At 70.9% G+C, this 226,061-nt stretch carries 205 protein-coding genes and 3 pseudogenes (2 of these 208 only partly in view); 102 read left to right on the forward strand and 106 right to left on the reverse strand.

All coding sequences use genetic code 11. The features are described from left to right. The 6 genes from OHN74_RS03060 to OHN74_RS03085 form a co-directional block, all read right to left on the reverse strand. A protein-coding gene (locus tag OHN74_RS03060; protein WP_327692953.1) for a GntR family transcriptional regulator crosses the window boundary here: on the reverse strand, positions 1 to 376 show its beginning. The gene continues 431 nt to the left of window position 1, outside the view; 376 of the gene's 807 nt are visible here — the first part of the coding sequence; its start codon is at positions 374 to 376; its stop codon lies beyond the left edge, outside the window. A 154-nt stretch (positions 377 to 530) separates the two neighbouring features. Then, a complete protein-coding gene (locus OHN74_RS03065) occupies positions 531 to 1,409 on the reverse strand; it encodes an ABC transporter substrate-binding protein (protein WP_327692954.1) in 879 nt (292 codons plus the stop codon). Positions 1,410 to 1,427: 18 nt separating this feature from the next. Then, entirely contained in the window at positions 1,428 to 2,045 is a 618-nt protein-coding gene (locus tag OHN74_RS03070; RefSeq protein ID WP_327692955.1) for a nuclear transport factor 2 family protein, read from the reverse strand. A 103-nt stretch (positions 2,046 to 2,148) separates the two neighbouring features. Continuing rightward, positions 2,149 to 3,363, reverse strand: coding sequence for an FAD-dependent monooxygenase (locus tag OHN74_RS03075; protein ID WP_327692956.1), 1,215 nt, complete (start codon positions 3,361 to 3,363; stop codon positions 2,149 to 2,151). Continuing rightward, a complete protein-coding gene (locus tag OHN74_RS03080; protein ID WP_327692957.1) occupies positions 3,360 to 4,271 on the reverse strand; it encodes a dioxygenase family protein in 912 nt (303 codons plus the stop codon). Before OHN74_RS03080 ends, OHN74_RS03075 begins: the two co-directional genes overlap by 4 nt. Then, positions 4,271 to 5,350, reverse strand: a complete 1,080-nt coding sequence (locus OHN74_RS03085) for a maleylacetate reductase (protein WP_327699959.1) — start codon at positions 5,348 to 5,350, stop codon at positions 4,271 to 4,273. The genes OHN74_RS03080 and OHN74_RS03085 overlap by 1 nt, the downstream gene beginning before the upstream one ends. A gap of 288 nt (positions 5,351 to 5,638) precedes the next feature. Here OHN74_RS03085 and OHN74_RS03090 point away from each other — a divergent pair, with 288 nt between their 5' ends. Continuing rightward, positions 5,639 to 6,352 carry an IclR family transcriptional regulator gene (locus OHN74_RS03090; RefSeq protein WP_327699960.1) on the forward strand — a complete coding sequence of 238 codons (714 nt, stop codon included), beginning with the start codon at positions 5,639 to 5,641 and terminating at the stop codon, positions 6,350 to 6,352. Positions 6,353 to 6,602: 250 nt separating this feature from the next. Next, entirely contained in the window at positions 6,603 to 7,988 is a 1,386-nt protein-coding gene (locus OHN74_RS03095; RefSeq protein ID WP_327692958.1) for an MFS transporter, read from the forward strand. Between the two features lie 142 nt (positions 7,989 to 8,130). Here OHN74_RS03095 and OHN74_RS03100 read toward each other — a convergent pair whose 3' ends face one another. After that, positions 8,131 to 8,517 carry a LysR family substrate-binding domain-containing protein gene (locus tag OHN74_RS03100; RefSeq protein WP_327692959.1) on the reverse strand — a complete coding sequence of 129 codons (387 nt, stop codon included), beginning with the start codon at positions 8,515 to 8,517 and terminating at the stop codon, positions 8,131 to 8,133. Between the two features lie 948 nt (positions 8,518 to 9,465). Here OHN74_RS03100 and dhaK point away from each other — a divergent pair. From dhaK to OHN74_RS03115, 3 genes are all read left to right on the forward strand, one after another. Continuing rightward, entirely contained in the window at positions 9,466 to 10,458 is a 993-nt protein-coding gene (gene dhaK, locus OHN74_RS03105; RefSeq protein WP_327692960.1) for a dihydroxyacetone kinase subunit DhaK, read from the forward strand. A gap of 95 nt (positions 10,459 to 10,553) precedes the next feature. Continuing rightward, on the forward strand, positions 10,554 to 11,153 hold the full coding sequence (dhaL, locus tag OHN74_RS03110; RefSeq protein ID WP_327692961.1) for a dihydroxyacetone kinase subunit DhaL: 600 nt from the start codon (positions 10,554 to 10,556) through the stop codon (positions 11,151 to 11,153). After that, complete coding sequence (locus OHN74_RS03115; RefSeq protein ID WP_443060336.1) at positions 11,146 to 11,583, forward strand: PTS-dependent dihydroxyacetone kinase phosphotransferase subunit DhaM; 438 nt, start codon at positions 11,146 to 11,148, stop codon at positions 11,581 to 11,583. Before dhaL ends, OHN74_RS03115 begins: the two co-directional genes overlap by 8 nt. An 87-nt stretch (positions 11,584 to 11,670) precedes the next feature. Here the strand turns inward: OHN74_RS03115 and OHN74_RS03120 are convergent, their stop codons facing one another. Further along, positions 11,671 to 12,405 carry a glycoside hydrolase family 75 protein gene (locus tag OHN74_RS03120; RefSeq protein WP_327692962.1) on the reverse strand — a complete coding sequence of 245 codons (735 nt, stop codon included), beginning with the start codon at positions 12,403 to 12,405 and terminating at the stop codon, positions 11,671 to 11,673. A 366-nt stretch (positions 12,406 to 12,771) separates the two neighbouring features. Between OHN74_RS03120 and OHN74_RS03125 the strand changes: the two genes are divergently transcribed. Next, positions 12,772 to 13,749 carry a fibronectin type III domain-containing protein gene (locus OHN74_RS03125; RefSeq protein WP_327692963.1) on the forward strand — a complete coding sequence of 326 codons (978 nt, stop codon included), beginning with the start codon at positions 12,772 to 12,774 and terminating at the stop codon, positions 13,747 to 13,749. A 206-nt stretch (positions 13,750 to 13,955) separates the two neighbouring features. After that, complete coding sequence (locus OHN74_RS03130; RefSeq protein WP_327692964.1) at positions 13,956 to 14,492, forward strand: hypothetical protein; 537 nt, start codon at positions 13,956 to 13,958, stop codon at positions 14,490 to 14,492. Between the two features lie 74 nt (positions 14,493 to 14,566). Here the strand turns inward: OHN74_RS03130 and OHN74_RS03135 are convergent, their stop codons facing one another. From OHN74_RS03135 to OHN74_RS03145, 3 genes are all read right to left on the reverse strand, one after another. Then, complete coding sequence (locus OHN74_RS03135; RefSeq protein WP_327692965.1) at positions 14,567 to 15,361, reverse strand: putative protein N(5)-glutamine methyltransferase; 795 nt, start codon at positions 15,359 to 15,361, stop codon at positions 14,567 to 14,569. Between the two features lie 324 nt (positions 15,362 to 15,685). Beyond that, positions 15,686 to 16,408, reverse strand: a complete 723-nt coding sequence (locus OHN74_RS03140; RefSeq protein WP_327692966.1) for a GNAT family N-acetyltransferase — start codon at positions 16,406 to 16,408, stop codon at positions 15,686 to 15,688. Continuing rightward, positions 16,405 to 17,328, reverse strand: a complete 924-nt coding sequence (locus OHN74_RS03145) for a quinone oxidoreductase family protein (protein WP_327692967.1) — start codon at positions 17,326 to 17,328, stop codon at positions 16,405 to 16,407. Before OHN74_RS03145 ends, OHN74_RS03140 begins: the two co-directional genes overlap by 4 nt. 233 nt (positions 17,329 to 17,561) lie before the next feature. On the opposite strand from OHN74_RS03145, the gene OHN74_RS03150 reads away from it, so the two are divergent. From OHN74_RS03150 to OHN74_RS03160, 3 genes are all read left to right on the forward strand, one after another. After that, positions 17,562 to 18,167 (forward strand): sulfite oxidase-like oxidoreductase, encoded by a 606-nt coding sequence (locus OHN74_RS03150; RefSeq protein ID WP_327692968.1) that lies wholly within the window; start codon positions 17,562 to 17,564, stop codon positions 18,165 to 18,167. Continuing rightward, positions 18,160 to 18,945 carry a ferredoxin reductase gene (locus tag OHN74_RS03155; RefSeq protein WP_327692969.1) on the forward strand — a complete coding sequence of 262 codons (786 nt, stop codon included), beginning with the start codon at positions 18,160 to 18,162 and terminating at the stop codon, positions 18,943 to 18,945. The genes OHN74_RS03150 and OHN74_RS03155 overlap by 8 nt, the downstream gene beginning before the upstream one ends. A 128-nt stretch (positions 18,946 to 19,073) precedes the next feature. Then, a complete protein-coding gene (locus tag OHN74_RS03160) occupies positions 19,074 to 19,670 on the forward strand; it encodes an Rv1733c family protein (RefSeq protein WP_327692970.1) in 597 nt (198 codons plus the stop codon). A gap of 16 nt (positions 19,671 to 19,686) precedes the next feature. Here OHN74_RS03160 and OHN74_RS03165 read toward each other — a convergent pair whose 3' ends face one another. Next, a complete protein-coding gene (locus OHN74_RS03165) occupies positions 19,687 to 21,045 on the reverse strand; it encodes an 8-oxoguanine deaminase (protein WP_327692971.1) in 1,359 nt (452 codons plus the stop codon). Positions 21,046 to 21,178: 133 nt separating this feature from the next. Here OHN74_RS03165 and OHN74_RS03170 point away from each other — a divergent pair, with 133 nt between their 5' ends. The 3 genes from OHN74_RS03170 (at position 21,179) to OHN74_RS03180 (ending at position 24,426) form a co-directional block, all read left to right on the forward strand. Then, positions 21,179 to 22,147 carry an acetylxylan esterase gene (locus OHN74_RS03170; RefSeq protein WP_327692972.1) on the forward strand — a complete coding sequence of 323 codons (969 nt, stop codon included), beginning with the start codon at positions 21,179 to 21,181 and terminating at the stop codon, positions 22,145 to 22,147. A gap of 121 nt (positions 22,148 to 22,268) precedes the next feature. Further along, complete coding sequence (locus tag OHN74_RS03175; protein WP_327692973.1) at positions 22,269 to 23,444, forward strand: serine hydrolase domain-containing protein; 1,176 nt, start codon at positions 22,269 to 22,271, stop codon at positions 23,442 to 23,444. Between the two features lie 160 nt (positions 23,445 to 23,604). Beyond that, positions 23,605 to 24,426 (forward strand): alpha/beta fold hydrolase, encoded by an 822-nt coding sequence (locus tag OHN74_RS03180; protein ID WP_327692974.1) that lies wholly within the window; start codon positions 23,605 to 23,607, stop codon positions 24,424 to 24,426. On the opposite strand, the gene OHN74_RS03185 is transcribed toward OHN74_RS03180, so the two are convergent. After that, positions 24,416 to 25,180, reverse strand: coding sequence for a class I SAM-dependent methyltransferase (locus OHN74_RS03185; protein WP_327692975.1), 765 nt, complete (start codon positions 25,178 to 25,180; stop codon positions 24,416 to 24,418). The genes OHN74_RS03180 and OHN74_RS03185 overlap by 11 nt on opposite strands. An 82-nt stretch (positions 25,181 to 25,262) precedes the next feature. Between OHN74_RS03185 and OHN74_RS03190 the strand changes: the two genes are divergently transcribed. From OHN74_RS03190 to OHN74_RS03205, 4 genes and pseudogenes are all read left to right on the forward strand, one after another. After that, positions 25,263 to 25,436 carry a hypothetical protein gene (locus tag OHN74_RS03190; protein WP_443060337.1) on the forward strand — a complete coding sequence of 58 codons (174 nt, stop codon included), beginning with the start codon at positions 25,263 to 25,265 and terminating at the stop codon, positions 25,434 to 25,436. Positions 25,437 to 25,463: 27 nt separating this feature from the next. Then, positions 25,464 to 26,294 (forward strand): class I SAM-dependent methyltransferase, encoded by an 831-nt coding sequence (locus OHN74_RS03195; RefSeq protein ID WP_327692976.1) that lies wholly within the window; start codon positions 25,464 to 25,466, stop codon positions 26,292 to 26,294. A gap of 308 nt (positions 26,295 to 26,602) precedes the next feature. Beyond that, the gene (rho, locus tag OHN74_RS03200; protein ID WP_327692977.1) at positions 26,603 to 27,757 is read left to right on the forward strand and encodes a transcription termination factor Rho; all 1,155 of its coding nucleotides are present in this window, start codon (positions 26,603 to 26,605) and stop codon (positions 27,755 to 27,757) included. A 109-nt stretch (positions 27,758 to 27,866) separates the two neighbouring features. Further along, positions 27,867 to 28,691: pseudogene (locus OHN74_RS03205) on the forward strand (D-alanyl-D-alanine carboxypeptidase family protein); the annotation flags it as partial. Positions 28,692 to 28,774: 83 nt separating this feature from the next. On the opposite strand, the gene OHN74_RS03210 reads toward OHN74_RS03205, so the two are convergent. From OHN74_RS03210 to OHN74_RS03275, 14 genes are all read right to left on the reverse strand, one after another. Further along, a complete protein-coding gene (locus OHN74_RS03210) occupies positions 28,775 to 30,166 on the reverse strand; it encodes a glycosyltransferase 87 family protein (RefSeq protein WP_327699962.1) in 1,392 nt (463 codons plus the stop codon). 5 nt (positions 30,167 to 30,171) lie between these two features. Further along, positions 30,172 to 31,533, reverse strand: coding sequence for a polyprenol phosphomannose-dependent alpha 1,6 mannosyltransferase MptB (gene mptB / locus OHN74_RS03215; RefSeq protein WP_327699963.1), 1,362 nt, complete (start codon positions 31,531 to 31,533; stop codon positions 30,172 to 30,174). 131 nt (positions 31,534 to 31,664) lie between these two features. After that, positions 31,665 to 32,597 carry a glutaminase gene (locus OHN74_RS03220; protein ID WP_327692978.1) on the reverse strand — a complete coding sequence of 311 codons (933 nt, stop codon included), beginning with the start codon at positions 32,595 to 32,597 and terminating at the stop codon, positions 31,665 to 31,667. 106 nt (positions 32,598 to 32,703) lie between these two features. Beyond that, entirely contained in the window at positions 32,704 to 34,137 is a 1,434-nt protein-coding gene (aspA, locus tag OHN74_RS03225) for an aspartate ammonia-lyase (protein ID WP_327692979.1), read from the reverse strand. A 176-nt stretch (positions 34,138 to 34,313) separates the two neighbouring features. Then, positions 34,314 to 35,321, reverse strand: coding sequence for an asparaginase (locus OHN74_RS03230; protein WP_327699964.1), 1,008 nt, complete (start codon positions 35,319 to 35,321; stop codon positions 34,314 to 34,316). Positions 35,322 to 35,371: 50 nt separating this feature from the next. Next, positions 35,372 to 36,871 (reverse strand): amino acid permease, encoded by a 1,500-nt coding sequence (locus tag OHN74_RS03235; protein ID WP_327692980.1) that lies wholly within the window; start codon positions 36,869 to 36,871, stop codon positions 35,372 to 35,374. Next, positions 36,868 to 37,557: a FadR/GntR family transcriptional regulator gene (locus OHN74_RS03240; protein WP_327699965.1), complete on the reverse strand. Its 690-nt coding sequence runs from the start codon at positions 37,555 to 37,557 to the stop codon at positions 36,868 to 36,870. Before OHN74_RS03240 ends, OHN74_RS03235 begins: the two co-directional genes overlap by 4 nt. A 142-nt stretch (positions 37,558 to 37,699) precedes the next feature. Next, the gene (locus OHN74_RS03245; RefSeq protein ID WP_327692981.1) at positions 37,700 to 38,533 is read right to left on the reverse strand and encodes an undecaprenyl-diphosphate phosphatase; all 834 of its coding nucleotides are present in this window, start codon (positions 38,531 to 38,533) and stop codon (positions 37,700 to 37,702) included. 82 nt (positions 38,534 to 38,615) lie between these two features. After that, positions 38,616 to 38,972, reverse strand: a complete 357-nt coding sequence (gene crcB, locus OHN74_RS03250) for a fluoride efflux transporter CrcB (protein WP_327692982.1) — start codon at positions 38,970 to 38,972, stop codon at positions 38,616 to 38,618. Continuing rightward, positions 38,969 to 39,094: a hypothetical protein gene (locus tag OHN74_RS03255; RefSeq protein WP_327692983.1), complete on the reverse strand. Its 126-nt coding sequence runs from the start codon at positions 39,092 to 39,094 to the stop codon at positions 38,969 to 38,971. The genes crcB (OHN74_RS03250) and OHN74_RS03255 overlap by 4 nt, the downstream gene beginning before the upstream one ends. Then, complete coding sequence (gene crcB, locus OHN74_RS03260) at positions 39,091 to 39,549, reverse strand: fluoride efflux transporter CrcB (protein WP_327692984.1); 459 nt, start codon at positions 39,547 to 39,549, stop codon at positions 39,091 to 39,093. The genes OHN74_RS03255 and crcB (OHN74_RS03260) overlap by 4 nt, the downstream gene beginning before the upstream one ends. Positions 39,550 to 39,812: 263 nt before the next feature. Beyond that, positions 39,813 to 40,100, reverse strand: coding sequence for an ArsR family transcriptional regulator (locus tag OHN74_RS03265; RefSeq protein ID WP_327692985.1), 288 nt, complete (start codon positions 40,098 to 40,100; stop codon positions 39,813 to 39,815). A gap of 198 nt (positions 40,101 to 40,298) precedes the next feature. Continuing rightward, the gene (locus OHN74_RS03270) at positions 40,299 to 41,882 is read right to left on the reverse strand and encodes a glycoside hydrolase family 53 protein (protein WP_327692986.1); all 1,584 of its coding nucleotides are present in this window, start codon (positions 41,880 to 41,882) and stop codon (positions 40,299 to 40,301) included. Positions 41,883 to 41,997: 115 nt separating this feature from the next. Continuing rightward, positions 41,998 to 44,019, reverse strand: coding sequence for a beta-galactosidase (locus tag OHN74_RS03275; RefSeq protein WP_327692987.1), 2,022 nt, complete (start codon positions 44,017 to 44,019; stop codon positions 41,998 to 42,000). Between the two features lie 202 nt (positions 44,020 to 44,221). Between OHN74_RS03275 and OHN74_RS03280 the strand changes: the two genes are divergently transcribed. From OHN74_RS03280 to OHN74_RS03300, 5 genes are read left to right on the forward strand one after another with little or no spacing between them, the layout of a single operon-like run. After that, positions 44,222 to 45,538 (forward strand): ABC transporter substrate-binding protein, encoded by a 1,317-nt coding sequence (locus OHN74_RS03280; protein ID WP_327692988.1) that lies wholly within the window; start codon positions 44,222 to 44,224, stop codon positions 45,536 to 45,538. Next, positions 45,535 to 46,458 carry a carbohydrate ABC transporter permease gene (locus OHN74_RS03285; RefSeq protein WP_327692989.1) on the forward strand — a complete coding sequence of 308 codons (924 nt, stop codon included), beginning with the start codon at positions 45,535 to 45,537 and terminating at the stop codon, positions 46,456 to 46,458. Before OHN74_RS03280 ends, OHN74_RS03285 begins: the two co-directional genes overlap by 4 nt. Beyond that, on the forward strand, positions 46,455 to 47,360 hold the full coding sequence (locus OHN74_RS03290) for a carbohydrate ABC transporter permease (RefSeq protein WP_327692990.1): 906 nt from the start codon (positions 46,455 to 46,457) through the stop codon (positions 47,358 to 47,360). The genes OHN74_RS03285 and OHN74_RS03290 overlap by 4 nt, the downstream gene beginning before the upstream one ends. Further along, a complete protein-coding gene (locus OHN74_RS03295) occupies positions 47,357 to 48,388 on the forward strand; it encodes a LacI family DNA-binding transcriptional regulator (RefSeq protein ID WP_327692991.1) in 1,032 nt (343 codons plus the stop codon). The genes OHN74_RS03290 and OHN74_RS03295 overlap by 4 nt, the downstream gene beginning before the upstream one ends. 59 nt (positions 48,389 to 48,447) lie before the next feature. Then, a complete protein-coding gene (locus OHN74_RS03300) occupies positions 48,448 to 48,846 on the forward strand; it encodes a MarR family winged helix-turn-helix transcriptional regulator (protein WP_327692992.1) in 399 nt (132 codons plus the stop codon). A gap of 66 nt (positions 48,847 to 48,912) precedes the next feature. Here the strand turns inward: OHN74_RS03300 and OHN74_RS03305 are convergent, their stop codons facing one another. Continuing rightward, complete coding sequence (locus OHN74_RS03305; protein WP_327692993.1) at positions 48,913 to 49,761, reverse strand: LysR family transcriptional regulator; 849 nt, start codon at positions 49,759 to 49,761, stop codon at positions 48,913 to 48,915. Positions 49,762 to 50,122: 361 nt separating this feature from the next. Between OHN74_RS03305 and OHN74_RS03310 the strand changes: the two genes are divergently transcribed. The 9 genes from OHN74_RS03310 (at position 50,123) to OHN74_RS03350 (ending at position 59,097) form a co-directional block, all read left to right on the forward strand. Then, positions 50,123 to 50,839 (forward strand): alpha/beta hydrolase, encoded by a 717-nt coding sequence (locus OHN74_RS03310; RefSeq protein WP_327692994.1) that lies wholly within the window; start codon positions 50,123 to 50,125, stop codon positions 50,837 to 50,839. Next, positions 50,836 to 51,687 carry a sulfurtransferase gene (locus tag OHN74_RS03315; protein WP_327692995.1) on the forward strand — a complete coding sequence of 284 codons (852 nt, stop codon included), beginning with the start codon at positions 50,836 to 50,838 and terminating at the stop codon, positions 51,685 to 51,687. Before OHN74_RS03310 ends, OHN74_RS03315 begins: the two co-directional genes overlap by 4 nt. Before the next feature lie 53 nt (positions 51,688 to 51,740). After that, positions 51,741 to 52,622 carry an ABC transporter permease gene (locus OHN74_RS03320; protein WP_327692996.1) on the forward strand — a complete coding sequence of 294 codons (882 nt, stop codon included), beginning with the start codon at positions 51,741 to 51,743 and terminating at the stop codon, positions 52,620 to 52,622. Positions 52,623 to 52,627: 5 nt separating this feature from the next. Further along, positions 52,628 to 53,359 carry an ABC transporter ATP-binding protein gene (locus tag OHN74_RS03325; protein ID WP_327692997.1) on the forward strand — a complete coding sequence of 244 codons (732 nt, stop codon included), beginning with the start codon at positions 52,628 to 52,630 and terminating at the stop codon, positions 53,357 to 53,359. Then, entirely contained in the window at positions 53,356 to 54,327 is a 972-nt protein-coding gene (locus tag OHN74_RS03330) for an ABC transporter substrate-binding protein (RefSeq protein ID WP_327692998.1), read from the forward strand. Before OHN74_RS03325 ends, OHN74_RS03330 begins: the two co-directional genes overlap by 4 nt. A gap of 39 nt (positions 54,328 to 54,366) precedes the next feature. Next, on the forward strand, positions 54,367 to 55,470 hold the full coding sequence (locus OHN74_RS03335; protein ID WP_327692999.1) for an LLM class flavin-dependent oxidoreductase: 1,104 nt from the start codon (positions 54,367 to 54,369) through the stop codon (positions 55,468 to 55,470). Between the two features lie 89 nt (positions 55,471 to 55,559). Continuing rightward, on the forward strand, positions 55,560 to 56,576 hold the full coding sequence (locus tag OHN74_RS03340; RefSeq protein ID WP_327693000.1) for an ABC transporter substrate-binding protein: 1,017 nt from the start codon (positions 55,560 to 55,562) through the stop codon (positions 56,574 to 56,576). Next, the gene (locus tag OHN74_RS03345) at positions 56,573 to 57,724 is read left to right on the forward strand and encodes an acyl-CoA dehydrogenase family protein (RefSeq protein WP_327693001.1); all 1,152 of its coding nucleotides are present in this window, start codon (positions 56,573 to 56,575) and stop codon (positions 57,722 to 57,724) included. Before OHN74_RS03340 ends, OHN74_RS03345 begins: the two co-directional genes overlap by 4 nt. Before the next feature lie 11 nt (positions 57,725 to 57,735). After that, the gene (locus OHN74_RS03350; RefSeq protein WP_327699966.1) at positions 57,736 to 59,097 is read left to right on the forward strand and encodes an FAD-binding oxidoreductase; all 1,362 of its coding nucleotides are present in this window, start codon (positions 57,736 to 57,738) and stop codon (positions 59,095 to 59,097) included. Between the two features lie 12 nt (positions 59,098 to 59,109). Here OHN74_RS03350 and OHN74_RS03355 read toward each other — a convergent pair whose 3' ends face one another. After that, positions 59,110 to 59,520 (reverse strand): SseB family protein, encoded by a 411-nt coding sequence (locus OHN74_RS03355; RefSeq protein WP_327693002.1) that lies wholly within the window; start codon positions 59,518 to 59,520, stop codon positions 59,110 to 59,112. Positions 59,521 to 59,704: 184 nt separating this feature from the next. Further along, complete coding sequence (locus OHN74_RS03360; protein WP_327693003.1) at positions 59,705 to 62,680, reverse strand: carbohydrate binding domain-containing protein; 2,976 nt, start codon at positions 62,678 to 62,680, stop codon at positions 59,705 to 59,707. A 207-nt stretch (positions 62,681 to 62,887) separates the two neighbouring features. Between OHN74_RS03360 and OHN74_RS03365 the strand changes: the two genes are divergently transcribed. Continuing rightward, on the forward strand, positions 62,888 to 64,153 hold the full coding sequence (locus OHN74_RS03365) for an alpha-L-fucosidase (protein ID WP_327693004.1): 1,266 nt from the start codon (positions 62,888 to 62,890) through the stop codon (positions 64,151 to 64,153). Positions 64,154 to 64,302: 149 nt separating this feature from the next. Here the strand turns inward: OHN74_RS03365 and OHN74_RS03370 are convergent, their stop codons facing one another. From OHN74_RS03370 to lnt, 3 genes are all read right to left on the reverse strand, one after another. Further along, positions 64,303 to 64,875: an AMIN-like domain-containing (lipo)protein gene (locus tag OHN74_RS03370; RefSeq protein ID WP_327699967.1), complete on the reverse strand. Its 573-nt coding sequence runs from the start codon at positions 64,873 to 64,875 to the stop codon at positions 64,303 to 64,305. A 237-nt stretch (positions 64,876 to 65,112) separates the two neighbouring features. Further along, positions 65,113 to 65,607: an NUDIX hydrolase gene (locus OHN74_RS03375; protein WP_327693005.1), complete on the reverse strand. Its 495-nt coding sequence runs from the start codon at positions 65,605 to 65,607 to the stop codon at positions 65,113 to 65,115. A gap of 67 nt (positions 65,608 to 65,674) precedes the next feature. Then, complete coding sequence (lnt, locus tag OHN74_RS03380; RefSeq protein WP_327693006.1) at positions 65,675 to 67,288, reverse strand: apolipoprotein N-acyltransferase; 1,614 nt, start codon at positions 67,286 to 67,288, stop codon at positions 65,675 to 65,677. A gap of 222 nt (positions 67,289 to 67,510) precedes the next feature. Here lnt and OHN74_RS03385 point away from each other — a divergent pair, with 222 nt between their 5' ends. Further along, a complete protein-coding gene (locus OHN74_RS03385) occupies positions 67,511 to 68,575 on the forward strand; it encodes an O-antigen ligase family protein (protein ID WP_327693007.1) in 1,065 nt (354 codons plus the stop codon). A gap of 24 nt (positions 68,576 to 68,599) precedes the next feature. Here OHN74_RS03385 and OHN74_RS03390 read toward each other — a convergent pair whose 3' ends face one another. Continuing rightward, positions 68,600 to 69,142 (reverse strand): hypothetical protein, encoded by a 543-nt coding sequence (locus OHN74_RS03390; protein ID WP_327693008.1) that lies wholly within the window; start codon positions 69,140 to 69,142, stop codon positions 68,600 to 68,602. Positions 69,143 to 69,226: 84 nt separating this feature from the next. Further along, the gene (locus OHN74_RS03395; RefSeq protein ID WP_327693010.1) at positions 69,227 to 70,012 is read right to left on the reverse strand and encodes a glutamate racemase; all 786 of its coding nucleotides are present in this window, start codon (positions 70,010 to 70,012) and stop codon (positions 69,227 to 69,229) included. 70 nt (positions 70,013 to 70,082) lie between these two features. On the opposite strand from OHN74_RS03395, the gene OHN74_RS03400 reads away from it, so the two are divergent. Continuing rightward, the gene (locus OHN74_RS03400; protein WP_443060534.1) at positions 70,083 to 71,249 is read left to right on the forward strand and encodes a glycosyltransferase; all 1,167 of its coding nucleotides are present in this window, start codon (positions 70,083 to 70,085) and stop codon (positions 71,247 to 71,249) included. A gap of 10 nt (positions 71,250 to 71,259) precedes the next feature. Here the strand turns inward: OHN74_RS03400 and OHN74_RS03405 are convergent, their stop codons facing one another. Beyond that, complete coding sequence (locus OHN74_RS03405; RefSeq protein WP_327693012.1) at positions 71,260 to 72,540, reverse strand: TerD family protein; 1,281 nt, start codon at positions 72,538 to 72,540, stop codon at positions 71,260 to 71,262. Between the two features lie 267 nt (positions 72,541 to 72,807). Here OHN74_RS03405 and OHN74_RS03410 point away from each other — a divergent pair, with 267 nt between their 5' ends. The 4 genes from OHN74_RS03410 (at position 72,808) to OHN74_RS03425 (ending at position 77,483) form a co-directional block, all read left to right on the forward strand. Next, a complete protein-coding gene (locus tag OHN74_RS03410; protein ID WP_327693013.1) occupies positions 72,808 to 73,239 on the forward strand; it encodes a DUF6643 family protein in 432 nt (143 codons plus the stop codon). 43 nt (positions 73,240 to 73,282) lie between these two features. Then, the gene (locus OHN74_RS03415) at positions 73,283 to 74,107 is read left to right on the forward strand and encodes an MOSC domain-containing protein (RefSeq protein ID WP_327693014.1); all 825 of its coding nucleotides are present in this window, start codon (positions 73,283 to 73,285) and stop codon (positions 74,105 to 74,107) included. 214 nt (positions 74,108 to 74,321) lie between these two features. Continuing rightward, complete coding sequence (locus OHN74_RS03420) at positions 74,322 to 74,927, forward strand: Rv1733c family protein (RefSeq protein ID WP_327693015.1); 606 nt, start codon at positions 74,322 to 74,324, stop codon at positions 74,925 to 74,927. Between the two features lie 117 nt (positions 74,928 to 75,044). Further along, positions 75,045 to 77,483, forward strand: a complete 2,439-nt coding sequence (locus tag OHN74_RS03425; RefSeq protein ID WP_327693016.1) for a right-handed parallel beta-helix repeat-containing protein — start codon at positions 75,045 to 75,047, stop codon at positions 77,481 to 77,483. On the opposite strand, the gene OHN74_RS03430 is transcribed toward OHN74_RS03425, so the two are convergent. Next, on the reverse strand, positions 77,453 to 79,855 hold the full coding sequence (locus OHN74_RS03430; protein ID WP_443060338.1) for a hypothetical protein: 2,403 nt from the start codon (positions 79,853 to 79,855) through the stop codon (positions 77,453 to 77,455). The genes OHN74_RS03425 and OHN74_RS03430 overlap by 31 nt on opposite strands. 380 nt (positions 79,856 to 80,235) lie before the next feature. On the opposite strand from OHN74_RS03430, the gene OHN74_RS03435 reads away from it, so the two are divergent. Next, positions 80,236 to 81,054, forward strand: coding sequence for a DeoR/GlpR family DNA-binding transcription regulator (locus tag OHN74_RS03435; RefSeq protein WP_327693017.1), 819 nt, complete (start codon positions 80,236 to 80,238; stop codon positions 81,052 to 81,054). An 88-nt stretch (positions 81,055 to 81,142) separates the two neighbouring features. Here OHN74_RS03435 and OHN74_RS03440 read toward each other — a convergent pair whose 3' ends face one another. Beyond that, on the reverse strand, positions 81,143 to 82,276 hold the full coding sequence (locus OHN74_RS03440; RefSeq protein WP_443060339.1) for a PLP-dependent cysteine synthase family protein: 1,134 nt from the start codon (positions 82,274 to 82,276) through the stop codon (positions 81,143 to 81,145). Positions 82,277 to 82,611: 335 nt separating this feature from the next. On the opposite strand from OHN74_RS03440, the gene OHN74_RS03445 reads away from it, so the two are divergent. Both OHN74_RS03445 and OHN74_RS03450 read left to right on the forward strand, forming a co-directional pair. Beyond that, positions 82,612 to 82,935 (forward strand): hypothetical protein, encoded by a 324-nt coding sequence (locus tag OHN74_RS03445; protein ID WP_327693018.1) that lies wholly within the window; start codon positions 82,612 to 82,614, stop codon positions 82,933 to 82,935. Positions 82,936 to 83,177: 242 nt separating this feature from the next. Continuing rightward, positions 83,178 to 83,753, forward strand: a complete 576-nt coding sequence (locus tag OHN74_RS03450) for an ATP-binding protein (RefSeq protein ID WP_327693019.1) — start codon at positions 83,178 to 83,180, stop codon at positions 83,751 to 83,753. 45 nt (positions 83,754 to 83,798) lie between these two features. Here OHN74_RS03450 and OHN74_RS03455 read toward each other — a convergent pair whose 3' ends face one another. From OHN74_RS03455 to OHN74_RS03475, 5 genes are all read right to left on the reverse strand, one after another. Then, positions 83,799 to 86,384: an ABC transporter permease gene (locus OHN74_RS03455; RefSeq protein WP_327693020.1), complete on the reverse strand. Its 2,586-nt coding sequence runs from the start codon at positions 86,382 to 86,384 to the stop codon at positions 83,799 to 83,801. Further along, entirely contained in the window at positions 86,381 to 87,133 is a 753-nt protein-coding gene (locus tag OHN74_RS03460; RefSeq protein WP_327693022.1) for an ABC transporter ATP-binding protein, read from the reverse strand. Before OHN74_RS03460 ends, OHN74_RS03455 begins: the two co-directional genes overlap by 4 nt. Continuing rightward, positions 87,130 to 87,447, reverse strand: a complete 318-nt coding sequence (locus OHN74_RS03465) for an SHOCT domain-containing protein (protein WP_327693023.1) — start codon at positions 87,445 to 87,447, stop codon at positions 87,130 to 87,132. The genes OHN74_RS03460 and OHN74_RS03465 overlap by 4 nt, the downstream gene beginning before the upstream one ends. A gap of 219 nt (positions 87,448 to 87,666) precedes the next feature. Continuing rightward, positions 87,667 to 88,884, reverse strand: a complete 1,218-nt coding sequence (locus tag OHN74_RS03470; RefSeq protein ID WP_327693024.1) for an ROK family protein — start codon at positions 88,882 to 88,884, stop codon at positions 87,667 to 87,669. Between the two features lie 48 nt (positions 88,885 to 88,932). Continuing rightward, positions 88,933 to 89,574, reverse strand: a complete 642-nt coding sequence (locus OHN74_RS03475; RefSeq protein ID WP_327693025.1) for an alpha-ketoglutarate-dependent dioxygenase AlkB family protein — start codon at positions 89,572 to 89,574, stop codon at positions 88,933 to 88,935. A 77-nt stretch (positions 89,575 to 89,651) separates the two neighbouring features. On the opposite strand from OHN74_RS03475, the gene OHN74_RS03480 reads away from it, so the two are divergent. Then, on the forward strand, positions 89,652 to 90,788 hold the full coding sequence (locus OHN74_RS03480) for a methyltransferase (RefSeq protein WP_327699970.1): 1,137 nt from the start codon (positions 89,652 to 89,654) through the stop codon (positions 90,786 to 90,788). Positions 90,789 to 90,853: 65 nt separating this feature from the next. Here the strand turns inward: OHN74_RS03480 and OHN74_RS03485 are convergent, their stop codons facing one another. Genes OHN74_RS03485 through OHN74_RS03495 form a run of 3 tightly spaced genes read right to left on the reverse strand, consistent with a single transcriptional unit; the run spans position 90,854 to position 93,471 of the window. Then, positions 90,854 to 91,642, reverse strand: a complete 789-nt coding sequence (locus tag OHN74_RS03485) for an AraC family transcriptional regulator (RefSeq protein ID WP_327693026.1) — start codon at positions 91,640 to 91,642, stop codon at positions 90,854 to 90,856. Between the two features lie 28 nt (positions 91,643 to 91,670). After that, positions 91,671 to 92,519: a class II fructose-bisphosphate aldolase gene (locus tag OHN74_RS03490; RefSeq protein WP_327693027.1), complete on the reverse strand. Its 849-nt coding sequence runs from the start codon at positions 92,517 to 92,519 to the stop codon at positions 91,671 to 91,673. 52 nt (positions 92,520 to 92,571) lie between these two features. Next, on the reverse strand, positions 92,572 to 93,471 hold the full coding sequence (locus OHN74_RS03495) for an SIS domain-containing protein (protein ID WP_327693028.1): 900 nt from the start codon (positions 93,469 to 93,471) through the stop codon (positions 92,572 to 92,574). A gap of 147 nt (positions 93,472 to 93,618) precedes the next feature. Between OHN74_RS03495 and OHN74_RS03500 the strand changes: the two genes are divergently transcribed. Then, positions 93,619 to 94,398: a DeoR/GlpR family DNA-binding transcription regulator gene (locus OHN74_RS03500; protein WP_327693029.1), complete on the forward strand. Its 780-nt coding sequence runs from the start codon at positions 93,619 to 93,621 to the stop codon at positions 94,396 to 94,398. A gap of 88 nt (positions 94,399 to 94,486) precedes the next feature. Here the strand turns inward: OHN74_RS03500 and OHN74_RS03505 are convergent, their stop codons facing one another. The 6 genes from OHN74_RS03505 to OHN74_RS03530 all read right to left on the reverse strand — a co-directional run bounded on the left by OHN74_RS03505 (position 94,487) and on the right by OHN74_RS03530 (position 102,116). Further along, positions 94,487 to 94,942, reverse strand: coding sequence for an RpiB/LacA/LacB family sugar-phosphate isomerase (locus OHN74_RS03505; protein WP_327693030.1), 456 nt, complete (start codon positions 94,940 to 94,942; stop codon positions 94,487 to 94,489). A 9-nt stretch (positions 94,943 to 94,951) separates the two neighbouring features. Continuing rightward, a complete protein-coding gene (locus OHN74_RS03510; protein ID WP_327693031.1) occupies positions 94,952 to 95,926 on the reverse strand; it encodes an amidohydrolase family protein in 975 nt (324 codons plus the stop codon). Positions 95,927 to 96,043: 117 nt separating this feature from the next. Next, the gene (locus OHN74_RS03515; RefSeq protein WP_327693032.1) at positions 96,044 to 99,289 is read right to left on the reverse strand and encodes an amidohydrolase family protein; all 3,246 of its coding nucleotides are present in this window, start codon (positions 99,287 to 99,289) and stop codon (positions 96,044 to 96,046) included. A gap of 149 nt (positions 99,290 to 99,438) precedes the next feature. Then, positions 99,439 to 99,627 (reverse strand): YbdD/YjiX family protein, encoded by a 189-nt coding sequence (locus tag OHN74_RS03520; protein WP_327693033.1) that lies wholly within the window; start codon positions 99,625 to 99,627, stop codon positions 99,439 to 99,441. Then, a complete protein-coding gene (locus OHN74_RS03525) occupies positions 99,624 to 101,801 on the reverse strand; it encodes a carbon starvation CstA family protein (protein ID WP_327693034.1) in 2,178 nt (725 codons plus the stop codon). The genes OHN74_RS03520 and OHN74_RS03525 overlap by 4 nt, the downstream gene beginning before the upstream one ends. Before the next feature lie 93 nt (positions 101,802 to 101,894). Then, positions 101,895 to 102,116 (reverse strand): DUF3311 domain-containing protein, encoded by a 222-nt coding sequence (locus OHN74_RS03530; protein WP_327693035.1) that lies wholly within the window; start codon positions 102,114 to 102,116, stop codon positions 101,895 to 101,897. Between the two features lie 170 nt (positions 102,117 to 102,286). Between OHN74_RS03530 and OHN74_RS03535 the strand changes: the two genes are divergently transcribed. The 6 genes from OHN74_RS03535 (at position 102,287) to OHN74_RS03560 (ending at position 108,081) form a co-directional block, all read left to right on the forward strand. Continuing rightward, the gene (locus tag OHN74_RS03535) at positions 102,287 to 103,849 is read left to right on the forward strand and encodes a sodium:solute symporter family protein (protein ID WP_327693036.1); all 1,563 of its coding nucleotides are present in this window, start codon (positions 102,287 to 102,289) and stop codon (positions 103,847 to 103,849) included. Continuing rightward, complete coding sequence (locus tag OHN74_RS03540) at positions 103,846 to 104,484, forward strand: SigE family RNA polymerase sigma factor (RefSeq protein WP_327693037.1); 639 nt, start codon at positions 103,846 to 103,848, stop codon at positions 104,482 to 104,484. Before OHN74_RS03535 ends, OHN74_RS03540 begins: the two co-directional genes overlap by 4 nt. Further along, a complete protein-coding gene (locus OHN74_RS03545; RefSeq protein ID WP_443060340.1) occupies positions 104,481 to 104,852 on the forward strand; it encodes a hypothetical protein in 372 nt (123 codons plus the stop codon). The genes OHN74_RS03540 and OHN74_RS03545 overlap by 4 nt, the downstream gene beginning before the upstream one ends. An 81-nt stretch (positions 104,853 to 104,933) precedes the next feature. Next, positions 104,934 to 106,097 carry an MFS transporter gene (locus tag OHN74_RS03550; RefSeq protein ID WP_327693038.1) on the forward strand — a complete coding sequence of 388 codons (1,164 nt, stop codon included), beginning with the start codon at positions 104,934 to 104,936 and terminating at the stop codon, positions 106,095 to 106,097. A 101-nt stretch (positions 106,098 to 106,198) separates the two neighbouring features. Then, complete coding sequence (locus OHN74_RS03555; protein WP_327693039.1) at positions 106,199 to 107,686, forward strand: MFS transporter; 1,488 nt, start codon at positions 106,199 to 106,201, stop codon at positions 107,684 to 107,686. Between the two features lie 71 nt (positions 107,687 to 107,757). Then, a complete protein-coding gene (locus OHN74_RS03560; protein WP_327693040.1) occupies positions 107,758 to 108,081 on the forward strand; it encodes a DUF6332 family protein in 324 nt (107 codons plus the stop codon). Here OHN74_RS03560 and OHN74_RS03565 read toward each other — a convergent pair. The 3 genes from OHN74_RS03565 to OHN74_RS03575 form a co-directional block, all read right to left on the reverse strand. Beyond that, complete coding sequence (locus OHN74_RS03565) at positions 108,042 to 108,707, reverse strand: response regulator transcription factor (protein WP_327693041.1); 666 nt, start codon at positions 108,705 to 108,707, stop codon at positions 108,042 to 108,044. The two genes, OHN74_RS03560 and OHN74_RS03565, sit on opposite strands and share 40 nt — an antisense overlap. After that, the gene (locus tag OHN74_RS03570) at positions 108,704 to 109,984 is read right to left on the reverse strand and encodes a sensor histidine kinase (RefSeq protein WP_327693042.1); all 1,281 of its coding nucleotides are present in this window, start codon (positions 109,982 to 109,984) and stop codon (positions 108,704 to 108,706) included. Before OHN74_RS03570 ends, OHN74_RS03565 begins: the two co-directional genes overlap by 4 nt. 116 nt (positions 109,985 to 110,100) lie before the next feature. Continuing rightward, the gene (locus OHN74_RS03575; RefSeq protein WP_327693043.1) at positions 110,101 to 110,802 is read right to left on the reverse strand and encodes a TetR/AcrR family transcriptional regulator; all 702 of its coding nucleotides are present in this window, start codon (positions 110,800 to 110,802) and stop codon (positions 110,101 to 110,103) included. 177 nt (positions 110,803 to 110,979) lie between these two features. Between OHN74_RS03575 and OHN74_RS03580 the strand changes: the two genes are divergently transcribed. Continuing rightward, entirely contained in the window at positions 110,980 to 111,435 is a 456-nt protein-coding gene (locus OHN74_RS03580) for a nitroreductase family deazaflavin-dependent oxidoreductase (RefSeq protein ID WP_327693044.1), read from the forward strand. A gap of 34 nt (positions 111,436 to 111,469) precedes the next feature. On the opposite strand, the gene OHN74_RS03585 is transcribed toward OHN74_RS03580, so the two are convergent. Continuing rightward, positions 111,470 to 112,678 carry a geranylgeranyl reductase family protein gene (locus OHN74_RS03585; protein WP_327699972.1) on the reverse strand — a complete coding sequence of 403 codons (1,209 nt, stop codon included), beginning with the start codon at positions 112,676 to 112,678 and terminating at the stop codon, positions 111,470 to 111,472. A gap of 135 nt (positions 112,679 to 112,813) precedes the next feature. Here OHN74_RS03585 and OHN74_RS03590 point away from each other — a divergent pair, with 135 nt between their 5' ends. Beyond that, positions 112,814 to 114,169 (forward strand): dipeptidase, encoded by a 1,356-nt coding sequence (locus OHN74_RS03590; protein WP_327693045.1) that lies wholly within the window; start codon positions 112,814 to 112,816, stop codon positions 114,167 to 114,169. 15 nt (positions 114,170 to 114,184) lie between these two features. Here the strand turns inward: OHN74_RS03590 and OHN74_RS03595 are convergent, their stop codons facing one another. Then, a complete protein-coding gene (locus OHN74_RS03595) occupies positions 114,185 to 115,243 on the reverse strand; it encodes an NUDIX hydrolase (protein WP_327693046.1) in 1,059 nt (352 codons plus the stop codon). Positions 115,244 to 115,387: 144 nt separating this feature from the next. After that, positions 115,388 to 115,591 (reverse strand): hypothetical protein, encoded by a 204-nt coding sequence (locus tag OHN74_RS03600; RefSeq protein WP_327693047.1) that lies wholly within the window; start codon positions 115,589 to 115,591, stop codon positions 115,388 to 115,390. A 118-nt stretch (positions 115,592 to 115,709) separates the two neighbouring features. Here OHN74_RS03600 and OHN74_RS03605 point away from each other — a divergent pair, with 118 nt between their 5' ends. Further along, positions 115,710 to 116,144 carry an ester cyclase gene (locus tag OHN74_RS03605; RefSeq protein ID WP_327693048.1) on the forward strand — a complete coding sequence of 145 codons (435 nt, stop codon included), beginning with the start codon at positions 115,710 to 115,712 and terminating at the stop codon, positions 116,142 to 116,144. Between the two features lie 126 nt (positions 116,145 to 116,270). On the opposite strand, the gene OHN74_RS03610 is transcribed toward OHN74_RS03605, so the two are convergent. Then, a complete protein-coding gene (locus OHN74_RS03610; RefSeq protein WP_327693049.1) occupies positions 116,271 to 117,227 on the reverse strand; it encodes an ROK family protein in 957 nt (318 codons plus the stop codon). 223 nt (positions 117,228 to 117,450) lie between these two features. Here OHN74_RS03610 and OHN74_RS03615 point away from each other — a divergent pair, with 223 nt between their 5' ends. Beyond that, complete coding sequence (locus OHN74_RS03615; protein ID WP_327693050.1) at positions 117,451 to 118,515, forward strand: LacI family DNA-binding transcriptional regulator; 1,065 nt, start codon at positions 117,451 to 117,453, stop codon at positions 118,513 to 118,515. A 7-nt stretch (positions 118,516 to 118,522) separates the two neighbouring features. Next, entirely contained in the window at positions 118,523 to 119,332 is an 810-nt protein-coding gene (locus OHN74_RS03620) for a hypothetical protein (protein ID WP_327693051.1), read from the forward strand. Here the strand turns inward: OHN74_RS03620 and OHN74_RS03625 are convergent. Both OHN74_RS03625 and OHN74_RS03630 read right to left on the reverse strand, forming a co-directional pair. Continuing rightward, entirely contained in the window at positions 119,278 to 121,263 is a 1,986-nt protein-coding gene (locus OHN74_RS03625; RefSeq protein ID WP_443060535.1) for a protein kinase domain-containing protein, read from the reverse strand. The two genes, OHN74_RS03620 and OHN74_RS03625, sit on opposite strands and share 55 nt — an antisense overlap. 94 nt (positions 121,264 to 121,357) lie before the next feature. After that, complete coding sequence (locus OHN74_RS03630) at positions 121,358 to 122,668, reverse strand: DUF6986 family protein (RefSeq protein WP_327693052.1); 1,311 nt, start codon at positions 122,666 to 122,668, stop codon at positions 121,358 to 121,360. A gap of 191 nt (positions 122,669 to 122,859) precedes the next feature. Here OHN74_RS03630 and OHN74_RS03635 point away from each other — a divergent pair, with 191 nt between their 5' ends. After that, positions 122,860 to 123,765, forward strand: a complete 906-nt coding sequence (locus OHN74_RS03635; protein ID WP_327693053.1) for an endonuclease/exonuclease/phosphatase family protein — start codon at positions 122,860 to 122,862, stop codon at positions 123,763 to 123,765. A gap of 57 nt (positions 123,766 to 123,822) precedes the next feature. On the opposite strand, the gene OHN74_RS03640 is transcribed toward OHN74_RS03635, so the two are convergent. The 4 genes from OHN74_RS03640 to OHN74_RS03655 form a co-directional block, all read right to left on the reverse strand. Further along, the gene (locus tag OHN74_RS03640) at positions 123,823 to 124,785 is read right to left on the reverse strand and encodes an electron transfer flavoprotein subunit alpha/FixB family protein (protein WP_327693054.1); all 963 of its coding nucleotides are present in this window, start codon (positions 124,783 to 124,785) and stop codon (positions 123,823 to 123,825) included. 75 nt (positions 124,786 to 124,860) lie between these two features. Next, positions 124,861 to 125,646, reverse strand: coding sequence for an electron transfer flavoprotein subunit beta/FixA family protein (locus OHN74_RS03645; protein WP_327693055.1), 786 nt, complete (start codon positions 125,644 to 125,646; stop codon positions 124,861 to 124,863). Between the two features lie 246 nt (positions 125,647 to 125,892). Then, positions 125,893 to 126,411, reverse strand: a complete 519-nt coding sequence (locus OHN74_RS03650; protein WP_327693056.1) for a flavin reductase family protein — start codon at positions 126,409 to 126,411, stop codon at positions 125,893 to 125,895. Between the two features lie 232 nt (positions 126,412 to 126,643). Further along, positions 126,644 to 127,057 carry a thioredoxin family protein gene (locus tag OHN74_RS03655; protein WP_327693057.1) on the reverse strand — a complete coding sequence of 138 codons (414 nt, stop codon included), beginning with the start codon at positions 127,055 to 127,057 and terminating at the stop codon, positions 126,644 to 126,646. 76 nt (positions 127,058 to 127,133) lie between these two features. Between OHN74_RS03655 and OHN74_RS03660 the strand changes: the two genes are divergently transcribed. Then, entirely contained in the window at positions 127,134 to 127,550 is a 417-nt protein-coding gene (locus OHN74_RS03660; protein ID WP_327693058.1) for a DUF4395 domain-containing protein, read from the forward strand. Positions 127,551 to 127,740: 190 nt separating this feature from the next. Further along, positions 127,741 to 128,469 (forward strand): lysophospholipid acyltransferase family protein, encoded by a 729-nt coding sequence (locus OHN74_RS03665; protein WP_327693059.1) that lies wholly within the window; start codon positions 127,741 to 127,743, stop codon positions 128,467 to 128,469. Between the two features lie 84 nt (positions 128,470 to 128,553). On the opposite strand, the gene OHN74_RS03670 is transcribed toward OHN74_RS03665, so the two are convergent. The 5 genes from OHN74_RS03670 to OHN74_RS03690 form a co-directional block, all read right to left on the reverse strand. Next, positions 128,554 to 129,237, reverse strand: a complete 684-nt coding sequence (locus OHN74_RS03670; RefSeq protein WP_327693060.1) for a B3/B4 domain-containing protein — start codon at positions 129,235 to 129,237, stop codon at positions 128,554 to 128,556. Between the two features lie 8 nt (positions 129,238 to 129,245). Next, entirely contained in the window at positions 129,246 to 129,839 is a 594-nt protein-coding gene (locus OHN74_RS03675; RefSeq protein WP_327693061.1) for a transglutaminase-like domain-containing protein, read from the reverse strand. An 80-nt stretch (positions 129,840 to 129,919) separates the two neighbouring features. Next, positions 129,920 to 130,990: a threonine aldolase family protein gene (locus OHN74_RS03680; RefSeq protein WP_327693062.1), complete on the reverse strand. Its 1,071-nt coding sequence runs from the start codon at positions 130,988 to 130,990 to the stop codon at positions 129,920 to 129,922. Beyond that, the gene (locus OHN74_RS03685) at positions 130,987 to 131,742 is read right to left on the reverse strand and encodes an SDR family NAD(P)-dependent oxidoreductase (protein WP_327693063.1); all 756 of its coding nucleotides are present in this window, start codon (positions 131,740 to 131,742) and stop codon (positions 130,987 to 130,989) included. The genes OHN74_RS03680 and OHN74_RS03685 overlap by 4 nt, the downstream gene beginning before the upstream one ends. A gap of 41 nt (positions 131,743 to 131,783) precedes the next feature. Further along, positions 131,784 to 133,181, reverse strand: coding sequence for a DUF6421 family protein (locus OHN74_RS03690; protein ID WP_327693064.1), 1,398 nt, complete (start codon positions 133,179 to 133,181; stop codon positions 131,784 to 131,786). A gap of 287 nt (positions 133,182 to 133,468) precedes the next feature. Here OHN74_RS03690 and OHN74_RS03695 point away from each other — a divergent pair, with 287 nt between their 5' ends. Further along, positions 133,469 to 134,152 (forward strand): glycerophosphodiester phosphodiesterase, encoded by a 684-nt coding sequence (locus OHN74_RS03695; protein ID WP_327699974.1) that lies wholly within the window; start codon positions 133,469 to 133,471, stop codon positions 134,150 to 134,152. Between the two features lie 15 nt (positions 134,153 to 134,167). Here OHN74_RS03695 and OHN74_RS03700 read toward each other — a convergent pair whose 3' ends face one another. Further along, a complete protein-coding gene (locus OHN74_RS03700) occupies positions 134,168 to 134,707 on the reverse strand; it encodes a GNAT family N-acetyltransferase (protein WP_327693065.1) in 540 nt (179 codons plus the stop codon). A 103-nt stretch (positions 134,708 to 134,810) separates the two neighbouring features. Here OHN74_RS03700 and OHN74_RS03705 point away from each other — a divergent pair, with 103 nt between their 5' ends. Next, positions 134,811 to 135,203 carry a VOC family protein gene (locus OHN74_RS03705; protein WP_327693066.1) on the forward strand — a complete coding sequence of 131 codons (393 nt, stop codon included), beginning with the start codon at positions 134,811 to 134,813 and terminating at the stop codon, positions 135,201 to 135,203. 11 nt (positions 135,204 to 135,214) lie between these two features. Here OHN74_RS03705 and OHN74_RS03710 read toward each other — a convergent pair whose 3' ends face one another. Together OHN74_RS03710 and OHN74_RS03715 are read right to left on the reverse strand one after the other, a co-directional pair. Further along, positions 135,215 to 135,805: a MarR family winged helix-turn-helix transcriptional regulator gene (locus OHN74_RS03710; protein WP_327699975.1), complete on the reverse strand. Its 591-nt coding sequence runs from the start codon at positions 135,803 to 135,805 to the stop codon at positions 135,215 to 135,217. A gap of 835 nt (positions 135,806 to 136,640) precedes the next feature. Next, on the reverse strand, positions 136,641 to 136,811 hold the full coding sequence (locus tag OHN74_RS03715) for a hypothetical protein (protein WP_327700467.1): 171 nt from the start codon (positions 136,809 to 136,811) through the stop codon (positions 136,641 to 136,643). A 132-nt stretch (positions 136,812 to 136,943) separates the two neighbouring features. On the opposite strand from OHN74_RS03715, the gene OHN74_RS03720 reads away from it, so the two are divergent. The 5 genes from OHN74_RS03720 to OHN74_RS03740 all read left to right on the forward strand — a co-directional run bounded on the left by OHN74_RS03720 (position 136,944) and on the right by OHN74_RS03740 (position 140,492). Next, positions 136,944 to 137,504 (forward strand): DUF5134 domain-containing protein, encoded by a 561-nt coding sequence (locus OHN74_RS03720; RefSeq protein WP_327693067.1) that lies wholly within the window; start codon positions 136,944 to 136,946, stop codon positions 137,502 to 137,504. Positions 137,505 to 137,583: 79 nt separating this feature from the next. Further along, positions 137,584 to 138,519 (forward strand): M56 family metallopeptidase, encoded by a 936-nt coding sequence (locus OHN74_RS03725; RefSeq protein ID WP_327693068.1) that lies wholly within the window; start codon positions 137,584 to 137,586, stop codon positions 138,517 to 138,519. 57 nt (positions 138,520 to 138,576) lie between these two features. Then, positions 138,577 to 139,263 (forward strand): phosphatase PAP2 family protein, encoded by a 687-nt coding sequence (locus OHN74_RS03730; protein ID WP_327693069.1) that lies wholly within the window; start codon positions 138,577 to 138,579, stop codon positions 139,261 to 139,263. A 133-nt stretch (positions 139,264 to 139,396) separates the two neighbouring features. Further along, positions 139,397 to 139,750: a twin-arginine translocation signal domain-containing protein gene (locus OHN74_RS03735; protein ID WP_327693070.1), complete on the forward strand. Its 354-nt coding sequence runs from the start codon at positions 139,397 to 139,399 to the stop codon at positions 139,748 to 139,750. A gap of 52 nt (positions 139,751 to 139,802) precedes the next feature. Continuing rightward, positions 139,803 to 140,492: an HAD family hydrolase gene (locus OHN74_RS03740; RefSeq protein ID WP_327693071.1), complete on the forward strand. Its 690-nt coding sequence runs from the start codon at positions 139,803 to 139,805 to the stop codon at positions 140,490 to 140,492. Positions 140,493 to 140,755: 263 nt separating this feature from the next. Here OHN74_RS03740 and OHN74_RS03745 read toward each other — a convergent pair whose 3' ends face one another. After that, the gene (locus OHN74_RS03745) at positions 140,756 to 142,258 is read right to left on the reverse strand and encodes an LVIVD repeat-containing protein (RefSeq protein ID WP_327693072.1); all 1,503 of its coding nucleotides are present in this window, start codon (positions 142,256 to 142,258) and stop codon (positions 140,756 to 140,758) included. A 211-nt stretch (positions 142,259 to 142,469) separates the two neighbouring features. Here OHN74_RS03745 and OHN74_RS03750 point away from each other — a divergent pair, with 211 nt between their 5' ends. Next, complete coding sequence (locus tag OHN74_RS03750) at positions 142,470 to 143,126, forward strand: DUF305 domain-containing protein (RefSeq protein ID WP_327693073.1); 657 nt, start codon at positions 142,470 to 142,472, stop codon at positions 143,124 to 143,126. Between the two features lie 44 nt (positions 143,127 to 143,170). Here OHN74_RS03750 and OHN74_RS03755 read toward each other — a convergent pair whose 3' ends face one another. Beyond that, positions 143,171 to 143,644: a DUF6214 family protein gene (locus OHN74_RS03755; protein ID WP_327693074.1), complete on the reverse strand. Its 474-nt coding sequence runs from the start codon at positions 143,642 to 143,644 to the stop codon at positions 143,171 to 143,173. Positions 143,645 to 143,848: 204 nt separating this feature from the next. Here OHN74_RS03755 and OHN74_RS03760 point away from each other — a divergent pair, with 204 nt between their 5' ends. Together OHN74_RS03760 and OHN74_RS03765 are read left to right on the forward strand one after the other, a co-directional pair. After that, positions 143,849 to 145,198 (forward strand): FAD-dependent oxidoreductase, encoded by a 1,350-nt coding sequence (locus tag OHN74_RS03760; protein WP_327693075.1) that lies wholly within the window; start codon positions 143,849 to 143,851, stop codon positions 145,196 to 145,198. Between the two features lie 153 nt (positions 145,199 to 145,351). Next, complete coding sequence (locus OHN74_RS03765; RefSeq protein ID WP_327693076.1) at positions 145,352 to 146,755, forward strand: nucleobase:cation symporter-2 family protein; 1,404 nt, start codon at positions 145,352 to 145,354, stop codon at positions 146,753 to 146,755. Here the strand turns inward: OHN74_RS03765 and OHN74_RS03770 are convergent. Continuing rightward, the gene (locus OHN74_RS03770) at positions 146,666 to 147,034 is read right to left on the reverse strand and encodes an ArsR/SmtB family transcription factor (protein ID WP_327693077.1); all 369 of its coding nucleotides are present in this window, start codon (positions 147,032 to 147,034) and stop codon (positions 146,666 to 146,668) included. The genes OHN74_RS03765 and OHN74_RS03770 overlap by 90 nt on opposite strands. A 132-nt stretch (positions 147,035 to 147,166) precedes the next feature. Here OHN74_RS03770 and OHN74_RS03775 point away from each other — a divergent pair, with 132 nt between their 5' ends. Continuing rightward, positions 147,167 to 148,246, forward strand: coding sequence for an NADH:flavin oxidoreductase/NADH oxidase (locus tag OHN74_RS03775; RefSeq protein WP_327693078.1), 1,080 nt, complete (start codon positions 147,167 to 147,169; stop codon positions 148,244 to 148,246). Between the two features lie 42 nt (positions 148,247 to 148,288). On the opposite strand, the gene OHN74_RS03780 is transcribed toward OHN74_RS03775, so the two are convergent. Next, the gene (locus OHN74_RS03780; protein ID WP_443060536.1) at positions 148,289 to 149,566 is read right to left on the reverse strand and encodes an SGNH/GDSL hydrolase family protein; all 1,278 of its coding nucleotides are present in this window, start codon (positions 149,564 to 149,566) and stop codon (positions 148,289 to 148,291) included. A 233-nt stretch (positions 149,567 to 149,799) separates the two neighbouring features. Next, positions 149,800 to 151,134: an extracellular catalytic domain type 1 short-chain-length polyhydroxyalkanoate depolymerase gene (locus OHN74_RS03785; RefSeq protein WP_327693079.1), complete on the reverse strand. Its 1,335-nt coding sequence runs from the start codon at positions 151,132 to 151,134 to the stop codon at positions 149,800 to 149,802. 446 nt (positions 151,135 to 151,580) lie between these two features. Here OHN74_RS03785 and OHN74_RS03790 point away from each other — a divergent pair, with 446 nt between their 5' ends. Together OHN74_RS03790 and OHN74_RS03795 are read left to right on the forward strand one after the other, a co-directional pair. Then, positions 151,581 to 152,561: a pectate lyase family protein gene (locus tag OHN74_RS03790; protein ID WP_327693080.1), complete on the forward strand. Its 981-nt coding sequence runs from the start codon at positions 151,581 to 151,583 to the stop codon at positions 152,559 to 152,561. A gap of 50 nt (positions 152,562 to 152,611) precedes the next feature. Continuing rightward, complete coding sequence (locus OHN74_RS03795) at positions 152,612 to 153,418, forward strand: pectate lyase (protein WP_327693081.1); 807 nt, start codon at positions 152,612 to 152,614, stop codon at positions 153,416 to 153,418. Positions 153,419 to 153,911: 493 nt separating this feature from the next. Here OHN74_RS03795 and OHN74_RS03800 read toward each other — a convergent pair whose 3' ends face one another. Continuing rightward, positions 153,912 to 154,478: an Rv1733c family protein gene (locus OHN74_RS03800; RefSeq protein WP_327693082.1), complete on the reverse strand. Its 567-nt coding sequence runs from the start codon at positions 154,476 to 154,478 to the stop codon at positions 153,912 to 153,914. A gap of 212 nt (positions 154,479 to 154,690) precedes the next feature. On the opposite strand from OHN74_RS03800, the gene OHN74_RS03805 reads away from it, so the two are divergent. The 3 genes from OHN74_RS03805 to OHN74_RS03815 all read left to right on the forward strand — a co-directional run bounded on the left by OHN74_RS03805 (position 154,691) and on the right by OHN74_RS03815 (position 157,877). Next, positions 154,691 to 155,776 (forward strand): WD40/YVTN/BNR-like repeat-containing protein, encoded by a 1,086-nt coding sequence (locus OHN74_RS03805; RefSeq protein WP_327693084.1) that lies wholly within the window; start codon positions 154,691 to 154,693, stop codon positions 155,774 to 155,776. A gap of 154 nt (positions 155,777 to 155,930) precedes the next feature. Then, the gene (locus tag OHN74_RS03810; protein WP_327693085.1) at positions 155,931 to 156,608 is read left to right on the forward strand and encodes a uracil-DNA glycosylase; all 678 of its coding nucleotides are present in this window, start codon (positions 155,931 to 155,933) and stop codon (positions 156,606 to 156,608) included. Positions 156,609 to 156,956: 348 nt separating this feature from the next. Continuing rightward, complete coding sequence (locus OHN74_RS03815) at positions 156,957 to 157,877, forward strand: sirohydrochlorin chelatase (RefSeq protein ID WP_327693086.1); 921 nt, start codon at positions 156,957 to 156,959, stop codon at positions 157,875 to 157,877. Positions 157,878 to 157,989: 112 nt separating this feature from the next. On the opposite strand, the gene OHN74_RS03820 is transcribed toward OHN74_RS03815, so the two are convergent. Continuing rightward, complete coding sequence (locus OHN74_RS03820) at positions 157,990 to 159,015, reverse strand: lactonase family protein (protein ID WP_327693087.1); 1,026 nt, start codon at positions 159,013 to 159,015, stop codon at positions 157,990 to 157,992. A gap of 86 nt (positions 159,016 to 159,101) precedes the next feature. Further along, positions 159,102 to 160,601 carry an FUSC family protein gene (locus OHN74_RS03825; RefSeq protein ID WP_327693088.1) on the reverse strand — a complete coding sequence of 500 codons (1,500 nt, stop codon included), beginning with the start codon at positions 160,599 to 160,601 and terminating at the stop codon, positions 159,102 to 159,104. A 226-nt stretch (positions 160,602 to 160,827) separates the two neighbouring features. Here OHN74_RS03825 and OHN74_RS03830 point away from each other — a divergent pair, with 226 nt between their 5' ends. Beyond that, entirely contained in the window at positions 160,828 to 161,304 is a 477-nt protein-coding gene (locus OHN74_RS03830) for an Lrp/AsnC family transcriptional regulator (RefSeq protein WP_327699977.1), read from the forward strand. 195 nt (positions 161,305 to 161,499) lie between these two features. Here OHN74_RS03830 and OHN74_RS03835 read toward each other — a convergent pair whose 3' ends face one another. Further along, positions 161,500 to 163,323, reverse strand: coding sequence for a helix-turn-helix domain-containing protein (locus tag OHN74_RS03835; RefSeq protein WP_327693089.1), 1,824 nt, complete (start codon positions 163,321 to 163,323; stop codon positions 161,500 to 161,502). Between the two features lie 341 nt (positions 163,324 to 163,664). Between OHN74_RS03835 and OHN74_RS03840 the strand changes: the two genes are divergently transcribed. Further along, the gene (locus tag OHN74_RS03840) at positions 163,665 to 165,071 is read left to right on the forward strand and encodes an esterase/lipase family protein (RefSeq protein ID WP_327693090.1); all 1,407 of its coding nucleotides are present in this window, start codon (positions 163,665 to 163,667) and stop codon (positions 165,069 to 165,071) included. A 100-nt stretch (positions 165,072 to 165,171) separates the two neighbouring features. Here OHN74_RS03840 and OHN74_RS03845 read toward each other — a convergent pair whose 3' ends face one another. Then, positions 165,172 to 165,981: a LysR substrate-binding domain-containing protein gene (locus OHN74_RS03845; RefSeq protein ID WP_327693091.1), complete on the reverse strand. Its 810-nt coding sequence runs from the start codon at positions 165,979 to 165,981 to the stop codon at positions 165,172 to 165,174. 109 nt (positions 165,982 to 166,090) lie between these two features. Between OHN74_RS03845 and OHN74_RS03850 the strand changes: the two genes are divergently transcribed. Together OHN74_RS03850 and OHN74_RS03855 are read left to right on the forward strand one after the other, a co-directional pair. Next, the gene (locus tag OHN74_RS03850) at positions 166,091 to 166,495 is read left to right on the forward strand and encodes a DUF5997 family protein (protein WP_327693092.1); all 405 of its coding nucleotides are present in this window, start codon (positions 166,091 to 166,093) and stop codon (positions 166,493 to 166,495) included. 140 nt (positions 166,496 to 166,635) lie between these two features. Further along, positions 166,636 to 168,381: a SpoIIE family protein phosphatase gene (locus OHN74_RS03855; RefSeq protein WP_327693093.1), complete on the forward strand. Its 1,746-nt coding sequence runs from the start codon at positions 166,636 to 166,638 to the stop codon at positions 168,379 to 168,381. Positions 168,382 to 168,495: 114 nt separating this feature from the next. Here OHN74_RS03855 and OHN74_RS03860 read toward each other — a convergent pair whose 3' ends face one another. The 7 genes and pseudogenes from OHN74_RS03860 to OHN74_RS03890 form a co-directional block, all read right to left on the reverse strand. Further along, positions 168,496 to 172,401, reverse strand: a complete 3,906-nt coding sequence (locus tag OHN74_RS03860; protein ID WP_327699978.1) for a glycoside hydrolase family 2 TIM barrel-domain containing protein — start codon at positions 172,399 to 172,401, stop codon at positions 168,496 to 168,498. A gap of 308 nt (positions 172,402 to 172,709) precedes the next feature. After that, positions 172,710 to 173,891 carry a cytochrome P450 gene (locus OHN74_RS03865; protein ID WP_327693094.1) on the reverse strand — a complete coding sequence of 394 codons (1,182 nt, stop codon included), beginning with the start codon at positions 173,889 to 173,891 and terminating at the stop codon, positions 172,710 to 172,712. A gap of 46 nt (positions 173,892 to 173,937) precedes the next feature. Continuing rightward, positions 173,938 to 174,797: pseudogene (locus OHN74_RS03870) on the reverse strand (MurR/RpiR family transcriptional regulator). A 90-nt stretch (positions 174,798 to 174,887) separates the two neighbouring features. Then, positions 174,888 to 175,832: an ABC transporter substrate-binding protein gene (locus OHN74_RS03875; RefSeq protein ID WP_327693095.1), complete on the reverse strand. Its 945-nt coding sequence runs from the start codon at positions 175,830 to 175,832 to the stop codon at positions 174,888 to 174,890. Positions 175,833 to 175,918: 86 nt separating this feature from the next. Continuing rightward, entirely contained in the window at positions 175,919 to 176,608 is a 690-nt protein-coding gene (locus tag OHN74_RS03880) for an ABC transporter permease (protein ID WP_327693096.1), read from the reverse strand. Then, positions 176,605 to 177,270, reverse strand: coding sequence for an ABC transporter permease (locus tag OHN74_RS03885; RefSeq protein WP_327693097.1), 666 nt, complete (start codon positions 177,268 to 177,270; stop codon positions 176,605 to 176,607). Before OHN74_RS03885 ends, OHN74_RS03880 begins: the two co-directional genes overlap by 4 nt. Beyond that, positions 177,267 to 178,400, reverse strand: a complete 1,134-nt coding sequence (locus tag OHN74_RS03890; RefSeq protein ID WP_327693098.1) for an ABC transporter ATP-binding protein — start codon at positions 178,398 to 178,400, stop codon at positions 177,267 to 177,269. The genes OHN74_RS03885 and OHN74_RS03890 overlap by 4 nt, the downstream gene beginning before the upstream one ends. 136 nt (positions 178,401 to 178,536) lie before the next feature. Between OHN74_RS03890 and OHN74_RS03895 the strand changes: the two genes are divergently transcribed. The 5 genes and pseudogenes from OHN74_RS03895 to OHN74_RS03915 all read left to right on the forward strand — a co-directional run bounded on the left by OHN74_RS03895 (position 178,537) and on the right by OHN74_RS03915 (position 184,333). Beyond that, complete coding sequence (locus OHN74_RS03895; RefSeq protein ID WP_327693099.1) at positions 178,537 to 178,824, forward strand: hypothetical protein; 288 nt, start codon at positions 178,537 to 178,539, stop codon at positions 178,822 to 178,824. A 17-nt stretch (positions 178,825 to 178,841) separates the two neighbouring features. Continuing rightward, positions 178,842 to 179,488: pseudogene (locus OHN74_RS03900) on the forward strand (aromatic amino acid lyase). Continuing rightward, a complete protein-coding gene (locus OHN74_RS03905) occupies positions 179,485 to 180,405 on the forward strand; it encodes an amidohydrolase (RefSeq protein ID WP_327693100.1) in 921 nt (306 codons plus the stop codon). The pseudogene OHN74_RS03900 and the gene OHN74_RS03905 overlap by 4 nt, the downstream one beginning before the upstream one ends. Positions 180,406 to 180,567: 162 nt before the next feature. Beyond that, positions 180,568 to 182,184 (forward strand): glycoside hydrolase family 43 protein, encoded by a 1,617-nt coding sequence (locus OHN74_RS03910; protein WP_327693102.1) that lies wholly within the window; start codon positions 180,568 to 180,570, stop codon positions 182,182 to 182,184. A gap of 100 nt (positions 182,185 to 182,284) precedes the next feature. Beyond that, positions 182,285 to 184,333 carry a non-reducing end alpha-L-arabinofuranosidase family hydrolase gene (locus OHN74_RS03915; RefSeq protein ID WP_327693103.1) on the forward strand — a complete coding sequence of 683 codons (2,049 nt, stop codon included), beginning with the start codon at positions 182,285 to 182,287 and terminating at the stop codon, positions 184,331 to 184,333. A gap of 39 nt (positions 184,334 to 184,372) precedes the next feature. Here the strand turns inward: OHN74_RS03915 and OHN74_RS03920 are convergent, their stop codons facing one another. After that, positions 184,373 to 185,137, reverse strand: a complete 765-nt coding sequence (locus OHN74_RS03920) for a CoA-transferase subunit beta (RefSeq protein WP_327693104.1) — start codon at positions 185,135 to 185,137, stop codon at positions 184,373 to 184,375. Further along, entirely contained in the window at positions 185,134 to 186,009 is an 876-nt protein-coding gene (locus tag OHN74_RS03925) for a CoA transferase subunit A (RefSeq protein ID WP_327693105.1), read from the reverse strand. Before OHN74_RS03925 ends, OHN74_RS03920 begins: the two co-directional genes overlap by 4 nt. Before the next feature lie 147 nt (positions 186,010 to 186,156). Between OHN74_RS03925 and OHN74_RS03930 the strand changes: the two genes are divergently transcribed. From OHN74_RS03930 to OHN74_RS03950, 5 genes are read left to right on the forward strand one after another with little or no spacing between them, the layout of a single operon-like run. Next, entirely contained in the window at positions 186,157 to 187,248 is a 1,092-nt protein-coding gene (locus OHN74_RS03930) for an NAD(P)H-dependent flavin oxidoreductase (protein WP_327693106.1), read from the forward strand. A gap of 56 nt (positions 187,249 to 187,304) precedes the next feature. Continuing rightward, positions 187,305 to 188,069 carry an enoyl-CoA hydratase family protein gene (locus OHN74_RS03935; RefSeq protein ID WP_327693107.1) on the forward strand — a complete coding sequence of 255 codons (765 nt, stop codon included), beginning with the start codon at positions 187,305 to 187,307 and terminating at the stop codon, positions 188,067 to 188,069. Between the two features lie 3 nt (positions 188,070 to 188,072). Beyond that, entirely contained in the window at positions 188,073 to 189,203 is a 1,131-nt protein-coding gene (locus OHN74_RS03940) for an acyl-CoA dehydrogenase family protein (RefSeq protein ID WP_327693108.1), read from the forward strand. Positions 189,204 to 189,212: 9 nt separating this feature from the next. Beyond that, on the forward strand, positions 189,213 to 190,259 hold the full coding sequence (locus OHN74_RS03945) for an acyl-CoA dehydrogenase family protein (protein ID WP_327693109.1): 1,047 nt from the start codon (positions 189,213 to 189,215) through the stop codon (positions 190,257 to 190,259). Beyond that, positions 190,256 to 191,137, forward strand: coding sequence for an SDR family oxidoreductase (locus OHN74_RS03950; protein WP_327693110.1), 882 nt, complete (start codon positions 190,256 to 190,258; stop codon positions 191,135 to 191,137). Before OHN74_RS03945 ends, OHN74_RS03950 begins: the two co-directional genes overlap by 4 nt. Positions 191,138 to 191,381: 244 nt before the next feature. Here the strand turns inward: OHN74_RS03950 and OHN74_RS03955 are convergent, their stop codons facing one another. After that, entirely contained in the window at positions 191,382 to 192,782 is a 1,401-nt protein-coding gene (locus OHN74_RS03955) for a cytochrome P450 (protein WP_327693111.1), read from the reverse strand. A gap of 188 nt (positions 192,783 to 192,970) precedes the next feature. Further along, the gene (locus OHN74_RS03960) at positions 192,971 to 194,077 is read right to left on the reverse strand and encodes an NAD(P)/FAD-dependent oxidoreductase (RefSeq protein ID WP_327693112.1); all 1,107 of its coding nucleotides are present in this window, start codon (positions 194,075 to 194,077) and stop codon (positions 192,971 to 192,973) included. A gap of 261 nt (positions 194,078 to 194,338) precedes the next feature. On the opposite strand from OHN74_RS03960, the gene OHN74_RS03965 reads away from it, so the two are divergent. From OHN74_RS03965 to OHN74_RS04015, 11 genes are all read left to right on the forward strand, one after another. After that, positions 194,339 to 194,938 carry an acyltransferase gene (locus tag OHN74_RS03965; RefSeq protein WP_327693113.1) on the forward strand — a complete coding sequence of 200 codons (600 nt, stop codon included), beginning with the start codon at positions 194,339 to 194,341 and terminating at the stop codon, positions 194,936 to 194,938. 311 nt (positions 194,939 to 195,249) lie between these two features. Then, positions 195,250 to 196,416, forward strand: a complete 1,167-nt coding sequence (locus tag OHN74_RS03970) for a hypothetical protein (RefSeq protein WP_327693114.1) — start codon at positions 195,250 to 195,252, stop codon at positions 196,414 to 196,416. Further along, positions 196,413 to 197,183, forward strand: a complete 771-nt coding sequence (locus OHN74_RS03975) for a WecB/TagA/CpsF family glycosyltransferase (protein ID WP_327693115.1) — start codon at positions 196,413 to 196,415, stop codon at positions 197,181 to 197,183. The genes OHN74_RS03970 and OHN74_RS03975 overlap by 4 nt, the downstream gene beginning before the upstream one ends. Further along, the gene (locus tag OHN74_RS03980) at positions 197,183 to 198,442 is read left to right on the forward strand and encodes a nucleotide sugar dehydrogenase (protein ID WP_327693116.1); all 1,260 of its coding nucleotides are present in this window, start codon (positions 197,183 to 197,185) and stop codon (positions 198,440 to 198,442) included. The genes OHN74_RS03975 and OHN74_RS03980 overlap by 1 nt, the downstream gene beginning before the upstream one ends. Positions 198,443 to 198,445: 3 nt before the next feature. Next, positions 198,446 to 199,579 carry a non-hydrolyzing UDP-N-acetylglucosamine 2-epimerase gene (gene wecB / locus OHN74_RS03985; protein WP_327693117.1) on the forward strand — a complete coding sequence of 378 codons (1,134 nt, stop codon included), beginning with the start codon at positions 198,446 to 198,448 and terminating at the stop codon, positions 199,577 to 199,579. A gap of 51 nt (positions 199,580 to 199,630) precedes the next feature. Beyond that, positions 199,631 to 200,512: a chain length determinant protein gene (locus OHN74_RS03990; protein ID WP_327693118.1), complete on the forward strand. Its 882-nt coding sequence runs from the start codon at positions 199,631 to 199,633 to the stop codon at positions 200,510 to 200,512. Continuing rightward, positions 200,475 to 202,028: a lipopolysaccharide biosynthesis protein gene (locus tag OHN74_RS03995; RefSeq protein WP_327693119.1), complete on the forward strand. Its 1,554-nt coding sequence runs from the start codon at positions 200,475 to 200,477 to the stop codon at positions 202,026 to 202,028. The genes OHN74_RS03990 and OHN74_RS03995 overlap by 38 nt, the downstream gene beginning before the upstream one ends. Positions 202,029 to 202,033: 5 nt before the next feature. Next, a complete protein-coding gene (locus OHN74_RS04000; protein WP_327693120.1) occupies positions 202,034 to 203,185 on the forward strand; it encodes a hypothetical protein in 1,152 nt (383 codons plus the stop codon). Beyond that, complete coding sequence (locus tag OHN74_RS04005) at positions 203,182 to 203,982, forward strand: glycosyltransferase family 2 protein (protein ID WP_327693121.1); 801 nt, start codon at positions 203,182 to 203,184, stop codon at positions 203,980 to 203,982. The genes OHN74_RS04000 and OHN74_RS04005 overlap by 4 nt, the downstream gene beginning before the upstream one ends. An 85-nt stretch (positions 203,983 to 204,067) precedes the next feature. Beyond that, positions 204,068 to 204,745 (forward strand): class I SAM-dependent methyltransferase, encoded by a 678-nt coding sequence (locus OHN74_RS04010; RefSeq protein ID WP_327693122.1) that lies wholly within the window; start codon positions 204,068 to 204,070, stop codon positions 204,743 to 204,745. Beyond that, positions 204,739 to 205,728, forward strand: coding sequence for a class I SAM-dependent methyltransferase (locus OHN74_RS04015; protein WP_327693123.1), 990 nt, complete (start codon positions 204,739 to 204,741; stop codon positions 205,726 to 205,728). The genes OHN74_RS04010 and OHN74_RS04015 overlap by 7 nt, the downstream gene beginning before the upstream one ends. A 98-nt stretch (positions 205,729 to 205,826) precedes the next feature. On the opposite strand, the gene OHN74_RS04020 is transcribed toward OHN74_RS04015, so the two are convergent. Both OHN74_RS04020 and OHN74_RS04025 read right to left on the reverse strand, forming a co-directional pair. Next, the gene (locus tag OHN74_RS04020; RefSeq protein WP_327693124.1) at positions 205,827 to 206,726 is read right to left on the reverse strand and encodes a glycosyltransferase family 2 protein; all 900 of its coding nucleotides are present in this window, start codon (positions 206,724 to 206,726) and stop codon (positions 205,827 to 205,829) included. Beyond that, entirely contained in the window at positions 206,723 to 208,762 is a 2,040-nt protein-coding gene (locus OHN74_RS04025) for an O-antigen ligase family protein (RefSeq protein ID WP_327693125.1), read from the reverse strand. Before OHN74_RS04025 ends, OHN74_RS04020 begins: the two co-directional genes overlap by 4 nt. Before the next feature lie 125 nt (positions 208,763 to 208,887). Between OHN74_RS04025 and OHN74_RS04030 the strand changes: the two genes are divergently transcribed. Continuing rightward, positions 208,888 to 209,559, forward strand: a complete 672-nt coding sequence (locus tag OHN74_RS04030; protein WP_327693126.1) for a hypothetical protein — start codon at positions 208,888 to 208,890, stop codon at positions 209,557 to 209,559. A gap of 41 nt (positions 209,560 to 209,600) precedes the next feature. Here the strand turns inward: OHN74_RS04030 and OHN74_RS04035 are convergent, their stop codons facing one another. The 8 genes from OHN74_RS04035 to OHN74_RS04070 form a co-directional block, all read right to left on the reverse strand. Next, positions 209,601 to 210,629, reverse strand: coding sequence for a glycosyltransferase family 2 protein (locus tag OHN74_RS04035; protein WP_327693127.1), 1,029 nt, complete (start codon positions 210,627 to 210,629; stop codon positions 209,601 to 209,603). 93 nt (positions 210,630 to 210,722) lie between these two features. Continuing rightward, positions 210,723 to 214,166 (reverse strand): DUF4082 domain-containing protein, encoded by a 3,444-nt coding sequence (locus OHN74_RS04040; RefSeq protein WP_327693128.1) that lies wholly within the window; start codon positions 214,164 to 214,166, stop codon positions 210,723 to 210,725. Positions 214,167 to 214,398: 232 nt separating this feature from the next. Further along, positions 214,399 to 215,517, reverse strand: coding sequence for a DegT/DnrJ/EryC1/StrS family aminotransferase (locus OHN74_RS04045; protein ID WP_327693129.1), 1,119 nt, complete (start codon positions 215,515 to 215,517; stop codon positions 214,399 to 214,401). After that, a complete protein-coding gene (locus OHN74_RS04050) occupies positions 215,514 to 216,218 on the reverse strand; it encodes an acetyltransferase (protein WP_327693130.1) in 705 nt (234 codons plus the stop codon). The genes OHN74_RS04045 and OHN74_RS04050 overlap by 4 nt, the downstream gene beginning before the upstream one ends. After that, a complete protein-coding gene (locus OHN74_RS04055; protein ID WP_327693131.1) occupies positions 216,215 to 217,354 on the reverse strand; it encodes a DegT/DnrJ/EryC1/StrS family aminotransferase in 1,140 nt (379 codons plus the stop codon). The genes OHN74_RS04050 and OHN74_RS04055 overlap by 4 nt, the downstream gene beginning before the upstream one ends. Continuing rightward, positions 217,351 to 218,346 (reverse strand): NAD-dependent epimerase/dehydratase family protein, encoded by a 996-nt coding sequence (locus OHN74_RS04060; RefSeq protein ID WP_327693132.1) that lies wholly within the window; start codon positions 218,344 to 218,346, stop codon positions 217,351 to 217,353. Before OHN74_RS04060 ends, OHN74_RS04055 begins: the two co-directional genes overlap by 4 nt. Positions 218,347 to 218,375: 29 nt before the next feature. Continuing rightward, entirely contained in the window at positions 218,376 to 219,431 is a 1,056-nt protein-coding gene (locus tag OHN74_RS04065; RefSeq protein WP_327693133.1) for a Gfo/Idh/MocA family protein, read from the reverse strand. A gap of 23 nt (positions 219,432 to 219,454) precedes the next feature. Further along, positions 219,455 to 220,894: a sugar transferase gene (locus tag OHN74_RS04070; RefSeq protein ID WP_327693134.1), complete on the reverse strand. Its 1,440-nt coding sequence runs from the start codon at positions 220,892 to 220,894 to the stop codon at positions 219,455 to 219,457. 286 nt (positions 220,895 to 221,180) lie between these two features. Here OHN74_RS04070 and OHN74_RS04075 point away from each other — a divergent pair, with 286 nt between their 5' ends. From OHN74_RS04075 to OHN74_RS04085, 3 genes are read left to right on the forward strand one after another with little or no spacing between them, the layout of a single operon-like run. After that, positions 221,181 to 222,026, forward strand: a complete 846-nt coding sequence (locus tag OHN74_RS04075; RefSeq protein WP_327693135.1) for a glycosyltransferase — start codon at positions 221,181 to 221,183, stop codon at positions 222,024 to 222,026. A 26-nt stretch (positions 222,027 to 222,052) separates the two neighbouring features. Beyond that, positions 222,053 to 223,327, forward strand: a complete 1,275-nt coding sequence (locus OHN74_RS04080) for an MFS transporter (RefSeq protein ID WP_327693136.1) — start codon at positions 222,053 to 222,055, stop codon at positions 223,325 to 223,327. 31 nt (positions 223,328 to 223,358) lie between these two features. After that, positions 223,359 to 224,381 carry a TolB-like translocation protein gene (locus OHN74_RS04085; protein WP_327693137.1) on the forward strand — a complete coding sequence of 341 codons (1,023 nt, stop codon included), beginning with the start codon at positions 223,359 to 223,361 and terminating at the stop codon, positions 224,379 to 224,381. Between the two features lie 9 nt (positions 224,382 to 224,390). On the opposite strand, the gene OHN74_RS04090 is transcribed toward OHN74_RS04085, so the two are convergent. Beyond that, complete coding sequence (locus OHN74_RS04090; RefSeq protein ID WP_327693138.1) at positions 224,391 to 225,617, reverse strand: SGNH/GDSL hydrolase family protein; 1,227 nt, start codon at positions 225,615 to 225,617, stop codon at positions 224,391 to 224,393. A 28-nt stretch (positions 225,618 to 225,645) separates the two neighbouring features. Next, a protein-coding gene (locus OHN74_RS04095) for a glycosyl hydrolase family 95 catalytic domain-containing protein (protein ID WP_327693139.1) crosses the window boundary here: on the reverse strand, positions 225,646 to 226,061 show its 3' end. It continues 2,002 nt past the right edge of the window; 416 of the gene's 2,418 nt are visible here — the last part of the coding sequence; its start codon lies off the right edge, out of view — the gene reads right to left on this strand; its stop codon occupies positions 225,646 to 225,648.

Consider the following 226,061-nt stretch of genomic DNA (forward strand, 5'->3'; position numbering starts at 1 on the left):
CGAGGGCTTCGAGCATGATGCGGGCCCCATAGACGCCGTCGAGGTCCTCCGGGTCCACCGCCCGCACCCTCGCCCGCTGGTCGGGCTGCGCGTCGATGAGCCCCTCTTCCTGGAGCAGCCGGAACGCCTCGCGCATCGGCGTGCGGCTGACGCCCAGCTTCCGTGCCATCTCGGCCTGGAGCAGCGCAGACCCCGGCGGCAGTTCACCGCTGAGGATCATCCCCCGCAGGCGTCCGTGGACGTCGAGGGCGAGTCGGCGCCCGCCCGCGGCCGGCCCGGGTGTCCCGCCCGTCGACTCGAACGGGACCTGCGACGCACTGCTTCCGTTGTCCGCCGACCGTGGTTCCTCAGGGGTCTCGCCCCTCCTCCTGCTCATACCCGGAGTCTACCCAGGTGTATGCAGTGGTGGTACGCCAAAACCGGCAGGGAGCATTCCCTGCCGGTTCTTTCCCTCGCTGACCGCACCAAGGGCGGGGCTGCACTGTATCCACTATTCGAACGTGGTCGCGGTCGCCGTGCCGTCGGGAGGCTCAGCGCTCCGCTCCGGGGCCGATCAGCGACTGGAGCGGGCAGGAGGGCTGCCAGGCCGGAGTGAAACGGCGGCGCAGGTCGGCCACCGCCTCGATGCCACGCAGGGTCACGTCGGGTGAGATGGACAGCCCTGCGGGCCCGAGGAGGCCGGGTGCCGCAGCCTGGGCGGCGGGCTTCGGCAAGCCGTGTCGCACCAGAGCAGCTTCTACGCCCGACGCCCCGGAGGCCAGAAGCTCTGCCGTGCTCACCCGGCAGACATCGCGGTAGGCGCGGATGTGCGGCGTGGTGGCGGCTGTGCGCGGCACCACCACCACACCGGTGAGGATGTCGGGTGCCACCTGAAGGTGGCCGCCGAGACGCGGGTACCCCTTCTCCGCGGCAAGGGCGTCGAAGGGCGGATGGAGAGTGGTCCCGTCCACAGCGCCTGTCGGCAGCGCCTGGAACCTCTGCAGAGTGCCGCCCACCGATACGAGTTGGCCGTCGGAGACCGGCGCGCAGGCGATGTCGGTGAGTACGGCACGCAGGACGAACGCGAAGGCGCTTTGCGCGTTGTCGACCGCCCACCGGTCCGTCGGCAACGGTGGGCCGGGACGCCGGTGCACGGCGAGTTCGCCCATACCCTCGGCCTGGACGGCCACCGGGTCCCGCTTCAGCAGTCCGCGCAGGAGGTGGTCGGGAGACGTGTGCATGATGTCGTAGTCGCCGTCGTTCCAGCCGGCCATCTGCTGGTCGGAGGAGACGACCTGGACGAGGTCCACCTCCAGTCCTGCCCTCTGGAAGTACCCGGAGTCGAGGGCGTGGTAGAGATGGACGGCGCCCGCGCCGGGGAAGATGCCCACGGTCAGGCGTCGCGTTTCGGAGTTTTCTGAGCGTTGCATGCGGACCGTTCCTTGGAGTCAGTGGGGATCGCCTGGGGTGCCGGCACCGGCCAGCCAACTCGCCCCTTCGGCGTAGAGGCTCTGGACGACGTCACCGGTCAGGCCCGGCAGCCCGGCCTTCACCGTGAAGCCGGCCTTGGTCTGCAGGTAGCCGAGGTGGCGGTAGCCGACCGGGAAGCGGCGCAGCAGCTGCGGGTCCAGGTTGAACGACGCGGACGGATCGACCACGTCGAGGCGGTCCTTCTCGTAGATCGGCTGTCGGCGCACGATCTTCCACACGCCCTCGTGGCGGGCGCAGAAGTCGTAGAAGCGTCCCGTACAGACGACGTCGACCTCCACCCCGTCGACCATGGCCCGCTGGTTGATGGTCGTCTTGGTCTGGGCGACGGCGCGGTCACCCACCACGTCGGCGGTGTGCCCGCCGAGGAAGTGCAGGATGCTGACCCCGTTGTCGAATCCCTCCCGGCTCACGGCGATGAAGTCCGTCGCCGGGCCCTGGAACCAGGTGGCTGTCATCCAGCCGTCTGCCGGGTGCCAGACGGTGGCGAACCGTTCCCAGTCGCCTGCGTCACGCCACAGCGCCCAGTTCTCGACGAGTTGACGGATCTCGAAGTGATCAGTCTCGATTGTCGGCATTGAAGACCTCCCTTTCACCGGCGGTGAATCGCAGCGGTGAGTTGGCGACAGCCAGGACGCTGATGGCTGGTCGAGAATCAGTTCCTCCACGCGGACCGAGCACTCACACCGGTGCTTGTCGCAGGGCCAGCTCCGCGTCGTGCCCGTAGATCCAGCCGTTGTGCGCCAAGGGATCCTCGTTCGCGAACGACGCGTCCCTGGCCCTCTGCGCGGGCCCGTCGGGCAGGTGGTTGCTCTCCGCCCTGCCCCGGCTCATCAGCTGCACCCGGGTGGCCCGCGGACGACGGACGTCCTCGTAGCGGCGCAGCGCGGCAGAGGGTTCTTCGGGCTGGTCGGCGAGGCAGCCGGCCAGGACGGCGGCATCCTCCATCGCCTGCGCCGCCCCCTGAGCGAAGAAGGGGAACATCGGGTGCGCCGCATCGCCCAGCAACGCGACGGGCCCGTTCGTCCAGCGGGGCAGTGGATCACGGTCGAGCAGCGCCCACCTCCCCACGCGCTCCGCCGCCGCGAGCAGTTCCGTCAGGCCCTCGGACCACCCGGCGAACTCGGCGCGCAGGTCCTCGATCCGGCCCTCGGCCGACCAGGATTCCGTCGTCCAGTCGTGTGCGGGCCCGAAGGCGACGATGTTGATCTGTGCGCCCGCGGAGATCGGGTAGTGCACCAGGTGGCGGTCAGGGCCGAGCCACAGGGTCTGGACCGGGCGGCGTGCGAAGGCCGGCGCGCTCTGGGCCGGTATGAGGGAGCGGTAGGCGCACATGCCCGAGAAGCGTGGTGCCTCCGCTTCTGCCACGAACCGACCGACGGTGGTGTGCACGCCGTCGGCACCGATGACGACGTCGGCGACCTCCCGTGATCCGTCGGTGAAGGTCAGCTCGACGCCTTCGTCGAGTCGGTGGAGGCCGGCGAGCCGCAGGCCCAGACGCAGCGACGCCTCGGGGACGGCCGACCGCACCGCGGCGAGGAGATCGGCGCGGTGCGCGACGTAGCTCTGCTCACCGAAGCGCCGTTCGCATTCCTCGCCGAGCTCCTGGGAGAAGAGCACGCGCCCGTCCTCCCAGCGCCGGAACTCCCATCCGGCCCGCAGCGGCACCGCGCGTTCCCGGAAGCGGTCCAGTCGGCCGAGGCTGGCCAGCAGTCGCACGGCGTTGGGAGAGACGACGAGACCGGCACCGACCTCGGTCAGGGCAGGAGCCTGCTCGTACACCGTCGCCTCGATCCCCGCCCGGTGCAGGAAGGCCGCGGTCGCGAGGCCGCCGATTCCTCCGCCGATCACGGCCACGCGCAGGTCGGGCGTGTGCTGGTTGTCGTGTCTGTTCATTCGCAGACTCCTGTCTGTGCGGGAGCGAGGACGATGTCGAAGCGGACGCTGGACCAGGCACGGCCTGCCACGTCGCGTCCGTCGGGGGTGGGGGTCGCCGCGGCATGCTCCACGAAGTCGTGGATGAGCGAGTCCTTGACGCCGAACACGGCGTCGGAGGTGAGGAGTTCGTCGCCCCGGACGAAGATGTGGGTGATCAGGGTCCGCTTGCCGTCGGCACGGACGTCGAAGTGCAGGTGTGAGGCGCGCATGGGGGAACGGCCGACCGCGGCCAGCAGCGCACCGACGGGGCCGTCGTGCGGGATCGGGTACGGCGTCGGGGTGATCGCCCAGAACCGGTAGTGGCCCCGCTCGTCGGCGACGAGGTGACCCCGCGCCGCCATGCGGTCGTCGTCGTACTGCACGTCGTAGAAACCGTCCTCGTCGGCTTCCCACACCTCGATGCGCGCACCTGGCACGGGTTCGCCGTCGGTTCCGGTGACCGTGCCCTCGACCCAGCACGGCTGCCCGGCGGCACCGAAGGAGATGTCCCCGCCCAGCGGGATCTCGGGTGAGCCCTCGACGAAGAACGGCCCGAGCACGGTCGCCTCTGTCGCATTCGCGTAGGCCTCGTTGTTGATCGCGATCGTCTGCATGGACGCCCCGAACACGTCCGACAGCAGAATGAACTCCTGCCGCTTGTCGTCGGTGATGTCCCCGGCCGCAGTGAGGAACTCGATCACGGACGCCCATTCCGCCTCGGTCAGCCGCACCTCGCGCAGGAACGCGTGCAGGTGCCGGGTCAGCGCCTGCGTCAGCTGCTTCAGGCGCGGGTCCTTCGCGGTCTCGAACGAGGCCACGACCTGCTCGACCAGGGCCTGCTCACGCTGAGTCTGCTCGGCAGTCCGGTTCTGCTCACTCGTCGTCATCAGTCCTCCATGCCATCGGTCATCGTGCTCGGGTCCGTCCCCCGCCAGGCGAAACGCAGCAGGCGCTGGAGAGAGCCGGCCGTCACCGGACGCGGATTGCCGGCCGGTACCACGTCCAGGACCGCCTGCACCGCGTCGTCGACATCGGACTCCTTCAGCCCGTAGTCGCGCAGCGCCTTCGGCGCGTCCACGTCGTGCCGAAGGCGCTGGAGTCCTTCGATCGCCGAGCGCGCTCCGAACGCGGCCGCGATCCGCCGCTCGGCCTCCGGGGCGCGGGTTGCGTTGAAGGCCAGCACGTACGGCAGCACCACCGCGTGGGTCTGGGCGTGCGGCAGGTCGTACCTGCCGCCGAGGACGTGGCAGATCTTGTGGTGCAGCCCCGATCCCGCCGACGAGAACGCCACGGCCGACAGGTACGTCCCGTACAGCGTCCGCTCGCGGCCCGGAAGGCCGGCCGGGTCGGCCATCACCGCGGGCAGCCCGGTCGCCAACGCGTGGATCCCCTCCCCCGCCAGCGCCCGGTCGATCGGATCGACGCGAGGGCCCCACATCGCGTCGACGCAGTGCGCCAGCGCGTTCAGCCCCGAGGCGACACTCATCGGCACCGGCAAGGACACGGTCAGCGTCGCGTCGTACACCACCGAGCGGGGCAGGACTCGCGCGTCCACCCCCGTGGTCTTGCGGGCCCGCTCGGTCAGACCCCACACACTCGTGGCCTCCGAGCCCGCGTAGGTGGTGGGGACGGCCACTATGGGCAGGTCCGCGGTCAACGCGATCGCCTTCGCCAGTCCGGTGGTGGAGCCTCCACCGACACTGACCAGGCAGTCCACCTCGTGCACGGCCGCGGCGGCACGTGCCCGCTCGGCGACCTCCACGGGAACATGCATCACCACCTCACTCCACCGCAGCGCGACCGGAAGGCCTGCGGTGACCTGCTGCGCAAGATCTGCCTCCGCCTCCGCAGCGATCACCATCACCCGCGTGGCACCGAGCCGCTCCACCTCGGCCCGTAGCGTCGACGCCGCCTCGCCCGAGGCGAAACACACCCGCTGAGGCAGCGTCTCGTGCTCGAAACGCATCAACGACCTGTCTGCCGAGTCGGTGTCATGACCGCCGCGGTCCCGCGGCGTCACGGTCATGCCCATGCCCGGACTCCTTTCATCGGTGAGTGGGACCGGCGGCGACCTCCGCAGCCGACGACAGCGGCGTTTCCCTCGCGTCATCCCGTGAAGGTCCTCGCGGGCCCGGTGGTGAGATTCCGCGATCGGTCCCGTCCGGGTCAGTACGATGTCCGCTGAATGGACATCGAGTAGGGAGCCACGACGGCCAACAGCAACGACCGCGGGCGCACGGTCACCTCGCGGGCCCTGGCGATCCTGGGGGCGTACACGCCGCAGCGCCCGGAGCTGACGCTCGCCCGGATATGCCGGATCACCGGCCTCAGCCACGCCACCGCGCACCGGTTGGTCGGCGAACTGACCGCGTGGGGAGCACTGGAACGTGTCCCCAGTGGCGCCTACGTCATCGGCCTGCGCCTGTGGGAGCTGGGCAGCCTCAACCCGCGGGGGCTGCCGCTGCGCGTCCGGGCGATGCCGGTGATGGAGGACCTGCACGCCGCCACGCAGCAGCACGTACAGCTGGCCGTCCTCGACGGCACCGACGCCCTCGTCGTCGAACGGATCTCCACGACAGGAGCGGTTCCGGTGGTCTCCGGGGTCGGAGGACGGCTGCCCCTGCACGCGTCCGCCGTCGGGCAGGTGCTGCTGGCCCACGCCGGCGAGGAGCTGTTCGACGAGGTCGCACGGCACGGCCTCTCCGGCTTCACACCCAGGACCATCACCGATCCCGCCGCACTGCGTGTGGTGTTGGCGGAATGCCGGCGGACCGGCGTCGCCGTCGTGCGCGAGGAGATGAGCCCGGACGCCTACTCGGTGGCGGCACCGATCACCGGCTCGAAAGGGCACGTCGTCGCGGCCCTGTCCGTGGTGGGTGCCGATGCCCGGACCCACCTGCTGGTGCCGGCGGTCGTGCTGGCCGCCCGCGGCATCTCGCGAGCCCGAGGGGCCGACGCCGAGGCGTGAAGGGCTCGCGCTGAGCAGCCTCACCCCACCCGAAACCGGATGTGTATACACCCAGGTTCGTCACATCGCATCAATCAGGCAGCGCAGAGCGTTTTCCTGCACGTAACCCTTTACAGGCTCGTACCAGTGTGCACACTTAGCGGTGCGAGGCGAGTAACACACGATGCCGCCGGAACATCGGGAAGAGCCGCCGCCCTCGCCTCGGAGAGAACCCTCACCGCAACAGCAGAGCCATGTGAGAGGAACCGTCATGCACGAAGACAGCCGCAGAGGAAGTCGTGGCAACGCCACCTGGCCCCCCGTGACACTGCTGGTACTCGCGATCTGTGGGATCACCGTCGTAGCCGACGGGTACGACGTCGTCGTCTACGGCGCGGTGATTCCGTCCCTGCTCCACGAACCCGGCTGGGGCCTCACCCCCGCCGGTGCCGGTCTGATCGGTTCATTCGCTCTCGTCGGGATGCTCATCGGAGCCACGACGGTCGGCACGCTCACCGACACTCTGGGCCGACGCAAGATGCTGATCGGCTGCCTGATCTGGTTCTCGGTGATGACAGGCCTGTGTGCGACGGCCACCTCGCCGGAGGTGTTCGGCCTCTTCCGCTTCCTCGCCGGCCTCGGTCTCGGCGGTGTGCTGCCAACCGCGAGCGCGCTGGTGGGTGAGTACTCGCACCCCAGGACGCGCAACCTGGTCTTCGCGACCCTCTTCAGCGGCTTCCCCGTAGGCGGCATCATCGCCGCCCTCACCGGAATCTTCGCGCTGCCCCGGTTCGGCTGGCAGGTGATGTTCCTCCTCGGCCTCCTCCCGCTGCTCCTCGTCCTGCCGCTGGCCATCAGGTTTCTGCCGGAATCGATCACGTTCCTCCGGGCGAAGGGACGGCACGCCGAGGCCGACAGGATCGCGGACCGCTGGAACATCACCTCGGACGACCCGCAGCAAGGCGTACCGGCGCCCGAGCAGAGCCCGTCCGGTACCGACACGGGCAGCCTGTCGCCGGTACGGGCACTCTTCTCACGCAGCTACGTCGGAGCGACGGTGTGCTTCCTGGTGATGACGTGCCTGTGCCTCTTCATGATCTACGGCTTCAACACCTGGCTCCCGGAGATCATGCGCCGCGCCGGCTACTCCGCGGGCTCCTCGCTCGGCTTCCTCCTCGTGTTCAACATCGGAGCCGTCGTCGGCACCATCGTCATCTCCCTGGCGGCCGACCGATTCGGATCCAAACCGATCATCACGACGACCTACCTCGTGTCCAGCATGGCCGTCGTACTGCTCAGCCTGCGGCTGCCCACGACGGTGCTGTACGCGGCCGTCGCGCTGGGTGGTGTCGGGGCGATGGGCACGCAGTCGTTCGTCCTCGCCTATGTCTCCAAGCACTATCCGGTACGTATGGGCGCCACGGCGATGGGCTGGACGCTGGGGTTCGGCCGTCTCGGCTCGATGCTCGCCCCGCCGCTGCTCGGGGTCATCATCGGAGCCGGCCTGGCGTTCCAGTGGAACTTCTACGCGCTCGCCGTACCCGGCGTCATCGGCGCCCTGCTGGTCGGGCTGGTTCCCCGCGCACCGGAAGCGGCAGTGGCCCCAGGTCACGGGGGTGTTGGCGGGACCGCGCGTCCCCTCGCGGGCCAGACATGAGAAACGCCCCCGGGGTGACGCCCGTGCAGCTGCCTGACCCTCGCCACGGATAGACCGCGCAGTGGGCAGCAGGACCTCAAGTTGGGGCCTTGCTGCCCCGCTGCCCTGCCCTCCACGCCGCCACCGAGGCTCGATCGGCTGCTCACCGCCTCACGCATGCCTCGATGACCACTGCGACCTGTTCCGCGGCCGGTGAGTTCGGGCCCGCTCGGCGCGCCAGACCCAGGTCGACGGCTTCCGTCTCGACGAACGGCAGGTACGTCACACCGTCGAGGCGGAGACTCTGCACCGACTCCGGGACCAGGGCGACTCCGTGGCCCGCTGCGACGAACACGACCAGCGTCGCGCTCTCGCCGACCTCGACCGGAGCGGACGGTTCGAAGCCGGCCCGGGCGCACGCTGCGAGGACCCGGCCGTGCATGGAGGAACGGTCACGGGAGGGGTGGACGACGATCGATTCGTCGGCAAGTGCCACGAGGGGGACCTCGCGCCGGCCTGCCGGCGGATGGCCGGTGGGCAGGACCGCCACCAGCCGTTCAGACCGGAGGGTGGTGACCTCGACGGCGGCTCCACCGGAGTGTCGGTGCGCAGGAGGGCCAGGTCGTGGCTGCCTCCGAGCAGTCCGTCGACCAGTTCGGGATTGAGCAGCTCACCGCGCAGTTCCAGGGACACGCCCGGCAGTTGCGCGCGTGAACAACTGCGCGCCCAGCTCGCTCCATCTGCTTGAGCTGCTGGGAGAGGGCCGACTGGGCCACGTGCAGGCGCTGCGCGGCGCGGCCGAAGTGGCACTCCTCGACGAGAGTGAGGAAGTCGGGCTGTACGCCGGGGCATGAGCCCCGCTGTCCCGCGACGAGCGTCCCGCGTCACACCATTACGCTCTCGGAATCGGTCCCGGGCCCCTTCCAACGCACGGGCAGACACTTGCTGCCGACCACCCTCCGCGTGATCGCAGTTTCCTCCGCCATCCAGGACCACGGTTTCCGCACTGCCCAACGGCGTTGGGATTGCCGTTAGTCGTGAGCCAGTCCCAGAAAGCTGGAGTGTGCCTCGCCCGTGAGGTCCTTGAAGCCCCAAGTGATGGCAGCCGTGTCGGCCCGGCCCTCCGGACCGAGGTCCAACTCGTCTCGGGAGATGCGACAGAAACCCGCGGCAGCGGGCCTGCGGAGACACCTTGACCGCTTCGATGAATCACCACAGAGCACATCGGTGCGACCCGCACGGGCCCGTCGGCGTCCGCACACGTGACCCCGCGCCCGGTCAGCGTTGATACTTCCGAGAGCAGGCATCTGAAATCGTCAACCCGTACGCCAACTACATCTGATACTCCGTCATAAAACTCGGCATTGAGTCAGCATCAGCCCCGCCAGAGCCCGCCCCCGACCGCCGTTCACCGCCGAGATCGACAACTGACGTAACCCACTCTGACCAGCAAAGACACAGGCCAGAGGCCATCTTTTGATCCCACCAGGAGGTACCCATGAAGATGCTCATCAACGTTCCGGAGACCGTGGTCGCGGACGCACTGCGGGGCATGGCAGCGGCGCATCCCGAGCTGACCGTCGACGTGGAGAACCGGGTGATCGTACGGCGGGACGCGCCCGTTGCCGGGAAAGTGGCCCTCGTATCCGGTGGCGGATCGGGGCACGAGCCGCTGCACGGCGGCTTCGTGGGGCCGGGGATGCTGTCGGCGGCCTGTCCGGGTGAGGTGTTCACGTCTCCCGTGCCCGATCAGATGGTGCGGGCCGCGGCTGCCGTGGACAGCGGGGCAGGCGTCCTGTTCGTGGTGAAGAACTACACCGGCGACGTCCTCAACTTCGACATGGCGGCCGAACTCGCCGAGGACGAGGGCATCCAGGTGGCGAAGGTCCTCGTCAACGACGACGTCGCCGTCACCGACAGCCTCTACACGGCCGGGCGGCGCGGTACGGGCGGCACGTTGTTCGTGGAGAAGATCGCCGGTGCGGCGGCGGACGAGGGCCGCCCGTTGGAGCAGGTGCGCTCCGTCGCCCAGCAGGTCAACGACAGTTCCCGCAGCTTCGGCGTCGCGCTCGGCGCCTGCACCACCCCGGCGAAGGGCAGCCCCACCTTCGATCTGCCGCCGGGCCAACTGGAGTTGGGCGTCGGCATCCACGGCGAACCGGGCCGGGAGCGGCGGCCGATGATGACCTCGGGCGAGATCGCCGACTTCGCGGTGGAAGCCGTACTGGAGGATCTCAACCCGCGCAATCCCGTGCTGGTCCTGGTCAACGGGATGGGCGCGACGCCGCTGCTGGAGCTGTACGGGTTCAACGCCGAGGTGCAGCGGGTGCTGGCCGGGCGCGGAGTGTCCGTTGCCCGCACGCTCGTCGGCAACTACGTCACCTCGCTCGACATGGCCGGCGCCTCGGTGACCCTGTGCGAGATCGACGAGGAACTGCTGCGCCTGTGGGACGCGCCGGTGCGGACGGCGGGTCTGCGCTGGGGCATGTGAGCCCCGGCGGACGCACAGGGCAGTCGTCGCCCGGGGAGGCGGCCCGCCCTCCGGGAGAGACAGCGACCGACGTACCTACCACGCAAGGAGATCTAGTGCTCGACGCCGACTTCTTCCGCCGCTGGATGACGGCGACGGCCGTGTCCGTCGGCCGCGAGGCGGAGCGGCTCACCGCCCTGGACTCGCCGATCGGCGACGCCGACCACGGCAGCAATCTGCGGCGCGGCTTCGACGCCGTGGCCACCGTCGTGGCGGAGAAGGTGCCGGACACCCCCGGTGCCGTCCTCGTTCTCGCCGGAAGCCGGCTCATCTCGACGGTCGGCGGAGCCTCGGGCCCCCTGTACGGAACGTTGCTGCGCCGGACGGGCAAGGCGCTCGGCGAAGCTGCCGAGGTGAGCACGGAACAGTTCACGGACGCGCTGCGCATCGGGGTGGACGCGGTGATGGCGCTCGGTGGGGCGGCCCCCGGCGACAAGACGATGATCGACGCTCTCGTGCCCACCGTGGACGCCCTCGCCGACTCGTTCGCCGCCGCACGCACGGCCGCCGAACAGGGCGCCCTCGCGACCACGCCCCTGCAGGCCCGGAAGGGCAGAGCGAGCTATCTCGGCGAGCGCAGTATCGGTCACCAGGACCCGGGGGCCACCTCGGCGGCGCTGCTGATCGCGGCTCTCGCGGAGACCGCCGGTGAGTGACGGGACCGGCGTGAGCGGCGAGAAGGGCGGGCAACTGGTCGGGGTCGTGCTGGTGTCGCACAGCGCGGCGGTGGCGGCCTCGGTGGCGGATTTGGCCCGCGCGCTCGTCGGCGGCGGTGCGACCGTTCCCGTCGCCGCGGCGGGCGGTACCGAGTCCGGCGACTTCGGCACGAGCGCCGAGCTGATCACCGCGGCGGCCCGTTCCGTCGACCGGGGTGCCGGGGTCGCCGTCCTGACGGACCTGGGCAGCGCGGTCCTCACGGTGAAGGCGCTCCTGGCGGAGGGCGACGAACTCCCGGACGGCACCCGCCTGCTGGACGCCCCGTTCGTCGAGGGTGCGGTGGCCGCGATCGTCACGGCTTCCACGGGAGCCGGCCTCGCGGCGGTCGAGGCGGCGGCCTCGGAGGCGTACACGTACCGGAAGGTGTGAGGGAACGCGGGAAGGGAGCGGCGGGAGCGGTTCGCGGACCGGCCCGCCGCTCCTTTCCCGGAACGGTTCGTCCGGAGCGGGTCGGACTCAGTCGTCTGCCAAGGTCTCGTCGCTCTCGGCGCCCGCAGCGCCCTCGGCACTCGCGCCGACGAACTGCTTCGCCAGCCGCTCCCCCGTCTCCACCGCCGCCGCGTGGTTCTCGATCGGCGACACTCTGGAGTTCTTGAAGACGATGTACGTGACGCCGGAGGCCGTTCCGCCGCCGTGCGGGTCGGGGTTGATGCCCAGCGCCGCGGCGGTGGCGTAGGACGCCTCGCCGATGATGTCGTGCGGGCCGGTGTCACCGACGACCGCGTACTGCACACGGTCCTTGTAGACGACGGCCGCGACCGAGCCGCCCCGGATGCCGTAGTCCCGGTAGTTCCAGATGCTGCCGGCCATCGGGACGACGATGAACGGCAGGCGTTCGGGGTCCAGATAGCGGCCGTCGGACTGCTGGAAGGCGGTGGTGTCGGCGAAGTAAGGGTCGGTGCGCCCGTTGCACCGCGGACCGGGTTGACCGTCGCAGTCGATGTCCATGTCGGCCTTCCAGAAGACGACGTCCTCGGTGCCGCAGACGGGGATGTCCGCGTGGGCCCCGGCGTCGCTGCGGTAGTAGCCGTTGGACACGCGGACGCAGTCACGCACCTTGGCCAGCAGGTCGGAGGCCCGGACACTGCCCTCGTACCGCACCGGCTCGTTCGGGTGGACGGACGTGGGCAGCGTCGTCGGGGCGAGCAGGGCGGCGCCGGCCACGGCCAGCGTCAGCGTCTGGACACGCACGATAGGGGCCTCTCCTGGGGGAACTGACGGACACTCGGTCCAATCTGGTGCCGGTCGCGTCACGCGGCCACCGTTAGGGGGCCGTACGGTGCACACACCGAACTCCCGACAGGGGCCGGGCGCCTGAGCCCGTGTCGGCTCCGGCCGCCCGGCCGCCCGCGCCGGCGCGGGTCCTGCGACGACAGCGGTTCCGCGCCAATGACATGAACTGCCCTGACAACGGGGCCTGTTCAGCCTTGATGGGCATCAGCATACGTAGTCGCGGCAGGCAGAGAGCAGCCGCACCCCTCTTGATGCGCCCACCCCATCGGGTCCATATTGGTCCGGACCAATACCGTGCAGGAGAGGACGGAGGGGGGAGCAGCTGTGCGACGCGTCGCCCGGTACGTCACGTCCGTCTGCGGGGTACTGCTGCTCACCGTCTCCTGCGCCTGGAGCGGGGACGGGAGCGGCTCCGACGGCCGACTCCCGCCCGCCCCGGCCGGGGTCACGGCCGCCGCGGGCAGCGCGACCAGCGCGCACGTGATGTGGAACCGGGCGCCGGACGGGCCCGAGGTCTCCGCGTACGAGGTGTACCGCGGCACGGTGAAGGTGAAGGAGGTGCCCGGCTCGGAGCACATGGTGGACATCGTCGGCCTCGCCCCGTCCACGCCGTACGTCTTCACCGTGCGGGCCCGGAACACCGACGGGCGCGCCGGACCACTCAGCGAGGGCGTCCGCACGACGACCCCCGCCGCGTCCGGCGCTGACACCAGTGCCCCGACCCGTCCCGGCCGCACCCGGGGCAGGCCCACCGGCAGCCGGTCGGTCCAGCTGTCCTGGGGCGCGTCGACGGACGAACAGGGGGTGGTCTCGTACGACGTCCACCAGGGCGGGTCGAGGATCCACACCGTCAGTGGGGAGCGGACGACGGCCGTGGTCACCGGGCTGCGGCCGGGCACCCGCTACACCTTCACCGTCCGCGCCCGCGACGCCGCGGACAACATCTCCCCCGCCGGCGACCCCGTACGTCTCACCACCGCACCCGGCACCGACGACGGCCGCGCCACCGCCCCCACCGGCTTCCGCACGACGGCCCGTCGCGCCGACGGGGCCTACTACCTCGATCTGTCCTGGATTCCGCCACATGCGGACGGTCTCGTCACGGAGTACGAGATCCAGCTCGACGGGCGTCCGGCCACCTCCCTCGTGTGGGGCGGGCCCGCTCCGCGCGAACGGGCGTCGTACAGCTTCTACGCGGGCCGGGACGCGGGGATCGCGTACCGGGTGCGGATCAGGGCGCGGCTCCCGGACGGGACGTGGGGCGGGTTCTCGGCGGAGCGGACGGTGGTGACGGCGCCGTAGCGCGATGCCGTCGGGCCATGGCCCTGATCACCTTGACAGCCCATCAGCGGTCCGCCGTACGAACGAATCCGTCACCTGCCCGGTGGCCGTCCAGGTGCGGGTCGGGACGGGAGCACTTTGGCTGGCCCCGAGGCGGCACGGGCGATCCCCGACCCTCGGCGGCGCATGGGACGTACCGCCAACCGTGCCCCCGAAGGGCAGTCCACATGCGAACCGTTCCCCTACTCCTCCGATCCGGCCCGACCGTGGCAGCCGCCGCCGTGCTCGCGCTGGCCCTCACCGCCCCGACGGCTTCGGCGGCCGGGATCTCCGTGAGCACCAGCGGATCCACGGTCTCGGTGACCACCAGCGCATGCCCCACCACCAGCGGCAGCGGCTACGGCAGCGCCTCGCTCCTCAACAGCAGCCAGCGGACCTTCACCGACGGGCGTGTGGTCACGCTCTCGGGGACGAGCACCGGCCAGTCCGCCGTCTGGTCCAATGTCGGCACCGGCACCTACACCGTCACCGTGCGGTGCGCGAACGGCACCACCGCCGGTTCCCAGGCCGTCATCGTCAGCACGGCCTCGACGCCCACCATCTCCGCCACTGCCTCCCCCACCCGGGGAGTCATGGGCGGACTCGGCGGCGCGGCCAAGGACTACGGCACCCTCACCTTCGCGGCGGGCGGCGCGCTGGTCGCGTGCGGGGTCGTGGCAACGGCCTGGGCACTGCGCCGGCGTTCCAAGCCCTATCGGCTCTGAGCCGGGACCGCACACGGTCGGTGGCCGTCCGGGCGAGCACCCTCGCGCGGGCGGCCACCGACCGTTGCGCGCGCCTAGGGCCGGACCCCGACCACCACATGCGCGTACAGCTCGTCGGACTCCGCGAGCCGGGTCACCAGACCTGCCGCCTCGAACGCCTCGACCGCCGACGGTGCCTGGCGTTCACTCGTCTCGATCAGGAGGCAGCCGCCGGGGGCCAGCCAATGCCATGCCCCCGCAGCGACCCGCCGCAGCACGTCGAGGCCGTCGCCGCCGCCGTCCAGGGCGACCAGGGGTTCGTGGTCGCGGGCTTCCGGGGGCAGCAGACCGACCTCCTCGGTGGGGACGTAGGGCACGTTGGCGGCGAGGATGCCGACCCGGCCGCGCAGGTCGACGGGCAGGGCGTCGAACAGATCGCCCTCGTGGGCGTGGCCGCCGTACGCGGCGACATTGCGGTGGGCGCAGCGCACGGCCACGGGGTCGATGTCGGCGGCGTGCAGTTCGACTCCGGTGAGTACGGCGGCCAGCGCGGCGCCGACCGCGCCCGAGCCGCAGCACAGGTCCACGACGACGGACGCGTCCGGGGCCTGGACAAGTGCCTCGGCGACGAGGAACTCGGTACGTCGGCGCGGCACGAAGACACCGGGCTCGACGGTGATGCGCAGCCCGCTGAACTCGGCCCAGCCGAGGACGTGTTCGAGCGGCAGGCCCGAGGCCCGGCGGGCGACCATGGCGGCCGCTTCCTCCGGATCACGGGCGGCGGAGAGTATCAACCGTGCCTCGTCCTCGGCGAAGACGCAGCCGGCCGCGCGCAGGGCGGCGACAACGGAGGCCGAGGAGGAGTTGAGCGAATGAGAACTGGAGGGCATGGGAGCCGAGAGCCTTTCGGGAGCCGAAGGGCGCTCTCGCGGTCGGCTAGGCGGACCCGGCGAGGTCGGACACGGTTCCGCGGCGCCCCAGAGGGGCGCGGGGAACTGCGCGACCAGCCACGGCGGCGCCGCAGCGGACCGACAGCCCTTCGCCGCACTTCCGGCGGAGCGGGTCCGTGCTGCCTTGAGGTGAGAGCACCCGAGCTGACACAGCGGTAATGGGTCTCACCTCCCAGGTGATGTGTCCGGCTGGGGCGTTCCACAGCCGGACGGCTACATTACCCGAACAGTTCGGCCCGGGCGCCCCAACTCCGGTTGTTCCAGCTACGGCACCGCCAACTCCCGCTCGTCGCCCAGGCGTTCGGGCACCCTGGCGGCCAGGAACGCGGTTCTGCGGCGCAGCCGGAAGCCGAGGGACTCGTAGAGCCGGATGGCGTGGGTGTTCCGGGCGGCGGTGTGCAGGAAGGGCGTCTCGCCGCGTTCCCGGATGCCGTGGGCGACAGCGAGGATCAGCCGGGTCGCCAGGCCCTGGCCGCGCACCGCTGGGTCGGTGCAGACCGCGCTGATCTCGGTCCAGCCGGGCGGGTGCAGCCGCTCCCCCGCCATGGCGACGAGGGCGCCCTCGCGGCGGATGCCCAGGTAGGTGCCCATCTCGACGGTGCGGGGCAGGAAAGGGCCGGGCTGGGTCCGTTCGACGAGGTCGAGCATCTCCGGCACGTCTGCCGGGCCGAGGCGGACCGCTTCCTGGTCCGGCGCGGCGGCGAGGCCGTCGTCCACGAACTGAACGCCATCGATCTCGAACGTGATCTCCCAGCCCGCCGGAAGCTGTCCCGCGAAGCCCGCCAGTGGCACTTCGGCGCCGGGGCCCGCCAGCGCGGCGACGTCGGCCCAGTCGTCGGCGTCGGGTTCGTCGGGCAGCGCCAGCCACGGCGACACGTCGACGGGGTAGCGCAGCACCCGGCCGCGCCGCTCGGCGAAGTGGGCGTGCGGGCCGGTCAGCGAGGCCAGGGCGGGGTTGTCGAGGACGTGCGGCGCGCCGGCGCTCATCGGGCGACCTCGATCACGATCTTGCCGCGTGCGTGGCCCTCTTCCACCGTGCGCAGCGCCTCGCCGGCGCGGTCGAGTGGGAAAGTGCTGGTCACATGCGGGTCCAGGTCGCCGTGTACGACCAGGTCCGCGACCGCTTCGAGGACGGCTGCGTTGCGGGCGCGAGCGACGCGGGCACCGCCCAGTCCCTCCGCGACGTCCGCGGGGGCGCCCGCCGTGATCAGCTTCGTGCGGTCGGTCAGCAGGGTCGCGGCCGCCGCGAGCACCTCGCCGCCGACCAGGTCGTAGACGCCGTCGACGCCCTCCGGGGCCGCCGCCCGCACCCGTGCGGCCAGGTCGGTGCCGGACGGGACGTGGACCGCGCCCAACGACTCGACGAAGTCCTTCTTGCCGTCGCTCGCGACTCCGACGACCCGCAGTCCGCGGGTGCGGGCGATCTGGAGGATGGCGGCGCCGACCCCGCCACCCGCACCGGTGACCACCAGGGTCGCGCCCTCCGGCAGGGCCAGCTGGTCGACGCCGTCGTACGCGGTGGCCGCCGCGACGGGCAGGGCCGCCGCGTCCGTGAACGACAGCGAGGCGGGCTTGGGGGCGGTCACCGTGACGGGCAGCAGCGCGTATTCGGCGTAGCCGCCGGCGACCGGGTTGCCGAAGACCGCATCCCCGACGGCGAAGCCGGTGACGTCCTCGCCGACCTCTTCGACCACCCCCGCGACCTCGTTGCCGAGGACGGCGGGCAGTTCGCGCGCCACACCCCCCGCACGGGCGTAGCCGGTGCGCTGCTTCCAGTCGACGGGGTTCACGCCGGCCGCGTGCACCGCCACAAGAAGTTGTCCCGGGCCGGGGCGCGGCCGGTCCACGTCGACGAACGCCTCGGTCTCCGGGCCGCCGAACCGTGTGAAGACGTACGCCTTGGGCATCTGCTCCCACTCTCCAAAACCAGAACCAACAGACCGGCCGACGCCGATCACCGGAACCCGCACTCATCGGCAAGGTCGATCGCGCGAGGGCTATTCCCGGGGTTGCGAAGACTTGGGGAGAGTTCATACGCCCGCAATGATCACCACGGGACCGGGGTCCGGGGCACGCACGGCGACCCCGTACGGTGGTACACGTATCCACTGACCAGGCCTGACCGTGAGGCGCCCACCCCATGAACGTCACCCGAGGCTTCACCGGACGCCCGCGCGTCCAGAACGCCGGGCTGCCGCCCGGCCAGTACGACGCGGGCGACGACTGGCCCGTCCTGTCCGCCGAGGTCACCCCCGACCTGACGCCCGCGGACTGGTCCTTCCGGATCGACGGCCTGGTGGCCGCGCCGCGCACCTGGGACTGGGCCGAGGCCCACGCGCTGCCCGCGTCGGCGTACGAGGGTGACATCCACTGTGTGACGAGCTGGTCGAAGTTCGGGGTGCGGTTCGGCGGCGTGTCCCTGGACGCGTTCCTCGAAGCGGCGCGGCCCGACGCGTCGGCCACCCACGCCGTCGCCTACTCGCACACCGGCTACACCACGAACCTCCCGCTCGCCGACCTGACCGGCGGCCGGGCGTGGATCGCCTGGGAGTACGAGGGACAGCCGCTCCCCGCCGAGCACGGCGGCCCGGCGCGGCTGCTGGTGCCGCACCTGTACTTCTGGAAGAGCGCCAAGTGGATCGCCGGTCTGCGGCTCCTCGACCACGACGAGCCGGGGTTCTGGGAACAGAACGGCTATCACGCGCGCGGGAACCCGTGGGAGGAGCAGAGGTACTCCGGTGACTAGGACCACCTCCGACACCACGGCGCCCGGACTCTTCGTGCCCCCGACCCGGTTCGCCGTGCCCGGTCGCATCGCCGTCAGCAACCGCGAGGCGGCCCGCTGGCAGACGGCCACCCTCACCGAGGTCCGGCGGGAGACACCCCACGCCTCCACCTTCCGGTTCGCGGTGCCCGGCTGGGCCGGTCATCTGCCCGGCCAGCACCTGATGCTGCGGCTGACCGCCGACGACGGCTACACGGCCCAGCGGCACTACTCGATCGCCTCACCCCCGGAAGACGCCGGGCACATCGAACTGACCCTGGACCATGTCGAGGGCGGCGAGGTCTCCGGCTGGTTCCACACACTGGCAAAACCCGGCGACGAGGTGGAGGTGCGCGGTCCGCTCAGCGGTTTCTTCGCCTGGCCGGGCGACCGGCCCGCGCTGCTGATCGGCGCCGGTTCCGGGGTCGTACCGCTGATGTCGATGATCCGGCACCACCGTATGCGCAGCCTGACCGTGCCGCTGCGGCTGCTGGTGTCGGCGCGCGGTCCCGAGGAGCTGATCTACGCGCGGGAGTACGGGGCCGAGACCACGCCCGTCTTCACCCGCCGGGCGCCCGAAGGTGTGCCGGTCGGACGGCTGTCGGCCTCCCAGGTGGCGCCGTTGCTGGCCGCCGAGCAGCCGCCGGGCGGTTGGGAGGCGTACGTGTGCGGCTCCAACACGTTCGCCGAGCACGCCTCGCGCCTGCTGGTGGCGGCGGGCCAGCCCGTGGACCGGATCCGGATCGAACGCTTCGGCTGAGAACGCCGGGAACGCTGGGGACACCGCCCTCGGTGGTGCGCCGGACCCACGGGGGCGCGGACCGGTCGTGCGCGCCCACACTCGTGCGCGGCTGCCGTTCGGTCGGTGTCGCGCGCGACGATGGACGGGTGGGCGTCCTCAGGGGAACACGGGTGTACGGCCGGCGTTGGCGGCGGAATCCGTTGCGCCGCCGGTCGGACGTGCTGGAGGCGTGGGCGCTGCTCGTCGTCGCCGTGGCGCTGTGCGTCGGCGCGCCTCTGGCCGGGGCGGTCGCGGCCCGGTGGGCACACGACGGGGCACTCGCGACGGCCGCCGTTCAGCGTGCCGAGCGTCATCGCGTCCACGCGGTGGCCGTCGGCGGAACAGGAGCAGGGGTGCCTTCCGTGTCGGCCGGCAGACAGCACCTGTACCGGGTGCGGGTGCTGTGGACGGAACCGGGTGCGGAGGTACGTACGGCGACGGCTCACGTGCCGCCCGGTACACGGCGCGGTGACACCGTCGACCTGTGGCTCGACGCGCTCGGGCGGCCCGTGGCTCCGCCGCCCAGCGCCGTCGCGGTCCACCAGCACACGGTGGCGGTGGGCATCTGCGCAGCGGGCCTGACCGCCGGTGTCGTCCTCCTCGCCCGAACCGCCTTACTCCGTACGGTCGTTCAGCGCCGGCTCGTGGAGTGGGAGCGCGCGTGGGCGCGTACGGAGCCGGAGTGGACGGGACGGCGGTCGTGACGGGCAGGGCTGGTCGTCACAGCATCTCCTGCATCCGGCGGGCGATGCGGCGGTGGTCGGTGAGCGCGTCCCGCAGGCCCGGCAGGACGGGCTCGCCCCGGTCGACCAGGACACGTCCGGCGACGACCGTCGTCCACGCGCGGGCCGGTCCGCAGCGCAGCCACGCCTCCACAGGGTCGCTCAGCGCACCGGCGAGCGCGACCTCGTGCAGGTCCCAGACCACGAGGTCGGCGCAGGCGCCGGGCCGCAGATGCCCGATCTCGTCGGCGCGGCCCAGGCAGCGCGCCGAGCCCCGGGTGGCGATGTCGAGGGCGTCGCGCGCGGTCATCGCACCGGGTCCGCCCCGGTAACGCCCGAGGAGAAGAGCTCCGCGCGTCTCCATCCAGAGCGAGGCGTGGTCGGTGGAGGCGGAGCCGTCGCAGCCGATGCCGACGGGCAGGCCCAGTTCACGCATCTCCTGCACGCGGGCGGTGCCGCCCCCGATGAGCATGTTGGAACTGGGGCAGTGCGCGACGCCGACGCCCGCGTCGGCCAGTCGGCGCAGTTCGGCATCGTTGGGATAGATGCAGTGCGCGACCCAGGTGCGGTCGCTCATCCAGCCGGCCTCCTCGAAGTACTCGACGGGCCGGCAGCCGTAGGTCTCCAGGCAGTACGTGTCCTCGTCATGGTCCTCCGCGAGGTGCGTGTGGAGGCGTACGTCGTACCGTTCGGCGAGTTCGGCGGTGGCCGTCATCAGCTCCTTGGTCACGGAGAAGGGTGAGCAGGGCGCCAGGGCGACCCGGATCAGCGCGCCCGGTTCCGGGTCGTGGTGGGCCTTGATGAGGCGCTCGCTGTCGGCGAGGACCTCGTCCTCGGTCTGTGTGACGCTCCGGGGCGGCAGTCCGCCGTCCTCCACGGACCGGGTCATCGAGCCGCGCGTGGCGTGGAAGCGGAAGCCGATGTCACGGGCGGCGCGGATCTCGGCGTCGACGAGTCCGGGTCGCGGATGGACGTACAGGTGGTCGGAGGAGGTGGTGCAGCCGCCCATGAGCAGTTCGGCCATGCCGACGTACGCGGACACGTACGCCGCTTCCTCGTCGAGCGCGGCCCACAGGGGGTAGAGCGTGGTGAGCCAGTCGAAGAGGGTGCCGTTGACGGCGGGCGCGTAGGAGCGGGTGAGGTTCTGGTAGATGTGGTGGTGCGTGTTGATCAGGCCGGGGGTGACGAGCCGCCCGGCCGCCGACACGGTCGTGCGGGCCTCGGGCTCGGTCCCGGCGGCGCCCACGGCGGTGACACGCCCGCCGTCGACGGCCACCCACCCGCCGGGAATCTCGCGCGCGCCGTCCACGACAAGCAGCTCGGCGTCCCTGACCAGCAGTTCCACAGCAGTCGGCATGGCGCCATCGTAGAGGTGAGCGGTCCTCGTACGGGTCCTGCCCAGGACTTGAGCCCTGGCGGGTCGGCGACCCTCCCACGTACGGTGTGATCATCCGCAAGCGCTTGCCACCTCCCCGCAAAGGCGGTCCGACATGGCCCAGTTCGACCTCCCGCTCGACGAACTCCAGGAGTACCGCAGCGAGTCCGCCGAACCCGAGGATTTCGACGCCTTCTGGTCCAAGACCCTCCAGGAGACCCGGGAACACGACCTGGACGCCCGTTTCGAGCCCGTGGAGACGGGGCTCACCACGGTCGACGTGTACGACGTGACGTTCGCCGGGTTCGGCGGTCACCCGGTGAAGGGCTGGCTGCGGCTGCCCGCCGGAGCCTCGGAGCCGCTGCCGGTGGTCGTGGAGTTCATCGGGTACGGCGGTGGGCGCGGTCTGCCGCACGAGAACCTGCTGTGGGCGTCGACCGGCCGTGCCCACTTCGCCATGGACACGCGCGGTCAGGGCAGCGCCTGGGGCGGCGGTGGCGGGACGGCGGACCCGGTGGGCAACGCGCCCTCGTACCCCGGATTCATGACCCGTGGCATCGACGCCCCCGAGAACTACTACTACCGGCGGGTGTACTCGGACGCGGTGCGAGCGGTGGAGGCGGCCCGCTCGCACCCCCTGGTCGACCCGGCGCGCACGGTGGCCCTCGGGTCCAGTCAGGGCGGCGGGATCACGCTCGCGGTCGGCGGACTGGTCCCCGACCTGGTCGCGATCGCGCCGGACGTGCCGTTCCTGTGCGACTTCCCGCGTGCGGCGACCCTCACGGACCGCCACCCCTACCGCGAGATCGGCAGCTACCTCAAGACCCACCGCGGCCGCACCGCCGACGCGCTGAACACGCTGGCCTACTTCGACGGCGTGCACTTCGCGGCACGCGGCCGGGCCCCGGCGCTCTTCTCGACGGCGCTGGAGGACCAGACCTGCCCGCCGTCCACGGTCTTCGCCGCCTTCAACGCCTGGGCGAACGACGACAAGAAGATCGAGGTCTACGACTTCAACGACCACGAGGGCGGCGGCCCGTTCCAGGAGGCGACGAAGGTGGGCTGGCTGCGCTCGTACGCCTGACGGGCCTGCGCGCGCAACTGGTCGTTTCCGACGCCTTCCGTGCGATCCGACCAGTCGGTATGTTCATCGGTGCCGGGTCACAGCGTCGTGGCCCGGTGTTCCGGCGAACCGCGGAGGGCCCATGTCCGAGCACGTGCCACACGTTCACGGCGACTGCGACGCACGCTTCTCGGCGGTGCGCGCGGCGTTCGAGGAGAACTTCCGCGACCGCGGGGAGCTGGGCGCGGCGGTGAGCGTCACGGTCCGCGGCGAGACGGTGGTCGACCTGTGGGGCGGCTGGGCCGACGCGGGCCGCACGCGCGCATGGGAGCGCGACACGCTCGTCAACGTATGGTCGACGTCGAAGGGTCCGACGGCGCTGTGCGCGCACATCCTCGCCGACCGGGGGCTGCTCGACCTCGACGCCCCGGTGGCCGACTACTGGCCGGAGTTCGCGGCGGCCGGCAAGGAGGGCGTGCTCGTACGGCATCTGCTGTCGCACCGGTCGGGTCTGTCCGGTCTGCGGGAGCCGCATTCGCTCGCCGATCTCTACGACTGGGAGCTGACGACCCGCCGGCTCGCGGCGACGAAGCCCTGGTGGGAGCCGGGCACTCGATCCGGTTATCACGCGCTGACGTACGGCTTCCTGGTCGGTGAGGTGGTCCGCCGGGTGTCGGGGCTGCTGCCGGGCGCCTTCCTGGAGCGGGAGGTGACCGGGCCGCTGGGCATCGACTTCACCATCGGGCTGCCGGAGAAGGAGGCCGGGCGGGCCGCCGAGCTGGTGCAGCCACCGGCCGCCTCGACCAGCGAACAAGCGGCGATCTTCGCCCAGTTGACGCCCACGGCGATCGCAGCGCTGGCCAATCCCCTCGCGGGCCCCGTCGAGGCGAACAGCCCCGAGTGGCGGGCCGCCGAGATACCGGCGGCCAACGGCCACGGCACGGCCCGCGCGATCGCCGCGCTGTACGGCGTCTTCGCCGGCCAAGGCTCGTTCGGTGGCCGGCGCGTCCTCTCCGCCGAGGCGGCCGAGCGGGTGCGCGAGGGACAGGGCAGCTGCCGGGACCTGGTGCTCGGCGCCGGTTTCGGCCACGACACGGAGATCGCGCTCGGGCTGTGGCTGAGCGGCCCCAATGGCTCGTACGGGCCGAATCCGAGGGCGTACGGCCATGACGGCTTCGGCGGTTCCTGCGGGCTGGCCGACCCGGATGGCGGAGTGTCCCTGGGGTATGTCATGAACCGCATGGGTCCCCATATCGCCGACGACCCGCGGAAGATGGCACTGATCGACGCCCTGTACAGCGCACTCCGAAGCAGGTAAGGACCACAGGTACGGAATGATCCGTACAGGGTGGGTGGCAGGTGCAGTCAGATGACAGATTCCGTGAAGGCCGTGTGCGCATAGCTTCGAGGCATGACATCCGACGGCGCGCAGCAGAGCGTGCGCCGTCGGACGATGTCCTACGTCTCGAAAGGCACACATGAGTACGTTCACCACCTCCGACGGCACCGAGATCTTCTTCAAGGACTGGGGCACGGGGCAGCCGGTGGTGTTCAGCCACGGCTGGCCGCTCAACGCGGACACGTGGGACGGCCAGTCCCGCCTGGTCGCCGAGCACGGCTTCCGTGCCATCGCGCACGACCGGCGCGGGCACGGCCGTTCCGCCCAGCCGTGGCAGGGCAACCACATGGACCAGTACGCGGACGACCTGGCGGAACTGATCGAGTCGCTCGACCTCGACAACGTTATCCTCGTCGGCCACTCGACCGGCGGCGGCGAGGTGACCCGCTACATCGGCCGGCACGGCACGGGTCGCGTCGCCAAGGTCGTACTGCTGGGTGCGGTGCCGCCGCTGATGCTCAAGACGGACGCCAACCCCGAGGGCACGCCCATCGAGGCCTTCGACGGTATCCGGGCGGGCGTCGAGGCGGACCGTTCGCAGTTCTACTGGGACCTCAGCGAGGCCTTCTTCGGCTTCAACCGGCCGGACGCGACCCCCTCCGAGGGCATGCGCCGCGCGTTCTGGCTCTGGAGCATGCAGGTCGGGCTCAAGGCGGCCTACGACTGCGTCAAGCAGTTCTCGGAGTCCGACTTCACCGAGGACCTGGGCCGCATCGACGTACCGACGCTGATCGCGCACGGCGCCGACGACCAGATCGTGCCGATCGCCGCGTCGGCGGAGAAGACGGCGCAGCTGGTCAAGGACTCGACGCTGAAGGTCTACCCGGGCGCTCCGCACGGCCTGGTGGGCGAGTTCGAGAAGGCGTTCAACGCCGACCTGCTGGAGTTCATCAAGAGCTGACGGGCTGTCGCCCGGCGGGTGTCCGCGTCGCCACCACCATCCGGCAGCGCGGACTGCCGTCCGGCCCGCGCCCGAACTCGGGCAGGGCACGGGTCTCCACATCGAAGCCGGCGTGCGTCAACTCCCTTCGCACGTCGGCCAGTCGGAAGGCCCGGTAGTACATGACGAACGGCGGCCGCCACACGGCGTTGCGCACCCTCATCACCGCGTCGAAGCCGAGCAGCGCCCAGTAGGCGGGCGTTCCCGGGCGGGCCGGGGCCACGACGGGGAAGGCGAAGCGCCCGCCCGGCCGCAGTACGGAGTGGACCTGGGCGAACAGTCCCGGCAACTCGCCCGGCAGGAAGTGCCCGAACGCCCCGAAGCTGACGACCAGATCGAAGGCGGGGGCGGACCCGGCGAAGGGCAGGGCTCGGGCGTCGCCGCGCACCAGGGTGACGCGCGAGCCACCGGAGAGCTCGCCCGCCCGCTGCCGGGCCACCTCCAGCATGCCCGCGCTGATGTCGATCCCGGTGACACTCCCCCTGCACACCTCCGCCAGCACCGCCAGACCGGCGCCGGTGCCGCAGCACAGGTCGAGGCCGTCGTCGAAGGGCCCGAGGGGGCCGAGCGCCGACGGCACCGCGTCGAGGATCGTGTCCGGCGTACGGAACGGGGTGTGGTCGAACTTCGGTGCGAGCAGGTCGTAGCCGTGCTCGACGGACGACAGCGCCTGCACGGCGAGCTCACGGAGCGTGGGGCCTTCGGGGCTGAACATCGGCCCAGCTTAGAAGGAGCCCACGGGTCGCCGCCTCGGACGCCCGCTCGAAAGGTTCGCCCGGTACGAGCGGAAGATCGGTGTGCCCGACAGCCGCGACCAGGCGCTGGCGTTCACGGCTCGGGTCGGCGAGCGCGAGATCCAGGGCTGCGATCTCCTGCACCTCGACGAGGACGGTCCGATCGACGAGTCGACGGTCATGGGCGCCCGGTTCGAGCGGATCGCGCGGGAGGCTCGGGACGCCGGGTCCGCCTGAGCGGGCACGTTTTGGTTGGATGGCTTCATGACCACCGACGAGCACGCGCGGATGATGCGGGCCAACGAGGCCAACTGGGACGCCCGTACCCCCGTCCATCTCGCCAGCCGTTTCTACGGCCTGGGCGAGAGTCTCGATCCGTCGCGCTGGTTCGCCTCCTGGGAATGGGAGGACCTCGGCCGGCTGGCCGACCGTGATGTGCTCCACCTCCAGTGCCACCTCGGCACCGAGACCCTCGCCTTCGCCGAACGCGGGGCGCGGGCGGTCGGCCTCGACATCTCCGAGGCGTCCGTGACGGCCGCGCGCGGCATCGCGGCGAAGGCGGGCCTCGACGTGACGTACGTACGAGCGAACGTGTACGACGCCGTGGAGGCCCTGGAGCAACGGCGGTTCGACGTCGTGTACACCGGGAAGGGCGCCCTGTGCTATCTGCCCGACCTGGACCTCTGGGCGCAGACGGTCGCCCAACTCCTGCGCCCTGGTGGCCTGTTGTACATCGTGGAGTTCCATCCGGTGCTCAACTCGCTCGGCCCGAAGCCCGCTCCGGACGACACCGGTGAACTCCTGCTTCGGCACGACTACCTGGGCGCACCGGGCGCCGCTGTGCACCGCGATGCGACGTACACCTACACCGACGGGCCGGCCGTGGTGGGGGCCACCGAGAGCTTCGAGTGGATGCACGGAATGGACGAGGCGGTCAACGCGTTGATCGGGGCGGGACTGACCATCCGGCGGTTGCGCGAGAGCGACGAACTGCCCTGGCCGCGCTGGCCCCGTATGGAGCGTACGGAGTCGGGCTGGTGGCGGTTGCCCGAGCCGCGCATCCCGCTCCTGTACGGGCTCCTCGCGAGCCGCTGAGCCACAGCTCACCGCCACACCCGCGCATCGTGTGGTACGGTGCTGTCAGCACTTGTGTACGCCCTGTTTCGGGCGCCGGTGCAGTTCCTCCTCAGTTCGCCGACCTGCCCGTCGGATTCCCGATCGGCGCATCGGCTCTTCCAGTACCACCTCACCACATGCGACGTCGTTCTGCCGCACCCGAGGTGTTGCTGTCTCCCGCCGCCCGCAGCGCGCCCGGCGCGCTCAGTTCTCGCGGCCCTCCCCCTCCTCATTCCTCCGCGTGCCTCATGCGGCATGCGTCCCCGTCCGTGAAAGGACTCCCGACCATGACCACCACACTCGAACATCGCCCCGCGCAGAGCGCGGAACAACTCCCCCCGGCCCGGATCGCGACCGGTGTCCTCGACATCGACGGAAACGGGAAGGGGTACCTGCGGGCCGCCGACAGCTGCCTGCCCGCACCCAACGACCTCCAGGTCTCCCCGGCCCTCATCCGCCGCCACGGCCTGCGCAAGGGCGACCTCGTCGCCGGCGCGCAAGGCACCCAGCGCGCCCTCACCGAGGTCGGACTGGTCAACGGCCGTGCGCCCGAAGAGCTCCGCGGCCGTCGCCACTTCCGCGACCTCACCCCGTTGCACCCGCGCGACCGGCTCCGCCTCGAACACCCGGCGGCCGGACTCACCGGACGCGTCACCGACCTGATCGCACCCGTCGGCAAGGGCCAGCGCGGGCTGATCGTGGCTCCGCCGAAGACCGGCAAGACCGTGCTGCTCCAGCAGGTCGCGGCGGCCGTCGCCGGCAACCACCCCGAATGCCACCTGATGGTGGTGCTCCTCGACGAGCGGCCCGAGGAGGTCACCGACATGCGGCGCTCCGTGCGCGGCGAGGTGTACGCCTCGACGTTCGACAAGACGCCCAAGCAGCACATCGCGCTCGCCGAACTCGTCGTCGAACGGGCCAAGCGGCTCGTCGAGGCGGGCGAGGACGTCGTCATCCTCCTGGACTCCCTCACCCGGCTGTGCAGGGCCCACAACAACGCGGCGGCCTCCGGTGGCCGCACCCTCAGCGGCGGGGTCGACGCCACCGCGCTGCTCGGGCCGAAGCGACTGTTCGGCTCCGCGCGTCTGGCCGAGGAGGGCGGTTCGCTCACGATCCTCGCCACCGCCCTGGTGGAGACCGGCTCCCGCGCCGACGACTTCTTCTTCGAGGAACTCAAAGGCACGGGCAACTCGGAACTGCGGCTGAGCCGCGAGCTTGCCTCCCGGCGCGTCTACCCGGCCGTCGACATCAACCCGTCCGGCACCCGACGCGAGGAACTCCTTTTGTCCCCGGCCGAGTTGACGACCGTTCAGGGGCTGCGGCGGGTCCTGCAGACACGGGACGGCCAGGCGAGCCTGGAGACCCTCCTGGAGCGGCTCCGCAGCACGCCGGACAACGCGACCTTCCTGCGACGGATCCAGCCGACGCTGCCGGCCGAGTAGCCACGCCTCCGGGTGCCCATGTGCCCCCGGGTGTGGCATCCGGGTGTTCGGGCCCGGTCTTCGGCCCCGGCAGCACCGCGTTCGGCACGTCCATTCTTACGTTTGCGGTATGACCATCAGATTCTCTTCCCGGATCGCCGCCTCCTGCTGTGCGCTGTGCGTGACGGGCGTGCTGACGCTCACGCCCGTCCCGGCGTCCGCGCGCACCAGTGCCGACCCGGTCACGCCGACCACGGCGGACGCGCGGCTGCTGTACCGCTCCGGCACACAGGCCCGGCTCCGCTCCGGCGCACCCCGCCTTCCCCGGGACGTGTCCGCGCTGTCGTGGCTGGTGGCCGACGCCGGCACCGGTGATGTCCTCGCCGCGCACAACGCGCACCGCGAACTGCCGCCGGCCAGCACGCTCAAGACGCTCTTCGCCCTCACCGTGCTGCCCACGCTGCCCGCGGGCCTGCGCCACAAGGTCACCGAGTCCGATCTGGCGGGCATCGGGGCCGGCAGCAGCCTGGTCGGGGTCGCGGCCGGGCGTACGTACCGTGTCTCCGATCTGTGGCGGGGTGTGTTCCTCAACTCCGGGAACGACGCCGTGCATGTCCTGGCCGCCATGAGCGGGGGCTGGCGCGACACCGCCGTCCGGATGCAGGCCAAGGCCCGTTCCCTGGGCGCCCGCGACACCCATGTGCGCTCACCCGACGGCTACGACACGTCGGGGCAGGTGTCATCGGCGTACGACCTCGCGGTGTTCGGCCGGGCCGGGCTGCGCAACGCCGACTTCGCCGCGTACTGCGGCACTGCCTACGCGAAGTTTCCGGGCGGGGGCGGCTGGTCGTACGAGATCCAGAACACCAACCGGCTGCTGACCGGCGCCAACGGCGTCGAGCGCTACCGGGGGGTGATCGGCGTCAAGAACGGCTACACCAGCAGGGCGGGCAACACGCTGATCGCCGCCGCGCGCCGAGGTGGGCGCACCCTGGTCGTCACGGTGATGAACCCTCAGGACGGCGGCGGGTACGCCGTCTACGAGGAGGCCCGCTCACTGCTCGACTGGGGCTTCGGGGCCGCCGGACGCGTCACTCCCGTCGGCTCGCTGGTCGCCGCGCGGCCCGCACCGCACGCCGGCCCGGAAGCGCCGGCGTCGTTGCGGGTGCCGGCATCCGTACCGGTGGCCGCCACCGTGACGCCCGACAGCGGGCCGGGCTGGCCGGAGACCTGGACGATCCTGGGAGCGGCCGTCCTCGGCGCCGGAGCGGTGTCGCTGGTGCTGCGGTTCGTGGGCCCGAAGCGGGTCTGACCGGCATCGTCCACCGGCAGCCACAGCAGCAGCCCGAGCGTGACCCAGACGTACGCGCTGCCGCCGACGAAGCCGTCCACGCCGGACGCGTCGTCGAACCACAGCCACACCACGCTCGTACACAGCACCGCGTACACAGCGCCCGCCACGCGCGCGTGCCCGGTGCGCACCAGTACCGCGAACGACGGCAGCAGCCAGACGAGATGGTGCACCCAGGTGATCGGGCTGACCAGACACGCGGTCAGCCCGGTGAGAGCGAACGCGGCCCACCAGTCCCCCACGGCGACGGCCCGGCGGGCCCGCCACGCCCAGACCACGAGGACGAGCAGGACCACCACCAGCCACACGACACGGCTCGGTTCGCCCGGCGCGGCCAGTCGCGCCAGCACGCCCTGGAGCGACTGGTTGGAGACGTACGCCGTCTTCCCGATGCGCCGGGTGTCCCACAGCGCCTCGCTCCAGTAGAAGCGCGAGGCATCCGGCGCGATCCACACCGCGAGCGCGGTCGCCGCACCGGCGACAGCCGTCGCGACCCCGGCCGCCCGCCGCCGCCCGGCGAGCAGCAGCAGGCCGATGAACAGGGCGGGTGTCAGTTTGACGGCGGCGGCGAGACCGATCCCGATGCCCGCCCAGCGGGCCCGCCCGGTCGTCAGCAGCCAGGCGTCGGTGAGGACGAGGGCCAGCAGTACGAGGTTCACCTGGCCGAAGCTGACGGTGTCGCGGACGGGTTCGAACAGCGCGAGCGCGCAGGCGGTCAGGGCCCAGCCGTACCAGCCGTACCGGCGCAACAAGGGCCCCGCGGTCATCCGTACCACCGCGCCCAGCGCCGCCAGATTGAGCAGCAGCGCCGCGGTGATCGCGGCGTGCAGCCCGAGCAGCGCCATCGGCAGCATGCTGACGGCCGCGAACGGCGGATAGGTGAAGCCGTACGCCGTGCCGGGCACCCGGTAGTCGTAGATCCGGCCGCCGTGGTGGACCCAGGTGTCGACGGTCCCGTAGTAGACGCGCAGGTCGAACCAGCCGCGCAGCAGGGGCACGGTCGCCGTGAACACGGTCACCGTGACGGCGAGGGCGAGCACCAGGAGCAGCCGTTCGCGGTCGGTGCGGGGAAGTCTCACCGGGCTCATACCGTGCTCTCCCTCAGGGGTACCTGGGCTGCCTGGTGGGCCTGCCAGAGGACGACGACGGCCAGCACCCCGCCAGAGACGGCCAGGACCAGTTCCTCGGTCCCGGCGGGCGCCCCGCTCGGCATGGCCAGGAGCGCGACGACCCCTGTGACGGCGGCCAGGCGATGGCGTACAGAGGCGCTGGGCGCCGCGGCGGCGATGAGGAACAGGGCCCACAGTGCGTACCAGGGCCGGATCGCCGGGCCGAGGACCACCACGACGGCCAGGCTGAGGCCGAGTGCGTAGAGCGGGCTGAGGCGTGGGCGGCGCAACCATATGAAGGCGATGGCGAGGACGGTGACGGCGATGCCGAGCAGGTGCCAGGCCGGGACGGCGAGCGGTGCCAGATCGCTGCCGGTCTTTGTGAGCGCGGCTGCCGTCGCGCGGCCGAGAAGGCTGGTGAGGGCCCAGTTCTGGGGTGACACCGGGGTTTTGAGGGCGCCTATCCAGCCGTATCCGGTGCCGGCCAGCGCGGTGACGCCGACCGTGGTCGCGGTTGCCGCGCCCGCGGTGGTCAGTACCGCCCGCAGGGGGCTGCGGCCCGCGCGGATCTGGAGCGCCACGACCGCCGCGAGGCCGAGAACGGCGGGCGCCTTGACGAGGGCTGCGAGCGTCACGAGTACGGCGCCGAGGACCGGCCACCGGCCGAGCGCCGCCACCAGGCCGACGCCGAGCAGCCCGAGCATGATCGCGTCGTTGTGCGCGCCTGCCACCAGGTGCAGCAACACCAGCGGGTTGAGGGCGCCGAGCCAGAGCGCGGGGGCCGGGTCTGCGCCGCTGTGCCGGGCGAGGCGGGGCAGCGCCGCCGCCATCAGCGCCACGCCGAGCAGCGCGACCAGCCGCAGGCCGAACAGGCCGGCGGGGATCTCGCCCCGGGTCAGTCCGGAGAGCCCGGACGCGACGGCGAGGAACACCGGGCCGTAGGGGGCGCCGGTCTGCTGCCACACCGGGGCGACCTCGGCGGCGAGCGGGCCGCCGAGCAGGGCGGGGCCGTGCGTGTACACGTCCATGTGGGCGTCGACCATCGCGCCCTGGGCGAGGTAGCTGTACACGTCCCGGCTGAAGAGCGGTGGGGCGAGGAGGAGCGGGGTCGCCCAGACGACGAGGACGAGCATCAGGGATCGTACGGTGGGCGGCTCGGGGCCCCGGACCAGTCTGCCGAGCAGGGTCCAGGCGGCGATCAGCAGGACGACGCCGAAGTAGACGCCGACCAGGCCCAGTGCGGCGCGGCCGGTGGAGGGGGCGATGAGTTCTCGTACGGGAAGGGCTCCGGCGGTCTCGCCTCCCAGCGCGAGGCATGCGGTGCCGATCAGGCCCATGGCCTGGCAGCGGGGGAGGTTTAGCGGGAGAGCCTTCACTTGTGCAGCGTGGCAAGGGTGGGTGGACGGGGGGCTACGGGGTGCCTTCCGGGCGGGGGCCTGCGTGTTACCGGTGGGTGGTCGGCCGACGGCTAGAAGACCGATACTCCCGTCAGTGTCGTGAAGCGGTCCAGGGCCGCCACCCCCGCCACCGAGTTGCCGCGCTCGTCGAGCCCTGGGCTCCACACGCACAGAGTGCAGCGGCCCGGGACGATCGCGATGATGCCGCCGCCGACCCCGCTCTTTCCCGGGAGGCCCACTCGGTAGGCGAAGTCGCCTGCCGCGTCGTAGGTGCCGCAGGTCAGCATGATGGCGTTGATCTGTTTGGACTGGCTGCGGGTCAGGAGGCGGGTGCCGTCGGCCCGGACGCCGTGGCGGGCCAGGAAGTTCGCGGCGAGGGCGAGGTCTGCGCAGGACGCCTCGACCGAGCACTGCCGGAAGTACTGCTCCAGCAGGTCCGGGACCGGGTTGTCGATGTTGCCGTACGAGGCCATGAAGTGGGCGAGGGCGGCGTTGCGGTGGCCGCGTACCGCCTCGGAGGCGGCCACCTCCTGGTCGAAGGTGAGGCCCGGGTTGCCGGACTCCGTGCGCAGGAAGTCGAGGAGCGTGCCGGCCGCGTCCCCGGTACGGGTGTGCAGGCGGTCGGTGACGACGAGGGCGCCCGCGTTGATGAACGGGTTGCGCGGGATGCCGCTCTCGTACTCCAGCTGGATCAGGGAGTTGAAGGGGTTTCCGGAGGGTTCGCGGCCGACGTGCTCCCAGAGTTCGTCGCCCTCGCGGGCCAGGTCCAGGGCGAGGGTGAACACCTTGGTGACGGACTGCGCCGAGAACGGCTCCCGCCAGTCCCCCACCCCGTACACCGTGCCGTCCAGTTCGGCGACGGCCATACCGAAGCTGCGGGGGTCCCGCGACGCGAGGGCCGGGATGTAGTCGGCGGGGCGCCCGCTTCCCGGGGTACGGGCGATCTCCTCGGCGATTCGGTCCAGGACCGGCTGGAAGGTCGGGGGCGACGGAGCGGGTTCCATGATCGTCATTGTCCCTCGGGATCGGTTCCGGTGCGGGTGCGCTCCGCTGGAGGGCGGTCGTTCGGCTGCGGGTCAGTGAGGGCTTGTCGCGCAGTTCCTCGCGCCCCTAAGAGCGGGGCGCGCCTGTGCCCGCCACGATTTCCGGGCGCAGTAGTTCCGCCAGGCGCTCCGCCGGCAACAAGCCCTTCTCCAGAACCAGTTCCGCTACGCCCCGGCCACTGACGAGCGCCTCCTTGGCGATGTCGGTGGCTGCCGTGTACCCGATGTACGGGTTGAGGGCGGTGACCAGGCCGATGGAGTTCTCCACACTCGCCCGCAGCGCCTCGGTGTTGGCGGTGATGCCGTCCACGCAGCGCTCGGCGAGCGTGAGGCAGGCGGCGCGCAGGTGCGTGATGGACTCCGAGAGGGAGTGCAGGATGATCGGCTCGAAGGCGTTGAGCTGGAGCTGTCCGGCCTCGGCGGCCATGGTGATGGTGACGTCGTTGCCGATCACCTCGAAGGCGACCTGGTTGACGACCTCGGGGATCACCGGGTTCACCTTGCCGGGCATGATCGACGAACCCGCCTGCACCGGCGGCAGGTTGATCTCGCCGAGCCCGGCGCGCGGCCCGGAGGACAGCAGGCGCAGGTCGTTGCAGCTCTTCGAGAGCTTGACGGCGACCCGCTTGAGCACGCCGGACATCTGGACGAACGCCCCGCAGTCCTGGGTGGCTTCGACGAGGTTGGCTGCCGTGACGAGCGGCAGTCCGGTGATCGCGGAGAGGTGGCGGCGGGCCGACTCGGCGTATCCGGCGGGGGCGTTGAGGCCCGTACCGATCGCCGTGGCGCCGAGGTTGATCTCGTGGATCAGCTCGACCGCCTCCGCGAGGCGGCTGCGGTCCTCCTCGATCATCACGGCGTACGCCGAGAACTCCTGCCCGAGCGTCATCGGAACCGCGTCCTGGAGCTGCGTACGCCCCATCTTGAGGACGTCGCGGAACTCGACCGCCTTGCGGGCGAAGGCATCCTGGAGGACCTTCATCGCCTTGAGCAGTTCCTGTACCGCGAAGACGGTCGCGACCTTGACGGCCGTCGGGTACACGTCGTTGGTGGACTGGCCGAGGTTGACGTCCTCGTTGGGGTGAAGGTGCAGGTACTGGCCCTTCTCGTGGCCCAGCAGCTCCAACGCCCGGTTCGCCACCACCTCGTTGGCGTTCATGTTGGTCGACGTGCCTGCCCCGCCCTGGATGACGTCGACGACGAACTGGTCGTGCAGCCGGCCGCCCCGGATCTCCTGGCACGCCTCGACTATCGCGGCGGCCTTCTTGGGCTCCAGCAGCCCGAGTTCCTCGTTGGCGAGGGCGGCGGCCTCCTTGACTGCGGCGAGGGCGTCGATGAGATGCGGGTAGGCGGAGATGGTCATGCCGGTGATGGGGAAGTTCTCCGTGGCCCGCAGGGTGTGGACGCCCCAGTACGCCTCGGCGGGAACATCACGGTCGCCGAGCAGGTCGTGTTCACTGCGGTGGACTGCGGCGGCACTGCGCTGGGCTGCTGCGGTCATGGCTGGGTGGGCCTGCTTTCGTGAGGAGGCTGGCATTCCAGCCCGTCTGGGGTCCCCCCTCTGGGGGAGTTTGAGGACGAGGCCCGTTCAGGGCCGAAGCGGGGGTCTGGGGGTGGCAGCCCCCAGGGATGGGACGGGTAGGGGCGGCGGGGGCGAAGAAATCCGCGCGGATCCCCCTACCGCCGCGCCACCGGATCGAGCGCGCGGGCCGGTCGGACCCGTCCGACCTCACGGCCGCCGCCCAGCAGAGCCTCGCCGTCGAACTCGGTCAGCAGCTCCGGGTCCACGCCGGCCCGGGCGAGTGCCGCAGCCGTCACCGGGACGCGGGCCCGGTTCGCACCGTCGGCGATCTTCACCGCCACGGCCCGGCCGTCCGGGAGTGCGGCGACCTGGACGCCCTCGAAGCCGTCCTTGCTGAGCAGTCCGGGTACGGCCCGCATCAGCGCGGCCACGTCCCGTCCGGAACCGGAGGCCATCTCGGCGTGGTCGCGCATCGCGTCGGCGACCAGCGCCTCCGGGGTGTCCGGGGCGGCGGTGGTGATCCGGGCGGCGGCACGGGCGAGGCCGTGCAGGGAGATGGAGAAGAGTGGCGCTCCGCAGCCGTCGACGGTCACCCGGGCGATGCGCTGCCCGGTGAGGTCCTCGACGATCTCGGCGATCGCCTGCTGGAGGGGGTGGCCGGGGTCGAGGTAGCTGTCGAGGGGCCAGCCGTTGAGTTCGCAGGTGTAGAGCATCGCCGCGTGCTTGCCGGAGCAGTTCTGGGCGAGGCGGGAGGGCAGTCGGCCCTCGCGTATCCAGCCGTCACGGACGACCGGGTCGAACGGCAGGTCCGGCACGTTGCGCAGGTCGTCCTCGGCGAGACCGGCCAGCTCCAGGATGCGCCGGGAGCCGGCCAGGTGACGTTCCTCGCCGGAGTGGCTGGCGGCGGCCAGGGAGAGCAGCTCGCCGTCGAGGGGCAGGCCGGCCCTGAGCATGGCCACCGCCTGCACCGGCTTGAGGGCCGAGCGCGGGTAGAAGGCCGCCTCGATGTCGCCCACCTGCAACTCCACCCGGCCGTCGGCGCCGAGGACGACGACGGACCCGTAGTGGATGCCCTCGATGACCCCGCCGCGCACCAGGTGCGCGACGGGCGAGTGGAGGGGTTCGCGGATCGCGGGAGCGTCCGCGAGAGAACTGCCGTACATGGCTGCCTGCACTGCTTCCTGCATTACTGCATCCTGCATCACTGCGTGGTTCACGCGTCGACTCCGGGCGACCCGCCGGCTTCGGTGGACCGGCCGGCCGTGTTCGCCTCGGCGGCCTTGCGGGCCACCTGGGCGCGGACGCCGTACCAGCCCGCTACCAGTGCCCCGGCGATCAGCGGCAGACACAGCACGGTGGTGCGGCCGGCGCCGCCGTCGGCGTACATCAGGACCAGGACCGAGGCGAGGAAGGCCAGGGTCACGAGCTCGGTCCACGGGGAGCCGGGGAGGCGGTAGCTCGGGCGGGTCAGCTCGCCGTTCTCGGTCTTCCGCCAGAACACCAGGTGACAGATCATGATCATGCCCCAGGTGGCGAGGATGCCGATCGCGGCGAAGTTCAGCACGATCTCGAACGCGTCGGCGGGGACGACGAAGTTCAGGCCGACGCCGAGTACGCAGAAGCCGCTGGTGAGCAGGATGCCGCCGTACGGGACCTGGCTGCGGCTCATGTTGCCGGTGAACTTCGGCGCGGAGCCGGACATCGCCATCGAGCGCAGGATGCGGCCGGTGGAGTACAGGCCCGAGTTCAGGGACGACATGGCCGCCGTGAGGACGACCAGGTTCATCACGCCGCCGGCCGCCGGGATGCCGATGTTGGAGAGGACGGTCACGAAGGGGCTCTCGCCCGACGTGTACTTGTTCCACGGCAGGAGCATCGCGAGGAGGACGACCGAGCCGACGTAGAAGAGGCCGACCCGCCACATGATCGAGTTGATCGCCTTCGGCATGATCTTCTCGGGGTTCTCGGTCTCGCCCGCCGCGACACCGACGAGTTCGACGGAGGCGTAGGCGAAGACGACGCCCTGGATGATCAGCAGCATGGGCAGCAGGCCGTTGGGGAAGACGCCGCCGTTGTCGGTGATCAGGGACGGGCCGGGGGTGGTGCCGTCGACCTCGTGCTGGGTGACCAGCAGGAAGATGCCGATCAGCATGAAGACGACGAGGGCGCTGACCTTGATGATGGCGAACCAGAACTCCATTTCGCCGAACATCCGCACCGAGATCAGGTTCACGGTGAGGACGACCGCCAGGGCGATCAGCGCGAGCACCCACTGCGGGATGTCGGAGAACAGGCCCCAGTAGTGGGTGTAGAGGGCCACCGCGGTGATGTCGGCGATACCGGTGGTGGCCCAGTTCAGGAAGTACATCCAGCCTGCGACGTACGCGCCCTTCTCACCCAGGAACTCACGGGCGTACGACACGAACGCGCCGGACGAGGGCCGGTACAGGACGAGTTCGCCCAGTGCCCGGACGACCAGGAAGGCGAAGACGCCGCAGACGGCGTAGGCGATGAAGAGGGACGGGCCGGCGTCGGCCAGCCGGCCGCCGGCGCCGAGGAACAGGCCGGTGCCGATGGCACCGCCGATGGCGATCATGTTGACGTGCCGGGCCTTCAGCGACTTGCTGTAGCCCGCGTCACCGGCGTCGACGTGTACGGCCTTCTTCTGCGCCGTACCGTTCGCCGTACCGTCCTGCAGGGATTGCTCGCTCACGCCTCGGGTCCGCCTTCCGGGGATGTTTCTGCGGGGGTGTCCGTGTGCGCGGCGCGCACGATGTCGGTGAGGGTCGTGGAGACCCGGTCGAGGTGGTGGGACATGGCCGACACCGCGTCGTCCTCGCTGCGGTCGATCAGTGCCTCGACGATCGCCCGGTGCTCGCGGTTGGACTGCTCGCGCCGGCCGCCCAGTTCGTTCAGGAAGGCCGACTGACGGGCCAGCGCGTCCCGGATCTCCTCGATCACCCGGCGGAACACCGGGTTCTGGGCGGCCTGCGCCACGGCCAGATGGAAGAGGGTGTCCATGGCGACCCACGCGGTGGTGTCGGTCTCGTGCTCCATGCGCTCCAGCAGGTGCGCGAGGTGGTCGAGGTCCTCGGGGGTCCGTCGTACGGCCGCGTAGCCGGCGACCGGGATCTCGACGTGCCGGCGGACTTCGAGGAGGTCGCTGGCCGCGTAGTCGCCGAAGGTGGGGTCCTCGACGGTGCCGGAGACGACGAAGGTGCCCTTTCCCGTCTTGGAGACGGTCAGGCCCATGGTCTGCAGGGCCCGCAGGGCCTCCCGCAGCACGGGCCGGCTCACCTCCAGGCGTCGGCACAGCTCGGCCTCGGAGGGGAGCTTGTCCCCCACGGCGTAATCTCCGCGCTCGATGGCGCTGCGCAGATGACCGAGGACCGCTTCCATCGCGCTGACGCGCCGCGGTACCGAGCCACCTGTCTGGCTGTCTGACAGGTTCACGGGGGTGATCCTGCGGGTGAAGGGAGGGGACTGTCAAGGGTGTGCGGCGGGGGCCGTCCTCACGGCGGCCCCCGCAACCCGCCCCGCCTCAGTTCAGTACACCCGCGCCCAGCAGCCCGAAGAGCAGCACACCCACGATGATCCGGTAGATCACGAAGGCGTTGAAGGAGTGCTTGGCGACGAACTTCAGCAGCCAGGCGATGGAGCCGTAGGCGACGACGAAGGACACCGCCGTGCCGACGGCCAGCGGCGCGGCGCCCACGCCCGCGCCCAGGGCGTCCTTCAGCTCGTACAGCCCGGCGCCGGTCAGCGCGGGGATGCCGAGGAAGAAGGAGAGACGGGTGGCGGCGACCCGGTCGAGATCGAGGATCAGCGCCGTCGACATGGTGGCGCCGGAGCGGGAGAAGCCGGGGAACAGAAGGGCCAGGATCTGCGAACTGCCCACCAGCATCGCGTCCTTGAAGGTGGTGTCGTCCTCACCGCGCTTGTGCCGGCCCATCTGGTCCGCGGCCCACATCACGCCACTTCCGACGATCAGCGAGGCGGCGACGACCCACAGCGAGGCCAGCGGGCCCTCGATCAGTGGCTTGGCGGCGAGGCCCACGACGACGATCGGAATCGTGGCGCAGATGACCCACCAGGCGAACTTGTAGTCGTGGTGGTGGCGCTCGTCGCGGTTCCTCAGACCCCTCCCCCAGGCGGAGACGATCCGGACGATGTCCTTGAAGAAGTACACGAGCACCGCGGCGATCGCGCCGACCTGGATGACGGCCGAGAACCCGACCACGGCGTCGTCGTCGACGGGGATGTTCATCAGCCCCTCGACGATCTTCAGATGGCCGGTCGAGGACACCGGCAGGAACTCGGTCACCCCCTCGACGGCTCCGAGGACGACGGCCTGACCGACGGAGATGGCGCTCATGGAATCCAGTTCTGCTGGGGAGGGGCGGGCTGGCGGCGGAGTCAGTCCTACTACACGCCGGCAAGGCCCGGACGCCGTCCGCCTAGAGCGCGCCGCCCAGCCATACGCCCGCGAAAGCGGCCCCGAGACCGGCGACCACACTCACCATGACGTTGGCGACGGCGAGGAGACCTGCCCCGTCCTCGGTCAGCCGCAGCGTCTCGTACGAGAAGGTCGAGTACGTGGTCAGCGCGCCGCACAGTCCGGTCCCCAGGAGCAGCTGGAGGTCAGGGCCCGGGGCGGCGCCGGTGAGCAGGCCCAGGATCAGGCAGCCGGTGACGTTGACGGCGAGGGTGCCCCAGGGGAAGACCGTGTCGTGGCGGGACCGGACCATCCTGTCGGTGAGATAGCGGAGGGGCGCGCCGACCATTCCGCCCGCGATCACGAGCAGCAAGTTCACAACGACCTCTTACCCTTCTTGTCCGCTTCGCCCGGTTTCCCCTCGGTCCGGCCGCCGTACCGGATGACCTCGCCGTCGATGAGGACGGTCACCCATGGGGCGCTGCCGGTCGGCCCGGTCATCGTCGCCTCCGCTTCAGCACCCGGCGAGTGGCGGTCGCCGCGAGCGTCACGGCCGCGAGGGCCGCGAGCAGGGTCGCGGCGAGGTACGCGAGGCCGGTGCCCACGTGACCGTGGTCGACCAGCTTCTGGATGTCGACGGCATACGTCGAGAACGTGGTGAAGCCGCCGAGCACTCCGGTGCCGAAGAACGGCCGTACGAGGCGATGGACGGTCCGGATCTCCGTGATGACCACCATGAACACGCCGATCACGGCACAGCCGACGACGTTGACCCAGAAAGTGGTCCAGGGAAAACCGCCGGTCTGCGCGGGCCAGGCGAGGGAGGCCGCGTACCGGGCGCAGGCGCCGATCGCACCGCCGATCGCGACCACCCAGAGCACCGGGGCCTGACCGCGCAGGACGGAAGGGCGCGGCTGGGCGGCGGCAGTCCCGGTCCGGATGTCGGGGGCTTGCATGGCCGTACGTCTCCTACTCGCCGGCGCCCGGGCGTGCGGGCGCGTCTCTGTGCGCAAGTAGGGACCGTTGGCGGCGGCGCTGCCGCGGTTCGGGTACGGCGGGCCCCACCGCCGCGCCGCGAGCTGGAATCGCGGCCGGTCAACAGGGTAACGCCGGGGGCGTGGGGGCTGCACCCGGATCGGTCGGCGCCTGCTGTCGACACGTCGTGGTCGCGGCCCAGCGACTGCTGCTGAGCCGAGTGGGCGGGACCGTCGGCGGACAGCTACCACCCCTTTTCGAACATGCGGGCCACCTCGGCGATCCGCACCTCGTCGGGGCGGTAGAAGGTGCGCCAGCGGATCCTCTTCGTCCGGACCGCGCCGATGCCCGCGAGCAGGCCCAGGTGGGTGGTGGCGACGGAGAGCGGGACGCCTAGTTTCGCGGCGACGGCCGCCGCCGTGACACCGTCCTCGACCGGATCGCCGTGTCGTTGGGGCGGGAAGTGCGCGACCGGGTCCTTCAGCCACTCCAGGATCTTCAGGCGTTGCCCGCCCACCGGTCTTTTCAGCATCGCGCCTCCTCGTCCCGGTCACCGCGGGATGTGCCTCCCAATGTCCCGCAGTTGGGGCCGCCGCGTCCGGGGCTTCGCACCTCTTGGCCGAGGTCGAACTCTTTCCGTCGCGTACGCACGTTCGACTGAGCCCTTGCATCCCAACAAGCAGGGGCCCGGCCACCCCCCTCAGGCAGCCGGGCCCCCGTCACTTCTGGCTCAGCGGTGGCTGAACCACGTCATCGCGGGGAGCGCCTTGTCGTCGTAGCCGAACAGGGCCTGGTTCTCCCAGCCGTTGCCGGAGGAGGCGTCCGTGGGGTCCCAGCCGTTGCCGGTGACCGCGGTCCAGGTCGCCTCCCAGTAGAAGACGCCGAGGCCGCGGCCGTTCGGAACTGCCTCCACGATGTTCAGGATGTCCCGGAACCAGGCCGACTGTCCGGCCGTGGACGCCGCGTACCCGGATACGAGCTCACCAGTCGTGTCGATGATGTTCTCGTGCGAGTCCTTGCTGTCGAGACGGAAGGGGTAGGCCGTCTCGGCGACGAACACCGGCTTGCCGTAGCGGGAGGCGGCGTCGTCCAGGGTGGTCTGGAAGTCGTAGAGCGAACCGTGCCAGTAGCCGTAGTAGGACAGGCCGATGGCGTCGAACTTCACTCCGTTGGAGACCGCGCTGTCGAACCACCAGCGGGTGCCCGACAGATCGCCGCCCTTGGCCAGGTGCAGAGCGACGGTCGTACCGGAGTTGACCGCCTTGACCGCGTTGTAGCCGGAGTTGAGCAGCCCGGCGAGCTGCGACCAGTTGTCGGTCGAGCCCTCGGACCACAGCATGCCGCCGTTGATCTCGTTGCCGACCTGGACCATGTCGGCCGTGGTGCCCTGGGACTTGAGGGCGTTGAGGACGTCGTACGTGTGGTTGTAGACGTCCGTCTTCAGCTGGCTGTACGAGTGGCCGGCCCACGCGGAGGGCTTGCTCTGGGCGCCCGGGTCGGCCCAGATGTCCGAGTAGTGGAAGTCGACCAGCAGCTTCATGCCCTGTGCCTTGATGCGCTTGGCGATGGCGAGAACGCGCGCCTTGTTGTTGTAGCCGTCGGCCGGGTTGACCCAGACCTTGACGCGCGCGTAGTTCATGCCGGAGTTCTTCAGGACGGTGAGCGCGTCGCTCGTCGTCCCCGAAGCGGTCTTGTAGACACCGCCCTTGGCCTCGCTCTTGGGCAGGGAGGAGATGTCGGCACCCTTGACGGGCACCCCGCCCGTACCGGAGGCGAAGGTCAGGTCGTCGACGTTGATCCAGTTGCCCGCGTTGGCATCGGAGTTGACGCTGATCGTGCACTGGTTGTTCGTCACCGCGATGGGGACCACGATCCGGATCCACCCGCTGGCGGAGACCGGCAGGTCGGTGCGCTGTTCGGAGCTGCCGCAGTTCTTCAGCGCTATGTAGGCCGACTTCTGGCCGCCGCCCGAGCGCACCCACGCGGTGAGCTTGTAGTTGCCGTTGGTCAGCCCGGACAGGTACTGGTAGGTCTCCACCTTGTAGGCGGAGGCGGAGTAGTGGGACAGGCGGTAACTGCCGCTGCGGCCACCGGACTCCACGTACGAGGCGCCCGTGTCACCGTACTCCGACCAGCCGCCCGGGACGGCAGCGCCCGAACCGTCGGCCTCGAAACCGCCGTTGGTGAGGGTGCTGGCCGCCTGGGCGGAGGTGGCGGGGAGTGCGGTGAGGGCGAGGCCTGCGGCGAGCGGGAGCAGCAGGGCCTTCAGCGTGCGCCGGGTCGTGCGCGCTGGTGTGCGTCTGGGATGGAACATCGTCGTCCGTCGTCCCTTCGACGTGATGGGTTGGGGGTGTCCCTCCTGAGGGGCGGGAGGGGGCCCCTCCGCCCGCGGCTCTCGTGGCACGCACGGGCGGAGGGGAACTTGCGGCTCAGCCGTCGAGTCGTACGACCCGGACGGCTCCGGCGGGCAGCGCGAGGCGGCCCGCGGCTCGTTCGCCCGTCAGCAGTTCGGTGCCGGGTGCCTCCAGGGGCACCTTGGCGTCCGACGCGGTGTGGTTGACGGCGAACAGGTAGGTGCCCGACTCGCCGGTGCGGCGCACGAGTTCGACGTCGTGCGGGAGGTCGGCGCGGGGCGCGATGTCGGCGTCCTCGGTGGCCCAGCCGAGCAGGGCGTCCAGGCCGTGCGCGTCGAGGCGGGTCGACACGTACCAGGCGGTGCCCTCGCCGAGGCGGTGGCGGGTGACGGCCGGGTGGTCGGCGGTGAGTCCGTCGGCGTACGTCCACACGGTCTCGGCGCCGCGCGGGACGACGAACTCGGTCCACACGTCACCGGTCAGCTCGGAGCCGTCGGGGCCGGTGATGCGTACGGCGTCGCCCTGGAGGAGCGGCGAGAACTCCTCGACGGTCAGGCCGAGTACGTCGCGCAGTGCGCCCGGGTAGGGGCCCTCGTGCACGGCGTCGTGCTCGTCGACGATGCCGGAGAAGTACGAGACGACGAGGGTGCCGCCGTTCTCGACGTACTCCCTGAGGTTGTTCCCGGCGGCCTCCGTCATCAGGTACAGGGCCGGTACGACGACAAGGGGATAGGCCGACAGGTCGGCTTCCGGGTGGGCGAAGTCGACGGTGAGGTGACGGTCGTACAGTGCCTCGTAGAAGGCGTCGGCGCGCTCGCGCGGGTCGTGGTCCTCGCTGGGGCGCCACTGGAGGTTCTGCGCCCACCAGGAGTGCCAGTCCCACAGGACGGCGACGTCGGCGACCGTTCGGGTGCCGCGGATCGACGCCAACGAGTCGAGGGAGGCGCCGAGTTCGACGACCTCGCGCCAGACGCGGGTCTCCGTGCCGCCGTGCGGGAGCATCGCCGAGTGGAACTTCTCGGCGCCGCGCCGGGACTGGCGCCACTGGAAGAACATCGCACCCTCGGAGCCCCGGGCCACATGGGCGAGGGAGTTGCGGGCCATCTGGCCCGGTGCCTTCGCTGGGTTGCGCGCCTGCCAGTTGACACCCGAGGTGGAGTGTTCGAGGAGGATCCAGGGGGCGCCGCCGCCGACGGAGCGGGTGAGGTCTGCGGCCATCGCCAGGTTGACGTGGGTGCGGCGGCCGTCGGTGATCAGGTAGTGGTCGTTGGTGACGATGTCGACCTCGCGGCCCCAGGCCCAGTAGTCGACCGAGTCGCACTGGCTGAGCGCGGTCATGAAGTTCGTGGTGACCGGGACACCGGGCGACAGGCGGTGCAGGATGTCCCGCTCCATCACGAAGTTCTCGCGCATGGTGGCGTCGGCGAACCGCTTGTAGTCGAGGGCCTGGCCCGGGTTGCCGACCGTGGGTGCGGCGCGCGGCGGGTTGATCTGCTCGAAGGCCGTATACCGCTGGCCCCAGAAGGCGGTCCCCCAGGCCTCGTTGACACCGTCGACCGTCTCGTACGCCGTCTCCAGCCAGCGGCGGAAGTGGGCGGCGCAGGAGTCGCAGTAGCAGGCCGACACGGGGACGCCGTACTCGTTGTGGACGTGCCACATGGCGAGCGCCGGGTGGGCGCCGTACCGCTCGGCGAGTTTCGTGGTGATGTCGGCGGCGGCGGCGCGGTAGTCGGCGTTGCTGTGACAGATCGCGGCGCGGGAGCCGAACTCGTAGCGCACTCCCTCGGGCGTGACCGGCAGTGCGTCCGGGTGCTCGCGGTAGAACCAGGCGGGCGGTGCCACCGTGGGCGTGCCGAGGTCTGCGCGGATGCCGTTCTCGTGCAGGAGGTCCAGGAGGCGGTCGAGCCAGCCGAAGTCGTACTCGCCGGGTGCCGTCTCCAACAGGGCCCAGGAGAAGATTCCGACGCTGACCATCGTGACGCCGGCCTCGCGCATCAGCCGGACGTCCTCCTGCCAGACGCTCTCCGGCCACTGCTCGGGGTTGTAGTCCCCGCCGAAGGCCAGCCTGGTGAGGCCCGTGGGGGTGGTCTCCGGCATGGAATGTCTCCCGGTCGGTAGGTCACTGTGGAACGAATCTTGGGAACGTGCACACACAGGCTTCGCGGTGCGGGCCCTAGATAACCTCACGGCAACAACCATTGACAAGTGTCCAGTGTGTTTCTCTACTGTGAACGCTCACAGAAGGATGGCGGGTCTTCGCAGCAGGCGAGGACCCCACCAGGTCAGGGGAGAACGTTCCATGCCGAACACGAAGCAGTGGCGCCTCGTGGCAACCGCAGTCGCCGTCACGCTCGGCGCCACCACACTCGCCGCATGCGGGTCCGACGACGACAGCGACGCCCAGTCGGGCCCGGTGTCGCTGACGTACTGGACCTGGACGCCCGGCATGGACAAGGTCGTCGACCTGTGGAACAAGGGGCCGGGCAAGGAGCAGCAGATCACCGTCACGGTGAAGAAGCAGGCCTCCGGCGACACCCTGGTCACCAAGATCCTCACCGCGCACAAGGCCAAGAAGGCGCCGGACCTGGTGCAGGCCGAGTACCAGGCCCTGCCGACGCTGGTCAGCAATGACGCGCTCGCGGACATCTCCGGCGAGGTCGGCGACGCGAAGAAGGACTTTGCCGAGGGTGTCTGGCAGCAGACGACGCTGGGCACGGACGCGGTGTACGCGGTGCCGCAGGACATCGGGCCGATGATGTTCTACTACCGCGAGGACCTCTTCAAGCAGTACGGCCTGAAGGTCCCGACCACGTGGGACGAGTTCGCCCAGACCGCCCGTGACCTGAAGAAGAAGGCCCCGGACAAGGACCTCACCACCTTCTCGGCCAACGACTCCGGTCTCTTCGCGGGCCTGGCCCAGCAGGCCGGCGCCAAGTGGTGGACGACCTCCGGCGAGAAGTGGAAGGTCGGTATCGACGACGCGGCGACCCAGAAGGTCGCCACGTTCTGGGGCGGCCTCGTCAAGGAGGGCGCCATCGACAACCAGCCGATGTACACCCCGGCCTGGAACAAGGCCCTCGACACCGGCAAGCAGATCGCCTGGGTCAGCGCGGTGTGGGCGCCGGGCACGCTGACGACGGCCGCCCCGGACACCAAGGGCAAGTGGGCCATGGCCCCGCTCCCCCAGTGGTCGGCGAACGAGGACGTGACGGGCAGCTGGGGCGGCTCCTCGACCGCTGTCACCACCGATTCGGGCCACAAGTCGGCCGCCGCGAAGTTCGCCGCCTGGCTGAACACCGACCGTGCCGCGCTGGCCGCGCTCGCCAAGGAGGGCGGGATCTACCCGGCCGCCACCGGCGCCCAGCTCAGTGGCGCGTTCGTCAAGTCGCCCGAGTTCTTCTCCAACCAGGCGGACTTCTACACCCAGGCCGCCGAGATCGCGAAGACGACGGCGCCCTCCGCGTGGGGCCCGAACGTCAACGTGGCGTACACCTCCTTCAAGGACGCGTTCGCCTCGGCCGCGAAGAACAAGTCGGACTTCGGTGCCGCCCTGAAGACGATGCAGGACGACACGGTCGCGGACCTGAAGAAGCAGGGCTTCGGAGTCGCGGAGTGACCAGCGCACGCCGGAGGTCGTACGGGGTCAGGTCGGCCCCGTACGCCTTCCTCCTCCCCGCGGTGATCCTGTTCGCCCTGTTCTTCGCCCTGCCCATCGGCTACGCGCTCTGGCTGAGCCTGCACAAGGTGAAGGTGTCCGGCCTGGGCCTCGGTGCCGGGGCGCGCAAGGAGGTCTGGGCGGGCATCGGCAACTACACCGACGCCCTCACCGACAGCGAGCTGCTCAGCGGCGCGCTGCGCGTGGTCGGCTACGGCGCGATCGTGGTCCCGGTGATGCTCGGTCTCGCCCTTGTCTTCGCGCTGATGCTCGACGCGGACAAGGTGCGGCTCACCCCCTTCACCCGGCTCGCGATCTTCCTGCCGTACGCCGTCCCCGGCGTCGTCGCAGCGCTGCTGTGGGGCTTCCTGTACCTGCCGGACGTCAGCCCGTTCTACTTCGTCCTCGACAGACTGGGGATGCCGCAGCCGGACCTGCTGGACGGCGGTCCGCTGTATCTCGCCCTCTCCAACATCGCGGTGTGGGGCGGCACCGGCTTCAACATGATCGTCATCTACACCTCGCTGCGGTCCATCCCGGCCGAGGTGTACGAGGCGGCGAAGCTGGACGGCGCCACCCCGCTGCAGATCGCGCTCAGGATCAAGATTCCGATGGTGGCGCCCTCCCTGGTGCTGACCTTCTTCTTCTCGATCATCGCGACGCTCCAGGTGTTCAGCGAGCCGACCACGCTCAAGCCGCTCACCAACTCCGTGTCCACGACGTGGAGTCCGCTGATGAAGGTGTACCAGGACGCCTTCGGCAAGGGTGACATCTACTCGGCCGCGGCCGAGGCGACGATCATCGCGATCGTCACGCTGGTCCTGTCGTTCGGCTTCCTGCGAGCCGCGAACTCCCGTAACAAGCAGGAGGCAGCACGATGAGTTCCCTTGCCGTGGGCAAGGCCGAGACGGCGGCGGGCACCAGGCCCGGCACCTCGCAGCGCCCGCCGCTGCGCGGCCGGATCGCCCTCGTCCCGACGATCACCCTGCTCCTGGGTGCCCTGTACTGCCTGCTGCCGGTCGCGTGGGTGGTGATCGCGGCGACGAAGTCGGGCAGCGAGCTGTTCTCCACGTTCACGTTCCTGCCCGGGAGCGGCTTCACGGACAACGTGAAGGAGCTCAGCGCCTACCGCGACGGCGTCTACTGGAAGTGGATGGGCAACTCCGCCCTCTACGCGGGCCTCGGCGCCCTCCTTTCGACGGCCGTCTCCGCGGTCAGCGGCTACGCGCTGGCGATCTACCGCTTCCGCGGCCGGGAGACGGTGTTCAGCGTCCTCATGGCGGGCGTGCTGATGCCGCCGGTGATCCTCGCGATCCCCCAGTACCTGCTGCTGGCGAAGGCCGACATCACGGACTCCTACGCGTCCGTGCTGCTGCCCCTGATCCTCTCCCCGTACGGCATCTACCTCGCGCGGATCTACGCGGCGGCGGCGGTACCGGCCGATGTGGTCGAAGCCGGGCGGATGGACGGCGCGGGCGAGTGGCGGATCTTCACCAGGGTCGCGCTCCCGATGATGATCCCGGGGCTCGTGACGGTGTTCCTGTTCCAGTTCGTTGCCGTGTGGAACAACTTCCTGCTCCCCTACATCATGCTCAGCGACGACGAGAAGTTCCCGATCACGCTGGGTCTGTTCACGCTTCTCGAACAGGGAGCGGCCACTCCGGCGCTCTACACGCTGGTGATCACGGGCGCGTTCCTGGCGGTCCTCCCGCTGATCGCTCTGTTCCTGGTCATCCAGCGGTTCTGGAGCCTCGACCTGCTCTCCGGAGCCGTAAAGTCATGACCATGAGCAATACCGGGGGCCGGCGCAAACCGCCGACGATCCACGACGTGGCCCGCGAGGCGGGAGTGTCCCGAGGCACCGTCTCGCGCGTGCTCAACGGCGGGCACTACGTCAGCCCGACCGCCCACGAGGCGGTGAACGCCGCGATCCGCAAAACGGGTTACGTGGTGAACCGCCACGCCCGCTCGCTCATCACAGGCCGCTCGGACTCGATCGGCTTCCTGCTGACGGAGCCTCAGGAGCGGTTCTTCGAGGACCCCAACTTCAATGTCCTGCTGAGGGGTTGCACCCAGGCGCTGGCGGCGCACGACATCCCGCTGCTGCTGATGCTGGCGGGCACCGAGGACGAGCGGCGCCGCATCACGCGGTACATCACCGCCGGTCATGTCGACGGGGTGCTGCTGGTCTCCAGCCACTCCGGTGACCCGGTCGCGCAGGAGCTGTGCGAGGCGGGCGTACCGCTGGTCGCGTGCGGCAAGCCGATCGGCCTCGGCTCAAAGGTGAGCTATGTGGCGGCGGCCGACCGCGACGGCGCCCGGGACATGGTCCGCCATCTTCTGTCGCTGGGCCGCCGCCGTATCGGCGTGGTGACCGGCCCGCTCGACACCCCGGGCGGTGTGGAACGCCTCGCCGGCTACCGCGAGGTCCTGGCCGAGGAGGGCATCGAGTACGACGACCGCCTCGTCGTCTCCGGCGACTACAGCCGGGCCAGCGGCGAGGCGGGCGCGGAACGGCTACTGGCCCAGTCCCCGGACCTGGACGCCGTGTTCGTCGCGTCCGACCTGATGGCCCAGGGTGTGCTCACGGCGCTGGAGCGCGCGGGACGCAGTGTCCCCGGGGACGTGTCGGTGGGCGGCTTCGACGACTCCTCGGCCGCCCTGGCCGCCCGGCCCCAGCTGACGACCATCAGGCAGCCCTACGACCGGATCAGCGCCGAGATGGTCCGGGTGCTGCTCGCGCAGATCGGCGGCGAGGACCCGGCTGCGGTGATCCTGCCCACCGAGCTGATCAAACGGGGGTCTGCCTGAGTCGGCGGTCACACCGCCTCGGCCACGCCGTTTTTATGCATACGCATTAACATGGGGGCATGGCAACGAACAAGGCCGGTGCGGGGCTGGCGGACCAGTGGCGGGACATCCTGGCGGCGCACGCCCGCACGATGTGCGAGATCGACCGCGTACTGCATCCGCACGGCCTGGGCGCCAGCGACTTCGAGGTACTCGACGTCCTCGTCTCCGAGGCAGATGTCTCCGACCCGGGCGAGGAGTGCCGGGTGCAGGACATCGCCGGGCGGGTCCACCTCAGCCAGAGTGCGCTGTCCCGGCTCATCGGGCGGTTGGAGAAGGACGGGCTGGTTGAGCGGAGCATGTGTGTGGAGGATCGGCGGGGGGTGCGGGTGGCTTTGACTGCGCGCGGTCGTGAGCTGCACGACGAGGTACTGCCGCTTCAACGGGCTGCTCTGGAACGGTCCTTGGGCGATAGGTAGTTCGTTTGGTGCGCGCCGGTGGGGCTTCTCGCGCAGTTCCCCGCGCCCCTTTGGGGCGCGCTCCTCTCAGGTCAGTAGTTGTCTTACCGCCTTGAACGCCGCCTCTACCGTCGCCGGGTCCGCGCCCGGGCGGGCCAGGGCGCTCATCGGGATCGGAGGGACCGGGGGCAGACCCTCGTACGGGGTGAGTCCGTCGGGAGCCGGGCCGACCGTTGCCAGGAGGGCCACTCCCCGGCCGGTGCGCGCGAGGTCGAGGACGCCCGCCAGATAACCCGCGTCGCCGACCACCGACGCCGCGACGCCCTGCTCGGCGAGGGTCGCGATGGCCCGGCGGCGGATGGCGCAGGGGTCCTCGATCGCGACCAGCGGGACGGGGTCCGGGGCGGCCGGGGGCACCCAGCCGGGCGGAGCGTGCCAGGTCAGCGGCAGGCCACCGACCGGCGTACCCTCCGTCGCCGCTGCCTCCGTGACGTACACGGCGACATCCACACTGCCGCGCTCCACCGCCTCCACCAGCCGTGCCGACCGGTCGATACGGAACCGCACCCGACAGCCGGGGCGCACCGCCTCGACGGCGGCGGTCAGCAGGGGCAGAAACTGGTCGGCGGCGTGCTCGGTGGAGCCGAGCGTGATGGTGTCGCCGTCGACGTCGAGCAGGGTGCGTACAGCCTCGTCGTGGACGGCGAGCACGCGGCGGGCCTGTTCCAGGAGCAGTCGGCCCTCCGGGGTGAACCGTGTACCCCGTCCCTCACGCTCGACGACGGGCCGCCCCAACATCTTCTCCAGCCGGCGCACGTGCTGGCTGACCGCGGACTGGCTGAGGGCGAGCGCCTGGGCCGCACGATGGAAGCCGCCGTGGTCGGCGATGGCGGTCAGGCTGCGCAACGCCACGATGTCGAGGACAGGTTGGGGCATACGGCGACCGTAGCCCGCGCGAGCCATCGATCGCCATTCTCGATCGATCACGGATTCCGATCGATTTCGATGCGGAATCGTCGTTGGACGCGGTGCGCCGACGCCGGTCATGATGAGCGCATGGCGTATCCGACCGCATTTGCTGCCCTTCTCACGCAGCGCCGAGTCATCGACTTCGGCGTGGCGTGCAGCGCGCGCTGTCGTTGATCCCACGCCGCCGCCCGGCGTTTCCCCACGGCCTCCACTGATCGGCTTCCCGCTGCCCGCGCGCCGATAGGCCGTCCCAGCGCTCCCCTTCTTCTCTCCGTTCCCTGTCTCCGCACGCCCCTTTCACCTGCCCTGAAACGGGAGTTACCCCCTCATGTCCTCTTCCCCGTCCTCACCCACCTCCTGGGACGAACCAGAAGGTCTCGCCGCGCGCGGCACACTGATCGTGTTGCCCGGCCGGGGCGAACACGGCGGTGTGTACGCGCGGTTCGGCCGCCGTCTCGCCTTCGACGCCTACCGCGTACGGGCGTTGGGCGATCCGTCCGCCGACCCGTCCGTGCTCGACGAAGCGGCCAAGCTCCTCGCCGACGAGTCGCTGCCGGGTCCGAAGGTCCTGGTCGGCTCCGACACAGGTGCCCGGTACGCCCTTCAGGTCGCCGCCGAGCACCCGGCGGGCGTCGACGCACTCATCCTCGCAGGCCTGCCCACCGGCCCCTGGGAGCCAGGGAGTTGGGACGACGAACTCGCGGCGCGGACCGCCTGCCCCACCCACCGGGCACGTCTCGCCGACGACCCCGCCTTCCGCCCCGGTGCGATCGAGGCAGCTGTCGGGCTCCCGGAGCCGCGACTCGACCAGGTCCAGGTGCCCGTACTCGCCCTGCACGGCAAGGACGACCAGGTCAGCCCGCTCGACCGGGCACTGAGCGTCTACGAGGGCCACGGACACGTCCGGGCCGTGACCTTCGCCGGCGGCCGGCACGACGTGCTCAACGACGCACTGCACCGCACCGCCGCAGCCACGGTCGTCCTCTTCCTGGAGCGGCTGCGCCTCTCCCCCGAGCTGCCCTTGATCGCGGAGGGTCTCGCATGAGCAGGTCACGTGTGACGACGACCGTCGCCGAGTTGCGCGACGCCCTCGCCTCCGAGCACCCGCCCCTGGTCCTCGACGTCCGCTGGGCGCTCGGCGATCCGTACGGCCGCGACCACTATGCCGACGCGCATGTCCCGGGCGCGGTGTACGTCGACCTGGACACCGAGTTGGCCGCGCCGCCGACCCCGGAGGGCGGCCGGCATCCGCTTCCGGACCTCGCGGAGTTCCAGGCGGCGGCCCGCAGTTGGGGACTCCGGCGGGGCCGACCGGTCGTCGTGTACGACGACCTGGGCAACACCGCCGCCGCTCGGGCCTGGTGGCTGTTGCGGTACGCCGGAGTGGCCGACGTGACGCTGCTGGACGGGGCGTTGGGGGCATGGCGGGCGGCCGGACTGCCACTGGAGTCCGGCATCCCGGCCGATCCGGAACCCGGCGACGTCGTTCTGAGTGCGGGCGGACTGCCCCTCACCGGTGCCGACGGCGCCGCCGAACTCGCCCGCGACGGACTCCTGTTGGACGCCCGCGCCGGCGAGCGGTACCGGGGCGAGGTGGAGCCGGTCGACCCACGCGCCGGACACATCCCGGGCGCGGTCTCCGCTCCCACCGGGGAGAACCTCGCGGCCGACGGGACCTTCCTGTCCCCCGAACTGCTGCGCAAACGATTCGAGGACCGGGGTGCGGATGACGCGTCGCGCATCGGCGTGTACTGCGGATCCGGTGTCACCGCCGCACATCAGATCGCCGCACTCGTCCTCGCCGGTTTCGACGCGACCCTCTTCGCCGGTTCCTGGTCCGCCTGGTCCGCCGATCCCACCCGCCCGTCCGCGACCGGACCCGAGCCTTCCTGACCCCGCGGCCCACGGCTGCCCAGGCGCCCGAGCCCCGCGAGAGGAACCCCGCCATGACGACCAAACCGCTCGACGCGGCGCCACTGGCCCCGCCACCGCCCCTCGCCCCTCCCCCGGACCGGGCACCCCGGGTCACGATCCGCGGTACCGCCCGCACCACCCGCCGCCTCCGGATTCCCCGGTCGGTACGCCGGTCCGCCGGCCCCGTGGGTCTCGTACTCCTCTGGTTCCTGACCTCGTCCACCGGTGTGCTGCCCGAGTCGGTGCTCGCCTCCCCCGTGGACGTCCTGAAACAGGCCGTCGATCTGACGAAGAACGGTGAACTGCCCAGCGCCATCGCCGCGTCGGGGCGCCGGGCTGCCATCGGCTTCCTCATCGGAGCGAGCGTCGCGCTCGTTCTCTCCCTGCTCGCCGGACTGTTCCGGCTCGGCGAGGACGTCATCGACTCCTCGATGGGCATGTTCCGGGCCATCCCCTGGGTAGGTCTGATCCCGCTGTTCATCGTCTGGTTCGGCATCGAGGAGACACCGAAGATCGCGTTGGTCGCCCTCGGCGTCACCTACCCGCTGTACTTCAACATCTACGGCGGGATCAGGTCCACCGACGCCCAACTCGTCGAAGCCGCACGGATGATGGGACTCGGACGGTTCGGGCTGATCAAGTACGTCATCCTGCCCAGCGCGCTGCCCGGCGCCCTCGTGGGGCTCCGGTACGCGCTCTCCACCGCCTGGCTCGCCCTCGTCTTCGCCGAACAGATCAACGCGGACGCGGGGCTCGGCCATCTGATGAGCAACGCCCAGCAGTACTTCCGTACCGACATCATCGTGCTCTGCCTCGCCGTGTACGCGCTGCTGGGCCTCGCCTGCGACTTCGCCGTACGGGTCCTGTCGCGCCGCCTGCTGACCTGGCGGGCCAACTTCGAAGGCGAGGCGTGATCGCCATGGCCGACATCCCGACCAACAGCGTGGAGATTCGGGGGCTTTCGCGGGCCTTCGACGGCAACACCGTCCTGCACGAGCTCGATCTCGACATCCGGGAGGGCGAGTTCGTGGCCCTGCTCGGGCACAGCGGCTGCGGCAAGTCGACGCTGTTGCGCATTCTCGCCGGGCTCGACGACGAGATCGGCGGCGAGGTGACCGTGCCCGCGCGGCGCAGCGCGGCCTTCCAGTCGCCGCGGCTGCTGCCCTGGCTGAAGGTGTGGCGCAACGTCGTCCTCGGACTGCCCGGACGGCCCGATCGCGCCCTCGCCACAAAGGCGCTGGACGAGGTCGGCATCGCGGACCGCGCGACCGTCTGGCCCAAGACGCTGTCCGGCGGCCAGGCCCAGCGGGTCTCGCTGGCCCGCGCCCTGGTCCGCGAGCCCGAACTCCTGCTCCTGGACGAGCCGTTCGGCGCGCTCGACGCGCTGACCCGGGGCAGGGTGCAGCAGTTGGTCGCCGAGCTGTGGCAGCGGCACGGCTGCGCGATCCTCCTGGTCACCCATGACGTGGAGGAGGCGCTGCTGCTCGCCGACCGCGTCCTGGTGATGGACGAGGGCCGTATCGCCCACGACCTCACCGTCGACCTGACCCGCCCGCGCGATCTCACCTCGCCCGAGTTCGTCACCCTCCGCGCCCGCCTCCTCGGCTGGCTCGGCGTCACCGCACACACCCTCGAAGGGACCCCCTCGTGATACGCAGACTCGCCACCGCCGCGCTGAGCCTCACCGCCCTGCTGGCGCTGACCGCCTGCGGCGCGGACTCCTCGGCGGACGCATCCGGAAGCGGCTCCCGGGTGACCCTGACCCTCGGCGACCAGGCCAAGACACTCCAGACGCTCGTCAACGCGTCCGGCGCCCTCAAGGGCGCCAAGTACCAGGTGAAGTGGGCCGAGTTCGAGGGCGCGGCCCCGCTGTTCCAGGCCGTGCAGGCGGGCGCCGCCGACACCACCTACTCCGCTGATCTGCCCGCGTTGCAGGCACTCAGCGGCGGGGTGAAGTTCAAGAACGTGGCCGCGCTGAAGAACGACGGCCACCACACCGGGATCATCGTCCGCAAGGACTCGGACGTGCGAAGCGTCAAGGACCTCAAGGGCAGGAAGGTCGTGGTGTCCTCGGCCAAGGGCAGCATCGCCGAGTACCTGCTCGCCAACGTCCTGGAACAGAACGGCCTCAAATACTCCGATGTGAAGGTGCAGTATCTGCTGCCGACGGACGCGCAGGCCGCCTTCGCCTCCGGGAAGATCGACGTCTGGGCCACCTTCGGTGTCTACCAGGCCGTCGGACTTCAGCAGGGCGGCCGGCTGCTCATCGACGGCGCGGACGGCCGTATCAGCGGCTACGGCTTCATCGGTGCCTCGGACGAGGCCCTCGCGGACCCGGCGAAGAAGGCGGCGCTCGGTGACTTCCTGAAGCGGCTCGGTACGGCACTGACGTGGACGAGCACGCACCAGGACGCGTACGCCGACGCCATCGTCGAGCGCAACGGAGCCGACCCGGCGATCGCGAAGACGCTCGCCTCCGCCGCGTACAGCAAGGTCCTGCCGATCACACCGGAGGTCAGCTCGACCGTCCAGGACGTGGCCGACCTCATGAACGGCATCGGTGTCCTCGATCCGAACGTCGACGTGGCGAAGTCGGCCGACACCTCCGTCCTCAAGTAACCGGAACCGCAGTACCGCTGTACCGCAAAGGAGTTCACCATGCCTGTCGAGTTCATCAGTGCCGTGCACACCGATTCCGGGGCCTCCGGCCCGGCCGCGGCGAGCCGCACCGGCTTCGATCCCGACCACCTCCGAAAGTACGCCCGCGCTCTCGACGACGGGGGCTTCGACCACACCCTGGTCGCCTATCACTCGGCCTCGCCGGACGCCTTCCAGGTGGCCCAGTTCGTCGCCACGCACACCGAACGGATCCGCCCGATCCTGGCACACCGGCCGGGCGTGATCTTCCCGACGCACGCGGCCAGGGCGCTCGCGACCCTGGACCGGATCAGCGACGGCCGCCTCACGCTGCACATCATCTCCGGGGGCAGCGACGAGGAGCAGCGCCGTGAGGGCGACTACCTCGACAAGCGGGAGCGGTACGAGCGTTCGGACGAGTACATCCAGGTCCTGCGCAAGGTCTGGCTGGCCGAGGGGCCGGTGTCCCACAAGGGCAAGTACTTCCGCTTCGAGGGCTACCACTCCGATGTGAAGCCGGTGAACGGGCTGGTGCCGATCTCCGTCGGAGGGTCGTCCGAGGACGCCTACCGGGTGGGCGGGCAGCAGGGCGACATCTTCGGACTGTGGGGCGAGCCGCTCAAGGAGACGGCCGAGCAGATCGCCGCCGTGAACGCGGTCGCCACTGCCGCCGGCCGCCCCGACCCCCGTATCTGGGTGTCGTTCCGTCCGATCATCGCGCCCACCGACGAACTGGCCTGGGAGAAGGCGCACCGCACGCTCGGCGTCCTCAAGGACCAGGCCTCGAACACCGAGCTGCTGCGCCATTACCGGACCAACGGCCGCCCCGCGAACGTCGGTTCGCAGCGACTGCTGGACATCGCCGAGCGGGGCGAGGTGCACGACCGGTGCCTGTGGACCGCCCCGGCCATCGCCACCAACGCGGCCGGAGCATCGACCGCCCTGGTCGGCTCACCGGAGACCGTCGCGAAGGCGCTTCTCGACTACGTCGACATCGGCTGCGACCTGCTGTCGATCCGGGGCTACGACCCGCTCAACGACGCGATCGACTACGCCCGTTACGTCCTTCCGCTGGTCCGCCAGGAACTCGCCCACCGCGCGGCGACGACCTCCCGGGCGGCCTGACCCCACCAACTCCCCTTCCCTTCCCTTCCCTTCATTTCCCTCCCATCCATCCATCCCATCCTGTCTGCGAACACCCATATGGAGACTCCGTGTTCCGCCGCTCACGCTCACTGCGCACGTCCGCCGCCGTCCTGCTGCTCGCCCTCACGGCGGCCTGCGGGAACCAGGCCCAGGCCGAATCGCCGTCCGACCAGTCCGACGTCACCCTGAAGGTCGGCGCGACCGGCTGGAAGGTCGAGGAGGCGGTTCTGAAGTTCGCCCACCTCGACGACACCCCGTACAAGGTCAAGTGGAACGTCTTCCAAGGGGGTGACCTCCAGCTCCAGGCGATCCGCGCCGGTGCTCTCGACGTCGCCTCCTCCAGCGAGATCCCGCCGATCTTCGCCGCCGCCGACGGCAAGCCGAACTTCAAGGTCGTCGCCGTGCAGCGCGGCGCCACCCTCAACCAGGAGGTCGTCGTCCCCAAGGGCTCGAAGGTGACCGACATCGCCGGGCTGAAGGGCAAGAAGGTCGGCTACGTCCAGAACACCACCGCCCACTACTTCCTGTACCAACTGCTGAAGCAGGCGGGCCTGAAGTGGTCCGACATCGAGGCCAAGCCGCTGCTGCCCAACGACGGCCTCGCGGCGTTGAACGGCGGCGGCATCGACGCCTTCGCCTCCTACGGCACGTCGATCATCACCGCCCACCAGCAGGGCGCCACCACGGTCGGCTCGGGCAAGGACATCCTGTCGGGCAACTTCCTCTGGACGGCCCGCGACAGCGTGCTCAAGAACCCCGCCCAGCAGGCGGCGACGGCCAATCTCATCGCCCGGATCACGCAGGCGTACGCGTACGTCAGGGACGGCCGCGAGGCAGAGTTCGCCGAGGTCGTGTCCAAGAACACCCACCAGCCCGTCGCCCAGGCGAAGAAGGACCTGGTCGACGCTCAGACCCAGCGCCCGACACAGGCCCGCACGGTCGGCGACGACACCATCGCCTCGCAGCAGAAGGTGGCGGACGCCTTCACCGAACTCGGCGCGCTCAAGGCGCACTTGGACGTGAAGTCGTTCTGGTCCACCAAGCTCAACACCGAGCTGGCCGCCGACCTGAAGAAGACGCTGTGACCACCCGCATCGCCGAACTGGCCGCCGACTACGACCGGTCGGGCGCGTTCCCCGCCGAATCCCTCGAGGCCGCCCACCAGGCGGGCCTGCTCACCGCCACCATCGGCGAACGGTACGGCGGCCAGGGCGCCGGCGTCGAGGAGACCGCCCGCATCCTGCACACCCTCGGCCGCAGCGACCCGTCCGTCGCCCTGATCGCCGCGATGACCCTCACCACGCACGGCAGACAGTCCGTCCAGCCGCACTGGCCCGAGGAGTTGTACGCACGGGTCGTCAAGGAGTCGTTCGTACGCCCTGTGCTCATCAACCACGCCCGAGTGGAACCAGAGTTGGGCTCCCCCGCCCGGGGCGGACTGCCCGCCACCCGGGCCCGGCACACGGGGGACGGCTGGTCGGTCAGCGGGACGAAGCGGTTCGTCACCGGCGCCGAGGGCCTCGACTGGTTCCTGGTGTGGGCCACCACCGACGAACCGGAGCCACGCGTAGGCACCTTCCTGGTCGCCGGCGACTCCCCCGGCATCGAAGTCACCGGCCGCTGGGACCAGTTGGGGCTACGGGCGAGCGGCAGCCACGACGTGACGTTCCGGGAGGTGGAGGTGCCGTACGAGCACGTCATTGGCCTCGCGCCGCACGGTCCGGCGGCCGAACAGGACAACCGGGCGGGCGCATCCCTCCATCTGCCGCTCGCCGCCCTGTACTTGGGAGTCGCGCGAGCCGCGCAGGCGTACTTCCACACGTTCGCGCAGACCCGCGTGCCCGCCAACCTCGGGCACCCGGTGGCCCGTACGGAACGGTTCCGGCGAACAGCCGGTGAGATCGAGGTGCTGCTCGACGGGGCCGAGCAGCTGATCTTCGGTGGTGCCGCTCGGGTCGACGCCGCCGATACCTCGTACACCCCTGAACAGGCCCTGGGAGCAAGGGTGTTGGCAGACCGCCATGGCGTACACGCCGTCGGGCTGGCCGTGCGGCTGCTCGGCAATCCGGGGCTGGCCCGGGGCAACCCCCTGGAACGCCACTTCCGCGACATCCAGTGCGCGCCGGTACACGCTCCCCAGGAGGACATCTCCGTGCTCGCCATCGGAACCAAGGCCCTGGAAACGCAGGCATCGGACGCGCAGACCCCGGGCGCCGAGGACCGGGACCGGTGACCGCCCCGACCATGACCGCGTCCGCCCAGCTCCTGGGCCTTCTGGCCCGTGATCTGCCGCCCGACCGGCTGGCCACCGACCCGGTGACGCTGGCCGCGCACGCCATCGACCGCTCCGGTACCCGGGCGTACGGCGGTCCGCTCGCCGTCGTCCACGCGCGGCGGACCGAGGACGTGACCATCACCCTCAGGCACGCGCACGCCCTGCGGGTACCGGTGGTGCCGCGCGGCGCGGGAACCGGGCTGTCGGGCGGCGCGACGGCCGGCGAGGGAACACTCGTCCTCGACCTGTCCGGCATGAACCGCATCCTCGAACTGTCGGCTGACGACCAGCTCGCCGTCGTCGAACCCGGCGTGATCACCGCCGAGTTGGACCGAGCGGCGGGCGCGCACGGCCTCCGGTACGCGCCGGACCCGGCGAGTGCGGCCCTGTCGACGATCGGCGGGAACATCGCCACCAACGCGGGCGGACTGCGCTGCGCCAAGTACGGCGTGACGCGGGACAGTGTGCTCGGTCTGGAGGCGGTGCTCGCGGACGGCACGGTGGTGCGCACGGGCCGCCGTACCGTCAAGGGGGTCACCGGCTACGACCTGACCGCGCTGCTCACCGGCTCGGAGGGCACCCTCGCGGTGATCACCTCGGCGACGCTTCGGCTGCGCCCGCTGCCGGTGGCCACGGCCACCCTCGCCGCGTACTTCCCGTCCTTCGAGGCAGCCGCCGAGGCGTCGTACGCGATCGGCAGGGCCGGGGTCGTACCGGCGCTGGCGGAGCTGGTCGACGGGCCGGTGCTGCACGCCGTCGACCCCGCGCTGCGGGAGCGGGGTGCGGCGCTGCTCCTGGTGCAGTGCGACGGGGCGGGTGCCGGGGTGGAGGCGGCGGCGGTAGCCGAGGTGCTCGCCGGGACGGTGGCGACGTCGGTCGAGCGGACCGAGGACCCGGCCGAGGCCGAGGCCCTGCTCGCCGCCCGCCGGGGCGCCCTGCCCGCGCTGGAGCGGCTGGGCCGCCCGTTGATCGAGGACATCGTGGTACCCCGCTCCCGGCTCGCGGAGGCTGCCCGGGAGATCCGGGCCGTCTCACGGCGCCACGACGTCCCGGTGTTCACCATCGCGCACGCTGCCGACGGGAACCTGCACCCGATCATCGTCGTCGACCCTGCCCTGGACGGGCTGCCGGACGCGGCCTGGGAGGCGGCGGGAGAGATCTTCGCCCTGGCGCTGCGGCTCGGCGGAACGTTGACCGGGGAGCACGGAGTCGGCGTGTTGAAGCGGCAGTGGGTCGCCGACGAACTGGGACCGGCCGCCCATGCGTTGCAGCGGCGCATCAAGGACGCCTTCGACCCGCGGGGCATCCTCAACCCCGGCAAGTCCCTTTAGCCGGGCGGGGGTTCAGTACTGGAACGGTCGGGCCAGCAGGGTGCGTACGCCCTCGGAGGTGATCGACATCCCGTGCGGGGAGGCCGCGTCGATGGTGAGCGAGAGGTCGCCCGTGGGCCACTGGTCGGCGAGCGCACCGAGCGGGATCAGACGGTAGCGGGAGACAGCCGGCAGCAGCCCGGCGAGTTCGGGTTCCGAGGTGAACACGGGCACGGCCTCCCGTCCGTCCGGCTCCTCCAGGACGGGCAGCGCCACGGTCGAGGGATTGCGGGCGTCCACGTCACTGACGTCGTCCGGCACGGGGACCAGGACATCGCTCATCGCGAGCACGTCCAGCGCGGCCGGGTCCTGGGTGTTGTCGGCCAGGGCGTCGAGCGCCCGTCGGGCCGGTGTGGCGGTCTGATGGTGTGCGGGCGTCTCCATGGTGGTTCCTCTGGTTGCGGTGGGTTGCGCGGGCCGCCCGGGACACGGTCGGCCCCGGGCACAGTGTGCGTCGCCTACCCGACCGGGTCACGGCCATGCGTGGCCCGGACAAGGAACGTCCGGGCCACGCTGTGTCGGGGTGCGGAACCGGTGCCGGGCGCCGGGGCCCGGCACCGGCGTGTCGCTACTTCAGGTACGGCCCGGCGGTCCCGATCCTCCCGGGCCCGCCCAGGACGTACACCCGCAGATTGCCCTTGCCCGGCGCCGCCACGGTCAGCGTGCCGTTCGAGACTGTCCGTACGTCACCGGTGACGGCGTCGGTGTACGTGCCGTTCGGGATGCCGGTGTAGGTGGCACCGCCGGTGACCGTGACCAGCGCGAAGCTGTCCGTCGAGCCACTGGTGTACCGGCGTTTGAAGGCCATCTGGCCGCTGATGCCGTCGGTGGAGTACTGGCCCATCTGGAGGGCCGGCACCGCCCGGCGGATCTGGTTCAGCCGCTGGAGGTGCTTGACCAGCGGCTGGGCCAGGGTCGTCGCGACCTCGCCGCTCGCCGAGCCGACCGTGCCGAAGTCGGTCGCGGTGACGGATCCGGCGAGGTGGTCGCCGTAGTACGCCCGTCCGGTGGTCGCCAGTGGGCAGGTCGGCCCGCAGTCGATCTGCTTGCCCTTCTGGAACTCGATCTCGGAGCCGTAGTACAGCGTCGGGATGCCCCGGAAGGTCCACATCAGCGCCATGTTCTCGGCCCAGGCGTCGGTGCCGCCGCTGTAGCGGTTGCTCGACTTGTTGGGGCCGTAGTCGTGGCTGTCGACGTAGACGACGTTGTAGGTGGCGTCGTTGACGGAGTCGTCGGAGTCCTTGCCGTTGCCGTAGGCGTTGGGCGCGTCACCGAAGTTCATGTGCATGCGCATGTCGATGATGTTCATGCCGGAGAACTGGCTGCGGTCGGGTGTGTGGTAGCTGTTGCCGCTCAGGAAGGCGTTGGTGGACGTCGGCTGGTTACCGGTGCCCAGGTTGTTCTCGTAGGTGAACTGCTCGATGGCGGCCGTCTCGTCGTCGGCGCTGTACTCCTTGCGTTCCTTCCAGGTGTAGAACTGCGCCGAGTGGTTGACCGAGCCGCGGTTCCACTTGTCGTTGACGAAGGCCGCGACCTCGCCGAAGACGAAGAAGTTCTTCGCCGCCTCCGTACCGAACTTCTGCGTCACCCGGTCGTGGATGGCGGGCAGGAAACGGCGGTTCCACGTCACTCGGGGAATGTGGACGGCCGTGTCGATGCGGAAGCCGTCGACACCCATGTCGATGTACTTGTCGTAGGCGCCGATCAGGTAGTTCTGGACCGTGGTGTTCTCGGTGTCGAAGTCGGCCAGGTCCTCGTGCAGCCAGCACGAACGGGCGTCCTCGCCCTCCCAGTTGCCGATCCAGCACTGGTGGTAGTACGCCTTGGGGAACATGCCCGAAGTGGGGCTCGGCCACTGGCAGTTGTAGAGCGTGTAGCCCTCGGCGCTCTTGCCGCCGGTCGGCCTGCCCCAGTTCAGGCAGGTGTTGCCGGTCGGTTCGGCCGTCGACCACAGGTCGCCGTTGTAGTAGGACTTCCCGGACTTGGGCTCGACGGTCAGACCGTCGTACTCGAAGCCCTCGGCCTTCTCGTCGTAGTACCAGCTCCACTGGGTGTCCCGGACGCCGTACACGGTGGGGGTGAACAGGCCCTTGGCGCCCCAGCGGGAGCTGTGGTTGTAGACGACGTCCTGGTAGATCTTCATGCCCTTGGCGTGGGCCGCGTTGATGAGGTCCTGGTAGGAGGCGCCGGCCGACTCCAGGCGCGGATCGACCTTGTAGAAGTCGTAGCCGTGATAGCCGTGGTAGTCGTAGTCCGACCGGTTGAGGACGACCGGGGTGATCCAGAGCGCCGAGAAGCCGAGCGCCTTGACGTAGTCGAGTTTTTCGACCAGTCCCTTGAAGTCGCCCCGGAACATGGGGTCGTTGTTCGCGGCGTTGCCCGACTTGGTGTGCTGGCTGCCGCCGCGGTCGTTGCCCGTGTCACCGTCGTAGAAGCGGGCGGTGAGGACGAAGTAGATGGGGTCCTTGCGCGGATCGGTGCCGAGCGGGGTGCCGGAGGCCGGTGCGGGGGCCCGGTCGCCGGTCGTGGTGGTCGCGGCGGCGGAGGCGGACGAGGTGTTGCCGGCCGCGTCGACGGCCTTGACCGTGTAGGTGTAGGTGGTCCGCTCCTCAAGTCCCGTGTCGGAGAACACCGTTGAGCCGATGTCCGTGACGAGGGTGCCCTTGGTGCCGCCGGTGCGCGTCACCTGGTACTTGGTCACGCCCTTGTTGTCGGTCGACGCGTCCCAACTCACCACGACCGACGTGCCGGTGGCGCTCGCGGTGACCTTGGCGGGCGCGGTGGGGGCCTCGGTGTCCGGTGGTTCGGCGGCGCACGGGTCGGTGGCGTCGGCGGTGACCGTCCGGTCCTTCACGGTCGTGGTGCCGGCCTGGATCGTGTAGTCGGCGCTGTTGTTGTTGTCCCAGACGCCGTTGCCGTTGTTGAAGGCCGCCCTGAGGGAGGTCGCGGTGCCGATGTCGAGGGTCCTTTTCCACCAGCCCGTGCAGGCCGCGGTCATGCCCACGCCGGGGGCCGTGGTCCAGGCGCCGCCGGTCGGCGCGTAGTGGATGTTGGCGGTCGTCCAGCCCGAAGTGGCGGTGGAGTAGAAGACGGTGGCCTGGTTGCCGGTGCCCGTTCCGCTGTCGGCGCACGGATCGCTGTGGGCGATCACGCCGTCCTTGACGGTGATGGTGCCGGTGCCGAGCGCGTAGTTGCTGCCGCCGTTGTTGTCCCAGGTGCCGCTGCCGTTGTTGAAGGTGGCCTGGAGACCGGCGGCCGAGCCCAGATCGACGGTCTTCCTGACCCAGTCGGTGCAGGCCGGCTCCATCGCCGTACCGGGGACGGTGGTCCAGGAACCGCCGTCGGGTGCGTAGTGGAGATAGGTGGTGGGCCAGCTCTTGGTCTTCGTGTAGTAGAAGACGGTCGCCGAGTTCGACGCGGCGGCGGCCGTCTTCCCCATGGGCGCGGAGCCCGTGTCCGGCGGGAGCGCGCCCACGAGCACGGCCGCCGCCACGAGCGCCACCAGGGGGTGCGGGCGGGCACATCTCATGACTGTGCGCCTCATGAGCGACTCCAATACGGCCTGAAATGCGGGATTCTGGACTGCAAGAAGAACCGGAAAGTTCCTGAAATAACTTGCAGCGCGGAAGCTACAGGTACATGACAGGCACGTAAAGGGATCTCACCGCGATCGCCGGCGATGGTGAAAACGGACCAGTAGTGGTGACCGTCGCCCACGCGCACGCCAGGAGCCCGTCCCTAGCGTGGGCGTATGCCGATGCAACCCTGGTTCTCCGATGCCAAGCTGGGCATCTTCATCCACTACGGCATCTACGCCGTGGACGGCTGGGCCGAGTCGTGGTCCTTCTACACGGGCGAGGCCACGCACGAGGAGTACATGAAACAGCTCGACCGTTTCACCGCCTCGCGCTACGACCCGCAGGCCTGGGCGGAACTGTTCGCCAGCGTCGGCGCCCAGTACGCCGTCCTCACGACCAAGCACCACGACGGCGTGGCCCTGTGGGACACCGAGCACCACAATCTGGACGTGGTCCGGGACACCCCGGCCGGCCGCGACCTGGTCACCGGCTTCGTCGACGCCCTGCGCGAGCAGAACCTGAAGGTCGGCCTCTACTACTCGCACTCCGACTGGAACCACCCCGACTACGCGAGCGCACGCCACCCCGGCCCGCACATCGTCGAACCCAACGACTACTCCCACGCCCGCCCCGGCGAGGAGGACCCGGAGGCCTGGGCGCGCTACCTCGCCTACCGTGACGGCCAGGTGGGCGAGCTGGTCGAGCGTTTCCGTCCCGACGTCCTCTGGTTCGACGGCGAGTGGGAGCGCACCGAGGAGCAGTGGCGGATGCGGGAGCTGTCCGAGCTGATCCTCGCGGGCAACCCGGACACCGTCCTCAACGCCCGCATGCTCAGCTACGGCGACTACGCCACCCCCGAGCAGGGCGTTCCGCTGATCACCCCGGACGGCCCGTGGGAGCTGTGCCTGACGATCAACGACTCATGGAGCTACCGGGCCAAGGACCGCGACTTCAAGTCGGTCCGCCAGCTGGTGCGCTACTTCACGGAGACGATCGGCATGGGCGGCAATCTGCTGCTCGGCGCCGGCCCGATGGAGGACGGCACGATACCCGCCGAGCAGGTCGAGCGCCTGGAGGGGCTCGGCGCCTGGGTCACCAAGCACGCCGATGCCGTGTACGGCTCGGTCGCGGGGCTGCCCGCCGGGCACCACTACGGCCCGAGCACCCTCTCCGCCGACCGGCGCACCCTCTACCTGATCTGTTTCGACGCGCCCCGCGAGGCCGTGTCGATCCGGGGCCTGCGCAACACCGTGCGGCGCGTCTCGGTCGTCGGCACAGGCGCCGAGCTGGGCCATCACGTCACCGGAGGCCTGGACAAGGTGCCGGGCGTGACCTGGATCGACGCGCCCGGGGCGGCAGACCTCGACGAGTACGCGACCGTCCTGGCCGTGGAGCTCGACGGTGAACTGGACCTCTATCGGGGCACGGGCCGCGACTGAGAGACGAACGCGCCCCGGCCGACCTGCTGCCGGACCCGGTGTCCGGGAGCAGCAACAGGTCGGCCGGAGCGTTCGGCGAGGGCACATGCCGCCACGAGGGCCCGAAGGACTGTGGCGTCCATGCCGTGCCGGGCAGGGCCGGGCGAAGGTCAGCTGGTCCAGCTGTGGGCCACGTCGACGACGACCCGGTCTTCCAACTGGATCACGCGGAACGGCAGTCGCGCGCGCACACCGACAGCGACCTGTGTCTGGCCCTCGAAGGTGCCGCCGAACCGGGTGTCCCGGAAGGTGCTGTACCCGCTGATGTTCACAGTGGGCAGGGGCTTGCCCACCTTGCCCGGGTAGGTCGGCACGCCGGCCTCCAGGTCGTAACTCCACGCACCGACGCGGATGTCGAGGATCGCCCCGCCTGCGACCGGTATGTACTGGCCCGAGGGGTCGGCGTAGAACCGGTCCACGTACTCGACGTTGTAGTCGATCCGGCCGCCGCCGGGCACGTCGAACACGATGCGGTCGTAGCAATCGTGCCGTCCGGTCCTGATGTCCTCCAGGTGATCGGCCCCCATGGCACCACCGCCCTTGGCGCCACTCCCCCAGCCCGTCGGGCAGGCCGCCGCCGCACGCGAGCCCTCCGCCGGGGCCGCGCCCGCGGTGCCCGTCACCGTCCCCAGCATGGCGCCCGCGAGCACGAGCGCCGCCATTGCCGCTCTGATACCTCGCATCATGTCCCCCTTGGTCGTGCCTGGTCGCACTGCTCTGACACCGGGTGAGACGGCCCGCAGCACAGGAAGGTTGTACGCCGGACGGGGCAAATGGGAAATCCCGCGCCAAGACCGACCGTCACGAAAACAGCATGGCAGGACGGTCGGTCGAGCCACTGCCTCCAGCGGGCGCGGGGCTGATCACCCGGGGCGCGGTGTGTGCCGCATACCAAGTCGCTTCGCGCCGCGAAGGCCAGGTCATTCGAAGCTCGCGAAACCCTCGGTGTCGAACCAGGTGGGCGCCTCGGCCTCGGACATCGCCTGCTTGATCCGGAACAGCGCGAACTCGTTCAGCTCCGGCAGGGCGTCCACCGTGAACCAGCCCACGTCCAGGGACTCGTCGTCGTTGACCCGCGCCTCCCCGCCGACGGCCCGACAGCGGAAAGTGATGTCCATGTACTGGCAGACGTCCCCGTTCTCGTACGTCACCGGGTCCAGAGCCTGGACGAGTACGACCCGTTCGGGCACGCACCGGACCGCCGTCTCCTCGTAGACCTCCCGCACCGCGCAGGCCGCAGGCTGCTCTCCCGGGTCCGGGATGCCGCCGACCACCGACCACTTGCGGGTGTCGGTACGGCGTCCCAGGAGCACTCTTCCCTCGTCGTCGAAGACGAGGGCGGTGACACCGGGGAGCCAGAGCAGCTGGCGGCCGGCGGAGGCACGGAGAGCACTGATGAAGTCAGGAGTAGCCATGTCCCCGACCCTAACCGGGCGTCCCTGTCACTCCTGTTGATCACGGGGGCGTGCGACCGGCGTACGACTACACGCCACCGGCGCGCCGCCCGCGCACACCTGCGCCGATCGCCCAGCCGAGACCGCCGGCGGCGACCAGGACGAGGAGCATCTCGGGCAGGATGCCGAGCTTGGTGGCGGGCGTCTCGGAGGACCGCAGCGGCACCTTCTGGACGAGCGAGTCGGCCACGAACATCCCGGTCCTCTGGGTGATCCGCCCGTCCGGCATGATGATCGCGCTCACCCCGCTGGTCACCGGGACGGTGACGGTCCGGCTGTGCTCGACGGCGCGGATACGGGACATCGCGAGCTGCTGGTAGGTCATCTCGCTGCGGTCGAAGGTGGCGTTGTTGCTCGGTACGGAGATCATCTGGGCGCCGTGGGTGACGGTGTCGCGCACCGCCCAGTCGAAGGCGGCCTCGTAGCAGGTGGCCAGGCCGACCTTGGCGCCGTCCATGGTGAAGACGCCCGGCTCGGTGCCCCGGCTGAAGTCCTGGTGGACCATGGTGGTCCAGTTCTTGTTGATGTGTTCGAGCATCGAGCGCAGCGGGAGGTACTCGCCGAAGGGCTGGACCTGCCGCTTGTCGTATGTGTCGGTCGGCCCCTTGTCCGGGTCCCACAGGATCTGCTCGTTGTAGAGCTTGCCGTCCCGCTCGACGACCCCGCCGACCGAGATGGGCGCGTCGATCGCCCGGGCCGCGTCCTCGATGACCGCGGCGGCGTCGGGGTTGGCGAAGGGGTCGATGTCGGAGGAGTTCTCCGGCCACAGCACGAAGTCGGGCTGTGCCACCTTGCCGGCCTTGACCTGGGCGGCCAGCCGCTCGGTCTCACGCGCGTGGTAGTCGAGCACGGCACGCCGCTGGGCGTTGAAGTCGAGGCCGGCGCGGGGCACGTTGCCCTGGATGACGGCGACCGTCGCGGTGCCGACCTCGGCCTTGTCGCTCACCAGAGCCCGCGCGGCCAGGGCGCCCACCACGGGGACGACCACGCTCAGCGCGGCGACGACCGCCGCCACACGCGGTACGGCGCCGGTACGGCGCCACTCGATCACCCGGCGCACGACCTCGTACAGGCCGAAGCCGCACAGAACGACCGCGAAGCCGAGCACCGGGGTGCCTCCCAGCGCGGCCAGCGGCAGGAAGACGCCGTCCGCCTGACCGAAGGCGATCTTGCCCCAGGGGAAGCCGCGGAAGGGCACGCGCGCGCGTGCGGCCTCGCCCGCGATCCACACGGTCGCCGCCCACAGCGGCCACCCGGGCAGTTTCGACACGGCGGCGATGCCCGCGCCGACCAGCGCCACGAAGACCGCCTCGATGACGACCAGCGCCAGCCAGGGCCCCGGGCCGACCTCGACACCCGTCCACACCAGCAGCGGCAGCAGGAAACCGAGACCGAAGAGGTAGCCGAGACCGAGTCCCGCCTTCCAGGACCGGCCGCGGAGCAGCCAGCCGAAGATCCCGAACGCGGGCAGGGCGAGCCACCACAGGGTGCGGGGCGGGAAGCTGACGTACAGCAGCACTCCGGCGAGCGCGGCGGTCGCGGCCGGCCAGAGGCGCAGCAGCAGCCGTGCGCCGCGCGAAGCGGGCGCGAGCTGCGGTTCGAGCTGGTCCGGCTCGTCGATGGAGGGAGCGGTGGCGGTCACTCCGGGAGTGTACGGCGCCTGCCCCGGGCGCCGACAGCACGGTCCGGCCCGTGGCGGCGGGCCCGCTCCGACCCGTCTGCTGCATCGTTTCTGCGCAACTCGTCCACAAATGACACACCAGCCGTTACGGTGTGCCGGAGCCTCTGACGTGCGCGCCTTTGACGGCCCCGTGCGGTCGGGGCCCTTCACAGGCCGGAGGGCGACGGGTTGGGGTCCACGGGGATGAAGTCGGCGGCCGGTGTGCCGCCGGACGGTGAGAGACGCAACATTTCCGACGCGGCGGGTGTCGTCGTACTCGGCGCGTGTGCCACCTGGTCGCTGATCTCGGCGGCGGCCCAGGGCGGCCGCCCCGAGGGCGTGCTCCTCGCGGTTCTCGCGGTGGCCGCCGGTTACGCGGCGGGACGGATCTGCGGAGCGCTGCTGCCGGTCGCCGCCCCCTGTACGGCGGCGCTGGCCGGGCTCGGGCTCGCGGTGGCCGCGCCCCACACTCTGCCGGGGCCGCAGTCCGCCACCCCGCCCGGGCATCTCGGGGCCGTGGCCGCGCTGCTGGTCCTGGCGACCGGTGCCGCCTGCTGTGCCGCCTGGGCGGCCCGCCCGCCGCTGCTACGACTGGCGCTGCTTGCCCTGGCAGTGTTGATCACCGCGGGATCGGCGGCTGTCGGCCCGCTCGCCGGATTCGGCCTCTGCGCCGCCGTCCTGCTCTGTTCACTCGCCGCCGGGCACATGCCGCGCCGGGGCGTGGGCCTCGCCGGGCTGGCGCTGACGACGGCTCTGGTGACGGGAACGGCGTGGGCGATCGCCGAGGACGTGCTGCCGACCGGGCTCGCCGACTCGCTGGAGGGGCAGATGGGCGGTCACCGGGTCGACCTGTGGCGCGACGCCCTGCTGCTGGCCCACCGGGATCCGGCGCTGGGAGTGGGTCCGGGTAGGTTCGGGGAACTCGGCCCGACGGCTTCCCAGACATTGCCGGCCGAGGCCCGACCGCACTCCGCGCCCCTCCAGCAGGCCGCCGAACAGGGTGTGGTGGGCGTGGTTCTGTTGGCGGCGGTCTTCTGCTGGGTGCTGTACGCCCTGTGGCGCACTCACCGTCCTACCTCCGTGGCACTGACCGCGGGCGCGGCCCTGACAGGTCTGGCCACCCTGGCGACGGTCGGAAACGTACTGAGCTTCACCACGGTGACCGTGGGCGCGGGCCTCCTCGCGGGCCTGGCTACGGCCCGCCCGGTCGTCTACGAGACACCGTTCACGGCGCCGACACGCGCACGGGAACAGCGCGAACACCGGTAGGCCTCCGGCGGAGCGACCGGAACGTCAGTGCGCGGCCCCCGCCGCACCCGACCGCAGACGATCCGTGATGACACGTACGGCCGCCTCCGCGTTGTCCACCGTGATCGTGAACGTATGACCGTCCCCGAGGCGCAGCACGACGCCCTCTCCCCGGCGGACGACGACCGCGGTGCCCTGATGGGGCCGCCAGCGGTAGCCCCAGCCGCCCCACTGACGCGGGGTCACCCTGGCCACGAATTCGGCAGCGACGATCTGGGACAGCGGAATTCGGCGGCGCGGCAGGCCGACGTGGCCGCAGCGCACCTCCAGGAAGTCCTGGTCGACCTTCACGGCGACGTGCACGAACGCGATGGTGCCGAAGAGGACGAGGAGCCCGGCCGCGATGCAGCCCACCACGGACATGACGAGCGGTGCGACGCCCGACGTCCACGCCGAGTCGACCGCCAGCTCGATACCGAGCGCCATGAAGGCACAGCCACCGAGCGCCAGCAGCCACTGCGCGCGGTTGGTCGCCCGGCCGGTCCAGATCTCGGTCGGCAGGGATTCGTCGCGGGGGAGGTCCCTCATGTTCACGAGACTACTCAGGTTCCGCTGCGCGGGCACCGGCTTGCGGAGGGTTACTGCTCCGCCTGGCCGCCTCGTGGCCCTCGGTCAGCGGACGGAGGTGGCCGCCTGCAGCAGGCGGCCTTCCTCATAGGCCAGCGCGGCGGCGGGCAGCGGGCCCGCGGTGCCGTTCAGCAGGGCGGTGAGCGTGCCGTCGGCCGACGCCTCGGGGGCGGGGTGCGCGCCGAGCCTGCGGAGCGTCTGGGCGGCCACCGCGCCGGCCGAGCCGTGCAGGACGAGCGGCGGGCGGGCCGGCTGCTGGACTGCCGCGCGGATCCGCTCGGCGACGAGCTCGTAATGGGTGCAGCCCAGGACGACGGTCGTCACCTCGTCGGGGGTGAGGGCGGCCGCGGCGGCGATGGCGGCGTCGATCGCCGCCTCGTCCGCGTGTTCGACGGCCTCGGCCAGGCCCCAGCAGGGCACCTCGGTGACCGCGACGCCCTCGGCGAAGTCCTGGATGAGGCCGCGCTGGTAGGGGCTGCCGGTGGTGGCGGGGGTGGCCCAGATCGCGAAGGGCCCGCCTCCCGCGGCGGCGGGCTTGATAGCGGGAACCGTGCCGATGACCGGCAGTTCCGGTTCGAGACGGGCGCGCAGGGCCGTCAAAGCGTGCACGGTCGCGGTGTTGCAACCGACGATCAGGGCGTCGGGCCGCTGCGCGGCGGCGGCCTCGGCGACGGCCAGGGCGCGCTCGGTGAGGTCCTGAGTGGTGCGCGGGCCCCAGGGCATGCCCTCGGGGTCCAGGGAGAGCACGAGATCCGCGTCGGGTCGCAGCCGCCGTACCGCCGCGGCTGCCGGCAGAAGTCCGATTCCGGAGTCCATGAGCGCGATCTTCACCCGGTCACTATAAACGGCGTGCCCTTACGGACCTCCGGGGTGGGGCAGACTGCGGCGGGTGAGCGCCGTTGTGTGGATCGCCGTCGGATCACTCGCCTCCTGGCTGTGGCTGCTGCTGTGCCAGGGCTTCTTCTGGCGTACGGACGTCAGACTGCCGTCCTACGACCGGGAGCCGGAGTCCTGGCCGTCCGTCTGTGTCGTCGTGCCGGCGCGCGACGAGGCCGCCGTGCTGCCCGCGAGCCTGCCGTCCCTGCTCGCTCAGGACTATCCGGGGCGGGCCGAGGTCTTCCTGGTCGACGACGGCAGTTCGGACGGCACCGGGGAACTGGCCCGGGAGCTGTCGAGGCGCCATGGCGGGCTGCCGCTGACCGTGGACTCGCCCGGTGAGCCGCCCGCGGGCTGGACGGGCAAGCTGTGGGCCGTACGCCATGGCATCGGCCTGGCACGCGCGCGTGGACCCGAGTTCCTGTTGCTGACGGACGCGGACATCGCCCACGCGCCGGACAGTCTGCGCGAGTTGGTGGCGGCAGCGCGGGGCGGCGGTTTCGACGCGGTGTCGCTGATGGCCAGGCTGCGGGTGGAGAGCGTCTGGGAGCGGCTCGTCGTGCCGGCCTTCGTGTACTTCTTCGCGCAGCTCTATCCCTTCCGCCGGATCGGCAGGAAGGGGTCGCGGACGGCGGCCGCCGCGGGCGGGTGCGTGCTGCTGCGCACGGAGGCGGCCGAGCGGGCCCGGATCCCGGACGCGATCCGCCAGGCCGTCATCGACGACGTGGCACTCGCGCGGGCCGTCAAGGGCGGCGGGGGCCACATCTGGCTGGGGCTCGCCGAGCGCGTGGACAGCGTGCGGCCCTACCCGCGTCTGCACGACCTGTGGCGGATGGTCTCGCGCAGCGCGTACGCGCAACTGCGACACAGTCCGACGCTGCTGCTCGGCACGGTGCTCGGCCTGGCGCTGGTGTACCTGGTGCCCCCGTTCGCCCTGCTGGCCGGGCTCGCCACGGGGACGACGTCGGCGGTTCTGTGCGGCGGCCTCGCGTGGCTCGTGATGGCAGGGACGTACACCCCGATGCTGCGCTACTACGGGCAGCCGCTGTGGCTCGCTCCCCTGTTGCCGTTCACCGCGTTCCTGTACCTCCTCATGACGGTCGACTCGGCGGTGCAGCACTACCGCGGGCGCGGCGCCGCCTGGAAGGGGCGTACGTACGCGCGTCCGGAAACCGCGGCCGACGAGGGTTGAGCCGCATGGGTCACTTGCGGCCGGGGGTCCAGTTCATGCCCCAGCCGTAGACGCGGTCGACGGTCCGCTGCGGGCTCACCCCTCGGTCGGGCACCAGATAGCGGGCCTCGCGCTGGACCATCAGATCGCCGCCGTTGTTGGTGATCAGAGCGAGCGCGCACACGGTGGAGGGCACCGTGCACTCGTCGAGCGAGAAGTCGACCGGCGCGCCGTTCGCCGGCGTCAGCGTGACCGTGGCGTGCAGGTCGGCGAAGGAACGCGCCCCCGCGTAGATGGTCACGAAGATGAGGATGCGCCGGAAGGCCTGCTTGTGGTCCAGGTTGACGGTGAGGTTCTCGCCGCTCGACACGGCCCCGGTGCGGTCGTCGCCGTCGAGGTGGATGTACGGCGGCTGGTGCAGCGCGCCGAAGGCGTTGCCGAGGGCCTGTACGACGCCCTTGCTGCCGTCGGAGAGTTCGAAGAGGGCGCACAGGTCGAGGTCGAGGTCGGAGTGCTGGGCGACCGCGCGGCCGAGCTTGCTGCCCCACCCGGAGAACTGCTTGTGGACCTGCCAGTTGAGGTTGACGCGCAACGCGCCCGAGGTGCCGCCCTGCTTGGTCAGCGAGACGGACGGGGCCTCCTTGGTGAGCGTCACCTTGGTCAGGCGTACCGGCGCCGTGGGCGGAGCGGGCGGGGTCACGGGCCGGGCGGGCGGCGGGGGCATGGTCACCGGGGGTGCGACGGGCGGCGGCGCGGGCGCGGCGGCCTGCGGGGCGGGCGTGTGCCCGGGCTCGTCCACGGTGATGCCGAAGTCCGTGGCCAGGCCTGCCAGTCCGCTGCTGTAGCCCTGGCCCACCGCGCGGAACTTCCAGGCGCCCTGCCGACGGTAGAACTCGCCGAGCACGAACGCGGTTTCGACGTCGGCGCCCGCGTTGTCGAAGCGGGCCACCACTGTGCCCTGCGCCGCGTCACGGACCTCGATGTACAGGCCGGGAACCTGCCCGAACGTTCCTCCGTCGGCGGAGGCGGCGAGGACCACGGTCTCGACGGCCGGCTCCACGCGCGCGAGGTCGACGAGAAGGGTGTCCGTCACCCGCCCGCCGCTGTCCCGCTTGCCCTCGTGCCGAACCGCTCCGGAGGAGTGCACGGGCTGGTTGTAGAAGACGAAGTCGCTGTCGGAGCGGACCTTTCCGGCCACCAACAGCAGCGCGGAGGCGTCGGCGTCGGGCACCCCCGGCCCGGAACGCCAGCCCAACTCGACCCGCAGTGCCGTCGTGGGCACCTGAGTGTTCGATCCCTTAGTCATGGACATGACCGCCCCCATCTCTGCCGGACTCGCGACCAACCTATTCTCCCGGGCCTGTGAACTCCCGTTGAACTGCCCTGCCGAACTCGGGAAGAACGCGGGGCGACCCGTCGGTAACCCACCCGGAACCTGGCCTTTACCTGATCTCAGTGTGACCCGGTGCCCTTTTTTGGCGAGTTCGCTCGCATTGGGGGTCCCACGTCGCAGCCGACACGGAAATCAACCCTCTTATCGGTCTCCCCAACCAGCTCATGTGGGTTTAACTTATGTGCCATGACCTCCCCCCGCTCCACCTACGGCGGCGGCTACTACTCCGCCTTCCCGGACACTCCGATCTACGACTCGCTCGTCGCCGAGCGGGGGGCCCCGCAGATCGCCCCGATCCGGGTCCCCGCCGCGTACGACACGGGCAACAACCTGCCCGCGCTGCCGTCCGCGCTTCCCGCGCTGCCGGCCGGCCCGTCCCAGCAGGCGCCCTCCTACGGCTACCAGCAGGCGCAGCAGCCCTCGCCGCTGCAGCAGGCACCGGCGGCGTACATCCCGCAGCAGGCACCGCAGCGCGGTTACCCCGGCGGCGGCCAGCCGATGCAGCAGCAGCGTCCGGCAGCGGCCACCGGTTACGAGGCGATGCGCCCCGCGGCTCCCCGCCCCGCCCCGACGCCCTACCAGGACCCGTACAACAACCAGCAGTACCGCGGGTACTGATTCTCGCCCCCGGAGTGTCCGTGCCTGCTGGCACGATGGCGGTATGGGGAATGCGGAGCTGCACTCGATTCACATTCATCCGGTCAAGGCGTTCCGGGGCCAGGCGCCCCGGCAAGCCGTGGTGGAGCCCTGGGGGCTGGCCGGAGACCGACGCTGGGTCCTGATTGACGCCGGGGGAAAGGTCGTCACTCAACGCCAGCGGCCGCGTCTGGCGCAGGCCGCCGCCGAGCTGCTGCCCGGCGGCGGAATTCGTCTGTCCGCGCCCGGTCGCGCGCCCCTGACCGTGCCCCTTCCGGAGGTCACGGACACGACGACGGTGGACATCTTCGGTACCAAGGTGCAGGCGGTCCTCGCGGGCGACGACGCGCATGACTGGTGCGGCGGGTATCTGGGCGAGGACGTACGTCTTCTGCACATGGACGACCCCGGCACGCGCCGCGCGATCGACCCCGAGTTCGCGCTGCCCGGCGAGACGGTGAGCTTCGCCGACGGCTATCCGCTGCTGCTCACCACTCTCGCGTCGCTCGACGCCCTCAACTCCCTGATCGCGCAAGGGGATCATCCGCAGGAGGGGCCGCTGCCCATGAACCGCTTCCGGCCCAACGTGGTGGTGTCGGGGACGGCCGCCTGGGCCGAGGACGGCTGGTCCAGGATCGCCATCGGCGAGGTCTCCTTCCGGGTCGCCAAGATGTGCGGGCGGTGCGTGGTGACCACCACCGACCAGGACACCTCCGAGCGCGGGCGGGAACCGCTGCGCACACTCGGGCGCCATCGCCGCTTCGGCAACCAGTTGATCTTCGGCCAGAACCTGGTGCCCGAAACTCCCGGCACGATCAGCGTCGGCGATCCGTTCGAGATCCTCGAATAGGTGAGCGTGATCTCCGGTCCTCGCCTTCGGACGTGATCTTCCGATTGGTCCCGGGGGCGGGAACACCGGCCCAGGGCTTGGCCGTTGTGTTTGTGAGAAGTTCATGAGACGGCCGGTGAGAACCGGTGAGGGGTGATTTCGCTCTCTCTTTGACCGGCATCGTGCGTGAACTGCTCCGACCGGGGTTATCACGGAGCGGGAAGGGGGTGCGGCTGTGCGGGCGATCGGCGGACTCTGGCGCTGGCGGCGCAATCCGCTGCGCCGCGCGACCGACCTCGCGGAAGCCTGGATGGCGCTCGCGGCCCTGTTGCTGATCCTGCTGGCGGCGCCCCTGATCGGCGTCCTCGTCGGCGGTGCCGCCCAGGACGCGCTGCAGCAGGCCGTACGGGACCAGCGCGAGGCCCGCCATCTCGTGACGGCCACCGTGGTCAAGAAGCTCGCCCGCTCCCCGTTGGATCCCGAACCCGAGTCGGCCTCCCCGCGGGAGGCGAGCAGCCGCGTGGAGGCCGACTGGACGGGGCCGGACGGCACGGAACAACACGGCAAGGTCATCGCGAACCTCAAGTCCCCGCGTCCCGGCGACCACTTCACACTGTGGACGGACGAACAGGGGCGAATAGCCCCCCGCCCCCTGGACGCTGCCACGGCCACGACGCACGCGGTCCTCGCCGGGTTCGGTGCGACCCTCCTGTCGGCCGGGTTCGTCGAGGGCTGTCGGCGACTGCTCCTCTGGCGCATGGTCCGTCGTCGGTACGCCCGTTGGGACCAGGCCTGGGACCGGGCCGGACCCGACTGGGGCCGGACCGGGACCGGCAGTTGACCGCCTTCCGGCTCTGGTCAACCCACCGTGCCCGCGCACGCTACGGTGGACCGGCCGACATCGTGCGGCACCTTCCGCGACATCCCGCGTTCCACGAGGTGGGGGCACAGCAGCGCCATGGCACAGGGCACGGTCCAGGTGACGCACACCGGTACATCGAGGTGGCGGCGCCGCACGGGTGAGTACGCGTCGCTCGCAGCCGCCCTGGAGGCCGCGGCGGACGGTGACGTCCTCACCGTCGCGCCCGGCACCTACCGGGAGAACCTCGTCGTCGAGCGGGCGGTGACGCTGCGCGGCCCCGAGGGCTCCCCCGGCTCGGTGCGCATCGCGCCCGTTGACGGCGTTCCGCTCACGGTGCGCGCCTCGGCGGTGGTCCAGGACCTGCATGTGGAGGGCCAGGACTCGACCGCGGCGGCGGTGCTCGTCGAGGAGGGCACACCGGAGCTGCTGGACCTGCGGATCGTCACGCGGTCCGCCGCGGGCATCGAGGTGCGCGGCGGCGCCCGCCCGACGGTGCGGCGCTGCACGATCGACAACCCGGCGGGCGCCGGCATCGCCGTGGTGGACGACGCGGGCGGGGTGTTCGAGGAGTGCGAGGTCGTCGCGGCCGGCCAGGCGGGCGTGACCGTGCGCGACGGCGGCCATCCACGTCTGGAGCGCTGCCGGGTGCACCACGCCTCGGGCGTCGGTCTGTCGGTCTCGGGCGAGAACTCGGCGCTGGAGGCGGTCGGTTGTGAGGTCTACGAGGTCAAGGGCAGCGGCGTCCAGATCACCGGCCGCGCCACCGCCCACCTCACCGACTGCGGTGTGCACCGCACGTCCGCGGACGGCGTGACGCTCGACACCGACGCCGTCCTGACGCTCGCCGACTGCCGTATCCACGACATCCCGGAGAACGCGGTCGACCTGCGGTCCCGCTCGGTCCTCACGCTGACCCGCACGACGGTGCGTCAGTTCGGGCGCAACGGGCTGTCGGTGTGGGATCCGGGCACGCGGGTGGACGCCAACCAGTGCGAGATCTTCGACAGCACCGGCGACTACCCGGCGGTGTGGATCAGCGACGGCGCCACGGCGGTCCTCGAGTCCTGCCGGGTGCACGACGTGCCGGACGCGCTGTTCGTGCTCGACCGGGGCTCGCGCGCCGACGTCATCGACAGCGACCTCTCGCAGGTGCGCAACACAGCCGTGTCGGTCAGTGACGGCGCGACGGCTCAGCTCGACGACTGCCGGATCCGGGACGCGGCGACGGGTGCCTGGTTCCGCGACCACGGCAGCGGCGGCACGCTCAACGGCTGCACGGTGGTCGGCACCCAGACGGGCGTGATCGTCACCAAGGGCGCCGACCCCACCATCGAGCGCTGCACGGTCGACTCCCCCGCCGAGGCGGGCTTCTATGTGTCGGCGGGCGGCCGGGGCAGCTTCCTGCACTGCCGGGTCACGGGCAGCGAGGGCTACGGCTTCCATGTGATAGACGGCTGCCGTTCGACGCTGACGAAGTGCCGTACGGAGCGGTGCGCGCGCGGTGGTTACGAGTTCGCCGACGGCGGGTCCGGCACGGCCGGCGGGGGCGGACCTCTCGTCGAGGACTGCACCAGCGACGAGAGCGCGGCGCTGCGGACGCCCCCGGTGCCGGAGACGGTCGTACAGACGGTTGTGCAGGCACCGGGGCTGCTGGGCGCCATCCCGGGCCAGCGCACCACCGAGCAGGACCCGTCGGTGGCCGCAACGGAGCCGGAGAAGGCCGCGCGGTCCCCGAAGGACGTCCTCGGTGAGCTCGACGCGCTGGTCGGCCTGGAGAGCGTCAAGCGCGAGGTGCGGGCCCTCACCGACATGATCGAGGTGGGCCGCCGCCGACAGCTGGCCGGCCTCAAGGCGGCCTCCGCCCGTCGCCATCTGGTCTTCACGGGCTCCCCCGGCACCGGCAAGACGACGGTCGCCCGGCTCTACGGCGAGATCCTGGCCGCGCTCGGTGTCCTGGAGAAGGGGCATCTCGTCGAGGTGTCCCGGGTGGACCTGGTCGGTGAGCACATCGGTTCGACGGCCATCCGCACCCAGGAGGCCTTCGACCGGGCGCGCGGCGGTGTGCTGTTCATCGACGAGGCGTACGCGCTGTCCCCGGAGGACTCCGGCCGCGACTTCGGCAAGGAGGCCATCGACACGCTGGTGAAGCTGATGGAGGACCACCGGGAGGCCGTGGTGGTGATCGTCGCCGGCTATACGGCCGAGATGGAGCGCTTCCTGTCCGTCAACCCCGGAGTCGCGTCCCGTTTCTCGCGGACCATCACCTTCGGTGACTACGGCCCCGAGGAGCTGCTGCGGATCGTGGAGCAGCAGGCGGAGGAACACGAGTACCGGCTCGGCCCGGGCTCCTCCGAGGCGCTGCTGAAGTACTTCGAGGCGATCCCCAAGGGAGCGACCTTCGGCAACGGCCGCACGGCACGGCAGACGTTCGAGGCGATGGTCGAACGGCACGCGGGCCGGGTCGCCCAACACGCCGAGCCCAGCACCGACGACCTGACCCTGCTCTACCCGGAGGACCTCCCGGAACTGCCCTGAGCCCCGCCCTCCGGCCGCGGCCCGGGCAGCGTCTCGCGGGGCAGCAGCCGCCCCAGCAACTCTTCGCGCTCCTCGGCGAAGGCGGGGTCGGCCTGGTAGTCGGAGTGGCCGAGGATCGGCGAGGGCAGCGGATGATCCTTGTTGCGGCCGTAGGCGAGCGGGTCCTTGAGCGGTGCGCGGTCCACCTCGGGGCCGCAGTCGCCGGGCAGGTGCACGGGGCCGCCGATGGGGTCGGTGAGCCGGTACAGGTTGCGCCAGCAGGCCACGTCGTGATGCAGCGAGGTGAGCGCGGCGGGCCCGAAATGGGCCGGGAACCAGCGCCCGTACAGCCTCTCCAGCGGTGAGCCGTAGGTCAGCAGCGCGACGCGCTTGCGCACGGAGGGCTTCAGCTGCCAGGCGGCGGCCGCCGCGAGGACGCTGCCCTGGGAGTGCCCGGAGATGACCAGACGTCCGCCCGTGGCCTCGGTCCAGGTGGCCATCCGCCAGGTCAGGTCGGGCACGGCACGCTCGGCGTAGCAGGGCGGTGCGAAGGGGTGGGAGGCACGCGGCCAGAAGGTGCCGACGTCCCAGAGGATGCCGATGGTGCGCCGCGCCGCCGGGTCCTTGTAGGCGCGCCGCCCCCAGGTGACGAACAGCAGGAAGCCGAATCCGATCAGCCAGGACCCGAGGGCCTGGGCGGTCTCTGCGGCGCCCTGGACGACCCCGTACGCGCCGTGCGAGGCGTCTCCCGGCGTGTCGTCCGTGGCCTGGGCTCCGATCAGCGCGGCGGTGCCCAGGAGCAGCGTCACCGCGGAGGTGATGCCGACGATGCGGGGCGCGCGGTCGGTCAGGGCGGCCATCGCGCGCATGCTCGCGATCCGGCGGGTACGCGTGGGGTCCAGGGGCTCCCGGGAACCGTCGTCGTAGTCCTGCTCCACGGCGTCCAGCTCGGCGCGGCGCAGTTGCAGGGTGCGCCGGGCCAGCCAGCCCACGAGCCCCAGCACGACCAGGAGGACGGCCGGGATGACGGATGCCTGCCAGGTCAGCAGGACGGGCGGGCCTTCGATGGTGCCGCCGGTGCCGTCCAGCCAGTCGGCGACGCGCTGGGACACACCGCCGGACATCACACCGCCCAGCGCGCAGGCGAGCGTCGCCACGGCGGGTCCGCCGAGGCCTCGCATGGCGGCGCGCGGGTCGGGGTGGGCGCGGTACAGCAGGTGGGCGACACCGGCCAGGAGGACGACGACGATGCCCTGGAGCAGCGTGAGGGCGCCGAAGGTCGTGTCGCCCGGCAGCCGCCCCGCGGACTTCCACCCGGGGCGCGACCAGCCGGCGTACACGGCCGTCAGGAGCAGCAGGGCGAGCGCGCCGCCCGGGAGGAGGCGGACGAGCCGGGCGTCGAGTTCCCGGTCCAGGCGCCTCTCGCTGCGCCCCCTGCGGCACACCACCCACACCACGGCGACGGCCCCGGCGATCAGCGCGACGTACAGAAGCCCGGCCAGGACCGCCAGGGTCGCGGGGCCGCCGGGCGCGCGGTCGTGGCGGGCGGCGGCGGAGCCCAGGGCGGCGGCGACCGTCAGCAGGCCGGCCGCGGTGTGCGCGGCGCGCAGCCGGGCGACCAGCCGCCGTCCGTACCAGAACCCTGGCCGCCCCAGAGCCGTACGGATGTTCTCGTCGGCGGGCTCGGGGGCGTGGACCATCGGCCGCTGGGACTCGTACGCGCTCCAGGTGCGGCGGGACAGGAACCACAGCAGGCCGGTGAGCGCGGCGGGCACCACGGCGGCCAGGGCCAGGCGGCGGCCCGGCGCGCTCCACCAGCCGCCGCCCGACTCGGTCGGGGACAGGAATCCGAGCCAGGAGTGCGCCTCGGCGCACGCGCGCGTGCCCGCGCACTGCCAGGCCGTGAGGTCGAGGGCGACCTCACAGGCGGCGGCGACCAGGAGAACGGTGAGGCTCAGGCCGGCCACACGCACCAGCAGACCGTAGAAACGGACCGTGCCCTGCCGGTTGCGCGCGGTGGGGCGCATCCAGTGGGCGAGGTTGACCACCATGAACGGCAGCAGCAGGAGCCACAGGGCGCGCGTGCCGTTGCCGGAGGTGAGGTTGCACCAGACGTACGCCTCGCGGACCGGTGCGCCGTGCGGGTCGGCGGGCCCGGCTTCCGCCTCGGCGTCGTCCGCGCGCCGGAACACGGCGGCCGTGTTGTCACCGGTGACGCGGACGGTCCGCGGATCGTTGAGCATCTTCTCGGGCGTGGCACCGCCCACGCCGTGAACCAGTAGTTCCAGGGCGATGCCGGTGTTCTTCGCCGCCCCGGTCCGCTCGGCGCCTGCGGGCGGCTCGGACGCGCCGTTCGCCTCGGTCGTCGAGGCCCGTTCCTGTGCGTGCTCCACTGTTTCGCACTTCCCCCGTTGCTCGTACTTCCCCCGTGCCGCGCGGACGGCCCGGCCCCTGTCCGGAACGATGCCGCGCGGGACTGGAGGATCTCCGCCCGGCGGGCTCCGTACACCTCTCGACACGGAATCTCCCCGATCCGTGTGACAGGCGAGGAGCCGGTGTTGCCAGAGTGACATGTCCGCGTCGTGACGGGCAGTGGCGCGACGAGTACCGGCCCATGCGAGTATGGGACGTCCGCCGGGCCGGTAGCAGGAGGAATGTCCTTGTCAGAGCGGGTTCGCAGCAGGTTCGCAGCGGGTGTGCGGGACGTGTCGGAGTTGGTGGGGGCGAGTGGACCGGCAGGCCCGGAGGAACCCCGGAAGGACGTGGAGCGGTCGTGAACGACAACCAGAACCTCCTCGCGGAGCAGCGGCGCGCCCTGATCCTGGACGAGGTACGGCGCCGCGGGGGCGTACGTGTCAACGAACTGACCCGCAAGCTCGGCGTGTCCGACATGACGGTCCGCCGTGACCTCGACGCGCTGGCCCGCCAGGGCGTCCTGGAGAAGGTGCACGGCGGCGCGGTGCCGGTGGTCGAGGCGAGCACCCACGAGCCGGGGTTCGAGGCCAAGTCCGGCCTGGAACTGACGGCCAAGGAGGACATCGCCCGGGCCGCGGCGGAGCTGGTCGCGCCGGGCTCGGCGATCGCCCTGTCGGGCGGTACGACGACCTACGCGCTGGCGCATCAACTGCTGGACGTGCCGGATCTGACCGTGGTGACCAACTCGGTGCGCGTGGCCGACGTCTTCCATGCCGCGCAGCGCGTGTCGGGGCAGCGGCAGGGAGCTGCGACAGTGGTGCTGACCGGTGGGGTGCGGACGCCGTCCGACTCGCTGGTGGGGCCGGTGGCCGACCAGGCGATCGCGTCGCTCCACTTCGACGTGCTGTTCCTCGGCGTGCACGGGATATCGGTCGAGGCGGGGCTGTCCACGCCGAACCTCGCGGAGGCGGAGACGAATCGGCGGCTCGTGCAGTCCGCTCGGCGGGTCGTGGTGGTTGCCGACCACACCAAGTGGGGGACGGTGGGGCTCAGTTCGTTCGCGGCGTTGGAGCAGGTGGACACGTTGGTGACGGACTCGGGGTTGGTGCCTGAGGCTCGGGCTGAGGTCTCGGAGCATTTGCGGCGGCTGGTTGTCGCCGGTGAGGTTGGTAGTTGAGGGGGACGCCTAAGGGGATGTCCTGGTCGGTGCGTTTGCGGGTGCGGGTTCGTTGTGGCGTGTCGCGCGGTTCCCCGCACCCCTTGGGTCAGTTGGGCCACACGCCTGTTTTCAAGAAGCCCTCGATTCTTGCCCCGTACGGCGCGATGTTCAGGTTCTGTTCCTTCAGCCAGGTGTCCGAGTAGTACTTGTCCAGGTAGCGGTCGCCGTGGTCGCACAGGAGGGTCACCACGCTGCCCCGCTGGTCCTTTGCGACCATCTCCGCCACGATCTTGAGGGCGCTCCACAGGCCCGTGCCCGTGGACGCGCCCGCCTTGCGGCCGATGGCCCGGTCCAGGGCTCTCACCGCGGCGATGCTGGCAGCGTCCGGGACCTTCATCATGCGGTCGATCGCACCGGGGACGAAGCTGGGCTCCATGCGGGGACGGCCGATGCCCTCGATGCGGGAACCGCAGTCGCAGGTGACGTCCGGATCACCGGTGGTCCAGCCCTCGAAGAAGCAGGAGTTCTCCGGGTCGGCGACACAGATACGGGTGTCGCGCTGCGTGTAGTGGACGTAGCGGGCCAGCGTCGCCGAGGTACCGCCGGTGCCGGCCGTGGCGACGATCCACGCGGGCTCCGGGAAACGTTCCAGCTCCAGCTGCCGGAAAATGGATTCGGCGATGTTGTTGTTTCCGCGCCAGTCCGTTGCCCGTTCCGCGTAGGTGAACTGGTCCATATAGTGGCCCCCCGTCTCCGCCGCGAGGGCTGCCGATGCCTCGTACATTTTCCGGGAGTCGTCCACGAAGTGGCACCGGCCGCCGTGGAACTCGATGAGGCGGCACTTCTCCGCGCTGGTCGTGCGGGGCATCACCGCGATGAAGGGCACACCGATCATCTTCGCGAAGTACGCCTCGGAGACGGCGGTGGAGCCGCTGGACGCCTCGATCACCGGGCGGCCGGGGCGGATCCAGCCATTGCACAGTCCGTAGAGGAAGAGCGAGCGGGCGAGGCGGTGCTTGAGGCTTCCGGTGGGGTGGGTCGACTCGTCCTTCAGATACAGGTCGATACCCCATGTCTCGGGCAGCGGGAAGCGCAGCAGGTGCGTGTCGGCCGAGCGATTGGCGTCGGCCTGGACCCTGCGGACGGCCTCTTTGAGCCAGGTGCGGTAGTCGGCGTCGCTTCGGTCCACGTCGAGCGTGTCCAGTGTTTCGGCGTTCCCGGTGGGGTCGGGGATGCTCACGTCAGACTCCTTGTGCCGCACTCGCCGACGGCACCTTGGGCAGCCGGACACACCGATCATAGACACCTTCCACACGCTCCTCACCTGCATAAACATCCCTTTGGGCGCCCCAAAGGGAGGCCTGGGGTGGGAGGGCGGGGACGGCCCGGACGGGGGCCGGACGGACCAGGGGCGCATCCCGGTGAGTGCTTCCGCCCGTTGCCGGAGAGCGCCGTACGCACTGGTGCTGGACGCCGGGGGCGGGCAGACTGCTCGGCACGGGGGCGCACACTGGATCACGTTCCACGCGGGATCACCACGCATCTCGGCGGAAGCCGACAAGGGGGCGGAGCATCATGGTGGAGCCGGAGTTCACGGCCACGGGCGTGCGGATCGGGAAGAGGCTGCGCTCCCTCACCCGGGCCGGGCAGGTCCGGATCAGCGGCGGCAGGCTGGAGTTGCTCACCAGTTACGGGAGCGAGATCGACAGCGCTCCCGTGCAGGCGGTGCGCGCCTCGAAACCCTGGTTCGCGGCCGACGACCGGGCACTGGCGGACCTCAACGGCAAGCGTTACCTGCTGACTCTGGGGGAACACGACCCCGCGCCGGGCCGGCCCGGCCCACCTGCGGCGCGCCGGTTCATCGAGGCCGTACGCAGGGCGGCGGGGCGCGGGCACTGAGCAGGGCGGGGACGGTGGGGCCGTACCTCGCGCGGACACCGGGCGTGCCGGGAGAACCGTGCCGCGAGTTGCGGGTTTCCACCTCCTGAGCCACGCTTGTCACACATCACTCTGGGTTTACCGGCGATAACGCTGCGAACCAGCCCGCCGGCCATCGACAGCAGGCGGCCCAAGCACGCAGGCACTCTGCTGGATCGGATCTCGTGTCTTCTTCCGGACCTCAATTCGGGGAGTCGCAAGCCGTGATCAGTCACCCAAGCAGGCACTGCACGGTGGAGCTCCAAGCCCTGCCGTCGCGGATCGGCCAGGTCCGCAGAATCGTCTCTGCACAGTTGCGCTACTGGCATCTGGATCCCTTGATAGACCGGGCCTCGCTCGGTGTGACCGAACTGCTCACCAACGTCCACCGGCACGCCCAGCCCGACAAGATGTGCACGGTGGACATCGAGGTCCTGCTCGACCGGCTCACGGTCTCGGTGCGCGACCACGATCCGCGCATCCCCGAGCTGCGGGACGCGGACCCCACGGCCACCTGCGGACGCGGCCTCGCGATGGTCGCCGCGGTCAGCGAGAGCTGGGGAGTGCGGCCGGACGGCGAGTCCGGGAAGGTCGTGTGGTTCACCCTGCCGACGCTCGCACCGGTGGTGGCGAACCCGCAGACCAGGCCCGCGACCACGGCGCCGGCAATTCAGACGTTCGAGGAACAGCTTCGTGACGCTCCCGGGTGCGACGAACAGTCGTACGACAAGGGGCGCAAGCCGGGGGTACTCCGGCGCAGGCCGGAACACGCTCCCGCCCGGTCGGCCGTTGCCGGCTGACCGGGCGGTGACCAGCGGTGTCCCTCCCCCGTCTCTGTCCGTACGTCAGTCGGTGGCGATGGCACGCAGTACGTCAAGCCGTGCCGCCCGCCGGGCCGGGCGCAGACCCGCGAGTCCTCCGGCCGCGATGCCCACCAGGGCCACGATCACAAGCTGCGCGGGCGGCAGCGCGAAGGCGAAGGCGCTGTCGTCGGCACCGTCCGCGGCCCTCACCAGCACCCAGCCGAGGAAGCCGCCGAGGACGAGCCCGCCCAGTGTTCCGAAGGCGGCGACGAGGACCGACTCCCAGCGGACCATGGCGCGCAGTTGGGCGCGGGTCTGGCCGACGGCCCTCAACAGGCCGAGTTCACGGGTGCGTTCGTGGACGGCGAGAGTGAGCGTGTTGGCGATGCCGAGGAGCGCGATGAGCACCGCGAGGGCGAGCAGCGCGTAGACGAGGGTGAGCATCATGTCGATGCCTCCGGCCGACGACTCGGCGTACTCGTCGCGGGTCTGCACCTCGGGGTCCCCGTAGCGCGCGGCGACCTGTTCCACGGCGGCCTTGCCCGCGTCCGCGTCGACGCCGTTCTTGAAGGAGACGGCGATCAACGAGTCGGAGTCCTGGGTGCGGTGCGGGGCCCAGGCGGCGCGGGTGATGACGTACTCACCGGCGAGTTCCGACCGGCCGAAGACCGCGCGGACCGTGAAGTTCTCCGTCCGGCCGTCGGTGAAGGTGAGTCGGGTGGTGTCACCGGTCTTCAGGCCCTGCCGGTCGGCTTCCGCCTCGGTGACGGCGATGCCGTCGGTGCCGAGGTCGTCGAGCGAGCCGCGGATGTCGCCGAGGTCGAAGACCCTGCTGAGGGTGACGGGGTCGGTGACGGTCAACGCCCTGCCTCGGCCGTCGACTTCGGCGACTCCTCGGCCGAGACCGACCGCGTCCGCCACCTCGGGGCGCTGGGCGATCGCGGGTGCGAGGCCGGGGCTGAGTCCGCTGCCGCCCGCCCCGAACGACGGGGTGCTCACAGCCACATCGCCCGCGAAGGAGCGCGAGACTGTCTGGTCCATGGTGGCCTTCAGTGAGGCACCGAACACCGTGAACAGGGAGACGACGGCCACGCCGATCATCAGTGCGCTCGCCGTGGCGGCTGTCCGCTTCGGGCTGCGCAGGGCGTTGCGCCGGGCGAGGCCGCCGGGGACTCCGCGCAGCCGGCCGAGGGGACCGCCGAGGACCTGTACCACCGCCGTCGAGGCGACCGGGCCCAGGACCACGAAGGCCGTGAGTGCCAGTACGGCGCCGAGTCCCGCCAGCCACAGGGACGGTGAGACCAGGACGCCGATCAGCGTCATGGCGATCGCCAGGGCGCCGAGACCCGCACCGGTGACCGCCCGGACGGAAGAGGCGCCCGACCGGTCGACGGCTGTCTCGCGCAGCGCGGCCAGGGGTGCGGTACGGCCGGCCCGTACCGCGGGCAGCAGGGCCGAGCCCAGGCAGACCACGATGCCGACCGCGAGCGGCAGCAGCATGGACAGCGAGCTGATCACCAGGTCGCCCTCGGGGAACGGGAATCCGATGACCGGGAACAGTGCCTGGAGGCCCGCGGCGATGCCGATACCGCCTGCGAGGCCCGCCGTCGACGCCGTCACGGCGACCGCCGTCGCCTCGACGAGCGTGGCCGCGGTGACCTGACGGCGCGAGGCTCCCAGCGCCCTCAACAGGGCGTTCTCGCGGGTGCGTTGAGCGACGACGATCGCGAAGGTGTTGTGGATGGAGAACGTCGCGACCAGCATCGCCACACCCGAGAAGACCAGGAGGAAGAGGGTGAAGACGGTGAGGAACCGGCTGGAGATCATCTCCGTGTCCTCCTCGGCCGACTCCTGACCGGTGATGGCCTCAACTCCCCTGGGGAGTACGGATGTCAGCCGGTCCACCAGCTCCTTCTGTCCGACCCTGGGACCGGCCCGCACCTGGATGCTCGTCGCCTCGCCGGGTTTCGCGGTCAGATATTTCTCGGCGTCGGCCTGGGTCATCCCGGTGAACGTCACCTGTGCCATGCCGTCCTCGCCCGCGAAGGTCGCGAGACCGACGATCGTCACCCTGACCGGGTCGGGCGTACGCAGGACGGTCGTGTCGCCGATCGTCAGGCCGCCCTTCTTGGCCGTCCCCCGGTTGACGACGACCTCGCCGGACCTCAACGGGGCGCGTCCTTCGGCGAGTTGGTACGGATTCAACTTCGGGTCGGTGATCCAGTTGCCGGCGAGAGTGGGCGGGCCCTGGCCGCCGATGGGGTCGCCGTCGGCGGCGACGAGCTGGCCGGCACCCTGGATGTCGGGGGCGGCGGCTGCCACTCCCGGGACCTGCTGGACGGTCCTGACCAGCTCGGTGGACACCGGCTGTCGTACGCCTTCGCTCTCGCCGGGGGTGGTGATGGCGTCGGCGCTGCGGACGACTGCGTCGGTGCCGCTGGTCGCCTCGCCGAACATGGTGTCGAAGCCGGCGCGCAGGGTGTCGCCCATGACCAGGGTCCCGGCCAGGAAGGCGACGCCGAGGAAGACCGCCAGGAACGTACCGGCGAAGCGGCGCTTGTGGGCGCGCAGCGAGGAGAGGCTGATGCGGACGGTGGGCGGGAGGGTGCGCGCGGGGGTGGTGGTCATGACGGCACCTCGAAGGCTTTCAGGCGGTCCAGGACCTTGTCGGCGGTCGGGGACTCCATCCGGTCGACGAGACGGCCGTCGGCCAGGAAGAGGACCTGGTCCGCGTGGGCGGCGGCGACCGGGTCGTGGGTGACCATGACTACCGTGCGGTCCATGTGCCGCACCGCGCGGCCGAGCAGGCCGAGGACCTCCTCGCCGGAGCGCGAGTCGAGGTTGCCCGTCGGTTCGTCGGCGAAGACGACGTCGGGCCGGCCGGCGAACGCCCGTGCCACGGCGACGCGTTGCTGCTGGCCGCCGGAGAGTTCGGAGGGACGGTGGTGGAGCCGGTCGCGCAGGCCGACCACGTCGACGAGCGAGTCGATCCACTCCGGATCACCCGCTCCGCCCGCCAGAGCGATCGACAGCGTGATGTTCTCGGCGACGGTCAGCGTCGGAACCAGGTTGAACGCCTGGAAGACGAAGCCGATCCGGTCGCGGCGCAGGAGCGTGAGGCGTCGGTCGTCGAGCGTGCCCAGTTCGGTGTCGCCGATGAAGGCGGCTCCGGAGGTGAGAGTGTCCAGGCCTGCCGCGCAGTGCATCAGGGTGGACTTGCCGGAGCCCGACGGCCCCATGATCGCGGTGAAGCGCCCGGCCGGAAACCCGACGCTCACCCCGTCGAGGGCCCGTACGGCGGTGCCGCCACCGCCGTACACCTTCACCGCGTCGACGACATGTGCTGCCGTACGGGTCGTGGTGGCGGTGGTGGTCATACCGCACCGCCCTTGCCCGCTCGGCCGCCCGCGGCACCGAACTGCTCGTCCAGGACGGAGAGCCGCCGCCAGTACTCGTCCTCGTCGATCTCGCCGGAGGCGAAGCGCCGGCCCAGTACGGCGAGCGGCGCGTCGCCGGAGAGGCGGTCCTGTGCGTCGTGGCGGCCGTCCGTGACACGCCATGGGCCAGGGCGACCGCGCAGGGCCGTGCGGCGCAGGACGGTGACGACGCCGATCACGACGGCCGCCCAGATCAGCGGGAAGAACAGGATCCACGGGCCGGGGCCGCCGTTCCAGTTCGCGAGGGTCTGCATGTCGAGTCATCTCCCAGGTCGGGACTGCGTTGATGACTCGAGGTTCGCGCCGGAAGGGGGTCCGGGTCGTCGTACGGCCGGCGGGAGTGCGCGTACCTCCCCGGGAGTACGCGGGGCGTTCGCGGCTGCTTCCCGGGGTGTCGCGCCACGGAGACGTCCACGGACGGCCGGACCGGTCGATTCCCGGCCGGCCGTGCGTGCGGCGGGCTCTGCCGGCGACTACGTCAGCGACCCCAGGGGATCGTCCAGCACCGGCTGCCACGCCAGCTCGGCTGCTCCGACGAGGCTGTTGTGGTCCAGCGTGCACGCGAGGATGGGGACGCTGCCGCTGCGGCCCCACAGGCTGCGGTCGGCGACCACCGCGCGCAGGCGGTCCGGGTCGGCGTCGAGGAGGGTGCGGTGCAGGCCGCCGAGGATGACGCGGTCCGGGTTGAGGATGTTCACGAGGCCTGCCAGGCCCATGCCCAGGCGGTCGATCAGGGTCTCGGCGGCCGTGCGGATCGCCGGGTCCGTGTAGTGGTCGCGGATCAGGTCGTTGGCCTGCTGGAGCAGGGACACCTCGGGGCCGGGGTCGCGGCCCGCCGCCGTGAGGAAGGCGAGCGGGTCGGCCTCGACGTCCAGGCAGCCCCGGCTGCCGCAGTGGCAGGGGCGCCCCTCGGGGTTGACGGTGAGGTGACCGACTTCGAGCGCGAGGCCCGAACTACCGGTGTGCAGGCGCCCGTCGAGGACCAGGGCCCCGCCGACACCCCGGTGCCCGGTGGCCACGCACAGCAGGTCGCGGGCGCCGCGTCCGGCTCCGTGCCGGTGTTCGGCGAGCGCGGCGAGATTGACGTCGTTGCCCGCGAAAGCGGGTCCGGCGATGCCCGCCGCCCGTACCCGATCGGCGAAGATCTCCTGTACCGCCGCGCCGGCCGGCCAGGCCAGGTGCAGCGGGTTCAGGGCCAGGCCCTCTGGTTCGGCGACGGCCGACGGCACGGCGAGACCGGCGCCCACGCACCGGCGGCCGGTGTCGCGCAGCAGGTCGGCGCCCGCCTCGACGACGGAACCGAGCACCTTCGCCGGGTCCGCGTCGATGGTCTCGCAGCCGGGTGCGGTGGCGACGATCCGCCCGCCGAGCCCGACCAATGCGGCCCGGAACCCGTCGGCGTGCACCTGTGCGGCCAGCACGACCGGCCCGTCCTCGGCGACGTCGAGCCGGTGCGAGGGGCGACCCTGCGAACCGGCCGCGGCCCCGGGCCGCGCGTCCACGCTGATCAGCCCGAGCGCCTCCAGCTCGGCGGCCACCGCGCCTGCCGTCGCCCGGGTGACGCCCAGCTCGGCGGTGAGCACGGCCCGGGTGGGCGCCCGTCCGGTGTGCACGAGCTCCAAGGCGGGACCGAGTGCGCCGCGCCCCCGGTCCAACCGCGTCCTTGAGGTGGTCCCCTCAACCTTGCTCATGAGGGCGAGTCTCCCATGATCCGTACGACCGCCGACCGCGGCGTCGGCCTAGAAACCGCTGACCCGGAGCGTGATGTTCAACCGGCCGCTCAGCCCCAACTCCGGCGGCGCCGTGCCCGCGTACACCCGTGGCACCCCGTGGTACACGAGCCGGGAGGCGCCGCCGAACACGAACAGGTCGCCGCTGCGCAGCTCGACGTCGGTGTACGGCCGGGTCCGGGTCGCCGCGTTCCCGAAGCGGAAGAGGCAGGTGTCGCCGAGGCTCAGGGACACCACGGGCGCGTCCGACTTCTCGTCGCTGTCGCGGTGCATGCCCATGCGCGCGTCGGCGTCGTAGAAGTTGATCAGCGCGATGTCGTAGTCGGCGTCGCACTCGTACGCCGCTGCGGTGGCCGCCTCCCTCCCCAGCTCGCCCAGCCACTCGGGGAACGGTTTCACGGGCGAACCGTCGCCGTCGACGACCGTGCCCGCATAGCCGTACGGATACCAGTGACGGCCGAGACACACCTGCCGGGCGGTCATCGTGCCGCCGCCGGGCGTCCGGACCGTGCGCAGGCCTGCGGGCGGGCGCGCCCAGTCGCGGCAGGCGTCCAGCAGCTCGCGCTGACGCCCCGGGTCCAGCCAGTCCGGCGTGTGCACCGCGCCCGGCGCGATCTCCGTACGGGCTCTGGGGAACAGCTCGGCGTCCATGGTTCCCCATCCTGCCGGACCGGGCCGACGGGGCGTGAGCTGCTGGTCGGTAGGGTGGGGCCACGATGACCGACCGTATGAAAACTCCCTGGTCCGAGCTGACACTGACCCGTTTCCCCGCCGATCCGCGTGAGCGGCTGCGCGCCTGGGACGCCTCCGACGACTACCTGCTCGGGCACCTCGCGGAGTCCGGGACCGAGCTGTCCGGCACGGTCGTGGTCGTCGGCGACCGCTGGGGTGCGCTCACCACGGCGCTCGCGGCCCACCGGCCGACGCAGATCACCGACTCGTTCCTGGCCCAGGAGGCGACGCGGGCGAACCTGCGGCGGGCCGGCGCTGACGAGGACTCCGTACGGCTGCTCACCACGCAGGATCCGCCGCCCGAGCGGGTCGACGTGCTGCTCGTGCGGATTCCGAAGAGCCTGGCACTGCTGGAGGACCAGTTGCTGCGGCTGGCGCCCGCGCTGCACGAGGGCACGGTCGTCGTCGGCACCGGCATGGTGAAGGAGATCCACACCTCGACGCTGAAGCTGTTCGAGCGGATCATCGGCCCGACCCGGACCTCCCTCGCGGAGAAGAAGGCTCGGCTCATCCACGCCACCGTCGATCCGTCGGTGGACCGGGGTGCCAGCCCCTGGCCGTACCGCTACGAACTGCCCGACGACATCGGTCCGGCGTCGGGGCACCCTGTCGTCAACCACGCGGGCGTCTTCTGCGCCGAGCGACTCGACATCGGGACCCGGTTCTTCCTCCCGCATCTGCCGGAGGCGTCGGGCGCCGCCAGGGTGGTGGACCTGGGCTGCGGGAACGGTGTCGTCGGTACGGCGGTGGCGCTGACCGCGCCGGAGGCCGAGCTGCTGTTCGTCGACGAGTCGTTCCAGGCGGTGGCCTCGGCGGAGGCGACGTACCGGGCCAACGGGTTGCCGGACGGGCGTGCCGAGTTCCGGGTCGGGGACGGGCTGGCCGGGATCGCGGACGAGAGCGTCGACCTCGTGCTCAACAATCCGCCGTTCCACACCCATCAGGCGACGTCGGACGCCACGGCCTGGCGGATGTTCACGGGCGCGCGGCGGGCGCTGCGGCCGGGCGGTGAGCTGTATGTGATCGGCAACCGGCATCTGGGCTATCACATCAAGCTGCGCAAGCTGTTCGGCAACAGTCGGCTCGTCGCGAGCGACGCCAAGTTCGTGGTCCTGAAGGCCGTGAAGCAGTGAGGCGGTCAGAGACACTCGGGTGACCAGGCGGCCAGGTAGCGAGGTGACAGTGAATTTCGACCACTTCACGGAGTGCTCGGGGCCGGCTCTCCCCGCAGGGCTCGGGGTGACGCGCCGAGTTCGCGGCGGCATGCCTTGTTGAAGGCCTGCAGGTCGGGGATGCCGACGGAGGCGGCCACGGCGGGGATGGAGAGGGTCGAGGCGCGCAGCAGATGGCGGGCGCGGTCGAGTCTGCGGCGGCGGATGTAGCCGACCACCGTGTCGCCGGTCGCTGCCTTGAACAGCCTGGTCAGGTGGTTGTGCGAGACGCCCGCAGCCTGGGCGACCGCGGGCACGGTGAGTGGTGCGGCCAGTCGGCCCTCGATGTACGCGATGGCGGCGCCGACCGCCGGGTGCGGGCCGGGGCCGGGTCGTTCGGTGTCCGGGGTGAGGTGGGCGATGCGCCACAGCGCGGTCCAGATCTCGGCTCGTGTGTGCTCGGGTGCGCGCGGGACGGCGGCGATCGCCGCGAGCAACAGGCCTGTGAGGGTGGGGAGTTCGGGGCCGGCGTCCTGGACGACGGGTACCGTGCACGACGGGCCGACGGCCGGGATGCGCAGATGCGCGTAGAGGTGCTCGGAGCGGCCCTGATAGCGGAAGCGGACCGTGCTGCCGGGCGGTACGAGGCTGACCCGGCCCGGGCGGACCAGATGCGCCGTGCCGTCGACGGTGAGCTCGGCCTCGTACTGGTAGAGGTGCAGCTGCCACAGCTCGGGCAGCCGGAAGACGTCCGTACGGCTCGCGACGCCGTGCACGCCGACGCCGGCGTTCGCCACATGGGGCGGCTCACCGAGGTGCAGCTCCGTTTCTCGCATGGTGAAAAACTACCAGTCGCTGTCTCTGTCAGCTCAGCACGCCGATGATCCGCGTCACCGCCCGCGCCATCGCCTCCCGGCCCACGCCGAGGTACTTGCGCGAGTCGACCGCCTCAGGATGGGCGCCGAGGAACTCCCTGATGGCGCCGGTCATGGCGACGTTGAGGGCCGTACCGACATTGACCTTGGTGATGCCGGCCGCGACGGCGGCCACGAGCTGGTCGTCCGATACGCCGGACGAGCCGTGCAGGACCAGCGGGACGTCCAGGGTGGCGGACAGCCGTTTCAGGAGATCCTGGTCGAGTGCTGCCGTACGGGTCGTCATGGCGTGCGAGCTGCCGACCGCCACGGCCAGGGCGTCCACCCCCGAGTCGGCGACGAAGGCACGGGCCTCGGCGGGGTCGGTACGGGCTCCGGGTTCGTGCGCGTCCAGCGGGGGCCGTCCGTCCTTGCCGCCCACCTGACCCAACTCGGCCTCGATCCAGAGCCCTTGGGCGTGTGCCCAGTCGGCGGCGGCCCGGGTCGCGGCGAGGTTCTCGGCGTAGGGCAGCCGGGCCGCGTCGTACATCACGGAGCTGAACCCGGCGCCGGGGGCTTGGCGCAGCAGGCCGTCGCTCTGTACGTGGTCGAGGTGCAACGCGACGGGCACGGCGGCGTGTTCGGCGGCCGAGGCCGCGGCGCGGGCCAGCGGGAGGAGTCGTCCGTAGCGGAACTTGACGGCGTTCTCGCTGACTTGGAGGACGACGGGCGAACCCGCCTCCTCGGCACCGGCGATGACGGCCTCGACATGCTCCAGGGTGATGATGTTGAACGCGACGACCGCCGAGCGCGCTGCCGCGGCCCGGGTGATGAGTTCGCCGGTGGTGACGATCGGCACCTGTCGCTCCTTTCGGTCAACAACCTTGTAAGAAGGGGGTGTCGACGGGGACTCAAGGGTTGAGGATCACCGAGCGGGTGAGGTGACGCGGGCGGTCCGGATCGAGGCCCCGAGCCGCCGCCACCGCCACCGCGAGGCGCTGCGCGCGCACGAGTTCGGCGAGCGGATCAAGAGTCCCGGCCAGCCACAACGCCCCTGTGGCCCGCACCTGTTCGGCCAGCCCTTCCGGTGCCTCGCCGAACATCCAGGTCGCCGTACCCCGGGTGGTGACGCTGATGGGACCGTGCCGGTACTCCATCGCCGGGTACGCCTCGGTCCAGGACAGGGACGCCTCGCGCATCTTCAGTCCGGCCTCGTTGGCCAGCCCCACCGTCCAGCCCCGGCCGAGGAAGGTGAACTGCGCGCACTGGACGAGCCCTTCGGGCAGCGGGGTCGCCAGCGCCGTACGGCAGTCGTCGACCACTGTCTCGTCGTGCAGTCCCAGGTGGGTGCGGAGAAGCGTGAGGGCGGTGGTGGCGAACCGCGTCTGGACGACGGACCGTTCGTCCGCGTAGCCGAGTACGACGAGGTCGTCGGCGGCTTCCACCACGGGAGTTCCGGGGTCGGCGGTTATCGCGGTCGTCCGTGTCCGCGTACCCGAGGGCGCGGTGCCCCGCAGCCGCCCGAGCAGTTCGAGCACCTCGGTGGTGGTGCCGGACCGGGTGAGGGCGACGACCCGGTCGTAGGGGCGGCCGTAGGGGAACTCCGAGGCGGCGAAGGCGTCCGTCTCGCCCTGGCCCGCGCCTTCCCGCAGGGCCGCGACCGCCTGCGCCATGAAGTACGAGGTGCCGCAGCCCACGATCGCGACCCGCTCCCCCGCCACCGGCAGCGCGCCGGCGTGCCCGGCGGCCTCCGTGGCGGCGCGGGTCCAGCACTCGGGCTGGCTGTTCAGCTCGTCCTCTGCATGGGTCATGCCGTTCTCCTCCCCCAGAATGTCCACGGAATGCTCTTTCGTGCAAGATATAGCTACTTTTCAAGCATAATCAAGCATGGAATCGAAGGAGTGACGTGAACTTTCGGTGCGCTAGGGTCGCCGAAGATCGAGGAACGGAGAGTCCGGATGTCCCGGGACGCCCGCTGGAAGTCCCTGCTGGAGCTGCTCGTCGAGCGGGGGCGGCTGGAGGTCGAGGAGGTCGCGGCCGAGCTCGAGGTGTCGGCCGCCACGATCCGCCGTGACTTCGACCAGCTCGCCGAGCAGCAGATGCTTGTGCGCACCAGGGGCGGCGCGGTCGTGCACGGCGTGTCCTACGAACTGCCGCTGCGCTACAAGACCGCTCGCCGTGCCTCCGAGAAACAGCGCATCGCGCGCGCCGTCGCGGGCCTGGTCACCCCCGGTGAGGCGGTGGGCCTGACAGGCGGCACGACCACGACGGAGGTGGCGCGCGCGTTGGCCGTACGCGGCGATCTGACCGCCGGGGCGCCCGCGCTGACGATCGTCACGAACGCGCTGAACATCGCCAACGAGCTTGCCGTACGACCCCAGTTCAAGATCGTGGTCACGGGCGGCGTCGCCCGTCCCCAGTCGTACGAACTCATCGGACCGCTCGCCGACGGTGTGCTGGGCCAGATCACGATCGACCTGGCCGTGCTGGGCGTCGTCGCCTTCGACGTCACGCACGGAGCGGCGGCCAACGACGAGGCGGAGGCCGCGATCAACCGGCTGCTGTGCGAGCGCGCCGAGCGTGTGGTGGTCGCCGCCGACTCCAGCAAGCTGGGGCGGCGGGCCTTCGCCCGGATCTGCGCGGTGGGAGCCGTGGACACACTGGTCACGGACACGGCGGCGGACGAGGAGACGGTGGGACGGTTCGAGGAGGCCGGACTCAGGGTCATCACCGTCTGAGTGCTCACGGTCCGAGTGATCAGGTGCGAGCGATCACGGCCCGAGCGGCGCACCCGCTCCCGGCACTGCCCGCCTCAACTGCCCCTGCTCAGCGGGCACTTCTCTCACCGTCGAGCCGTTCCACGCGGGCCACGTTCCCCCGGTCCTCGGCGTCCTCGCTCGCCTCGGCGGCGAACCAGGCGTCGAGGATCTCCTTGAGCAGCGGTTCCGACGTCAGTCGCAGGCTGAGCGCGAGCGCGTTGGCGTCGTTCCAGCGGCGTGCGCCGTCCGCCGTGTAGGCGTCCGTGCACAGGGCAGCGCGCACACCGGGCACCTTGTTCGCGGCGATGGACGCGCCCGTGCCGGTCCAGCAGCACACGACGGCCTGGTCGGCGCGCCCGGCGGCGACCTCCCGGGCCGCCGCCTCCGAGCAGGCGGCCCACTGCGGATCGTCGCCGGGGCTCAGTGCCCCGTACGTCACCACTTCGTGGCCGCGGTCACGCAGTTGCCCGAGGAGGGCGCGCGCCACGGGTTCGTCCATGTCCGAGGAAACGGAGATCCGCATGCTCCGAGACTACCCAGCCGTGGAACGGACGGGCGCAGCCAGTCGCGGGATGAGCGCCTCGGCATTGCCACGGTTGACCGCGTGCAGTTGGCCGGGCCCCCAGCCCTCGTACGCGTCGAGGCCGTTGTCGAAGCCGGTGCCCCACTCCTCGGGAAGCATGGGGAAGTCACTGCCGAACAGGATGTGGTCGGGGTCCGCGAAGGCCAGCAGCGAGGGCAGGGTCGTGGGGCTGCCCGCGAGGGCGGTGTCGAAGTAGAAACGGCGCAGGTCGGTGAGGAAGTCCTCGGGGGTGGTGTCGGGGTCGAGGCGTCCGGCGAGGGCCAGCCGGTGGGCGGCGTACGGCAGGAAGCCCCCCGCGTGCGGGAGGATCATCCTCATCCGGGGGTGGCGGCGAGGCACTCCGCGCATGGCCAGATGAAGAGCGGTCCGGGTGGTGTCGTAGGGAAAATCGACCAGCGGGCCGGGGGGCAGCGCGGGGTCGGGCGGGCCCGGTGGGGCGGTGGGGTGGACGAGCACGACGGCGGACCGGCGGTCCAGCTCGGCCCACAGGGGCTCGAACTCCGGGTCGCCCAGGTAGCGGCCCTGGGCGTTGGACAGGACCATCACGCCGTCGGCGTTCAGCTCGTCCAGGGCGTGGGCGGCCTCGGCGAGCGCGCCGTCGACGTCCGGGAGGGGCAGCACGGCGAACAGACCGAAGCGGTCGGGCCGGTTCTTGACCAGTTCGGCGGTGTACTCGTTGACGCTCCGCGCCCCGGCCCGGGCACCGTCCGGATCGCCGGGGGCGGCCAGGGGCGCGGCGTACGACAGCACGCCGGTGGCGATGGACCGGCGGTCCATCATCGCGAGCGCGCTCGCCTCGTCCCAGACGGGCGCGGGCCAGCCGAGGCCGGCGGCGCGCCCGGCCATCGCCCTGGCGCGGTCGGGCGGCATCAGGTGCTGGTGGACGTCGATGCGGTGGGGATCTGTCCGAATGGGGTCCGTCATACGTCCCGAGCCTCCTCGGATTCGGCCGATGCGGTATCCAAGTGCGATATCGGCTACCACACGACGATATGCGGCATGAGGCCCACATCACCTCTCGGAGCGGTCCCGCCCGGCTGGTCAGCCCCCGTTCTCCGGGGAGCAGCAGCCGTCCCGTCGCATCTGGCGGCTGACCTCCAGCCAGTCCTCGGCAGACGCCGACCGCCGTGGGTCGAGGCGCCGTGCGGCGGTGACCTCGAAGGCGTCGACAAGGTCCGCCTGCTCGAAGGGGATGCCGCCACGCAGGACCGCCACGGTGCGGATCAGGGTGGCGAAGTCGGTGAACGGGTCGCCGTCCACGACCGTCAGGTCCGCGAGCTTGCCCTCCTCCAGTGTGCCGAGGTCCGCGTCGGCGCCGAAGACCCGTGCGGGCAGCAGGGTGGCGGTACGCAGCGCCTCCGCCGGTGACAGGCCGACGCGGTGCAGTGCGCGCAGGGACAGATGGAGGTGCAGGCCCACCGGGACAAGCGGCTGGTCCGTACCGAGCGCGACCAGGCCGCCCGCCGTAAGGATCCGCCGATAGACATCCAACTCCCGGTCCAGAGTCGTCAGTTGGGCCCCGGTGGGCGGCATCGCGGCCTGTTGCCGGACGAGCGCGGTGTCCCACGGCGGCATGAGTGTGGTGACGCGCGGGTCGTCCGCGAGCGCGGGGTCGGCGCCGAGCAGGGGAAACGCCGTGAACGGGGTGGCGACGAGGTGGAAGTCGGTACGGGTGTAGATCTCCTCCACATCCTGGTACGCGCGCCCCGAGGCCGTGGTCGCGTGCCCGAACTCCAGCCGCTGTGTGGCCTGCAGATGGGTCGTCAGATCCTGTCCGAGCTGTACGCCGGGGCTGCACAGATGACTGCCGCTGCGTACGCCGAGCCGGTCGTGGGCGAAGTCGGCGGCCTCCTTCATCACCCAGCCGGGGGCTCGTACGTACGTCTTCACGAAGTCCCACTCCAGCGCCTCCGCACGCGCCAGTGAACGGCGTAGGCCCTCGGGGGTGCGGTGGGCGCGGGCCATGCTGTACGCGACTCGATCCCCGTCGAGCAGTTCGCCGGTGGACAGCAGCCGGGGTCCGGCGAGTGCGCCCGCGGCCACCGCCTCCCGGATGCGGGCCTGCTCGTAGGCGAAGCCGCCGAGGGAGACGGCCGTCGTGATGCCGTACGCGACCTGCAGCGCGGTCTGACGACCTCCGTAGGTGGACTGCCAGGGGTGGGTGTGCGCGTCCCACAGACCCGGGATCACGGTGCGTGCGCTCGCGTCGACCCTGCGAACGGCCTGGCGGCCGGCCCGGTGCGGGGCGACCTCGGCGATACGGCCGCTCCGGATCACGATGTCGATGTCCTCGCGGACGTCCGGCCCGGTGCCGTCCCAGAAGCGTCCCGCGTGCACGACCGTGTCGGCAGGGCGGGGCCTGCGGTAGTCCAGTGGGACTCGGACGGTACGCGTGCTGCCGTCGGCGATGCCGATCAGGCGCAGGGTGCCCGCCGAGAGGTAGAGGAGGGTGCGGGCATCGGCGGACCAGGACGGGTGGTCTGCCGGTTCGGTGGTGAGCCTGCGGGGCTCGCCGTCGGGGGTGCCGTCGGCGCGGACCGGCAGCAGCCACAGCGCGGACTCGACGACGACCGCCATCCATCGGCCGTCCGGGGACCAGACAGGGCCACAGGCGTAGCGGTCGGCGATCGAGGTGTGCGGGGCGAAGGAGTGCAGGGCGGCGGTACCGGTGGTGGTGTCGACGACTCGGATGAGGTTGTAGCCCTCGCGGAAGCGCTGGTTGACACGGTTCCGGTCGCACAGGGCGACGTACCGGCCGTCGGGCGACCAACTGGGCCGGCCGGGCAGGCCACCGGCGCCGAGCGCCGCGGCGAGGACCCGTTCGGCGCCGTCGGGCAGGTCGCGCACCACGAGGTTGCCCGACATGTCCAGGCAGGCCAGCCGTGTCCCGTCGGGCGAGAGGGCGGGGAAGACCCGGCCGCCCTCGGCGAGCACGGTCTCCGCGCCGGAGTCGAGGTCGCGGCGCCGTACGGTGAACAGACCGTCGCGGTCGTCGGCGTACACCAGAGCCGTGCCGTCGGGGGTCCAGGTCGGCGCCAACACATAACGCGTGGTGGGGACTTGGAGAACCTTGCGGGGTGGACGGCCGCCTTTCGTACCGGCCGTCCACAGTGCGTTGAGCGCGGCGAAGGCCACGGATCGGCCGTCCGGGGAGAGCGCGGGCAGGTGGAGCGCGCGGACGGGACGAGCTGCGGAACCCTCGAAGTCGTACGCCTTGGTGCGGTAGTTGGGCCGGTGCACGGGCAACGTGGCCGTGAACGGGATCTGTTCGCCGTCGTCCGGCGCGTCCGGGTCTACCAGACGGAAGTGGCCGTCGATGTTCAGCAGCAGCCGTTCGCCGTCCACCCAGCGGGGCGGCGCCGGGAGAAGGTCGCCCCCGACTGCGATCGGCGCGCCGTCGACGACGAGGGTGCAGGAGGCGGCGGGCGCGGCCGTGGTGCGCAGATAGGCGAGGCGTCCGGCGGGCGAGACCGCGGGGGTCATGAGCAGGGCGCCGGACTCGTCGGTGTGCTGCACGGTGACCGGTCCCGAGCCGTCGGCGGCCACCGACGCCACAGTGGCCGCGCGGAGGGTGCCCGGCACGGGGACGGTCGCGCGTACGAACAGCACCCGCTCGCCGTCGGGTGACCACGTGGGGTCGAAGTCCTCCCAGGCGGCGTTCTGTCCGGGGCCCTGCTGGCCGGGGCGCCCGGTGAGCCGGGTCAGCGCGCCGGTGCGAACGTCCACGACCCAGACGCGGTACGGGGCACCGGTCACGGTGTCGCCCCCGCGCTCGGAGGCGAACGCGATCCGGGTGCCGTCCGGGGACCAGGCGGGTCCCCGGTCGTCCCACGGCCCGTCGGTGAGCTGCCGCAGGCCGGTGCCGTCGGGTCGCAGCGTCCACAGATGGAAGCCTCCGCCTCGGTAGGCGCATACGACGAGACGGCTGCCGTCGGGCGAGAACTGCGGGCGCGTGGGTTCGAGGCCGGGCGCGGTCAGGGCGACGGCCGTTCCGCCGCCACGGGGCACGGACCACAGCACGTTCTGGACCTCGGCGACCAGCCGGTCTCCGGAGGGAGCGAGGGTCGCGGAGCCACCCGTGGCCGCGGTGAAGGTGAGGCTGGTCGCCGTACGGGGCGCGGCGGACGCGGCCTGCGTAACGGCGTCGGCGGAGGTGGCCGGCGTAACGGCGTCGGCGAGCGCGGCGGCCGTGGCGGTAGCAGTCGCGGTGACCTGGAGGAATCTACGGCGGGAGAGCGGGCCGATCCGGGTGTCGTCCGTGGTGCTTGAGGTGTCTTCGGCGTCCAAGAGGTCTCCCCGTGCGCGGAGTTGGCGTGTCGGACAGGTCGGGCAGCAGCGACCAGTGGAGAAAACGTACGGGGCGGAGCCCGTTTCCGGACCCCGCCCCGATGCTTCTCGGCCGATCTTCACCCCTCCCGGAGATTCCGGGCCGGGTGTCAGCAGCAGCGACTCTGCGGATGCGTCTCCCGGTGCAGGGTGCGCAGCACCTCGTACTCTCGCCGGGTCGGTACGGGGGCTTGTGGGTGGTGGTCGCGGTGGCGCTCGCAGTACCGGTCGTACTCCGCTTCCCCGGTCAGTTCACGCAGGTACCAGCGCACGGTTCGGGCCCAGCGCCGGGCGTTCACGAGCGGGCCCCCACCAGCGGCTCGGCGGTGTCCTCCCGTATGTCGAGGCGGGATTCGACGTACGGCGACTCGGTCGTCGGGAGCGGGACGGGCGAGCGTACGGCTCGTACGCACACCACGGCCGCGTTGGCGATGACCACCGAGACGAGCAGCAGGAACACGGCGATCAGGACGCCGTCGACCGTGGAGTTGGTGACCACGGTGTGCATGTCGTCGAGCGTCTTGGCAGGCGGCAGGACCTGACCGGCGTCGATGCCGTCGGAGTACTTGGCGCGCTGGGCGAAGAAGCCGAGCCGGGGATCGTCGGAGAAGATCTTCTGCCAGCCGGCGGTGAAGGTGATCGCGACCACCCAGGCGAGCGGGACGCCGGTGACCCAGGCCCAGCGCAGTCGGCCGGATTTGATCAGTACCGTCGTGCAGACGGTGAGGGCGACGGCGGCGAGCAACTGGTTGGCGATGCCGAACAGCGGGAAGAGCTGGTTGATTCCGCCGAGCGGGTCGGTGGCGCCGGTGTAGAGGAAGTAGCCCCAGGCAGCCACGACGAGTCCGCTGCACAGCCAGATTCCGGGCTTCCAGTTGACCCTGCCGATCGGCTTCCAGACGTTGCCGAGCATGTCCTGGAGCATGAAGCGTCCGACCCGGGTGCCCGCGTCGACCGTCGTCAGGATGAACAACGCCTCGAACATGATCGCGAAGTGGTACCAGAAGGCCTTCAGGGCCGCCCCACCGAAGATCCCCGAGAAGATCTCCGACATACCGACCGCGAGGGTCGGCGCGCCGCCGGAGCGAGCGATCAGTGTCTGTTCCTCGACGGCCTTCGCCGCCTGTGTCAGCTGGTCGGGGGTGATGGTGAAGCCGAGGCCCGCCACCGCGTGGGAGGCGGATTCGGCGGTGGTGCCGAGCAGCCCGGCGGGGGCGTTCATGGCGTAGTAGAGGCCGGGTTCGAGGGTGGCCGCGGCGATCAGAGCCATGATCGCGACGAACGACTCCATCAGCATGGCGCCGTAGCCGATCATCCGGACCTGGGACTCCTTCTGGATCAGTTTCGGAGTGGTTCCGGAAGCGACCAGCGCGTGGAAGCCCGAGAGGGCACCGCAGGCGATCGTGATGAAGAGGAACGGGAAGAGCGATCCTGCGAAGACCGGGCCGGCGCCCGAGGAGGCGAAGTCGCTCACCGCGTCCGCCCGCATGACGGGCGCGGCCACGACGACGCCGACCGCGAGGAGCGCGATGGTGCCGATCTTCATGAAGGTGGAGAGGTAGTCGCGCGGCGCGAGCAGCATCCACACCGGGAGGACGGAGGCGACGAAGCCGTATCCGACCAGACAGAAGACCAGGGTCGTCGGGCTGAGGGTGAAGGTGTCGGCGAGCGAGGAGTTCTGGATCCAGCTGCCGCCGATGATCGCGAGGAGCAGCAGGGCGACCCCGATGAGGCTGGTCTCGACGACCCGGCCGGGGCGGATGACGTGCATCCAGAACCCCATGAACAGGGCGATGGGAATGGTCATGGCGACGGAGAAGGTGCCCCACGGCGAGTGGGCGAGCGCGTTGACCACGACCAGGGCCAGCACCCCGAGCAGGATGATCATGATGGCGAACACGGCGATCAGGGCCGCCGCACCGCCCGCCCTGCCGATCTCGTCCCGGGCCATCTGCCCGAGCGACTTCCCGTCCCGCCGCATGGACAGGAACAGCACCACCATGTCCTGCACCGCCCCGGCGAAGATCACTCCGGCGACGATCCACAGGGTGCCGGGCAGATATCCCATCTGGGCCGCGAGGACCGGCCCCACCAGCGGCCCGGCGCCCGCGATCGCGGCGAAGTGATGCCCCAGCAGCACCCGGCGGTCCGTCGGCTGGAAGTCGACGCCGTCGTCGAGACGTTCGGCGGGAGTGGCCCTGCTGTCGTCCGGCTTCAGTACTCGCCGGACGATGAAGCGGGAGTAGAAGCGGTAGGCGATGACGTACGACCCGAGGGCGGCCATCACCAGCCAGACCGCGGAGATCTCCTCCCCCCGGGCCAGCGCGAGGACGCCCCAGCCGATCGCACCGACCAGGGCGACGGCGGCCCACAGCAGCATCGAGCGCGGAGTCATACGGCCGGGACCGGAGGGCGTGGACGGCGGGCCTTCCGGCGCCGGGAGAGCGGATTCGGGCATGACTGATGCGGGCATGGCGGCTCCTCACCTTGACGGTGGTGGGTGATGGCTGAGCACGCGTCGGGCGCGCGGTTCAGCGGGGGTGACGTCGGTGGCCGGCCGACCCGGTCAGGGGTCGCGGCCTTCCTTCCTGGTCAGCGCGTAGGCGGCGAGCAGGCAGAGCCCGCTCCCCGGCACCCAGGCGAGCTGGTACCAGTAGAAGAACGGCGTCCCGGCGAGATGCGGGCTCGCACCGGAGTACCAGGGGACCCACAGCAGCCCCGCCGCGGGCGCGAGGAGCAGCACGGCTACGGCGACGTGTCGTAGCCGCTCATGCCCGGTCCGTGTCATGACCTGCGCTCCCTTCCCGCTCGTTGTGGGTCTGTGCAAGAGTTGCCCACCCGCCGGAAACGGTTGACACCGAATTTCCAGAAGATTTCCCGCCGGTTCCCTGTCCACCGAACCGGCCACCCGCGCAACTCTCCGGCGAGGGGTTTCAGGCACACCAAGGACGGTGACCCATGGCGGACAGCGCCATGACCACGACGTTCCTCGCCGTGATCGGCGGGGCGTCGCTGCTCGCCGTGACCGCGCGCCGCCTGCGCCCCAGCGACCGGCTGCCCTCCCTGGAGGGCTGGGCGCTGGCCGACCGGAGCCTCGGCCCGGTGTGGACCTGGCTGCTGCTCGGCGGCACGATCTTCACCGCGTACACCTTCACCGCCGTGCCCGGACTGGCGTACGGCAACGGGGCGCCCGCCTTCTTCGCGGTGCCGTACACGGTGATCGTCTGCCCGCTCGCGTTCGTCCTGCTGACCCGGCTGTGGGCGGTGGCCCGGCGGCACGGTTACATCACCGTCGCCGACTTCGTGCGCGGGCGGTACGGCTCGCCGCCGCTGGCCCTGGTGGTCGCGCTGACCGGGATCCTCGCGACAATGCCGTATCTGGCACTCCAACTCCTGGGCATACGTGCCGTGTTGACCGCCGGCGGTCTCTATCCGCGGGGCGCTGCCGGGGACCTCGTCATGGTCGCCCTGTTCACGGGCCTCGCGGTCGCGACCTACCGCCACGGGCTGCGCGCGCCCGCCGTCATCTCGGCACTCAAGGCGGTGGCCGTCTTCGTCTCGCTGGGCGTCGTCTGCTGGCTGGTCCTCGACCGGTTCGGCGGACCCGGCGCGGTCTTCGACGGAGCTGCGCGCCGCCTCGGCGGAACGGACATCGCCCACTCGCCCCTGCTCCTGTCCCCCGAGCAGCAACCGGCCTACGCCACGCTCGCCCTGGGCTCGGCACTGGCTCTGCTCATGTACCCGCACGTTCTCACCGCCGGTTTCGCCGCCGACAGCACCCGCACCGTCCGCAAGGTCGCCGTGTCGCTGCCCGCGTGGACGGGGCTGCTGGCGCTCTTCGGCTTCCTCGGCATCGCGGCGCTGGCGGCGGGGGTGCGGGCACCGGAGGGCGGTGCCGAGGCGGCCGTGCCGATGCTGGTCGACCGGTTGATGCCGGGGCCGCTGGCGGGCCTGGTGTTCGGCGCGATCACCGTGGGCGCGCTGGTCCCGGCCGCGGTGATGTCGATCGCGGCGGCCACCAGCTTCGTACGCAATGTGTACGTCGAGTACGTGCATCCGACGGCCACGCCCAAGCGGCAGGTGCGCATCGCCAAGGCGGTGTCGCTCACCGCGAAGGTGGGGGCCGTCGCGTTCGTGTTCGGACTGCGCGACCAGGACGCCGTCAATCTCCAACTGCTCGGCGGCGTCTGGATCCTGCAGATCTTCCCGGCTGTCGCCGTCGGGCTGTTCACCGGCCGGCTGCATCCGCGCGCGCTGCTCGCCGGGTGGGCCACCGGCATGGCTGCCGGAACGTACATGGTGGTGCGCGAGGGCTTCTCGTCCATCGTGCCGTTCGGTCCCGGCGACCAGCCCCTCCAGATCTACGCGGGTCTGGCCGCCCTGCTGCTCAACCTGGCCGTCGCCGTGCTCGGCACCGCGGCCCTGACACGTCTCGGCGTCCCGCGTGGCGCCGACGCGACCGACCTGCCGTCCCGCCTGACCGTCAGGCGACGCCCCGAGACGGGAGCGAACAACCCGTGAGACGCAGACAGCACACGCCCCTGCCGGTGATGCCACCGGTGGCCGCGGCCCTGGCCGAACCGGCCGTCGCCGCGCCGTCCGTTCCGCGACCCGCCTCGGGGAGCGACGTCCTCGCCCCCGTGGTGGGCGATCCGGCCGAGGCCGAACGGGAGTCGGCCCTCGCCGGCCTCTTCGAGGTGCACTACGCCTCGATGCTCCGGCTGGCCGTCCTGCTCGGCGCGGACGATCCGGAGAACGTGGTGGCCGAGGCCTACTACCAGCTCTACCGGAAGTGGCGGAGGCTGCGGGAGACCGGGGCGGCGGAGGCGTATCTGCGCTCCACCGTGTGCAATCTGACCCGGATGCGCATACGCCACCTCCAGGTCGCCCGCAGGCATGTGGAGAACCCGCCCCGCCCGGACGACTGCGTCGCCTCCGCCGAGAGCACCGCACTGCTCCACGACGACCAGCGTGTACTGATCGGCGCCCTCCAGCAGTTGCCCGCCCGACAGCGCGAGGCTCTCGTCCTGCGGCACTGGCTGGGCCTCAAGGAGAGCGAGATCGCCGCCGCGATGGGGATCTCCTGCGGATCGGTCAAGACGCACACCGCACGCGGCATCGCCGCTCTGACCCAGGCGATGGAGACACGGCGATGAACGACACCAGCCCGGACCGGGCCCACGAGGACTTCACGGCACAGGACTTCGCAAAACAGGACGTCACGAAGCCGGATCTCACAGAACAGGACCGCATGGAACGGGAGTTGCGCGCCGCCCTGGAGACTCTGGCCGGCGGAGTGAGCGCCGCCCCCTCCCCCGACGCCTACCGCACGGCACGCGGCGACTGGCTGCGCCGGGAGAGACGCCGCCGGCTCGTCCTCGCCGTACTGATCACCGTCGTCTTCGCCCTCGCCGTACTGATCGGCCTGTGGGTCCTCAACCACGCCCCGTCCGACCCCGGCGTCATCTTCTCGGGCACCCGTAACGCGGTCGTCCCCGGCGCGGTCTCCGGCCTCTCGCCCTGACCGGCGCTCTTGCCCCGATCGCCGGCACCGCCCTAGCCTCAATTTGTGCCACAAATAAACAAAATCCGAACACGTAACCCCGTGCCGGGCAACCCCCTCACCCGACTCCGCATCGCCATCACCGTCTTCTTCGCCCTCGACGGCTTCGTGTTCGCGGGCTGGGTCGTGCGCATCCCCGCCATCAAGGAACAGACCGACGCCTCCGCCAGCGCCCTCGGCCTCGCTCTTCTCGGCGTGTCCGGCGGAGCCGTCATCACGATGACCCTCACCGGGCGCCTCTGTCGTCGCTACGGCAACCACCAGGTCACCGTCGCCTGCGCCGTCCTCCTCTGCCTCAGCGTCGCCCTGCCACCACTCACGCACTCCGCGCTCGCACTCGGCGCCGTCCTGCTGATCTTCGGCATGGCCTTCGGCGGCATCAACGTCGCCTTCAACAGCGCCGCCGTGGACCTGGTCGCCGCACTGCGCCGCCCGATCATGCCCAGCTTCCACGCGGCCTTCAGCCTCGGCGGCATGATCGGCGCCGGACTCGGCGGACTCGTGGCCGGCGTCCTGTCCCCCACGCGCCATCTGCTCGGCCTCACCGTGATCGGACTGCTCGTCACCCTCTTCGCGGGCCGCACCCTGCTGCGCCACCAGCCACCGAGCCCGCCGGAGAACTCGGCGCGGAAGGCCGGCCCCGCACGCCGCATGGACTCCCGCACCCGTCGACTGGTGACCGTCTTCGGCCTGATCGCCCTCTGCACCGCCTACGGCGAAGGAGCCCTGGCCGACTGGAGCGCACTGCACCTGGAGCAGGACCTGGACGCCACACCGGGTCTCGCGGCGATCGGCTACTCCTGCTTCGCACTCGCCATGACCATCGGCCGGCTGACCGGCACGACGCTGCTCGAACGCCTGGGCCAGACCCGCACCCTGGTGTACGGCGGTGCGACCGCGGCGGCCGGCATGCTGCTCGGCGCGCTCGCACCCTCCCTGTGGGCGGCGCTTCTCGGCTTCGTGATCACCGGACTCGGGCTCGCCAACCTGTTTCCCGTCGCCGTCGAACGCGCCGGCGCCCTGGCGGGGCCCGACGGAGTCGCGGTCGCGTCCACACTCGGCTACGGCGGCATGCTCCTGGGCCCGCCCGCCATCGGCTTCATGGCCGACTGGCTGTCCCTGCCCATCGCCCTCACCAGCGTGGCCGCGCTGGCCGCCCTCGCGGCCCTGATCGGCGTGACGACTCGCCGCGCCGCGACGAACTGACGGCGCGTCCCCAGAAGTCGGCCACGTGAAGCCGACCTTCATTTATTGCGTATGCATTACATGCGCTTACATTCGATGCATGTGCATGTAGTGTCTCCGTCATGACCTCTCCGCTCAACACCCCGGCGTCCGACGGACGCTGGACTCCCCGACTGTGGGGCACCCTGCTCGTGCTCTGCGCCGCGATGTTCCTGGACGCGCTGGACGTGTCGATGGTCGGTGTCGCACTGCCGTCCATCGGCTCCGAACTCGACCTCTCCACCTCGACGCTGCAATGGATTGTCAGCGGCTACATCCTGGGATACGGCGGACTCCTGCTCCTCGGCGGCCGGACCGCCGACCTGCTCGGACGCCGTCAGGTTTTCCTCGTGGCACTCGGCGTCTTCGCGTTCGCCTCGCTGCTCGGCGGGCTCGTCGACTCGGGCCCGCTGCTGATCGCCAGCCGGTTCGTCAAGGGGCTCAGCGCCGCCTTCACCGCCCCGGCCGGCCTGTCCATCATCACCACGACCTTCGCGGAGGGCCCGTTGCGCAACCGGGCCCTGTCGATCTACACCACCTGCGCGGCCACCGGCTTCTCGATGGGCCTGGTGCTCTCCGGCCTGCTCACCGAGGCGAGTTGGCGCCTCACCATGCTGCTTCCCGCGCCGGTCGCCGTACTCGCCCTGGTCGCGGGCCTGAAGCTGCTGCCGCGCAGCGAACGCGAGAAGGACCACAACGGCTACGACGTCCCCGGCGCGATCCTCGGCACCGCCTCGATGCTGCTGCTGGTCTTCACCGTCGTCCAGGCCCCGGAAGTCGGCTGGGCATCGGCCCGTACCCTGTTGTCCTTCCTCGCGGTGGCAGTGCTGCTGACCGTCTTCGTCCGCGTCGAGCGGCGCTCCGCCGGGCCACTGATCCGGCTCGGTGTGCTGCGCTCCGGTCCCCAGATCCGCGCCCAGCTCGGTGCGTTGACCCTCTTCGGCTCGTACGTCGGGTTCCAGTTCCTGGTGACCATCTACATGCAGTCGCTGCTCGGCTGGTCGGCGCTGCACACCGCCCTGGCCTTCCTGCCCGCAGGAGCGATCGTCGCACTGTCCGCGACGAAGATGGGCGCGATAGTCGACCGGTTCGGCACCCAGCGCCTGATCGTGGCGGGCTTCGCGCTGATGATCACCGGATACGCCCTGTTCCTGCGCGTCAGCCTCGACCCCAGCTACGCCACCCTGATCCTGCCGTCGATGGTGCTGATCGGCGGGGCCTTCGCGCTGGTCTTCCCCTCGCTCAACATCCAGGCCACGAACGGCGTCGACGACCACGAACAGGGCATGGTCTCCGGCCTGTTGAACACCTCGGTCCAGGTGGGCGGCGCGATCTTCCTGGCCGTCGTGACGGCGGTGGTCACCGCGGGCACCCCCGAGAACCCCTCACCGCAGGCCGTCCTCGACGCCTACCGGCCCGGACTGATCGTCGTGACGGGCATCGCCCTCGTCGGCCTGCTCGCCACACTCCCCGGTCTGCGCACCCGGCACCCGAGCCGGTCCGTCGTGGTCGCGAAGTCCCTTCAGCAACAGGAGGAGACAGTGACCGAACCGGTGGCGGCCCGCGACTGAGGGCATTTCCGGCCACCGTGCCCGGCCGGGGCGGCTTGCCCGGCCGGGCACCGGCCTGTTTGACTCGGTGGATGGACAACTACGGGGGACACATAGGGCAGGGCCGCGCGCGAGACTCCCAGGCCCGGCGGGACGCGGTGACCGTGGAGATCGGATACGCCCTGTGCAGCGCCCTGTTCCTGGCGGTCGTCGTCTTCGGGGTGGTGGCCGGTCCGGCGTTGGCCTTCGAGCTGTCCGACACCGTGCAGGCCACGCTCGTGGCCACGGGGGCGACGCTGGGCGCCGTCCTGTTCACGGTGCGGGTGGTGAGCGTACTGAACCGCTTCTCCCGCGAGAACGACGGCACCGGTGGGGCTCAGCCGAGCCAGCCCGGCCGTACCAACCCCGACTCGTAGGCGAGCACGACCAGTTGGGCCCGGTCACGGGCGCCCAGCTTCACCATCGTGCGGCTCACATGGGTCTTCGCGGTGAGCGGGCTGACGACCAGGCGCCGGGCGATCTCCTCGTTGGACAGGCCGATTCCGACCAGGGCCATCACCTCCCGTTCCCGCTCGGTGAGCCGGGTGAGGGCGTCGGCGGCGGCCGGTTCCTTCGAACGGGCGGCGAACTCGCCGATCAGGCGCCGGGTGACTCCCGGTGAGAGCAGCGCGTCGCCGACGACCACCGCCCGTACGGCGCGCAGGAGTTCGTCCGGTTCGGTGTCCTTCACCAGAAAGCCGGAGGCACCGCAGCGGATCGCCTCGAAGACGTACTCGTCGAGTTCGAAGGTGGTCAGCATGACCACCCTGACATCGTTCAGCGCCGCGTCACCGGTGATCCTCCGGGTCGCGGCCAGGCCGTCCAGCACGGGCATACGGATGTCCATCAGGACGACATCGGGCAGCAGTTCGCGTACACCGCGCACCGCCTCCTCGCCGTCCGCGGCCTCCCCGGCCACCTCGATGTCGGGCTGCGCGTCGAGCAGCGCCCTGAACCCGGCGCGGACCAACGACTGGTCGTCGGCGAGCAGTACACGGATCACCGGTCCTCCTTCACCTTGAGCGGCAGGACCGCAAGCACCCGGAAACCGCCGTCCGCGCGCGGCCCCGCCTCGATCGTGCCACCGAGAGCGGCGGCCCGCTCCCGCATCCCGGCCAGCCCGTTCCCGCTGCCACCCGCGTCGGCGGCGGTCGCGGGCCCGTCGTCGTCGACGCGCAGCCGCAGGGCGCCGTCCGCTTCGTCGACCCGCACGCGCGCGTGCCGTGAACCGGAGTGCCGTACGACATTGGTGAGGGCCTCCTGGAGGATCCGGAAGGCGGCCAGGTCCGTACCCGGCGAAAGCTTCGGGGCCGCGCCCCGCACCTCGACGGTCAGCCCTGCCCCCGCCGCCTGCTCCACCAGCTCGGACAGCCGGTCAAGACCAGGCGCCGGAGCGCGCGGCGCGTCCCCCGGCGTACGCAGTGTGTCGAGCACCTGACGCACCTCCCCGAGCGCCTCCTTGCTCGCCGCCTTGATGGTGGTGAGCGCGCTGCGGGCCTGCTCGGGGTCGGAGTCGAGCAGCGCGAGACCGACCCCGGCCTGCACGTTGATGACCGAAATGCTGTGCGCGAGTACGTCGTGCAGCTCGCGCGCGATCCGCAGCCGCTCCTCGTCGGCCCGCCGCCGGGCGGCCTGGGCGCGCTCGGCGCGCTCCCGGTCCCACTGCTCCCGCCGTACCCGGACCAGCTCGGCGACCGCCACGATGGCCGCCACCCAGGCGGCGACGACGATCTCCTGCCCCCAGGAGGCGGCCTGGTCGCCGGACGGCGGCAGCCAGTGGTACAGCCAGTGCGCGATCAGGACGTGTCCGGCCCAGAGCATCCCGACTGCCGTCCACGCGGCCCTGCGGTGCCCGGCGACAACGGCGCCGAAGCAGCCGAGGGCCACGGTCAGGAAGACCGGCCCGTAGGGGTATCCGGCGCCGAGATAGACCATGGCGGCCGTGGCCGTGCCGAAGACGACGAGCACCGGGTGCCGCTGCCGCCACAGCAGCAGTCCCGAGCCGACGACGAGCAGGAGCCGCGCGAAGAGGTCCAGGTGGGCGCGCTCGCCCACCTGTTGGTCGGCAGCGTAGTTGGAGCCGGCGAGCACGAACACGGTCAGCAGGAGGGTGGAACGCCAGGGCCATCGGCCGCCTCCACCGTCCGTCCCGGGCCGGACCTCCCCGTACCGCCCCTCTCCGTACCGACCCTCCCCGTGCCGGTGCTCCCGCCATGGAGGCCCGTTCCCCCACCACCGAGGCGGGCCTCCCCCGCGTCCGCGCACCCTCTGCTCGTCCATGTCCGCCACGCTAGACGGCACCGCCCCGCGACGGCGTCCGCCGGGCGAGGTGATCACCCGTACTCCCCGGGGAGTACGAGGGCAAGGCCGATCTCGACCGCCTCCGGGCCGCGCCCCTACTCCTTCTCGGGAAACACCAGCCCCACCCCGTGACCGATCCGGCTGACGGCATACCGGAAGAACGTCTCCCGGTCCTCCACCACCCGGTTGAACTGGCCGAACAGCTCGAACCCGACCAGCCCGTACACCTGCGCCCAGGCCGCGACGAGCGCCATCGTCACCTCCGGCGGGAGGTCGGAGGCGAGGTCGGCGGTCAACCGCTCCGCCTCGGGGCGCAGTTCGGCGGGGATCGGGGTACGCGCCACGCCGACGCTCCGGTGGGCGTCGCGCACGATGCCGGTCAGCAGCAGGCCGACCCGGGAGGCGGCCGGCACAGTGGTGTCGGGCGCCTTGTAGCCGGGAACCGGCGAGCCGTAGATCAGCGCGTACTCGTGCGGATGGTCCAGCCCCCAGCCGCGCACCGCCTCGCACACCGCGACCCAGCGCCGCAGCGGACCGGTGTCCACGGCGGCTGCGTGGGCGGCCTCGGCGGCCTCGCCCAGGGAGTCGTAGGCGTCGATGATGAGAGCGGTCAGCAGGTCGTCGCGGCTGGGGAAGTAGCGGTACAGCGCGGAGGAGACCATGCCGAGCTCGCGGGCGACTGCCCGCAGCGAGAGCTTGGCGGCGCCTTCCGCCGCGAGCTGTCTGCGCGCCTCGTCCTTGATCGCCGAGGTGACTTCGATCCTGGCGCGGGCGCGGGCTCCTTGTGCGGTGCTCATGGGTGCGAGTGTTCCATGTTTTCGGATCAGTGCACACAAACGAGAGCACCGAACCGAAAAGAGAGCAGTGCTCTTGCTTTGGATCACCGATCTCCGGCAGACTGCTCTCAAGCGAGAGCAGTGCTCTCGCAAGCAGCTCTCCCACACTCACTGATGCCAGAAATCCAGGAGGACATCATGCCGTCGTCGTCAGCCCACTATGTGAAGCCCAAGGCGTTCGACAAGGCCATGAACGGCTTCGTCGGCTGGCTCGCGCGCCACGGCGTGAGCCTCATGGGCACCGCCGAGCTCTCCGTGCGAGGCCGCAGGAGCGGAGAGTGGCGCCAGCTGCCCGTCAACCCGCTGCCCTACGACGGCGGCCCCTACCTCGTCTCGGCGCGCGGCCACTCCGAATGGGTGCGGAACATGCGCGCCGCCGGCGGCGGACAACTCAAGGTCGGCCGCCGGGTGCAGGAGTTCACCGCGGTCGAACTGCCCGACGCGGAGAAGCCGGTCGTGCTGCGCACCTACCTCAAGAAGTGGGGCTGGGAAGTGGGGCGCTTCTTCGGCGACGTGGACGTGAACTCCACCGACGAGGAACTGCTCGCCGCCGCTCCCAGGCACCCCGTCTTCCGGATCACCGTCAAACCGTGAACACCCCCTGGGCCCTGTACTCCCGTACGACGCCTCAGGGCCTGTCGAGCGCGGTCAGGACGCGCCCCGCCATGGGGTGGGTGCGCACCAGCTCGCCCAGCGAGGTGGAGCCGCGGGTGATGTCCCGGAAGGCGTTCCACGCCGGCCGGAAGCCGGTCAGGGCGGCGTGGAACATGCCGGGCCGCCGCTCGAACGCCTTCAGCATGCTCCGGCCGACGGCCATCTCGACGCCGAGCCCCGCCTTGATCGCGAACGCGTAGTTCAGGGCCTGGCGGCGCGTGTCCACGGCGTCGTGGGCCTCCGCGATCCGGACCGCCCACTCCCCCGCGAGCCGCCCCGAGCGCAGCGCGAACGAGATGCCCTCGCGGGTCCACGGCTCCAGCAGGCCCGCCGCGTCACCGCAGACCAGCACCCGGCCGCGGGAGAGCGGCGAGTCGTCGGCACGGCAGCGCGTCAAGTGGCCGGAGGAGATGCTCGGTTCGAAGCCGGCCAGCCCCAGCCGGGCGATGAAGTCCTCCAGGTACCGCTTGGTCGCCGCACCCTCACCGCGCGCCGAGATCACGCCCACCGTCAATGTGTCCCCCTTGGGGAACACCCAGCCGTAACTGCCGGGCATCGGGCCCCAGTCGATGAGCACCCGCCCCTGCCAGTCCTCAGCGACGGTCCGAGGCACCGGGATCTCCGCCTCCAGGCCCAGATCCACCTGGTCGAGTTTCACCCCGACGTGTGCTCCTATGCGGCTGGCACTGCCGTCCGCACCCACGACGGCACGCGCGAGCACGGTCTCGCCGCCCTGCAGGACGACGGCGACCGTCCGCCGGTCCGGCACCGCCGAACCGTGCTGCTCGACCCGCGACACCGTGACACCCGTACGCAGCTCGGCGCCCGCCTTCTGGGCGTGCTCGACGAGCTGCTGGTCGAACTCGGGCCGGTTGATCAGACCGAACAGCATCTGCTTGGAGCGGCGGGTGCGGGTGAAACGGCCGTTGTTGGAGAACGTGACGGCGTGCACCCGGTCCTGGAAGGGCAGCTCGAAGCCGGGCGGCAGCGAGTCCCGCGAGGGGCCGATGATTCCGCCGCCGCACGTCTTGTAGCGCGGCAGTTCCGCTTTCTCCAGCAACAGCACACTGCGGCCCGCGACCGCCGTCGCATACGCGGCCGAAGCCCCTGCGGGTCCCGCGCCCACCACAACGACGTCCCACACCTGTGCCACGTCGTCCGCCGAAGAGTTCTCGCTGCTCACGATGGTCTGCTGCTCCTGGTCCATCCGCCTGCCGCACCTGTTCCTCCGCATCCTACGGCGGGCGTCGCCACAGTCCGCTGTGGGAGGATCACAGGACTTCCCTGGTACAACGTCGCACCCACAAGGAGCGTGCCCATGTCCTCGAATCCGGTCGCCGAGACCGTCGCCTCCCTCATGCCGAGGGCACGGGCGGAGCTCACCGAACTGGTGGCGTTCAAATCGGTGGCGGACTTCGAGCAGTTCCCGAAGAGCGAGAGCGAGGCAGCCGCGAACTGGGTCGCCGACGCGCTGCGCGCCGAAGGCTTCCAGGACGTGGCCCTGCTCGACACCCCGGACGGCACACAGTCGGTGTACGGCTTCCTGCCGGGCCCCGAGGGCGCGAAGACGGTCCTCCTGTACGCCCACTACGACGTGCAGCCGCCGCTCGACGAGTCCCGCTGGGTGACCCCGCCGTTCGAGCTGACCGAGCGCGACGGCCGCTGGTACGGGCGCGGCGCCGCCGACTGCAAGGGCGGCATCGTCATGCATCTCCTCGCGCTGCGCGCCCTGAAGGCGAACGGCGGCGTCCCGGTCAACGTCAAGGTGATCGCCGAGGGTTCGGAGGAAATGGCCACGGGCGGTCTGCAGCGGTACGCCGAGGAACACCCCGAGCTGCTCGCCGCCGACACGATCGTCATCGGCGACGCCGGCAACTTCCGGGTCGGTCTGCCGACGGTCACCTCGACGCTCCGCGGCATGACCACGGTGCGGGTCAAGGTCGACACCCTCGAAGGCAACCTGCACTCGGGCCAGTTCGGCGGGGCCGCGCCCGACGCGCTGGGCGCGCTGATCCGCGTACTCGACTCGTTGCGGGCCGAGGACGGTTCGACGACGATCGACGGGCTCACGGACGAGGAGTCGTGGGGCGGGCTCCAGTACGACGAGGAGCAGTTCCGCACGGACGCCAAGGTGCTGGACGGTGTGCGGCTGATCGGCTCCGGCACGGTCGCCGAGCGGATCTGGGCGCGCCCGGCCGTCACGGTCCTCGGCATCGACTGCCCGCCGGTGGTCGGCGCCACCCTGTCCGTGCAGGCGAGCGCCCGCGCGCTGGTCAGTCTGCGGGTGCCGCCGGGCGTGGACGCGGCGGCGGCGAACAAGCTCCTGGAGGCGCATCTGACGGCGCACACGCCGTGGGGCGCGCGGGTGAGCACGGAGCAGATCGGCCAGGGCCAGCCGTTCCGCGCCGACACCGCCAGCCCTGCGTACACGGCGATGGCCGAGGCCATGGCGGTCGCGTATCCGGGCCAGGAGATGCAGTACGCGGGCCAGGGCGGCTCGATCCCCCTCTGCAACACGCTCGCGTCGCTCTACCCGCGGGCCGAGATCCTGCTGATCGGGCTGAGCGAGCCGGAGGCCCAGATCCACGCGGTGAACGAGAGCGTCTCCCCGGAGGAACTGGAGCGCCTGTCGGTGACAGAGGCCCTGTTCCTCCGGAACTACGCCACGTCCTGAGCCCGCCGGGAACCCCTACTCCACCTCGGCCTGTCCCACCGCCACCCCCGCCTCCAGATAGAGCGCGGCACCGCGCTCGCGCGCCCGCAGCGCCCCGCGCAGACGCTCGTAGCGGACGGGAGGGAGCAGGTCGGCGGCCTCTTCCTCGGTGACGAAGCGCCAGCCGCGCAGTTCGGGGCCGGGCAGGAGCAGACGCCCGGCCTCGGTGCTGTCGAGCCGGCCGCCGTCGAAGAGCAGACGCAGTCCGCCGTAGCCGGGCGGCGCGGGCGGCTCCCAGTCGATCACGAGGAGCCGGGGTACGTCGGTGAGGTGGAGGCCCGTCTCCTCGGCGACCTCGCGGATGCCCGCGCGCGCGGGTGCCTCGCCCCGCTCGACGACCCCGCCGGGGAACTCCCAGCCCGCCTTGTAGGTCGGATCGACGAGCAGGACCCGGTCCTGCTCGTCGAAGAGCAGGACCCCGGAGGCCACGGTCTCGCCGGTGGGTTCCGGGGTCTGCACGATGTCGCACACGGGCGCGGTCCCGGTGCCGACGGCTTCGGCGATCCGTACGGCCGCCTCGTACGGTGTGAGGGCGCTGGTGTCGACCGGGTGGGCGTCGGCGGTGAGCCAGGAGGCGAGCGCCGTCCGGTACGGCTCGATCTGGTCGTACGACCACTGCCGTACGCGTATCTCTCCGTCCGGGAGATCCGGTGGGATCTCCCGGGTGGCTATTCGCTCGCGCAGGATCGTTTCCGCCGGGGCGAGGAGCACATGCCGGACCGCGATCCGGCGGGCGGCGAGACCGCCGAAGATCTCGTCGCGGTACTCCTGGCGGAGCAGCGTCATGGGCACCACGAGGGTCCCGCCGAGCTCGGCGAGCATGGCGGCGGCGGTGTCCACGACGAGCCGCCGCCAGATCGGCAGGTCCTGGAAGTCGCCGACCTCCGCGAGGCGCTTGGGCGGCAGTAGTTGTGCGAGTGCGCCGCCGATGACCTCGGGGTCGAAGAGCGTGCTGTTCGGGATCAGTTCGTTCAGCTCCCGTGCGGTGGTGGTCTTCCCCGCACCGAACGCGCCGTTGACCCAGACGACGATCACATTTCCCCCTCTTCTGTTGGACCCCTGAGGCTTGCCCGTTCCACCCTGCCACGGAAACCAGATCCAGTTGAGGCCGCCGACACAGTGGCGCCGGTGCCCCGTCACACGGGTGCACCGGCGCCACTTCGACCACTTTCGGGCTCGTCAGCCAGTGGTGCTGTTGCCTCCCAGCGGGCTCTCGTCCACGGCCAGGCTGTCGCTGGCGACGGTGTGGTCGAGGGTGCTGAGCGTGTCGTCCACGCTCAGATCACCGAGGGCGTCGGCCCCGAGACCGTGGGAGGGGGTGATCGCCGCGACGACGAACCCGGTGGCGAGGGAGGCGATGGCGAGCATGCTGCGCTTCTTCATGCCCGGTTCAACTGCCGAACCGGGCCGCGGGTCACGGTGTCCGCGCATCGCGTCACATTCCCGGCGGCCACGCCGTCCTACTCCTGAGGCACAGTCCACGGACCAGAGGAGAGACCGCATGTCGACAACCGGGGCGACCAGCAACACGGAGACGCTCAACCGTCTCCACTCCGCCGTGAACAGCGGCGACCCGGACATCATCTCGAAGGCCATCGACGAGTTCGTCGCACCGGACGTGCTCTTCCACGCACCGGTGCCGATGGGCTCGACGGGAGCGGAGGCCCTGAAGCGGGTGTGGGAGGTGCTGCTGCGCGCGTTCCCCGACATCCGCGTCACCGTCGAGGAGACGGTCTCGGAGGGCGACAAGGTCGCCTCCCGGAACACGGTGACCGGCACCCACCGGGGCGACTACCAGGGCCTGGCGCCCACCGGAAGGACCATCACCTACAGCGAGATCTTCATCTGCCGGTTCGCCGACGGGCGCATCGCCGAGATCCGGGGCGTCGTCGACGTCCTCGCGCAACTGCGTCAGCTCGGCGCCCTGCCGGCCTGACCTCGCACGGCACGGCGTGACCTCCTGGCCCGGCCGGATACCTGCACCACGGCTGCCGCCAGGAGGTCCTGTCCTTCACGTCACTTCACCGGTTGCCGCCCGGATCAGGCGCTCGGCCCGTGGCTCTCAGACGCTCGCCTCGGCCGTGTCGTCCGCCCGGCGCGTCAACGCGGCCGCTGCCGCGCCGACCAGGCCCGCGTCCGTGCCCATCTGCGCCGGCACGATCTCCAGTCGCTGGACGAACGACAGCGTCGCATAGGTCTTCAGGGCCGCACGCAGGGGCGTGAACAGCACATCGCCGGCCTTGCCCACACCGCCGCCGATCACGGCGACGTCGATCTCCACCAGGGTCGCGGTGGCGGCGATGCCCGCCGCGAGCGCCTGGGCCGCCCGCTCGAAGGAGGCGACGGCGACCGGATCGCCGATCCGTGCCGCCTCCGCCACGGCGGCGGCCGAGGTGTCGCCGTCGGGGCCCGGCTGCCAGCCGTTCGCCAGTGCGCGGCGCGCGATGTTGGGGCCGCTGGCGATGCGCTCCACACAGCCGCGGGAGCCGCAGGCGCAGGGATCGCCGTCGAGTTCGACGCTGATGTGCCCGATGTGGCCGGCGTTGCCGGTGGGTCCGGGATGCAGCCGTCCGTTGAGCACCAGGCCGCCGCCGACGCCGGTCGAGACGACCATGCACAGCGCGTTGTCGTGGCCGCGGGCAGCGCCCTGCCAGTGTTCGGCCGCCGTGATCGCCACCCCGTCGCCGATCAGTTCGACCGGCAGCCCCCCGGTGACGGCCCGGACGCGTTCGACGAGCGGAAAGCCGCGCCAGCCGGGTACGTTCACCGGGCTCACCGTGCCCGCGGAGGCGTCCACCGGCCCCGCGCTGCCGATTCCGACGGCCGTCGCGCGTACCCACAGCGGCGATCCGGTCAGCTCGGCGAGAACCTCCTCGACGGCCCGCATCACGGTCTCGCCGGCCTCGAGAGCGGGCGTCGGTCGCTGTGCGCGCAGCAGGATCCGGCCGTGGCCGTCCACCAGCGCTCCGGCGATCTTGGTGCCGCCGATGTCGAGCGCAGCCACGAGGTCGGTGTGCATCAGTGTCAGATCTCCCTGTCAACCATGGCAAAAGCGGGCAGGCCGGTCTGATGGTGGGGGCGCAGGCCGGAGTTGGTGGTGGACAGTGTCCCCTGCATCTGACAACGTTGTCCAGGCTCTATGCTCGACGCCACATCCTCATACACAACCTGGGACGACGCATCCCCCGTACGCCACACGGTCCGAAGCATCGAAACGCTTCACCGTGGACCGCCGTCATCCCGTGGACGACAGGACAGGACAGCGCATCGTGGCCGACACCGCCCGCCGCCCGGAGAACCGCTACGGCAACCGTCCGACCATGAAGGACGTGGCCGCGCGCGCCGGGGTCGGCCTGAAGACGGTCTCTCGTGTCGTCAACGCCGAGCCGGGGGTCACCCCGGAGACCGAACGCCGCGTGCAGGAGGCGATCGACGCGCTGGGCTTCCGCCGCAACGACAGCGCGCGGGTGCTGCGCAAGGGCAGCACGGCGAGCATCGGCCTCGTTCTGGAGGACCTCGCCGACCCGTTCTACGGCCCTCTGAGCCGGGCGGTCGAGGAGATCGCCCGGGCGCACGGCGCCCTGCTGATCAACGGGTCGAGCGCCGAGGACCCGGACCGCGAGCAGGAACTGGTGCTGGCGCTCTGCGCGCGGCGGGTGGACGGGCTGGTGATCATTCCGGCCGGTGACGACCACCGGTACCTGGAGCCCGAACTGAAGGCGGGCGTCGCCACGGTGTTCGTGGACCGGCCGGCCGGGCAGATCGACGCCGACGTCGTCCTGTCGGACAGTTTCGGCGGCGCCCGTGACGGTGTGGCCCATCTGATCGCGCACGGCCACCGGCGGATCGGCTTCATCGGGGACATGCCCCGCATCCACACCTCCGCCGAGCGCCTTCGCGGCTACCGCGCCGCGATGGAGGACGCGGGGATACCGGTCGAGGACGCGTGGATCTCCCTCGGCGTCACCGACCCGGAACGGGTGCGCCGCGCGGCCGAGGAGATGCTCACCGGACCGTCCCCGGTCACGGCGGTCTTCGCGGGCAACAACCGGGTGACGGTCACGGTCGTCCGGGTCCTCAACGAGCAGCGCCGTCCCGTCGCCCTCGTGGGCTTCGACGACTTCGAACTCGCCGACCTGCTCCAGCCCGGCGTCACCGTCGTCGCCCAGGACGCGGCCCAACTCGGCCGCACGGCCGCCGAACGCCTCTTCCGCCAATTGGACGGCACCCTGCTCACCCCCGAGCGCATCGAACTCCCGACCCGCCTGATCACCCGGGGCTCGGGGGAACTGCCCCCGGTCGACTGAGCCGGGGATGCCCACACTCCGTTCCCTCGGCCTCGCCGAGGCGCCGCGCGAGCACCCGCTCACCTATCCGGGCGTGTGGCCCAGCGAGTCCGGGATTCTGGACGGCGACCATTTCCTCCCGCTCCCCGCCGGCCCGCCGCCCGACCTCCCCCGGCTCTTCCCCGACCGCGTGCCCGTCCTCGCCATCGGATCCAACGCCTGCCCCGGTCAACTCCGGCACAAGATGGCGGAGTTCGGCATCCGTGAGCCGATCCCGATGATCCGGGCCCTGGTCACCGGGATCGAGGTCGGTGTCTCGGCCCATGTGAGCCGGTTGGGGTACGTGTCCGCGTCGCCCTTCGACGCCCCCGGAAACGTAAGGGAGTTGTTCGTCACCTGGCTCGACGCGGACCAGCTGGCCGTCATCGACGCCAGCGAGGGAGTGCAGGTGCCGACAGGGCCGTACGACCGCGCCTGGCTGCCCTGCTCCGAGGTGGGCGTCGAGTTGGAGTCCGGCGAACGGCTCTCGGGTGTGTACGCGTACGTCAACCGGCGCGGGGTGCTGCACGACGGGTCCGGAAGTCCGCGCCTGCATCCGGGAGAACGCCGGCTGCTCACCGAACTCCTCGGCGCGTCACCGGCGTTGAGGGACCTGTTCGGCGTGACGCCCGAGGAGTTCTGCGCCCGGGCGCGCTTCGACCGGGACCGGTGCGACCGGGGCACCCGGCTGTTCGCGGCGGAGGGGCTGGTGGTCGCGTCCGGTCTGGAGCCGTACGTACCGGCTCAGCAGACCGGGAGTCCGGGTACCGGGGCGTCGTTGTCGCCGCCCTGGAGGTAGACGTCGCTGACGTAGACACCGGCGTTGCCGCTGTCGTCGTCGGTCTTCGCCCACCAGACGTTCGTCCACTCGCCGTAGGTCTCGCGCCGGCCCAGGTTCTGTTGGCAGTAGAAGTAGTTGGTGCCCGAGTTGAGGACGCCGACCTCGGTGCCGGAGGCGGTGTACGACTTGGCGGTGCGCCAGACCGAGCAGTCGTACTTGCCGTCGCCTCTTGACACGCACGCGGGGTCGGGGGTGGAGGTCGCGCCGCCGCTCGTGGTGCTCCCGCCGGTGCTGCCGGTTCCTCCGGTCGTCCCGGCCCCTCCGGTCGTGCCCGAACCTCCGGTGGTGCCGGTTCCGGTGTCGCCCGAGGTACCGCCGCCCGTCGTGTCGCTCCCCGAGGTCTGCGACGGGGCCGGGGTCGCGTCGCCACCGGGCTCGGTGTCACTTCCCTTGCCCGGCGCCTTCGTCGGGCTCGGGGACGGGGACCTGCTTGTGCCCTTGTCGGTGGGCGTGGGGCTCGTGGAGAGGTCCAGGTCGGCCCGGCCGCTGCCCGTGGTGGGCGCGTCGGCACGGCTGTCCTCCGACGCCCCGGGGCGGGCGCTCGCTTCGCTCTCGGCTCCGTCGGCGACCAGCGCCACGGTGACACCGGCGGCGGCGAGGACCACGGTGACGGCCACGGCGGCGAGCAACGCTCGTCCCCTGCGGCGCGGCCGGGCGGAGGCGGGAGCCGCAGTGGAGAAGGTGGTCGGGGCCGCGAGGTGGCCGGGGTCCGGTACGCCGGGGGCGGCCAGGGGCCCGGCGGGGCCGAATCCAGGGGTTCCGGATGTCATCGGCTCGGGCGGGCCGAACCCGGGAGGCGCCTGGTGTGCGGCTTCGGGGGCAGGCGATGTCTGCTCTGCGGGACCGAACCCCGGCGGGACCGGCGTCGCACCGGACTCCGGCGCCTCCCCCGTCTCTCCGTTCGCCGCCCGTACCTCAGAGGCCTCGGGCGTCGCCGCCGCAGCAGCAGCCCCGTACGGTCGCAGGCCCGTGGTGGGTGTGTCCGTCGCACCGCTCGTGGCCGACGCCACCGCCTCCAGCATGCCCCGTGCGGTCTCCGCGTCCGGACGGTCCTCCGGCACCTTGGCCATCAGCTGCCGCAGGATCGGGCCCAGCGCACCGGCCTGGCGGGGGTCGGGGAGAGGTTCGGAGACGATCGCGGTGAGCGTTGACCAGGTCGACGTACGGCGGAAGGGCGAGTTGCCCTCGACCGCCGCGTACAGCGTGGCGCCCAGGGCCCAGATGTCGGAGGCGGGGCCGGGGTCGTTGCCCTGGGCCCGTTCGGGTGCCAGGTAGTCGAGGGAGCCCACGAGTTCGCCGCTGCGGGTGAGGTTCGTGGCCGAGCCGTCGCCCGGGTCCTCCATCGTGGCGATGCCGAAGTCCGTCAGGACGACCCGGCCCGAGGTCTCCAGCAGGATGTTGCCGGGCTTCACGTCACGGTGCAGGACGCCGACGCGGTGGGCGGCGGCGAGCGCGTCCATCACCTGGGCGCCGATCCCGGCGGCCTCGTGCGGGTCCAGGGTGCCGCGCTCGCTCAGGACGTCGTCCAGGGAGCGGCCGTTCACCAGCTCCATGACGATCAGGGGGCGGCCGTCGACCTCCGAGACATCGTGCACGGCGACCACTCCGGGGTGGCGTATTCGGGCCGCCGCACGGGCCTCGCGCTGCATCCGCAGCCGCAGGGCGGCCAGTTCGGGCGCGGCGGCGTCCGTGAACGTACGAAGTTCCTTGACCGCGACCTCACGGCCGAGTACCTCGTCGACCGCACGCCAGACGACGCCCATGCCGCCGCGCCCGAGCCGGCTCACGACCCGGTAGCGGCCGGCCAGCAGCCGACCGGTCTCGGCCGTCCCGTCCACCGCCCGCTCCGCCGGCTGTCCGGCCGCCTGCCCGTGTTCCCCCGAAGACACCACTGCCCCGTTCGTGTGACCCACTCGTACGTCCGTACAGATTACGGGGCTGGTGTGACACCGGGAGACCATGGCCTCTGTTGTGACCTGGGCGCTACCTGGACGACGCCGCCGTGAGACCGGCCCGTCCCGGCCGCGCGAAGCCGTCCAGGTCGGCCCGGGTCAGGCCGTCCGTCGCCCGGGTCACCTCGGAGACATCGAGGGCGCCGCAGTCCAGGCCGCGCAGCAGATAGCCGCTGAGGGCCTTGGCCGTGGCGGGCTCGTCCATGACGTCGCCGCCGGCGCGGTTCGCGTAGCGGGAGAGGCGGGCGGCGGCCTGCTCGTAGCCCTCGCGGTAGAAGGCGAAGACGGCGGCGTACCGGGTCGGGATGTGCCGGGGGTGCATGTCCCAGCCCTGGTAGTAGGCGCGGGCGAGGGCACGGCGGGTGAGGCCGTAGTGCAGGCGCCAGGCCGCGTGGACCTGCTCGGTCGGGCCGACCGGCAGGACGTTGGTGGAGCCGTCCGAGACGCGTACGCCGGTGCCCGCCGCCGCGACCTGCATGATCGCCTTGGCGTGGTCGGCGGCCGGGTGGTCGCTGGCCTGGTACGCGGCGGAGACGCCGAGGCAGGCGCTGTAGTCGAAGGTGCCGTAGTGCAGACCGGTGGCCCTGCCCTCGGCGGCCTGGATCATCCGGGCGACCGTGGCGGTGCCGTCGGTGGCGAGGATGGACTGGCTGGTCTCGATCTGGATCTCGAAGCCGATCCGGCCGGGAGTGAGCCCGCGCGCCTTCTCGAACTCCTCCAGCAGCCGGACCATCGCGGTGACCTGCTCGGCGTACGTCACCTTGGGCAGGGTGAGGACCAGCCCCTCGGGGAGTCCGCCGGCCTCCATCAGGCCGCTCAGGAAGATGTCGAGGGTGCGGATGCCCCGGTCGCGGACCGGTGCCTCCATGCACTTCATGCGGATGCCCATGTACGGGGCGGCCGTGCCCTTCTCGTAGGCCTCGGCGATCAGACGGGCCGCGCGGGCCGCCGTCTCGTCCTCCTCGGCGTCCGGGCGCGGGCCGTAGCCGTCCTCGAAGTCGACGCGCAGGTCTTCGATCGGCTCGCGCTCCAGTTTGGCGCGGACACGGTCATGGACGGATTCGGCGAGGCCGTCGGGCAGGTCCAGCACGGCGGCGAAGGAGGCGGCGTCCGGGGCGTGTTCGTCGAGGGCGGCAAGGGCCTGGTCGCCCCAGGAGCGGATGGTGTCGGCGGCGAAGGCGTCCCCGGGGACGTACACGGTGTGGACGGGCTGGCGGGTGCCGGGGTCTCCGGGGTAGCGGCGTCCCAGCTCCGCGTCGACCGGGGCCAGGGAGGCGCTGATCGCCTCGCTGACGGTCCCCGCGAGGCTCGTCGTCACATTCTCCTGCCGACCCTGCACCATCCCAGACCCTCCATTTTCCGCACTACGGAATTATCAATCCGCATACCGAAGCTATCCGTCGATCTTCACCCCGGTCAACACCGTCTCGAAGCGGGATTCCGGATCCTCTTCCCCTGGTCACTGCCGAACAGGGGTCGTCTTCCGTATTCATTGGGCAAGATTCATTCTGACTCCGAAGGGGAGGGGATCGCGTGCCGAGAGAGGTCGGAGTGACGCGTCGCCAGGGGCTCAAGTCCGTGGCGGTCGCCGCCATAGCGGGGCCGCTGCTGACCACGGCGGGATCGTCGAATCCGGCGGCCGCCGGCGAACATCCGGGCGCCCTGAACGTCATGACGTACAACGTGCGCTTCGGGACCGTCGTCGACGAGACACCGCCGTGGTCCGTGCGCCGCCCGGTGATGCGGGAACTGCTGCGCCGCGAGCGCCCGCACGTCATCGGCACCCAAGAGGGGCTCTACCAGCAGGTGCGCGGTATCGAGCAGGATCTCGGCGGGCACTACGACTGGATCGGCACCGGCCGAGGGGGTGGCAGCAAGGACGAGTTCATGGCGGTCTTCTACGACACCCGAAGACTTGAGCCGCTCGAATTCGATCACTTCTGGCTGTCCGACACCCCCTACACGATCGCCTCCAACACCTGGAAGGCGGACTGGCTGCGCATGGTGACCTGGGTGAGATTCGCCGATCTCGCCGACGGGAGGCGGGAGTTCTACGTCCTCAACACCCACCTGGACAACGTCAGCCAGTACGCCCGGGAGCGCTCCGCGAAGCTCATCGGCAGGACGATCGCCGGGTGGGACCCGGCGGCACCGGTGATCGTCACCGGCGACTTCAACTCGCCCGCCCACGACAACCGGGTGTACGACCTGATGCTGGCGAACGGGCTCGTGGACACCTGGGACGCGGCGGCCTCGCGCAGCCCGGCGTACGGAACGTTCAACGCGTACCGGCCGCCCAAACCCGGCGGTCGGCGCATCGACTGGATCCTGACCTCGCCCGGGGTGACCACGAACTGGGCGGCGGTCAACACCTTCTCCGTGGACGGGCTTTACCCCAGCGACCATCTGCCGGTGCAGGCCTCGCTGACCCTGGGGTGAGCAGAGGCCCCCGCGACCGGTCGTACGGTCGCGGGGGCCTCGGACGGCTCAGGAGGCTCAGCCCTTGCGGGCGTTGATCTCCTCGGTGAGCTGCGGGACGACGTCGAAGAGGTCACCGACGACGCCGTAGTCGACGAGGTCGAAGATCGGGGCCTCGGCGTCCTTGTTGACGGCCACGATGGTCTTCGAGGTCTGCATGCCGGCGCGGTGCTGGATGGCGCCGGAGATGCCGTTGGCGATGTACAGCTGCGGGGAGACGGACTTGCCGGTCTGGCCGACCTGGTTGGTGTGCGGGTACCAGCCCGCGTCCACCGCGGCGCGCGAGGCGCCGACGGCGGCACCGAGGGAGTCGGCGAGCGCCTCGATGATCGGGAAGTTCTCGGCGCCGTTGACGCCACGGCCGCCGGAGACGACGATCGCGGCCTCGGTCAGCTCGGGGCGGCCGGTCGACTCGCGCGGGGTGCGCGCGGTGACCTTGGTGCCCGTGGCCTGGGCGGAGAAGGTGACGTCGAGGGCCTCGACGGCGCCCGCGGCCGGGGCGGCCTCCACCGGGGCGGAGTTCGGCTTGACCGTGATGACCGGGGTGCCCTTGGCGACGCGGGTCCTGGTGGTGAAGGACGCGGCGAACGCGGACTGCGTGGCCACCGGGCCCTCGTCGCCGGCCTCCAGGTCGACGGCGTCGGTGATGATGCCGGAGCCGATGCGCAGCGCCAGACGGGCGGCGATCTCCTTGCCCTCGGCGGAGGAGGGGACCAGCACGGCGGCCGGGGAGACGGCGGCGTACGCGGCCTGGAGGGCGTCGACCTTCGGGACGACCAGGTAGTCGGCGTACTCGGCGGCCTCGTGGGTGAGGACCTTGACGGCACCGTGCTCGGCGAGCGCGCCGGCGGTGGCGGCGGCACCGGCACCCAGGGCGACGGCGACCGGCTCGCCGATGCGGCGGGCGAGGGTCAGCAGCTCCAGGGTGGGCTTGCGGACGGCGCCGTCCACGTGATCGACGTAGACGAGAACTTCAGCCATGGGACTTCTACTCTCCTGCTTGCGGAAGATGAGGGGCGGTCTGCGGGACGGGGCCGGGCGAGCCTCGAACGGGGCCTAGATGAACTTCTGGCCCGCGAGGAACTCGGCCAGCTGCTTGCCGCCCTCGCCCTCGTCCTTGACGATCGTGCCGGCCGTGCGCGCCGGGCGCTGGGTCGCGGAGTCGACCACGGAGTACGCGCCCTCCAGACCGACCTCCTCGGCCTCCAGGTCGAGGTCGGACAGGTCCCAGGACTGAACCGGCTTCTTCTTGGCGGCCATGATGCCCTTGAAGGACGGGTAACGCGCCTCGCCGGACTGGTCGGTGACCGACACGACCGCCGGGAGGGAGGCCTCCAGCTGCTCGGACGCGGAGTCGCCGTCGCGGCGGCCCTTGACGACACCGTCCTCGACGGAGACCTCGGAGAGCAGGGTGACCTGCGGGACGCCCAGACGCTCGGCGAGCAGCGCCGGTACGACACCCATGGTGCCGTCGGTGGAGGCCATGCCGGAGATGACCAGGTCGAAGCCGGCCTTCTCGATCGCCTTGGCCAGCACCAGGGAGGTGCCGATGGCGTCGGTGCCGTGCAGGTCGTCGTCCTCGACGTGGATCGCCTTGTCGGCGCCCATCGACAGGGCCTTGCGCAGCGCGTCCTTGGCGTCCTCGGGGCCGACGGTCAGGACCGTGATCTCCGCGTCGTCGGCCTCGTCGGCGATCTGCAGCGCCTGCTCGACCGCGTACTCGTCGAGCTCCGAGAGCAGACCGTCCACGTCGTCACGGTCGACGGTCAGGTCATCGGCGAAGTGCCGGTCGCCAGTGGCGTCGGGCACGTACTTCACAGTGACAACGATCCTCAAGCTCACGCCGGCTCTCCTACTGCATCGTCTGTTCCGGGCTGCCTTCCTGCAGGCAGCATAGGCGCCTCAAAGCGGCAGATCCCGATGGGGGCGACCCGCGCTCCGAACGAAATATTACTCGCCAGTAGACCCACTTCGCGCCCACTGAGCAAGCGCTTTGACGTGTGACCTTCGCAACGCAGCGTAACCGGAACCCGGCAGCCCCGCAGCATCGCCAAAATCACATTGTACCGATCGGTCGATCACCGTCGGTCAGTCTCGGAGTCCGTTGAAGCGGCCCTGGTGATAGAGAAGCGGACGCCCGGAACCCGCGGGATCGCCCAGCACGACCTCGGCCAGCACGATCCGGTGGTCCCCGGCCGGCACGCGCGCGACGGGCCGGCACACCAGCCAGGCGAGGACACCGTCGAGGACGGGCACCCCTTCGGGACCCTCACGCCAGGCGGTGGGCGCGCCGAACCGGTCGGCGCCGCTGCGGGCGAAGGTCGCGGCCAGCTCGTGCTGGTGCTCACCGAGTATGTGGACGCCGACATGGTCGGCCTCGGACATCGCGGGCCAGCTGGAGGCACCGGTGCCGATGCCGAAGGAGATGAGCGGCGGCTCGGCGGAGACGGAGGCGAGGGAGGTCGCGGTGAAACCGACGGGCCCGGCGCTGCCCCGGGCGGTGATCACCGCGACCCCTGCCGCGTGCTGCCGGAAGACGGAACGCAGGAGGCCGGGAGAGGCGGGAAGGATGGACTGAGAGGTACCGAGAGCGGGCGTGGCCGTCATGGAGTTGTCCTTCTGCGAGAGACGGTGAGCTGGTCGGCGGCTGCTCAACGGCCCGGACAGCGCGCACTCGCGGTGCGCACGAGGTCCACGTGGACGCGCGCGTGGAGAAGGAGTTCCGGAGGCATAGGGTCAGGCTGACGATAGATGGTGGGCGCAGTCAAGTGGCTTCCGGCATCTGGGAGATGCGTCACCGAACCCACCGTCAGCGGCGGTGTCGGATGCCCGGAGTGCCTCAAACGGCCTCCCCCAGCGCGGCGATGACCTCTTCCTTGCGCGGCTGCCCGGTCGCCCGCCGCACGATCCGCCCGTCGGCGTCGAGGACCAGCACAGTGGGCGTCTTCAGGATGTCCAGCCTGCGTACGAGGTCCAGATGCGCCTCGGCGTCGATCTCGACGTGGGTGACGCCGGGGACGAGGCCGGCCACCTCACCGAGGATGCGACGGGTGGCCCGGCAGGGCGCGCAGAAGGCACTGGAGAACTGGACGAGCGTCGCCCGCTCGCCGAGGTTCTCGCCCAACTCGGCGGCGCCCAGCCGCTTTCCGTCGTCGCGCACACGCACGCGCACTCTCCCGCTCCGCCGCCGATGCAGCACTCCGAAGGCGCTCGCCGCCGCGAGCACTGCCACACACATCACGATTCCGGTCATCCTCGACTCCAGCGTTCATCAGACTGCAAAGATTCCCGCCTGCTCGAATCCTTGCTTGTTGCGGAATGATCGCTTCATGGACATCGATGTGAGAGGGCCGCGTTTCGGGGCGGCCGTGACGACCGTCGTGCTGGCGGTCGTACTGGTCACCGGGAGCCCGTGGCTGCTGGCCTGGCAGACGCTGGCGTTCGCGCTGGGCGCGGCGGGCGGGGTCGGGCGTTCCCCGTACGGCTGGCTGTTCCGCAAAGCCGTCCGTCCGCGGCTCTGCCCGCCGACGGAGTTCGAGGCGCCCGAGCCGCCGCGGTTCGCACAGGCGGTCGGTCTCGTCTTCGCGGGCGTGGGGCTCGCCGGGTACGCGCTGGGTGTGGAGTGGCTGGGGCTCGCGGCCACCGGCGCGGCTCTGGCGGCGGCGTTCCTGAACGCCGCGTTCGGGTACTGCCTGGGGTGCGAGATGTACCTCGTCGTACGGCGGGTGACGGTACGCGCGGAGTAAAGGCGGTTTAAAAGCACAAGGTGGATCAAGGGATGACGTGACGATTATCTCGCCACGCACAGGCACGAGGGCTGGTCACTCGTCCGTTCTTGGGGCACGATCTGCGCAACGCTGTAAAACCTACGGCTGCGTAACTTCCCGCCGGGAACCGCCTTCCCAGGCAGAGCAGAGAGAAGGGTCATCCCCGTCCATGGCTGAGCTTGTCTACCGTCCCGCCATCGGTCTCGCCCAGACACTGTTCAAGGCCTGGGACCTGAAGATCGACCTCAAGGGAACGGAGAACATCCCGCGCTCGGGTGGGGCGGTGCTGGTGAGCAACCACATCGGCTACCTGGACTTCATCTTCGACGGGCTCGCGGCTCTCCCGCAGAAGCGTCTGGTGCGCTTCATGGCGAAGGAATCGGTGTTCCGGCACAAGGTCTCCGGCCCGTTGATGCGCAACATGAAGCACATCCCCGTGGACCGCAAGAACGGCGAGGCGGCATACGCGCACGCCCTGGAGGCGCTGCAGTCCGGCGAGATCGTCGGAGTCTTCCCCGAGGCCACGATCTCGCAGTCGTTCACGCTGAAGAGCTTCAAGTCCGGCGCCGCGAGGATGGCCCAGGAGGCGGGCGTCCCGCTGATCCCGATGGCCGTGTGGGGTACGCAGCGCCTGTGGACCAAGGGGCACCCGCGCAACTTCAAGCGCAGCCACATCCCCATCACGATCCGGGTCGGCGAGGCCATCGAGGCGTCCCGCGACAAGTACGCCGGCGCGCTCACGCGGCAGGTGCGCGAGCGCGTGAACGAGCTTCTGGAGGCGGCTCAGCGGGCGTACCCGGTTCGCCCCAAGGGGCCGGACGACACCTGGTGGATGCCGGCGCATCTCGGCGGAACCGCGCCGACGCCGGAAGAGGTTCGGGAGACCGAGGCGCGCTAGTTTTTCCGGGCCTGCGCGTGGTTCGTCGGCTGCCGGCCTGTGGGGGCTGGTCGCGCAGTTCCCCGCGCCCCTAAAAGCGGTCGGTCACCTCACCGTGATTTGTGCCCCGGGACTGAACTTCTCCAGGAGTTCGGCCAGTTCCGCGCCGGCCGCCCCCGCCGCCGCTGCCGTCATCGGGGACAGGCACTCCAACAGGAAGATCGCGGACGTGGTCTGTTCGGTGAGCCTCGTGCGCGGGCCCTGGCGCCAGTTCCAGCGGCGGCATGTCACGCCCGCGTCGTCGCACCAGACGACCTCACCGGCGTCGGGGTGCTCGACGGTCTCCTCGCCCCCGGCCACGGTCACGAAGTCCTCGGCGCCGGTGGCGCGGACGAGCCGCATCCCACCCCGGATGCGGTCGAGGTCCTCGCCGCCGACCGGGACCAGGTGCGCGACGCTGATCGCGTTGTAGACGTCGACCAGGACGTTGATCCGGGGCAGTCCGGCCTCCGTCAGGGCCCGCTTGGCGAGCGCCTCGGCCGAGTTGCGGGTGCGTGAGGGCTTGGAGCCGAACGCCGTGTACGTGTCCCGCCAGGCGACCATGTGCGGGTCCTCGTGCGGGGCCCGGCCGTCCAGGCGTACGGCGAGCCGGCGGGCCGCGTCGTCGAGGAGGGTCGAACTGGCGTCGGTGCTGGGCCCGTTGACGAGTCCGTGCGCCTCGATCGCGACGTGGGTGAAGCCGGGCGCGAGCGTGCGCACCTCGTCGGACACGGTCAGGGTGAGTGTCATCGCCTGCCTCAGAGTGCGGTGGGGAGCGTCTTCCAGAGATACGGCCTGTCGGGCGCGGCCTTCAGCGCGCCGAGCACGACCGGGTGAGGTTCAGCGTACAGTACTGGATAGTCCATCTCATTGAACTTTACATCCGGGATCCACGCCAGTCGCTCACCGTCGAGGGAGAACCGCGCGTCCACGCCCGCCTTGTTGCGCCGCGGGTCCTGGCGATGCCAGGCACCGTTGAACCGTACGGCGATCAGACCGTGGACGACATGACCGCCCCCGTCGTCGTGCGTCAGCCGCTGATAGCACAGCGCCGTGGGGATGTCCTCGGCGCGCAGCAGTGCGGTCAGCGCATGGGCCTTGGCGTGACAGATGCCGGTGCGCTGCTCCAGGACCGTGGAGGCCCGCCAGGTGACCCGCGGGTCACCGCTGTCGGCGGAGTGCGGGATGGTGTCGCGCACGAATTCATAGGCGGCCTGCGCATAGGCATACGAGTCCGCCGCACCCTTGGCGAGTCTCGCGGCGGTCTCCCGTACCAGCGGATGATGATGGTCGATGACCTCGTCAGCTGCCAGATACGCGGACAGGTCAGGGGTGTTCTGGATCAGCTCCATGGGTCGAGAGCATAGAAAAGCGATCACCCGAGAGTCAATGACTTTTCAGGTGATCGCATATCTATGCACGGAAGAGGGTGCTAGCGCGCCATCTCCTCCTTCAGCGCCGCCACGAACGCGTCCACGTCGTCCTCGGTCGTGTCGAAGGCGCACATCCAGCGGACGTCGCCTGCGGCCTCGTCCCAGAAGTAGAAGCGGAAGCGCTTCTGCAGGCGTTCGCTCACGTCGTGCGGAAGGCGGGCGAAGACCGCGTTCGCCTGGACCGGGTGAAGGATCTCGACCCCGTGCACGGCCCGCACACCCTCCGCCAGCCGCTGCGCCATCTCGTTGGAGTGGCGGGCGTTGCGCAGCCACAGGTCCTTGGCGAGCAGCGCCTCCAACTGCACCGAGACGAAGCGCATCTTGGAGGCGAGCTGCATGGACAGCTTGCGCAGGTGCTTCATGTGGCTGACGGCGTCCTGGTCGATGACGACGACCGCCTCACCGAACAGCGCGCCGTTCTTCGTCCCGCCGAGGGAGAGGATGTCGACACCGACCGCGTTGGTGAACGTCCGCATCGGGACGTCGAGCGAGGCCGCCGCGTTGGCTATGCGGGAGCCGTCCAGATGGACCTTCATGCCGTGCGCGTGGGCGTGGTCGCAGATCGCGCGGATCTCGTCCGGGGTGTAGAGGGTGCCCAGTTCCGTGCTCTGGGTGATCGAGACGACCTGTGGCATCGCGCGGTGCTCGTCGTCCCAGCCGTACGCCTGCCGGTCGATGAGGTCGGGGGTCAGCTTGCCGTCCGGGGTGGGCACCGTGAGCAGCTTGAGGCCGCCCATGCGTTCGGGGGCGCCGCCCTCGTCGACGTTGATGTGCGCGCTCTCGGCGCAGATCACGGCGCCCCAGCGGTCGGTGACCGCCTGGAGCGCGACGACATTGGCCCCGGTGCCGTTGAAGACGGGGAACGCCTCCGCCGTGGCCCCGAAATGGCTGCGGACGAGCCGCTGGAGGTTCTCCGTGTAGTCGTCCTCGCCGTACGCGACCTGGTGCCCGCCGTTGGCCAGGGCCAGGGCGGCGAGCACCTCGGGGTGGGCCCCCGCGTAGTTGTCGCTGGCGAAGCCTCGGGCCTCCGGGTCGTGGTGACGGCGCGCGTCGGTCTTCGGAGGGTTCACGGCTTCTCGGTCAGCCACAGACGTTTCCCGTTCACTTCGGCGGCGGGCTGCTCCCAGACGCCGACGATGGCCTCGGCCAGCTCCTTGACGTCGGTGAAGCCCGCGAACTTCGCGTTGGGTCGCTCGGCACGCATCGCCTCGTGCACCAACGCCTTCACGACCAGGATCGCAGCCGCCGATGTCGGCCCCTCGGCGCCCTCCGACGCCCCGGCCTTGCGGAAGTAGTCGGCCATGGCGAGCGTCCACGCCTCGGCGGCGGCCTTGGCGGCGGCGTACGCGGCGTTGCCCGCGGTGGGGTTGCTCGCGCCGGCGGCGCTGGTCAGGACGTACCGGCCGCGGTCGCTGCGCTGGAGCGCCTCGTGGAAGGCGAGCGAGGTGTGCTGCACGGTGCGGATGAGCAGCAGTTCCAGCAGGTCCCAGTCGTCGAGGACCGTCTTGGTGAAGGTCTCGCTGCCGCGCCAGCCGCCGACGAGATGGACCAGGCCGTCGACCCGCCCGAAGTCCTTCTCGATACGGGTGGCCCAGTCCCTCGTCGACTGGAGATCGAGCAGGTCGACGGTGTCGCCGACGACGGTGGCACCGCCGTACGCGTAGCTCGCCGCGTCCACGGCCTCCGCGAGACGCTCCGGGTCGTTGTCCGAGCCGACGACGGTCGCACCCGCCTCGGCGAGCCGCAGCAGCGTCGCCCGGCCGGCCGGTCCGCCGGCGCCCGCGACCGCGATCACCGCACCGCTGAGAGCACCGTTCCCCATGTTCATCGCCTCCTGAGCAGTGATTTCGGTGGCACGGTCGCTCACGCGGCGATCCGCTCGGCGCTCTCCGCCGTGATCCCCCTGGTGGAGGCGATCACGTTCTTCAGCTTCTTGGAGAGGGCCTCATAGAACATGCTCAGCGGAAACTCGTCCGGAAGCACGTCGTCGACGAGCTTGCGGGGCGGCTGGCTCAGGTCGAGGGCGTCGGGGCCCTTGGCCCAGCGGGAGCCCGGGTGCGGAGCGAGATACACGGAGACCAGCTCGTACGCCTTGAACCAGTGGACGAGCTTGGGCCGGTCGATGCCCTCGCGGTACAGGGTCTCGATCTCGGCGCAGAGCTGGTTGGTGACCTGCGGGGCGCGCTGCCAGTCGATGTGAAGCTTGTTGTCGGTCCAGCGGATCACGTCGTGCTGGTGCAGGTACGCGAAGAGGAGCTGGCCGCCGAGGCCGTCGTAGTTGCGGACACGCTCGCCGGTGACCGGGAAGCGGAACATCCGGTCGAACAGCACGGCGAACTGCACGTCACGAGCCTGCGGGATGCCCTCCGCCTCCAGCTTCACGGCCTCCTTGAAGGCGGTGAGGTCACAGCGCAGCTCCTCCAGGCCGTACATCCAGAACGGCTGGCGCTGCTTGATCATGAAGGGGTCGAAGGGCAGGTCGCCGTGGCTGTGGGTGCGGTCGTGGACCATGTCCCACAGGACGAACGCCTCTTCGCAGCGCTTCTGGTCGTGGACCATCGCGGCGACGTCCGCGGGCAGTTCGAGGCCGAGGATGTCGACGGCCGCGTCGGTGACACGGCGGAAGCGGGCGGCCTCGCGGTCGCAGAAGATACCGCCCCAGGTGAATCGTTCCGGCGCCTCGCGCACGGCGATGGTCTCCGGGAAGAGGACGGCCGAGTTGGTGTCGTACCCGGCGGTGAAGTCCTCGAAGGTGATGCCGCAGAACAGCGGGTTGTCGTAACGCGTGCGCTCCAGCTCGGCCAGCCAGTCGGGCCAGACCATGCGCAGGACGACCGCTTCGAGGTTGCGGTCGGGGTTGCCGTTCTGCGTGTACATCGGGAAGACGACCAGGTGCTGGAGTCCGTCCGCGCGGCTCGCGGCGGGCTGGAAGGCCAGCAGCGAGTCGAGGAAGTCCGGCACCCGGAAACCACTGTCGGACCAGCGGCGCAGATCCTTGGCGAGCGCCTGGTGGTAGTCGGTGTCGTGCGGGAGCAGCGGGGAGAGTTCCACGACGGCGTCCACGATCCGGCGTACCGCGAGATCGACGTCAGCGTGGTCCGGGGCGTCCTCCCGGTCGAAATCGATCGACCCGTCCTTGGCCTGCCATGGCCGGATCTGCTCCACGGCATCCTTGAGCACGGGCCATGCCGGGTGCTCCACCACCCTGCCGAGCGCAGCAATGCGCTCGTCCGGAACCGCCTGCACAAGAATTTCCGTCATGTCCCATCCTCCACGGGAGAACCTCGCGTATGGACACCGTATGCGTACGAGGTTCCCGACCACAAGCCAGGAAAGGGGAGATTATCCTGTGCACCATCATGGTCACCGTATTTTTTCCTGCCGGAAACCTTGAGGACAGTGACTTCCCTACCCGACGGTGACCGGTTCACACCCCTTCCCGGATCACTGCTTCCGGCCATCCGTTCCGGCGCGTCCGTAGGGGTTCAATGCCGGGCCGGGCGGTTAGGCTGCGGCAGCCGAGCGCCGTCGACGGAAGCGAGTTGACCTTGAACTTCCTGACCATCGGGCACCGCGGAATCATGGGCGTGGAACCGGAGAACACCCTGCGTTCGTTCGTCGCCGCCGAGCAGGCGGGTCTCGACATGATCGAACTCGATCTGCGTCTCAGCAGGGACGGCACCCTGGTCGTCATGCACGACGCCGACCTGGACCGTACGACGGACGGCACCGGGCCGGTCGCCGAGCGGACTCTTGCCGAACTGCGTGCCCTGGACGCGGGCCGCGACGAGCGTGTCCCGCTCTTCGAAGAGGTCCTGGACGCTGTCGGCGTACCGCTCCAGGCCGAGATCAAGGACACGGCCGCGGCCCGGGCGCTGGCCGAGGTGATGGAGCGCCGGGGGCTGACCGCGCGGGTCGAGGTGTCCTCGTTCCACGAGGAGGCGATCGCCGAGATCACCCGCCTGGTGCCCGGGGTACGCACGGCGCTCATCGCCGGCCGTTACGGCACCGACGTGGCGGACCGCGCGACCCGCGCCGGCGCCTCGACCGTGTGTCTCGACATCCGCCGCCTCACCCTGGAGATCGTCGAACTGGCACGGAAGTCGGACCTGTGGATCATCGGCTGGGTCGTGAACACCCAAGACCACCTGCGCCTCGCACGCGCCCTGCAACTGGACGGCGTGACCACCGACTACCCGCAGATCAAACGCACGGGCCGCTTCACCGCGTAGCGAGCACCTCGGGGATCACACCAGTTCCTTGACCAGCAGCTCGAACTGCAGATCGTCACGCTGCGGCACACCGAACCGCTCGTCGCCGTACGGGAAGGGGCTCATCTCTCCCGTGCGGCGGTAGCCGCGCCGCTCGTACCAGGCGATCAGGTCGTTCCGTACGGAGATCACGGTCATGTGCATCGCCCGCGCGCCCCAGGTCTCGCGCGCCGAGCGCTCCGCCTCGGCGATGATCACCTTGCCGAGGCCGGCGCCCTGGAGGGCCGGGCTGACCGCGAACATGCCGAAGTAGGCGTGGTCGCCGCGGTGTTCGAGCTGACAGCAGGCGACCACCCGGCCGTCCTGTTCGACGGTCAGCAGTCGGCTGTCGGGCGACTTGATCACGTCGAGTACGCCCTGCGCGTCGCTCCGCTGACCTTCGAGGATGTCCGCCTCGGTGGTCCAGCCGGCCCGGCTGGAATCTCCCCGGTACGCCGACTCGATCAGCGCGACGAGGACGTCGACGTCGGCCTCCGTGGCGTCACGGAAGGTGGGTCCAGGGGCGGCGGTGTCCATGGCGGCGGTTCTCCGGGGGCTCGGGGGGCTCGGGTCGCCCCTAGTGCGCGGGCACCGACGATCGTAACTCCGGTCGCAGGCGATCCCACTAGGCTCCGGTCGCATGGTGCATGTACTGAGCAGCCGGATCCTCCTCCACCCCCTCGACCCGGAGCGTTCCCGGGTCTTCTACGGCGAGCGCCTGGGGCTCGGCGTCCACCGCGAGTTCGGTACGGGGCCGGAGCGGGGCACGGTCTACTTCCTCGGCGGAGGGTTCCTGGAGCTCTCGGGGCGGGCCGAGGAGCCCCCGTCGCCGTCCGTACGGCTGTGGCTGCAGGTGGCGGACGTGACGGCCGCGCACGACGAACTTGCGTCCCGGGGCGTCGAGGTCCTCCGGCCGCCGGTGAAGGAGCCGTGGGGGCTCGTCGAGATGTGGATCGCGGATCCGGACGGCACCCGGATCGTGCTGGTGGAGGTACCGGCGGACCATCCGTTGCGCTACCGGCCCGGTATCTGAGACTCGCGGGCTCAGAAGCGCAGCGCGCCCCTCCGCCCCTCCAGCCGGCCGAGCAACTCGCCCAGCAGTCCCGCGAGTTCCAGCTGACCGGTGCCATCGACGCCGGACAACACGCCGTTCTCATAGGCGAGTTGCTCGGGCAGCACACCGTCGACGAGGTCGCGTCCGGCGTCGGTGAGACGCACATGGGCGACCCGCCGGTCCCGGCTGTCACCGCGCCGCTCCACGAGGCCCCGCTCGGTCAGCTGCTTGAGCCGCTTGGTGACGGCGGCCCCGGAGGAGAAGGTCTCGCGGGCCAGTTCGCTCGGGGTCAGTTCGTGGCCGGTGCGCCGGAGCGCGCCGAGCAGCTCGAACTCCGGGCGGGTGAGGCCCACCCGGCGCAGCGGAGCGTCCTCGGCCTGCTGGAGGAGGGCGGCGCAGCGGTTGATCCGGCCGATGATCTCGATGGGGCCGGTGTCGAGGCCGGGATGAACGGCCTGCCACTGCCGCACCACTGCGGCCACGGTGTCGTCAGCCCGGCGGAGGGGGACTCGCGACCCGGCGGTCCGCTCCTCGGCCGCCGCTGCTCCCCCGGGCGCCGCGCCCCCGTTCACTGCCGTCATGGCCGTACGTCCTCCGTCGCGGGTGTCGTCCGTGCGTCTACCGGCGTCCGCCTGGAGGCGGATCCCCGGGCCTCGTGCCGTCGCCGCGAGCGTACGGTGTCCGGACCGTTCGGCGAGCACGACCCGCTCCTTGGGGCGGGTGCGCTGCCACCACTCGCCGGCCGCCCTGTCCGCCGTGGTGCGCAGGTCGGCGAGGGCGGCGGCGAGGCTGCGGCGGGCGGAAGCCACGGATTCGGGTACGGGACGTACGTCCGTCAGAGCGCGTTCGGCATGGGTGCGGGCGTGTTCGACCGCCGCGACCGCGTGCTCGACGCGCTCGCCCGCGCGGTGGTTGGTGACCGCGACGGCCGCGACCGAGCCGAGCGGCGCGCCGACGAGCGTGTCCACGATCCGCTCGGCCACCAGGTGGCCCGGTTCCTGGAACCCCGTGACGCGAGAGAGGCGCGATCGGCAAGAGCACAGCCGGGGCAGTCCGGGCGGCGAGGGGCGGGTGTGAGCCGAGCCTGCTCCACAACGGCTCCGGTGGGGCGACGAGTTCGGCGGCGGACGACTTGCGCGCGAAGGGCTCGACGAGTCGCGGGAACTGTCGGCCGCCACACAACTCCCTTGCCCAGGTGCGGAGTTCGTCGTGCCCGCTTTCGGCGGGCGCGGTGAGCGTGAACTCGGCGCGCACAACCAGCTGTTCGAGGGTGCCTCGGGTTCGGGCGCGAACGGCGCCCGGGCGCCCGCCGGGCCGTCCGGATCGAGGCCTCGGCGGCGCCCCTCGACCGGACGTACTCATGACCGCCGATGCCGGTACCGGCGGCGAACACCTCGACATGAACGGCGTCGGCGGTCAGGGCATGGGCCGCGGACGCGGGCCCGGGCGGCGTACGGGCGGTCGTGGGCGCAGAGCCCGCACAGGGCGCGCCATCGCGTACATCGCGGGGTCGAGGCGGTCCGGCGCCGCCAGGGTCAGACACGGCGGCGCGACGGCGGCGACGTCGAAGATCAGCAGGTGTTTCACCTGCAAAACATCTGCTCTCACCTGCGGTGCTCCGGCAAACGCTCCCCCGCGTACACCCTTGCGCTCGTATGCGCACCGGCCTGCGCGGGCATCCCTTCAGCGGAGGTCTCGGGGGTCGAGGGGGAGGTTCGTGTGCACGGTCCGGCTTCGCCCGGGTGGCTGCTGGTCGCGCTCTGCGCGGCGACCGGGGCGTACTGCCTGCTGCGGATGCGCAGCACCGTCGAGGAGCAGCGCCGGGCCGCGGGCGGTGAGGCGCTGATGGGCTTCGGCATGGCCGCGATGGCCGTGCCCGCCGCCGTAGTCACCCCGCCGCGCTGGGCCTGGCTGATGTACACGGCCGTGTTCGGTGCGGCGGCGCTGCGCACGCTGTGGGCGGCCCGCACCGGATCGCATCATCTGCACCACCTGATGGGCGCGTTCTCCATGGCCTACATGGCTGCCACGATGGCCACCGCCCCTGTTCGGCACCACGGGGCCGGCGGCTCCGGAGTCCCGCTGCTGACGTCGACGCTGCTCGTCTACTTCACCGGGTACGTGCTGCTGTCCGGCGTCCGTCTGGTGTCCCTGCCCGTCCCGGCCGACGGCGGCGGGAGCCGGACGGCGTCGCTCGGCTGGGGCGACCGGCCCGAACTGGCGCACGCCTGCCGACTGTCCATGGGCATCGCGACGGTCGCCATGCTGATCACGCTCTGACTGTACGAAACCGTGGTCTGCGTCACTTTGCCGCGGCGGACCGTAGGTCTGAGCACCACCCCGCTCATAGGCTGCACCCATGATGGTCCCCGCGGCACTGCTGCTGCTCGGCGCGCTGACCGCCGTCGTCGCCCCGCGGCTGCTCGCCCGCGCGGACTGGCCGGACCGCGAACCGGTGGTCGCCCTGTGGGTGTGGCAGTGCGTGGTGGCCGCCGTCCTGATGTGCTGCGCGCTGTCGATGACACTGAGCGCGGCGACCGCCTGGCAGGCCGTGCGCGGCCATGTGTTCGCCCCGGCGCCGCACGAGGTCGTGGAGGCCTACGTCCTCGGCGCCTCCCGGCCCTGGGCCGCGACGACGGCCGTCGCGCTCGCATGTGGCGGGCTGTGGACCGCGGCGATGCTCGTCCGTGAGGTCGTGAGGGCACGCGGGCGGCGCAGGCTGCGGCGTACCGAACTCCTCGTCCGCGCCCCGCTGTTGCCCGGCGAGGAACCGGGCCCCGACCGGCTCGTGGTCCTGGAGGGCGAGCGCGCCGACGCCTGGTGGCTGTCCGGCACCACACCCGGGCTCGTCGTCACCACGGCCGCGCTGCGCCGCCTCAAGGGACGTCAGCTGGACGCCGTACTCGCCCACGAGCAGGGGCACGCGAGGGCCCGCCACGACTGGCTGCTGCACTGCTCGGGCGCGCTGGCCAACGGGTTTCCGCAGGTCCCCGTCTTCGCCTCGTTCCGGGGCGAGATGCACCGGCTGGTCGAACTCGCCGCCGACGACATGGCGTCCCGCCGATTCGGCCGGCTGACGACCGCCCTCGCCCTGGTCGAACTCAACGAGGACCGGGGCGTGTTCGGCCCGTCCCCGACCCCGCAGGCCCATCTCCCGCTGCGGGTGCACCGGTTGCTGACCGCACCGGACCGGTTGACGGCGGGCCGGAGGCTTCGGCTGACGGCGGCTGCGGCCCTCGTGCCGGTGATCCCGGTGCTGGTCGCGTTCGCACCGGGGCTGCGGGCGCTCGGGTAGCGCGCCGCCGTACACCTCGGCTGGCCTCCCGCCCGGTGCGTCGGCGAGGATCGCCTCATGCGCACCCCCCACCTCGCCCCCCGGCTCCGGCGCCCGGTCCCCCACCCGGCCGTCCGCCTCATCGTCCCCCTGGCCCTCTCCTCCGTGCTCCTGCTGACCCTGGTCGCGATCGACTGGCATCCGCTGATCACCCTCGACGGCGACATCGCGCGCGCCACCCATCGCTGGGCGGTCGACGAACCCGGGCTCACGCACGCCTTCCGGATCCTGACGGACTGGGTCTGGGACCCGCTGACGATGCGCCTGCTGGTCGCGGCCGTCGCGGTGTGGCTGGTGTGGCGGCACTCCGCGTGGTGGCTCGCGCTATGGCTGGTGGTCGCCTGCGCACTGGGCACGATGCTCCAGCAGGGCCTGAAGGCCGCGGTCGGCCGCGCCCGTCCGGTCTGGCCGGACCCTGTCGACTCCGCGCACTACGCGGCCTTCCCCTCCGGTCACGCCATGACCGCCACTGTGGTGGGCGGCCTCCTGTTGTGGCTGCTGCGTCGGTACGGCGCCGGAACCGTCGTGTGGCGCACGGCGGTCGCCGTGGCGTCGGTGTCGGTCGTGGGCGTCGGCCTGACCCGGATCTGGCTCGGCGTCCACTGGCCGTCGGACGTGCTCGGCGGATGGCTCCTCGGGGCCCTCGTGGTGGCGCTGGCAGTGGTGTCGTACGAGCGGTTCGAGTCGGCGCCCGAACCGCGCTGACCTCGCTGTTCACGCCTCCACTTGCGGACGGTCCCATTCAGCCCCGATCACCCCGGACCCGTACATACGATCGACGACGGCTGCGGGACACACCCGTCCGCGCCATCGCGGGAAGTCGACAGCAGGGGGAAACTTGTCCAGTATTTCGAGACGTTCGCTGCTGGGTTACTCGGGGACGGCCGCGGCGGGCGCCGCCCTGGGGACGGCGACACAGGCGGAGGCGGCGGAGGACGATCCCACCGCGATGCCCGAGTTCCCGTACAACACCGAGTTCAGCGGCGACACCAACATCCCCAACCCCGAGTACAGCGAGCCCGACGGGCATGTGAGCCTCTCGTTCAAGGTGAGCTGCTCGACGAGCGGCGCCGCCCGGCCGAACCATATCGACCCCATCGACATCGCGAACGCGCTCAACGCCTACCTCGAATCGCGTGGTTGGCCGCCCATGACGTTCTACGGCACCCCGGTGCCCGCACCCCTGAACTGACGTTCGTCACGGCGGCCTCGCGCCGGACGCCTCCCCGGGTAGGGTCCAGCGCATGGCTGCCGTGCTGTTCGACTTCTCCGGGACCCTCTTCCGTATCGAGTCCACCGAGTCCTGGCTGCGCGCCGTGCTGGCCGAGCGCGGTCTCGCCCTGCCGGATCCCGAAGTGGCGGTGTCGGCGAGGGCGCTGGAGGCGGCGGGGGCACTGCCGGGCGGGGCCTCGCCGGAGCGGCTGCCGGAGGAGTTGGCCGCCGTGTGGGCCAGTCGTGACCGGAGCGCGGAGCTGCACAGAGCCGCGTACACCGGGCTCGCCCGGCAAGTGCCGCTTCCCGACCCGGCGTTGTACGACGCGCTGTACGAGCGGCACATGACGCCGGCCGCCTGGACCGCGTACGACGATGCCGTCGAGGTGCTGGGCGCGCTGCGGGAGCGTGGGATCTCCGTCGGGGTGGTCAGCAACATCGGCTGGGACCTGCGTCCCGTCTTCCGGGAGCACGGGCTGGACCCTTACGTCGACGCGTACGTCCTGTCGTACGAGCACGGCATCCAGAAGCCGGACCCGCGCCTGTTCAAGGTGGCCTGCGACGCGCTCGCCGTGGCCCCGCACGAGGTGCTCATGGTCGGCGACGACCGGCACGCGGACGGGGGCGCGGCGGCTCTGGGATGCGCGGTGCACTTTGTGGACCATCTGCCGGTGGCGCGACGGCCGGACGGTCTGCGACCGGTGCTGGACCTGATCGGCTGAGGCCGCGCTCCGGGACGGGCACGCCCGTCTGAGGTGATCCCCCGCGTCACCCCAGACAGGCGGCCGCCCGAAACCGCCCGCACGGAGCGGCTCCGGCTGCGTCGACCCTTGCCAACTGACAAAATGTCAACGCAGAAGTAACAGCATGTCCCCACGCGGCGCCTCGGTCAATGAGGAATCACTGCTGTCCCCTGATACGGGCGTCCCGCTGGGCACCGAGATGCCCAGCGGGACGCGTCTCAAGGGTCTGCGGGCGACCGACGTCAGTCGAAGTAGTCCGGCTGCGTCTGGACGTTCAGCTCGCGCACTCGTACCTTCTTCGCCGGATCCGTGCGCCTGTCGTCGAGCTTCAGGACGTCGAAGCCCTTGGCGATGTCGTTCGAGTAGATGTAGCCGTTGTAGTAGTACGCCGACCAGGGGCCGGCGGTCGTGACGCGGTCGGTGGTCACCGGGCCGCGCTCGAAGTAGGCGATCTCCTTGGGCTTCGCGGAGTTGGTGAAGTCCCAGACGGAGACACCGCCCTGGTACCAGGCCTGGACCATGATGTCCTTGCCCTTGACCGGGATCAGCGATCCGTTGTGGGCCACGCAGACCTCGGTGTCCGCCTGGTAGCGGGGGATCTTGAAGTAACTCTTGAAGACGAGCTTGCGCTTGTCACCCTTGCCAACGATGTCGTAGATGCCGTCGGCCCCACGGTTCGGCCCGATCTGCGCGTTGCAGGTGGCCGCGCCGCCGCCGCCCAACTCATCGGTGAAGACGACCTTGTTGGCCTTCTGGTTGAAGGTCGCCGAGTGCCAGAAGGCGAAGTTGACGTTGTCCTGGACCTGGTCGATGACCTTCGGGTGCTCCGGGTCCTTGATGGAGAACAGGATGCCGTCGCCCATGCAGGCGCCCGCCGCGAGGTCCTTGGAGGGCAGCACGGTGATGTCGTGGCAGCCGGTCGTCTTGGAGACGCCCGGGTTGGTGGGCGAGCCGGGGTTGCCGCCGCCGTCGGGGCCCTCACCGGGGAACAGCACCGGGAAGCCGACAACCGCCGCCTTCTCCGGGGCGTTTCGTGGCACCTTGATGATCGAGATGCCGTCGTGCGGCGGCTGGCAGTCGGGGAAGGCGGCGCTCGGCGAGTACGAGGAGACGTAGATGTAGACGTTCTTGCGTTCGGGCACCAGGGTGTTGGTGTGCGAGCCGCAGGCGGTCTCCACGGCGGCGACGTACTTCGGGTTCGCCTTGTCCGTGATGTCGAAGATCTTCATACCCTCCCACGACGACTTCTCGGTCGCGGGCTGCGAGACGCTGTTGCAACTGCTGTCGCTGCGCGAGGAGTCGGTGGACAGGAAGAGCAGGTTCCCGGAGACGGAGATGTCGTTCTGGCCGCCGGGGCACAGCACCTGGGAGACGGTCTTGGGTGCCTTCGGGTTGCTGATGTCGAAGACGCGGAAGCCGTCGTAGTTGCCGGAGAAGGCGTACTTCCCCTGGAAGGCGAGGTCCGAATTGGTGCCGGGCAGCGCGTCCTTGGGGATGTTGGTGAGGTGCGTGATGTTGTCGGAGTGGACTATCTCGTCCACCCCGGGTATCTCACCCTCGGCCAGGGCTTCCCTGACCTGGGTCTGCACGCTCTTGGAGATCTTCTCCGGCACCGTCGGACCGTCCCCCGGGTCGGGGGTCGCGACTGCGGGGCCGGCGGTCAGCAGAGCGGCCAGGAGTCCGGCCGCTGCGGCGGCAACTCCCAGGTGTCTGTGCCGCCTTCGGGGATCATTCAACAGGGTCACTGCATCCTCCCTGATAGCCGTTCGGGTCAGAACGGTTCACGGTCCTCCGAAGTATCGTCTTCATCATGCACCGATCAAAAGGGAGCAACGTACTTGTAATGAAAGTTTCTGATCACCGGCGAATGGAAGCGTGCTAGGACGGAAACAGCACTCACGAGGTGCGCCCGTACTCACGAGGTGTCCGTCAACCCATCCGACACTGGAGGCTGTTGTGCCCGTCCGCCGCGCGTCCCGCACCTTTCGCCCGGTCCTGGCCGTGCTCGCGCTCACCCTCGCACTCGGTGCCTGCGACTCGGACTCGTCTCCCGCCGCGGATGCCAAGTCCGCGAAGGAGACCGGCCCTTCGGTGATCGCGCCCGGCCTGCCGGGCGAGGCGGCCCAGACGCTCTCCCCGGAGGAGGCGAAGGCGCAACTGCCGGACGACTCGCCCAACTCGGCGGACATCTCGTACGCCCGCAGGATGATCGAGCACCACGCCCAGGCGATCGAGATCACCGAACTCGTTCCGAAACGCGCCGAGTCGACACCGGTGAAGCTGCTGGCCGAGCGCATCGCCGCCGCGCAGCGGCCCGAAATCTCCGCGATGCAGGGCTGGTTGAAGGACAACGGCAGCGACGACAAGCCCGCCGGTCACGAACACGAGGCGATGCCCGGCATGGCGACCGAGGCTCAGCTCGCCACGTTGCGCGCGGCGAAGGGGAAGGCGTTCGACGAGCTGTTCCTGACCTTGATGATCACGCATCACGAGGGAGCAGTCACGATGGCGACCGAAGTGAAGGGGCAGGGCAACAACGTCCGGATCGAGGAGATGGCCGACGACGTGATCGCGCAGCAGACGACCGAGATCAACAGGATGCGTGGAATGTAGACGGCACACGCCGAGTTGGGCAGAACTCCCCCGGGAACCCTTGCTCAGCGCCGGGCATGACGAGGCGTCAGGAATCCGGCATCGCGAGCCTGGGAGATCAGCCTGAGGGATCGGCGTCGGCTGTGCCCGGTCGCGCACATCACGGCGAGAACGGGGTCGGCGCCCTCTTCCTGGGCCGCCCGGTACTCCTCCGCGACCAGCCACCGCCCCTCGACACCACGCGGCCAGGCGGGTCGGGCACGGCGAGACCGCAGGCCCGCCTCGCCCTCCCCGGCCGCCGTGGGCCCGTCGCCGCACACCTCGAAGAGCGGCGCCTCGATCCAGTCCGCGAGCCCCGCCAGATCGTCGAGCGACAGCGCGGGCTGCGCCCGGACGTCCTCGATGGAGACGCCCGCGTCGCGGACCACGGCGAGTACGTCGACGTGGGCGCCGTCGGTGAAGGCGAGCCGGACCTCGAACCATGCCGTCGTCGCCGAACCCTCGTGCTCCTGCACTTCCCAGGCGGGCCGCACCGACACCGTGCCCTCCGTCGGGCAGCGACCGGAAAGATTAAGAAAGGATGTTTCCAGCACATACGGAACGTAACCGCATCATCACATTCCATACGAACGGACACGCGCGCCCGGCCCGTCCCGCACCCTGTCAGCGCAGCTCCGGGAGTGCGATCCTGAAGGTGTCAGCAACAGGGAGTTCCGCAGCGTCCCGCAGTGAGGGGTTCCGCCGTGTTGCGTGTCGCCGTCGTGGGTTCGGGTCCGAGCGGGGTCTACACCGCACAGAGCCTGGTCCAGCAGGATCCGGGGGTGCTGGTCGACGTCCTCGACCGGCTGCCGGCGCCGTACGGCCTGGTGCGGTACGGCGTGGCGCCGGACCACGAGAAGATCAAGTCGCTGCAGAACAACCTGCGCACGGTCCTGGAGCACGACCGGGTGCGTTTCCTGGGCGGGGTCCGGATCGGCCGCGGCCCCGGCGAGCTGCCCGGCGCCCGGCTGCGGGAGCTCTACCACGCGGTGGTCTACTGCGTCGGCGCGGCCACCGACCGCCACCTGGGGATTCCCGGCGAGGAGCTGCCGGGCAGCTGGTCGGCGACCCAGTTCGTGTCCTGGTACAGCGCCCATCCGGACGCCGTCGACGACGGTTTCGTCAGCGGGGCGCGCTCCGCCGTGGTCATCGGCGTCGGGAACGTGGCGGTGGACGTGGCCCGGATGCTGGCGCGCGGCCCGGCCGAGCTGAGCCCCACCGACATTCCGCAGGCGGCGCTCACCGCGCTGACCGCGAGCCGGGTGACCGACATCCACATGGTGGGCCGGCGCGGCCCCTCGCAGGCCCGCTTCACCACGAAGGAGTTGCGCGAGCTGGGCTCCCTGCCGGACACCCAGGTCGTCGTGGACGAGACCGAGTTGGCGCTCGATCCGGCGTACGCCGATCCGTCGGCCCTGCCCGCCGTGCAGCGCCGCAACGTGGAGGCACTGCACGGCTGGGCGGACGCTCCGGCCGCGGGTGCCGACCGCCGCATCCGGCTGCGTTTCTTCCGCCGTCCGGTCGAGCTGCTCGCCGCCGGTGGCCGGGTGGGCGCGGTGCGTTTCGAGCGGACGGTGCCGGACGGGGCCGGCGGTGTGACGGGCACCGGGCGGTACGAGGACATCGAGGCGCAGCTCGTCCTCCGTTCGGTCGGCTATCGCGGGGTCCCGCTCGACGGGCTGCCGTTCGACGCGGCCCAGGGCACCGTGCCGCACCTCGCGGGCCGCGTCCTGCGCGACGGCAGCCCCTCCCCGGGCGAGTACGTGGCCGGCTGGATCAAGCGCGGCCCGACCGGCGTCATCGGCACCAACCGGCCCTGCGCCAAGGAGACGGCGACCTCCCTGCTCGCGGACGCCGCCGTGCTCCTACGCCAGGAGAGGCCCGAGGACCCATTGACCGCACTGCGCGCGGAGGGGTTGCGGCCGGTCGGATGGGCGGGCTGGCAGGCCATCGAGCGGGCCGAGGCGGACCTGGGCGCCACCCTGGGGCGGGGCGTCGTGAAGCTCCCCGACTGGGACTCGTTGCTGGCGGCGGCACGGGCAACGGACGTCTGACCTGGCCCTGGCGGCATCAGAAGCACCTCGTTGGGCATGACACACATCGGCAACAGGCCAGACATCAACAAACTGTTCAATCCCCTTACGGTCTCGTCCTGTCCGCCGCTCCCCCGTCACGCCCGAACACCCCCCGCCGCTCCTGGAGTGCCCATGGCCCCCACCGCACCCCCATCCGTGCATCCCGTCGACGAGATCCCACCCGTACGCCATCTCGCCGCCTTCGGTCTGCAGCACGTGCTCGCGATGTACGCGGGCGCCGTGGCCGTCCCCCTGATCGTCGGCGGCGCGATGAAGCTGTCGCCCGCCGATCTGGCGTATCTGATCACCGCGGACCTGCTGGTGTGCGGGATCGCGACGCTCATCCAGTGCGTGGGTTTCTGGCGCTTCGGTGTCCGGCTGCCGATCATGCAGGGGTGCACCTTCGCGGCGGTGTCGCCGATGGTCCTCATCGGTACGACGGGCGGCGGGCTCCCCGCGATCTACGGCTCGGTGATCGTCGCGGGGCTCGCGATCGTCTTGCTCGCGCCGGTGTTCGGACGGTTGCTGCGGTTCTTCCCGCCGCTGGTGACCGGCACGGTGATCCTGATCATCGGGCTGTCGTTGCTGCCGGTGGCCGGCAACTGGGCGGCCGGTGGGGTGGGTTCGGCGGATTTCGGTGAGCCGAAGAACCTGGCGCTGGCCGCGTTCGTGCTGGTCGTGGTGCTCGGTGTGCAGCGGTTCGCGCCGGTTTTCCTGAGCCGGATCGCGGTGCTGATCGGCATCGTGGTGGGGCTGGCCGTGGCGATCCCCCTCGGGTTCACGGACTTCGCCGGGGTCGGGGACGCCGACTGGGTCGGCATCAGCACTCCGTTCCACTTCGGGGCGCCCACCTTCGAGGCGTCGGCGATCGTCTCCATGCTGGTGGTGGCGCTGGTGACGATGACCGAGACGACCGGCGACCTGATCGCGGTCGGCGAGATGACCGGCCGGAAGGTCGAGCCGCGCTCCCTCGCGGACGGGCTGCGGGCCGACGGTTTCTCCACCGTTCTCGGCGGCGTCTTCAACACCTTCCCGTACACGGCGTACGCGCAGAACGTCGGCCTCGTCGGGATGACCCGGGTACGCAGCCGCTGGGTCGTGGCGACCGCCGGCGGCATCCTCGTACTGCTCGGTCTGCTGCCCAAGCTGGGCGCGGTCGTCGCGGCCGTGCCGGCGCCTGTGCTGGGCGGAGCGGGCCTGGTGATGTTCGGGACGGTCGCCGCGAGCGGGGTGCGCACGCTGGCCCGGGTAGAGTTCGGGGACAACCACAACCTGACGGTCGTGGCCGTCTCGGTGGCCGTGGGCATGCTGCCGGTCGGCGTGCCGACGGTGTACGCGAAGTTCCCCGACTGGTTCCAGACGGTGATGAACAGCGGCATCAGCGCCGGCTGTCTGACCGCGATCGTACTCAACCTGCTCTTCAACCACCTTGCGGGGAAGGGGGGTTCAGTCGGCGGTGACTCGGTCGAGGCGGTCGGCCTGCCGGGCGGCGGCGGACAGGAGACTGTCGAGAAGTCCCGGGAAGAGGTCGTCTAGGTCGTCCCGGCGCAGGCCGTTCATCTTGGCCGTGCCCCGGTAGACCTGCCGGATCACCCCGCTCTCGCGCAGCACCCGGAAGTGGTGCGTGGTCGTGGACTTGGTGACCGGCAGCACGAAGTGCGAACAGGAGAGCTCGTCGCCGGTGGCGGCGAGCTCTCGTACGACCTGGAGGCGCATCGGGTCGGAGAGGGCGTGGAGCACGCCCTCCAGCCGGATCTCCTCGCGCACCGGGTGCGGAAGGTCACGGCTGCTGGTGCCGGGGGCTGCGGTGATCACGGCGGCTCCGCTTCGTCTTGGGACGTTCATTGTACGAGAACTCTCGTAGTTTGACATTCGCCTTACTACGATGTCTATCGTACGAGTCGTCCAGTGACCTCGTGACGTACGACGAGACGAAGGGAGTCCGCCGTGAGCGCGCTCTTCGAGCCCTACCGCCTCCGCGACCTGACCATCCCCAACCGTGTGTGGATGCCCCCGATGTGCCAGTACTCGGCGGCGCCCCAGGGTCCGGAGACCGGCGCTCCGAACGACTGGCACTTCGCGCACTACGCGGCGCGGGCAGCCGGCGGCACCGGCCTGATCGTCGTCGAGGCCACGGCCGTCAGCCCCGAGGGCCGGATCACCCCGTACGACCTGGGCATCTGGAACGACACACAGGTCGAGGCGTTCCGCCGGATCACCCGCTTCCTGGTGTCGCAGGGCACCGTGCCGGGAATCCAGCTCGCGCACGCCGGCCGCAAGGCCTCCACCGGCCTGCCCTGGCAGGGCGGCGCCCCGCTCGGCCCGGACGCGCACGGCTGGCAGCCGGTCGGTGCGAGCGCACTGCCGTTCAACGAGGAGCACCCGGTCCCGACCGAGTTGACGGTCGATCAGATCCGGGAAGTCGTCGGCCGGTTCGCAGACGCGGCCCGTCGGGCGCTCGACGCGGGCTTCGAGGTCGCCGAGATCCACGGCGCGCACGGCTATCTGATCAACGGTTTCCTGTCCCCGCACTCCAACCACCGCACCGACGCCTACGGCGGCTCGTACGAGAACCGGGTCCGCTTCGCGCTCGAAGTCGTCGACGCCGTACGGGAGGTGTGGCCCGAGGACAGGCCGCTGTTCTTCCGTGTCTCGGCGACCGACTGGCTGGCGGACGGCGGCTGGAGCGCCGACGACACCGTCCGTTTCGCCGCCGAACTCCATGCCCACGGCGTGGACCTCCTCGACGTCTCGACCGGCGGCAACGCCTCCGGCGTACGCATTCCGACCGGCCCGGGCTACCAAGTCCCCTTCGCCGCCCGGGTGAAGGCCGAGACCTCGCTGCCCGTCGCCGCCGTGGGGATGATCACCGACGCCGAACAGGCCGAGAAGATCCTGTCCAACGGCGAGGCCGACGCGGTGCTCCTCGGCCGTGAGCTGCTGCGCAACCCGTCGTGGGCCCGGCACGCCGCCCGTGAACTCGGCGGCGAGGTGCGTGTGCCGGACCAGTACCACCGGTCCGTCTGAAGCCCCGCACCGCACGTCACGGTGACTGCCGTCGACCCGGGATCAGTTCGTCCTGAACCAGGACGCGGGAACGGCGGCGGCCAGCGTCCGGTACCCCTCGGGGTTCAGATGCAGCCAGTCCCCGTCGTGCAGGTCCGGGCGCAGCCGGCCCGGATCGGCCGGATCGCGTACCGCCCGGTCGAAGTCGACGACGGCGTCGAAAGCGCCTCCGGCGCGGATCCAGTCGTTCACGGCCTGCCGGGTCGCTTCGCGCAGGCCCGCGGGATCGTCGTACGGCGTGTTGCCGCGGAAGGGCGTCAGGGTGGCGCCGTAGACGCGGATGCCCTGGGCATGCGCGCGGACGACGATCTGCCGGTAGGCGGCGACCAGGGCGTCGGTGACGCGCTGTTGGGCGGCCGGTGTGGCCTCGGCGGTGCCGATGTCGTTGACGCCCTCGAAGACGATCAGCCAGGAGACCCCGCTGTGCGCCAGGACGTCCCGGTCTAGCCGGGCGAGGGCGTTGGGGCCGAGGCCGTCGTTGAGGACCCGGTTGCCACCCGCGGCCTGATTGAGGACGGCGATGCGCTTGCCGCCCGGAAGGCCTCTGAGCCGGTCCAGGAGCTGGTCGGGCCAGCGGTTGTTGCCGTTGGTGGTGGAGCCCCGGCCGTCGGACAGCGAGTCGCCCAGCACGGCGACGGCACGCGTGGCCCGCCCGGAGAGCACCTCGACGTCACTGAGCAGGTACCAGTGGTTGACCGGGGTGGCCCCGGTCAGATCCTGCTCGCCCGTGCCGTCTCCGGTGCGCAGGTACGACGTGGTGCGCGAGCCCGGGTGCGAGGTGAGCGCGAGCGAGGCCTGGCCGCCGGCGAGGTACGTCGTCACGGTCAGGTTGGTCGCGGGGCGCAGCCCGAAGTCCAGCGGGTCGGAGACGACCTGTGCTCCGGCGGGGACCGTGGTGGACCGGCGTCCGTCGAACGTCACCTCCCGCAGGGTGCCGGGTTCGACCGCGCTCACCCCGGCCCGGCCGTCCAGCGGAAGGGCGACCGTCACGGCCGTCAGCGGCAGTGGGGTGGTGCCGAAGGCGTTGGAGAAGCGCAGTCTGATGCGCTCGCCGCCGGTGGAGACGCGCACGGTCTGGCGCAGGGTGGTGTCGACGAGGACGGCACGTTCCCCGGTGAAGGGCGCGGGCGGCATGTTGCCGGGCTCGGTGAGCTGCGGCATCGACGTCCAGGTGTTGACCCAGTGCGGGGCGGACCGGGCCGGTTCGGCGACCGTCGGCGGCGGGCTTTTGACCAGGGCCACCACGGCGGAGGACGCCACGACCAGGGCCAGCACGAACACACAGGTGGCGACCGCGTAGGCGAGCGCCGCTCTGGCGGACGGCCACTGGGGCCGGGGCGACTGCGTGGGGCGGAGCGACTTCACGGGCCGGGTGCCTTCCTCTGTCCGGATCCGGACGTCTCCCTCGGATCCGTCGGGCGTCTTCGTCGGTACCGCTCGGCTTCTGCTTCAGATCATGCGGAGCGGGAGGTGACCGGGTGCGCGCTCGTGGCACGCACCCGGCACAGCTGGGCTCAACCGGCCGTGCAGGCCGTTCCGTTGAGCGTGAATCCGGACGGCGCCGCACTGTTTCCGGTGTGGCTCGCCTGATAGCCGAAGCCGACACTCGCGCCGGGCGCGATGGCCGCGTTGTAGGTGGCGTTGGTGGCCGTCACCGTGCCGGAGGCCGGGGCGAAGGTCGCGCTCCAGCCGGAGGTGATGGTCTGGCCGGAGGGCAGGGTGAAGCCCAGTTTCCAGCCGTTCACCGCTGTCGTGCTGTTGTTGGTGATGGTCACGGACGCGGTCAGCCCGGTGTTCCAGGCGTTGGTCGTGACCGCCACCTTGCAGGGGCCGGCCGGCGGTTGGGGCACTGGGCCGGCGCTGTCCAGGCCGAAGAAGGTGATCACACGGGCGGCCATGCCGGTGGTGATCAGGTTGTGGCCGACACCCTGGAGGCTGAGGGCCTCGACGGGCGCCTTGTCACCGGTGGCGCCGTAGCGGGTGCGGGTCCAGCCGGACTGGGGCGAGTCGGTCGCGGACGGTGTCTGGGTGAGTCCCTGCACATTGGTCCACTGCTTGATCTCCTCCCCGAAGTTGGGGTAGCGCAGGGTGTCGTCCTCGGTACCGTGCCAGAGCTGCATGCGCGGCCGGGGCCCGGTGTAGCCGGGGTAGGCGCCCCGCACCAGATTGCCCCACTCCTGCGGGGTGTGGATCACCGTGCCCTGGGCGCAGTCGCTGTTCCACTCCGAGCCGTTGGTGGTGGCGAAGCAGCCGAACGGCACGCCCGCGAAGGCGGAACCGCCCGCGAAGACGTCCGGGTAGTCGCCGAGCAGGACATTGGTCATCATCGCGCCGGAGGAGACCCCGGTGGCGAAGACCCTGCTGGTGTCCGCGTTGTAGGTACGGGTCACCCAGTCGACCATGGACTTGATGCCCACCGGGTCGCTGCCGCCGCCCCGGGTGAGCGCCTGCGGCGAGGAGACGTCGAAGCACTTGCTGCTGCGGGTGACGGAGGGGTAGATCACGATGAAGCCGTAGCGGTCGGCCAGCGAGGCGTACTCGGTGTTGGAGTAGAACACGGGGCCGGAGCCGGTGCACCAGTGCACGGCCACCAGAACGGCCGGGCGCGTGGTGACGCTGTCCGGTACGTACACGTACATCTGCAGGTTGCTGGGGTTGGTCCCGAAGTTCGTCACCTCGGTGAGCGCGGCGGCGGCCACGGCGGGGGCCGCCGCGGGCGGCTCCGTGCGGGCCGACGCCGACGGTGCCGCGAGAAATGTTGCCGCGAGTAGCGGCAGCAGACCTCCGAGAAGCGCGACGAGCACCGAACGCAGCGGTCTTTTCGCGATGTTGCCGACAGTGGTGGACACGTCCTTGTCCCTTCCTGATCACGGCTCGTGGGGTACGCGTGGCGGAAGTCGAAGTCCCGCTCTGCGGGGCTGCCCGCCCGCATCGTGGCATGAGCATGGCCGCCATGGAAGCGCTCCCACACGTCGAAAACATTCGCCGACCAGCGGTTGCACACCCGGTCGGCACACATTGCGCGCAAACCGTTGACCAGAAAGCGCTTACCCCCTACCTTCCGTTCAACGATGTGACCCATCGATGTCGATCCGCGTTCGACAACACGACCCCGAAGCATGCGCCCCGGGGGCAGCGAATCCCCTGGAGCGCCACTGTCCCCCCACTTCTGGCTCGTCGTCACCGCTCCACCGGCTCGCTCGCAGCACACAACATGGCGCACAACAGAGTGAATGACGTTCACATAGCTGATCGCCCTCTCGATCAGTCGGCCCTCCCGAAGGGACGCACCCGCATGCGCACACACCCCCCACGTACACAAACGCAAAGATCTGTGGCGGCAGCAGCCGTGGCCACGGCTCTCGCGGCCGTCGCCGTCCTGACCGTCCCCCAGTCGGCCGGTGCGGCCGAGAACGCACCCGTCGGATTCGGCGCCGGAACGACCGGCGGGGGCAGCGCCACCCCGGTCACCGTGACGACACTGGCCGCCTTCAGGACGGCCGTCACGGGCAACGCGGCCAAGGTCGTGCGGGTCAGCGGCCTGATCACGCTGAGCGGTCAGGTAGATCTCGGCTCCAACACCACGGTCCTGGGCGTCGGTTCGTCCTCCGGGTTCACCGGCGGCGGCCTGCGGATCAAGGAGGAGACGAACGTCGTCGTCCGCAACCTCAACATCAGCAAGCCGCTCGCGCCGTCCGACGGTGTGACCGTCCAGGAGTCCACGAAGGTGTGGATCGACCACAACTCCTTCTCCGCGGACCGCACCCACGACAAGGACTACTACGACGGTCTGCTGGACATCAACCACGGCTCCGACAACGTGACGGTGTCCTGGAACACCTTCAAGGACCACTTCAAGGGCTCGCTCGTCGGCCACAGCGACAACAACACGTCCGAGGACACCGGCCATCTGAAGGTGACGTACCACCACAACCACTTCAACAACGTCTACTCGCGCATCCCCAGCCTGCGGTTCGGCACCGGCCACTTCTACGACAACTACGTCCAGGGCGCCGAGACCGCAGTGCACTCCCGCATGGGCGCCCAGATGCTCGTCGAGAACAACGTCTTCCGTTCGACGCTCGTCGCGGTCACCACGAACCGCAGCAGCGACGTCGACGGATACGCCAACCTGCGCGGAAACGACCTCGGCGGAGCCGCCACGGAGGTCTCGCGGGTCGGCACTTTCACCACCGCTCCGTACAGCTACACCGCAGAGCCGGCCTCGACCGTCGTCGCCTCGGTGACGTCGGGCGCAGGCGCCGGAAAGATCTGAACAGTCCCCAACTCCCCACAGCAGGACCGACCGGAAGAAGGCATCGGGACATGACTTCCGCAGTACGTCCACGCGCGCGCGGGCGCGCACTGACCGGCACCCTGGCCACCCTCGGCCTCTCGCTTGGCATGATCATGACTAACGGGGCACTCACCCCGGCGAGCGCCGCGACCTGGCCGACCGCCAACGGCAGCCAGGGCGTCTCCGCGACCATCCCCGTCTCGGGCACCAAGGACTACGGGATGAAGCGTCTCTACGGCACCGGGGCCCTCGGCTCCGACAACCAGGACGAGGACCAGGGGCCGATCCTGGAGCTGGCGGCGGGCGCCGTCCTCAAGAACGTCATCATCGGCGCCCCGGCGGCCGACGGCATCCACTGCAAGGGCAGTTGCACCCTGCAGAACGTCTGGTGGGAGGACGTCGGTGAGGACGCCGCCACCTTCCGGGGCAGCTCCTCGTCGAACGTCTACACGATCTCCGGCGGCGGCGCCAAGGAAGCCAGCGACAAGGTGTTCCAGTTCAACGGCGCCGGGACGCTCAACATCTCCAACTTCGCGGCGAAGAACTTCGGCACCTTCGTCCGGTCCTGCGGCAACTGCTCCACGCAGTACAAGCGGACCATCAACCTCACCAACATCGAGGCGACCTGGAAGGGCGGCAAACTCGCCGGCATCAACACCAACTACGGCGACAGCGCGACCCTGAGGGGCATCACGATCGTCGGGGACTCCAGCAAGAAGATCGTCCCCTGCCAGAAGTACATCGGCAACAACACCGGCAAGGAGCCGACCACGAACGGCTCCAACGCCGACGGCACGTACTGCAAGTTCGCGACGAGCGACATCACGTACCGCTGATCCATCCCCCTTCCGGCGGCTGTACGAGGCGGCCTGCACCCGCCTCGTACAGCCGCCGTCCTCTTGGCCCGTGGCCCGCGGACCGGGGACCGGGGACCGGGGTGCAGACCCCCGATCGGTGATGGTTCACGGACGGCTTCCTGGAGTTGCCGCTGAGCATCGTCGCGGCGGCCGACGCGCTGTCGTCGGTGGAGGGGGACGTGTGGACGTGTCCGCCGTACCGCCCGTGCTGTCGGGGGAGTCGACAGGCCGAGCAGCGGCCTCGGCGCAGTGCCGCAGCCGGGCGCCGGCGTGGCCAGGAGGGCGGCGGGCACGCCCATGCCGCAGCCGACCGGCCCGCCGAGCACGACGTCACGGGGTCGGCGCCCCCACCGCCGGTTCGACGCCGCCGGACACGACACCGCTCACGCGCCCGGCGGCTGACGGGGCCCGGTGGAGCCGGTGCGGGGCCGGAGGTCCCGTACTCCCGCTCCCCCGCCTGCCTCGACACGCGTCAGCGCGTGTTGCGCCCCCACATGGGGTCGAACCGCTCCCATGCCTCGTCCCACTCCTCCATCCGCCGTCGCTCCAGACGGCCGCGGAGGAGACGCCAGCCGACGTAGGGCACGGTCGCCCCGCTCGCGCCCGCCAGAGCGCCTACCAGGGCGGCTCTGAGGCGGGCCTCGGACTCGGTGGCGGGCTTTGTCACCAGGCGGCCCTGCGGGTCCGTCCAGACCGTCGCCGGACTGCCCGCGGTACTGCCCGAGTCGACCCGGGCCTGACCCGTGTGCCGGGTGCCGTCCGCGGCGCTCCAGCGGACCTTCGCCCACACCTTCTCGCTGCCGACGGTGCCGGGCGCGTCCTCCACGACCAACGCCGTCACGGGGCGCCACTCGGCGCGCTCTCTCGCCAGCCCCTGTTCGACGGAGTGGGTCGACGCCAGGCCGACGAGGACTCCGGTGAGCACGATGAGTGCCCAGGTGGCCAGTACGGCCCAGCCCTCCACGGCATCCACACGGCGCCTCAGCGGATTCCGCCGCCAACGCCACAGCCACACCCTGGGACCACGGAATGCCGCCATCGAAGGCATCCTCCTCACGCGCACACGGACATGCCCTGCCGTCCTCCCATACGCGCGATGTCCCGCCGCTGCTCACGGCCGACCCGAGGTCTCCGTCACATCCCGCCGACAAACCGCTCCGACCTGCGACGACGGCGTCTCCAGAGGTGACTGTCAGTGGTGGGGTGCAGACTGGCCGATGACTGGACAAAGACGTCCCGGAGGTGATCGGCATGACCGAGGTACTGCTCACGGTCGGCACGCGCAAAGGCCTGTTCATCGGGCACCGGCGCGGCGACACGTGGGAGTTCGACGACAGCCCTTCTTTCAACGCGCAGGCCGTGTACTCGGTCGCGATCGACACCCGGCGCGAGATCCCCAGGCTGCTGGTAGGCGGTGACAGCGCACACTGGGGGCCGTCGGTCTTCCACTCCGACGACCTGGGCCGGACCTGGACCGAACCGGCGCAGCCCGCGGTCAAGTTCCCGAAGGACACGGGCGCTTCACTGGAGCGCGTCTGGCAGCTCCACCCGTCGACGGCGGAAGCGGACGTGGTGTTCGCGGGCACGGAACCGGCTGCGTTGTACCGCTCCGAGGACCGCGGCGAGTCCTTCGAGCTGGTCCGCCCGCTGTGGGAGCACCCCACCCGCTCACGCTGGGTGCCGGGCGGCGGCGGTGAGGGTCTGCACACGATCGTCACCGACCAGCGCGACCCGCGCGCGGTGACCGTCGCCGTCTCGACGGCCGGTGTGTTCCGTACGTCCGACGGCGGCGAGAGCTGGACCCCGTCCAACTCCGGTGTCTCCGCGGTGTTCCTGCCTGATCCGAACCCGGAGTTCGGCCAGTGCGTGCACAAGGTCGCGAAGGACTCGGCCAACCCCGACCGGCTGTATCTGCAGAACCACTGGGGTGTGTACCGGAGCGACGACGCGGGCGGGCACTGGACGGACATCGGGGCCGGCCTCCCCTCGACGTTCGGTTTCGCGGTGGCGGCCCATCCGCACCGCGGGGACACCGCGTACGTCTTCCCGATCAACGCCGACGCCGACCGCGTCCCCGCCGACCACCGCTGCCGTGTCTTCCGTACTGCGGACGCGGGCAAGAGCTGGGAACCACTGTCGGCGGGCCTGCCCCAGGGGGACCACTACGGCACGGTGCTGCGCGACGCGTTGTGCACGGACAACGCGGACCCGGCGGGCGTTTACTTCGGCAACCGCAATGGCGAGGTGTACGCGTCGGCTGACGACGGCGACACCTGGCAGCAGTTGGCCTCCCATCTGCCGGACGTGCTGTGCGTGCGGGCCGCGGTGATCGGCTGAGGACCGTTCGAGGGAGGAGGCCCGGGCCCAACCGGCAGAACCGCAGGGGGCGGTATGCGCGGACGGAGTCACAACGGTCAATGGTTCGGTCATCCATGGTCGGCCTCGGACCACCGGTTGATCTCTGTCGCTTGTACGGCAGTAGGGTGACGCCGTGGCACCACGACCGTTGCACGAGATTGTCGAAGCGGGCTGGGCGAAGGCCCTCGAACCCGTCGCCGAACGGATCGCCGGGATGGGCGACTTCCTGCGCGCGGAGATCGCCGCGGGACGCACCTACCTCCCGGCCGGACCGAACGTCCTACGAGCCTTCCAGCAGCCCTTCGACGACGTACGGGTCCTGATCGTCGGACAGGACCCGTATCCGACCCCGGGGCACGCGGTGGGACTGTCGTTCTCGGTCGCGCCCGAGGTGCGTCCGCTGCCCGGCAGTCTCATCAACATCTTCCGGGAACTCAACAGCGACCTGGGGGTGTCACCGCCGTCCAACGGCGATCTGACGCCGTGGACGCGGCAGGGGGTGCTGCTTCTCAACAGAGCGCTCACCACGGCTCCGCGCAGCCCCGGCAAGCACCGCGGAAAGGGCTGGGAGGAGGTCACCGAACAGGCGATCCGAGCCCTGGCCGGCCGGGGCAAGCCCCTGGTGTCGATCCTGTGGGGCAGCGACGCCCGCAAGCTCCGCCCCCTCCTGGGCAGTCTGCCGTCGATCGAGTCGGCCCACCCGTCCCCCATGTCGGCCGACCGCGGCTTCTTCGGCTCACGCCCGTTCAGCCGTGCCAACGACCTGCTCACCCAACAGGGCGTCGCTCCGGTGGACTGGCGCCTGCCCTGACCGGCCGGGCCGGGCCGAGGGACGCTGCCGATCGAACACCACGTGTACTGACCGATATGCGAGCCCGAATGACCGGCATATGAGTTTGATGCCCTATTGCCGGACAGAAGGCAACTCGTCCCCTTGGTGAGCAAGTCCGCTCATCGCACCGGGACATGCCGACCGCACACGGTTGACCAGCAACGGAACACCGGGACGACCGAATCCGACCCTCCGACCCCGCGTGAAGATGTCACGTACTGATCGCTTCTGATCCGTACGTAACTCATCAGACAAAAGCGGACGGATACCGCTCACCTGCCCCCTCCCCGAACAGGGGAGCCCAATAAGCCAGTAACATGCGGCGCCATGAGCTCCCCCACTGGGCCCGCCGGCCTGCCAGTACGAATGCCGCGCCCCCGCCAGCCGGGCCGGCACCGCCGCCCCGAACCGCTGGCGGCTCCCGAGGGTGCGCCCGCGCTCGTCCTCGCGGTGCCGGGCGCGCCCAGCGCCGCCACTCGGAGCCTCGCCGAGGAGGTCGTGAGCATCGCCCGCTCCGAACTCCCCGGCCTCGACGCCCGCATCGCGTACCTCGACGGTGACGACGCGGAGTTCCCCACGCTCCAGTTCGTGCTCACGCACACCGCGCAGGAGCGCACCGCCCGCTACGAGCAGGCCCGCGCCGCCGGTGTGGACGCCAAGGAGCCCGAAGGGCCCGTGGCGGTGGTCGTGCCGCTGCTCGCCGGTCCGGACAACGCGCTGCTGCGCCAGATCCGCCAGGCCGTCATGGAGAGCCGTATCGCGGCCGACCTGACCGACGTCCTCGGCCCGCATCCGCTGCTCGCCGAGGGACTGCACGTACGGCTGTCCGAGGCGGGCCTCGCGCGCGCCGACCGGGCCCGCCTGTTCACCGTGGCGACCGCCGCGGACGGCATCATCCTGGCCTCCGTGGGTGGCGAGGAGTCCGTGCAGGCGGCCGGGATCACGGGCATGCTGCTCGCCGCGCGCCTCGCCGTGCCGGTGATGGCGGCAGCCCTCGACCAGGACGGTTCGATCGCCGCCATCGCCGAACAGCTGCGCGCCTCGGGCTCGCAGAACCTCGCGCTGGCGCCGTATCTGATCGGTCCGGAGATCGAGGCCGGTCTGCTGGAGGCAGCGGCCCAGGAGGCGGGCTGTGCCTCCTCCGACGCGCTCGGCCCGTACCCGGCGATCGGCAAGCTGGCGCTGGCCAAGTACACGACGGCACTGGGCATCGCCCCGCAGCAGCAACAGGGCGCCCCGGTCCGCTGACCAGGACCGCACCCCGTACGAAGCGGTCCGACGACCGGAACACCTGGTACGCCGAAGGGCCCGCTCCTCTCAGGGAGCGGGCCCTCGGCGTGTCCGGCCCAGGGGCGTGCGCTCAGCCGAAGATCACACAGGACACCGCCGGGACCGCGATCGATCCGGCGCGACGGGGGATGCCGGTGTCAGGGTCGAGGGCGAACCAGGTCACGTCGCCGGAGCGCTCGTTCGCGACGTACAGGTATCCGCCCGAGGCGGCCAGCGCGCGGGGCCAGTGGCCGCCGCACGGCACCGTGTCCACCAGCCGCAGGGACGCTCCGGCAGCGCCGACGGCGAGCAAGGAGACGACGTCCCGGCCGCGCGTCGCCGTCCACACGAAGCGGCCGTCGGGCGAGGCGACGATGCCGGAGGGGTAGGCGTCGCCGTCCGGGGCGCCTGCCAGCACCGGTGTCTCACTCAGGGGTGCCAGGAGGCCTTCGGCGGCGTCCCAGCTGCAGACGGTGACGGTGGGGGCCAGTTCGTTGAGCACGTACGCGTACGAGCCGTCCGGGTGGAAGGCCAGGTGGCGCGGTCCGGAACCGGGACGCAGGGCGGTCTCGCGATGCGGTACGAGGCGGCCGTCGCGCAGTCCGCACACATGGACGGAGTCCGTGCCGAGGTCGACCGTGACGACCCATCGGCCGCTGGGGTCGGGCTGCACCTGGTGGGCGTGCGGCCCCCGCTGACGTACCGGATGCGGACCCGAGCCGGTGTGCCGGCGCACGTCGGACACGATGCCGGTGAGGGCGCCGTCGACGCCGACGGGCACCGCGGAGACGCTGCCGGAGCCGTAGTTGGCGGTCAGCACGTGTCCGGCGAAGAGGCCGAGGTTCGTGGGCCCGCTGCCGCCGACCGACACGGGCGGCCCGGCCGGTACGGGCGTGTCACCGCTCACCCGGTAGGCGGCCACGGCGCCCTCGGCCATCTCACTGACGGCGTAGAGCGTGTGCCCGTCGGCGGAGAGGGCGAGGTACGACGGGTCGGGTACGTCGTCCGCCGCGCCGAGCACGGTCAGGATGCCGGTGCCGTCGTCCACGGCTGCGACCAGCACACCCGGGCCTCCCGCCGCCGTGAACGAGCCGATGAACGCTCGCCGTTGCCGCACTGCCGTCCCCTCTCGGTCTCCTCTGCCGGACGGGGCGACCGTACCCCATCGGTCTAGACCAAAGGGCCGGGTATGGACGAGAAGACTCAGGCCTCGGCCAGCGGCGAACCGGCTGGGCCGCGCAACGGAGTGGCCAACTCGGCGAGGGCCCGCTCCAGTCCGTGCAGGTGGGCGAGTGCGGGCTCGGTGACGTGGGACCGGTCCGCCGGGGCTGTGACGGTGTCCGCGCGGCCCTCCGTGAGCGCCTCCACCGCCCTCTCCACGCGCCGGCAGGCGGCGGCGAACCGGACGTCGTGGGAGGCCTCCGGGTCGGCGGCAACGGCGGCCAGGCCGCGGATCTCGCGGGCGCAGTCGTCGAGGAGCGCCAGTACCCGGCGGGCGCGGCGCTTACGGGCGCGTACGGGGTTGAGCGGATGCACGAGCGGCGCGACCGAGAGCCGGACACGCCCCAGCAGCAGTTCCAGTTCGGCCACGCGCGATGCCGGGTCGGCGCCCGGCGCACCGGCGAGCCGGGCGGTGGCCTCGGCCGTGCAGGCGTGGACACAGCGCAGGGCGCGCTGGATCCAGGCGTCGGTGGTGGCGTGCGTGGTGATCGGCAGTACGAGGAGCACCGCCAGCAGGGCACCCAGGGCGCCGACACCGGTCTCCGCGAGCCGTACGCCGAGCAGTGCCGGGTCGAGGACGCCCAGAAGCCCGTACAGGAGCTCGGCGAGCAGGGTGACCGAGAGCATCATCCAGGTGTACGACACGGCGGCCGAGTAGAAGATGCCGAACACGCATACGGCGACGAGCACGGCGGTGGGAACGACCGCGCCCGCCGCCGGGACCGCGACGGCGAGGCCGAGCGCGATGCCTAGCACCGTGCCGAGGATGCGGCGGAAGCCGCGGACCAGGGTCTCGCCGCGCGAGGTGGTGTTCACGAAGATCCACCAGGTGGCGCCGACGGCCCAGTACCAGCGGTCCCCCGACACCAGTTGACCCACGACCAGTGCGAAGCCGGCGGCGGCCGTCGCCTGGACGGACTGACGTGTGGTGGCGCGGGCCAGGCCGCGTTCGCCGACCGGGGCGACGGGGGCCGGCGGCGGGGGCGTACGGCGCTCGTAACACCACAGCCCGAAGCGCACCGCCGAGGCCGTCAGCAGGGACAGGAGGACGGCGGCGTACAACTCGGGCAGTTGCTCCGGTCCCGTGTGCAGGAACTGGGCGACGAAGAAGGTCATGAACGCGAAGACGCCCAGGCTGTGGCCGCGCGGGCCCCAGCGGCGCGCGTACACGCCCGCGCCGACGACGGCGAGGAGGGCGAGCCCGCGGGCGACCGGCCGGTCGTGCAGCTCGGCCGCGGCGGCGAGGACCGGGAGCCCGACGGCGGGCAGCAGCGCGGTGGTGACCGCCTGTCCGCGCACCGTGGCGTCGGTGACCGTGAACAGGGCGAGCAGCGCGGCGAGTCCACCGGTCACGGCCCCGGTCAGCGAGTGCCCGGCGAGGCCGCAGACGGTGACGGCCAGACCGATGCCGAGCACGCCCCGCGCGGCGAACCGCAGCCGGGCACGGCCCGGGTCCGGCGCCATGAACACCCTCTTCAGCACTGCTGTCCCGCCCCACTGGAATCGGCATGGAAAAGGCGCCGCGGAGTCCGCAGCGCCATCGACGCGATCATTGGAGCATTGCCGCCACTACTGGCTCAAGTCGGGTCGCATATGCTGAGCCATTGGCACAGACATATCGGTCCGAGAGCGGCCACCGCCGAGCCAACGGATCAACGAACCAACGGATCAACGAACCAACGGACCGACCATGAGGGAGGCCGACGCCATGGCCGTGGACGAGCTGGACACCCGCATCCTGCGGCTGCTGCTGGAGCAGCCCCGCACCAGCGTCCGCGAGTACGCCCGTGTCCTCGGCGTCGCGCGCGGCACGCTCCAGGCCCGGCTCGACCGTCTCGAACGGGACGGCGTGATCACCGGCACCGGTCCGTCCCTGTCCCCCGCCGCGCTCGGCCACCCCGTGCTCGCGTTCGTGCACATCGAGGTCACCCAGGGCCACCTCGACGAGGTCGGGGACGCGCTGGCGGCCGTGCCGGAGATCGTCGAGGCGTTTTCGATCGCCGGCGGCGGTGATCTCCTCGCGCGGGTCGTGGCCCGCGACAACGCACACCTGGAGGACGTGATCCAGGCACTGATCAGCGTGCCGGGTGTGGTCCGCACCCGCACGGAAGTGGCCCTGCGCGAGCGGGTCCCGCACCGGCTGCTGCCCCTGGTGGAGTCGATCGGCCGCACGCCCACCGGCTGATCCCGCACGCCGCCTCGGCGCGGCTCCCGCGGCCTGCGTGGTCCTGGAGGACGTGGAGGACGCGGCTCCGACCCCGGGTTCGCGGCGCCGGGGCTGCTTCTGCGGGGCGGCCGACGGGAGTTCACGGCCAGGGCGGCGGACGACGGCTCGTCGGGACGGCGAAGCCGAGCGGGCGGCAGGGTGCGCCCGAGGGAGTCACCCGTGCGGCTGCCGGGAGTCGCTCGGTCCCGCCCCGGCCATCAACTCCCGGCATTCCGCGGCCAGTAGCCGCATTCCGTTCGCTTCGGCCCCCGCCAGCGCCGACCGGAGCAGGGCCACGCCCTCGGTCCGCTGTGCGCCGCCCTTCCCGCGCAGCAGAGCGCGGGCCTCGTTCACCCGGAGGCGGGCCGTCTGGGGTGGCGAGCTGCCGACGACCAGGCGCTCGGCCCGGCGGAAGTGGCCGAGGGCCGTCGCACTGTCGCCTCCGGCCAGGGCAAGCAGACCCATGGCCCGTTCGGTCGGCCCGACCAGCACCACCGGCCAGCCCGCCAGTGCTATCCCCGCCGGTCTGCGGGCGAGCGCCTCGCGCAACACCGGTACGGCATGGGCGAGTTCGGACTCGTAGCCGCCGCGCGCGTCGAGTCCGGCACAGACCTCCGCGAGCAGGACCAGCGCCGGTACGGACCAGCCGTGCGGCGGCAGCGAGGCGCAGTCGCCGGTCTCCCGGAGAAACGCCAGCAGTCGGTCGGCGGCTTCGTCGTGGTCGCCCACCTCGCAGCGGGCCAGCGCGAACCCCGCCCGCCAGACCGGGAAGTACCCGTGCCGTTCGACGCCGTCGGCGAGCCCGGAGCTGAAGAGTTCGGCCATTCTGCCCTGCTCTCTGAGCAGCCAGTACACCTGGCCCAGCCGGGTCTGCAGCAAGGTGTCGGCGGGTACGGCGAAGTCCGCCTCCAGGCCGTCGACGATCTCCCGCGACTCGCCGAAGATCCAGTCGGTCGCGGAGTCGAACCGTCCGCACCACAGGTCGAGGAGGGTGTCCAGGGTGCACTGCTGCCAGCGCGCCAGGGTGCTGCGTGTGCGGGCGGCGTGCCTGCGGTGCTCGGCCACCGTCCCCGAGGCACCGTGCACACGGCCGACCCGGAACTGGTCGATGGCGAGCGCGACGAGGGACTCGCCCAGGAAGTACGGGGAGCGGGCGCGCAGGGCGCAGTCCCGCAGCCGGAGGGAGATGGTCAGCGATTCGATGGCCGGGACGAAGTCGTAGAGGCCCCAGCGGCACTCGGTGAGCACTTCGCAGCGCGTCTCGTCGTCCTGGTTCCCGGTGGCGAGCCCCTCCAGGGTCCGCCGGGCCAGGTCGGCGCCGCGTTCGGGTCCGGCGCCCGGCCAGGCGGTGTCCTCGCTCACGGACATGGTGAGCTTCTTCGCAAGATGCGCGCCGAGCCGCAGACGCAGCCCGGCCGCCTCGGCGCCGTCGTGGGTCCTGAGCGCGGCGAGGGTCTCCCGGACGAGATGCAGGAGTTCATGGTCCACGCGCCCCGGATCGGACCAGCGCCGCGCCCGCCGCACGACGGCCACGGCCTGCGCCTGAGGATCGCCCGTGCCCCGCTGGTACGCCCGGCGGTAATAGGCGTCCGCCTCCTCCATGCGTCCGGCCAGGTAGCTGGTGTCGCCGCGGTGCAGCAGCCGGTCGAACTCCGCGCCGTACCTGGAGGGTCGGGCCGGGACCGCACCGCCGGTGGGCGTCGGTGCCGCGCGCCGGACGCCGGACGCCCGCGCGTGCGGTACGTCGTGGGTGTCGCCGCGTGTCTCGGGGGCCAGGCCGAGCAGTTGGCCCTTGGCGTCGAGTGCGTCGTCGCAGCCGTCAGCCAGTTCACGGGTGACCCGGCGGTGGCCGTTCTCGATGCGGCTGAGGTAGCCCCGGCTGCAGTGCACGAGCCCCGCCAGGTCGGCGAGGGAGAGTCCGGCGGCGAGCCGCCGGCGCCGTAACTCCCGGCCGAACCGGCCCGACTCCTCCGTCACGCCGTTCGCCACGTCGCCCATGCGGTCCCCAACTGCACGCCATCGCCTGTCTGTTGCCCGGTGTTGCCAAATATGCCCTGGCAACACCGGATCTCTCCCACTGTCGGTGAGATCGGACAAAGCTGACCCAAAAGGCGTACGGAGCGCCCCATCGAATGTATGGAGAAAGCATTGAGGATCAGGATCGGGCGAAGGGAGTCGCCGGGCCGGGCCCGTGGGGGCCCTCCCGTTCCTGTCCCCTGTCTCCTCGGTACTGGTCCGAGGTGTCGAGGGGGAGGTCCCGGGTGCTCCACGGGGGTGGGCACCTGGGACTTCCACAACCTCCACAGCCGGTCACCGGGGGCAGAGCCGTGCGCTGTCCGGTGAGGCATCCGATCGTCCTGGTCCCGGGAATCCTGGGCAGTGTCCTGGAAGGCCCGACAGGTCCGCTGTGGGCGCCCGGCAAGCCGTTGCTCCAGTCCCTGGCGGAGCTGCGGGGCGCGGACACCTCCGGGCATCCGCTGACGCTGCGCTGCGACACGTCGTCGGTCAGGGCGTCCGGACTGTTTCCCGGTGTAGCCGTACTGCCCGGCCTGTCGCGGACCAAGGGCTACGCGCAGACCGTCGACTGGGTGCTCAGGCATTTCGCGGTCACGGACGGTCCGGGCGGCGGACTGCTGACGTTCCCGTACGACTGGCGGCTGGACAACCGGGTGCATGCCCGCAGGCTGGCCGAGGTGATCGACCTGCATGTCGCCGAGTTCCGGGAGCGGACCGGCGCCAGGGACGCCAAGGCCGTCGTCGTCGCCCATGGCATGGGTGGTCTCATCGCCCGCTACTACGTCGAGGTGCTGGGCGGCTGGCGCGACTGCCGGGCGCTGATCACCCTGGGCACCCCGCACCGCGGCTCGGTGCGCGCACTCGACACTCTCTCGGGAGGCTTCCGGCACCTGCCCGGCGTACGGACCCTGACCCGCGGTTTTCCCTCCGTGCACCAACTGCTGCCGGTGTACTCGGTCATCGACACCGGGGCGGGGCACATCCGGATCGAGGACGCGGCGCCGCTGCCCGGGGTGCGCCAGGATCTCGTGGGCGACGGCCTGGGCTTCCACCGGGAGATCGCGGCGGCGGCCGCGTACAACGCCGAGAGCTTTCCCGCGTACGCGCACCAGCATGTGACGCTCCCTCTCGTGGGCACACGGCAGAGCGGCACCCTCCAGTCGGCCCGCTGGAACGGCCACGGGGTGGTGTGCTCGGCCGAGCCGCCGGGAGCGCTGGTGCCGCCGGTCCTGGCGGACGGGGACGGTGTGGTCCCCCGGGTCTCCGCGATGCCGTCCGCGCTTCCGGCGGACCGTTGCCGGTTCGTTGCGGCCGCGCACAGCGCCCTCCAGTCGCCGCGTGTGCTGACCGGCCGGCTCCTCCCCCTTCTGCTGCGTCTCCAGTCGCCCGGCCCGATGGACGTGCACGACCCGTCGGATCCGGTCGCGCGGGTGGCCCCGGCCATCAGCAGCGAGGTCGACGACGCGTACCCGGGCTCGGCGCCGGCGACCCTGCGCGCACAGGTCGTGGGAGCCGCCCGGCCACCGGAGCGGCTGTTCGCGCGGGTGACGGGGGAGGACGGCGAGACGCTCTGCCTGGTCCTGCCGCAGGTCGCACCCGCGCGGTACGAGATACGGCGGGTGCTGTCGCCCGGGCTGTACGAGATCGAGATCGCCGCGCACTCGGGTTCACCGGTCCCGGATCGCGTGCAGGACTGTTTCGCGGTGCTGCCGGTCGCCGCCACGCGCTGAGGGCTCCGCCGGACGGGCGTTTCTCTCGCCGCGGAGCCACGGAGCGATACAGCCCCGCGCGCCTTCCGGACACGGGCGCGTGCTGGTCCTGTTGTGCGTGCTACGGCTTGCGGCGGGGCTTGCCCTGACGGGTGCCGCCGGCCTTGCCGGAACCGCCGCTGCGGGTACCCCGGCCCGCCGCTCCGCCCTTCCCGGCGCCCGCGCCCCGGCCCGCGGACCGTCCTGCGGCGGGCTTGCGGGCCGTGCCCTCCGTGCCGGAGCGCTTCTTGGGCTTCGGCTGCTCCGCCTTCGGCTCCTCACGGCGGCCGCGTGAACTGTTGACCGTGCGGCCCCGCACGATGCCGATGAAGTCCTCGACCAGATCGGTCGTGCGGTCCTCCGGCCAGGACAGCGCGACCTGGGACTCGGGCGCGTCCGTGACCGGGCGGTAGGTGAGGTCCTTGCGGTGGTGGAGGCGGGCCAGTGACTGGGGGACGACGAGGACACCGATCCCGGCCGCGACCAGCTCGACGGCGTCCTCGGTGGTCGCGGGGCGCTCCAGCGCGGGGCGGCCGGGGAGGGTCTCCCAGGCGAGGGTGTCGTCCAGGGGGTGCAGCACGATGTCGTCGGCGAGATCCTCGACGCCCACCTCGTCGACCGCGGACACGACATGGTCCTTGGGGACCACGACCACCGAGGTCTCGGTGTAGAGGGGGATCGCGCTGAGCACCGTACGGTCGACCGGCAGGCGTACGAGGCCCGCGTCGGCGTCACCGGCCAGCATCAGGGCGTGCGCCTCGGCGGCGGACACCTGGAGCAGGGTCAGGGGGACGTCGGTTCGCCGCTCGTTCCAGATCCGCACCCACTTGGCGGGGATCACTCCCGGGACGTACGCGAGCCGGAACGCGGGGGAATCTTCCGAGCCAGTCACCGCGCCAGGCTACCTTCCGTACTCCTCCGGTCGCGCTCCCGCCCTGCTCACCGCCGCCCGCCCGTCCGCCGTGGTCGGCGCTGGTTCATACGCTCGATACCCTTGAACCATGACGACGCAGCAGACCTCCCAGACCATGAAGCCCGCGACCGCGGCGAAGAAGCTGGGTGTGTACCTCCAGGCCACCCCCGCAGAGTTCCAGGAGGGTGTCGTCACGCGCGCCGAGCTGACCGCGTTGCAGGCCGACCCGCCGGCCTGGCTGCGCGACCTGCGCCGCGACGGCCCGCACCCCCGTCCGGTGGTCGCGTCGAAGCTGGGCGTCTCCATCGCCGGGCTCGCCCGCGGCGGGGTCACCGAGGCTCTCACCACCGAGCAGATCGACGCCCTGAAGCAGGACGACCCCGAGTGGCTCCGGCACGAGCGCGCCGTGCAGGTCGATGTCCGCAAGGAAGCGGCGCGCATCAAGGAACTGCACCAGGAACAGCAGGAGAAGCGGGAGAACCAGGGCAGGTAGGCGGCGCGGGCCGGGGCCTTCGGGGCACCCGGTACCGGCCTCCGCCGAGGCGCCCTCTCCCGACATGCGCGTGACCCCCGGGTCGCCGATCATTGTCTCTGCCGTACGGCAGCGTTACGACGACGAGAGGTGCGGTGGCCATGGACGCCTTCCGGCCGCTGCTCTTCGAGGACGTCGAGGCGCTGCTCGCCGGGCCGACCGCCGGGGACCTGCCCCGGCTGGTCCAGGAGTACGGGTTGCTGCGTCAGCTCGTCGAGGGCACGGCCGCCGGGGTGGTCGTCCTCGACACGGAACTGCGCTTCGTGTACGTCAACCCGCACATGGTCCGGATCAGTGGCCTGTCGGCGGCGGAGCTCCTGGGTCGGACCCTGGCCGAGGCTTCGCCGGAGGTCGACCGGCCCGAGAGCGTGCTGCGCCAGGTCCTGCACGACGGGCAGCCCCGTGAGCTCGTGGGAACAGGGCACACGCGCGCGGACACACCCTTCACCCGCCGCGCCTGGCACGCCACCTACCACCGACTCCAGGACGAGCGGGGCCGGGTGCTCGGGCTCGCCGGGATCTTCCTGGAGATCAGCGCCCCGCAGCAGCACGTCGACGAGCTGGAGCGCGCGCACCGCCGGATGACGCTGCTGGACACCGCCACCGCGCGCATCGGCACCACCTCGGACGTGCAGGCGACCTGCGTCGAACTCGCCCAGTTCATGGTGCCGGACCTGGCCGACGCGGCCGGTGTCGAGCTGAACCTCGATGTGAAGGCAGGTCCGCACCGACCTCCTCCGGGAGTGCTGCGACTGCGCCGGGCGGCCCTCGCGGCGGTGCCCGGCATCAAGGACGCGGTGCTCGCCCTGGCCGGTCTCGGCGACACCCTGGACTATCCGCCGGGCACGGAGATCCGCGCGTGCCTGGATGCCGGTCTCCCCTGGCTGAGCAACGGCATGGCCGAGCAGGAGTGGCCGTCGGGGGCGGTGCACGCGGACCGGTCCACCTCGTACCGGAACATCGGCGTCCACTCGGTCCTCGTCCTGCCCCTGATCGCGGGCAGACGTCCCCTGGGCACCCTGTCGCTCGTACGCGCGTTCAACTCCCAGGGCTTCACCGTGGACGACGTTTCGGTGGCCCTGGAACTGGCGCACCGGGCCGCCCGCGCCCTGGAGCGCGCCGCCCTGCACACCCGTGAGCACAGCATGGCCCTGGAGCTCCAGCACGCGCTGCTCAACGACACCGGCGCGCCGCCCGACCCGCGCGCACCGACCGCGTTCCGCTATCTGCCCGCCGACGACGTGGCCCTCATCGGAGGCGACTGGTTCGACTCCCTGCCCCTGCCCGACGGCCGGAATCTGCTGGTCATCGGGGACGTCATGGGGCACGGGGTCGAGGCCGCCGTGGCGATGAGCCACTACCGCTCCGCGCTGCGCGCCCTGGCCATGGCGGGCCTCCCCCCGCACCTGCTGCTCACGCACGCCGACCGCACGGTCGCCGAATCCGGGTTCGACCGGGTAGCCACCTGTCTGCTGGCCCTGGAGGATCCCGTCCGGCAGACGGTGTCCTACGCGAACGCCGGCCATCTCCCGCCCGCCTTCCTCTCCCCGGACGGCACGGTCGGCCTCGTGGAGATCCCGGTCGGCCCGCCCCTGGGCACCGGATTCGGCAGCTATACGACGCTCACCCGCCCGACGGTCCCGGACGGCGTGCTCCTGCTCTACACGGACGGGCTGGTGGAGCGGCGCGGCGAGGACATCGATGTGTCGCTGCGCCGCCTCACCCGGCTCCGGCTGTCGCCGCGAGCCTCCCTGGACGTCATCCTCGACGAGGTCCTGGCCCAGCTCGCGGACGCTCCCGCCGAGGACGACATCGCCGTGCTGGCGGCCCGTTCCCGGTCGGCCTGACCGGCCTCGAACACCGCAATAGCGTGGCCCTGTACCCGGCCTGTCCGGTCGGCCGACCGGGCGGGGGCGCCACCCCCGACGAAGGGTGACGCCCCCGGAACCACGCTCCCGCCGCTATCCGGCGGACTCCCCCGCCGTGGGCCGCCGCGAGGCCGCCATCGCCTCGTCGACGTCCGTCAGGGGACGCAGTCGGTAGCTGTACGAGTAGTCGCGGCCCGCGAACAGCTTGTACTCGTCGTGGGTGTGCGCGCCCCAGCTGTTGTCGCCTCCGACGCCCATCTGACGGTGGCTCAGGCGCAGGACGACCTCGTCGCGCGGGGTGAGCTGGTAGTCGTGGCGGGCCCCGACCGACAGGTCCTCCGGTGTGAAGCGCGAGGCGTTGACCTCCAGGAGCGGTTCGGCGGAGACCAGCAGACCGGAGCCCTTGCGGTCGGTGAGGGCGATCCAGCGGACGTCGGTCTTGTTGCCGTTCTCCTGCGGGCGCAGATAGCCGCTCCACTGCCCGTCGACGGTGCCGGAGTACAGGCCCACGTCGGTGGCGTTGTTGCGGTCCCAGTGGTTCTCCTCGGGTCCGCGCCCGTAGTAGTGCAGCCGGTCCAGGCGGCCGGGCAGCAGGAGCAGGTTCCCGACCTCCGGGATGTACGGCAGTGAACTCGCCCCCGGGTGCAGGGTGTTGTCGACCCTGATCTCACCGTTTCCGAAGACGGTGTAGGTGGTGGTGTACGTCGATGCCGGTGTCGTGGGCAGCGTGCCGGCGACCTTGATCTCGACGGCGCGGCCCAGCAGGGCGCGGACGCTCACGCCGGTCACCGCACGCCGGGTGCCCGCGTCGCGCCAGGTCTGGTTGCGGGTGTGCTGGCCGTTGCCCCGGTCGTTGTCGGTGGGCGCCCGCCAGAAGTTCGGGGTGGGCCCGGAGGTGATCAGCTGGGCGCCGCCCGCCTTGTACGACGTGATGACGCCGGTCGCCTTGTCGACGGTGACCGAAAAGCCCTTGCCCTTGACGGTGACCGATGTGTCGCCGTCCTCGTGACGGAGCGCCGGGACGCTGTTCAGGGGCCTGGGCGTGACGGCGGGGCTGCCCGCGTCGAGGGCGAGTTGCTGCCGGGCCACCTCGAAGCCGGCCTTGGCCCACTTCGTGCTCTCCCTGGTGGTGAAGGACAGCTGGAGGAAGTACTCCGCACCCGGCGCCGGGTCGTCCGGCAGCTCGAAGGGCACGGTGATGGCTTTGCTGGACAGGGGCGCCACGTCCAGCTGGGCACGGGTCAGCCTGCCGCGCCGGACCACCCTTCCGTCGGCGACCAGTTCCCAACGTCCGTCGAATTCACGGAGGTTGGTGAAGAGGTGTTCGTTGGTGAGGGTGACCGCACCCGGCGTCGCCCCCGAAGTGATCTGCACCGCCTGGTAGATCCGCTTGACCTCGGCGGACTTGCCGGTCAGCCTGCGATCGGCGGTGATGATGCCGTCCCCGGCGAAGGCACCGTCGTTGGGATTGTCGCCCCAGTCGCCGCCGTAGGCGTAGAACGTCTTGTCGCGGGGCCGCTTCTCGGCGAGCCCGACGGTCGCGGCGTCGAACCAGAACCGTACGCCGTCGTCGCCGGGGCCCCGGCTGCCGTCGGCCAGCTCGGCGGCGCTCAGCGCGCGGGCGTAGACGCGGGCCCGCCGGATGGTGCCGCTGAACTCCCGCGTGGGGTTGTCGATGTCGGTCGCCAGCGCGAGGGACGCGGTGTTGTTGTCGGGCCGCCGGGTGGTGTTTCTGGTGACCCGTGCCACGCCGTCGACGTGGAGGGTCAGCGTGCCCGCCGTCGCGTCGAAGACACCCGCGACGTGGTGCTCCTTACCGGTCCAGTCGTCGGGCAGCGCCCACCACGCGCTGATCCACTGGCCGCCGCCGTAGATGAAGAACTCCAGGGCTCTGTCCGACTGCTTCAGGGCGTACTGGGTGTCGCCCTTGGCGATGACGGGCTGGTGGTAGCCGAGGAAGTGCGGGGTGATCCACGCCTCCAGCGTCAGGGACCCGGTGAGGTCGAGGCGCTCGTCGCGGGCGAAGACCGTGCCGCCGGAGACGCCCTCGTCGCGGGTGAAGGTGCCGGCGGGGGCGATGATCTCACCGTGGAGCGCGGCGGGCCCGGTCTCGGTGAGCAGCTTGCGCGTCGGGGTGGGCCAGGCGAGGGCCTGGTCGACGAAGTCCCAGATCCAGCCGCCCTGGAGGACGGGGTAGCGGCGGACGAGGTCCCAGTACTTCTTGAAGTTGCCGTTGGAGTTCCCCATGCCGTGGGAGTACTCGATCATCACGTACGGCCGGGTGTCGTTGGTGTCCTTCGCGCGTTGCTCGACGCGGGCGGGACTGTCGTACATCTCGGAGCGGATGTCGCTGATCCCGGGGCGGTCGTCGCCCTCGTACTGGATGACCCGGGTGGTGTCGTAGGAGCGGATCCAGTCGTACATGGCGTTGAACGTGGTGCCGCCGCCCGCCTCGTTGCCGAGCGACCAGATGACGACCGAGGCGTGGTTCTTGTCGCGGTGGACCATGTTCTGGGCGCGGGCCACGCACGCGGTGGTCCACTCGGAGTGGTTGCCGGGGTACTGGCCCCGGACGCCGTGGGTTTCGAGGTTGGTCTCGTCCACGAGGTAGAGGCCGTACTCGTCGGCGAGTTCCAGCCACACCGGGTTGTTCGGGTAGTGCGAGGTGCGGACGGAGTTGATGTTCAGCCGTTTGATGATGCCGATGTCCTCGACCATGTCCGCGCGGGTGAGCGCCGAGCCGTGGACGGGGTGCATCTCGTGCCGGTTGGTGCCCCGGAAGGAGACCGGCTTGCCGTTGATGCGCATCAGCCCGTCCTTCAGGGCGAACTCGCGCAGGCCGACCCGGTGGGAGAGGGTCTCGATCACTCTGCCGGCCGGGTCGCGCAGGCGGAGCACGGCGGTGTAGAGGTTGGGGTGTTCGGCCGACCACAGCCGCGGCGCGGGCACGGCCTTCGCGGCCTGTACGGACTTCTCCTCACCGGCGCCGAGCGCGACGGTCTGCTGCAACGGACGCGACCAGACCGGGTGCCCGCCCGCGTCGTACAGCTGGGTCTCGACCGAGTACTGGCCGGCGCCCTTGCCGCCGTAGTCCCGCACGTTCGCGGTGACCGACAGCTGGGCCGCCGTGTAGTCGTCGCTCAGCGGGGTGTCGAGGCGGAAGTCGCGCAGCCGCACGGCGGGCGTCGAGTAGAGGTACACCGAGCGGAAGATGCCGCTCAGCCGGATCATGTCCTGGTCCTCCAGCCAGTCGCCGTCGGAGTAGCGGTAGACCTCCACGGCTATCTGGTTGGTGCCCGGCTTCAGATACGGGGTGATGTCGTACTCGGAGGGGTCGTAGGAGTCCTCGTGGTAGCCGACCAGCGTCCCGTTGATCCATACGTAGTGGGCCGACTTGACGCCTTCGAAGTGCAGGAACGTACGTCGTCCCGACCAGTCGCGCGGGAGCGTGAAGGTGCGGCGGTACTGGCCCACGGGGTTGTGCACGGTCGGCGCGGCCGGCGGCTGCACTTCCTCGCCCCGGCCGTTGGCACCCCACCATGGGTAGTCGCTGTTGATGTAGATCGGGCTGTCGTACCCGTGCAGCTGCCAGGCGGAGGGGACGGGGATGGTGTCCCAGGCCCGGTCGTCGAGGTCGGTGCGGTAGAAGTCGGTGTCCCGGTCGTCGGGGCGGTCGACGTACGCGAACTTCCAGGTGCCGTCGAGGCTCTGCCGGTACGGGGAGCGGGTGCGGTCGGCGGCGAGTGCCTGGGCGAGGGTCGCGTACGGCATCAGCGTGGTGTGGGCGGGTTCGGTGCCGACGCGGAAGACGTCGATGTGGCCGTTCCACTCGGGGGTGACGTCCGACGTGTCCGCAGCGGCGGCCCGGTGTGCGGCGGCCGGTCCGGACAGGGCGAGCGCGCCGAGGACGGCGGCTCCTCCCTCCAGGAGACGGCGGCGGCTGACGGCCCGCTGGGCGCGGGCCGGCCGATCGGCGAAGGACTCGTGGGGGTGCGGCATGACCGTGGCCTTCCTCGGTACGACAGTGCGCTGCACGGACTGAGGGTGCGTCGGATCTTGTTCGTTACTGTTGACAAACCGACCCGGAATCCGGCAGCGCTGTGGTCATCGGTGGCGGCTCAACCCACCTGGGCGGTGCGGGAGATGATGCTGGGTCAGCACACAACTGCTGGTGACAGTGGGAGCTGCCGAGCCAGGCTCACCCTAGGACTTCGAACACAGCCGAAGCAAGAATCTTGTCGGACTCTGTTGGATCCTGATGGCTCACCCAGTTCCCCTCTTGCCCAGTGACCCCGGGACACTCCTCGTCAGGCGGGGGCGTCCCACAGCACGTTCAGGGCGGACGGCTTGCGGAAGACCAGGCCCCGCACAGCGGCGGAGTGGTCCGGGTCGAGACGCAGGCCGGGCAGGCGTTCGAGGAGGCGGTGGAGGGCGATGCGGGTCTCCAGGCGGGCGAGGTGTGCGGCGAGGCAGTGGTGGGGCCCGTGGGCGAAGGCCAGTTGGAGGCGGGCGTTCTCGCGGCGGACGTCGAACCGGTCGGGGTCGGGGAAGACGGCGGGGTCGCGGTTGGCGCCGGTCAGGGAGACGGTGACCAGGTCGCCGCGGCGGATCGCGGCCGGGCCGAGGACGGTGTCCCGGGTGGCGTAGCGGTCCACGACCGCGGCGCCCGGTTCGAGGCGCAGCGACTCCTCGATCGCGCCGTCCAGGAGGCCGAAGTCGTCCCGGACCAGAGCGAGTTGGGCGGGATTCCGGAACAGGTGCAACAGCGCGTTGGTGATCATCGCCTCGGTGGTCTCGATGCCCCCGAACATCAGCACGGCGACATTGGACGCCACCTCGGGCACGGTCAGCCGTTCGGCGGCGGAGACCAGGAGGGAGGCGGTGCTCCGTCCGGCGACGGTGGTTTCCACGGCGGCCCTCAGCTGCGCGTAGGCAGCCGTGCCGGCGGGGCTCGCCGTGTGTCCGGCGGTGATGTCGGAGACCGACCGCACGATGGCGTCGTACCAGGCGAGCACGGTGTCCGCGGTGGTGCCGGTGAGGCCGAGAGCCTCGGTGACGACGGCGACCGCGAGGGGTCCGGCGAAGGCGCGTCGCAGATCGGCGGCGCCGGTGGTCGGGAGTGCGGTGATGAGCCGGTCGGTCTCGCGTTCGATGCAGGCGGTGAAGCCCTCACGTACCGCCCTCGGACGGAAGGGGGCGTTGAAGGGTTCGCGGTGGCGGGTGTGCCGGTCGCCGTCGAGGGAGAGCATGCTGGGGCCGACGACCTGGGCGGTGGAGAAGCGGGGATCGTCGACGGTGAAGGTCGCGGCGTCGCGCATCACGCTCAGGGCGAGGTCGCGCCGGGTCACCAGCCAGCCGTTCAACTCCGGCAGCCAGGAGACGGGTTCGTGGGCGCGCAGCAGCGCGAGCCTCGGATGCGGGTCGTCGGCGAGTTCGGCGAGGGTGGTGGCGGCGCCGAGCGGGCAGGTGTCGACGAGGCGGGGTGTCATGCGGTGCGAACTCTCTCTCGGTGGCCGGTGCTCGGGCATGGGTCGCTCACTCGACGAACAGTCCCCGCGCCGCGGCCCGTGCGTCGAACTCCTCCAAGTGGGCCTGTGCGTCCGGCAGGGCGTCGCACATGGCCTCCAGCAGGACCTGCCCCAGCAGCATCGGAGCGCTCACGGTGTCGAACACCAGGCCGGTGCCCACGGCCGCCGGAAGCAGCAGATCGCTGTGGGCGGCCACCGGGGCGAACGTGCCGTCGGCGATCGTCACCACGGTCAGCCCCGCGTCACGGGCATGGCCGAGGGCGTCGAGGACCTCGCGCGGGTGGCGCGGCAGCGCGAAGCACAGGAGTGCGCTCGCACCGGCCTGCCGGGCGGCGTCGATCCGGTCGGCGAGCAGCGAGCCGCCCTCGTCGAGCAGCCGTACGTCGGGGTGGACCTTGGCCGTGAATAGGCGAACCCCCGTGCCTGGGCCGCAGCGGCGCGCAGCCCGAGCACCGGCAGCGGCCGGGAGGCGGCCAGCAGCCGCCCCGCTCGTTCCACGGGTCCGGGGTCCGCGAGCAGGGAGACGAGCTGCCGCAGGTTGTCGATCTCGGCCTGCACGGCTTGCTGGTACGGGTTGTTCGACCGTTCCCCGGCCTCCGCACCGGCGGGGGCGACCTCCCGGACATGTCTGCGCAGCGCCGGATACCCGTCGAAGCCGAGTGCGACCGCGAACCGCGTCACCGACGGCTGGCTGACGCCCGCCAGGTGGGCCAGTTCCACGCTCGACAGGAAGGGCACGTCCGCCGCCTGCCGGACCAGACAGTGCGCGATACGGCGCTGTGTCGGGGTGAGCCGGACGCCCTCGAAGAGCTGTTGGAGCCGGGCGGAGGAACCGGCCCGGGAGGCCGTGTCGGTGCCGTCGCTCATCTGCTCCCCGGGGCGGTCGTGTTCGGTCCCCTCTCCCCTGCCCGTGTACCGGGCGGGAGAGAGGGCGGACGGTGTGCGCGGCGAACCGGGTCAGCTCACGAGACCGGTGCTCGTCAGCCACTCCTTGGCGACGGTGCTGGAGTCCTCCTTGTCGTTGACGAGCTTCTTCATCATCTCCAGCAGGTCCTCGGTGGTGAGCTTCGCGGAGACGCCGTTGAGCGCCGCCTTGGCCGTGTCGTTCACCGCCGACTTGTAGACCAGGGGCGTGACGTTCTGCGAGGAGAAGAGGTTCTTCGGGTCCTCCAGGACCACCAGCTTGTCCTCGACGATGGCGGGGTCGGTGGTGTAGAGGTTGGCGGCCTGCACGTCGTCCGACTTGAGCAGCTTCACCAGGGTGGTCTGGGCACCCGCGTCCAGCGGCTGGAACTTGCCGAACTCGACGCCGTAGACCGTCTTCAGGCCGACTCCGCCCTGGGTGCGGGTCTTGAACTCGGAACCGGCCCCGATCGTCATGTCCTTGGCGACCGGCTTGAGGTCGGCGAGGGTCTTGAGCTTGTACTTGGCGGCGGTCTCGGCGGTGACGGTCACCGAGTCCTTGTCCTCGGCCGCGGCGGAGTCGAGGATCTCCACGGTGGAGGGGAGCTTCGCCTTCAGCTCGGCGTTGACCTGCTCGGTGCTGGTCGCGGTGCTGTTCTTGTCGACCGCCACCGACAGCAGAGCGCCGTTGTACTCCGGGAAGACGCCGATACCGCCCTTCACGACCTGGTCGTAGTAGACCTCGCGGGCGCCGATGTCGAACTTCCGGGTCACCTTCAGGCCCTTGGCCTCCAGGGCCTGGGCGTAGATCTCGCCGAGCAGCTGGTTCTCGGGGAAGTTCGCCGAACCGACGACGATGGATTTCCCGCTGCCGCCGGTGTCGCTGTCGCCCGTCAGCGGATTGCTGCTGCTGTCGTCGCCTCCTCCGCAGGCGGTGAGCGAGAGCGCGGCGATCAGGCCGAACGCGGCGCCGCGGTAGATGCCTCGGTTGGTGCTCATGGGGTGTCTTTCCTTTCTCGGAGCCCGGAGGCTCGGAAAATCAAGGGTTCAGAGGGCTCAAGGGGTTCAGAGGACTCGGAGGAGACTCAGGACTTGGTCGGCGAGACCCGAAGGCCCGGCGAGACGACGACGCGCCGCAGCGCGGTGAAGGCGACCTGGACGACGAGTGCCAGTACGACGACGACGGTCGAGCCGCCGATGACCAGCTCGTAGTCGTTGCGGGAGAGCCCGTCGACGATGAAGCGGCCGAGGCCCCCGAGACCGGGGTAGGCCGCGACGGTCGCGGTGGCCACGACCTGGATCGCGGCGACCCTGAGGCCGAGGAGGATCAGTGGCAGCGCCATCGGCACCTCCACCCGGACCAGGACCTCCCACTCGGTCATACCGACCCCGCGCGCCGCGTCCCTGGTGGCGGGGTCCACGCCGCGGACGCCCTCGAAGGTGTTGATGAGGATCGGCGGGACCGCGAGGGCGACCAGGGCGACCAGTACGGGCGTCGTGCTGAGCCCGGCGAGGGTGACGACGAGGACCACCAGACCGAAGGTGGGGATCGCCCGCGCCAGGTTCGCCACGCTGGCCACGGCGAACGCTCCACGGCCGGTGTGTCCGACGAGCAGCCCGAAGGCCAGCCCGATGAGGGCGGCGAAGAACAGGGAGATGCCGCTGTAGGTGAGGTGTTCGAGAAGCCGGTGAGGGATTCCGTCGTCGCCGTGCCACTGCTTCGAGGACGTCAGCCAGTCCCCCACGAGCCGGACCTGGTTCAGGAAGTCGTTCATGACGCCGTCACCTTGTTCCGGGACCACGGGGTCAGCAGCCGCTGTGCGAGCACCAGAAGTGCGTCGGTGGCGAGTGCGAGCAGCATGATCAGCACGATCGCGGTGATGATCGGGGTCGGGAAGTCGAGTTGGAGACCACGGGTGATGTAGTACCCGAGTCCGCCCTGCCCGATCAGTTGTCCCACCGCGACCAGGCTGATGGACGACACGGCGGCCACACGTACACCGGCGATGACGACGGGTACGGCGATCGGCAGTTCGACCTGGACGACACGCCGTATGGCGCCGAATCCCATCGCGGTGGCCGCGAGCCGGACCGGTTCGGGGACCGAGGCCAGCCCGTCCACGACGTTGGGCACCAGCACGGACAGCGTGTAGATCGTCAGCGGAATCATCACGGTGCGTTCGGTGAGCCCCGTGTACCGGACGAAGATCATGAACAGGGCCAGCGACGGGATCGAGTACAGGATGTTCGCCACGGTCAGCACGGGCGGGTACAGCCAGCGATAGCGGTGGCAGAGGATGCCGAGAGGTACCGAGATGATCAGTCCGAACAGCACCGGCAGCAGACCGAGTCTCAAGTGGATTCCGGTGTAGTCGGCCAGTTCACCGGCGTGATCGCCGATCCACTGCCACCGGATGAGCGGTTCGTCGTCACTCATCGTTTCCCACCGACCGTCTCGCCTGCGCCGCCGTCCGTCAGGGCGGTGTCGGGCGTGCCCGCGGACAGTTCGTGGGCGTCCGCGACTCCGACCACGGCGCCGTGCGCGTCCACGCCCACCGCGAGCCTGGCGGGCGACAGGAGCGCAGAGTCGAGGGCGGCCCGTGCCGAGTCCCCGACGAGGCTGAAGGTGTGGCCGAGCGGTGCCAGCGGTACGTCCGCGAGGGTGCCGCTCGCCGGCAGGTCGGCGACCGCGGCCCAGCCGAGCGGCCGTCGGGCGTCGTCGACGACCAGGACCCAGGGCTCACCGGCCGTCCGTGCCGACGCCACCGGCGAGGTCGCGGGCAGCACCGGACCGTCGCGCAGCGGCACGTCGGCCGCGTTCACGAAGGACAGCCGACGGATGCCCCGGTCGTGCCCCACGAAGTCGGCCACGAAGTCGTCGGCGGGATCGGCGAGCAGCCGTTCGGGGGTGTCGAACTGCGCCAGCTTGCCGCCGGTGCGGAACACGGCGATCTTGTCGCCGAGTTTGATCGCCTCGTCGATGTCGTGGGTGACGAACACGATCGTCTTGTGCAGTTCCTTCTGGAGCCGGATGAACTCCGCCTGCAGCTCCGCCCGGACGATGGGGTCGACCGCGCTGAACGGCTCGTCCATCAGCAGTACGGGCGGGTCGGCGCCCAGTGCCCTGGCCACCCCGACGCGCTGCTGCTGGCCGCCGGAGAGCTGGTTCGGGTAGCGCTTGGCCATCACGCTCGGCAGCCCCACCAGTTCCAGCAGTTCCGCCGCCCGCGCGCGGGCCTTCTTCCGGCTCCAGCCGAGCAGCAGCGGAACGGTGGCGATGTTGTCGAGGATGGTGCGGTGCGGGAACAGTCCCGCGTGCTGGATCACGTACCCGATGCCGCGGCGCAGCTCGGGGGCGTTGACCTCCCGGATGTCCTGACCGCGCAGGCTCACCGTCCCGGCCGTGGGCTCCACCATGCGGTTGACCATGCGCAGGGTGGTGGTCTTGCCGCAGCCGGAGGGACCGACCAGGACCGTGAGGCCACCCTCGGCCAACTCCAGCGACAGTTCGTCCACCGCTGTAGTCCCGTTCGGATAATTTTTGCTCACCGCGTCGAATCTGATCAAAGCTGCCCCTCACCCGGCTGTATATGATTATGCAGACTTACTCGTGACTGAATGGCAGTCAATGCCCAGATGTAAACGGCACGTTACATTCACACGAAATCAGGCCAGGACGTCTGAAATGCACGGAGACACCGCCATGAGACCGGTCTGGTTCACCTTTCTGAACGGCTCGGACATCGAACGGCTGGAACTGACCGACGCCGAGATCCTCGACGCCGTCGAGGAAGGGCTGCGTGCCCAGGGGCAGGGCGAGACGGTGATCGAACCGCGCGTCCACCTCGTGCCCGACGCCGCGTTCGACGGTCACTTCAACGTGCTGCGCGGCGATGTCGCTCCGCTCTCGCCGGCCGGGGTCGAGATCGTGGGCGACTTCGTCGGCAACTACCGGGCCGGTCTGCCCTCCGAGACGCGTACGCGGCCCTGAACTTCGCCGGCGCCGCCCTGGATCCGGAACCGAACGGCTGCGGCGACAACCCGGTGGTGCTGCCCGACACCGGCGAGATCCTCTCGTCCGGCAACTTCCACACCCCGGCGCCGGCCCTCGCCCTCGACACCCTCGCCCTGGCCCCGACCCGGACGGCATCGATCTCCGCGGAGCGCATGCGCCGACTGCTCGACCCCGCCGTCAGCGGGCCGCCGGCGGACCTCTCTCCGTACGGACCGGAACGCTCGGGCTTCGCGCCTCTGACCAAGACCGCGCAGGACTCGTCGCCGAGATCCGCATGCCGTCCGCACCGGTGTCCACCGACCCCCGGCACGGCGCGGACGCCGTCGAGGACGACTCGACCAACGCGGCGCTCGGAGCAGGGCGGCCCGCCACCGTCCTCGCCCGGCTGCGGCTGCTGCTCGCCGTGGAGGCGGTGGTCGCCGCGCAGGCGGTGGACCTGGCGGCACCGCCCGCCGTGGGCCGTGGACCCCGGCTTCTGCCTCGGGCGATCCGGGCGGCCGTACCCCGCCTCGAAGACAACCGGCCCCACGGGGTGGACGTGGAGGCGGTGAGTCACGGCATCCTTGGGTCCGACGACGTCCGGGGCGCACTGCGCGCGATGCTGGAAGAATCGTCAGCCCCGGCGGGAGGAACGTCATGACCAGCGTCGACGTGCACCAGCATCTGTGGACCCCCTCGCTGCTGGCAGCCCTGCGCTCGCGCCGCGAACCACCGTTCCTCGACGGCTGGAACCTGCACCTGCGCGGTGAGCCGCCCTACGAGATCCGGCCCGCCGACCACGACATCGCCGGCCGTGCGGAACTCGCCGCCGCCGACGGCCTCGGCCGGGTGCTCGTCTCGCTGTCCGCCCCGATCGGCGTGGAATGGCTGCCCGCTGCGGAAGCCCGGCCCCTGCTGGACGCGTATCACGACGGATCGGCCGATCTACCGAAACCTTTCGACGCCTGGGCCGCCGCCTGCGTACGGGACATCGATGCGAACGCAACGGCCAAGGACCTCGACCGGGGCTTCGCCGGTCTCCAACTCCCGGCGAACGCCCTTGCCGACGCCGCCGGTTACGCGCGGTGCGCCCCGCTCCTCGACCTGCTCGAAGAACGCGACCTGCCGCTGTTCGTCCACCCGGGACCGGCGCCCGGCGAGCCGGAGGGCCCCGGCTGGTGGCCGGCGCTGGTCCCGTACGTCCAGCAGATGCACGCCGCCTGGTTCGCGTTCCGCGCATTCGGCCGGCCCCGCCACCCCCAACTGCGCGTGTGCTTCGCCCTGCTGGCCGGGCTGGCTCCGCTGCACGGGGAGCGCTTCACGGCCCGGGGCGGCGGCTCGGACGGACACGTGGACCCGGGAGTCTTCGTCGACACGTCGTCCTACGGCCCTCGCGCCGTCGACGCGATCGTCCGTGCCCTCGGCGCCGGCGCCGTCGTCCAGGGCTCGGACCGGCCCTACGCGGAGCCGCCGCTGCACCCCGGATTCGGCCTCGGCGGAGCGGCGGCGTACGCCTTCCGAATCGCCAATCCGCGGCGGCTGCTCACAGGGAAGAACCAGCGAAATATTTCGACGTGAAAAGCGAATGATGCGAGAGGTATTGACGCACGCCACGCGCCTCCTAGTATCCAAGATGCCCGAAGACACGGCCAATGTTCGATATGGCGAACACTGATAGCCGAACTCCTCCGCCACCCGACTTCGCACACCTCTTAGCCCCCAGACAAGAGGAGCGCTCATATGTCATGGCTACATCAACCCCGCACGCGTCGGACCGCGCTGACCGCGGCGACCGGCCTGGTCGTGGGAGCGGCCCTGCCCGGAACAGCAGCCGCACAGACGCTTTCGGCCACCGCCGCGCAGTACGCGAACCCCGTGCTCTGGCAGGACTTCGCGGACATCGACATCATCCGTGTCGGCGACACGTACTACTACTCGGCGTCGACGATGCACTACTCCCCCGGGGCGCCGATCCTCCGCTCGTACGACCTGGTGAACTGGGAGTTCGCCGGTCACTCCGTGCCGGTCCTGGACTTCGGGTCCAAGTACGACCTGAACGGCGCCCGCGGCTACGTACGCGGCATCTGGGCCTCGTCGCTCGCCTACCGCCCGAGCAACCGCACCTTCTACTGGCTCGGCCAGATCGACTTCGCCCGCACCTACGTCTACACCGCCACCAATGTCGAGGGCCCCTGGAACAGGCTCACGACGCTCAACACGGCCTACTACGACGCGGGTCTGCTCGTCGACACCGACGACACCCTCTACGTGGCGTACGGCAACAGCACCATCAGCGTCGCCCAGCTCTCGGCGGACGGCCGTACTCAGGTCCGGGCGCAGCAGGTGTTCAGCACGCCGTCGAGCATCGGCACCCTGGAGGGCTCCCGCTTCTACCGGATCAACGGGAACCACTACATCTTCCTGACCCGCCCGGCCAACGGCCAGTACATCCTGAAGTCGACGAGCGGCCCCTTCGGCCCGTACACCCTGCGCCAGGTCCTCCTCGACCTGCCCGGGCCGATCTCCGGCGGCGGCGTCCCGCACCAGGGCGGGCTGGTTCAGACACAGAACGGTGCCTGGTACTACCTGGCCTTCGTGGACGCCTTCCCCGGCGGCCGGGTCCCCGTCCTGGCCCCGGTCACCTGGACCTCGGACGGCTGGCCCGTCGTACAGCTCGTGAACGGCAGATGGGGCACGTCGTATCCCGGCCCCGTCGTCCCGTCGCCGCCCCGGCAGGTCGCCCCGATGACGGGCGTCGACACGTTCGACGGTACGACGCTCAAGCCGAAGTGGGAGTGGAACCACAACCCGGACAACACCAAGTGGTCGGTCGCCAACGGACTGACCCTGCGGACCGCGACCGTCACCAACGACCTGTACTGGGCCCGCAACACCCTCACCCACCGCATCCAGGGCCCCACCTCGACCGCCACCGTCCAGCTCGACTTCTCGGCGATGCGCGACGGGGACCGCGCCGGACTCGCGCTCCTGCGTGACTCCTCGGCCTGGATCGGTATCAGGCGGGACGGCGGTGCGACCCGGGTGGTGATGGTCAACGGGCTGACCATGGACGGCAGTTGGAACACCACGAGTACGGGGTACGAGGCCGCGGGCGCCGGCGTCTCCGGGGGCCGGGTCTGGTTGCGCGCGACGGCCGACATCCGGCCCGGCTCGTCGCGTCCGGGGACGTTCTCCTACAGCACCGACGGCGTCGACTTCGTCCGTCTGGGGCCCGCTTTCACCATGGGCAACAGCTGGCAGTTCTTCATGGGCTACCGCTTCGCCCTCTTCAACCACGCCACGCAGGCGCTCGGCGGCTCGGTCCGCATCACCCGCTTCGAGCTGTCCACACCCTGACCGCACCGCAGGCACACGGCGATCGGCACACATCCGCACCCGCATCCCGCATCCCGCATCCCGCATCCCGCATCCGCACACGACCGTACAAGGAGAGCAGATGACCGTTCTCAAGCGAACAAGTCGGCGTCGGGCACCGGCGCTCGGCCTGTTGGCCGCGACCGCGCTGATGGCGACCGGCACGACCGCCACGGCCGTGCCCACGGACGCCGGCACGGCGGACGTCCGGGCATCGACGTTAGGTGCGCAGGCGGCGCAGTCCGGGCGGTATTTCGGGGCCGCGGTGGCCGCCGGCAGGCTCGGCGACGGCACGTACACGGGCATCCTGGACCGTGAGTTCAACTCGGTGACGCCCGAGAACGAGATGAAGTGGGACGCCACCGAGCGCTCCCGCAACTCGTTCACCTTCGGCTCCGCCGACCAGATCGTCAACCGGGCGACGGCCCGCGGACAGCGCCTGCGCGGCCACACCCTGGTCTGGCACTCCCAACTCCCCAGCTGGGTCAGCTCGATCACCGACGCGAACACGCTGCGCAGCGTGATGAACAACCACATCAACACGGTCGCCGGCCGCTACAAGGGCAAGATCCACTCGTGGGACGTGGTCAACGAGGCGTTCGCCGACGGCGGCAGCGGCGCCCACCGTTCCTCGGTGTTCCAGAACCTGCTCGGTGACGGCTTCATCGAGCAGGCCTTCCGTACCGCTCGGAGCGCCGACCCGGCGGCCAAGCTCTGCTACAACGACTACAACATCGAGAACTGGAACGACGCGAAGACCCAGGGCGTCTACCGCATGGTGCGCGACTTCAAGGCGCGCGGAGTGCCCATCGACTGTGTCGGCCTGCAGTCCCACTTCGGCGCCGGCGGCCCGCCGTCGAACTTCCAGACCACGCTGTCGAGCTTCGCGGCGCTCGGGGTGGACGTACAGATCACCGAACTCGACATCGCCCAGGCATCCTCGTCGGCCTACACCAACACCGTCCGCGCGTGTATGAACGTGGCCCGCTGTACCGGGATCACCGTGTGGGGCATCCGCGACAGCGACTCCTGGCGCAGCAACGAGAACCCGCTGCTGTTCGACCGCAACGGCAACAAGAAGGCGGCGTACAACGCGGCGCTGACCGCGATGGGCGGCAGCGCGGCCACCGCGGCGACGCAGCCGGCGAGCACCCGCTCGGGCGCCCAGGCCGCAGCCCTGCCGGGCAGCTTCAAGTGGAGTTCCAGCGGCGCGCTCATCGGGCCGAAGCCGGACTCGACCCACAACATCGCGGCGCTCAAGGACCCGACGGTCGTCCACTACAACGGCAAGTACCACGTGTTCGCCAGCACCGCGAGCGCGGGCGGCTACAACCTCGCGTACCTCAGCTTCACCGACTGGTCACAGGCCGGCTCGGCCACCCACCACTACCTGGACCGCACCGCCATCGGCACCGGCTACCGGGCCGCACCCCAGGTGTTCTACAACGCCCCGCAACGCCTGTGGTACCTCGTCTACCAGACCGGCAACGCCTCGTACTCCACCAACCCGGACATCAGCAACCCCAACGGGTGGAGCGCACCGCGCAACTTCTACTCCTCGATGCCGGACATCATCAGGCAGAACATCGGCAACGGCTACTGGGTCGACATGTGGGTGATCTGCGACAGCGCCAACTGCTACCTGTTCTCCTCCGACGACAACGGCCACCTGTACCGCTCGCAGACAACCGTCGGCCAGTTCCCGAACGGCTTCACCAACACCGTCATCGTGGCCCAGGACTCCAACAGGTACGCCCTGTGGGAGGCAAGCAACATCTACAAGGTGCAGGGCACCAACCAGTACCTGATGCTCGTCGAGGCCATCGGCTCCGACGGCAGGCGCTGGTTCCGCTCCTGGACATCCGGCAGTCTCGCCGGCTCCTGGACGCCCCTGGCCGCCACCGAGAGCAACCCCTTCGCCCGGGCGAACAACACCGCCTTCCCCGCCGGAGCCTGGACCCGGGACATCAGCCACGGCGAAATGATCCGCGCCGGCTACGACCAGACGCTCACCATCCCCGCCTGCAGGCTCCAGTACCTGTACCAGGGCATGAACCCCAACGCCACCGGCGACTACAACACCCTGCCCTGGCGCCTGGGCCTGCTCACCCAGACCAACTCCAACTGCTGACGGACCTCCGGTCCCGATGACGAGCCGGGGTGCCGGGTCCTACGACCCGGTGCCCCGGCTCACCTCGCGATCGCGCAGCCCTCGCGGGTCGACGACCTCCCGGATGAGCCGCAGTTCGGTCTCGTCGGGCAGGCGGGTCTCGGGGGCGTCGGTCGCGTCGAGCGCGAAGCCGGTGTTCGCGTGGACCTCCTCCGCGGTGACGCCTGGGTGCAGCGAGCGCACGCGCAGACGCCCGTCGTCCCCGTAGTCGAGGACCGCGAGGTTGGTGACCACCACGCCCAGGTGGTGGAATCGCAGCCCCTTGCCGCCGCGCGCACGGTCGTTGCCCACCCCGCAGACCACGTCGACCTTCTCGACGAAGACCTTCGGGGTGTGCCGGGCCACCCAGTAGTCGGTGCGGTGGTTGGCCGTGTTGCCCGGGGCGCCGCGTACGCCGATGAGTTGCCGCGTGGGACGACGCCAGTCGCCGATCAGCGAGATGTTCTGGTTCCCGTACCGGTCGATCTGGCTGGCCCCCATCATGCTCTGGCGCCGGCCGCTGGCGACGATGTCGAACACTCGTCGGTACGGCACCCACCCCTCGACGACGCCCCCGTCCGCCGCTGTTCGGCCGAGCGGCGGCGGATCGCTCATGAAGTAAGCCTCGCCGTCGGTCAGTACCAGGTCCGGGCTGGTCGTCAGGCGGGCGAGGCGCGCACCGACCGAGGGCAGCACACCGGCCGTGTGCGCGAGCACCTCCCCGGCGTCTCGCCACACGTCCGCGCAGGCGGCGGCACACACCTCGGCCCGGGTGATCTCCGTCATCGTCCCTCCTCCTGTCCGCGGTTGGCGTGGAACTCCGCCACGGCCTCCTGGTACGCCTGCTCGTCGCCGTCGAGGAACGTCTTGCGGAACAGCCGCCAGGAGTCGGCGTCCCGCGCCGCCGACGCGTAGTGCGCCTGGAAGGCCTCGTCCCGCCCGTAGTCGGGATCGCAGGAGGTGAAGTGGGCGCCCCGGGGTGTCTCGACGACCCCGTCGACGAAGAGACGGCTGATCAGCAGTGACTGCGCGGGGCCGCCGGCCAGCAGGTCCCCCGCCTCCACGATCCGCTCGGTGCTGACGTAGCAGCGGTCGGCCGCCATCGCGAACAGGTCGTCGAAGTACGGGTCCGGGCCCAGGTACTGGGCGTTGCCCGCCCGGTCGGCCCGGTTGACGTGCACCAGAGCGACATCGAGCCGCAGTGCCCTCATCGCGACGTACTCCTCGTCGGCGTACGGGGAGGCGATGGTCACCAGATCCGGGTTCATCGTGAGGACGTCCGAGCCGAGGCCCGCGCGGGTGGGCAGGAAGGACAGACGGCTCGCGGCGGCCCGCAGGCCGGTGACGAACATGCCCTCGTCGTACTCGGCGGTCTCCACACCACCCCGCTCCCGTACGGCCCGGAAGTGCGGGTCGAGGGCGATGCTGTCCAGCGACACGAAGCCGTAGACGAGCTTGCGGACCCTGCCCGCCGCGCACAGCAGCCCCACGTCCGGGCCGCCGAAGGTGACGACGGTGAGGTCGCGCACGTCGGTGCGCAGGAGTTCACGCACCAGTGCCATCGGTTTGCGCCGCGATCCCCAGCCGCCGATTCCGATCGTCATGCCCGACTCGACGGTGCCGGCGAAGTCCTCCAGGGACATCGACTTGTCACCCATGGACAGATCCCTCCCACGCTCTCACCCTTACGGAGTCTTACCTATCAAACACTTGTTAGGTTACGTTGACCAGACCGACACCCCCTCGGGAAGCCGGGCCCGAGGATTCGTCCCCGCCCGGCGAGCGGCGCGAGAAGGAGACCCGGTATGAGCGCCCCCATCGCCCCTGTCCATCCCGCCCTGCACACCGCGCTGTGCGACCTGGTCGGCGTCCGTTACCCCATCGTGCAGACCGGCATGGGGTATGTGTCCGGCCCGGAACTGACGGCGGCCACCGCGGCGGCCGGCGGGCTCGGCATCCTGGCCAGTGCGACGCTCTCCCTCGACGAGACCCGGGACGCCATCCGTGCCGTCCGGGAACGCACCGACGCGCCGTTCGGTGTGAACATGCGCGGCGACTCCCCCGACGTCCTGGAGCGCGGCGCCCTTCTGGTGCGCGAGGGCGTGAGGATCGCGTCCTTCGCGCTCGCCCCGCAGGAACGCGTCGTCCGGGAGCTGAAGGACTCCGGGCTGGTCGTCATCCCGTCCATCGGCGCCCGACGCCACGCCGAGAAGGTCCAGGCGTGGGGCGTGGACGCGGTCGTCGTGCAGGGCAGCGAGGGCGGCGGTCACACCGGGGGCGTCCCCACCTCGATCCTGATCCCGCAGGTCGTGGACGCCGTCGACATCCCGGTCATCGCGGCCGGCGGTTTCCGCGACGGGCGGGGGCTGGTCGCCGCACTCGCCCAGGGTGCCGTGGGCATCGCGATGGGCACGCGGTTCCTGCTGACCAGCGACAGCACCGTGCGCGACTCGGTCAAGGCCGAGTACCTCGGGCGGGGCGTCACCGACACCGTCGTCACCCCGGTCCTCGACGGCATCCCCCAGCGCGTCCTGCGCACCGAGGCGGTGGAACGGCTGCTGCGGGAACGGGCGCCCGCGCGCCTGGTCCGTTCGCTGCGGCACGCCGTCGCGTTCCGCAAGGTCTCCGGCACCTCGTGGTCCGACCTGGTCCGGGAGGGACTGGCGATGCGGCGCGGACATGAACTGGGCTGGTCCCAGGTCGTGATGGCGGCGAACACCCCGATGATGCTGCGCGCGAGCATGGTCGACGGCCGGACGGACCTGGGCACCCTCGCCTCCGGCCAGGTCGCGGGCGTCATCGACGACCTGCCCAGCTGCGCCGAACTCGTCGAACGCATCGTCGCGGAGGCCGACGCCGTCCTCACCCGTCTGACCACCGCCGGAGCGAAACAGTGACCGGTGACCACGGTCGGCCGCGCCGCGATCCGGCCCGCGACACAGGGAGAGAGCCCATGGGCACGGAAATCATCAGGGCCGCCGTCGACGGGCGCGGGATCGCCGAGGTGGTCGTCGACTGCCCGCCGGTCAACGCGCTGCCGGTGGCGGGCTGGTACCAGCTGGCGGAGACGGTCGAACAGCTCGGCCGCGACCCGGACGTGCACGTGGTGCTGCTGCGTGCCGAGGGCCGCGGGTTCAACGCCGGTGTGGACATCAAGGAGTTGCAGGCCGACACCGGCCACACCGCCGTCATCGGGGTGAACCGGGGCTGCTTCGCCGCGTTCGCCGCGGTCTACGACTGTGCGGTGCCGGTCGTCACCGCGGTCCACGGCTTCTGTCTGGGCGGCGGGATCGGCCTGGTCGGCAACTCGGACGTGATCGTCGCGGCCGAGGACGCCTACTTCGGGCTGCCGGAGGTGGACCGGGGTGCGCTCGGCGCCGCGACGCACCTGTCCCGACTGGTCCCGCAGCACAGGGCCAGGGCGATGATGTACACCTGCGCCACCGCGTCCGCCGCCGAACTGCACGCCTTCGGTTCGGTGTTCGACGTCGTCCCGGTCGACCGGCTGCGGGAGCGGGCACTGGAGATCGCCGCCGACATCGCCGCGAAGAACCCGGCGGTGATCCGCGCCGCCAAGGAGGCGTTCAACGGCATCGACCTGTGGGACGTCAAGCGCAGTTACCGCTACGAACAGGGCTTCACCTTCGAGATCAACCTGTCGGGCGTCGCCGCCGAGGTCCGCGACGCCTTCGGCGGCCGTACGGACGGGGAGGGGTGAACCGTGGATCTCACCTGGAGTCCCGAGGAGGAGGAGTTCCGGCAGGAGGCGCGAGGATGGCTCGCGGCGAACGTCCCCGGGAACCCGCTGCCGTCCGGTGACACCCGCGAGGGCTTCGCCGCCCATCTGGAGTGGGAGCGCACGCTGTTCGAGGCCCGCTGGTCGGTCGTGTCCTGGCCCGAGGCGTACGGCGGCCGGGACGCGTCGCTGTGGCAGTGGCTGGTCTTCGAGGACGAGTACCACCGGGCCGGGGCGCCCGCCCGGGTCACCCAGAACGGCATCTTCCTGCTGGCCCCGACCGTCTTCGCGTTCGGTACGCAGGAGCAGCAGCGGCGCATCCTGCCGAGGATGGCCGCCGCCGAGGACCTGTGGGCGCAGGGCTGGTCCGAGCCCGGCGCGGGCAGCGACCTCGCCGCCATCCGCAGCCGGGCGGTCCGCGACGAGGGGGCCGGTGGCTGGCGGCTGACCGGCCAGAAGACCTGGACGACCCGCGGCGCCTTCTGCACACATCTCTTCGGTCTCTTCCGTACGGACCCGGAGGCGGAGCGGCACCGCGGCCTCACCTACTTCCTCGTTCCGCTGGACGCGCCCGGTGTCACGGTCCGCGGCTTCGAACGCCTCGACGGCGACGAGGGGTTCGCGGAGGTATTCCTCGACGACGTCCTCGTGCCCGACGCCGATGTGCTCGGCGGGGTCGGGGAGGGCTGGCGGGTGGCGATGGCGACGACCGGGTCCGAGCGCGGGCTGACCCTGCGCTCCCCCGGCCGCTTCCTGCACACCGCCGACCGGCTGCTCGACCTGGCGCGGACAAAGGGGCCGGGGGCTCACCGGGACCGGGTCGTGCAGTCGTGGATCGAGGCCCAGGCCTATGAGTTGTTCACCCTGGAACAGGTCACCTCGATCGTCGAAGGTCGGCAGATCGGCGCCGAGTCCAGCCTGAACAAGCTGTTCTGGTCCCAGCTCGACATCGCCCTGCACGAGACGGCCAACGATCTGCTCGGCCCCGAGGCCGAGGTCGACGGGCCCTGGAGCCGCGGTTTCCTCTTCTCGCTGGCGGGCCCGATCTACGCAGGCACCAACGAGATCCAGCGCAACATCGTCGCCGAGCGGCTGCTCGGCCTGCCGAGGAGGTGACCGGAAGCGATGCGCTTCGCCGTAACCGAACGGGACACGGCTCTCGCCGAAGCCGCCGGTGAGGTGTTGGCCAAGCAGGCCGGCGCCGAGCAGATCCGGGCAGGCTGGCCGGGTGGCCGCACCGAGAGCGTCGACGCCGTGTGGCGCACGCTGGCCGGGGTCGGTGTCACCGGCGCCCTGGTGCCCGAGAACACCGACGGCAACGATCTCGGCCTCGGTCTCGACGAGAACGCGCTTCCGCCCCTGCTGGAGACGCTCGGCCGCAGCGGACTGCCGGTCCCCGCCGCCGAGACGGTGGCGGTCGGCGCCCCTCTGCTCGCCGCCGCGGGCGCGCCTCAGCTCCCTTCCGTACTGAGGGGATCGGCACTGCTCACGGTGTCCCTCGCCCCCGATGCCCCGGTCCCCTTCGCCGCACGCGCCGACCTGATCGCCGTACCCCACGGCGACGGGCTGCGCCTGTACCCGCGCGACGAGGTGGAGACCGAGCCGGTCGGGTCGGTGGACGGCTCGCGGCTGCTGGCCAGGGTCCACGCTCCGGCGGGCGGCGGGCTGTTGCTCGCCGAGGGGCCCGATGAGCTGGCCGTCGTGTACCGCCGCGGGGTGCTGGCCACAGCCGCCCTGCTGGTCGGGCTCGCCGGGCGGATGCTCGAACTGACCGTGGCCCATGTCCGGGAGCGGCACCAGTTCGGCGTACCGGTCGGTTCGTTCCAGGCGGTCAAACACGCCCTGGCCGATGTGGAGTTGGCCGTACGGTTCGCCCGGCCGGCGGTCCTCGCGGCGGGCTGGGCGCAGGCGGCCGGGGATCCGGAGACCGCCGTACGGACATCGATGGCGAAGGTGCTCGCCTCGGAAGCGGCCCGGAAGGCGGCCCGTACGGCGATCCAGTGCCATGGCGCCATGGGATACACCACGGAGTACGACCTCCATCTGTACGCCAAACGGGCCTGGGCACTGGCCGCGGACTGGGGCGGGCCGACGGAGCACCGGGAGTTCATCGCGCGGCGGCTGGGCATCGCCGGAGCGGCCGGCATCGCCAGCGAAGGGGCGGACACATGAACGGAATCTGTCGGGATCGGGTCGTCGTCGTCACCGGAGCGGGCCAGGGTCTCGGTCGCGAACACGCCCTCGCACTGGCGGCGGCGGGAGCCATGGTCGTCGTCAACGACCTGGGCGAGGCCGCGAAGGCGGTGACCGAGGAGATCGGGGCGGCCGGTGGCACCGCTGTCGCCGATCTGGGCGACATCAGCGACTGGGGGTACGCGGAGCGGCTGATCGGGCGGGCCGTCACCGAGTTCGGCACGCTGCACGCGCTGGTGAACAACGCGGGCATCAATCGGGACCGGATGCTGGTCTCGATGACCGAGGCGGACTGGGACCTGGTCCTGAAGGTCGATCTCAAGGGGCATGCGGCGCCGCTGCGGCACGCTGCCGCGTACTGGCGGGAGTTGAGCAAGCAGGGACGGCCGGTCGAGGCCCGCGTCGTCAACACCAGCTCGGGCGCGGGGTTGATGGGCAGTGTCGGCCAGGGAAACTACGGCGCCGCGAAGGCGGGCATCGCGGCGCTCACCGTGATCGCCGCCGCCGAACTGGCCCGGTACGGCGTCACCGTGAACGCGATAGCCCCCTCCGCGCGCACCCCGATGACCGAGGCGGTCGAGGCGTTCGCCGAGAAGATGCGCGCACCGGAGTCCGGCTTCGACGCCCCGCACCCCGGCAACGTATCGCCCCTGGTGGTATGGCTGGCCTCGGCCGAGTCGGGTGACGTCACCGGCCGTGTCTTCGAGGCCGAGGGCGGCACGATCGGTGTCGCCGACGGCTGGCAGCACGGACCCCAGCGGGTGCGCGACCGCCGCTGGACTCCCGATGAGATAGGCCCGGCGGTGCGCGGGCTGCTCACCGAAGCGCCTTCGCCCACGCCGGTGTACGGCGCCTGAGGGCGGCTTACGGATACGCGGCCCTGGCGCTCGGCCGCCGGGCCGTCCGCCCGCGTGCGCCGGTGCGCGCGGAGACTTCGGCCCGGCCCCTCCTGGAAGCGCCCAGCAAGCCCGAACCGGCGCCACCGCGACACGGTCGCCGCCGGTGGTCCGGTGGCCGGACCACCGGACCACCGAGCCACCGAGCCGAGGTCACGCGAAACCCTCGGCGCGTTCAACGGCGCGGCCGGAGGCAACGGCCACGTCAGCGGCCGGTGCGGATCAGCCCCGTGAGATAGCGCCACAGCGAGGAGCGCTGCCTCGCCGACGAGTCCGGCAGCTCCGTCTCGGCGGACTGCGTCGCCGGGTCGTACGCCAACCGTCGCTCGGGCACCGGGGCGAGTTCGTACCGGACCGGAAGCGACCGCAGGCCGCGCATGAACGGCGAGGAACGCCACGGCAGTTGGTCGACGGGCAGGGCGAGGTCCAGGTGCGAGAACCGCTCGAACAGCCGGCCCACTCCGACCGACGCCACCGTCGACGCGAGCTCGCGCGCCGGGCACTGGCGTGGGCCGGCACCCCAGGACAGGTGCGCCCGGGTGCTGACCGTGGTGCTCGGGCACATGTTCTCGGCGAAGAGGGGGTCGGCGTGGGCCGCGGCGGAGGAGACCCACACCGGGTCGCCCGCCCGGATCGTGTAGTTTCCCAGCGCCGTGTCCCTGGCCGCGAAGCGGGGCACGAAGTTGACCAGTGGCGGCTTGCGCATGACCACCCGGTTCATGGTCTCCCTGACCATCCCGGCGGACAGACTGGCCCGCACCCCTCCCTCGCCCGAGATGACCTCGACCACCGTGTTGGAGATGAGGATGCCGACGTGGTCGGAGGTCATGCCCAGCAGCATGAACAGCTCGCGGGCCAGTTCGTCGAGCGAGAGTTCCGGATGCGCCGCGATCAGGTACGACGGGAAGTCGTCCCCGGGCTTCTCCAGTTTCACCGCCGCCAGTTCGGCCAGTGTCGCGAGCAGCCGCTCCAGGGCGGGCTCCGCGTCCGGCCCCGCGTCCAGCACCCGCCACATGTCCATCAGCGCGTCGTCGCCCTGCGAACCGGGGAAGCCGAGCAGACGACTGGCCACCATCAGCGGCAGGGGCCGGGAGAACTGGGCGGACAGATCCGCCAGACCCGTGCTGCCGCCCTGGCCCATCAGGCTGATCAGTTCGTCGGCGTAGCCGGTGACGGCCCTCTTCAACCGCTTCGCCTGGGGGTGGCCCGGATCCTGGAACGGTTTCAGCGCCACGTCCCACGCCGCCCGCAACGGCCGGTATCCGGGGCCGCCCTGGATCAGCACATGGTTGACTTCCAAGGACGGTCCCAGCGGCCAGTCGGCGGGCACTCGGCCCTCCGAGCGGGCCCGCCACTTCTCCAGCCCCTTCGGCCACCCGTCGTCGTCCTGGAGGACCTGGAGCGACTCCTGGTAGCCCAGGACCAGCCAGGCGGGTACGCCCAGCAGATCGACCGGTGCGACCGGGCCGTGCCGCTGCCGCAGCCGTTCGTACACGAGCGCGGGACGCGTCTCGTAGTCCCTGGTCAGCAGCGGTTCAGGAGCCAACTCCTCTAACCGTGTGCCATGCAGATCCACGGATCCGCCGTCGCCCCACTGGGATTTCATCGTCTCGCCGCCCCTCCAACACTCCCCGTACCGGCACACGTCCAGCCGGTAGTTGGAAACGGTGGGGACCCTACCGCAGGGCATACGGCAGAGTAACAACGGGGGCACAACCCACAGTTGAGGACCCGGTGAAGACGGCTTCCACATGGCCGCCGCGAGGCCTCCACATCCTCTTCACGCGAGAGGGGTCAGGCCGCCGTATAGCCGAGCTGGCGCCTCATGTACGGGGTCATGAGGGTCTTGGCCTTCGCCAGGGTGGCGGTACGGCCGCCGAGGACCGCGGTCTCGCCGCCCGGCACGGGCACCATGGTCACTCCGTCGGAGGAGCCGAACGGCACGACCAGCGGGGTGCGGTGGATGGGGCGGTAGAAGCGCGGCTGCCTGCGGTGTCTGCCCGAACCCTGAAGGTACGCGCGGATGTTGTGGAAGGCGAGGTCCGCCTGGGCGAGCGCGACGGGGGTGATCTTGAGTTCGCTGACGTCGTTCACGTCGCCGACCGCGAACACGTCCGGCCAGCCTTCGACCCGAAGCGTCCGGTCGACCTTCACATGCCCGGAGGCGTTCAGCCAGTCGCTGTGACCGGCCATGCGCAGCCAGAAAGTGTTGGGGGTGATGCCCGTGGCCCAGAAGGAGCGGTCGGCGTCGATGACGTTGCCGTGGGCGTCGCGATAGGTGCCGAAGTCGTTGCCGGGCGACATGAAGCAGTCGAGCCGGACCTCCACGCCATGGGCCTCCAGCCAGGCGCGGGCCCTGTTCCCGGCCCGTTCGCTGCCCGTGGCGTGAAGCAGCGCCGGCCCGGAGTGGGCGAGGGTGACCTGGGCGTCGGGCCTCGCCAGGCGGATCTCGGCGCTGAGTTCGACGCCGGAGGGCCCGCCGCCGACGACGAGGACATGTTCCGCGGCGGCGATGTTCCGCTGGTGCCCGGCGAACGACCGGGCCGCCTCCTCGACGGTGGTGCCGGTGAAGCGGGCCGGTTCGGGGTAGTCGGCGCCGGTGGCGATCACCACCACGTCGTACGGGAGTCGCTCGCCCGTGGCCAGCACCACCTGTCGCTCGGCGGTGTCGACGCGGACCGCCTTGCCCACAACCACCCGGCCGTTGCTCATCAGCCGGTCGTACGGAATGAACGGAGTGACCGTCCATTCCGGATGCACACCGGCGCGCAGAGAGGCAATACGGTGGAAGAAGACCTCCTTGCGGTCCACCAACGTGACGTTCGCCGTCTCGTCCAGTCGTTTCGCCAGCCGCACGCCGGCATAGCCGCCGCCGATCACCACTACGTCGCCGTCACGCACACCGAGTCTCCTGTGCCTGTGGGGGGAGCGAGTACCCGGGCGTGGGGGGCGCGTGGACACTCGACTGACGCAGAGCGTAGCGCTTGAAACTTAAAGAGCTGATGAACTTCGGTGTGCATTCTGTGAAGCGACGGCGCGGATGCCCGCTCTCACGGCATACGGCGCCGGCTCCGGCCGTCACCGTCACCCCCTGATCCGGCGTAAGTATGGTGATCCCGTGAAAGCACTGCTGTTGCCCGGTGAGAAGAAAGGTTCAACCAGGTGAGCTCCAGGATCCAGCCGACCGCGCAGGTCGACGAAACGGCCACGATCGGCGACGGGACGACGGTCTGGGATCTGGCCCAGATACGGGAGGACGCCCGGCTGGGCAGCGGGTGCATCGTGGGCCGGGGAGCGTATGTCGGCCCGGGGGTGCGGATCGGCGACAACGTGAAGCTCCAGAACTACGCGCTGGTCTACGAACCCGCGGTGCTCGGTGACGGGGTGTTCGTCGGCCCTGCGGCGGTTTTCACCAACGACCACTTCCCCCGCTCGGTGGACCCGGAGGGCCGGCTCAAGCGCGGCGGCGACTGGGAGGCCGTGGCGGTGGTCGTCGACGAGGGTGCGTCGGTGGGGGCCCGTTCGGTGTGCGTGGCGCCGGTGCGCATCGGCCGTTGGGCGCTGGTCGCCGCGGGCGCCGTGGTGACCCGGGACGTACCGGACTTCGCGCTCGTGGTCGGCGTTCCGGCCCGCCGGATCGGCTGGGTCGGCCGGGCCGGCGTACGGCTCACCGAGCGGGAAGACGCGCCGGGCGTATGGGAGTGCCCCGAGACGGGCGCGCTGTACGAGGAGAAGGACAACGAGCTCGTCGAGCGCGCGTAACTTTTGCGTCCCACAAAACGCAAATCTTCGAACATCTACAGGCATAACATGTGTGCGAACTATGCAGACCAAGCACAATGAGCACACTGACCAGTGCCCAGGGGGGGTTACCGGGTGGATACGCCTGTGCCAAAAGCGAGGAGCGACAACCGCTCCGACGCCTTACGTCCGACACCTGCTGTCTGATGTCTGATTCCTGACGTCCATTGCCCGATGTCCGACGTTTGTCTTCGCCGCGCGCCCATGCCGTGCCGTGGCGCTCACCAGTCTGTTCACCACAGGACCCACAGGGGGGTTGGTGTGCCCAAACCATGACCACCACACGTCTGACAGCGCTCGGTCGTGAGGAACCACCGCTGCTCGCGCTCGCCCAACGCCTCCTCGCGCTCGCCGAGTCGGGGCTGCCGTCGATGCTGCTTCCCGGCGGCGAAGCCTTCGTCTTCACCATGGTCGGCCGGGAAGCCCCGGGCGGTTCCTGGACCTTGGAGCGGCGCGGCACCAGCACCCGGTACGCGGCCATCACCGCGCTGGGCGCCCAGTACCTCCCGGAGGACCGCCAGCGCGCGGTGCTCGGCGGGCACACGGCCCAGGAGTTCACGGGTCTGCTGGTCCAGTCGCTACCCACGGTGACCAACCTCGGTGACGCGGCGCTCATCGCGTGGGCCGCCGCCGAGACCGACCACCCCAAACTGTCCGACGCGCTCGCGCGCGTCGACGCACTGGACGACGAGGGCCGGCCGCAGTACACCGTCGAGGCGGCATGGGTGTTGTCCGCCCTCGCGGCGGCGCGCAGCACGGTCGATGTGGAGAGACGTTTCACCGCAGCTCGCGACCGCCTTCTGCGGGCCCGGATCGGGGACAGCCCGCTGTTCCCGCACGCCACCGGACCCGGCCTGGTGCCCTGGTACCGGTCGCATGTGTCCTGCTTCGCCGACCAGACGTATCCGCTCCAGGCCCTGGCCCGCGCACACGCCAGCGGCGACGGTGACGGCGATCCGGAGGCGCTGGCCGCCTCCGAGGCGTGTGCGGCGCGCATCTGTGAGCTGCAGGGCGACGGCGGGCAGTGGTGGTGGCACTACGACGCGCGCACCGGCGGTGTCGTGGAGGGCTACCCGGTCTACAGCGTCCACCAGCACGCGATGGCGCCGACCGCCCTGTTCGATCTGACCGACGCGGGCGGCAGCGACTTCGGCGCGTCGATCCGCAAGGGCCTGCGCTGGATGACGGACGTGCCAGAACTGGCCGCCGGGAACGAGGAGTCGATGATCCTCGACGAGCTCGGCGTCACCTGGCGCAAGGTCTACCGGGGCGACCCGAAGAAGGCCGTACGCGCCGCCCGGGGACTCGGTACCCGAGTCGCTCCGAACCTCCGGCTGAAGTCCCTGGACCGGGTGTACCGCCCGGTTTCCGTGGACCGCGAATGCCGGCCGTACGAATTCGGCTGGATGCTCCACGCCTGGCTGGGGGGACGAATATGAGCGAGCGCCGGACCCTGTTCGGGGTCGAGCTGGACCCGCTGACCATGGACGAGACCGTGCAGCGCTGCCTCGAAGCTGTCCGTGAGGGCAGACAGTTGGAGATCGGGGTGGTCAACGCCGCGAAGCTGGTCAACATGCGGCGCGACCCGCGGCTCGCCGACGCCGTGTCGGGCTGCGATCTCGTCGTCGCCGACGGACAGGCCGTTGTCTGGGCCGGCCGGGTGCTGCGCGCCCCGCTGCCGGAACGGGTGGCCGGTATCGACCTGTTCATGCGGCTGCTTGCCGAGGCCGAGACGGCGGGCATGTCCGTGTACTTCCTGGGCGCCAAGGAGGAAGTGCTGGAGGAGATGCTGCGCCGGGTGGCCGACCGCTTCCCCGGCCTGAAGGTGGCCGGCAGCCGCAACGGCTACTTCGCAGACTCCCAGCAGGAATCCATCGCCGGCGCGATCGCCGACAGCGGCGCCCAGATGCTGTTCCTCGGCATGACCTCGCCGAAGAAGGAGATCTTCACCGCCGCCTACGGCGAACACACCGGCGCCCGCGTCGTGCACGGTGTCGGCGGCTCCTTCGACATCCTGGCCGGGATCACCAAGCGGGCCCCCGAGGTCTGGCAGCGGTGGGGAGTCGAGTGGCTCTACCGCGCCTTGCAGGAACCGCGCCGCCTGGGCCGGCGCTACCTCACCACCAATGCCGCCTTCCTTCTCATGACGGCGCGGGAGCTCATCCGGCTCACCCCGTCGCCCGCCTCCGCGAACAGGAGCAACTGATGCGCGTAGTCGTGGTCGGACAGGGATACGTCGGCCTTCCGCTGGCCATCCGCGCCGCCGAGGTCGGACACGAGGTGATCGGCTACGACGTCGACTCCCGGCGGATCAAGACCCTCGCCGCCGGTGAGTCGTTCGTCGAGGACGTCTCCTCCGAGCGGATCCGCGCGGCGCTGGACAACGGCTCGTACCGCCCGAGCGAGTCGGCCCGTGACTGCGGCGGTTTCGACATCGCCGTGGTGACCGTGCCGACCCCGCTGCACGAGGGCACGCCCGACCTCCGTTACATCAGGGAGTCGGCGGTCACCCTCGCCCGGTATCTGCGCCCCGGGGCCACCGTCGTCCTGGAGTCGACGACCTACCCCGGCACCACCCAGGAGCTGTTCGCGCCGATCCTGGAGGACGGCTCGGGCCTCAGCGCGGGCGCCGACTTCCACCTCGGGTACAGCCCGGAGCGGATCGACCCCGGAAACGCCGTCTGGGGTTTCAAGGAGACCCCGAAGGTCGTGTCCGGGGTCAACGAGGCCTCGCTCAAGGCCGTGCAGGACTTCTACGCGCAACTCGTCGACACCACCGTGCCGGTGAGCTCGCCCAAGGAGGCCGAACTCGCAAAGCTGCTGGAGAACACCTTCCGGCATGTGAACATCGCGCTGGTCAACGAGATCGCGATGTTCGCCCACCACCTGGACATCGACGTCTGGCAGGCCATCGACGCGGCCTCCAGTAAGCCCTTCGGCTTCATGAAGTTCACGCCCGGACCGGGTGTCGGCGGCCACTGCCTGCCGATCGACCCCTCGTACCTGTCCTGGCGGGTGCAGCGCGAACTCGGCCAGAGCTTCCGCTTCGTGGAGCTGGCCAACGACATCAACAACCACATGCCCGAGTACGTGGCCCGACGCATCAGCGACCTGTTCAACGAGAGACGCCGTGCGGTGAACGGCTCACGCATCCTGTTGCTCGGTCTGGCGTACAAGAAGAACACCAGCGACGCCCGCGAGTCGCCCGCCCTGCGCATCTCCCAGCTTCTGCTCGACGCGGGGGCCCAGGTCAGGGCAGCCGATCCGCACGTGGTCGAGAGCCTGCCGGTGGACAGCCGGCTGGTACGGGTCGAACCGACCCCGGAGGAGCTGTCGGCCGCCGACGTGGTGGTCCTGCTCACCGACCACGACAGCTTCGACTACGAACTCATCACCGAACACGCCCCCTTTGTCCTCGACTGCCGCCGACGGCTGGCCGCGGGACCCACGATCGAGGTGCTCTGAACCATGACGCGAGTCGTCTGCGTCGCCGGGGCGCGACCCAACTACATGAAGATCAAACCGGTGATGGACGCCCTGGAACGCCGGGGCACAGAGGTGCTCCTCGTCCACACCGGCCAGCACTACGACCCGGCGATGAACGACGTGTTCTTCGCCGACCTCGGCATCCGGCCGCCCGACCGCTTCCTCGGGGTCGGCTCCGGCAGCCACGCCGAGCAGACCGGGCGCGTGATGACCGCGTTCGAACCGCTCCTCGACGAGGTGTCCCCGGACATCGTCGTGGTGGTCGGCGACATCAACTCCACCCTGGCCTGTGCCCTGGTCACCGCGAAGGCCGGGCCGCTGCTGGCGCACGTCGAGGCGGGCCTGCGCAGCCGCGACTGGAGCATGCCGGAGGAGGTCAACCGCGTCGCCACCGACCGGGTCAGCGACTATCTGCTGGCCCCCTCGCCCGACGCCGTCGAGAACCTGCGCGCGGAGGGGTACCGGGAGGACCAGATCCACCTGGTCGGCAACGTCATGATCGACACGTTGCTGGCGAACCTGGAGCGGGCCAGAGCCTCCGCCGTCCTGGACGAATACGGCCTGGCCAAGGGCGAGTACGGCCTTGTCACCCTGCACCGGCCGGCCAATGTGGACGACCCCGAGGTCCTCACCGGGCTGCTGAAGGCCCTGGGAGAGATCGCGGGCCGCCTGCCGCTCGTGCTGCCCGTGCATCCGCGGGCCGCGGACAAGCTGGCCAAGATCGGCGTCCCTGGGGGCATCCGGCTCGTACCGCCCGCCGGATACCTGGACTTCATCGCCCTGCAGGATTCCGCCCGCGTCGTGCTGACGGACTCCGGTGGCATCCAGGAGGAGACCACCGCACTGGGTGTGCCGTGTGTGACCCTCCGGGACAACACCGAGCGGCCCATCACCGTCGAGCAGGGCACCAATGTGCTGGCCGGCCGGGATCCGGCGCGGATCGTGTCCACCGTGAACCGGGTGCTGGACGCTCCGCCCGCACCGCGCAGACCCGAGCTGTGGGACGGCCGCGCGAGCGACCGGATCGCCGATGTGCTGCTGGAGGGGGGAACCGCGAGCACCCGGCAGAGACCGACCGACCTGCCGAGAACCGTGGACGGCACGTTCCCCATATGATCCGCTTGAAACACATGCTCGTAGAACATTTGGCCGCAATGGGGGACCGCCATGGATCTCGCTGAGATCTTCCGTGTCACGCGCAGGCGTTGGTACGTCCTGTTGCCCGGACTGCTGCTGACCGCCGGGATGGTGGCCGCCGTGGTACTGCTCGTTCCGGTCACCTACCAGTCGCAGAGCACGGTGCAGCTGCTGAACTCCCCGAAGGCCACCGTCGCCTACGGCGGCAATCCCTTCCTCAGCACGCAGACCTCGCTCACCGGCATGGCCGACAGCCTGGCCCGCAACCTCAACTCCGACGGCTCCGTCCGGGAACTCAAGTCCCGTGGCGCCACCGGTACGTTCGAGGCCAAGATCGCCGACAACGCCCAGGGGCCGCTGATGTGGCTCACGGTCACCGGCACCGACAAGGCAGCGGTCCTGGCCTCGGACCGCATCCTGACCGCGTATGCCACGGACCGGCTGAAGCAGTTCCAGGAACAGCAGTCGGTCGAGCCGAAGGCCATGATCCAGATGATGACGATCGTGGTCCCTCAGCCGCCGGTGGCGCAGACCAAGACCCGGCTCGAGTACATGATCATGGCCGGCGGCATGGGCCTGGTGCTGAGCCTGGTCGCCGTCTTCTACGTGGAGGCTCGCCGCCGAACGCGCCCGGCGGCGAACTCCGAGGAACCCGAACCGTCGGTCGACGCGCCCGAGCCGGAGCCGGCGGCCGAGTCCCGTGCCACCGCCCCCCGGCCGGCGGCCGAGGAGTCGGTCGCGGAACAGACGATCGCTCTGCGCACCCCGCCCGCCTGGGCGCGGTCCGCCAACAGGCCCGCCGCGGAGCCGAGAGCGGGACGGGCCGCCACGGTCGTGGCACCCGCCGCCGAGCCGCTCGACGAGGAGTCGACTCATGGACAGCGTTCGCACACCGGACAGCGGGACCGCTGAACCCAGCAGCACGCCCGCTCCGGCCGCTGCCCCCTCCCTGGGCGGGAAGGTCCGTTCGGCTGCCCGCTGGAGCCTGATCAACACCGTCGTCATGCGGCTGGGCAACTTCGCGACCGGCATCCTGCTGGCGCGCTTCGCCCTCGGACCGGCGGAGTGGGGCGTCTACGGCATCGCCCAGACCGTGCTGCTGGTCCTGTTGTCCGCGAACGAACTGGGCGTCGGCCTGGCCATCGTGCGCTGGGAGGGCGACGCACGGCGGTTCGCGCCGACCGTGCTGACCCTCAGCGCCCTCTCCAGCGGCCTGCTGTACGTGGCGCTGTTCGCGGCGGCGCCGACGGTGGCGGGCCTGCTCGGCTCGCCGGACGCGGCGAACGTACTGCGGGTGATGTGCCTGTGCGTGGTGATCGACGGGGTGGCGCAGGTGCCCGCCGGCTTCCTCACCCGGGAGTTCGCCCAGGGCAAGCGGATGATCGTCGACGCGCTCAACTTCGTGGTCAGCACCTCGGTGACGCTGCTGCTGGCCTTCGAGGGCTGGGGCGCGATGAGCTTCGCCTGGGGTGCCGTGGCGGGGAACGTCGTGACGCTGATCGGCTGTGCGCTGGCGGCGCCGGGCACCCTGAAGTTCGGCTGGGACCCCGATCAGGCCCGGGCGCTGCTCAGGTTCGGGCTTCCGCTGGCGGGGGCGAGCATGCTGGCCCTCGCGGTGGTCAACGTCGACACCATGGTGGTGGGCGCGACGCTGGGCAGTGTCTCCCTGGGCTTCTACGTGCTCGCCTTCAACATGTCCGGCTGGCCCGTGCGGATCATCTCGGAGGCCGCCCGCCGGGTCTCCTTCGCCGGCTTCTCCCGCCTGGCCGACTCACCGCAGGCGCTCGCCCAGGGCTTCAGCCGCGCGCTGGGTGTGGTGATCACCGGCACCGTCCCGCTGTGCGTCCTGCTGGCCTGCCTCGCGGAGCCGGCCATCGTGACGATCTACGGAGACCGGTGGGGTCCCGCCGCCGCGGCACTGCCCTGGCTGATGGTCCTCGGCCTGATCCGCATCGGCAGTGAACTCGCCTACGACTGCCTGGTCGCGATCGGACAGCGCCGGTCGCTCTTCTTGGTGCAGGGCCTGTGGCTGGCGGCCCTGGTCCCGGTGCTTCTCGTCGCCGCCCGTCTGAACGGAATCGTCGGGGTCGCGCAGGCCCATGTGCTGGTCGCCGGCGGCCTGGTGGTGCCCGTGTTCCTGGTCGCCCTGCACCGTGGCGGCATCGGTTTCGGCCGGGTCGCCAGGGCCTGCGCGTGGCCCTTCTTCGGCGGGGCCGTGATGGCCGCGATCGTCCTCGGCCTCCAGCGCCTGTTCGGCGACGGCCGGCTCGCGCTTCTCGCCATCAGCACGATCGCCCTGGCCGGCTACACGCTGTGCGTACTGCCCAGCCGCGACTTCCTGCGCGGTGTCGACGGCGGCGACCGGCCCCACCGCGGCCGACACCGGTCCTCCGCACCGGTCCGGCCTCCCCAAGAGGACATGAGGTGAACCTGATGTCACCGCGCATCAGCCGGAACTCGCTCGTGGGACTGCTGCTCGCGGCGTTGCTGGTGGTCCTCGGCGCGGCCTGCTCGGGATCAGGATCGGACGACCGGTCCGCGTCGCAGGACTGCACGGACGACGGGCCGACCTGCCGTACCAGCGGGTCCTCGCCGCCTGCGAGCCCCACTCCGTCGGCCACTGTCGGCGAGGCGACGAGCAGCCCCACCGCCTCGCCGTCCCCGACGAAGAAGCCCACCCCGACCACCAGGCCCACCCCGCCCCGGCAACCGACCGCGACGGCAGGCACCGGCAGCGCGTCCGGCGCCCCGGCGGCCAGGACCGGCTGCGCCTCCCCCGGCGACTGCGGCTTCCCCGACGCCGACACCACCGGCCCGCGGATCGCCCTCAAGCCCCAGAACACCGGGTACTGGGCCATCCGTACCGACGGTCTCGTCATCCGGGGCCGGGACATCACCGGCTCGCTCGACATCTACGCGAACAACGTCACCGTCATCGACACCAGGATCACGTCGGACAACTGGTGGGGCATCAACCTTCGCCCCGGCTTCAGCGGCCTCAAGGTCCTGCACTCCACCATCACGGCCGTGCCCGGCAAGGGTCCGGACAACGGCGGTGTGGACTACGCGGTGTCCAACATGGGGGTCAGCTCCATCGAGGTCGGCTGGTGCGACGTCTCGGTGTTCGGCGACGCCCTGTCCATGGGGCAGGGGAACCTGCACGACAACTACGTGCACGACATCGAGCCGTTCATCAACCTGGGCGGCGAGTGGCAGCACACCAACACGGTGATCAGCGGCGGCGGCAACACCGGCCACCTGATCATCCGCCACAACACCCTGCTGAACCCGACCAGCCTCAAGCAGGGCGCCTCGGGGAGCATCGGCCTGTTCGCGGACACCGGCGTGGTCCGCAACGTCACCGTGGACGACAACTGGATAGCCGGCGGCGCCTACGCCCTGTACGGCGGCAGCACCGGCGCCACCGGGATCAGGGTCACCGACAACATCTTCTCGACGGAGTACCACCCCGCCTCCGGCGGATACGGCGTCGTCGCCCACTGGAACACGGGCGGTGCCGGAAACGTGTGGCGGAACAACCGGATGTCCGACGGCAGGTTGATCCAGCCGGAGCCGTCGTCGTGAGCGGGTTCGTGCGCCGGGTCGCACGGGCGCCCTGGACCCTGCTCAAGGCGCTGTTCGGCTGGCTGGTGCTCTTCGAGGTCAGGAACAAGGTCCTGCTGGCCCCCACCGCGGTGCGGCTGCGCCGGATCGAGGCCGCCGAGACCCGACGGCTCGCCGCCGGCCTGCCGTCGCCGCCCTCGGCGCTGGTCACCACGGTGATCGCGACCCACCGACGTCCCGAGGCGCTGTGTGCCGCGGTGCGCTCGGCTCTGGACCAGACCGTTCGCGACCAGGTCGTGATCGTGGTCGACGACGGCGCCGGGCTGCCCGGCGAACTCCCCGACGACCCGAGGCTGTTCGCCGTTTCACTGAACCACAACACCGGCGTGGCGGGAGTCGTGCGCAACGTGGGCATCCGCCTCGGCCGCTCGCGGTACGTGGCGTTCCTGGACGACGACAACCTGTGGGAACCCGACCATCTGGAACGGGCGTTGGCGGTCCTGGAGTCCCCCGGCGGCCCCGACGGCGTCTACACGGCGCTGCGCCGCGTCCTGCCCGACGGCAGCGAGAAGGACATCCTGTCGGTGCCCTACGACCGGCGCAGGGCCGCCCGCGAGTCCTTCCTGGACACCAACGCCTTCGTCGCCCGCCGCAATCGCTCCCTGCACTTCAGCCGCCTGCGCCGGACACCGGAGGTGATGCCCCGGGAGGACTGGGAGCTGATCCACCGGTACGCCCGCAGGCACCGGGTGCTCCATGTGCCCCACCCCACCGTCCGATACCTGGTGAACCCGGCCAGCTTCTACACCGAGTGGTGACAGCCGGATGAAGCCGCCCTGCTACGCCGACCGTTGTTCCTCCCCCGCCGTCCCTCTCCCGTTCCGAACACAGGTGGTTGATCCCATGCCCCGCTCCCGCGCCCTCAGGAACAAGTTCGTCGACGCACCCGGCTCGCTGGGCGAACGCATGCGCATCGCCCGCTGGGAGCGGTTTCGACGGTGCTTCCCCGGCATCGAGAACATGAGCGTCCTGGACCTGGGCGGGACGGCCGAGATGTGGCTGCGCGCACCGGTGCGCGCCAAGCACGTCCACCTGATCAACCTGGCGGAACACCCCGCGGAACTGCCCGACTGGATCACCGCCGAGGTCGCCGACGTCACCGACGAGACGGTCGCCGCCGAGCTGAGCGCCAAGGGCGGCTACGACCTGGTGTTCTCCAACTCGACGATCGAGCACGTGGGCGGCCACAGCCAGCGCCGCAAGTTCGTCTCGGCCGTCGAGTCACTGGCGCCGCTGCACTGGATCCAGACGCCGTACCGGTACTTCCCCGTCGAGCCCCACTTCGTGGCGCCCGGCTTCCAGTTCCTGCCGCTGGCCGCCAGGGCACGTCTCGTACGCCGCTGGCCGCTGGTCCACAGCCGCCCCGACAGCCCGGAGTCGGCGATGGACGCGGTGATCAACATCGAGCTGCTGACCCGCACCGAAATGCGCTATCTGTTCCCCGACTCGGTGCTTCTCAGCGAGCGGGTGCTCGGTGCCCCGAAGTCACTCATAGCCGTCAGAACGGAGCCCGTATGCTGAACAACCTGGTCAACAGACATGACGCGGACCGGTTACTGCGCAAGGTACGGCGATTAGAACTCGACCCGGTACTGGCCAAGTTACGGGTGCGGGGCGGTGCGCGAGTCGTCCAGCACTGGTCCCGGGTCGACCCGTCGCTGACGGAGTGGTGGGCGATACCGGCGGTCGTCAAACGCTGGAACCTGCTGATGACCGGCGACCCCGACACCTCCTTTCCCGAGTACGTGGCCGCCGAGCATCTCGCGCCACGCACCGATCTGCGGGGCCTGTCGTTGGGGTGCGGCACCGGCGGCAATGAACTTCTCTGGGCGAGGACCGGCGCGTTCGGCCTCCTGGAGGGCGTGGACGTGGCGCAGCAGCGGATCGACTTCGCCACCCGCACCGCCACCGAGCAGGGCCTCGCCGACGTCCTGCGCTTCCGGGTCAGTGACGTCAACCGGATGACCGGCGACGGGGAACGGTTCGACGTACTGCTGGGTCTGCAGTCACTGCACCATTTCGACGACCTCGACGAGACCCTGCCGCGACTGTCCCAACTGATCGAGCCCGGCGGGACGTTCGTGGTCGACGAGTTCGTCGGTCCCACCCGGTTCCAGTGGACCGACGGCCAGTTGGAGGCGGCGAACGACCTCCTGGCCCAACTGCCCGAGGAACGGCGGCGCCTGGCCGACGGCCGGATCAAGCACCGTGTCGTGCGGCCCAGCAGACTGTCGATGGTGCTGGACGATCCCTCGGAGGCGGTCGACGCGGCGGCGCTGCTGCCGGGCCTGCGGCGCGAGTTCGACGTCGTCGAGGAACGGCCGTACGGGGGTACGGTGCTGCACATCGCGTTCTCGGGGATCGCACACAACTTCCTTGACCAGGAGCCCGAGACGCTGGCGCTGCTGGAGTTGTGCTTTGCCGCGGAGGACGCGGTGCTTTCTGATGTGGGGCACGATTTCGTGGCCATGGTGTGTCGGCCTCGGAGTACGGCAGCGGGCTGAGGGGGTGCCTCGATCTGCTGGCGGCCGGCTGCGGCGCCGTCGTGGCTGGTCGCGCAGTTCCCCGCGCCCCTTCGGTGCGCCCCTGTGGGCGCTCGCTGTTACGGGCCCGGTGTTTTGCTTAGGGCGCCCGGTCTGGCCAGTGCGGCTGCTGCCGCTCTGGCGGCCGGGCGGCCCAGAGCAGCTCGGGACGTCTCCCGGAGGAGGACCGCTGCGCGGAAGGCGGCCGTGGGGAGGGCGCCGTGGCGCTGGCGGTACAGGCGGACTCGGTTGAGGGTGAGGAGGGTCCACAGGCGGGGTGACACCTGGGAGTCGCCGCCCAGGTGTACGGCCTCGGCCGTCGGCTCCAGTTGGGTGGCGTATCCCCGGTCCCGTGCGCGCAGGCAGTACTCGGTCTCCTCCGAGTAGAGGAAGAAGGACTCGTCCCAGAGGCCGCAGGCGGCCAGGCAGTCCTCCGACATGGCCATGAGCGCACCGGTCGCCCAGTCCGCGCGCGTGGGCCGCCGGTACGCGGCGGGGTCGGTGACGAGCTCGCTGAGAAGGGGGAAGCGTCCGGCCCTGGTGTTCCCGATGAGGGCCTCGCCGAGCGCCCGGGGCACACTCGACTCGCGGCGCAATGAGCGGTGGGGCGTGTCGCTGCCCTCCTCGTACAGAAGGGGTACGGCGATCCCCACACCCTCGCCGAGACTGTCGACGAGGCGTTTGGCGCAGCCCTCCCGCATCCGGATGTCGGGGTTGCAGATGAGGACGGCACCGTGCTCACCGGCCGCACCCAGCGCCGCGTTGACCCCGGCCGCGTACCCGGCGTTGCGGCCGGTCTGGACGACGGTGGCGTCGGGGGCCAGTGTCCGGAGCACCTCGACGGTGTCGTCGGCGGAGTCGTTGTCGGCGACGACGAGCCGCCAGTCGAGGCCGGCCATGCCGTCGGGAAGCGCGGCGAGGAAGCCCGGGAGCACCGAGGCGCTGTTCCAGGTGACGACGATGACGGCGACGGGACTCATCGGGACTCCGCGAGTTGGGGGAGCTGGGCTTCGGATGCCTTACGGGGAGCGGGAACCTCAGCGGCTGCCGCGGCCTCGGCCGCCTCCCGGCGGATGAAGCCGAGGTAGCTCCCGCCCGCGCCCAGGGTCAGGAAGAACATCCCGGCGTACATGGGGAAGCTGAGCGCGTCGAAGGTGGCGCTGATGACCAGGGCGACCAGCGCCGAGGCGAGGAACGCCTGTCCCAGTTCCCGGTCCGAGTCGGTGCGGGCGAGGCGGCGGACGGCACCGCCGGTGTGTATCCCGGTGACGAACAGGGCGAGCAGCGCGACGAGTCCCACGATGCCCATCTCGGCGAGGGTCAGCATGTACTGGTTGTCGGTGAAGAAGTACAGGTCGGGGGTGAAGGTGCCGAATCCCCTTCCGAACCAGGGGTGTTCGTTGAGATAGGGGACGATCGCGCTGTACTTCACGGTGCGCGCCTGGGTGCTGCTGTCGGAGCCCGCCAGGAAGGTGGCGAACAGGTTGGTGATGGTTCCGATCAGCCCGGGGATGATCACCTTGAAGCCGGCCACCGAGGCCACGATGATTCCGATCGCGGCCCAGCGCCGCTGCGGCTTCCAGCGGGGCACCATCACCAGGATCACGATGGCGGCGCCGATGATGGACGTCCTGGACACCGTCAGCGGGAGTGCACCGGCCATGATCGCCACCGGGGCCCAGCGGCGCATCGCGCCGGCGTGACGGCGTACCGGATCGAACGCCTGGTGGACGGCGAAGGGCACGAGGATGGCGAGCATCCCGCCGAACTCCAGCGGATGGGCCGTGGTGGAGCGTGGCCGGGTGAACGAGCCGCGGTCCATGGCGCTGATCCCGGCGGTGCTCGACTGCAGGCCGGGGATGTGGATGGAGTCGGCGATGTTGGTCGCCGCGAAGAAGTCGTAGTAGCCGATCAGGGCGACCACCGTGCCCAGGACGACGAGCCGGCGCATGAGGGTCTCCAGGCGGCTGCGCTCCTGGATGCCTGCCGACGCCAGCACCACCAGCGCCACCCACACCCCGAGCCCGATGAGCCCCCGGTCGGCCCCGAGGACCTCCTCGTGCGAGCTGTCGCGGGTCGCGTCCGCGAGGTAGGACAGCAGCACCGCCATGGCGAGCACGCACATCGCCACACGCGGCAGCCTGGTGCCCTGGGCGGGACGGATACGGCCGCCGAGCCAGGTCGCGAGGTACCAGAGAAGTCCCAGCAGGGCGAAGACGTTGGCCGGGGTGCCGACGCCGCCCAACGCGGGCAGGGTGAGGTTGGACGGGACGAAGAAGGCCAGCACCAGATAGCCGGAGAGGATCGTCGTGGCGTCCAGTCTCCGCACCAGCAGGCCCCTGGGCTCCCGCTCGGGAGGCTGGGCGCGATGGCGCCGGGGGACGTATCCGGCCGTGGCGCGTCCCCGGCGGCGGACCACCGCGACGCCCTCGGCCAGGATGGACAGCAGGAACGCGCTGACGATCCCGACGATGAGGACGGACGCGATGTTCTGGTAGCGGGCCTTCGACTGGGAGACCGGTGTCTGCGGCAGCACGACCGGCGTGGCCTGCACGGAGTACTTCGCGGGCACCTTGGAGGCGGCCTGCAGGGCCTTCAGCTGCTCGGCGGTGAACTTGGTGAGGGTGGTGGTCTCCCGCAGCACCTTCGCCCGGTCGGTCCCGGTCACGCTCAGGGTGAGCAGCGGGCTGTCGGCCTCCGGTGCGAAACCGGCCGTGTACCGGTCGGTGACGCCGCGGGAGTGCAGTTCCTTGGCCGAGTCGCTCGACTGGAGCGTCCTGATCAGCACGTCGGCCGTGACTACCAGCGAACCGCCCGCGTTCGATATGGGGTTGCCGAAGGTCGGCGCCAGATCGGCGACCGCCGTGGAGTCGAGCAGCGTGACCGAGCTCTGCGACTCGTAGGACACCGGGATCGTCCGGTACAGATAGCCGCCCGCGAAAAGACTGAGCAGGGTGAGGGGCACCATGAAGTACCAACGCCTGCACATGATCGCCCAGATGTCGCCAAGGCTCATCGGTTCTCCCCCCGGCCCGGTGCTGCGTGACCGGACGTCCGGGCTCCGGCCAAGCATAGGCCTCGTGATCTGGTGGCGATCCGCCCCCGCGCCTGCGAGGATCGGTGCCGACGGAAGGAATCCCTGTGTCGCCCCGTGACGTCGCCGAAGCGCTGCTCCGCCGCTGGTACGTGCTTGTGCTCGCGCTCCTGCTGACAGCCGCCGGGGCCTATCCGGTGCTCCGGCCCGCTCCGCAGTACCTGAGTTCGGCGGTCGTCGTCCTCAAGCCGCCGGTGACGGGAAACCAGCCGAACCAGCTGACGAATCTCCAACCGCCGCTCGCCACCCTCTCGTACGGGGTCATCCAGCAGCTCGAATCGCCCGCCGGGCGCAAGGAGCTGAGCGCCGCCGGCGTCCACGGGACGTACCAGCTGATCCCGCGCAACAGCGGTACGAGCGCGACGCCCGCCTATCTGATCCCCTCGTTGCAGGTCCAGGCACGGGCATCCGACCCGGTCGAGGCCGACACGGCGGTCCGCAGGATCATCGACGTCTACTCCGGGCATGTGGCGGACGTCCAGGAGGCGCAGGGGATCTCGGCGGCGGCGCGGATCAACGCTTCCGTCCTGGTCGCCCCGAGCGCCGCCCAGGTGCTGGGCACCAAGAGCCGTGCGCTGGCCGGTACGGCGCTGCTGGGCGCGACCGTCGCGCTGCTGAGCGCACTGTGGTTCGACCAGTACGCGCTGCGCCGCAGGAGCAGGAAGGGCGGCTCCTCGGACCCACGCCGTTACGCGGGTACGGCAGCCGCCGCCGGCTGAACCGGGCGCCGTCGGCGCGTACCGGGCGGAGCGCTCGCGCATCAGATGCCGCGGCGCTTCCAGGACTGCCACCACAGCCATTCCCGTCCGCGGTCGACCACGGCCGACCACACCAGCGGCTGGAGGTACGGCATCAGCGCTGCACCGACGCGTTGGCGCCGGTGCAGCGCCTGGTACTCGGGCAGGGAAGTGAAACCGGGACGGCACTCCGCGGCGAAGGCGACGAGGTCGTCGACCGGGACGACGTCGGTGCGCCCCCGGTCGTAGGCGCGGTACGCGCGTCGCAGGGCGTAGCGGGCGAGCCGGGTGTGCACCATGTCGGCCAGCCGCTCGGCCTGCGGGAGCTGGTCGGCGCATTTGGCCAGGACGGAGTCGAAGGCGACGAGGCGTTGACGCAGGTCGTCGAGCTGACCCCCGAAGTCGGTGGTGGACATGTTGTTGCCGTGGACGCGGTAGAAGGCCTGGTCGGCGCCGCGTACGTAGCCGACGTCGGCGCGGGCGGCGAGCCGCATCCACATCTCGATGTCGCCGGCGTGCGGAAGTTCGGGGTCGTAGCCGCCCACCTCGCGCTGCAGGCTGGTGCGGACGACGACCTCGGGCGAGGTGATGCAGCCGGTGCCTTCCCGGAACCGGCGCTCCAGCCACCAGTGCCCGGGATAGACGACCGAACCGGTGCTCTGCGTACGGGCCTTGGGCAGCGGGCCGCCGTGCTGGAAGCGCAGGGGGCGGCCGTAGGCGAACCCCGCCTCCGGATGGGCGTCCAGCAGGGCGGCGGCGCGCACCAGTGCGCCGGGGACGAGCCGGTCGTCGGCGGAGAGGAGTGCGACGTAGTCGCCGTCGGCCCACTCCAGGAGGCCCTCGTTGTAGGTGGCGATGTGGCCCTTGTTGGTCTCGTGGACCCGGACCTGGATGCGTGAGTCGGCGGCGGCCAGTTTGAGCGCGATCTCCGCCGAGTCGTCGGGAGAGGCGTCGTCGATGATGAGTACCCGGACGTCAACGCCGTCCTGCTCGTCCAGGACGCTGCTCACGCAGTCGGCGAGGAAATGGCCGTACTTGTAGCACGGGATCACAACACTGACGGTACTCATCGGTCGGGAAGGCCAATCCCCGGCGGTGGCCTCCCGCGAACGTGCGGGAGGCCACCGGCGGTGGGTTGTGGTCGGTCAGTTCTTCTTGCGGACGGTCTTGCTGGTGAGGGTCCAGACGCGGGACGCAACCGTGTGGTGCTGCTTGTCCCGGGCCGTGACCGTGATCTTGAACCGCGTGCCGTCCGGCAGCGGGGTGGACAGGTGGACGGACACCTTGTGGGTGGCCCGGTTGTAGGAGAGGACGGCCTTGACCTTGAGCTTCCCGGCGGCAGCGGCCTTCGCGCCCGGCAGGACGGTCACCGTCGCCTTCACCGTGGACAGCTTGGCGGTGCTGGGCAGCGTGGTGACCAGCGGGTTCGCCGCGTCGGCGGTGCGCGCCAGCGCGGAGGTGCCCGCCTCCGAGGAGGTGCCCGACGTCAGCGACGCGGACGGGTCGTCGGCGGTGAAGACGGGACCGACCCAGTAGTTCGCGGATCCGTAGGAACTGTTGGGGAAGGCCACGTCACTGCCGTACCGGTACAGCCCGTTGCGGGCCGTGCTGATGTCGGCGGTGGCGGTCAGCGGATAGGACTTGTGGGCCGACGCGAAGTAGCCGCCGTCCACCGCGTAGTTGCCGTTCGGCGCGTGGTAGGAGACGACGTACGCGGTGTCGGCGCTGATCGCCACCGGGGTCGCGAAGGTCATCGTCTGCCAGCCGGAGGCGGACTCGGTGGTGAAGGTGCCGGAGGCGAGGAGCGTGCCGTCGGCGGACCAGAGACTGCCGGTGTGGGTGCCGGTGTTCGTGGCGCCCTTGTAGAAGGTGACACCGGTGACCCAGCCGCTCGCCGAGGACTGGAACCTGGTGCCCAGTTCGAGGGAGTTGGGGTCGTCGGTGACGGCCGCCCTGGCCGGCACGGTGCTGGAGTTCCACAGCGTGCAGGGGCAGGTGACCGCGGGCGGGGTGGAGCTGGTGGTGAACGACCACGTCACCGGGGCCGACATGGCGTTGCCCCACAGGTCCTCGGCCTGCACGGACGCGGTGTACGTGGTGTGCAGTTCCAGTTCCGTCGACGGGGTGAACGTCGCCTGGTTCGACGCGGGGAGCGTCTTGGTGCCCGGCACGGTGTTGCCGTTCGGGTCCTTCAAGGTGAACGTCAGCGTGTCGGAGTCGATGGCGTGGTCGAAGACGGCCGACACCGGTGCCGTGATCGAGGCGCCGGTCGCCCCGGACGTCGGGGAGGTCGACGTGACGACGGGCGGGGTCGTACTGGCCGTCGAGGTGTCGAGCACCACGTCCACCCAGTAGTTGCTGCCCGAGGACGCCGAGGACGGGAAGGCGCTGGTCGAGTTGTAGCGGTAGACGCCGTTGCCGCCGTCGGTGCCCGACTGGAGTGCCGTGAGCGGGGCCAGGCCGGCCGCGCCGGAGGAGAAGTAGCCGCCGTCGTAGGAGTACCCGCCGTTCGGCGCGAAGTACGAGGCGACGTAGGTGGTGTTGGCCTTGACGGTCACCGGGGTGGCGAAGTTCAGCTGCTGCCAGCCGGAGGCCGTCTCGTTGGTGAAGGTGCCGGTGGCCAGGCGGGTGCCGGAGGCGCTCCACAGGCTGCCGGTGTGGGTGCCGGTGTTGGCCGGCGACTTGTAGAAGCGGACGCCGGTGATGGAACCGGCCACCGTGGTACGGATCTTGACACCGAGCTCCAGCGGACCGTTGTCACCCGCGTTGAGGGTGCCGGGCACCGCGGTGGCGGGCCAGACGGTGCAGGGGCAGGCCTGGGGACCGACGGTCACCGGGATGGTGGTGACGGCGCCGATGTTGACGCTGTCGTCGACCGCGCGGACCTTGATGGAGGCGGTGCCCGGGGTCGTCGGCGTCCAGCTGTAGGTCCAGGACGTCAGGCCGGTGGCGGCGTTCCAGGTCGTGCCGCCGTCGGTGGACACCTCCGTGCGGGCCACCACTCCCCCGCCGGAGTCGGTGGCGGTACCGGTGATGGTGACCGGCTTCAGCGCCGGGACGGTGACCCCGGAGGCCGGGCTCGTCACGGTGACGGCCGGGCCGGTGGTGTCGGTGGACGCCGTGGCGGAGACGAGGTTGCTCTGGAGGGTCAGCGGCTGGACGCCCATGTCGGCGAGGACGTTCACCGTCGCCTGCTGCATCCGGGCGTCCTCGGTGACCACCACGTCTTCGGGGTCGTACGTGGGCAGGTTCGTCAGGCCCCACGACCACTGGACGGTTCCCGCTCCGAAGACCAGGGCCCCGGAGTCCTGGTCGCGGAACTCGACGAGATTGTGCGTCGCGGTGCCGTTGCCGTACATGTTGCCCCAGTCGAGGCGGTACTTGCCGTCGTCGATGTCCACCGTCGTGGACGACAGGTGGATCGCTCCGGCGGGCCTGGTGCTGTTGACGATGTCGCTGTCCCACTCGTAGCCGAGGGTGCCGGCCGGGAAGGTGGCCGTCTGGCTCGACGTGAGGTTCGCGATGGAGGTGTTGCGCCAGATCCGGTTCTTGCCGTAGGAACCGGGAACCGTGATCGAGTCGGCGCGGTAGCCGTTCACCGTGAACATGGAACCGGTGAGGATGTTCGGCGGCTGGTAGGTCTGACCGTAGGAGGTGCTGGTCGGGTCCATCCAGGTGCCGGTCCAGGTGCCGCTGGGGTCGGCGATGCCGTTGCCCTGCACCATCTTGGTCATCTTGTAGCAGACCAGGGTCCGGTTCGCCGTGCTCGTCCCGTCGTTGCTCGGGGCGAGCCGGGTCTTCCAGAAGACCTCGTTGCCGCTGAAGTAGGCCTGCCGGACGCCTGCCTTCCTGGCCGCCAGGACGTTGGAGTACTGGCTCTGCGTCCAGTACTCGTCATGGCCGGAGGACAGGTACACCTTGTGGTTCTTCAGCAGGGTGGCGCCGTTGGTCGACGACACGTCCACGCCGGACAGATAGCTGACGTCGTACCCGTTGCGCTCCAGCCAGGACAGCATCATGAACTCGGAGCCGTAGATGCCGTTGTCACCGCCGATGTCCAGCGGCCGGTTGTAGCTGACCTCGTAGGCACGGCCGTCCGGCGCGGGTCCCGCGCCGCCGTAGAAGTCCTGGCCGCCGTAGTCGTTGTAGGCCTGCCAGGTCTGGTCGCTGGTCTGCACGACGACGTCGGAGGTGCTGGAGTCCTTGCGGACGACGAACGGGTACGGCATCAGACCGTCGCCGTCCGTCTGCGTCAGGTTCGCGATGTACAGGCCGGACACGGCGTCGCTGGGCACCGCCCAGGTCGCGGTCACGGGCCAGTTGCCGCAGTCGACCAGTCCCGTGCTGCTCTTGGTGGTGCAACTGGCGGGATTGTTCGAGTAGTTGGCCGAGTAGGTCACGGCTGCCTGGGCCGCGGTCGAGATCAGGCGCGCTCCGTCGCCGCCGTACCAGCCGAGGCGGTAGATCTCCACGTGGTACGACACCGGGGACTGGATCTTGAACTGGACGGTGTCACCGGCCTGGACGCTCTCCTTCGTGGAGAAGCCCTTGATGCCACCGTAGGAGTTGGGCGAGTACCAGTCGGACATAGGGCTGCCCGCCTTGGAGTTCTCGCAGACGATCGGGTTCGAGCCCGTTCCGCACGGATCGGACGCGGCCTGGGCGGGGAGTGCCTGCGGGAGTACCGCCCATATCAATGCTGCTACGACGGCGAGGCGCCCGCCCCGGATCCGTCTGCCCCATCTGTTCATATGTACCTCTCAGCGGTGCTGTGCAGGGCCGACCCTGAATGTCGGCGTGGAGCGTGAAACAGGGGACCGATCAGCTCTGGAGCGCCTTGGCGAGCGTGTCCACGACGCGTTGCTGCTGATCGGGGCTTATCTGGGGGAAGAGCGGCAGCGACAGCATCCGGTCCGCCGCCTTCTCGGCGTGGGGGAAGTCGCCGCGGGCGTGGCCGAGATGTCGGTAGGCCTCGGTGAGGTGGACGGGTGCCGGGTAGTGCACCCCCGCGCCGATGCCTTCCGCGTTGAGCTTGCCCACGATGTCGTCCCGGTCCGTGCCGGCGACCTGGACGACGTACAGGTGCCATACGTGGACGTTGCCGGCGTCCGTCGTCGGGAGCACGACCCGCCCGGCGGACGCCAGATCGGCGAGCAGCGTGTCGTAGCGGGCCGCGGCGGCCCGCCGGGCCGCGTTGCCGTCCGCCAGCCGGGCCAGCTTCGCCCGCAGGACGACGGCCTGGAGCCCGTCCAGACGGCTGTTGAACCCGGGTACGTCATGGCGGTACTTGGCGACGCCGCCGTGGTTCGCGGTCGCGCGCACCAGGCCGGCGAGTTCCTCGTCGTCGGTGAGCACCGCGCCCGCGTCGCCGTAGGCGCCCAGGTTCTTGCCCGGGTAGAAGCTGGTCGCCGCGATCCCGCCGCTGCCCGGTGGGCGTCCCTCGCGGGTGGCGCCCTGGCACTGGGCGGCGTCCTCGACGACCCGTACGTGGTCGGGCACCTGACCGGTCAGCGCCGCGACTTCGGCCATCTGTCCGTACAGGTGCACCGGCACCACGGCGCGGGTGGCAGGGCCGACCGCGTCCAGGGCGGCCTGCGGGTCGAGAAGGTAGGTGTCGGGCAGGCAGTCCGCGAGGACCGGCCGCGCGCCGATCCGGGCCACCGCACCCGCGGTGGCGATGAAGGTGTTCGCGGGGATGACGACCTCGTCGCCGGGCCCCACCCCGCTTGCGCGCAGGGCGAGTTCGACCGCGTCGGTGCCGTTGGCGACACCCACGCAGTGCGCGACGCCGCCGAAGTCGGCGTACTCGCGCTCGAAGGCCCGCACTTCGTCACCGCCGATGAAGGCGGTGTTGGCCAGGATCCGTTCGAATCCGGCCCGTACCTCGTCGGCGACCTCCTCATGGGCCGCCTTGAGGTCCACAAGCGGTATCTGGTTCATCTCAGCGGTCCCCCCACTGTTGTTCGTGCTGCTGTTCGTGTCGCGAGTTCGTCCAACGCGGGCGCCGCCGCCTCGCGCAGCCGTCGGGCCGGGCTCCCCACCCAGACCTCGCCCGGCGGCACATCACCGAGCACGGCGCTGCCCATCCCGACCAGTGACCAGGCGCCGACCACCGTGCCCTCCCTGACCAGGGCTCCGGAGCCCACATAGGCGCCCCGCTCCAGCCGCGCTCCCCCGCCCAGGCGGACACCCGAGGCGATCGTGGCGAAGTCCTCGACCACGTCGTCATGGGTGAGGACGACGTGCGGCATCACCGCGACATGCGCACCCACCCGCACGGCGGCTGTCAGGACGCAGTGCGCGAGCAGCACCGAGCCCGGGCCGACCTCCGAGGTCGCCGAGACCGACGCCGTCGGGTGGACGACGGTGGCGTAGCGGTCCGCCGACAGGCCGAGCCTGCGGACCAGGCGGGCGCGGGCCGCGTAGTCCCGGGGGTTGCCCACACAGATCACGACCCGTGCCTCGGGCAGGTCGTGGACCAGGTCGCAGCCGCCGAGTACGGGCACGCCGTCCACCTCGGTGCCGTGCAGGGCGGAGTTGTCGTCGAGGTGCCCGAGCAGCTCGATGTCACCCGCGTCCCGTACGGCCTGTGCGGTCTCCCGGGCGAAGCCGCCCGCGCCGATGATCAGGAGTCCGCTCATCTACGGGCCTGTTCGCGCAGCGCCGCCACGACGCGGTCCTGCTGGGCCTCGGTCAGCGTGTGGAACAGCGGCAGGATCAGCGAGTCGCGGCTGATCCGTTCGGTGACCGGCAGCGGAGCGGCGGGGTGACCCTCGTAGGCCGGTTCGAGGTGGGAGGCCATGATCCCGCGCCGGGCGGAGACCCCGGCCTCGGCGAGAGCGGCGAGCAGGTCGTCCCGGCCGACGGGGAAGTCCTCGTCCAGCAGCACCCAGTAGGACTGGAAGTTGCTCTGCCCGTGCTCGGGGTCGCGTACGGGGGTGAGTCCGGGGACGTCCCGCAGCAACGCGTCGTAGCGGGCCGCCAGTTCGCGTCGGCGGGCGATCATCGCGTCGAGCTTGCCGAGCTGGACCAGGCCGATCGCGGCCTGGACGTCCGTCATCCGGTAGTTGTAGCCGACCTCCAGATAGCTCTCCAGGACCGGCTTGCTGCTCGAATGGCGCTCGGCAGCCGAGGCGTTCATCCCGTGCTCGCGCAGCCGGCGCAGGCGTACCGCCCACTCGGCGTCGTCGGTGGTGATCATGCCGCCCTCGCCGGTGGTGACGAGCTTGCGGGGGTGGAAGGACCAGGCGGCGATGAGCGCGCCCTGTCCGACGGGCTTGCCGCCGACGGTCGAGCCGATGGCGCAGGCCGCGTCCTCGACGAGGGGCAGGTCCCAGTCCGCGCAGGCGGTGCGCAGGCTGTGCACGTCGGCCGGTACGCCGCCCTGGTGGACGGCGAGGACGGCCTTGGTGCGAGAGGTGCGGACCGCGTCCACGGTGACCGTGGTCAGGTTGCCGCTGGCGGGGTCGACGTCGGCGAACACGGGCTCCGCGCCGACGTAGCGCACGGCGTTGGCGGTGGCGATGAACGAGAGGGACGGCACCACGACCTCGTCGCCAGGGCCGAGGCCGAGCACGACGAGCGCCAGGTGCAGGGCGGTGGTGCAGGAGCTGACGGCGATGCCGTGTTCGGCGCCCACCCGCTCGGCGAAGGCCTGCTCGAACGCGGCGACCCGGGGGCCCTGGGCGACCCACCCGGACAACACGGCGTCGGAGGCGGCCTTGGCCTCCTCCTCGCCGAGCCAGGGGATCATCACCGGGATGCGGTCGGTGCTCACTTGGCCGCCTCCGCCGTTGCGGCGTCGGCGGCGCGCTCGGCACGCCACCACTCCACCAGGTCCCTGAGCCCCGTACGCATGTCGATCCGCGCCGTGAAGCCGAGCCGCTCGGCGGCCCGGGTGGTGTCCGCGAGCCGCCGGACCACGCCGTTCACCGCGCGGGCGGGCCCGTGCTCCGGCTCCAGACCCGACGCGCCCATGGCCTCCAGCAGGCCGTCGGCGAGTTCGCGCAGCGAGGTCTCCGTGCCGCTGGCGACGTTGAACACCTCGTCCGTCACATCCGACTCGGCGGCCAGCACATTGGCTCTGGCGATGTCCCGGACGTCGACGAAGTCCATCGTCTGCGTGCCGTCACCGAGGATCAGCGGCGGCTCTCCCGCCTCGATGCGCTCCATCCAGCGGATGAGCACCTCGGTGTAGAGGCCGTGGATGTCCATCCGGGGGCCGTAGACGTTGAAGTAGCGCAGGGCCACGTAGTCCAGTCCGTACATGGCGTGGAAGCTGCGCAGCATGCCCTCGTTGAAGGCCTTCGCCGCGCCGTAGAACGTGTCGTTGTTGTACGCGTGGTGGCGCTCGGTCGTCGGGAAGGTCTCGGCCATGCCGTAGACGGAAGCCGAGGACGAGGCGATCACCTTGCCCACCCCGGCCTCGGCCGCCGCTTCCAGGACGTTGAAGGTGCCGTCGACCATGACCTCGTTGGCCAGCCGGGGTTCCTGCGCGCACTGGGTGATGCGTATCGCGGCGAGGTGGAACACCAGGTCGGCGCCCTCGGTGACCTTCCGTACGGTGGCGGCGTCCCGGATGTCGCCCTCGACGACCTCCACGACGCCGCTGGGCATGGCCTTGGCGAGGTTGGCCCGCCGCCCGCGCACGAAGTTGTCCAGCACCACGATCTCGCGGGCGCCGCCCTCGGCGAGGAGGTCGACGAGGTTGGAGCCGATGGTGCCCGCTCCCCCGGTGACCAGGATCTTCTTGCCTCGTACGCTGCTCAACTGCCCTGCCTTCTCAGTGAATGGGAACGTCAACGCCCGGCACGCAGTCCGACGACCGCGCCCTTGAATTCGAGACTCCGGGAAGCCGCCTCGAGAATGTCCAGCACCCGCAGGCCCGCACGGCCGTCGGTCAGCGGCGCCCGGCGCTGTCTGATCGCGTCGCCGAACTCGTCGACCATGCTGCGCAGCGCCTCCTTCTCGCCGATGGCGGGTGCGACCATGTCGCCGGAGCGGTACGACACGAGCATGTCCCGGCGCTCGTCCGCGCCGATCTCCTGGGGCGCGGCCAGGTCCACCCCGCGGTCGAAGATCGCCACGCGCTGGGCGGGGTTGAGGTCGTCCCAGATCAGGGTGCGCTTGGAGCCGCCCACCATGGTGGTACGGACCTTGGTCGGCGACAGCCAGTTGACGTGCACGTGGGCGATGGCCCCCGTGTTGAGCTGGAGCGTCAGATAGGCCACACAGGCCTGGCCCGCGCCGATCGGGTCGGCCCCGTGGGCGGCGACGGCGACCGGCTCCACGTTGTCCGGGAGGATGAAGTCCAGGATCGACAGGTCGTGCGGGGCGAGGTCCCACATCACGTCGATGTCCTTCTGGACCAGACCGAGGTTGATCCGCACCGAGTCGACGAAGTGGATGTCGCCGAGTTCCCCGGAACGGACCAGTTCCCGGATGCGGCCCACGGCGGGCGTGTAGCAGTAGGTGTGGTCGCACATCAGGGTGAGCCCGCGCTCCTCCGCCTCGGTCACCAGGCTCATCCCGTCTGCGTAGGTCGCCGCGAGCGGCTTCTCCACGAGGACGTGTTTGCCGGCGCGCAGGGCGGCCAGGGCGATGTCGAGGTGGGTCCCGGCGGGCGTGGCCACGGCGACGGCGTCGACGGTCGGGTCGGCGAGGACGGCCGCGTAGTCCGAGGTGGCCTGGACCGTCGAGTAGCCGCCGAGGACCCGCTGGGCCCGGTCCACGTCGAGATCGCACAGCCAGCGCAGCCGGAACTGCTCGCTGGCCTGGAAGTTGCGTACGAGGTTGGGGCCCCAGTAACCGGCCCCGACGACCGCGATCCCCAACGGCTGCGTGCCCTGCGTCACTTGGTTCCTCTTCCGTCGGTCCATCAGTAGGCCCCCGTTCCACGCACCACGGCGGACCCGGTGCGCGCCAGAATCTCCAGGTCGAGCCCCATCGACCAGTTGTCCACGTATCCGAGATCGAGCCGGACCGCCTCGTCCCAGGCCAGGTCGGAGCGTCCGCTGACCTGCCACAACCCGGTGAGGCCGGGCTTGACCAGCAGTCGGCGCTTGACCTCCGGCGTGTACTCCTCCACCTCCTCGGGCAGCGGCGGACGGGGGCCGACGAGCGACATGTGGCCGCCGATCACGTTGATCAGCTGCGGCAGTTCGTCGAGCGACGTGCGGCGCAGCACCGAGCCGACCCGGGTGATCCGCGGGTCTTCCTTCACCTTGAACAGCAGGCCGTCGCTGTTCTCGTTGAGGTGCTCCAGTTCCGCCCGGAGTGCCTCCGAGTCCGGCCGCATGGTGCGGAACTTGAACATGGTGAAGTGGTCGCCGTAGCGGCCCACCCGCTGCTGCCTGAACAGGGTCGGCCCGGGGCTGTCCAGCCGCACGATCAGGGATATCAGCAGCATGGGCAGCGCGAGGAGCGCCAGGAGTACCGCCGCGAGCGAACGGTCCAGGATCTCCTTGGGCAGCCGGGAGATCCGGGTCAGGTTGGGCGCCTGTATCCGCAGCAGCGGCACCCCGTTGGTGGGGCGTACCGCCAGCCGGGAGGCGGACACGTCGGTCAGCACGGGGGCCAGCAGGAAGTCGACGCCCTGCACGGCCGCTGTCCAGGACATCCGGCGCAGGACGGAGGCGTCGGCCTCGGGGACCGGCAGTGCCACCACGGTGCTGATGCCCATGACCCGGACCACGTCGTCCATGTCGCCGATGCCGCCGAGGACGGGGAGCCCCAAATTGTGGATCTCCGCCCGGTTCTTCGGATCGCTCAGACACACCCCGGCGACGTGCAGTTCCTGTGTGCCGCCTCGGCGCAGGACGGCGATCAGCTCCACGATGCCGCGTGACGGCCCGACCAGGAGTGTCGCGCTCCGGTCCCGGCCCCGGGCCCATCTTCGGTGGAGCCGGCGGCGGAGTGCGTAACGGCCCGGGAGGGCGATCACGACGGCCGGCACCGCAGCCATGACCATGTCATGGAGAAGTCCCTCGTCGTGCGCGAACAGGTAGTGCGCGACGGCGGCCAGCGCCGGCAGCGCGAGCGCGCCGCGGAGCACCCGTCGATACTCCTCGGTTCCCAGACCCAGGGCGGTGCGGTCGTAGGAACGATGGGCGACCATGGCCACGATCCACATCGGGGGCAGCACCAGGGCCACCGCCCAGCGGCCGTACACCGCGTGGACGAGGAAGGCCGCGGCAACGGCCGCGAAGCCGTCCACGATCAGCAGAGCGATCCGGTATTTGCGATCCCAACGTCTTCGGCGAGCTTCCGGAGTCCTGCGTTCCACAACCAGTTGCTCATGCGTGACCTGAATGGCCATGCTCCCCCCACCACATGCGCGGCTACCCCCCGATCGAAGTGCCCTCCACACAGCGACACTGGAAAACCAGGGAGCGTCAGCGGTTCCCCAACCGCCTCATGCCCCCCAGCATGCTTTTGCCTACAAGTTCAAATTCGTGCAAAAAGCCACACCGTGACATGAAGTCAAGGACAGTTCCCCACCCAAACCGGTCCGGCGGCACTCAATCTAGACCACCAAACGCAATGACGGGAACGGTTGAACGAAACACACATCGCATTAGTGACACTGGCGGCATACTGCCCACGTGACGAGCATCGTGATCCCGGCCCACAACGAGGCGCGAGTCATCGGCCGACTCCTCGATTCCCTGGCCGACTCCGCCGACGACGAGACCGACATCGTGGTCGTGTGCAACGGCTGCACGGACGACACCGCACGGATCGCGAACACTCACGGACCGCGCGTCCGCGTGGTCGAGATCCCCACCCCGTCCAAGCACGCCGCCCTGCGCGCGGGCGACGACCACGCGCGTGGCTTCCCCCGCCTCTACGTGGACGCCGACGTGGTGATCACAGGCGCGGACGTACGAGCACTGGTCGAGCCGCTCGACGACGACACCTCGGAGATCCTGGCCACCGCCCCCGAGCGGCAGATCCCGCTGACCGGCTGCGGCTGGCGGGTGCGCGCCTACTACCGGGTGTGGCAGCGCCTCCCCGCCGTGCGCGAGGGGCTGTTCGGCCGGGGCGTCATCGCGGTCTCCAAGGCCGGGCACGCCCGGATCGCCGCACTGCCCCCGCTGATGGCGGACGACCTCGCCGCGTCCCTGGCGTTCGCCCCCGGGGAGCGGCTCGTGGTCGGCGGGGCCGGGGTCGTGGTGCACCCGCCGCGCACCTGGCGCGACTTGATGAAACGGCGTGTCCGGGCCGCGGTGTCCACCGCCCAGGTGGAGCAGCACCAGGGCCCGGAGGATGCCTCGGCGCGCACGAGCGTGGCGGATCTGAAAGCCCTGGTCCGCAGGGATCCGAAGCTCCTGCCCAGTGTCGTAGTCTTCGTCGCGGCGGCGGTCGCCGCCCGGCGGGCATCCAGAAAAGCCATCCGGGCACAGGACTTCGGTACCTGGCTACGGGACGAGAGCAGCCGGCAGAACTGATCGCACCGCACCTGGAGTTCTCGATCATGTACCTCACCGACCGTTCCGCCCCCGCACAGGCGGACACCGAACAGGGCCGAAGACGCGGCCCTGGGCGCAAGGTCGCCCCGGTCGTGCTCGTGCTGGGCTCGGTCAGCCTGATAACCGACATCTCCTCGGAGATGGTCACCGCCGTTCTGCCGCTCTACCTCGTCACCACACTCGGTTTCACCCCGCTCGTGTTCGGCACCCTCGACGGTGTCTACAACGGCGTCAGCGCGCTGGTGCAGCTGACCGGCGGTCACCTCGCCGACCGGGTGCGCAACCACAAGCTGCTGGCCGGGCTCGGGTACGGTCTGTCCGCGCTGTGCAAGCCGCTGCTCCTGCTCGTGAGCAGCATCGGCGCACTCGGCACGGTCCTCGCCCTCGACCGCACCGGCAAGGGTCTGCGCACCGCCCCGCGCGACGCGATGATCTCCCTATCCACACCGTCCGAGAGGCAGGGCCGCGCGTTCGGTGTGCACCGGGCGATGGACACCACGGGCGCGATGCTCGGCCCCCTGGTCGCCTTCTTCATCCTGCGGGCCGCGACGGACGGTTACGACGCCGTGTTCGGTGTGAGCGCGTGCGTCGCCGTGCTCGGTGTCCTCGTGCTGGTGTTGTTCGTACCCCGCAGGGGGCAGGTCGCGCAGACGGACGAAGCGGGCGGTACGGCGGAGAGCAAGCCGCCCGTACGCGTACGCGAAGCCCTGGCGCTGCTGCGGCTGCCCCGGCTGCGGGCGCTCGCCGTCTGCGCCGCGCTGCTCGGCCTGACAACCGTCAGCGACGCCTTCGTCTATCTGCTCCTGCAACGGCGCGCGGGCATCGCCGACGAGTGGTTCCCGCTGCTGCCGCTGGGCACCGCCGCGGTGTTCCTGCTGCTGGCCGTGCCCCTCGGCTCACTGGCCGACCGGATCGGGCGGCGCGCCGTGTTCCTCGCCGGGCACGCCAGTCTGCTCACCGCCTACGCACTCCTGCTGTGGGCCCCGGCCACACCGGCCCTGCCCTTCCTCGTACTCGCCCTGCACGGTCTGTTCTACGCGGCCACCGACGGCGTGCTCCCGGCCGCCCTCGCCGACATCGTGCCCGAGCAGCTGCGCGCCAGCGGCCTCGCCATCGTCGGGACCAGCCAGGCGCTGGCCCGGTTCTGCTGTTCGCTGGCCTTCGGCGCCGCCTGGACGGTGTGGGGCGACGGCCCGGCACTGGCCGGATCGGCGGTCGGTCTGCTGTGCTGCGCGGCCGTCGCGGGCATGCTGCTGCGGCCGAGCGGCGAGACCCGATGACCACCACAGCCACAAAGCCCCAAGGATCCACATGACATCGCTGCGTCGCCGCCTGCTCATACTCGTCACGGGGGTGCTGATCCTCGCGGGCGTGGGAACCGGTGTGGTCCTGCACGCCGCCGATCGCGCGGATCGGGCGAACCGGCCGCAGCCGGGCGGCCCCGCCGTCAGCACGGGCAGGCTGACCCTCGACCAGAAGAGCCGCCTGACGTTCGTCAACGCCGCCGCCGGCCCGCACCGCACCGCGGTCGCCTCGGTCCCGTCCACCGACCCCGGGGCCGGCCGGACCGCCTCCGACCTGAAGTGCGCGCGTTTCTACGCGGCGGCCGGCACCGGAGTCTGCCTCCAGTCCGTCCCCGGCGTCCTCAAGCAGAGCAACCGTGCCCTGCTCCTGGACGCCAACCTCCGTACCCTGCGCACCTACCCGCTCGCGGGCGCCCCGAGCCGGGCCCGGGTGTCGCCCGACGGCCGCTTCGTCGCCTGGACCGTCTTCGTCTCCGGCGAGTCCTACGCGTCCGCCTTCTTCTCCACCCGGACGTCGATCCTGGACACCCGCACCATGCGGCTGACGCCCAGCCTGGAGACGTTCTCCATCACCCTGGACGGCAAGTCCTACCGCGCCTCGGACGTCAACTTCTGGGGCGTCACCTTCGCCTCCGACGACGACACCTTCTACGCCACCCTCAACACCGCCAACAAGACCTACCTGGTCCGCGGTTCGCTCTCCGAGCGCAAGGTCACCACCCTGATCGAGAACGTGGAGTGCCCCTCGCTCTCCCCGGACGGGACGCGCGTCGCCTTCAAGAAGCGGGTCCTGTCCCGTACGGCCCTCTGGCACGAGTACGTCCTCGACCTGAAGACCCTCAAGGAGACGGCGCTCGCCGAGCGCCACAGCGTCGACGACCAGGCCACCTGGCTCGACAACGACACCGTCGCCTACGCCCTCCCCACCGACGGCGAGATCGGCAGCAGCGACCTGTGGACCGTACCCGCGAACGGCACGGGCAGCCCCCGCCTGTTGATCGCGGGGGCTTCCTCGCCGGCGCCGCTGTAGGCGGAGGGGTCAGGGGGCGCCGCGATCGCAGGAGAGGTCCCGCAGCCGCACCGCGTCGGCCATCGCCTGCATACCGGTGTCGTTGGGGTGCAGATGATCGCCGTTGTCGAAGAACGGCAGGATCCGCTCGTGGTCGTAGGGGCTGCGCAGGATGCGGTCGAAGTCGGCCACCGCGTCGAACTCGCCGCTGGTGCGGATGAACACGTTGACCTCCCGGCGTACGTCCTCGGCCGACGCGTCCCACTCGGACCAGCCCTTGAAGGGCCCGACCGTGGCCCCGACGACACACACTCCGGCCGTGTGGGCGCGGTCGATGATCCGGCGGTAGCCGTCGATCAGGTCCTCGGCCGTGACACCGGTGTGGGCCTTGATGTCGTTGACGCCTTCGAAGAGAACAACCGTGCGTACACCCGGGTGGGAGAGCACGTCCCGGCGCAGTCTGTTGAGGGCGCTCTGCCCGGCTCCGTCGGCGAGGACCTTGTTGCCGGAGATCCCCTCGTTGGCCACCCCCTCGACGCCGGTGTCGTCGGCTGACTGAAGGCGGCGGGCCAGGTAGTCGGGCCAGCGGCGGCTCCGGTCGGTGGTGGACTGCCAGCCGTCGGTGATGGAGTCGCCCAGAGCGACGACCGCACCGACGTCCGGGCCTGTCCGCACGGTGACGGCGTCGAGGTAGAACCAGGAGCCGGTGGTTCCGGTCCAGTTGGCCGCGCCCTCCTCCGCCACATGGTCGCCCGCAGTGAGGTAGGACGTCTGCATGGCCATGCCGTGACCCGTCGCCGGGCCGCCGGCATCGGCCTCGTACAGGCTGACCACCAGCGAGGTCGCGGCCGGCAGCCGTCCCGGCAGCGGATCACTGAGCGCGGTCTCCCCCGCGGGTACGGTGACGGACCGCTCCGCGCCGAACGTCAGAGGCCGGTTGCTGCCCCGGACCAGGGCGGCGCCCTCCTTCTGTACGCCCACGTACGCACGGCCGATGGTCAGGGGCCGGTCGCCGAAGGCGTTGGACAGCCGGACGCGCAGGTGGGTTCCGCCGGCGCTGGTCCGGACGACGAGCCGGTAGCCGCGGTCCGAGGCGGCCTCGCCCATGCGGTCGGCGCTCGCACCCCAGGTGACGATCTCGTGCGTCGCGGTATGCGCGGAAGGCGTGGCGGGGGTTGCCGTCGCCGTCGCGGTCGAAAACTGCGCGGTGGCGGTCAACGCGACGACCGGCAGGGCGAGTCGCCGCAGCAGGCTCACGAGGCGGACGGTGTCTCGACGCACCGCTTCACCGCCCCAGGTCGCGCAGCGTCACGGACCGGCCGGGTGACAGGGTGAGTTTCCGTGCCCTCGTCCCGTACGCCACCGTGGTCGTGCGACCGCCGACACTCGTCACCGTTACCTCGGTCGGCCTGCCGTGCCTCCAACTCAGATCCACGGTGAATCCACCACGTACACCCACACCCGTGATCGATCCGGACCCGGCCCAGGCGTCGGGCAGCGCGGGCAGCAGTTCGACATGGCCGGGGCGTGAGTACACCAGCATCTCGATCATCGCGGCGGGCGTCCCGAAGTTGCCGTCGATCTGAAAGATGCCGCGGCCCTGCTCGACCTGGTAGATGTCGAACAGGTTGGACGCCGTGCCGTTGCTGCCGTCGACGGAGGGCCGCAGGTTGTTCACGACGAGCTGATAGGCCTTGTCCG

Source organism: Streptomyces sp. NBC_00459 (assembly GCF_036013955.1).
GTDB lineage: Bacteria > Actinomycetota > Actinomycetes > Streptomycetales > Streptomycetaceae > Streptomyces.

What these genes read in the sequence shown, in the direction of transcription:
- OHN74_RS03065 (WP_327692954.1), bottom strand. Translation starts at nt 1,409, where the DNA reads ATGCAACGCTCAGAAAACTCCGAAACGCGACGCCTGACCGTGGGCATC.
- OHN74_RS03070 (WP_327692955.1), bottom strand. Translation starts at nt 2,045, where the DNA reads ATGCCGACAATCGAGACTGATCACTTCGAGATCCGTCAACTCGTCGAG.
- OHN74_RS03075 (WP_327692956.1), bottom strand. Translation starts at nt 3,363, where the DNA reads ATGAACAGACACGACAACCAGCACACGCCCGACCTGCGCGTGGCCGTG.
- OHN74_RS03080 (WP_327692957.1), bottom strand. Translation starts at nt 4,271, where the DNA reads ATGACGACGAGTGAGCAGAACCGGACTGCCGAGCAGACTCAGCGTGAG.
- OHN74_RS03085 (WP_327699959.1), bottom strand. Translation starts at nt 5,350, where the DNA reads ATGCGTTTCGAGCACGAGACGCTGCCTCAGCGGGTGTGTTTCGCCTCG.
- OHN74_RS03095 (WP_327692958.1), top strand. Translation starts at nt 6,603, where the DNA reads ATGCACGAAGACAGCCGCAGAGGAAGTCGTGGCAACGCCACCTGGCCC.
- dhaK (WP_327692960.1), top strand. Translation starts at nt 9,466, where the DNA reads ATGAAGATGCTCATCAACGTTCCGGAGACCGTGGTCGCGGACGCACTG.
- OHN74_RS03130 (WP_327692964.1), top strand. Translation starts at nt 13,956, where the DNA reads ATGCGAACCGTTCCCCTACTCCTCCGATCCGGCCCGACCGTGGCAGCC.
- OHN74_RS03135 (WP_327692965.1), bottom strand. Translation starts at nt 15,361, where the DNA reads ATGCCCTCCAGTTCTCATTCGCTCAACTCCTCCTCGGCCTCCGTTGTC.
- OHN74_RS03140 (WP_327692966.1), bottom strand. Translation starts at nt 16,408, where the DNA reads ATGAGCGCCGGCGCGCCGCACGTCCTCGACAACCCCGCCCTGGCCTCG.
- OHN74_RS03145 (WP_327692967.1), bottom strand. Translation starts at nt 17,328, where the DNA reads ATGCCCAAGGCGTACGTCTTCACACGGTTCGGCGGCCCGGAGACCGAG.
- OHN74_RS03150 (WP_327692968.1), top strand. Translation starts at nt 17,562, where the DNA reads ATGAACGTCACCCGAGGCTTCACCGGACGCCCGCGCGTCCAGAACGCC.
- OHN74_RS03165 (WP_327692971.1), bottom strand. Translation starts at nt 21,045, where the DNA reads ATGCCGACTGCTGTGGAACTGCTGGTCAGGGACGCCGAGCTGCTTGTC.
- OHN74_RS03170 (WP_327692972.1), top strand. Translation starts at nt 21,179, where the DNA reads ATGGCCCAGTTCGACCTCCCGCTCGACGAACTCCAGGAGTACCGCAGC.
- OHN74_RS03175 (WP_327692973.1), top strand. Translation starts at nt 22,269, where the DNA reads ATGTCCGAGCACGTGCCACACGTTCACGGCGACTGCGACGCACGCTTC.
- OHN74_RS03180 (WP_327692974.1), top strand. Translation starts at nt 23,605, where the DNA reads ATGAGTACGTTCACCACCTCCGACGGCACCGAGATCTTCTTCAAGGAC.
- OHN74_RS03185 (WP_327692975.1), bottom strand. Translation starts at nt 25,180, where the DNA reads ATGTTCAGCCCCGAAGGCCCCACGCTCCGTGAGCTCGCCGTGCAGGCG.
- OHN74_RS03195 (WP_327692976.1), top strand. Translation starts at nt 25,464, where the DNA reads ATGACCACCGACGAGCACGCGCGGATGATGCGGGCCAACGAGGCCAAC.
- rho (WP_327692977.1), top strand. Translation starts at nt 26,603, where the DNA reads ATGACCACCACACTCGAACATCGCCCCGCGCAGAGCGCGGAACAACTC.
- mptB (WP_327699963.1), bottom strand. Translation starts at nt 31,533, where the DNA reads ATGGGCCTGATCGGCACCGCATGCCTCGCGCTGGGAGGCGAGACCGCC.
- OHN74_RS03220 (WP_327692978.1), bottom strand. Translation starts at nt 32,597, where the DNA reads ATGGAACCCGCTCCGTCGCCCCCGACCTTCCAGCCGGTCCTGGACCGA.
- aspA (WP_327692979.1), bottom strand. Translation starts at nt 34,137, where the DNA reads ATGACCGCAGCAGCCCAGCGCAGTGCCGCCGCAGTCCACCGCAGTGAA.
- OHN74_RS03230 (WP_327699964.1), bottom strand. Translation starts at nt 35,321, where the DNA reads ATGTACGGCAGTTCTCTCGCGGACGCTCCCGCGATCCGCGAACCCCTC.
- OHN74_RS03240 (WP_327699965.1), bottom strand. Translation starts at nt 37,557, where the DNA reads ATGGAAGCGGTCCTCGGTCATCTGCGCAGCGCCATCGAGCGCGGAGAT.
- OHN74_RS03245 (WP_327692981.1), bottom strand. Translation starts at nt 38,533, where the DNA reads ATGAGCGCCATCTCCGTCGGTCAGGCCGTCGTCCTCGGAGCCGTCGAG.
- OHN74_RS03255 (WP_327692983.1), bottom strand. Translation starts at nt 39,094, where the DNA reads ATGACCGGGCCGACCGGCAGCGCCCCATGGGTGACCGTCCTCATCGAC.
- crcB (WP_327692984.1), bottom strand. Translation starts at nt 39,549, where the DNA reads ATGCAAGCCCCCGACATCCGGACCGGGACTGCCGCCGCCCAGCCGCGC.
- OHN74_RS03265 (WP_327692985.1), bottom strand. Translation starts at nt 40,100, where the DNA reads ATGCTGAAAAGACCGGTGGGCGGGCAACGCCTGAAGATCCTGGAGTGG.
- OHN74_RS03270 (WP_327692986.1), bottom strand. Translation starts at nt 41,882, where the DNA reads ATGTTCCATCCCAGACGCACACCAGCGCGCACGACCCGGCGCACGCTG.
- OHN74_RS03275 (WP_327692987.1), bottom strand. Translation starts at nt 44,019, where the DNA reads ATGCCGGAGACCACCCCCACGGGCCTCACCAGGCTGGCCTTCGGCGGG.
- OHN74_RS03280 (WP_327692988.1), top strand. Translation starts at nt 44,222, where the DNA reads ATGCCGAACACGAAGCAGTGGCGCCTCGTGGCAACCGCAGTCGCCGTC.
- OHN74_RS03290 (WP_327692990.1), top strand. Translation starts at nt 46,455, where the DNA reads ATGAGTTCCCTTGCCGTGGGCAAGGCCGAGACGGCGGCGGGCACCAGG.
- OHN74_RS03295 (WP_327692991.1), top strand. Translation starts at nt 47,357, where the DNA reads ATGACCATGAGCAATACCGGGGGCCGGCGCAAACCGCCGACGATCCAC.
- OHN74_RS03300 (WP_327692992.1), top strand. Translation starts at nt 48,448, where the DNA reads ATGGCAACGAACAAGGCCGGTGCGGGGCTGGCGGACCAGTGGCGGGAC.
- OHN74_RS03305 (WP_327692993.1), bottom strand. Translation starts at nt 49,761, where the DNA reads ATGCCCCAACCTGTCCTCGACATCGTGGCGTTGCGCAGCCTGACCGCC.
- OHN74_RS03310 (WP_327692994.1), top strand. Translation starts at nt 50,123, where the DNA reads ATGTCCTCTTCCCCGTCCTCACCCACCTCCTGGGACGAACCAGAAGGT.
- OHN74_RS03315 (WP_327692995.1), top strand. Translation starts at nt 50,836, where the DNA reads ATGAGCAGGTCACGTGTGACGACGACCGTCGCCGAGTTGCGCGACGCC.
- OHN74_RS03320 (WP_327692996.1), top strand. Translation starts at nt 51,741, where the DNA reads ATGACGACCAAACCGCTCGACGCGGCGCCACTGGCCCCGCCACCGCCC.
- OHN74_RS03325 (WP_327692997.1), top strand. Translation starts at nt 52,628, where the DNA reads ATGGCCGACATCCCGACCAACAGCGTGGAGATTCGGGGGCTTTCGCGG.
- OHN74_RS03335 (WP_327692999.1), top strand. Translation starts at nt 54,367, where the DNA reads ATGCCTGTCGAGTTCATCAGTGCCGTGCACACCGATTCCGGGGCCTCC.
- OHN74_RS03350 (WP_327699966.1), top strand. Translation starts at nt 57,736, where the DNA reads ATGACCGCGTCCGCCCAGCTCCTGGGCCTTCTGGCCCGTGATCTGCCG.
- OHN74_RS03355 (WP_327693002.1), bottom strand. Translation starts at nt 59,520, where the DNA reads ATGGAGACGCCCGCACACCATCAGACCGCCACACCGGCCCGACGGGCG.
- OHN74_RS03360 (WP_327693003.1), bottom strand. Translation starts at nt 62,680, where the DNA reads ATGAGGCGCACAGTCATGAGATGTGCCCGCCCGCACCCCCTGGTGGCG.
- OHN74_RS03365 (WP_327693004.1), top strand. Translation starts at nt 62,888, where the DNA reads ATGCCGATGCAACCCTGGTTCTCCGATGCCAAGCTGGGCATCTTCATC.
- OHN74_RS03370 (WP_327699967.1), bottom strand. Translation starts at nt 64,875, where the DNA reads ATGCGAGGTATCAGAGCGGCAATGGCGGCGCTCGTGCTCGCGGGCGCC.
- OHN74_RS03375 (WP_327693005.1), bottom strand. Translation starts at nt 65,607, where the DNA reads ATGGCTACTCCTGACTTCATCAGTGCTCTCCGTGCCTCCGCCGGCCGC.
- OHN74_RS03385 (WP_327693007.1), top strand. Translation starts at nt 67,511, where the DNA reads ATGAAGTCGGCGGCCGGTGTGCCGCCGGACGGTGAGAGACGCAACATT.
- OHN74_RS03390 (WP_327693008.1), bottom strand. Translation starts at nt 69,142, where the DNA reads ATGAGGGACCTCCCCCGCGACGAATCCCTGCCGACCGAGATCTGGACC.
- OHN74_RS03405 (WP_327693012.1), bottom strand. Translation starts at nt 72,540, where the DNA reads ATGTCCATGACTAAGGGATCGAACACTCAGGTGCCCACGACGGCACTG.
- OHN74_RS03410 (WP_327693013.1), top strand. Translation starts at nt 72,808, where the DNA reads ATGACCTCCCCCCGCTCCACCTACGGCGGCGGCTACTACTCCGCCTTC.
- OHN74_RS03415 (WP_327693014.1), top strand. Translation starts at nt 73,283, where the DNA reads ATGGGGAATGCGGAGCTGCACTCGATTCACATTCATCCGGTCAAGGCG.
- OHN74_RS03425 (WP_327693016.1), top strand. Translation starts at nt 75,045, where the DNA reads ATGGCACAGGGCACGGTCCAGGTGACGCACACCGGTACATCGAGGTGG.
- OHN74_RS03445 (WP_327693018.1), top strand. Translation starts at nt 82,612, where the DNA reads ATGGTGGAGCCGGAGTTCACGGCCACGGGCGTGCGGATCGGGAAGAGG.
- OHN74_RS03455 (WP_327693020.1), bottom strand. Translation starts at nt 86,384, where the DNA reads ATGACCACCACCCCCGCGCGCACCCTCCCGCCCACCGTCCGCATCAGC.
- OHN74_RS03460 (WP_327693022.1), bottom strand. Translation starts at nt 87,133, where the DNA reads ATGACCACCACCGCCACCACGACCCGTACGGCAGCACATGTCGTCGAC.
- OHN74_RS03465 (WP_327693023.1), bottom strand. Translation starts at nt 87,447, where the DNA reads ATGCAGACCCTCGCGAACTGGAACGGCGGCCCCGGCCCGTGGATCCTG.
- OHN74_RS03470 (WP_327693024.1), bottom strand. Translation starts at nt 88,884, where the DNA reads ATGAGCAAGGTTGAGGGGACCACCTCAAGGACGCGGTTGGACCGGGGG.
- OHN74_RS03475 (WP_327693025.1), bottom strand. Translation starts at nt 89,574, where the DNA reads ATGGACGCCGAGCTGTTCCCCAGAGCCCGTACGGAGATCGCGCCGGGC.
- OHN74_RS03480 (WP_327699970.1), top strand. Translation starts at nt 89,652, where the DNA reads ATGAAAACTCCCTGGTCCGAGCTGACACTGACCCGTTTCCCCGCCGAT.
- OHN74_RS03485 (WP_327693026.1), bottom strand. Translation starts at nt 91,642, where the DNA reads ATGCGAGAAACGGAGCTGCACCTCGGTGAGCCGCCCCATGTGGCGAAC.
- OHN74_RS03495 (WP_327693028.1), bottom strand. Translation starts at nt 93,471, where the DNA reads ATGACCCATGCAGAGGACGAGCTGAACAGCCAGCCCGAGTGCTGGACC.
- OHN74_RS03500 (WP_327693029.1), top strand. Translation starts at nt 93,619, where the DNA reads ATGTCCCGGGACGCCCGCTGGAAGTCCCTGCTGGAGCTGCTCGTCGAG.
- OHN74_RS03505 (WP_327693030.1), bottom strand. Translation starts at nt 94,942, where the DNA reads ATGCGGATCTCCGTTTCCTCGGACATGGACGAACCCGTGGCGCGCGCC.
- OHN74_RS03510 (WP_327693031.1), bottom strand. Translation starts at nt 95,926, where the DNA reads ATGACGGACCCCATTCGGACAGATCCCCACCGCATCGACGTCCACCAG.
- OHN74_RS03525 (WP_327693034.1), bottom strand. Translation starts at nt 101,801, where the DNA reads ATGCCCGCATCAGTCATGCCCGAATCCGCTCTCCCGGCGCCGGAAGGC.
- OHN74_RS03530 (WP_327693035.1), bottom strand. Translation starts at nt 102,116, where the DNA reads ATGACACGGACCGGGCATGAGCGGCTACGACACGTCGCCGTAGCCGTG.
- OHN74_RS03535 (WP_327693036.1), top strand. Translation starts at nt 102,287, where the DNA reads ATGGCGGACAGCGCCATGACCACGACGTTCCTCGCCGTGATCGGCGGG.
- OHN74_RS03545 (WP_443060340.1), top strand. Translation starts at nt 104,481, where the DNA reads ATGAACGACACCAGCCCGGACCGGGCCCACGAGGACTTCACGGCACAG.
- OHN74_RS03555 (WP_327693039.1), top strand. Translation starts at nt 106,199, where the DNA reads ATGACCTCTCCGCTCAACACCCCGGCGTCCGACGGACGCTGGACTCCC.
- OHN74_RS03560 (WP_327693040.1), top strand. Translation starts at nt 107,758, where the DNA reads ATGGACAACTACGGGGGACACATAGGGCAGGGCCGCGCGCGAGACTCC.
- OHN74_RS03570 (WP_327693042.1), bottom strand. Translation starts at nt 109,984, where the DNA reads ATGGACGAGCAGAGGGTGCGCGGACGCGGGGGAGGCCCGCCTCGGTGG.
- OHN74_RS03575 (WP_327693043.1), bottom strand. Translation starts at nt 110,802, where the DNA reads ATGAGCACCGCACAAGGAGCCCGCGCCCGCGCCAGGATCGAAGTCACC.
- OHN74_RS03580 (WP_327693044.1), top strand. Translation starts at nt 110,980, where the DNA reads ATGCCGTCGTCGTCAGCCCACTATGTGAAGCCCAAGGCGTTCGACAAG.
- OHN74_RS03590 (WP_327693045.1), top strand. Translation starts at nt 112,814, where the DNA reads ATGTCCTCGAATCCGGTCGCCGAGACCGTCGCCTCCCTCATGCCGAGG.
- OHN74_RS03600 (WP_327693047.1), bottom strand. Translation starts at nt 115,591, where the DNA reads ATGAAGAAGCGCAGCATGCTCGCCATCGCCTCCCTCGCCACCGGGTTC.
- OHN74_RS03605 (WP_327693048.1), top strand. Translation starts at nt 115,710, where the DNA reads ATGTCGACAACCGGGGCGACCAGCAACACGGAGACGCTCAACCGTCTC.
- OHN74_RS03610 (WP_327693049.1), bottom strand. Translation starts at nt 117,227, where the DNA reads ATGCACACCGACCTCGTGGCTGCGCTCGACATCGGCGGCACCAAGATC.
- OHN74_RS03620 (WP_327693051.1), top strand. Translation starts at nt 118,523, where the DNA reads ATGCCCACACTCCGTTCCCTCGGCCTCGCCGAGGCGCCGCGCGAGCAC.
- OHN74_RS03630 (WP_327693052.1), bottom strand. Translation starts at nt 122,668, where the DNA reads ATGGTGCAGGGTCGGCAGGAGAATGTGACGACGAGCCTCGCGGGGACC.
- OHN74_RS03640 (WP_327693054.1), bottom strand. Translation starts at nt 124,785, where the DNA reads ATGGCTGAAGTTCTCGTCTACGTCGATCACGTGGACGGCGCCGTCCGC.
- OHN74_RS03650 (WP_327693056.1), bottom strand. Translation starts at nt 126,411, where the DNA reads ATGACGGCCACGCCCGCTCTCGGTACCTCTCAGTCCATCCTTCCCGCC.
- OHN74_RS03655 (WP_327693057.1), bottom strand. Translation starts at nt 127,057, where the DNA reads ATGACCGGAATCGTGATGTGTGTGGCAGTGCTCGCGGCGGCGAGCGCC.
- OHN74_RS03660 (WP_327693058.1), top strand. Translation starts at nt 127,134, where the DNA reads ATGGACATCGATGTGAGAGGGCCGCGTTTCGGGGCGGCCGTGACGACC.
- OHN74_RS03665 (WP_327693059.1), top strand. Translation starts at nt 127,741, where the DNA reads ATGGCTGAGCTTGTCTACCGTCCCGCCATCGGTCTCGCCCAGACACTG.
- OHN74_RS03670 (WP_327693060.1), bottom strand. Translation starts at nt 129,237, where the DNA reads ATGACACTCACCCTGACCGTGTCCGACGAGGTGCGCACGCTCGCGCCC.
- OHN74_RS03675 (WP_327693061.1), bottom strand. Translation starts at nt 129,839, where the DNA reads ATGGAGCTGATCCAGAACACCCCTGACCTGTCCGCGTATCTGGCAGCT.
- OHN74_RS03685 (WP_327693063.1), bottom strand. Translation starts at nt 131,742, where the DNA reads ATGGGGAACGGTGCTCTCAGCGGTGCGGTGATCGCGGTCGCGGGCGCC.
- OHN74_RS03690 (WP_327693064.1), bottom strand. Translation starts at nt 133,181, where the DNA reads ATGACGGAAATTCTTGTGCAGGCGGTTCCGGACGAGCGCATTGCTGCG.
- OHN74_RS03700 (WP_327693065.1), bottom strand. Translation starts at nt 134,707, where the DNA reads ATGGACACCGCCGCCCCTGGACCCACCTTCCGTGACGCCACGGAGGCC.
- OHN74_RS03705 (WP_327693066.1), top strand. Translation starts at nt 134,811, where the DNA reads ATGGTGCATGTACTGAGCAGCCGGATCCTCCTCCACCCCCTCGACCCG.
- OHN74_RS03710 (WP_327699975.1), bottom strand. Translation starts at nt 135,805, where the DNA reads ATGACGGCAGTGAACGGGGGCGCGGCGCCCGGGGGAGCAGCGGCGGCC.
- OHN74_RS03725 (WP_327693068.1), top strand. Translation starts at nt 137,584, where the DNA reads ATGATGGTCCCCGCGGCACTGCTGCTGCTCGGCGCGCTGACCGCCGTC.
- OHN74_RS03730 (WP_327693069.1), top strand. Translation starts at nt 138,577, where the DNA reads ATGCGCACCCCCCACCTCGCCCCCCGGCTCCGGCGCCCGGTCCCCCAC.
- OHN74_RS03740 (WP_327693071.1), top strand. Translation starts at nt 139,803, where the DNA reads ATGGCTGCCGTGCTGTTCGACTTCTCCGGGACCCTCTTCCGTATCGAG.
- OHN74_RS03765 (WP_327693076.1), top strand. Translation starts at nt 145,352, where the DNA reads ATGGCCCCCACCGCACCCCCATCCGTGCATCCCGTCGACGAGATCCCA.
- OHN74_RS03790 (WP_327693080.1), top strand. Translation starts at nt 151,581, where the DNA reads ATGCGCACACACCCCCCACGTACACAAACGCAAAGATCTGTGGCGGCA.
- OHN74_RS03795 (WP_327693081.1), top strand. Translation starts at nt 152,612, where the DNA reads ATGACTTCCGCAGTACGTCCACGCGCGCGCGGGCGCGCACTGACCGGC.
- OHN74_RS03800 (WP_327693082.1), bottom strand. Translation starts at nt 154,478, where the DNA reads ATGGCGGCATTCCGTGGTCCCAGGGTGTGGCTGTGGCGTTGGCGGCGG.
- OHN74_RS03805 (WP_327693084.1), top strand. Translation starts at nt 154,691, where the DNA reads ATGACCGAGGTACTGCTCACGGTCGGCACGCGCAAAGGCCTGTTCATC.
- OHN74_RS03815 (WP_327693086.1), top strand. Translation starts at nt 156,957, where the DNA reads ATGAGCTCCCCCACTGGGCCCGCCGGCCTGCCAGTACGAATGCCGCGC.
- OHN74_RS03830 (WP_327699977.1), top strand. Translation starts at nt 160,828, where the DNA reads ATGGCCGTGGACGAGCTGGACACCCGCATCCTGCGGCTGCTGCTGGAG.
- OHN74_RS03835 (WP_327693089.1), bottom strand. Translation starts at nt 163,323, where the DNA reads ATGGGCGACGTGGCGAACGGCGTGACGGAGGAGTCGGGCCGGTTCGGC.
- OHN74_RS03850 (WP_327693092.1), top strand. Translation starts at nt 166,091, where the DNA reads ATGACGACGCAGCAGACCTCCCAGACCATGAAGCCCGCGACCGCGGCG.
- OHN74_RS03855 (WP_327693093.1), top strand. Translation starts at nt 166,636, where the DNA reads ATGGACGCCTTCCGGCCGCTGCTCTTCGAGGACGTCGAGGCGCTGCTC.
- OHN74_RS03860 (WP_327699978.1), bottom strand. Translation starts at nt 172,401, where the DNA reads ATGCCGCACCCCCACGAGTCCTTCGCCGATCGGCCGGCCCGCGCCCAG.
- OHN74_RS03865 (WP_327693094.1), bottom strand. Translation starts at nt 173,891, where the DNA reads ATGACACCCCGCCTCGTCGACACCTGCCCGCTCGGCGCCGCCACCACC.
- OHN74_RS03875 (WP_327693095.1), bottom strand. Translation starts at nt 175,832, where the DNA reads ATGAGCACCAACCGAGGCATCTACCGCGGCGCCGCGTTCGGCCTGATC.
- OHN74_RS03880 (WP_327693096.1), bottom strand. Translation starts at nt 176,608, where the DNA reads ATGAACGACTTCCTGAACCAGGTCCGGCTCGTGGGGGACTGGCTGACG.
- OHN74_RS03885 (WP_327693097.1), bottom strand. Translation starts at nt 177,270, where the DNA reads ATGAGTGACGACGAACCGCTCATCCGGTGGCAGTGGATCGGCGATCAC.
- OHN74_RS03895 (WP_327693099.1), top strand. Translation starts at nt 178,537, where the DNA reads ATGAGACCGGTCTGGTTCACCTTTCTGAACGGCTCGGACATCGAACGG.
- OHN74_RS03905 (WP_327693100.1), top strand. Translation starts at nt 179,485, where the DNA reads ATGACCAGCGTCGACGTGCACCAGCATCTGTGGACCCCCTCGCTGCTG.
- OHN74_RS03910 (WP_327693102.1), top strand. Translation starts at nt 180,568, where the DNA reads ATGTCATGGCTACATCAACCCCGCACGCGTCGGACCGCGCTGACCGCG.
- OHN74_RS03915 (WP_327693103.1), top strand. Translation starts at nt 182,285, where the DNA reads ATGACCGTTCTCAAGCGAACAAGTCGGCGTCGGGCACCGGCGCTCGGC.
- OHN74_RS03920 (WP_327693104.1), bottom strand. Translation starts at nt 185,137, where the DNA reads ATGACGGAGATCACCCGGGCCGAGGTGTGTGCCGCCGCCTGCGCGGAC.
- OHN74_RS03925 (WP_327693105.1), bottom strand. Translation starts at nt 186,009, where the DNA reads ATGGGTGACAAGTCGATGTCCCTGGAGGACTTCGCCGGCACCGTCGAG.
- OHN74_RS03930 (WP_327693106.1), top strand. Translation starts at nt 186,157, where the DNA reads ATGAGCGCCCCCATCGCCCCTGTCCATCCCGCCCTGCACACCGCGCTG.
- OHN74_RS03935 (WP_327693107.1), top strand. Translation starts at nt 187,305, where the DNA reads ATGGGCACGGAAATCATCAGGGCCGCCGTCGACGGGCGCGGGATCGCC.
- OHN74_RS03945 (WP_327693109.1), top strand. Translation starts at nt 189,213, where the DNA reads ATGCGCTTCGCCGTAACCGAACGGGACACGGCTCTCGCCGAAGCCGCC.
- OHN74_RS03950 (WP_327693110.1), top strand. Translation starts at nt 190,256, where the DNA reads ATGAACGGAATCTGTCGGGATCGGGTCGTCGTCGTCACCGGAGCGGGC.
- OHN74_RS03955 (WP_327693111.1), bottom strand. Translation starts at nt 192,782, where the DNA reads ATGAAATCCCAGTGGGGCGACGGCGGATCCGTGGATCTGCATGGCACA.
- OHN74_RS03970 (WP_327693114.1), top strand. Translation starts at nt 195,250, where the DNA reads ATGACCACCACACGTCTGACAGCGCTCGGTCGTGAGGAACCACCGCTG.
- OHN74_RS03975 (WP_327693115.1), top strand. Translation starts at nt 196,413, where the DNA reads ATGAGCGAGCGCCGGACCCTGTTCGGGGTCGAGCTGGACCCGCTGACC.
- OHN74_RS03980 (WP_327693116.1), top strand. Translation starts at nt 197,183, where the DNA reads ATGCGCGTAGTCGTGGTCGGACAGGGATACGTCGGCCTTCCGCTGGCC.
- wecB (WP_327693117.1), top strand. Translation starts at nt 198,446, where the DNA reads ATGACGCGAGTCGTCTGCGTCGCCGGGGCGCGACCCAACTACATGAAG.
- OHN74_RS03990 (WP_327693118.1), top strand. Translation starts at nt 199,631, where the DNA reads ATGGATCTCGCTGAGATCTTCCGTGTCACGCGCAGGCGTTGGTACGTC.
- OHN74_RS03995 (WP_327693119.1), top strand. Translation starts at nt 200,475, where the DNA reads ATGGACAGCGTTCGCACACCGGACAGCGGGACCGCTGAACCCAGCAGC.
- OHN74_RS04000 (WP_327693120.1), top strand. Translation starts at nt 202,034, where the DNA reads ATGTCACCGCGCATCAGCCGGAACTCGCTCGTGGGACTGCTGCTCGCG.
- OHN74_RS04010 (WP_327693122.1), top strand. Translation starts at nt 204,068, where the DNA reads ATGCCCCGCTCCCGCGCCCTCAGGAACAAGTTCGTCGACGCACCCGGC.
- OHN74_RS04015 (WP_327693123.1), top strand. Translation starts at nt 204,739, where the DNA reads ATGCTGAACAACCTGGTCAACAGACATGACGCGGACCGGTTACTGCGC.
- OHN74_RS04020 (WP_327693124.1), bottom strand. Translation starts at nt 206,726, where the DNA reads ATGAGTCCCGTCGCCGTCATCGTCGTCACCTGGAACAGCGCCTCGGTG.
- OHN74_RS04025 (WP_327693125.1), bottom strand. Translation starts at nt 208,762, where the DNA reads ATGAGCCTTGGCGACATCTGGGCGATCATGTGCAGGCGTTGGTACTTC.
- OHN74_RS04040 (WP_327693128.1), bottom strand. Translation starts at nt 214,166, where the DNA reads ATGTCCGACTGGTACTCGCCCAACTCCTACGGTGGCATCAAGGGCTTC.
- OHN74_RS04045 (WP_327693129.1), bottom strand. Translation starts at nt 215,517, where the DNA reads ATGAACCAGATACCGCTTGTGGACCTCAAGGCGGCCCATGAGGAGGTC.
- OHN74_RS04050 (WP_327693130.1), bottom strand. Translation starts at nt 216,218, where the DNA reads ATGAGCGGACTCCTGATCATCGGCGCGGGCGGCTTCGCCCGGGAGACC.
- OHN74_RS04070 (WP_327693134.1), bottom strand. Translation starts at nt 220,894, where the DNA reads ATGGCCATTCAGGTCACGCATGAGCAACTGGTTGTGGAACGCAGGACT.
- OHN74_RS04080 (WP_327693136.1), top strand. Translation starts at nt 222,053, where the DNA reads ATGTACCTCACCGACCGTTCCGCCCCCGCACAGGCGGACACCGAACAG.
- OHN74_RS04085 (WP_327693137.1), top strand. Translation starts at nt 223,359, where the DNA reads ATGACATCGCTGCGTCGCCGCCTGCTCATACTCGTCACGGGGGTGCTG.